Here is a 230,686-nt window from a genome sequence, read left to right on the forward strand (position 1 = left end):
AGCCTACCAGCGCCGATGGTACTGCACCCTAATCAGTGTGGGAGAGTAGGACACCGCCGAACACAATTTGCGAATACCCTGTATTCGACACCAGCAATGGTCTCGAATACAGGGTATTTTGCTATCTCCACCCGATTCTTCGGTGTGCGTCCATCAAGGACCATTTGTTTCGGTAGCTACCGGTTTCGGGAGTTGCCGTTGTGGGTACCTGAGACGTGGGAGAGCGGCTCCAGCCCCAACGTCGGCCTCCCGATGGCCTATTCCGAGCATGGAGGTGCGCATGTCTGACGAGCAGATCTTCACGACAACTGACGCCGGCGCCCCGGTGGCAAGCGATGAGCATTCGTTGACCGTTGGTGCAGGCGGTCCGATTGTCCTGCACGATCACTACCTGATCGAGCAGATGGCCCAGTTCAACCGGGAACGAATCCCGGAACGGCAGCCCCACGCCAAAGGCAGCGGCGCGTTCGGTGTTTTCGAAGTCACTGCGGACATGTCCGCCTACACGTGCGCCGCAGTGTTCCAGCCGGGTGTCGCCACCGAGATGGCGGCACGGTTCTCCACTGTCGCAGGGGAGCGTGGGAGCCCTGATACGTGGCGGGATCCTCGCGGATTCGCGCTGAAGTTCTACACCACCGAGGGCGTTTACGACATGGTCGGAAACAACACCCCGGTCTTCTTCATGAAGGACCCGATGAAGTTCCAGCACTTCATCCGGTCTCAGAAACGTAGGGCCGACAACAACCTCCGTGACCACGACATGCAGTGGGACTTCTGGAGCCTATCCCCGGAGTCGGCGCACCAGGTGACCTGGTTGATGGGTGATCGCGGTATTCCGCGCAGTTGGCGCCATATGAATGGCTACAGCTCCCACGCGTACCTCTGGGTCAACAGTGAGGGTGTGAAGCACTGGGTGCAGTATCACTTCATCACAGACCAGGGTCACGAGTTCTTCACACAGGACGAGGCCGATCAGATGGCTTCGATCGACACGGACTATCACACGCGCGACCTGTTCGAGCACATCGATGATGGTCAATTCCCGTCGTGGACGCTGAAGGTTCAGTTGATGCCATTTGATGATGCGGTGTCGTATCGCTTCAATCCCTTTGACGTGACGAAGGTTTGGCCGCACGGCGACTACCCGCTGCATGAGGTCGGGCGAATGACGTTGAACCGCAATCCCACTGATCACCACACGGAGATCGAACAGCTGGCGTTTGAACCGAACAATCTTGTTCCCGGTATCGGGCTGAGTCCGGACCGGATGTTGTTGGCCCGTGGGTTCTCCTACGCCGACGCGCATCGGTACCGCATCGGTGCCAACTACAAGCAGATACCGGTCAACGCATCGAAGTATCCGGTGCATTCGTACTCAAAAGACGGCGCGATGCGCGTCACGAAAGTGAGTGATCCGGTCTACGCGCCGAACTCGAAGGGCGGACCCGCCGCGACCACAGGTTTCCAGGTGGATCCGGGGTGGGCGGCCAACGGTGAGATCGTTCGGTCGGCCTACGTGGACCACCCGGAAGACGACGACTTCGGGCAGGCCGGGACAATGGTGCGTGAGGTTCTCGACGACGCCGCACGAAAGCGGTTGACCGACAACATTGTTGGTCATCTGCTGAATGGTGTCACTGAGCCGGTGCTGGCCCGGGCCTTCGACTACTGGAAGCGAGTCGATCCTGATCTGGGCAGCGCGGTCGAAGCCGGCGTTCGTGCCAAGGCCGATGAGCTCGACCCCAAGGCCGCTGAGCAGAGCAATCCGGCACGGGCCGGCGCACAACAGAAGGCGTAGGGAGTGTCAGGTCCTGGACGTGGGCCGCAGGAGATCGTGGTCGTGGTTCCTGCGCACAATGAGATGGCAGTTTTGCCTGAGTGTTTGAGTTCGATCGAGATCGCCAGAGAAGAGGTGGATGTTCCGGTTCGGGTGGTTGTGGTGCTCGATGACTGTACGGATGGAACTGCGGGTTGCATCCCGTCCGACATCGCCGCGATCGAGGTGACGGGACGGTCCGTTGGCCAGGCCCGCAAAGCTGGGTTCGACCACGGCACATGGGGCAGCAACACGTGGTTCGCCACCACAGATGCCGATTCGGTGGTTCCTCCGAACTGGCTGAGCGAACAGGTGATGGCGGCCGCTGAAGGCTGGGACGCCTTCGTCGGCACCATCGCCGCCCGCGATTGGAAGGAGTGGCCACCGGAGGTCGCCGAGAAGTTCTTGTCCGAGTATCAGCCCATGGACGGGCATCGCCATGTGCATGGAGCAAATCTGGGAATGTGGGCGTCGGTCTATTTCGAGGTTGGTGGGTTTGCGCTGGTCGATCATGACGAGGACGTCGATCTGATCGCCCGCCTGCGACTTGCAAGGGTGCCGATCTGTTGGAGCGGACGGGCCCCCGTCCTGACGTCGACGCGACGTGTCGGCCGTGCATCGGGCGGCTTTGCCGACTATCTGGCGGACCTCGGCAGAGCCGGGGAAGCGTCGTGACCAGCGAAGCGATAGCGCGAGCGATCAAGATCGTCTCTGACTCCGAGTTCAGCCTTCCGTTGCCGGGAGAAGGTGACACCGGCGGGCGCTTTCGCGCGTTGACGCGCTTGACCCGCAGCGACATCGCAGTGGGGCGCATGGTCGAGGCGCACTGCGATGCCGTGGCAATCCTGCACGAACTCGGTGGGCCGGGAGTCGGCCCTGGTGAATTATGGGGTGTGTGGGCTGCGGAACCGCCGGCCCCCGTGGTGACTGCGGTAATCGAGTCGGGGACGTGGACGCTGAACGGGACCAAGGTCTGGTGTTCGGGCGCTGTGGGCTGCACCCATGCGCTGGTGACAGCGAAAGCCGATGGATATCGGCGCTTGTTTGCGGTGGATCTTCGGTCCAGCGGCGTGCACGCGGTGGCGAGTGACTGGCACACCCCGGGCATGGCCGAAACCAACACTGCCGCGATCGAATTCGACCATGTTGCAGCCCGGCCGGTCGGTGAACCCGGGGCCTACCTGGACAGGGCCGGATTCTGGCACGGCGGTGTGGGTGTTGCCGCCTGCTGGTTTGGTGGTGCAGTCAAGGTGGCGCAGCCTTTGTATGACAAAGGACAATCCGCCGGCGATGACATCACGCTGATGCATCTGGGTGCGGTCGATGCGCTCCTGGCCACCGGACGTGCACAGCTGAACCAGGCTGCGCTCGACATCGACCAGAGCCCGCACGATATGGCAGCCGCGCGTCGTCGCGCCTTCGGTGTGCGGTGGTCGATCGAACAGATCGCGACCGGGGTTCTCGACCGGGTGGCTCGCGCGCTCGGGCCAGTTCCACTCGTCGGCGACGCCGAGCATGCGCAGTCGGTCGCAGATCTGAGCGTGTACATCCGGCAGTCGCACGCCGACCGCGATCTGGTGGAACTCGGCAAGCTTGCCGCGGTGCAGGCGCCATGACCTCATCAGAGCGTTTCGGTGCTGTACCCATCAACGAGCAGGGGACCACCGAGGATCATTGGCAAAGCTGGCTGTCCGGACGTGATTGGCCGCTGTTCGAAGCGCAGGTCGAACGACTGATCGTGCTTGCCGCGCACCCCGACGACGAGATTCTGGGGGCAGGCGGCATCATGATCGCCGCAGCCGCGGCCGGCATCGAGGTGGTGCCGGTCTGTCTGTCCGACGGATCGGGTTCGCATCCGGGATCTCCAACCTTGTCACCGGGTGAGCTCGGCGTCCGTCGGCGCGATGAGCTCGACGTCGCGACGAAGGTTCTGGGAGTCAGCACATCTCGTTGGGCGGGTCTGGCGGATGGAGAACTCGACCGGGAACACGATGCGATGACCGCAATCATCGATGAGATCTGCGACGAATCGTCCGTTGCATCCACGGGCCTACTCACGGTGTGGGAGAACGACGGTCATCCGGACCATCAGGCGGTGGGACGTTGTGCGCGGGAGGTCGCCGTGCGTCGTGGGCTCGATCTGTGGCAGTACCCGATTTGGATGTGGCACTGGGCAACTCCCGGTGATCCACAGGTCCCGTGGGACCGTTTGCGGTGCCATCGACTTTCGGCGGCCGCACTTGCCACCAAGCGTGCCGCGATCGCGGCTTTCGACACCCAGATCAACCCGCTGTCACCGGACCCGGCTGACCAACCTGTTCTGCTGCCACACATCCTCGAACGGTTGACCCGCACACACGAGTACGTTTTTGCCTGAAGGGGCCATATTGGACAACAGCTATTTCCACGCGATGTATCGCGCCAGCGATGATCCCTGGGGCTTCAACACCCGCTGGTACGAGCAGCGCAAGTACCAGCTGACGCTGGCGGCGTTGCCGCAACAGCGGTATCGGAACGCCTTTGAAGCGGGTTGCTCGATCGGTGTGTTCTCCGAACTGCTGGCCGAGCGGTGCGACACGTTGTTGGCGGTTGATCTCAGTGAACGGGCCACCGCGATCGCTACAGAACGACTGGCTCCGGTCGCCGATCGGGTGCAGGTTCAGACGCGGGATTTCGTCGAGGACTGGCCGAACGGGAGATTCGACCTGATCGTCCTCAGCGAGGTGCTCTATTACCTCGACCCGACGCAATTCGAGGCGGTGATTCGCCAATCACGGGAGGCCCTGACCGACGATGGCGACCTGGTTGCCGTGCACTGGCGTCGCAAAGTCGAGGAGTATCCGACGAGCGGAGACGTCGTTCACGACCGGCTGTCGCGGACCGATCTGTCGCAGGTTGCTGGGTACGGCGACCGTGACTTTCGACTGGACATCTATCGCAAGACACCGGGGCAGACGGTCGCCGAACTCGAGGGGCTTGTGTGAACCCGGTTCAGCGGTTTTCGGGACCTGCTTCGACCACGCTCTTTGCCACATCGACGAGCTTGACGTTGGAATCCTGTGACAGTTTGGCCAGGAGTCGGAAAGCCGCAGTCGAATCGAGGCGATAACGCTCCATGATCATGCCCTTGGCCTGACCGATCAGATCCCGGCTGTTCAGCGCAGTGCGGAGTTGTTCCTTTTCGCGCACGGTGGAGAAGGCGATGGCGGCATGCGCCGCAAAGAGCTGACCGATCGAGCGCGCTTCCTCGTCGAAGGTTGCGACGGACGTACTGTGCAGGTTCAGCGCGCCGAAGTTCTCGCCGTCGACGTACAGACAGAAACACGCCATCGAAGCGATGCCGAGTTTGTCCGCTGCGGTCGTGAATCGTGGCCACCGGGGCTCGGAACGCATATCGTCGATCCACACGGTTTCTTCGCCGACCGCGGACCTGATGCAGGGGCCTTCACCGAGCTGTTGTTGCAGCGCATCGGAGTGGCCGGCGAGGTCGCCGATGTATACCGGCGTCTCCACCTGGGTATTTGCGGATACAACCGTGACGCTTGCGTATTCGGTCCCGGGAATCGTGTCAACCGCCGCCTTGGTTATTGCACGCAGAATGGTCTCCATATCGTTGCTTTCGGAGCGCAATTCTCGCGCCACCTCAGCCATGCGATTCGTCAAAACCAACTGTGAACAATCCATCGCTGCCCCCTTTTTCTTCAGACCTTCGACACTATAGATACGTGATACGCCGCGTTCCTATCTTCGTGGAGATCAGGGGCTGATCGGTCCAGACATCGCGGCGATGGCAGCTTCGATGGTGGGGTAGATCGTCAACGTCTGGTCGAGACCGACCAATCGCAGGGGTCGGGCGGTCGAAGGGCCATCCGCGACGACCCCGAACGAGCCGAAAGGTGCGATGGCCTCGTGCGCGGTGACCAGCACGGACATACCGGCAGAAGACAAGAACTCTGCGGCGGTCAGGTCGATGATCAAGCCGCTGGGCTGACCGGTCAAGATCTTGCCAACCGCTTCTGCGAGTTCTGGTGCGGTCAGGATGTCCATGCTGCCGGTGACAGCCAGCACGGCCAGCTCACCGTCGTGGGCGGTGACCACCGATACGGCAGCACTACCAGAATTGGTGGCGCCGGAATCAACGAATTCCGGGTTCTTGGGGTGCACAGCCAGTCCTTTCGACCTCTAATACAAAGAGCTCGACCGTGCCAATTCTGGCGATCGAAACTCGCGGCTGCTGTCTCGACCGGCTTACCCATTTTGCCACACTGCCGTGGTGCCGGTACCCACCGCACTACCCGGCTCGCACAGTGCCTGACGCACAGCCCGACGCAGCAGGGTGAGCGCAGGCGGCGAGGATTGGGGGACGAGCTGTGGTCAAACGGAGCGGGCGGAAGACGCGATGATGGCGCTGGATACCTCAAGTCGGGTGCCGGGAATGTGAGCCCCAGCACGGGGGTGTTTGAGTCCGTTATGTCTGGGTAAACAGACACAGCGGGTTACGGCACACACGTGCTGAAACAGTCAAAACCCAGCGAGTGGGAGTACGGGCCGCCGGCCTGTAGCCCCCCACCGCAACGACGTCTGGAGTTCATTTGATCACCATCGGAGCTATCCTCCTCATCCTCGGATTCATATTCAGCGTCCCGATTCTCTGGACGATCGGACTGATCTTGGTTGTTGTCGGCGCAGTTCTGTGGGTGCTCGGTGCCACCGGGCGCAAGGTCGGAGGTCGGACTCACTATTACTGAGTCTCGATACTGATGAGCCCAAGCCCTCTGGGGGTCCACGGACCCCGGAGGGCTACTCATTGCCCGGACTGGGTCGCTTGACCCACTTTTTTCTCTTCGCCGGGTTACGATTCCGGCCATGCTCACCCACGATGCGAACAGTGCAGGTCAGCGGCCACCAACGGCGGGTTCGATGTCCAGGCGGCAGCTCCTCGGAGCTGCCGCTCTGGGAACCGTCGGCTTATCGGTCGGTGGGAGCCTGTTCGGTGCCGGGGCGGCGTTCGCGGGTCCGGGCGGCAATCCCGACTCGCAGACGTATGACGTTGTGGTGGTCGGTGGTGGGTTGTCCGGTCTGGCTGCGGCCAAGTCGGTCGCCGAATCTGGCCGGTCGGTGCTGGTTCTCGAGGCCCGCGAACGCGCAGGCGGCCGAGTCCACAACATTTCGACACCCAAGTTGGGTGTGACCCTGGATGCCGGTGCGGAGTTCATCGGGCCGACGCAGACGCATATCGCTGCGCTGGCCCGCGAATACGGTGTCGCCACGTTGCCCACGTACAACGAGGGAGACAGCGTCTTCTGGAACAGCGGACAACGGTCCACCATGCCCAGTGCGCTGGGCCTCCCCATCGATCCGGCGACCCCGGAAGCAGGCCTGGCCCTTGCGGAGGTCGAACTCCAGGGACTCCTGAACTTTCCGGTGGGCCAGCCATGGAATCATCCCGACGCCGCGTATCTGGACTCGGTGACGTGGAAACAGTGGCTGGAAAGCCGGACCATGTCGCCGACCGCACGCATGTTGCTCGGTTTGGCCAGTTCGGCTGCGCTGTCGGCGGAAGCCGATGAGTTTTCTGCGCTCTACTTCTTCAACTACGTGGCAGCTGCGGGCGACGAAGCGAATCCGGGCAGTCTCATCCGGCTGCTGAGCACCGCAGGCGGCGCGCAGGAACGACTGTTTGTCGGCGGCGCGGCGCTGATACCACTTCGCATGGCCGCCGAACTCGGTGAGCGGATCGTCTATAACGCGGCAGTTCGTTCGATCGGGTGGACCGACGACGTCGCCACGTTGTCCACCGATGTCGGAAACGTCAAGGCGCGCAAGGTGATTGTTGCCATGTCGCCGGCGATCAGCGGCCAGATCGACTATCTGCAGGGCCTGCCTGCGCAGCGTGCGGGACTGCACGCGGGTTACCGGATGGGTGCAGTGAGCAAGTTCGCCGCCGTCTACAGCAAGCCGTTCTGGCGGACCAAGGGTCTGTCGGGACAGGTGATCGGAAACGGTGACCCGATCGACGTCTGCTTCGAGAACTACGCCGAAGGCAACCATGTCCTGATGGGTTTCATCTCCGGTGACGCCATGCGTCGACTGGACGGGGCCCCCGAGGAACAGATCGTCGCCGAATGCACCGAGAACCTCGTCGACTATTTCGGGCCCGAAGCGCGTGATCGCCTCGACCACGGCATCTTCAAATGGGATCTCGAGCCCTGGTCACAAGGCGGGCCGGTGGCAGTCAGCAGTCCGGGCACGCTCACGCGGTACGGCCGGGCACTGCGCGCGCCCGTCGGCCCGATCCACTGGGCGGGCACCGAGACGTCCGACTACTGGACCGGATACATGGACGGGGCCGTTCGTTCCGGGCAGCGGGCCGCCGGTGAAGTGGTGAGCCGGCTGTGAGGAATGCTTTTCTCGAATTAACTGTTTGACGTAGTAAGCGGCTATCCTGGCTAGCGGCCATTTGGCCATTCCAACCGAACTACATAGCGTGAATCCATCGATTCTGCGGTCTCCGCAGGTGGTGTGATCGTGACGAAAAGGCAGACGTGAACGACAGACGTAACGGCAACGGCAGCAGTCGAGGCAACTCCAACACCGGTCGGCCGACCGATCGCCGCGATGGATCCGACCGTGGTGGATCCGACCGGGGTGGTTTCGTCCGCAGTGGTGCTGACCGGAGCGATCGCAACTTCCGAAACGATTCGAACGCACGTCGTGGCACCGGCTCGGCCAACCGTCCGCCGGAGCCCCCGCTTCCCGAAGACGTTCGCCCGCAAGACCTCGACACCGAGGTGCGTCGCGACCTGCTCAGTCTCGACAAAGCGAACTCCGACATGGTTTCACGCCACCTGATCATGACGTTCCGCCTGCTGGACGAAGATCCGCCGCTGGCCCTTGAACATGCCCGTGCCGCCCGCCGCCGTGCCGGTCGTATCGCCATGGTGCGCGAAGCTGCCGGCCTCGCCGCATACAACGCCCAGGAATGGGCCGAGGCGCTCTCCGAACTGCGCGCGGCAAAGCGTATGTCGAGCGGCAATGCGTTGCTGCCGATGATCGCGGACTGCGAACGCGGCCTGGGCCGTCCCGAGCGGGCGATCGATGTGGCACGCAGCGACGAGGGTCGCACTTTGACCGGCGAGGCCGCCGCCGAGATGCGGATCGTCGAATCCGGTGCACGTCTGGACCTCGGTGAATTCGACAAGGCAATCGTCACGCTGCAGACCAGTGACCTCGACCCGTCGCGGGTCGGGACCGATGCAGCCCGCTACTTCTACGCATACGCCGCGGCCCTGCTCGCCGGTGGACGTCGTGAAGAGGCGATCACCTGGTTCATGAACGCGGCCGCTGCCGACGAAGACGACCTCACCGACGCCGAACAGCGTCTGATGGAACTGTCCGACCCGGACTACGACTCCGAGTCCGACTCCGAGTCCGAGTCCGAGTCGGAGTCGGAGTCGGAGTCGGAGTCGGCGGACGAGGTTTTGACCGCACCTGTGCAGCAGGTCCGTGCGCAGGCCCCGGCAGCTGTTGCCGAGCAGGCAACCGTTGTCGAGACGGTCCGACCCACGCTCGTCCCGGCCGCGCCCGCCGCAGCCGGTGACCGGTTGCGGGATGCCTACGACGCCCTGCTGCTCGATCTCGACGGCACGGTCTACGCAGGCAAGCTGGAGATCCCGGGTGCCAAGACGGCGCTGGACGCCGGAGATCAGAAGAACTTCTACGTCACCAACAACGCCAGCCGATCGCCGGACACGGTCGCAGAACATCTGCGCGAGTTGGGTTTTGCCGCCGAGCCCGACGAGATCGTCACCAGCGCGCAGACCGCAGCCCGGATGTTGGCCGAGCGACTGCCGATGGGTTCTCGGGTGCTGGTCGTCGGCACCGAAGCACTGGTTCACGAGATCCGTTCGGTCGGACTCGGCGTGACCCGTAGCGCTGACGATCGTCCGGCCGCTGTGGTGCAAGGACATTCGACCCAAACCGGGTGGGAGATCCTCTCCGAGGCGGCTCTGGCGCTGCGAGCCGGTGCCCTGTGGGTGGCCTGCAATGTGGACGCGACGGTTCCGACCGAACGCGGTCTCCAGGTGGGCAACGGTTCGATGGTCGCGGCCGTCGCCCATGCCACAGGTCTGGAGCCCTTGGTCGCCGGTAAGCCGGCTGCGCCGTTGATGATCGACGCCGTGAACCGCAGTGGCGCGAAGACCCCGCTGGTTGTCGGCGACCGTCTCGACACGGACATCGAAGGCGCCAACGCGATCGAGGCGGACAGCCTGCTGGTGCTGACGGGTGTCAGCACCGCCACCGACGCGCTCAACGCACCCGAAGCGCAGCGTCCGACGTTTGTCTCTGCTGATCTGAGCGGACTCAACGCCGCCGCCGACGACATCATCGTCGGACCCCGCCCGGGCTGGCATGTCAGTGCACTCGACAGCACGCTGACCGTGGTCGCGACCGACGATGACGCCGATCCGGCAGGTGTCCTCTATGCGGTCCTGCATGCCGGCTGGTCGAACGAACTCACCGCAGCAACGTGGACGGTCGAAGCTGCTGAAGAGAAGGCACAGGACGCGCTGAAGAACGCAGGCCTGCTCGCCTGAATTGATCCAGACCTGAACAGATCAGACCTGAACAAGATCTGATCTGTTCAGGCTCGGGAGAACTCCGATGCGGCGGTGACCTGCGCGTCGGTGGGTCGCACTCCGGTGTAGAGCACGAACTGCTCTGCGGCCTGGAGTGCGATCACCTGCGCGCCGGTGATCACGGTCTTCCCTCCGGCGGCGTTGATGAGCGGTGTCTGTGAAGGCATCGCCACCACGTCGAACACCGCGTGGGCCGCCTCGACCGCGGCGGCGGTGAACGGCATCCCCTCGGCATCCGGGCCTGCGGCCATCCCGATCGGCGTCGTATTCACCAGCAACTCGGCGTGTTGCGTACCCAGATCGGGTTTCCAGGTGAAGCCATATCGCTCCGCCAGTGCGGCCCCGGTCGACTCGTTGCGCGCGACAACAACGGTGTCCGTGAAGCCCTCGTCGCGCAATGCGGCGACCACGGCCTTGGCCATCCCGCCGCTGCCTGCGACCGCAACCGAGCTGCTGGTGGGGATGCCGCTGTCGCGCAACAGATTTGCCGCAGCCTGATAGTCGGTGTTGTAGGCGTGCAGTGTGCCGGACTCGTTGACGATCGTGTTCACCGAATCGATCGCGGCCGCCGAATCGTGCATCACATCGATGAGGTCGATGACCGCTTCCTTGAACGGCATCGAGACCCCGGCGCCGCGAATGTCGAGTCCCCGGATTCCCGCGATCGCCGCCGGTAGATCCGTGGTGCGAAATGCCTTGTAGACGTAGTCGAGATCGAGTGCGTTGTAGAGGTAATTGTGGAACTTGGTGCCGATATTGCTCGGCCGTCCCGACAACGAGATACACAGCCGAGTATCGCGGCGCAGGACTCGAGCGTCGGGTGCGGTCGGATCCGGGCGCGTTCCGGTGGTGGAGGTCATCATTGGACGCTAACAATCAACTGGCCCGAGATCGACTAACCTTGGCAGGCGATGAATCAACCCCTGCCCGGACCCAGACCCACTCCTGGACCGACTCCCGGACCACGACCGACCCCGGGCCTTGTTCCGGCCCCGGTCGCACCTGCTGCTGCCGTCGATCCGGAGACGATCCGGCGCGATGTTTCCGCGTTGCTCGAGCAGGCCGACAGTGTGGCGGCTTCGGCGGATGAGAGTACCGGCGGCGAGGCTCTGGTTCAGCTGGCCAAGCAGGCTCACCTGCTGGAACAAGCCCATACGGTGATCACCGACGCCCTGGAGAAGGTCGATCGTGTCTGAGCGTGTGCGCAATGGCGCGTAGGGCACGCCTCGATGCCGAGCTGGTGCGTCGGGGTGAGGCCCGGTCTCGGGACCATGCACGGGACCTGATCGAATCGGGTCTGGTCAAGGTCAACGGCACGGTGGCCACCAAACCGGCAACCAATGTGGACCTCGGCGCGCCGATCGTGGTTGCAGAAACCAACGATGAGGGCTGGGCCTCGCGTGGTGCCCACAAGTTGCTCGGCGCGCTGGCGGCTTTTGAGCCGCTCGGTGTTTCCGTGTCCGGCAAGCGATGCCTCGATGCGGGTGCGTCGACCGGCGGTTTCACCGACGTCCTGCTTCGTCGCGGTGCCGCCGAGGTGGTTGCGGTCGACGTCGGTTACGGCCAGCTCATCTGGCGCATCCAGAATGACGACCGCGTACACGTGCACGATCGCACCAATGTCAGGAGCCTGACCGCTGAGCAGATCGGTGGTCCGGTGGACCTGGTGGTGGCAGACCTGTCGTTCATCTCGCTGAACCTGGTGTTGGCAGCGTTTGCCGATTGCGCCAACATCGGAGCCGACCTGTTGCCCATGGTCAAACCGCAGTTCGAGGTGGGTAAAGACCGGGTGGGATCCGGGGGAGTGGTGCGCAGTGCCGAACTTCGTGCGCAAGCGGTCACTGCCGTGGCGGAGACCGCCGCGGGTCACGGCCTGCAGACGCTGGGTGTTGTGGCCAGCCCGTTGCCGGGTCCGTCGGGCAATGTTGAATACTTCCTCTGGCTGCGTAAGCAGACCGAACCCGCCGTCGTAGATGACAATGTGCGCATGGCAATTGCCGAGGCGATCGAGAAAGGGCCCCAGTGAGCGATCTGGTGGGTGACCCTGTTGTAGAGGTGCCGGTTGTAGAGGTGGAGCCCGAGGAACGTCAGTTCCTTGTTGTCGCCCACACCGGCCGCGACATCGTGCACACGACCATGGCGGTGATCGCCAAACGGTGCGCGGACGCCGGAATCGGTTTGCGGGTCATCGATCACGACATCATGCCCACACCGCCGGGACCGCCGAATCTGGGCACCGTGTACCCGCTCGACCTCGAGGAACTCCGCGATATCGGCGCCGACGTCGCTGTGACTCCGGCCGGTGGACAGTCGGCGGCAGGCTGCGAGGTGGTCATCGTGCTCGGCGGCGACGGCACATTCTTGCGGGCCGCCGAACTCGCGCATCCGCTGTCGGTGCCGGTGCTCGGAATCAATCTGGGGCACATCGGTTTTCTCGCCGAGGCAGAGGCGAATCGGGTCGACGAGGTGATGACGAAACTCGTCGACCGCGATTACTCGATCGAGGATCGCATGACGCTCGACATCAGCATCCGGGTCGACGGGCGGGTGGTCGCACAGACCTGGGCCCTCAACGAGGTCAGCATTCAGAATCTCTCGCGGCAGGGTGTGCTGGAGCTGATCACCGAGGTCGACGGACGTCCGGTTTCCGCATTCGGTGCCGACGGCATCCTGGTGTCGACGCCGACCGGTTCCACGGCTTATGCGTTCTCCGCGGGCGGTCCGGTGATGTGGCCTGATCTCGAGGCCATCCTGCTGGTGCCGTCGAATGCTCACGCTCTGTTCGCCCGGCCGATGGTGACCAGCCCCCGCTCGCTCGTCGCGGTCGAGGTGATGGCACGCGGGCAGGACGCACTTGTCGCCTGCGACGGGCGCCGCAACATCGAAGTACCGGCCGGTGGCCGGATCGAGGTAGTCCGTGGTCGCAAGCCGGTGCGCTGGATCCGTATCGATTCCGATCCGTTCGCCGACCGGTTGGTGCGCAAGTTCGAACTGCCGGTGACCGGGTGGAGGGGAAGGCAAACCTAGTGCTCGAAGAAATCTCGATCAGCGGTCTGGGAGTCATCGACAAGGCCAGCGCCGAGTTTCATGAAGGCCTGACGGTGCTGACCGGCGAGACCGGTGCCGGCAAGACCATGGTTGTCACCAGCCTGCATCTGTTGTCCGGTGCGCGGGCCGATGCCGGCCGCGTCCGCACCGGCCAGAGCCGGGCTGTGGTGGAAGGACGTTTCCGGACCGCGGGAACCGATGCCGCGGAGGTGCTCGATTCATCGGGCGCCGAGTTGGACGACGACGGCACGGTGATCGCTGTTCGCACTGTCAATGCCGATGGCAGGTCCAGGGCTCATCTCGGTGGCCGTTCGGTCCCGGTCGGACTGCTCGGTCAGTTCACCAGTGGCCAGTTGGCGATCCACGGACAGAATGACCAGCTCCGGTTGCTGCGCGCGGAACATCAGCGCGTTGCGCTCGACCGGTTTGCCGCCGGCGCCGTGACCAAACCGCTCAAGGCGTACCGCGAGGCGCGCGAGCGGTGGGTGACGCTGGCCGATCAGCTGCGCGAGCGACAGGCCAATTCGCGGGAGATCGCTCAGGAGGCCGACCGCCTGCGGTTCGGCGTGGACGAGATCGACAAGGTGGCGCCGCAGGCCCGCGAAGACGAAGAGATCGCGGCCACGGTCCGACGCCTCGGCGATCTGGAAACCGTGCGCGCCGCGGCCGCAGCCGCCCTGGTGGCGGTCACCGGTGCCGACCCGAACTCCGACGCACAGCTCGGAGGTTCGGTGCTCGATGGTCTGGGTGTGGCCCGTACCGCCGTGAGCACGATCAGCGACGACACGCTACGGGGCCTGTTGCCGCGGATCGAAGAGGCACTCAGTGTCGTCGGGGACATCGGCGAGGAACTGAGCGGATTTTTGTCGGGCCTGCCGGCAGATGCGGCAGAACTCGAACAGTTGTTACAGCGCCAGGCCGAACTCAAGTCGCTGGTCCGCAAATATGCCCCGGACATCGACGGGGTGATTGCGTGGGCCGATGCCGCCCGGTCGCGACTGACAGAGATCGGTGACTCCTCGGAAACCCTCGAGGACCTCTCTGCCCGGGTCCTCGCCGCCCGCGACGACGTGGGAGCGGCGGCAGGCAAGCTGACCAAGGTGCGCCTCAAGGCCGCCAAGTCGTTGGCCACCAAGGTCAGTTCCGAACTGACCGGCCTGGCGATGGGGGATGCCCAGCTCGAGGTCACCGTCTCGCCGGATGATGCGACCGACAACGATCGCCGGTCGCTCGAGATCGACGGACGGAAGGTTCATGCCGGTCCCGATGGCACCGACAAGGTGGAGTTCGGGCTCGTGGCGCATGCAGGTGCGCCGGTGCGGCCGATCGCGAAATCGGCGTCCGGTGGTGAGCTGTCCCGCGTGATGCTGGCGTTGGAGGTGGTCCTCGCCGGCCCGGGTGGGGGCTCCACGATGGTGTTCGACGAGGTCGATGCCGGTGTCGGTGGTCGCGCGGCCGTCGAGATCGGTCGCAGGCTCGCCCGCCTGGCACAGGCACACCAGGTCATCGTGGTCACGCACCTGCCACAGGTGGCAGCCTTCGCCGACAATCACCTGTTGATCGGAAAACAGACCTCGTCGGGGTCGAAATCGGCCAAGGCTTCGTCGGTGACGAGTTCGGTGGCTGTCCTCGATCGGGACGAGCGGGTGGCCGAATTGGCCAGAATGCTTGCCGGACTGGGTGATTCGGATACCGGAAGGGCGCACGCCGAGGAACTTCTGGGGACCGCAGAGCAAGAAAAGGCGGCTTTCTAAGCCTGATGCACGTGTTGCTCGTGTGACAAAAGTGGCGTGTGTTACGGCGCGCCTCCAACAAAAGTGTCGAGTAGTGGTTCAGTGTTGCCCGCATGAGGATGCCTGCCCTGCTGTCACGCACAACCGAAACTCTGCCTGGGATCAGCGGTATCGCCAGGATCGACAAGAACACCAAACGACTGCTGTCCAGAGTCGGCCCCGGGGACATCGTGATCCTCGACGAGGTCGACCTGGACCGCATCACGGCCGACGCACTCGTCGCCGCTGATGTGCTGGCCGTCGTGAACGCTTCGACGTCCATCTCCGGTCGTTTCCCCAACCTCGGACCCGAGCTGCTGGCAGCATCGGGCATCACCTTGATCGACGATGTCGGCATCGAGGTCTTCAAGCGCATCAAGGACGGCGCCAAGATCCGCGTCGACGAAGGTGGCCTGTACTCCGGCGAGCGCAGGCTGGCGAAGGGCACCGAACTCGGCGAGCGTGAGATCGCCGATCTGATGATCGACGCCAAGACCGGCCTGGTCGATCACCTCGAAGCCTTCTCCGGCAACACCATCGAGTTCATCCGCAGCGAGTCACCGCTCCTGATCGACGGCGTCGGCGTACCCGATGTCGACGTCCGCATCGAGGGTCGCCACGTCGTGGTGGTCGCTGACGGACCCGATCACGTGGCCGACCTCAAGCGACTCAAGCCGTTCATCAAGGAGTACCAGCCGATCATGGTCGGTGTTGATGGTGGCGCCGACACCCTCATGGACATGGGCTACCGCCCGGACCTGATCGTGGGCGATCCCGAAGGGATGCGGGCGGCAACACTCAAGTCCGGCGCCCAGGTTGTCCTGCCCGCCGACCCGGACGGCCATGCCCCGGGACTCGAGCGCATCCAGGACCTCGGAATCGGGGCGATGACGTTCCCGGCCGCCGGATCCGCAGCCGACCTCGCGCTGCTGCTCGTCAACCACCACGAAGCCGCGCTCATTGTCACCGTCGGCCACCCCGCCTCGATCGACGAGTTCTTCGATCGCAGTCTTCGGGAGTCGAATCCATCGACGTTCCTCACGCGGCTCAAGGTCGGCGCAAAACTCGTCGACGCAAAGGCTGTCGCCACCCTGTACCGGTCGCGGGTTTCCGGCGCGGCCATCGCGCTGCTGATCCTGGCCGCACTGGTGGCCATGATCGTTGCGGTGATGATGTCGAGCAGTGGCTCGGAAGTAACCGACTGGATCGTCGACCAGTGGGACCGCCTCACCGACTGGGTTCAGCGCGTGTGGAATGAATGATCGCCGCCACTGACCTCTGACCCCCACCGAACCCGCAGGGGTTCGCTCTGGCTGGTCCGATCCAATACCCTTGGAATGAGATTTTTGTGATTTCGCTTCGCCAGCACGCTATTTCGCTGGTCGCGGTGTTCCTTGCCCTCGCCGTCGGGGTGGTGCTGGGATCCGGATTTGTTGCTGACACGTTCGGATCGGCCAGTGATGCCCAGGACGAGCGGGAGCAGGAACTGCGCGACGAGAACCAGCAGCTGACCAACAACCTCAACGCCGCCAACAACTTCGACACCGCGATCGCGGGACGACTGTTGGCGGGCTCCCTGACCGATCGTCCGGTGTTGATCATCACCGCGCCGGGCGCCGACGAGGGCGATGTGGCTGCGGTCAAGGACAACCTGAACAAATCGGGAGCCATCCTCAGTGGACAGCTGGCACTGACGGACACGTTCGTGAGTGATCAGAGCGCGGAGAAGATGCGTTCGATCGTCGACCAGTCGATACCCGCGGGCAGCACGTTGAACACCGAATTGACCGACTCCGGTGGTCGCGCCGGTGATTTGTTGGGATTGTTGCTCGGCCTGTCACCGGACGATGCGGAGCCGCAGGTCGACTCCGTTGACACAGACGCCGGTCTGGCAGCACTCAAGCAAGGCGGATTCATCGACTACGCCGAAGGCACGGTTGCGCCGGCTCAACTCTCGATCATCGTGACAGGCAACAAGTTTGCCGATGACTCCGGTGCGCGTGGACAGGTGATCGCACGTTTTGCAGGCGCCTACTCCGAGCGTGGCGCCGGCACTGTCCTGGTGGGCCGGGCCGGCTCGGCCGAGGGCTCGTCACCGATCGCTGTGGTCCGGGCCGACCCGGCGTTGAACGCAGAGGTCTCCACGGTTGACAACGTCAACCAGGCGACCGGCCGGATCACCGCCGTCCTGGCGCTGACAGACGAGCTCGGCAACAAGCACGGCGCCTATGGCACCGGCCCGGGCGCCACCGCAATCGCGCCGGAGAGCTGAGCTGGATCTGCACTCGACCGGATCTGCATACGACGCCACGTGTCATCTGCGCCACAATGGGGTGCAGGGCACGTGGCGTTCATGTCTGCATAGCCCGATTCTGAGCAAGCGCCACGTCGTGTCAACAGCAAGAAACCCGGCCATTGGTGTTACCGTGGAGTCCCGTAGGTAGGCAAGGATTTCTTGCCGCAGTACTAACGGGAGAAGCGTTGCGTCCATTACGTCATGTGCGGTCAGGCACAAAGCACATCTTCGTGACCGGGGGCGTTGCATCGTCGCTCGGTAAAGGTCTGACGGCTTCGAGCCTCGGCCAGTTGCTCACGGCGCGCGGACTGCGCGTCACGATGCAAAAGCTAGATCCTTATCTCAACGTTGATCCGGGAACGATGAACCCGTTCCAGCACGGCGAGGTGTTCGTCACCGAAGACGGCGCGGAGACCGATCTCGATGTCGGCCACTACGAGCGCTTCCTCGATCGGGATCTCTCAGGATTCGCGAATGTGACCACCGGACAGGTGTATTCCACCGTCATCGCAAAAGAGCGTCGCGGTGAATACCTCGGTGACACCGTGCAGGTGATCCCGCACATCACCGACGAGATCAAGCGCCGCATCCTGGCGATGGGCCAGGCCGACAACGACGGCCAGATCCCCGATGTCGTCATCACCGAGATCGGTGGCACGGTCGGCGACATCGAGTCGCAGCCGTTTGTCGAGGCGGCACGTCAGATCCGTCACGACGTGGGCCGGGACAATGTGTTCTTCCTCCACGTGTCGCTGGTCCCGTACCTGGCACCCTCGGGCGAGCTGAAGACCAAACCCACCCAGCACTCGGTCGCCGCGCTGCGCAGCATCGGTATCCAGCCCGACGCGTTGATCCTGCGTTGCGATCGCGACGTCCCCGAGGCGCTGAAGAACAAGATCGCGCTCATGTGTGACGTCGACATCGAAGGCGTCATCTCGACACCGGACGCGCCGTCGATCTACGACATCCCCAAGGTGCTGCACGCCGAGCAGCTCGACGCGTACGTCGTCCGCAAGCTCGGTCTGCCGTTCCGGGACGTCGACTGGACCGTGTGGGGCGAACTGCTCAAGCGGGTCCATGAGCCTCGCGAAGAGGTCACGATCGCGCTGGTCGGCAAGTATGTCGAGCTGCCGGACGCGTACCTGTCGGTGACCGAGGCCATCCGGGCCGGCGGTTTCGCTCATCGCGCTCGCGTGAACGTGGTGTGGGTGCAGTCGGATGACTGTGCCGACGACGCCGGAGCGCAGGCAGCGCTTGCCGATGTCGACGGCATCCTGATCCCCGGTGGATTCGGGATCCGCGGTATCGAGGGCAAGGTCGGCGCCGTCCGGTATGCGCGCACCCACAACGTTCCCCTCCTGGGACTGTGCCTGGGCTTGCAGTGCATCGTCATCGAGGCGGCGCGTACTGCAGGGCTTGCTGATGCGAGCTCCACGGAGTTCGATCCCGAGACCCCGTACCCGGTGATCTCGACGATGGCGGATCAGGAAGATGCCGTCGCCGGTGAGGCCGATCTCGGCGGAACAATGCGGCTCGGCGCGTACCCGGCGAAGCTGGAGCGCGGCTCGGTTGTGGCCAATGCCTATGGCTCCGTTGATGTTTCAGAACGTCACCGGCATCGTTTCGAGGTCAACAACAGCTACCGCGACAAGATCGCCGAAAGCGGTCTGGTGTTCTCGGGCACGTCGCCGGACGGCCATCTCGTGGAGTTCGTCGAGTACCCGCGTGAGGTTCACCCGTTCCTGGTCGGCACACAGGCCCACCCGGAATTGAAGAGCCGTCCGACGCGTCCGCATCCGTTGTTCAGCGCATTCGTGCGTGCATCGCTGCGGTACAAGATGGCCGAGCGTCTTCCGGTGAACGTCCACGGTGACGAAGAAGTCGATCCCGATCTCGACTCCGCTCTCGACGTGACCGCTGCCGAGGCGGGCGCCAAAGAGGCCGGAATTTGAGCGAGCGTCACGAGTTCCGGACTCTCGGAACCGACGTTCACTACGACGGGGCGATTGTTGCGCTCCGTGTCGACGAGGTCGCGATGCCGGGTGCGACCACCGCCAAGCGTGAGGTGGTCGAACACCACGGCGCGGTGGCGGTGGTCGCGGTGAACGATCAGGACGAGATCGCGATGGTGCTGCAGTACCGCCATCCGATCGGTCGGCGTCTTCTCGAACTCCCTGCGGGCCTGCTCGACGCGGGTCCGCAGGAGAGTCCCGTCGACGCGGCCCGTCGTGAATTGCTCGAGGAGACCGGGCTTGCCGCCGCTCAGTGGCAGGTCTTGGTCGACATCGACGTCTCACCCGGATTCACCGACGAAGCCCTGCGGGTGTATCTGGCCGCCGGGATAACCGAAGTGCCGCAGCCGGATCCGGAGCACGAAGAAGCCGACATGACGCTGCACTGGGTGTCGCTCGATGAGGCGGTGCGACAGGTGTTGTCGGGCGAGATCGTCAACGCGACGGCCGCGGCCGGGATTCTGGCCCTGTCCGCCGCACGGTCACAGTCGATCCCGTTACGTGATGTCGACGCTGCCTGGACCGACCGTCCGGTGGCGTTCGCCAACCGCAAGGCCGACAACGACGGGTCCGGTCGATCATGAACGCGCGCCGAACCTCATGAGCCTCGCGGATCAGGTGCAGGTGTACCTGGACCACCTCGAGGTCGAACGGGGTTCGGCGCGTAACACTTTGCAGTCCTATGCCAGGGATCTGCGGCGGTATCAGGAGTATCTGAGCTCACGTGGGATCGAGGCGCTCACCGACGTCACCGAGGCCGACATCCGGGAGTTTCTGGTTGCGCTGCGCCGCGGTGATGCCGACAACGGCAAGCCGCCGCTGGCCGACAGCTCGATCGCGCGAACCCTGGTGGCGACGAGAGGTTTTCACAAGTTCGCCGCCGCCGAGGGGATCGTGCCGGACGACGTCGCGCATGGCGTGGCGCCGCCCAAGGCGCCGCGCCGACTCCCGAAGAGCCTGCCGGTCGATGAGGTCCTGGCGATCCTGACCGCCAGCGGCGGTGAGGATGCTGCGGACACCCCGCGGTCGTTGCGGAATCGGGCGTTGCTCGAACTGCTGTACAGCTGTGGTGCGCGGATCTCGGAGGCCGTCACCCTCGACGTCGACGACATCGATACCGAGTCCCGATCGGTGGTGTTGCGGGGCAAGGGGGGCAAAGAACGGATCGTGCCCGTGGGGCGCCCGGCCATCGCCGCGCTCGACGCCTATCTCGTGCGCGGCAGGCCCGTGCTCGTCTCGAAATTCAATCCGGCGCTGTTCCTCAACTCACGTGGCGGCCGGCTCAGTCGGCAGAGCGCCTGGCAGGTCCTGGTCGACGCATCCGAGCGGGCCGGATTGGACAAGGCGGTTTCACCGCACACGTTGCGGCACAGTTTCGCCACGCACCTGCTCGACGGTGGCGCGGACGTCCGCGTGGTGCAGGAGCTGCTCGGGCATGCGTCGGTGACCACCACGCAGGTCTACACGCTCGTGACCGTCGGAACGATGCGTGAGGTGTACGCCCTCGCACATCCGCGCGCCCGATGAGACCCGTCAATATCGGGCTGTGGACCCTCATAGCGGTGAGCCTCCACAGCGCCGACGCGCCGACCCACTAGGCTCTGGGTGTGACAACGCCGCAGCCACCTGAATACGGGCGCGGGCGTAATGCGAATCAGTTGATGATCTCGGCACCGCCACGCGGTGTAGAGGAACTCGACCGCGAAAAGCCCAGCGCACCCGGAGAGCTCGGGCCGACCGGTCGCGAACTGCGTCCGGTGCCCGAACCGACGCCGCTCGATCGGCATGGTCCTGCCACGGTGGTCGCTGTCTGTAATCAGAAGGGTGGCGTGGGTAAGACCACGTCGACCATCAACCTGGGTGCCGCGCTGGCCGAATGCGGCCGTCGGGTGCTGCTGGTCGATCTCGACCCCCAGGGCGCGCTGTCTGCGGGCCTTGGCGTGCCGCACCATGAACTCGACCTGACGGTCCACAACATGCTCGTCCCGCCGCAGATCTCGGCTGAAGAAGTCCTGATGCGTACCCGGGTCGAGGGCATGGACCTGTTGCCGTCCAACATCGACCTCTCTGCGGCCGAGATCCAGCTGGTCAACGAGGTGGGCCGCGAGCACACGCTGGGCCGCGCACTGCATCCGCTGCTCGACCGCTACGACTACGTGCTCATCGATTGCCAGCCGTCGCTGGGACTGCTCACCGTCAACGCGCTTGCGTGTGCCGATACCGTCGTCATCCCGATGGAGTGCGAGTACTTCAGCCTGCGCGGACTGGCGCTGCTCAACGACACCATCGACAAGGTGCGCGACCGACTCAACCCGCGGCTCACGCTCGGCGGCATCCTGGTGACGATGTTCGACGCCCGCACCCTGCATTCCCGCGAGGTGATGCAGCGCGTGGTCGAGGTGTTCGGCGACAAGGTCTACGACACCGTGATCAGCCGGACCGTGCGATTCCCCGAAACCAGTGTCGCCGGTGAACCCATCACCTCGTGGGCACCGAAATCAGGCGGCGCCAAGGCGTATCGGGCACTGGCCCGCGAAGTCATTCACCGCACGCGCTAGAGATGACCGAACCGTCAGAGACCGAGCCTTCAGAGATCGGGTCCTCGCAGGTTGAGGCGCCGGAAGATGACACGCCCGGAGTTGATCCGGCGGTACCGGCGCCCGCGGCAGAGCCGGTGACAGAGCCGGTGATTACCGGGAAATCGCGGTTCCAGGTCAAGCTGACGAACTTCGAGGGCCCGTTCGACCTGCTCCTCAATCTCATCGGTCAGCACCGCCTCGATGTCACCGAAGTCGCGTTGCATGAGGTGACCGACGATTTCATCGCCTATACCAAGCTCCTCGGTGCCGAGATGGAACTCGACCAGACGACGGAGTTCCTGGTGGTGGCGGCGACGTTGCTCGACCTGAAGGCCGCACGTCTGCTGCCCTCGGGTGAGGTCGAGAACGATGAGGACCTGGCGTTGCTCGAAGCCCGTGACCTGCTGTTCGCGCGATTGCTCCAGTACCGGGCCTACAAACAGGTCGCGATGCTCTTTGCGGAGCTGGAAGCTGCCGCACTGCAACGTTATCCACGTGGGGTTTCGTTGGAACCCCGATTCGAGTCGTTGCTGCCCGAGGTGACGATCGGTGTCAGTCCGGCGGTGTTTGCCGAGGTGGCGGTGGCGGCGATGACACCCAAACCGGTCCCGCAGGTGGGGCTCGGGCATCTGCACATCGAGAAGGTATCGGTACCGCAACACGCGTTGCGGATAGGGGAGATCCTGCGGCACGCCGGTGCCGGGGTGTGGGTGAGCTTCACCGATCTGGTTGTCGAATGCGGCAGCGGCCTCGAGGTGGTTGCCCGGTTCTTGGCACTGTTGGAGCTGTTCCGCGAGCGGGCCGTGGCGTTCGAACAGCCCGAGGCCCTCGGATCGTTGTTGGTGAGCTGGACAGGCGAACTCGTAGACGCTCAAGTGATCGTCGAGAAGGGCGAAGACTATGGCTGAAGAAGTGCCGACTGAGGAAGTGCCGGCTGAAGAAGTGCCGGCTGAAGAAATACCAGCTGAAGAGTCGCAGGAGACTCCCGGGCCCGAGGCGGACGAGGTGTCGGATGCGTTGGCCGATGCTCTGTCCGAGGACGATGGCCCAGGCAGCGACACGTCGGACGCCGACCTCCCGGTGGAGGACCTCCTCGCCGACGACGAACTCCGGTCGGCACTCGAAGCGATGTTGCTCGTGACAGACACACCGGCGCCCACCGATCAGCTGGCGTCGGTGCTGGAAGAGAAGACCTCGCGGGTCCAGGCGATGTTGCGGCAGATGTCGAATGAACTGACCGATCGAAACAGCGGCATGGATCTCCGCTACGCCGGCGACGGCTGGCGGTACTACACCCGCAACGACTACGCGCCCTACGTCGAGCGACTCCTCCTCGACGGAGCTCGGACGAAGCTGACGCGCGCGGCGCTCGAAACCCTGGCCGTGATTGCCTACCGCCAACCGGTCAGTCGATCTCGGGTCAGTGCGGTGCGCGGGGTCAACGTCGACGGTGTGGTTCGCACACTGCTGGCACGCGGATTGCTCGCCGAAGTCGGAACAGACTCCGATTCGGGTGCAGTGACGTACGGCACGACGGAACTATTCTTGGAACGTCTGGGGTTGGCTTCTTTGGGCGAGTTACCGGATCTCGCGCCGTTGCTCCCTGACGTGGACGTCATCGACGCCCTCGGAGATGAGATCATCAGCGACCCGCGATTCGCCAAACTGGCAGGTAACCCGTCAGACTTGAAGAACAAAACCAACAACATCACCGTCGATGACGATTGAGCTGCGCATTGCAGATCGATCAATACGACGGGAATTAGGGATAGAGAATGGCACCCGCTAGCCGAGACGGCAAACCGGACAGAAGCAACAACAACCAAGGCAAAGGGCGAGCTCCTCGCGAGGGCGGACGGTCATACGACGACCGTGACGCCAAGCCTTACTCCGAGCGTGGCAGTCGGCCCACCGGAGATCGTGGTGGCAGGCCCACCGGCGAACGCGGAGGTCGACCTACGGGTGACCGCGGCGGACGGCCCACCGGCGGCGAGCGTGGCGGACGGCCCACCGGTGATCGCGGCGGTCGGCCCAGCTTTGGCGATCGTGGCGGACGGCCCGATGGCGAACGTGGCGGACGGCCCACCGGAGATCGTGGTGGAAGGCCTACCGGCGGCGGCGATCGTGGCGGACGCCCCAGCTTTGGCGATCGTGGCGGACGGCCCGATGGCGAGCGTGGCGGTCGGCCTACCGGTGATCGCGGCGGACGGCCCACCGGCGGCGAGCGCGGTGGCAGGCCCACCGGTGACCGTGGAGGTCGGCCCAGCTTTGGCGATCGTGGCGGACGGCCCGATGGCGAACGCGGTGGACGGCCTACCGGTGATCGCGGCGGACGGCCCACCGGCGGCGAGCGCGGTGGTCGGCCCACAGGTGAGCGCTACGGCAACCAATCGCATGAGCGTGGCGGAAAGCCGGCTCATGAGCGTGGCGGAAAACCGTCGTACGAGCGCGGTGGAAAACCGGCATTCGAACGCAGTGAAAGGCCCGCTTACGAGCGTGGCGCGCGGCCCAGCGGCGAAGACTTCGGTCGTCCGACCGGTGAACGGCCCGCGAATCCGAGCACAGAGCGCAGTGGCAACGCCACTGCCGGAAGGCCCGCGGGTAAGGCGACCAAGGGTGCCGCCGAAGCACGGTTCAAGAAGACTCATCGCAAGGGCGTCAACCCGGAGCGCGGAGCTCGTTCGGCCCCTGACGCGAAGAGCGGCCAGGCTCGGCTGAACAATGCAAAACCCGCCCGCGACCAGAATCCGCTGGATGCTTCGGAAGATGGCGCCACCTATGTCGAGGGTGGATTGCGTCTGCAGAAGGTGCTCGCGCAGGCCGGAGTCGCCTCACGGCGCGGTGCCGAGGAATTGATCGCGGCCGGTCGCGTCGAGGTCGACGGTGAGGTCGTCCTCGAACAGGGTCTGCGGATCAATCCCGAGACTGCGGTGGTCCGCGTTGACGGATCCCGTGTGGTGGTCAACGAGGAACATCAGTACCTCGCGCTCAACAAGCCCAAGGGCTGGCAGTCGACGATGTCCGACGAGTTCGCCCGTCCGTGTATCGGTGACCTGGTTGCCGAGCGCGTCATGTCGGGACAGAGGCTGTTCCACGTCGGCCGCCTCGACGCCGACACCGAAGGACTCATTCTGCTCACCAATGATGGTGAGCTGGCGCATCGTTTGATGCACCCGTCGTTCGAGGTACCCAAGACCTACATGGTGACCGTGCGCGGAGAGGTGCATCGCAACCTGGGTCGCACCTTGCGCGACGGTATCGAGCTCGACGACGGTCCGGCCAAGATCGACAAGTTCGCGTTGCTCGACGTGAACCAGGGCATTTCGCTGCTCCGTCTGACGCTGCACGAAGGTCGTAAGCACATCGTCCGTCGAATCCTTGACGCTTCCGGCTTCCCGGTTATTCGCCTGGTGCGCACCGACATCGGTGCGGTCAACATCGGCGAACAGCGTCCGGGCACCTTGCGGGTCATGGGCAACGATGAGATCGGCGCGCTCTACAAGGCGGTGGGAATGTGACCAGCCCAGGGGTGATCACGTCCGGTGTGATCGCCATCGATGGTCCGGCCGGAACCGGCAAATCGAGTGTGGCGCGCCGCGTGGCTACCGCGTTGGACGCCAACTACATCGACACCGGAGCCATGTATCGGGTCGCGACCCTGCGCGCACTGCGGGCGGGTGCGGCTCTGGACGATCCGGACGCGATCGACAAAGCGACTGAGGGCGTACGCATTTCCGTCACCAGCAACCCGACCAAGCAGGTCGTGTTGATGGACGACGAGGATGTCTCCGATGAGATTCGTCGCGACGAGGTGACTCGCGCGGTGTCGGCCGTCTCGGCCGTGCCCGCGGTGCGTACTCGTCTGGTGCAGGCTCAACGTGATCTGGCACAGAACGGACTCAGCGTGCTCGAGGGCCGCGACATCGGGACCGTTGTGTTCCCTGATGCCGCGCTCAAGGTGTACCTGACCGCATCACCCGAGGTTCGTGCGCAGCGGCGACATGATCAGAACCTCGCCGCAGGAATTGACAGTGACTACCAGACGGTGCTCGCGGACGTGATCCGTCGGGACCATCTGGATTCGACACGGCCGACGTCGCCATTGCGGCCGGCCGATGATGCCGTACAGGTCGACACCACCGACATGGGCATCGAAGAGGTGATCGCCAAGCTGGTTGAGTTGGCGCGCAACCGGATTGGGGTAGAAGCATGAGTGACAATTTTGACGGGGCAGCAATCTCGTCTGACGGAATGTGGTCGGATGAATCCGACTTCGAGCTCGCAGAGCTCACCGATCTGGGCGTTGATGGCGCACCGTTGGCGGTGCCCGTTGTCGCGATCGTCGGTCGCCCGAACGTGGGCAAATCGTCGCTGGTGAACCGCATCCTCGGACGCCGTGAAGCGGTGGTCGAGGACATCCCCGGCGTGACCCGCGACCGTGTCTCCTACGAGGCATCGTGGGCCGGACGTCGATTCATGGTGCAGGACACCGGCGGTTGGGAACCTGACGCCAAGGGTCTGCAGCAGTCCGTGGCTCGCCAGGCCGAGATCGCTATGAAGACGGCCGACGCAATCGTGCTGGTTGTCGACACCACCGTGGGTGCCACCGCCACCGATGAAGCGGTGGCCAAGGTGCTGCGGCGCTCGAAGACCCCGGTGTTGTTGGCGGCCAACAAGGTTGATGACGAGCGCCTGGAAGCCGAAGCGGCCGCCCTGTGGTCGTTGGGACTGGGGGAGCCGTTCACGGTGTCCGCAGCCCACGGTCGCGGTACCGGTGACCTGCTCGACCGAATCCTCGAAGCCTTGCCCGAAACGCCTCGCGAATCCACCACGATGGGTGGCCCGCGCCGAGTTGCGTTGGTTGGCAAGCCCAACGTGGGCAAGAGCTCGCTGATGAACAAGCTCACCGGTGAAGAGCGTGCAGTGGTCGACAATGTCGCCGGAACCACGGTCGACCCCGTTGACGAACTGGTCGAACTCGGTGGACGGGTCTGGAACTTCGTCGACACCGCCGGCTTGCGCAAGAAGGTGACGCAGTCGAGCGGACATGAGTTCTACGCGTCGCTGCGTACCCGGTCGGCCATCGAGGCCGCCGAGGTCGCGGTGCTGCTGATCGACGCGTCGGAGCCGATCACCGAGCAGGACCAGCGAGTTCTGACGATGATCATCGAAGCCGGTCGCGCATTGGTGATCGCGTTCAACAAATGGGATCTGGTTGACGAGGATCGCCGGTTGCAGTTGGCCAAGGAGGTCGACCGCGACCTGTCCCGCGTGCCCTGGGCTCGGACGGTCAACATTTCAGCCCACACCGGTCGGTCCGTGGCAAAGCTCGTGCCCGCACTGGATACGGCGTTGGCGTCATGGGACAAGCGGATCTCGACCGGGCAGCTCAACAACTGGCTCAAGGATGTCATCGCCGAGACCCCGCCACCGATGCGTGGTGGGCGTCTGCCTCGCGTGATGTTCGCGACCCAGGCTGCCACTCGGCCGCCGACGTTCGTCTTCTTCACCACGGGCTTCCTGGAGGCCGGCTACCGCCGGTTCCTGGAGCGAAAGCTGCGTGAGGCCTTCAACTTCGACGGTTCGCCCGTCCGGGTGAACGTCCGAGTCCGTGAGAAGCGCGAGCGCACGAAGTAGGACGAGATAGCTTGCACCCCTTGCCCCGATCAACATTGTTGGTCGGGGCAGGGTCATGTTCAGGCAACTTTGAGCCACTTGAAGTTTCGCCATCCGTAGTCGATGTTGAACACCTGCGCCTCCGCAGATTTCTTATCGAACACGGTGCGGGCGCGTTGCAGGAACCATTCGGCGTCGGCGTCGCTGTTCGGGTTCCACATCTCCGGGTTGGTGAAGTATTTTTCCGGAAATGAGTGTTGTTCGGCTGCAGTGGTTCCAGCGATCCGCGGTGGCGCCACCCGACCCGTCCGTGCCAACCCGGCGGGCCGGTACCTTCGGTGATGATCTCGGTGATCCACCCGGTATCACCATCGGTGACCTGGGCATGATCAGGTCCACAGACCAAGGTCAGCACGGTGATATCGGTGCGCCCGCCTTTGGCCCACTCCCGAATGTGGTGGACCGCGCACTCTGAGGCCGGGGCATCACAGCCTGGACGCGAACAACCCCGCTCCGCGGCAATCAGAGCGAGTCTCTGATCTGCGGTGGCCAACCGTTCTTCACGACCGAGATATAGCGGGCGGTGTTTGTCGTCGAGCAACGCCAAGAACTTGCGGCTCACTCCGGCGAGCTTGAGGGCATCCTTGACGGCCAGGACACCACCGGAGGCGGTGGTGGCCAGGCCGGTTTCCTGTTCGAGTTGCTCCAACGTCATCGTCACGATGACCTGCGCGGGTAGACCGCGGTGAGTGCCGAGTTTGCCCTGCCCGACGACCATTTCCATCAGCTTCTTGAATGCATCATGGTTGCGTTGCCCCGGAGTGCGGGTATCGCGCTCGGCCGCCGCGCGGAGGGCGTCTTTGTCGGCCTTGTCGGCGTTGCCGGTCGGTGAGTCCGGATCGTTGGGGTTGTTCATGCCCTTGGCTGCCCATTTCGCGGCCACCACATCCCACAGTGCTTTGGTCGCAGGATCCAACGTGCCTTTGATCCCGGCCATGTGGTCTGCGCCCTGCTTGGATACCGACAGTTCCCGCTTCTGCGCACGGTCGGCGTCATCGAACTCGCCGTCCGGGTTCAGATGGGCATGTAGGTGCAGACCCACCTTTTTCAGCTCATCCGGGTCCATCGTCCGAGCAGCCTCGGCCATCAGCCTTTCTCCGTCGGACCACAATTCGAGGTTGCTGCGGATCGTGCCGGGCAGATTCCGCAATGTGTCATCGATGACGTTGTAATGCGCCACCCCGATCGCACCATCGCGCAACGCCGACCACGTGTTCGGGTACACCGGTGCCGTGACTTCACCCGATGGGGTGTGCCACTGGCCCACGCGTTCAGCGCGTTTGGACCGGGCGCTGGCCTGAGTCGTGGAAATCCGTAAATGATGGCGCAGGAACTTGTTGTGTTTGAGCCCTTGTTTGGCGGCGACCGAGCGTTCTCGGAGCTCGACAGCGACCCGTACTTTGACGGCTTCATCACGGCGGGTTTGGGTTTCGATCGCTTGGGCGAGTTCGACGGTCTCCTTGTCCGACAGGTTCGCCAACGAGATATCAACAAGTCTGCGGGACAACACTTCACGGACAGCAACGATCTCCTCCGCATCAAGAGCCATGCCCTCGATACGGTCGATGAGATGTGCCACCCCCGCGGTCATGAAACAGTTCTATCAGCACCCACCGACAAGCCCTTGACCAGGAGTTTTCGAAAGGTGGTGCAGTCAGGCAAGTCTGGCTTGTACGTCATCGATCGAGTCGACAAACCACACATGACGTCCGCGGTTGGATTCGCGCACAAACGCCGCCAGCGGTTCGCTGTGTGAGACCTCTGTGGAGATATCGCCGACGATGGCGATCACGACGCGGTACTGGACCATCTTCTGGAGGTACTCACCTGCGACGCCCGTTCTGAGGTCCAGGAAGCCCTCTGGCAGACGATTGATAGGTATCGCTACTGCTGCCACCTTGTGTCCCCATGTTGCTCCGATGGCGTCGAGAGCTGCCACGGGTTCCCCGGTGTCGTGATAGATCATCAGCTCGTCGCCGTTTCGGGTCTGCTGGAACATCGTCATGAGAAGTTGCCTCCTTCGGTCAGGTCGCGGAGCAGGATCAGGACGTCTGCGGTGTCGCTGATGCTGCCTTGCGCAATCACTTTCAGTGAGCGGCCGTCGGGGCCGGGGGCTGTGGTCAGGCGTAGTGGGTGACCGCGGTCCCGGCCGCCCGCCGCGGCGGTGAGCACGGTGGCGATGCGGTCCCAGTCGCCTGGTTTGAGGTTGCCGAGGTCGACGACAACGGTGCTGTGTTCGGTGACGTCCGCTTGGGGAAGCAGTTGAGGCACTGTTCGGGGGCTGGTGCTGCCGGCAGCAGCGACAAACGCGGCCAGATCAGTTCGGGTGATCCGATACTGCTTTCCCACGCGGGCGGCACGTAGCCGCCCATCACGGATGTATGCGCGGATGGTTCGCACATGCAGTCCGAGTTCGTCGGCCACCTCGTCCGCAGACAGGTAATTCGAGGGCGTCACGAAAGGTCAATATACATGCAGATAGGGAAGTTTAGGGAGTTCTATTGAATGGGCGCCTGGGAGCTATAGCCAGTGGGGACAGCTGACGCGGACTTGGACCTACACGGCCGTGTCGGGCCGTCTACCAGGCGATTTTCGCTGCGGGCGGTGCCTGAGGTAATCTCATTCAGCGCCCTTAACGGGGAGTGCCACGGGCTGTGGCGCAGCTTGGTAGCGCACTTGACTGGGGGTCAAGTGGTCGCAGGTTCAAATCCTGTCAGCCCGACAGAGTAAAGCCTGGTCAGAGTACATCTGACCAGGCTTTTTCTGTTTCTGTAGATGTTGCGGCTGTTCACGTGAAGTCCGCGGTGATCGCCGATTGTAGGCAGCATCTCTCGAAGCGGATGTGAATAAGGCAGCCGTTGTCGAAAGGTCGCCATTCGTGGCTCTAGCTTGGTCATCAAGGGTGAATGATTATCGCCTACAAGCCTTTGGCTGTCCGACCTTCGCTTTCAGAACAACGTGGGCGGAGTCGCACCCTCGAAGTCGAGTAGCCATCGTTTTGTCTGCAGGCCTTGCCCTTTGTCGCCGCCTGAGTAGCCGCCCAGACCGTCAGCGGCGACGACGCGGTGGCATGGGATGAGCAGAGGTACGGGGTTGATGCCCATGAGGGTGCCGATACTTCGGGCGGGGACGCCGGTGCCGCTTCGCGCTGCGAGTTCGCCGTAGGTGATCGTGTCTCCTCGCTTCACGGTCTTCTCGAGTGTGGTGAGGACGGCGCGGGCGACGTCGGACATGTGGTGCAGGTCGAGCGGAAGATCGAATTCGGTCAAGTTCCCGTCAAAGTAGGCGCGGAGCTGGGCCAGCCCCTCGACAAGCAGGGGATCGTCTGGCGCAGCGTTCGTCGTCGGAGGAGCCCGCCACGCGACTCGCACGATCGTCTCACCGCTACTGGAAACGGTGATCGCGCCGACAGGTGTTGGCAGCGAGCCGGAGGTGATTCCGTCAACCTGCTGATCTTCGTGCGTCACGTAGGCCGAGGATAGTCGCACCAACTGGGTGACCTGCCGGCATTGAACTGGATAGACCCGATGGTCGGGGCGAGCAGACAGCTGCTGTCGCAGTTCACAACCCGTGGATTTCCGCGAATCGATCGTGCGTCGGGTCGGTCTGAACTTCTAGTTCGATCACGTCGGCAGCTCGTTGCGCTGTCTCCGCGCCGCATAGTGAGCTGATCAAGGCCGCGGTCATGTCCATGCCCGCCGCGACACCGGACGAGGTCCAGCGATCACGGTCCTGCACCCACCGCGCCCGGGGGAGCCAGTCCACCGTGCTGCCCTGCTCTTGCGCCCATCTGAACGCCAACTTGTTCGACGTTGCTCTGTACCCGTCGAGGAGCCCGGCCGCAGCGAGCACCGCCGATCCCGTACACACCGATGTCACCAGTCGGCATTGTGTCGCGTACGTGCGCAGCCAGTCGAGGAAAGCTGTGTCTGACACCAGTGTGCGGGTACCGATGCCGCCGGGGATGAGCATGATGTCGGCAGGTGGTGCGTCGTCGTAGTTGCGATTCGCAATGACAGTGACGCCCTGGGAGCTTGCGACGGGCCGCGCCGCGGGCCCGAGGAAGCTGACGTCGAACTCATCCGGCAGAACACTGAACAACTCGACCGGGCCGAATACGTCGAGAAGTTCAAAGCCGTCGAACAGAACAATGGACACTGTGCGTCGAGACATGCGACGACGCTACCGCCTGATTCTGGGAGATGGACTGTGCAAGAAGGAATCCCTCGTGGCTGATGAGTTGCTCACGACTGCTCCCGTGAACACCACCATGTCGTGCGCCCACCGACGGTGCCGCGTGACATCGGTGCCCCGCACCGGGGGCACACGGCGTCGGGTTTGCGATACGGGATGATCTCACCGGTGTGGACGCCGCCCTTCTTGATCGCGGATCGGATGGCACGGCGCAGGACGACACGCAGGTTGTCGAGATCGTCGGTGGTGAGGCTCTTGGCGCGGCGTGCCGGCGACAGCTCGCACTCCCACAGGACTTCGTCGGCGAGCAGGTTCCCGATCCCGGCGATGGCCGACTGGTCGAGCAACCTGGCCTTGAGAGGCGCTCCGCTTGAACCGATCCGACGCCGAAAGTCCTCAAGTGAGATCTCCGCTGCATCCGGCCCGAGAGCGTCGATATCGGGTTCCAGGCGTACGCGGCCCAGGCGGCGTTTGTCGAAGAGCCGGAGTTGACCCCCGTCGTCGAACGTCATGGCGAAGCGCGTCCACTCGGGTTTATCTGTGTCGCGCTCACCAACGTGCGGATCACCGCCACCGTAAAGCGAGGTCTGGTCACCGTCGGGTGCTGTGACGATGATGCGTCCGCCCATGCCGAGATGGATGCCGAGCCTGGGACCCGCTGACCCGTCGGCTGTTTCGGTCTCGCACCACATGGCTTTGCCGCGACGGCGGGCCTCGGTCAGCTTGCCGCCCTTCAGCGCCCGGGCGATCTCACCCGGGCGGTGTGGGCGACACTCAAACGTGTCGGTGTCGTCGATATCGACTATGACCCGGTTCAGCGCTTTCTCGACGACCTGTCTGGCGTTCTCGACCTCGGGAAGTTCCGGCATTCGTCCGGTATACCCGGCGCGACCCACTCACGTGGGGAAGTCACGGGTGCTGAGTACTTTGTGCAACGTTCCTCCGATGCGGTGGGTGCGGAGTAATTTCGAGCCTGTGTCGTTCGAAGTTCCGCCGGACGCTTACGCCCGGTTCATGGGTCGCTACTCCGAACCCCTGGGTGCTGCATTCGCTGATGCCGCGGGGGTTGGGGGAGAACAGCGCGCACTCGATGTCGGGTGCGGTCCGGGAGCTCTCACCGCCCATCTGGTCTCGCGACTCGGAGTCGATCACGTGTGCGCGATCGACCCGTCATCGTCCTTCGTCGACGCCACCCGCGCCAGATTTCCCGGGATCGATGTCCGCCCGGCGGTAGCCGAGGACCTGCCGTTCGAGGCGAATTCGTTTGACGTGACGCTCGCGCAGTTGGTCGTGCATTTCATGACCGATCCCGTACTCGGACTTGCCGAGATGGCTCGCGTGACACGGCCGGGCGGGACCGTCGGAGCCTGCGTCTGGGACCTCGGCCCGAACGAGCGAGGACCCATCTCGCTGTTGTGGAGGATGGTTCGCGAACTGGATCCGAATGCTCAGGATGAGTCCGACCTGGCCGGCGTACGGCAGGACCAATTGGTGTCGCTGTTCACTCGAGCAGGCATCCGCGACATCGAGCCCAGCGAACTCACAGTCCGGGTGACGTACAACAGCTTTGACGAATGGTGGGAGCCCAACACCTACGGGATCGGCCCCGCGGGCACCTACGTTGCCGGACTATCCCCAGAGCGGCGAAACGCTTTACGTGAGCGATGTGCCGCTGCACTGCCGGACGCGCCCTTTGAATTGGGGGCCACTGCCTGGTGTGCGGTCGGCAGGACTTGATGTCGGCAGTGTGTGACCGTGCAATCAGCCGACTCATCTCGCCAGGATCGCGGTTTTCATAACCGTCGGGGGAGACGGTTGATTCTTCGAGAGCGCGCACGAACTCGGGTTGGTGTTCGTGTAGGACATCCATCGCTTCGTCGGTTCCGAATATCGGATGACAAACTACAGATACCCGAGTGAACGAGGTATGCATGACCGACGACTTGGTCGTCCTGGCCGACTCCGATGGACAACCGTGTGGGACCGCCGACCGGACGACGGTGCACACCACGGACACGCCTTTGCACTTTGCCTTTTCCTGCCATCTGGTGGACGAAGGTCAGCTGCTGATGACCCGACGTGCGTTGAGCAAGCGCACCTGGCCGGGAGTGTGGACGAACTCATTCTGTGGACATCCGCGACCAGGCGAATCGGTCGAGGACGCGATCCACCGATATGCGCAGCGCGAGTTGGGGATCGATGTCGAGGGGCTGCGGTGCGTGCTTCCGGAGTTCCGCTACCGGGCGGTCGATGCCAGTGGTGTGGTGGAGAACGAGATATGTCCGGTATTCGTCGCGAGTCCGGTGGGCGAGCTGCGCCCGGACCCCGACGAGGTCGCGGAGTACGCCTGGTCGGCCATCTCGGACATATGGACGCTCGCTGAACGCACCCCCTGGGCGGTGAGCCCGTGGTTTGTCGAACAGGTCCGCTCCTTGCCGGGACCAGACCCGTACGACCATGTGGCCGAGCCCATCCGGATTGCCCGCCGGCCCGAATAGAGGGCAGTAGGTGACGAGAGCAAACGATCCGAGGGCAAGGACAGATCTGATGGTGCAAACACGGAGGCGCAACGCAGACGCGTTGCAGCCCTATCTGCGGTACGACGCAGCCGCCGACGCCAGTGCCGCGTTGGTGATTCGCCGATACTCATCGTCCTTCGGGCTCGCGACGCGGTTGCTCGGCGGACAGGTCCGACAGGATGTGTGCAACATCTACGCGCTGGTGCGCGTGGCCGACGAGGTCGTGGACGCGCCGCGACCCGGGCAGGGCAGCGTTGATCGGCTGATCGAACTCGACAAGCTCGAACAGGAAACGTACGCGACGTTGGAGACCGGATCGAGCACCAATCTTGTTGTTCATGCGTTCGCGCGCAGTGCCCGGCGGGTCGGCATCGGACAAGAGCTGATCGCCCCCTTCTTCGCGGCAATGCGCACCGACCTCCAGCACGTGGACCACGATTTCGCGAGCCTCGCGACCTATATCTACGGCTCCGCTGAGGTGGTCGGCTTGATGTGCCTGCGGGCCTTCGTCGCCGATGAACCAAATCCGGCACCGCTCTATGACGAGCTCGCCCCAGGGGCCAGACGACTAGGGGCGGCGTTCCAGAAGATCAATTTCTTGCGAGATTTCGGCGACGACACCGACGGGCTCGGACGGCGTTACCTCGTCGGACTCCAGCCTGATGAACTCGACGAAGAGATCTGGCACAACTGGCTCGACGACGTCGAATTGGACCTGTCCGCGGCCGCGGAGGTCATTCCCTGGCTTCCGCGCGGCTGCCGCGTTGCGGTGTGCACCGCTCACGATCTGTTCGCTGAGTTGACCCGCCGTCTGCGAGCGACATCACCGGCCGAGGTGCGACGTCGCAGAGTGCGCGTGCCCAATCCGGAGAAGGTACGCATCGCTGCCTCGGCCGCACTTCACCGCGGTCGACCTGTCACTTTCGACAAGGAGACCAGTCTTTCGTGACCGCCACACCGAAAAAAGTAGTCATCATCGGCGGTGGTGTTGCCGGGTTGGCGACTGCCGCCTTGCTCGCGCGTGACGGACACGACGTCGACCTCGTCGAAAAGAATGAGGACCTCGGCGGTCGGGCCGGATCGTGGGCGCACGACGGTTTCCGGTTCGACACCGGCCCCTCCTGGTGGCTGATGCCCGAGGTGTTCGACCACTTCTTCGAACTGTTGGGCACCTCGACGGCAGAGCAGGTCAAGCTGGTGCGCCTCGACCCCGGGTATCGGGTGTTCTTCGAGGGCTTCGACAAACAGATCGACGTCGAGGGTGACGAATCGAGCAATCTGTCGTTGTTCGAAACCATCGAACCGGGCGCCGGCACAGCGCTGAGTGGCTACCTCGACTCCGCCCGCAACGCATACGACATCGCCGTCAAGCGTTTCCTGTACACCAGTTTCGACTCTCCGCGCGCTTTCCTCAGTCCCGAGGTGCTGCGAAACCTCCCGACGCTGGCGGTGCTGCTCACCAAGTCCCTCGAGTCGTTTGTCTCGCAACGGTTTTCTGATCGAAGGTTGCAGCAGGTGCTCGGCTATCCCGCGGTGTTCCTCGGATCTTCACCCGAGCGCACACCGGCGATCTATCACCTGATGAGCTGGCTCGACCTGGCCGACGGTGTCCGTTATCCCGATGGCGGTTTCACGACGTTTGTCGATGCGCTGGCCAGGCTGGCCACCGAGCACGGGGTCCGCGTACACGCCGGTACGTCGGCGACCGCGATTCTGACCCAGTCGCGAAAAGGCCGGGCGGGCATGGGGCGCCGTCGGCATGAGGTTGTCGGGGTCCGGGTGCAGGATCGCCGCGGTGGTGAACGAGAAATCGCAGCGGACATCGTGGTCGGTGCCGCGGACCTGCACCACGTCGAGACCAAACTCCTGCCGACCAATCTGCAGACATTCCCCCAACGATGGTGGGACAAGGCGACATCGGGGCCAGGAGCGGTACTGGCGTATCTCGGTGTGAGTGGCAATCTGCCGGAGCTGGCCCATCATTCGCTGTTTTTCACCGACGACTGGACGACGAACTTCGACGCGATTTTCGAGGAGCCGACCCACATGCCGGATCCTGCGTCGCTGTACGTGTGTCGGCCGTCCGCGACGGACGATTCGGTGGCCCCGGTCGGCCACGAGAACGTTTTCATCCTGGTGCCCTCGCCCCCGGACCCGGGGCTTGGGCACGGCGGGATCGACGGCAACGGTGATCCCGACATCGAAAAGGTCGTCGACCACGCGATCGCGACGGTGGCGCAGTGGGCTCAGATCCCTGATCTCGCCGAGCGGATCGTGGTCCGCCGCACCGTGGGACCGGCCGACTTCGTCGACGACGTCAACTCGTGGTCGGGCAGTGCGCTCGGACCGGCACATACATTGCGCCAGAGCGCATTCCTGCGGGCAACCAACCGATCACGCAAGGTCGAGGGTCTGTATTACGCGGGTTCGAGTACGCGTCCGGGGATCGGCTTGCCGATGTGCCTGATCAGCGCCGAACTCATCCGAAAGCGACTGCGGGGCGACCGGTCGGTCGGGCCGTCCAGCTGAACCTCGCCCGGTGAATCCAGTGCCCTCCACGAGGACATCGGATTCACCGGCCCGGTGGCCGACCGGCCGGACCGATGAGGTCTGAGACGATCCGCGCCGACATCATCACCAGCGGGAGTCCGCCTCCTGGATGGGCCGAGCCGCCCACCAGATAGAGGCCGGGTACCGGTGAGGTGTTCGGTGGCCGAAGGAATGCCGCGCGTGCACCGTTCGACGACGACCCGTAGATCGAACCGCCCGGAGTCAGCGTGCGCCGCTCCAGATCGGCGGGCGACACCACAATCCGGTGGCGTACGTGCGACCGCACATCGAGGCCGCGGTCGGCCATCACCTGCATCACGTGATCGGCGTGTGCGTCGACGACTCCCGGTGCATCCCAATCCATTCCGTGCTCGGGATCATGGCGGGCCGCGTTCACCAGCACAAACCAGGCACCCGTTCCGGGACCGGGAACGATGGCAGGGTCATCGGGTGCCGAGACGTACACCGTCGGACGTTCCACGGGCCGCGGTGATCCCTTGAACCCGAAGACTGCATCGAACTCGGCGTCATAATCCTCGGCAAACAGAACCGTGTGGTGGGCCACCTCGGGTGGATTGTCGAGCGCGAGCAGGATCGCGAACCCCGACAACGACGGAGTGGCGCTGCGCAGTCGGGCTGCCACCCGGCGGGTGGTGCGCGAGGGGATCAGGCGCTCATACACCTGTGTGGCATCGGCGTTCGCGACCACCAGATCCGAGCTCCGGACGGTCCCGTCCACGAGCTGTACTCCGGTGATATGTCCGCGTGAATCCGTGGTGAGACGGGTGACCTCGGTGTCGAGCTCGATCGTGCCACCGAGGGCAACAAACCGATCGCGGATCGCTGTGGCGATCTCGCCAAGGCCCCCGGCGACGTACCACGACCCCCAGGCCTGCTCCGACCACGGAACCGATGCGAGAGCCGCGGGCGCGCGCCGGGGATCGGATCCGGTGTAGGTGGCGTACCGGTCGAGCAGTTGCACAAGACGTGGGTCCTGCACGTAGCGGCGACCGAGTCCGCGCAGAGAACGCCACGGCGCGATGGTCACGAGGTCAGACCAGGCCCGGAACCCGCCGAGCAACCGCCGGATCTCCAACGGAGACTCCAGGAATGGTTCGTGCGTGACGTCCCAGATGGACTCCGCCCGATCGAGCAGCGCCGACCACTGCGCACCACAACCAGGGCCCAGCATCGCATCCATGGCGGCCGGTATTTCCTCGAGCGTGCCCGGCATGTCCAGTTCTGTGCCATCCGGGAACCGGTATCGGGCAGCCGTCGAAAGCCGTTGCAGTGACAGCACATCGTGCACCGACGCTCCGGTGGAGGTGAACAATTCTTCGAGCACATGCGGCATCGTCACCAAAGAAGGTCCGGTGTCGAAACGAAAACCGTCGTGTTCGATGACCCCGAGCTTGCCTCCGATGTCCGCGGCCTGCTCCAGCACGGTGACGTCATGTCCACCGGCCTGCAACCGCAATGCGGCAGCCAGACCGCCGACTCCGGCGCCGACAACGATGACCCGGCTCATCTGTTCACCTCGATCGATCGACCTTTCCACTGGAGGAGCCCCCTCCGGCGCGCGACCGCGGAATCGACTGTGAGGGCGGCAAATGTGAGGACCGAGACCGGATGGGCCAACGCGTCCGGCCACACTTGTCCACCGGTGGTACGCGCAGCGATCACCCGTGAGGCAACTCCGGCGACGTATCCGACTGCGCCGGTGCGTGATCCGGTCAGTGCGCCCAAAAATGGGACCACATACATGAGCACGAGCAACGCCATGACCGCAAGTGAGCCCGGCGCCGAACCGAAAGCGTTCCACAGCGACTTGCCGTATCCCGCCCGGACTGCGCGCCACCCCTCGTACATTCGACAGGCTGCGATCTGGCTGCCGTCCGCCGCGACTCCGTGACCGCCGGCCCGCTTCACCGCACGCAAGAGTGCGATGTCCTCGAGTATTTCGTCGCGCACGGCGGCGTGTCCGCCCGCGCGTCGGTAGGCGGCGGCGTCGACGACGATCAGCTGCCCATTCGCTGCCGACATGGACGGACGCGGCGATCGTTCTGCGATACCCAGGGGGAGGGTGCTCATCCAAGACCATTGCAGCAGTGGTTGCACCAATCTCTCGCCGACCCCGACGGCGATCTGCCGGGGATAGGGGCTCAGCAGGTCGAGGCCGGTGCGCCGCAACAACGCCACCGAGGACGTGAATGCGCACGGTTCGAGTACGACGTCGGCGTCCACGAACACAAGAACGCCACCGGGCGGTGCCGATTGGGATTGGGCCAACTCGGAGAGCTGGTGGCAAGCCCACGGTTTGCCCAGCCACCCGGGCGGAAGAGGCGCGCCGGCGACGATCTCGAGTCGGGGATCGCGCCGCGCAAGCGCCTCGAGCACGGTACCGGTGCCGTCGGTGGATCCGTCGTCGAGCACGATGACACGCGCCGGCCCGGGCCATTTGTCGGCCGCGGCCAGGACGCTGGTCACGCAACGCTCTGCCACCGCCACTTCGTCTCGCATGGGAATGAGGACGGTCAGGGGTTCGGCATCCGCGGAGTCGGTGGGCACCGGTCGCCGGACCCGGATCGCGTTGTCAACGGTCAACGCGAGTGAAGCCGCTGCCAGTGCGGTGCCGATCGCCACCAATCGCCGCGGAATGTCACTGCGTCGCATCGAATCTCTTCTGCACCAGAATCTTCCGGTGCTGTGGTCGGGTGTCAGGTCCTTGTATCGACCATATCGCCTCGATCATCAGGATTTGCGCCACACACACCGCTCGACCAGGCCGGTCAATGCTGTCCGGGTCAGATCATCGACCGGCAGCGACTCCACGATACCCATCGCATTGGCGGTCAGCTCGGTGATCTTCTCCTCGATTGCAGAGTCGGCCCCGGTTGCGACGAGCACGGACCGGATCGCTTCGAGATCATCGTCATCGACGTTCGGGTTGCCCAGACAATCGCGGAGAAGCTCCCTTTGCGACCAGTTACCCCGCGATTCGGCCACGGCCATCAGTAGCGTGCGCTTGCCCTCGCGGATGTCGTCGATCGCCGGTTTGCCGGTGACCTCGGGATCGCCGAAGACACCCAGCAGATCGTCGCGAAGCTGGAACGCCTTGCCTGCCGTCAGTCCGATCTGGTCGTAGAGATGCAGGAGAAGCTCGTCCGCTCCGGCCAGGGAGCCGCCGAGGCGGAGCGGATGGCTGATCGTGTACTTGGCGCTCTTCAACCGGAGGATGAGGTCGGTGCGAGATCGGGAGATGTCCGCTTCGGTCTGACTGAGCATGTCCAGGTACTGGCCTGCGTAGGCCTCGTCACGCATCTGCGACCACATGGCCCGGACCGCGCGACGCGAATGGACGTCCAGGGAATCGGTGGCCATCACGGCCAGATCGTCGGACCACGACAGGCACATGTCTCCGACGAGGATTGCGACGGCCGAACCGTGATTGTCGCTGTCACCCAGACGATGCTGTCGAGCGTGGTCGTCGGTGAACTGTCGATGCATGGTGGGAAGTCCGCGACGGGTGTCGCTGTTGTCCATCAAGTCGTCGTGGATCAGTGCCGCGAGATGGAACAGTTCGATTGCCGCGGCCATCTCCGGAATCCCCGTGATTTGATCGCCGCCGGTCGCACCGTATGCACCCCACATACAGAACTGTGCGCGGATCCGCTTTCCACGGGCCAGCGTGTCCGTGATCGCGGTGGTCAGCGGCGCGACTTCTGCACTCAGGCCGCGTAAGAAGTTGGAGTGATCGAACACGTGAGTGCTCAGGGCATCGTTCGCGAGTGCCGTGATCTCACGGTGCCGGTCGCGGACGAGCTCATCGACGGACGGGGTGATGGTTTGGTACTTCATCGACTGCATGTCTCGTTCTCCGTGTCCGGGCGTCAGTTCGGCAAAAACTTGTTGCACTGACCGTTCGGAACAGATGGCGGGATCGGATGGGTACCGATCACGATGGTGACGGTGATTGTGACGTTCAAGCGGGTGTGTGAACGCGCGTCGAAGATTCAGGTCGCGGCAGCGCCAAACCATCGGGGCAGGTGATCGAGGAGATCGTGCTGATCGTCGCCGATCCAGGCCACATGACCGTCCGGTCGCAGCAATACCGCGGGCACGTCCAACTCTTCGCTTTTGTCCACGATGTGGTCGACCCGATCGGCCCAACCCACCGCCGACAGCCGGCCGGTCTGGTCGAGGAGTAGCCCGCGACCGGCATGCATCAGCCCGTAGAGGCGACCGTTTTTCAGCTCCAGGTCGCGCAAACGCCGGCCGACGAGCTCATGGCCCTCACCGAAGTCGTAGCGGATCCCGATGGCAGTGATGATCTCGGTGATGAACGTGTTCGCATCGTCGAAATCCATCAGCGACGAGAACAATTCGCGCAGCGCGAGCGCGCCGGGATCGGTTGCCATCAGCGCCATCTGGGCGCGGGTGTTCTTCAACACGGCCGCCCCCACGGGATGTCGTTCGGCTTCGTAGGTGTCGAGCAAACTGCGTGGTGCCCAACCGTTGATCTCGGCGGACAGCTTCCAGCCGAGGTTGAAGGAATCTTGGATGCCGAGGTTCAGTCCTTGCCCGCCGACCGGCGGGTGGATGTGTGCCGCGTCGCCCGCCAGGAACACCCGGCCGACCCGATACCGCTCGGCCTGCCGGGTGGCGTCACTGAATCGGGACAACCATCGCGGAGAATGCACCCCGAAGTCGGTGCCTGCAGTCACCCGCAGCTGCTGTCTGAGTTCGTCCAGAGTGGTTGGAGTGGTGCGGTTCTCGGCCACCGCCGCCGCAGGTACGACGACCCGGTACAGACCGTCACCCAGCGGTCCGATGCCGAACCGCAGCTGTGTTTTACGGATTTCGGTCATCACAGCGGCGAGAGTCTCTGGATCGGCCGTCAGCTCTACCTCACCCAACAGTGTGTCGACGCAGGAGTTTTCGCCCGGAAATGCCACGTCAAGTAGCTTGCGCACCGTGCTACGGCCGCCGTCGCAACCGACGACGTAACGCGAGCGCAGTGTTGTCCCGTCGGCCAATTCGACACTCACGCCCTGATCGTCCTGTTCCAGGCCGACCAGCTCACGACCGCGCCGGATCTCGGCCCCGAGCCCGGCAGCGCGCTGCGCCAGTAGTCGGTCGGTGACAGGTTGCGGTATTCCGAGTACATAGCCATGTGCGGTGTTCAGATGGTTGGGCGGTGGCTTGGCGATGCCCGCGAAGAATCCGCCGACCGGATACTTTTGGCCCGCTTCGAGAAACTGTGCCAGGACACCTCGCTGATCCAGCACCTCGATGCTGCGCGCGTGCAGGCCGAGCGCGCGGACGATCTTCGTCGGCTCGGTGTCCCTCTCCAAGATCACGGTGTGTACGCCGTGCAATCGCAGTTCGGCCGCCAACATCAAGCCGGTCGGGCCCCCGCCCGCAACAATCACATCAATCATGGAATTCCCATCAGCAGAGCCATATTTCACGACTTCGCGAGTCCTGAACGCAGTGTGTTCTGGTTACGACGGGTGATTCTGCAGCACTACCGGGGTCTTGCGGCAAGACCCCGGTTGCGCTATATCTTGAAAGAGGCAGGGATCGGGAAACCGCCCTGCTTTTGTGTTTGTCAGAACTTCTTCAGCGCGATATCGGTGCGGTCGACTGTGCTGTGTACTGGGGTTACGACGCGGTGAGCACCTTGGAGAACAGGCTGGCGCCCTGCTTGTCACGCAGATTCACCGTGAATGTCCGGTTCTCTGGGTCGATGGTCACCTCTCCGAAGTGCTGAAAGCCCTCCGCAGGAGAGATGTTTGATTCTTTGGGGGCGTGTACGAACTCGTACTGGGCACCGAATGTGCCGTCCAATGGACTTTCGGGAAACGCGCCGGCGTTGAGTGGGCCGGACACGAATTCCCAGAAGGGGGCGAAATCGGAGTATCCGGCGCGACTCGGATCGTAGGAAATTGCCGCGGTGTAGTGCACGTCGGCAGTCAGGTACACGATATTCGGGACGTTCTTGGTCTCCGACAAGATCTTCGCGAACGCGATCTCGCGACCCAACGGTGCACCTGGATCGCCCTGGGCCACCGCCTCCATCGATTTTGGTCCGTTGCCGGGGTCGGTTGCCTTATCGGGCACCACAATGGAGATGGGTAGGTCGTTGGCGACGACCTTCCACCTCGCTTTCGACGTCTTCAGCCCGTCGATGAGCCACTGGGTCTGCTTCGCGCCCAACACACCTTCTGGGCTGTTGGTACTCCAGGCATTGGGATTCGGATCCTTGTAGCTGCGCATGTCCAGCACAAAGACGTCCAACTCGGGACCGTACGAGATCTTTCGGTACAACCGCCCGTCGACTGCCTCGCTTGGCAGCACCGGCTGCCACTCCTGCCAGGCCTGTGCGGCGAAACCGGCCAGCTTGTCCACATCGTTTTCGGTGTATCCCTTGCGGTCTTGTCCGGCCAATGATTCGCCGGGGAACCAGTTGTTCACCACTTCGTGATCGTCCCACTGCACCACCTGTGGCACGTGCGCGGCAAAACGGCGGTAGTTGCTGTCGGTCATGTTGTAGGCGTAGTTACCGCGGAAGTCGTCGAGTGTCTGTGCCACATGCGATTTCGCCTCCGATGTGACGTTGACATAGGTTCCGCCATCACTCTGCTGCTGAGTGCCGGGCACCGGCCCGTCTGCGTAGATCGCATCACCGGAGTGGATGAAGAAGTCCGGTTCCAGATCGGCCATCGCGCCGAAAATGGTCATCCCGCCGAGGCTTTCGTTTATGCCCCAGCCCTGTCCGACAACGTCGCCAGACCAGAGGAAATGAACTGGCGCCGACTTCTGGGGGACGGTGCGGAATACGCCGGTCGCGGCCTCGGATTTCGCGCCGTCCTCGCCCTCCAAAGTGACGCGGTAGTGCACGGTTTGCCCTGGCTCGAGGCCGGTCAGCCGAATCCGGCCGGTGCCGTCGGAGGTCGGGGACAACACAGGTCCGGTGAATCGTTGTGTGTTGGCGAAGGACTCGGTCGCCGACGTCTCGACGATCATCGTCGATTGAGCGTCTGACCGTGCCCAGATCAGTGCGCCGTCAGTGCGTGGATCGCCTGATGCGATGCCGTGGGTCAGGCGTGGACGCGGTACCACCAATCCGGTCGACAGCGGCGCTGCCGACGAACCTGAGTTTCCGCAGGCGGCAAGTGCGCCTCCGGCGGGAACAAGAAGGGCGCCGATGGCGGACGCGCGGAGCAGGGTTCGGCGGTTCATCACCGGAGTTTTCTGACGCATCGCTAAAGGTTGTCTTGGGTAGGAAGCGCATGACCGAACCCCAGGCACCCAGGCAGCGAACGGGAGATTTCGGACAGATGAAGCTTGCCGGCTCAGCCGAGACTGCCCTGATCAGCCGAGACCGCTTTGCGCGTGTCAGACCCACTGTCGTCAACCCCCGATAGGTTGTATAGTTGCGCAAGTATGCACGTATTAGACACGACGAGCCCAGGTGGGATGGGGGATCGTGCTTGAAGTTCTGGCTGTGCGAACGTTCCGCAGGCTGTTCGCTGCGCAGCTTGTCGCGTTGGTGGGCACGGGGTTACTGACGGTCGCACTTGGTTTGCTCGCGTTCGACATTGCAGGTAGCGATGCGGGCGCGGTGTTGGGTACGGCGTTGGCGATCAAGATGGTTGCGTATGTTGTTGTGGCGCCGGTGATGTCGGCGGTGGTCGATAGGATTCCCCGCAAGGTCGTGTTGGTTGCTGCGGATGGCGTGCGCGCGATGATCGCGGTGCTGCTGCCGTTTGTGGATCAGGCCTGGCAGATCTATGGACTCATCTTTGTGTTGCAGGCGGCGTCGGCGACGTTCACCCCGGCATTTCAGTCGATCATTCCGTCGGTGCTTCCCAAGGAGGACGACTACACGCGGGCGCTGTCATTGTCGCGGTTGGCGTACGACCTGGAATCGTTGGCGAGTCCGGTGATTGCGGCAGGATTGTTGACGGTGATCACCTACAACTCACTGTTTGTCGGTACCGCACTCGGGTTCGTGCTGTCCGCAATATTGGTGGCCACCGCCGTTCTGCCGTGTGTGCAGCCGGCGGATCGGTCGGGACCGTTGATGCGCAGGATTACCCTCGGATCTCGAATCATGGTGGCAGATCCGGTCTTACGCTCCCTGCTTGCGCTCAACATGGTGGTTGCCTGCGCGTCGGCGATTGTTCTCGTGAACACCGTTGTCTACGTGCGCGGAATGCTCGGCGGCTCCAGCGCGGGCGTGGCCTTGGCGTTGGCCTGTTTCGGGACCGGTTCGATGGCAGCGGCCATCGGTGTGCCACTTCTGCTGCACGTGCTCGGGGTGCGCCGCGTGATGATCTGTGGCGCAGCCATTTTGCCGGTTGGCCTGGCTGCGACCGTGGTGATGCTGTACTCATCACCGCCACCCGCGGTGGGATGGACGGTGCTCGGCACGGTGTGGGTGGTGTTGGGTGTCGGAACCTCGCTGGTCAACACGCCGGCGGCGCGATTGATTCGGGATGGGTCCACGCAGCAGAACTGGGCTCAGGTATTCGCAGCCCAGTTCTCGTTGTCCCACGCGTGCTTTTTGCTGACCTACCTGATCGCGGGCTGGGTTGGATCGCAGGTGAGTCAGTCGGCGGCCGCGATCGTGTTGGCCCTGATGGCTACACTTGCCACCACTGGCGCGGCGATGATCTGGCCGGCACGTCCGGTACATCCGGCGCACAGACCGGTAGGGGACAAACAGGATGCCCGGAGTGGCGCGAAGTGAAAAGGGCGATGACTGCGATGGCAAAGAAGTCACCAGCAGTGCAGAATGCGCCGTCAAGCCTGGCGCATCCGGTCGCGCCTGATCAGGCCCGTCTGGACGCCGCGTCGAGCACCTTTCGCATGCTCTCGGATCCAACTCGTCTACATATCTTGTGGCTGCTGACCCACGGCGAGGCTGACGTCTCCGCTCTCATCGAGTCTTCTGCAGCATCGCGGACAGCTGTCAGCCAGCATCTGGCGAAGCTGCGATTGACCGGACTCGTCGACACCCGTAAGGACGGCAGGCGGGTCATCTACCGGATCCGCGATGGTCATCTGGCCCGTTTGGTGGCTGAGGGCATGAACCATGCCGATCACGTCGTCACCGGTGAACCGCCGCACGAGTAGCGCTTTGCCCTCGCCCCAGAAGTGAGCGCGTGGCACGATTGGACGCGTGACCAGCGCCCCCACGCATACGCAGAAGCTGACTGATCTTGCACTGTTGCGCCGTGTGCGCGACCGCATCGACCGGGAACATGCGCAGCCATTGAACGTGGAAGAACTCGCGCGGGGTGTGAACATCTCCGCCGGCCACCTGAGTCGTGAGTTCAAGCGTGCTTACGGTGAGTCGCCCTACTCCTATCTGATGACTCGGCGCATCGAGCGTTCGATGGCGTTGCTCCGTCGCGGTGATATGAGCGTCACCGAAGTGTGCTTCGAGGTCGGCTGTTCATCGCTCGGCACATTCAGCACCCGCTTCACGGAGTTGGTCGGAGTGCCGCCGAGTGTTTATCGCCGTGAGTCGGCCGACGGGTCCGCCGGGATTCCGTCCTGTGTGGAGAAGCAGGTGACCAGACCGGTCAGGAATCGAGAAGCGCGCACCGCCGACCCACAGCTAGCGTGAAACCCATGGACATCACAATTCATTCAAGTTTCCTTCCGCACAATGATGCTGAGGCCGCGCTGGGGTTCTACCGCGACACGCTCGGCTTCGAAGTACGCAACGACGTCGGCTACAACGGGCTGCGCTGGCTCACGGTTGGCCCGGTCGGCCAGCCCGACGTGAACATCGTTCTGTCCCCGCCGGGTGCCGACCCCGGAACCACCGACGAAGAACGCCGGACCATCGAAGAGATGATGGCCAAGGGCACGTACGCAAGTCTGTTGCTGGCGACCAAGGATCTCGATGCCACCTTTGAAAAGGTGCAGGCCGGCGGCACCGAGATCGTTCAGGAACCGACCGAACAGCCATACGGGGTCCGCGACTGCGCCTTGCGTGATCCGTCGGGCAACATGGTGCGGATCCAAGAACTGCGCTGACTCCGGCAGCCCGGTCGCCCGCGTCAGCCGACGGCGGCCGGCATCGGGACCTGGACGTCGGCCCCGCCTTCCTCGGTGATGCGTGCACCCATTTGTGTGAAGGTCGGTGAGGTGATGAAACCACCCGCGAACAGTGCCTGACCTTGGCGGAACTCCGGGGATTCGGCGAGCATGTGTTCGGGCACGAACCCGAACACGTCGGCCAATTCTGCGAGATCACGCGGCGCGTTCATCCGCATCAGGCACAGGTTGTCGCACTGGGACAGCACGTTCGGGTGGATCTTCGTCGGACGCTGCGTCGATAGAAGCAGCCACAGTCCGAACTTGCGTCCTTCGGCGGCGATCTGGACCAACTGATCGATCAGTGCTTTCTCGACAGCCGATGTCGCGACCGGCGGACAGATGTTGTGCGCTTCGTCGATGACGATCAGGATCGGGCGACGTTCTTCCCGTTGCGCCCACAGCTGTTCGAGCACACTGAGTGCGGCCACTTTGGGTTCTGCCGCGTGCGAGAAGCCACCGAGGTCGAGAACGGTGGCACGGGGCCGCGAGGCGACCACGTCGGTGACCGGCACGGCACCGCGAGACCAGAGATCCCAGTCGAGCACCTGCAAATTTTCGATGCGGGTGGCGAGTCGTTGCTTGCCCTGATCGTCGGAGTTGCGTAATGCGGCCAGGAAGGTCTGCTCGTTGAAACCTGCGACGGCATCCGAATCGGCATGTAGGAGCACGTTGTATTCGTCGGCGTCCGCGATCGGATCAATCTGAAGCACCGCTGCTTTGGCCGCCAGCGACAATGCGAGGAACCGCGTTCGAAGCCGTTCTCCGTTGCGGTTGGTGGAGTGCAGAACCCGGATATCGGACTCTGAGATCTCACGGGCGATATCGGGGTCGGCGCCGTCGCGGACGTCCTGCAGGCGAGTGAAATCCGCATTCGGGTCGAGGATGAGCAGCGGTAACTCGGTGTGGAGGATCAGTTGTTCGAGAATCACGCCGAGTGCGTAGGTCTTACCTGAGCCGCTTTGTCCGCACCAGAACGTGTGCCGATTGAACTTTGCGGCCGAGATCGTCACCTCGACATCGGGGTCGTTCTTGTCGGTTCCGACCTTCATTGTCACCATCGTTGCGCCTTTCTCCAGACTCTGCGGCATCACAATATCCCGCAGGGACTTCTCGGGGATCTTCATCGGCGATGCCTGTTCGACTGAGCAAACGTCGGGCACCATGGTCGTAGCCCAGAAACGACGCTTGTCCGCAGATATGGAGACTTGACCAAACATGGCCACCAAGAAGCAGACCCAGCCGCCAGAACTGCACGTGGCCGACAGTCACGACATGATTCGGGTGCAGGGCGCCCGCGTCAACAATCTGAAAGACATCAGCGTCGAGATCCCGAAGCGCCGGCTGACTGTGTTCACCGGGGTGTCCGGCTCGGGTAAGAGTTCGCTCGTGTTCGGCACCATCGCCGCGGAGTCTCAGCGGATGATCAACGAGACCTACAGTGCGTTTGTGCAGGGGTTCATGCCCACCCTCGCGCGGCCCGAGGTCGACGTCCTCGACGGTCTGACCACCGCGATCATTGTTGATCAACAGCGGATGGGTGCTGATCCGCGGTCGACGGTTGGTACGGCCACCGATGCCAACGCGATGCTGCGCATCCTCTTCAGTCGAATCGGCAAGCCGCACATCGGCTCACCCCAGGCGTTCTCGTTCAATGTCGCCTCGATTTCCGGAGCGGGCGCGGTCACCATCGAAAAGGGTGGTCGCGAGACCAAAGAGCGCCGGAGCTTTTCGATCACCGGCGGTATGTGCCCGCGATGCGAGGGCCGCGGATCGGTCTCCGACATCGATCTGACCGCGCTGTACGACGAAACCAAGTCGCTCAACGAAAGTGCCATCACGATCCCGGGTTACAGCATGGATGGCTGGTATGGCCGCATCTATCGCGGTTGCGGCTACTTCGATCCCGACAAGCCGATCAGCAAGTTCACCAAGAGGCAGTTGAACGATCTGCTCTACCGCGAGCCGACCAAGATCAAGGTCGACGGGATCAACCTCACCTATGCCGGTCTGGTCCCGCAGATCCAGAAGTCGTTCCTGTCCAAGGATGTTGACGCGATGCAGCCGCACATCCGCGCGTTTGTGGAGCGGGCCGTCACGTTCACCATCTGTCCCGACTGTGACGGCACCCGACTCAACGAAGGGGCGCGGTCGTCGAAGATCAACAAGGTCAGCATCGCTGACGCCTGTGCGATGCAGATCAGTGACCTTGCCGACTGGGTGAGTGGACTCAAAGAGCCGTCGGTGGCCCCGCTGCTGACAACCTTGCAGCGGACTCTCGACTCTTTTGTCGAGATCGGCCTCGGCTATCTCTCGCTGGACCGCTCGTCGGGCACGTTGTCCGGTGGTGAAGCCCAGCGCACCAAAATGATTCGACATCTCGGATCGTCGCTCACCGACACCACCTACGTCTTCGACGAACCATCCATCGGCCTGCACCCCCATGACATCGAGCGGATGAACACGCTGCTGCTGCGTCTGCGGGACAAGGGAAACACAGTACTGGTCGTAGAGCACAAGCCGGAGACCATCGCCATCGGTGACCACGTGATCGACCTCGGTCCGCGGGCCGGCAGCGACGGTGGCCAGGTGATGTACGAGGGAACGGTCGAGGGGTTGCGGGCCAGCGACACGATCACCGGTCACCACCTCGACGACCGGGCTTCGCTCAAGACCGAGGTGCGCGCCGGCTCCGGGATTTTGGAGGTGCGTGGTGCGTCCACCCACAACCTGCGTGATGTGGACGTCGACATCCCGCTCGGTGTGTTGGTTGTCGTCACCGGTGTGGCGGGCTCGGGCAAGAGTTCACTGATCCACGGTTCAGTGGCCGGCAACGAAGGCGTGGTCACCGTCGACCAGTCCGAGATCCGCGGCTCACGGCGCAGCAACCCGGCGACATACACCGGACTGCTCGAACCCATCCGCAAGGCGTTTGCCAAGGCCAACAACGTGAAACCGGCACTGTTCAGCGCCAACTCCGAAGGTGCCTGCCCCACCTGCAAGGGCGCCGGCGTGATCTACTCGGACCTCGCGATGATGGCCGGTGTGGCGACTCCCTGCGAAGAGTGTGAGGGCAAGCGTTTCCAGGCCGCGGTACTCAACTACCTCCTCGGTGGACGCGACATCAGCCAGGTATTGGAGATGTCGGTGGCTGAAGCCGAGGCGTTCTTCGGCGAGGGCGAGGCCAAAATACCTGCCGCACACAAGATCCTTGAGCGGCTGGTCGATGTCGGCCTGGGATACATCAAACTCGGCCAACCGCTTCCGACCCTGTCCGGTGGCGAACGGCAGCGGCTCAAGCTGGCGACCCAGATGGCAGGCAAGGGCGGCGTCTATGTGCTCGACGAGCCGACCACCGGCCTGCACCTCGCGGACGTCGAAAATCTGCTCGGTCTGCTCGACCGCCTGGTCGACTCCGGTAAGTCCGTCATCGTCATCGAGCACCATCAAGCGGTGATGGCCCACGCTGACTGGATCATCGACCTCGGTCCCGGCGCCGGTCACGATGGCGGCCAAGTCGTCTTCGAAGGCTCACCGGCGGACCTCATCGCTGATCGGTCGACGCTGACCGGCGAACACCTCGCCGCATACGTGGGAGTTGAGTGACCGGCTCCGGACCTTGGTAGCAGCTGACCGGGGTCACATGGCACTAGGGTTGTAGGGGAGTGGCAACGTCGTCCTACCGGGTCGACGTTGTTCGAGCACCGGTCTGACCCCAGGGAGTTACGTAAAGTGAGCGACGACGTGCCACGTGATCGTGTGCCGACCAAGTGGGAAGAGATCACTGCGGCTGACCCCACACATTCGACTCGGTACGCCGAGCGGTTTCGGTCGATGGCTGCCAAAGGCCAGGACATCGTGGGTGAAGCGCGGTTGATCGATGCGATGTTGGTCCGCGGCGGGCGGATCCTCGATGCAGGTTGTGGTCCGGGCCGTCTCGGAGGGCACCTGTATGCGACCGGGCATCAGGTGGTCGGGGTCGATGTCGATCCGGTGCTCATCGCGGAGGCCGAGGCGGATTATCCGGGCCCGACGTGGATTGTCGGTGATCTGGCCGAACTGGATCTGCCGGGCCAGGGGATAGCCGCAGACTTCGACGTCATCCTGTGCGCGGGCAACGTGGTCACGTTTGTTGCACCGTCAACCCGGCGCGATGTACTCAGCGGATTTGCACGGCATCTGGCTCCAAATGGCCGGGTGGTCATCGGATTCGGTGCCGGCCGGGACTACGAGTTCTCCGACTTCTTCGCCGACGCCGAGGCGAGTGGTCTGGTGGTCGACCTGTTGATGTCCACGTGGGACCTACGTCCGTTCTCCGACAACTCCGACTTCCTGGTGGCGGTGTTCTCGAAGCCGCAGTGACGACTGTCTCTACGTGGGGCACTTCCCGCTGTACTTGTTGAGGCCAAGACCCTTGTTGGCTTTCTTGCTGCGGCCTTTGGGTCCGTCTGCCGGTGAGCGCACCCAGTTGCTCTTCGAGTCCAGGCCGGGCATCTTCTCGCTACCGATCCGGCTGTAGCGGGTCTCACCGTCGACGGTCAAAACGCCGTCCTGGACATCGATGTGGGCAACGGTCGCCCAGAACGAGTTCTTGCTGTTGCCGACGTAGACAAGGATCTCGTCGGCATCAGCGTCAGGCAAACCACCTTTGCCGGCGCGGCCGTAGCGGATCGCCACCCGTGGTCGACCGAACTTGTCGATGGCGCCACCGCCGTTGTCGACGCTTTGATAGATGTTGACGAGCAGATCACCGTTTTCATTCGGGATGACCCGAACCTGTTCTGTGGCAGGCTTATTGCCTTTACCTGGGCCCTTGCTGTCTCCATAGTGGTGCATGAACGGCCACTTCTTCAGGTTTCCCTGATGGCCTTTGTCGCCGCTGATGACGACGTAGTCGTTGGTGACCTCGTTCCGGCAGAAGAAATAAACGTCAAGGTCGCCGGTGCCGTATTTCGTGACATTGCCGTTGTCGTCGTAGGTCGCACCGCGGCCATCCCATTCCAGCCCGACGGTCAGCACCCAGTCGTTGTCGCCCTGCGACTTTCGGAGATCGATCTTCGCGATCTGACTGGGGGAGTCCTTGGTGAGAGCGACCTTCACCTTGTCGAATGAGATCGTCGACGACGATGCCGCTTGCGGCTGCGATTCGGCCGGCACGGGCGGGATGACGCCAGGCTGGGCAACCTCCGGCGTTGTGGGCTCCTCGACGTCGATGCCGTGCTCGACAGCGAGTGCAGCAAGACCTTGGCTGTAGCCCTGCCCGATGGCATCGATCCGCCAGCCGGCGCCGCGACGGTACAGCGCGACGGCCTGAAGGACGGTCTCGGTTGTCAGGTTCGCAGGAGCGAAGCGAAACTGTTGGGAGCTACCCGCAACTTCGATCGAAAGTCCCGGTACCGCACCGAAATCGATGTTCTGTGCCTCGGTGCTGGCAGTGAGAAGAATGCGCTGGACGCCATCGGGAATCGAGCTGAGATCGACCGTGATGCTGTCGTCCGACGTCAGTGCAACGCCAAATGCTTTCGGGTTGTTGAAGAAGATGAAGTCACCATCCGAACGCACTTTGCCGTCCTCGGCGAGCAACACCGCAGCGAGATCCACCAGCCCGGATTGCCCGGTCGTGGATATGCGGACGACGTAACGATCGTCGACCAGATCTGTTCTCGAGCCCTTGGTCATCTCCAGCACAGATCAGTCCCGTTCTGTAGTAACAGTCGACGGTTCGTCGGTCTCGCCCATGTTAACGACGTGGCCATGCCACCGCTGTCGGCCATTGTCAGCCTGCTTCGGTAGGGTTCAGCGGGTGATATCGACCCCAGCTGTGAAGTCCGTGAATGCTCGTATCGCCGAAGAACTCGATGTTCGGGAAGAACAGGTGGCGGCAGCGGTAAAGCTGCTGGATGAGGGCTCGACGGTGCCGTTCATCGCCCGGTACCGCAAAGAGGCCACAGGCAGTCTGGATGACATTCAGCTCCGTACCCTGGATGAACGGCTGCGGTACCTGCGGGAGCTCGATGAGCGGCGGGCAGCAGTGCTGGCCTCGATCGAGGAGCAGGGCAAGCTCACCGACGAACTGAAGGCTGCGTTGAACGCCGCCGAGACCAAGTCGCGCGTCGAAGACATCTACCTGCCGTACAAGCCCAAGCGGCGCACCAAGGCGCAGATCGCTCGCGAGAATGGCCTGGCCCCGCTGGCCGAGCAGCTGCTGAGTGATCCGTCGCTGGTTCCTGAAGATGTCGCGGCCGGATTTGTGTCCGAGAATGTTGCGGATGCGGCAGCAGCCCTGGAGGGCGCGCGCCACATCCTGATCGAGCAGGTCTCGGAAGACGCCGAGCTCGTCGGCGCGGTGCGGGAGAAGTTCTGGAAGGAAGGGTCGCTGCGGACTGCCGCCAAGTCGGAATCGGTGGCGAATACCCCTGCGGCACAGAAGTTCCGCGACTACTTCGAATACGGCGAACCACTCGACAAGATGCCGTCGCACCGCGTGCTCGCTGTCATGCGCGGTGAGAAGGAAGAAATGCTGTCGCTGACACTCGACGGGGGTGACGACGACGGCTACCAGGCGATGGCGGCAGCGTCGCTGGGCGTGGACGTCGCGAACTCCGGCCCGGCAACGCCGTGGCTCATCGGAACCGCTCGTCTGGCCTGGCGCACCAAACTGATGATCACTGCGATGGTCGACGCCCGCGTCCGGCTGCGTCGTGCTGCTGAAGAAGATGCGGTGGCGGTGTTCGCCCGCAACCTCGGCGACCTGCTCCTGGCCGCGCCCGCCGGCGCTCGCACGACCCTGGGCCTGGACCCCGGATTCCGGACCGGCGTGAAGGTCGCGGTGGTCGACGGCACCGGCAAGGTCCTCGACACCTGCGCGATCTTTCCGCACCAGCCGCAGAACCAGTGGGACAAGTCCAAGGCGACACTGGCCGCGTTGGTGGCCCGCCACGGCATCGAACTGATCGCGGTCGGCAACGGCACCGCTTCTCGGGAAACCGACGCGCTGGCCGGTGAACTGATCGCCGAGATCGGCAAGGCCGCCGGTAAAGCTCCGGCCAAGGCGATGGTCAGTGAGGCCGGCGCCTCGGTCTACTCGGCCTCGGAATACGCCTCGCATGAGTTCCCGGACATGGACGTCTCGCTGCGCGGTGCGGTCTCTATCGCCCGCCGTCTGCAGGATCCGCTGGCCGAGCTCGTGAAGATCGAGCCGAAGTCGATCGGTGTCGGGCAGTATCAGCACGACATCACCCCGGGCATCCTCGCCCGCAGCCTCAACGCGGTGGTCGAAGACGCCGTGAACGCTGTCGGCGTCGACCTCAACACCGCATCGGTGCCGCTGCTCTCGCGGGTGTCCGGCGTGACAAATACGCTGGCGGAGTCCATTGTGGCTCACCGCGATGCGACCGGACCGTTCCAGAGCCGGAAGGCACTGCTCAAGGTTCCGCGCCTGGGGCCCAAGGCTTTTGAGCAGTGTGCCGGCTTCCTTCGCATCCGGGAGGGCGACGACCCCCTCGATGCGTCGGGTGTGCACCCCGAGGCGTACCCCGTGGTCCGCAAGATCCTTGATCGATCCGGTGTCACCCTCGCGGAACTGATCGGCAACGAGCGTGCGCTGCGTGCGCTGCGTCCGGCCGAGTTCGCCGATGACCGGTTCGGTGTCCCGACGGTCACCGACATTCTCGCCGAACTCGAAAAGCCCGGTCGTGACCCGCGTCCGGCGTTCACCACCGCAACATTCGCCGCGGGCGTCGAGAAGGTCGCCGACCTCAAGCCCGGCATGGTGCTCGAAGGCGTTGTCACCAACGTGGCCGCATTCGGCGCCTTCGTTGACGTGGGCGTCCACCAGGACGGACTGGTTCACGTTTCCGCGATGTCCGACAAGTTCATCTCCGACCCGCATGAAGTGGTCAAGTCCGGACAGGTTGTCCGCGTCAAGGTGATGGAGGTCGACGTCGACCGGCAGCGGATCGGGTTGTCGCTACGCCTGAACGACGAGCCCGGTGCCGGAAAGGCCAAGCCCGAGCGCGGTAGCAATCAGGGTGGAAATCAAGGCGGCAATCAGGGTGGTCAGCGCCGTGGACCGCGTCCCGATCAGCGGGGCAACCCCAAACGCGACAACAACTCCGGGCGGAAGTCGTCCACCCCGGTGCCTGCCAACGGGTCACTTGCGCAGGCGCTTCGCGACGCGGGGTTCGGGAACAAGTAGCCACACTCGCCGGGTCTACTCAGGCAGCGATCCGCCGGGCTCCAGCTCGGTCGCACGCAATCCGGTCTCGGTGGCGAGCTGTACGAACTCGCCACCGGGACCGAAGAACCGCTCGGGCCGGACCCTGCCCATCCCGACCGGCCACAACGTTCCGAAGTGAATGGGCACCACACGGCGGGCCGAGATGATCTCCGCGGCGCGCACTGCGCGTGACGGATCCATATGTCCCGCGCCCAGCGTCGGACCCCAGCCGCCGACCGGGAGCAGGGCCAGGTCGATGTCCGAAACCCAGTCGGCCAGAGCCGGATAGAGGTCGGTGTCACCGGCGAAATAGGTGCGCTTGTCGCCGGTGATCACGTAACCCAGCGCCGGCGTTGTCTGCGGCCCGCGGCGCCACCTGCGCCCGTCGTGGTCGGCGGGCACTGCCTGAATCGACAGTTCGCCGATCGATACGGCGTCACCCGGCCGCACCTCGATCAGCCGGTCGCCGACGTCGCGTAGCGCAGGCAGCGAGTCGGGAGCACCCGACGGCACCACGATCGGCACGTTCTCGGACAGGAGCCGAAGCGACGGTAGATGCGTGTGATCGGCGTGCAAGTGGGACAGCAGGACGACGTCTGGACTCTGAACCGTGAGGCCGGAGGGGACAGGGCCTCGTCGGCGGCGTAGATGTCCGACCCGTGAGGTGAGTACCGGATCGGTCATCACGGTGGTGCCGCGGTCTTCGATCACCGTGCTCGCATGCCCGAGCCAGCGCAGCGCCACGCCGACACGGTCATCGTCGTCTGCGCCCGGTGTCGCCCCCACACGCATTACGATCCCAGAGATCACGCGAAAGGGATGCCCTATGCGCACCACAGCCCGCCTGGTCGGCCTTCTCATCGAATTCGCCGTGTTGTGGCTGTCATCGGCGATCGCGATCTTGCTGCTCGATGTGGTCTTCGACGGAATCTCACTGGATTCGGTGAACATCGGGATCCCGGCGTTGTCCAAGTTGCCGTCGGCGTTGTTGGTTGCGCTGGTCTTCGGTGTGCTCAGCGCAGTGTTGTGGCCCCTGTTCGTTCGGCTGATGTCATGGGTCGGGCCAGCGGTGCTCTTCTTGTTGGTCTTCTTCGCCAGTGGCGCAATCATGCTGTTGACGCTGTACATCGTCCCGGTGGCATCGGTCGAAAGAGCCTGGGATGCAGTCTTGATGGCGACGCTGCTGTCGTTGTTCACCTCGTTTGTCGGCGGCGCGATCGCGTCCCGCTCGAATACCGCCTATCGGCTGATGCAGGTGCGCAGGCAGAGACTTCGTCGCAATCACCCGCCCGTTTCCGGCGAACCCGGACTGCTGTGTATTCAGATCGACGGCCTCGGCCACGATGTGCTGCGTCGGGCCATCGCGGACGGTGTCACCCCGGGACTGGCTGCGATGGTCAGACAGACGCACACCCTGATCCCGTGGCACACCGATTGGAGCAGTCAGACGGGGGCAAGCCAGCTCGGCATCTTGCACGGCTCGAACCACAACGTGCCCGCATTTCGTTGGTATGACAAGGCCACCGGCAAGATCGAGGTCTTCAGCAATCCGCGTGACAACGAGGACCGCGAACTCGAACGCGCCGACCGTCCCGGGCTTCTGGCAATCGACGGTGCCAGTCGCGGCAACCTGTTCACCGGAGGTGCAGAAGACAATGTCCTTGTCGTGAGCCGAATGCACGGGGCGCGCCTCGGCGGTGGTGCAGGCTACTCGTCGTATTTCGCCGATCCCTCGAGCGCGTTGCGCACCCTGATCAGGATGGTCGCCGAGGTGCAACGGGAGTTGCGGCAGTCGTGGCATCAGCGTCGCGCCGATATTCGACCGCGCGTACCCCGCGGCGGCACGTATCCGCTGGTGCGAGCGTTCACCACGGTGCTGGCCACTGATGTCACCGTGGCAGCGGTTGTTCGGGATCTGATCGGTGGTCGGAGCATCATCTACGCGGACCTCATCGGCTATGACGAGGTGTCGCATCACTCGGGGATTTCCCGCCCCGAAACGCTGAAGGTGCTGACCAAGATCGACGAGGAGGTCCGGATGCTCGTTGCCGTGCTCGATCAGGCGGATCGGCCTTACCACGTCGCCATCCTGTCCGATCATGGGCAGAGTCAGGGTGCGACCTTCCTGCAGCGCTACGGAGTGAGTCTGGAACAGCTCGTTCTGCAACTGTGCGGTGAATCAGTAGCAGTCATCACATCTGGCGACCAGCAGTCCGGTGCCGAGGGCGCCGGGTACGCCGCGGCCAGCGTGCGCTCAGCGAAAACGCCCGAGAAGCAGGCCCCAGACGAGGGGGTACCGGTGGTACTCGGATCGGGCAATCTCGGATTGATCAGCTTCCCGGCAATATCCGGCCGTGCCGACATGGACGCCATCGACGCCGCACACCCGGGACTTCTCGATGCGTTGCGTGCACACCCCGGTATCGGATTTCTGCTTGTCGCACGGGCATCGGGCGGCTCTGTTGTCCTCGGTGCCGACGGCACGGTGGATGTCGCCACCGGCAGCGTCGAGGGCATCGACCCACTGGTGGACTTCGGGCCGGACGCACTCCAAAAGATCCGCCGGACCGACACATTCGAGAACGTCGCCGACATCATGGTTGGGGGTGCGTACTGGTCCGAGACCGACGAGGTCGCCGCATTCGAGGAACAGGTGGGCTCACACGGCGGGATGGGTGGCCCACAGAGTAGACCATTTCTGCTGTGTCCCAGCGTGCTGCCCGCGCCGCCCGAACACCTGCACGGCGCTGAAGCAGTTCATGCAGTGCTCGCCGGTTGGCGGGACCAGGCAGATGCACGACAGTGACGAGAATGATTGGGGTTCAGCCTGTTTGGCCGGCACCACGCTCAGCGAGAGGCCGCCGCCGGAGCGCTTTGTGTTGCAACGCGAGAGGTACGTAGGCCTGGTCGAGGGTACCGATATCGGTGCCCGGCGGGACGATCTCGTCGATGCGGTCGAGGATGTCGTCGGAGAGCGTCACATCGAGGCCGGCGAGAAGATCGTCGAGTTGCGGCATGGTGCGTGCTCCGATCAGCGCGCTGGTGACGCCGGGGTGGGCGATCGCGAACGCCATCGCGAGATGCGTCATCGGCAGGCCTGCCTCGGCCGACAGGGGTATGAGCGCTTCGACGGCGTCGAGGCGACGTTCATCGCTGAAGGCCTTCAAGAAGCTTGCGCGGACCAGGTCGGACTGTTGGCCCTTGCGGGCGCGGCCGGTGAGCATTCCTTGCCCGAGTGGACCCCAGACGAGCACCCCCATTCCGAAGCGTTGAGCTGTCGGCAGTACCTCGGCTTCGATGCCGCGGTTGAGGATCGAGTAGGGCGGCTGTTCGGTGCGGAGCCGCTCGAGTCCTCTCTGTTCGGCCACCCACTGAGCGTCGATGATGTTGGAGACGGGCGTATTCGACGAACCGATCGCCCGGACCTTGCCGCTGCGGACCAGGTCGGTCAGTGCCGACAGGGTTTCCTCGATGTCGGTCTGCGGGTCGAGGCGATGGATCTGATACAGGTCGATGTAGTCGGTCTGCAACCGGCGCAGGGATTCCTCCACCGCAGTGATGATCCAACGTCGGGACGTTCCCTGCCGGTTGGGATCTTCGCCCATCGGTCGGCCGAATTTGGTTGCCAGGACGACGTTTTCGCGACGCCCCTTGAGTGCTTTGCCGACGACCACCTCGGACGCACCTTGCGGGGGCAACGAGTAGGCGTCCGCGGTGTCGATGAAGTTGATGCCGGCGTCGAGTGCCTTGTGAATGATGCGAACCGAGTCGTCGTGGTCGGGATTGCCCATCGATGCGCCGAGCATCAATGTGCCGAGAGCGTAGGGGCTGACCTTGATGCCGGTCCGGCCGAGGGTGCGGTACTGCATGGGATGCCTCCGATGGAGTGGGATCTGATGGCGATCAGCGGTTCGGGCGGTAGGGTTACATCCATAACCGGAAAGCTCTTCCACAACTATATGGAATAGCTTTCCGGTATGGCAATACCTAAGCGGAATGTCTTTCCGAAATAGCTCAAGAGGGGGAGGACCAATGGACACCGTGGAGTCGGACGAATCGCCGCAGCAGCCTCGTCGAAAGCGGGCCGATGCGCAGCGCAATGTCGATGCCCTGCTCGACGCCGCGAAGGCTGTCTTCGCTCGCTCTGGGGTGGACGCGCCCGCCAAGGAGATCACCGACCTGGCCGGCGTGGGCGTCGGGACGCTGTACCGGCACTTTCCGCGCCGCGCCGACCTCGTTGCGGCGGTGCTGGAACATGGGATAGACGCCTGCGTCGACGCTGCGGTGGCGCTCCGCGACGCATATGAGCCGACCGAGGCGCTCGCCAAGTGGGTGCTCCGGTACACCGAGTTCGTCGGGACCAAGCGCGGGCTCGCCTCGGCGCTGCATTCGGGTGACCCGGCGTTCGACTCGCTGCCCGACTACTTCATGCAGCGTCTCGAACCGGTTGTCGCATCCTTGCTCGATGCCGCGGGCGGGGAGGTCCGTTCTGATGTCAGTGCGACGACCGTGCTGCATGCAGTCGCGTTGCTGTGCCAGCCGGTCCCCGGCGAGGATCTCGCGTACAACCAACGCATGGTCGCTGTGTTCGTGGATGGTTTGCGGCCGACCGCCGATAGTCTGTCTTCCCAGAAAGGCTAATTCGTAGCAAGGGGAGGGCGGCGGCATGGCGCTTTCGGTGGATCAGAACATCCATGCGGTCAAGGACTGCCCGATGGCGATCGGGGCGGCACTGCCCGCGCTGGCCGAACCTGCTCATATTCGCAGTGCAATCGACAGCGTTGGAACACGATTGCGTGATCAGGCGCCTTTTGTTGCCGGCGGCTCGGGTATTGGTGCGGCCGTTGGTGCGTCGACGGGTCTCGGGATGGGTCGGGGTCTGTTGTTCGGCGCCACGACGGGTGCCTTGTTCGGGATGCGCGTGGGTCGCGTCCGTCTGCGCTCAGCGGTGGGATCAGGTGCGGTGCCGGCGATGACGCCCGTCGCGACCGAGACGTTGCGAGTCATGGAGTTCAACGTGCATGGCGGGATGGGTGCACCCGGAAAGTTCTTCGCCACCGCGGCCAAACTCGATCTCCTCGCCGAGACGATCAAACGGGAACGACCCGACATCCTCCTCCTGCAGGAACTCGACAACTATGCGGTGCGGTCGAATTTCGTCGACACGCTGGGCGCGCTCGTCAAGCGTCTGAGGCCCACCGGGGCCGTGATGACCGCGGCGATCGACAAGGTCAACGGGCGACGAGAAGGTACCGGCGTCATGACGTTCAACGGTGTCACAATCACCGATGCGCGAGGTCTGCGAATAGGAGATGCGCTCGGCGACAACACCGCCCGCCGTTTCCGGGCAACCGCTGATGCCTGGGCCGCGGTGGTGAGTACAAAGCTGGGCCAGACCTGGCTACCGTTCGGGGGTATGAAGGAATACCAGCCGCGGGTGGCCACCGATGCGATGGTGCGCACCGTGGGCGGCAACAGTATCCGGGTGCTGTCGGGGCATTTCAGTCCACCGCAGCATGGGATCGACGAGCCGAAACGTCAAGTCGATCCGGTGGTGGCAACGATCGGCGCGTGGCAGGGGCCGACGATATTCGGCGCCGACTTCAACATCCGCGACGGATCACCCGAGTTTGCTCGGGAACATGAGGTATTCGCCGAGGCCGGCATGACCGAATCGACCGCCGGGGCACCACCCAACAGCGATCGGGTGTACGCGTCGGGCCACTTCTCGGCCGCGGATCCACGCAAGTTGGTGACCCCGCAGGCGGTGACGCGAGCAAGTGATCACGATCCGGTCGTAGTCGAGCTGACGCTTCGGGCCGACTGACCCAGAAAATCCGCTCCACATACAGCGATCCGCTCCACCTGCAGCGCACTGCAAGTGGAGCGGATCGTGTTATGTGGAGCGGATCGGAGGGGTTACCTGGATCAGGTCAGCTGACGGTCAGTTCCAGCTCACCGTCGTTGACCTCCACCGAGACCTTGCCGCCGTCGATGAGGACCTCGTCGAGCAGCAGGTCGGCGATGCGATCGTCGACCTCCCGCTGGATCGAACGCCGCAACGGGCGCGCACCGAACTCGGGCTGATGCCCGTGCTCGGCAATCCAATCGACCGCAGCATCGGTGAAGTCGATCTCGATGCCCTTGGCGCCGAGCCGTTTCCGGCTGTCCTCCAGCAGCAGATCGGTGATCTGGTGCAGCTGTTCCTCGTCGAGCTTGCGGAAGATGACGATCTCATCGATCCGGTTGAGGAACTCCGGCCGCATCGATTCACGCAGCCGCCCCATGATCCGGTCGCGAATCGGCTTCTCCGAGGCCTCGGTGTCACCGGAATTGAATCCGAGTCCACCGGACTTGCTCGAGATGATGTCCGACCCGAGGTTGCTGGTCATGATCAACACGGTGTTCTTGAAGTCGACGGTGCGGCCCTGACTGTCGGTCAGGCGTCCGTCGTCGAGAACCTGGAGCAGCGTGTTGAAGATGTCCGGGTGGGCCTTCTCGATCTCGTCGAGCAGGATCACCGAATACGGATTGCGACGGACCTGCTCGGTGAGCTGCCCGGCTTCGCCGTATCCGACGTAGCCCGGAGGCGCCCCGATGAGCCGGCTGACGGTGTGACGCTCGCCGTACTCGCTCATGTCCAGTCGAAGCATCTTCGACTCGTCTCCGAACAGCGAGGCAGACAACGCCTTTGCCAGCTCGGTCTTGCCGACGCCGGTGGGTCCGAGGAACAGGAAGCTGCCGACCGGACGATCGGGATCACTCATTCCCGTCCGGTTACGACGCACCGCCCGGGCGATCGCCTTGACAGCGTCGTCCTGCCCGACGACCCGCTCGTGCAGTTCGTCTTCGAGCCGGCGGAGCCGTTTCTTCTCCTGCTCGGTCATCTGAGCTGCCGGAATTCCGGTGGCCCGCGACACCACATCCGCGATGTCCTCGGCGGTCACGTCGAGCACAACTGCCGGCTTGTCGCTGCCGCCGTCGAGACGCGCCTGAAGCCGGGCGGTCTGGTCTCGAAGCTGAGAAGCCTTCTCGTAATCTTCGTCCGCCACCGCCCTTTCTTTCGCGGATTCGATTGCAGCGAGCTGCTTGCGAATCGCCTCGCTGTCACCACTGGGTGTGGTCAGCTGCATGCGGGCACCGGCCTGGTCGATCAGGTCGATCGCCTTGTCCGGCAGGAACCGATCGCCGATGTAGCGAGCGGACAACTCGACCGCGGCAGTGATCGCCTCGTCGGAGTAGCGCACACCGTGGTGCTCCTCGTACCGGCCACGTAGACCGGTGAGAATCTCGATGGCATCGGCGATGCTGGGTTCGGGAACCGTCACGGGCTGGAACCGGCGTTCGAGCGCCGGATCCTTCTCGATGTTCTTCCGGTACTCGTCGAGTGTGGTGGCACCGACGATGTGCAGTTCACCGCGAGCCAGCTTGGGCTTGAGGATGTTTCCGGCATCCATCGAACCGTCGGCTCCGGCACCTGCGCCTGCGATGGTGTGAACCTCGTCGATGAAAACGATCAATTCGTCGGAGTGCGCGACGATCTCGTCGATCACGCCGTTGAGTCGTTCCTCGAAGTCGCCGCGGTACCGCGTACCCGACACCATGCTCGAGAGATCGAGTTGGACGATCCGTTTGCCGACCAACCGGTCGGGGACGTCACCGTCCACGATTCGCTGGGCGAGACCTTCCACGATCGCGGTCTTGCCGACGCCGGCCTCGCCGACCAGCACCGGGTTGTTCTTGGTGCGCCGAGACAGGATCTCGATGGTCTGCTGGATTTCGTCGGCGCGTCCGATCACCGGGTCAACGCCGCCCGAACGTGCGCGTTCGGTCAGGTCGAAACCGTATTTGTCGAGACCTGGGGTGGCGCTGTCAGCGGTTTCGGTCGCTGCTGAACCGCCCTGTACGGCGGACTGCAGGCGTTCGGGGGTGACCCCGGCAGATGCCAGGAGTCGTCCCGCCGCACGATCCTGATCCCCGGCGAGTGCCAGGAACAGGTGCTCCGGATCGATGAAGGCCGATCCAAAGGCCTGGGCAAGCTGATGTGCCTCGAAGACCGCGGTCCTCACTGCGGCGCTCAGGGTGGTGGTGCCGACACCTGTCGCGGGACCGTGGTTCGGCAACCCCTTGTCGACGGCGGCGATGACGGTTGCAGGTGCAGCGCCCGCACGCTCCATGAAGCTGCGGACCGGTTCCTGATCGGCCATGACCCGCAGGATGTGAAGGGCGTCGAGCTCGGTGTCGCCGCGACCCGCGGCAAACTTGGCCGCGTCTGCAACGAGGGCCTGGGTGGATTTGCTCATCAATCGGCTGATGTCGATGCGGCGCGGGCCTTCGGGCCCGAAGAATGCTGCCATTCGGAAGCCTCCCTTAAAGAGTTGAGTGCATACGACTCAATTAACATGAGCGTGGTCCGATCAATTCCCGTACGCGGGTGCCATTCAGCTGAACGACATGATGTGCGTCACAGTCCGCCTAAACTTCGAGGAACGCGCATCGCTGTCGAGGGGGCTCGTCATGGCCGGAGTTGCAGTACCCGTTCCAGGGTGGTTCTCACCCATCAATCAGGACTGTGGGGTCGCGGTCGGTGATGTCGACGGCGACGGCACAGACGACGTCGTCGTCTTGTTGGTCGACAACCCGCCGGGCCAGAACGGGGCCTCATATCGAGTCGGCCATGCCGTTGCCGGTGATGGCACCGCGACCAACTGGAGTCCTTGGCATGCGATCCCGGACTGGTTTGGTTGGGAGAATCAGGGCGCGTCCATAGCGCTCGCGGACCTCGACGGCTCAGGACAACTGGATCTGGTTGTACTGGTCGTCGACAACCCCGCCGGGCAGAACCAGGGCTACCTGAAAATCGGTCGGAACCTCGCGCCCGATGGTGCAGTCACCGGCGGCTGGACGGGATGGCAGCAGATCCCGGATTGGTTTGGTTGGGAGAACCAGGGCGCGGACATCGCGTTGACCATGCTGGACGGGGCGCACGCAATCGTGGTGCTCGTCGTCGACAATCCGAACGGCCAGAACAGTGGTCAGTTCCGCGTCGGGCGGGGCCTGCGTGCGGACGGCACGCTCGCCGGCGGCTGGGGCGACTGGATCGGGGTGCCTGATTGGTACGGCTGGGAAAACCAGGGCGCGGGTCTCGCGGTGGCCGATCTCGACGGCGACGGTCGTCCGGAGTTGATCGTGCTGGCCGTCGACAACCCGAACGGGCCCAATACCGGGCAGGTCACCGTCGGGTGGGGTTTGACCGTCTCCGGGCACTGCGTCGACGGATGGAGTGTGTGGGATGAGCTGCCCGACTGGGGTTTCGACGACAATCAGGGTGCCTCCCTGGCGTTGTTGCCACATCCCGGAGCGCGGCCGGAGCTGGCGGTGCTCACCGTCGCCGGACCTACGGGTACCGGGTCGCTGCGCATCGCCCCGCTGGTCTTGGACATCGACGAGGGCCATCACCACGGCGCGTGGCGGATCCTGGACTTCGGCACCGAGATCAACCCGGTACACGCGGCATTGCTGTATACCGGAGACGTCCTGTTCTTCGCAGGCTCCGGCAACGACGAGATCGCCCATGCCGCACACGCATTCCGCACCAGACTGTGGCACTACCCGGCCCCTGATCTCGATGCCCCTGGCACCCCGATCGACCTGTTCTGCGCTGGACAATGCGCGCTGCCGGACGGGCGGATCCTCGCTGCGGGTGGCACCGAGCGCTATGACCCGTTCTACGGACTGACCGACGCGCTGATATTCGATCCGGCGGCCGGGCAGTGGGTGCGGACGGCCGATATGGAGTTCGGGCGGTGGTACCCGGCGTTGGTGACCCTGCCGGATGGACGCGCACTCTCGGTGTCGGGGCTTGGCGACAACCACCTGTCGGTGATTCCCGAGGTCTACGACCCGGCGACAGGAACGTGGTCGAAGCTGCCGAATCCGGGGCCGATACCCATGTACGCGAATCTGGTGGTGCTCATCGGCGGCAAGATCTTCTATACCGGCGCCCAGTACGGCGGCAACAACGGGATGCGGCCGAGTGTGTGGGATCCGGCAACCGGGCATGTCACAGAGGTGCAGGGCTTGCTGGACCCAGGTCTGCGCAACCAGGCGTCCAGCGTCCTGCTGCCGCCCGCCCAGGATCAAAAGGTGATGATCGTCGGTGGCGGCGGATTCGATATGCACAGTCCCGCACCAGCTCTGGCCGATACACGCATTGCGGATCTGTCGGAGGCGGAGCCGAAGTACATCGCCGGGCCGCCGCTCATGCATGCCCGGATGCACGTCTGTGCGGTGTTGTTGCCCGACCGGTCGGTACTCGCGACGGGCGGTTCGGGGATGGAGGAGATGGCACACGACGCGCCGCCTTTTGCCGAACTCTTGAAGTCGGGAGCGGGTGCGTGGGAGCACACGGCCACCTCGCGGGTTCCGCGGCTGTACCACTCGGTGGCCTTGCTTGCCCCAGACGGGAAAGTCATCACGGCGGGGTCGAATCCGCAGCGCCGCACCGTGGAGACGCGTATCGAGATGTTCTTGCCGCCGTATCTCTTCCACGCCGAGCGGCCCGCATTCGATCTTGCGCTCGATCATGTCGACTACGGCGACACGCTCACCGTGACAGTGCAGGGGCAGCGGGCACCGCGGGAATTCTCGCTGATGCGGCCGGGGGCGACAACGCACTCGTCAGACAACGAACAACGCCTCGTCGACATCCCGTTCACCGGAGCGGCGACCGCGACGCTGCAGTTGCCAAGTGATCCGTCGCTCGTTCCACCGGGCTGGTACCTGTTGTATGTGGTTGACACCCATGGCGTTCCGTCGATCGGGAGATGGCTGAACATCTCCTGACCGCCTCAGTCGGACGCTTGCTGAACGCCGGCTTGTTCAACGATCGATGCGGCCTGCTCGACCCAGTAGGCGGCATGCGCCTGGCCGGTGGCCAGTGCGGCGTTGACATCCCCGGTGGTCGCCAACACGTCCGCCGTGGTGTTCGCGGTCTCGGTTGCCCCGAGCAGTAGTAGTTCGGGCGCTTGGAACAGCACCGCGGATGCTGCTTCGATACCGTCGACCGCGGCGGCCTGCTGCTCGGTGGTGACAATTGCAGTTGACGGCGGGTTCGGTGTGATCGGTTGATTGAGGGCATCGAGGACCCGCGTGCGACCGGTGTCGAGGTCTTGTCCGCCGGCGATCTTCATCGACTCGACAACGGCGACGGTGAGTGCGTTCTGCGCCCGGGGGAGTACCAGGGTCAGATCGTTCACGATGATCCCCGTCATCGCGGAGTGCGCCGGCTCCGTCACCGAATGTGCCGCAATGCCAGTCGATTTCGGAACCGAACCGGTGGTCGCATACGCCGCGGTGAAGACACCGGGCGATTGGAAAGCAGCGATCGGCACGGTGGTCACACCCTGGATGAGATACGGGCAGATGAGACTGCAATACAGTGACTGATTGCGAAGCACGGTCGCTGGTATCTCACCGGTGATCACCACGGTGGGCTGGACCGCGAACGAAACAGGTTCGGCGGATCGCCTGGCGTCGGGTGACAGGGTGCCACCGAACGCGATGGCACCGATGACTGTGATGGCCGCGGTCAGAACAGTGAATACGCGAACAGTCGGATTCATCGGCCGACTCCTGAATGCATTGATGGCGGATGGGCGGTGTGCACTGAAATCTACGCTCGTCGCCCCACCATCACCCATGGTTCACACGTATGAGGGGGAGACGGCGGGGCGATTACCGTTTTGTGCCCGTCGATCGGATCGTGCAACGCTCAGGGTCCGATAGCGTGTTCCCTTGAGGCTCCGCCGCCACGATGTGAAAGAGGTTCGAGTATGGACGAGACTGACTCCACCCTGGACGTGCTCTCCGCCGAGCGCCTGGATCTGGCCCGCGACGATGCTCACGGACGGAGCGCCGACATACTTGTGCACGACGGACCGCTGCGGCAGAGCTTGGTGGCAATGATCGCCGGGTCTGAACTCCGGGAACATAATTCACCACCTGCGGCCAGCCTGCTGGTCCTTCGCGGTTCGATCAGGGTCTCCAGTGGTGAGGGCGACGTTGTTGTCGGGGCGGGTAAACTTCGTGGACTGCCTCATCACCGGCACAGTGTCACCGCAATCGATGACGCAGTCTTCATCCTGACCACGGTCACCGGAACCGGTGAACCCTCTCGTCGTTGAGCTGACGGCCTGGATGTATCGGGTTCAGTAACCAATACTTAGCCCTTGCGCTCACTGTTGCGTTCTTGATAGTTTGCCTTATGGCTCAGTATCAGCAGGAATTGAACGGCGTGTTTCAAGCCCTCGCCGACCCGACCCGTCGGGCGGTGCTGGGACGACTGGGTCAGGGGCCTGCCAGTATCACCGAGCTGGCCCAGCCGTTCGACATGGCGCTGCCGTCATTCATGAAACACATCCGCATGCTCGAAAGCAGTGGCTGGATCCGGACGCACAAAGCCGGGCGGGTGAGAACCTGCGCGATCGAGCAGAGGCAGTTCACGGTCGCCGAAAGCTGGCTGGCTGAGCAACGCGCGGTCTGGGAAGGCCGCACTGACAGACTCGAACAATTTGTCATGTCCAACCAGAGCGGCATCTCCGATCAAACAGACACTTCCGATGACAAAGAGGAGACAACACCATGACCATCACCGATTCTGCCCTCGACCTCACCGTGTCCCGAATCATCAAGGCACCGCGCGACGCCGTCTGGTCGGCATGGACCGACCCCGCAAAGTTTGCGCAATGGTGGCTGCCTGCACCCGCGACCTGCAAAGTCGTGCAGATGGATCTGCATCCGGGCGGCGCGTTCGAAACCGAGATGAGCGAGGACGGCGCCGACTTCTCACCACATATCAGCGGCTGTTTTCTCGCGGTCGACAACCTCGAACGCATCGTGTTCACCACCGCACTGGTCGCCGGGTGGCGGCCGGCGCGTGAACCCTTCATCACCGCGGTCATCACGTTCGCCGATCATCCAGAGGGCACAGAGTATGTGGCCACCGCGATGCACAAGGACGGCGCAGATCGGGAGATGCACGACTCGATGGGCTTTCACGATGGGTGGGGGACCGTCACGCGGCAGCTCGCAGAACTTGTCGAGCGCGGGGCCTGACCCATCATCCGGTGACAAACGTGTGCCGAAAGGTGCTGTGTGCGTTGTCCAGATACGCTGCCCGTCCCGGCTCGTCGGGCTCGTTGGTGTCGACGGCGTTGTTGTCGAGGGCGTAGGCATAGTCCTCGATCCACTTGCATCTCGCCAGAAATGCGGCGCGTTCGAGAAGGCTGGGCTCCGCGATCACGGCGATGCGTGCGACCGCGGTTGCCGCGGTGGGTCCGAGATCCCGGTAGATCAACGCGATATCGCGGGCCGGGTCGGTGAGTGCCGCGTCGGTCCAGTCGATGATTCCGGTCAACGCTCCGGATGGCGGGTCGACGAGCAGGTGTTCGGCCCCTAAATCGTTGTGGCACAAGGTGCTATAGGTCGGGTTGACAGGTGGCGCCGTGGCGAGGAACTGCCAGAGGTGGGTCCGGTGGCCGGCCGGGAGATAGGCGTCGATCCGGGCCGCGGCGGACGTCGCCTCGACAAGCCACAGCTCGAGGGGATGGTCGTCGTGCGGCAGATCGACCTCATCGGACAGCCGGTGCAGGGTGCGCAGCAGTGCGCCGAGTTGACTTGTCATGGATCGAAGATCGTGGCGTGTCGACGGATGGGGTGTCGAATGCAGGTATGGCTGTCCCGGCAGCTTTCGATAGATGACCACTCCTGCGACTTCATCGGTGACGAGAAAGTCGGGGATCGCCACGTCGAGCTCGGGTCGCAGATGTTTGAGCAGTCTGCTCTCGGTCGCGACGGCGACTGCCCGCTGCGGTGGGGATTGCACGTTGACGCGCACGATGAACTCGTCGGCAACCTCGAGCACCAGGTTTTCGTCCCCACGCGAGAGGACGCGATGGCGGGCATCGGTCGCCCACAAGCGGTGCTCAGAACACAGCTTGCTGACCAGCAACCCGATCTCTTCGATCGGCGGGGCCTTGGCGGACATCCATTCAAAGGTAGCGCTCACTCGTCCCCCTCGATGATCTGAAAGACCGGAGTCGATGTTTTGGTCGGCAGCGCAACAGCATTCGAATACGCCGTAGCCCAATCGTCCGGCAGATTCGCTTCGATACCCTGCCGGCGGCCGCGGGATTTCAGCTCCTTCATCAGTAGCCCGCCACTGAAGCCGAAGAAGGTCTGGGCAGTCAGATTTGTCAGGATTCGTGAGTCCTCCGGTCGTCGCGGAACGTGTTTTGACTGCCGTCGGACGATCTCGAACACCGTTGGCTGCGCGGCGCTGTTCCATTGATCCCAACGCAATCCGCCCCAGTGCACGCAGTGCGCGACGAAGACGATGACCGGTATGCCGGGCCAATTCGCGATGACCTGCTCGGGCACCGCAGCCGCACCGCCGGCACCTTTCATGGCTTTCCATTCGGCTTCCATCCACTGGCGACGCATTTCGGTGTCATTCGCGGTGTCGAGGAATGCCTTGATCAGTCCGGTGTCCTGCGACAGCAGGGTGAGGGCAGCGTCGCCGGACTTCACCGTTTTACTCGTCGGATCGACGACGTACCAGGTATTCGACTCGAAACTCACACCCGCTCTGCGGAGGGCGTCGGTGACTTCGGGACCCTCTTTGGCGAGGTTGTCCATGACCTTGCGCAGAAGGCCCGGCGCGGCAAATCCTGGACCGAAGCTGAACTTCGCCGAGTCCCAGGTGTTGATCGAGGCCTGCGAACCCTCGCCGACCCCGAGTTCGTGCCAGATCGCCTGGTTCACCGCCTGGCGTTTTGCCGAGTCGGATGCCAGTCCGGAGGGTTTGTCGCCGGCATGGCTGGGGCCGACGTAGATGTAACCGCCGGGAACTCTGTCGGCCGGGCGGGGTTTCACCGTGCGAAGCAGGTAGTTCCCGGTCAGCAATCGATTTCGTCGGATCGCGTCGTACAAGGCGTCGATGTATCGCGGATCGTCGCGTGGATCGGAGCGCGCTGAGTCGGAGTTCGGTACACCGCCCGATCCCGTCGAGGCTCTGGGACCGATGATGGTCGGCCAGTTCGCGGCGTCGTGCATGGCCCGGAACTCGAGTGCCTGATCCACCGGAACGCCGCCGGTTCCGGGCGCTCGACCTTCCACCACATCGACGGCCGCCGCCAACCGCGCGTCCTGCTTGATCCGTGGGATGGCGAGGACGGCAGACCAGGCGGCGGGATCGAGTTTGAGTACCCGCATGGTGTCGACCATGCCTCTGACCCACAGCATTCCGAGCGAGATGGCGAGCCTGTCCGTGTCACCGCGAAGTAGCAGATCGCGCATGGCGGCAGACATGCTGACCGGATCACCGGTCCACGGGACGTGTCCCAGCGGAGCCTTTGACTGCAAACCCGAACTCTGGTCGTCGCGCTGCAGGAAAGCTTGGACGGCACGGTTGCCTGCGTGGTGTTGCAGGTGTGCGAGATTTCGGCCCGTGGGCGGTGATGCCCGCTGTGGTGGCGCCGGATGTCCGGCTGAGGTACTGGCCACCTTCTCGGTCGCCGCTCCGTGCGATCCCATATCCCAAGTGAACCCGTGAATCTCGCTTTCGCGAATCGTTCCCAGTCAGCCGTCAGGGCACAGATTGTGGCGCCAAAGGGCATCCGATCGCGCGGCCACTCAATCTCGGACGCTGCGCGGGCCGAAGATCTGCGCACCAAATGTTGTCACACGATCTCGGAGTTCTCGATCGGCGGTGACCACGGCGCAGGGCCGGTCTGATTGGGCAGCAACGAGTTCGACGATCTGATCGTCGCCCGATCCGGGTGCGTTGACCACCTCCACGGTTGGTGACGAATCGATGCCGCGGGCCTTTCCTTCGACCACGAGGACGACGTGTGGGCGATCGGCTCCGGTGAATCCACGCTCGCCGAGTCCACGCTCGGCAAGATCTGCCAGGCCGTCGCGAAGTCGTTCCGTCGCGGCTTTTCGATCCCGCCACCACCCATCAGGTTTGGATCCCACCACGTTGGCGGCGTCGATCACGATGATCGGTCGCTGGTCCGCGTTGTTGTTCTCCGGCATCGGTCCATTGTGGGCGCACGTCCGTCATCCGGGCCAGTCTGTGCGGCGCGGCCGTCGTCTTCGCTGGCTAGGATCAGGGGATGCGATTCGGAATGTTTGTTCCCCAGGGTTGGCGTTTGGATCTGGTCGGTATCGACCCCGCAGAGCAGTGGGCGGTGATGCGCGACCTCGCGGTACGCGCCGACCAGGGCGATTGGGATTCGCTATGGGTCTATGACCACTTCCATACCGTTCCGGCTCCCACCGAGGAGGCGACGCACGAGGCGTGGACGCTGATGGCTGCTTTTGCCGCATCGACCTCTCGGATCCGGCTCGGTCAGATGTGCACGGCGATGAGCTACCGCAACCCGGCATACCTGGCCAAGGTGGCGGCCACCACCGATCTCATCTCGGGTGGCCGCGTGGAAATGGGGATCGGCGGCGGTTGGTACGAACACGAATGGCGCGCGTACGGCTACGGATTCCCCTCTGCCGGAGAACGTTTGGGGCGCCTCGACGAGGGCGTGCAGATCATGAAGCAGGCCTGGACCACGGGGTCGGCCACACTCGACGGCAAGCACTACCAGGTTGATGGCGCCATCTGCCGTCCACTTCCGTTGCAGGACGGCGGTATTCCGCTGTGGATCGCCGGTGGTGGCGAGAAAGTGACGTTGAAGATCGCCGCCAAGTACGCGCAGTACACCAACTTCGACGGCACCCCCGAAGGGTTTGCGCACAAATCGGCCATTCTGCGCACGCACTGCGACAACGTCGGAACCGACTTCGACGCGATCGTACGTTCGGCCAACTACAACATCGCAATCGGTAGCACCGAGGCCGAGGTGCAGCAACGACTGGACACCTTGGTAGAACGCCTGACCCCGTACGTCGGCCCAGAAAAGGCCGAAGCGTCGCTGGGTGCGTTCCGTGACATGCCGGGTGTCGGCACACCGGAGCAGATCATCGAAAAGCTGGGCGCACTCAAAGACCAGGGCTTGGCGTACGGCATCTGCTACTTCCCGGAAGCCGCCTACGATCTGTCGGGAATCGAACTCTTCGAAAAGGAAGTGATCCCCGCGCTCCGGTAGTCCCACCGGCCGACAGCGGCTAGGCGTCAGGGGTTCCGGTACCGAGATAGAAAGCGGTGGTACGCATCTCGGCGGCGCGAGCAAGCTCCTCCGGCGTCCCCGAGGCGATCGAGGCGTCGGCCCAACGTCTGCTGCTGTCCGACAGGAACGCCTGGGCCTGCTCGGTCTGCGCCCAGCCGGTGTCCTGAGCGGGTGCAGCGCCGCTGTTGGCGAGATGGTGTGCCAAGCCGAGTAGGCCCAGGTCCCATCCGATACCGACGGCGCCTGGACCGAACGCCTGCCACCGAAGGGGTTCGACGTCGGCGCTGTGCTCGAGAACAAGCCGCGAGCTGTCTGTAGTCAATGATTCGAGGCGGACGGACAGCTCGCTGACCTCGCCGCCGAACTCCCAACTGACGGTGAAGCCGCGCGGTGCCTCGCAGCTCTTGATGGTGCCGCCGGCGTTTCCTTCGATCTGGTAGGTGCCACCCAGACGTAGATCACCACTGACCGGTGCAAACCACCGCACCAGACGCTCGGGGTTGGTGCAGGCATCCCACAGGTCATCGATCCCGGTGGCGTAGGCCTGACGCAGTGACGCGACCGTTCGGACCGCCGATCCGTTGTCGGTGATGGTGACGGTGCGCGTCACGGCGTCGATCTGTCCCTGCGCGGTGGTGGCGAGATCCGGGTCCGTCATTGTCTGCTCCCTCGGTGTTGGTGCGATTGTGTCCATTCTCCGTTGTGGGCGCAGGCGGCCACAAAGGTGGTCGAGCACGAAGGTTCTCTGTGAGAATGTTCCGGTGATCGATTTCAATCCAGACCGGCACCGCTATGGAGACGCCGACGCTCCGGTTCGCATCGTCGAATACGGCGACTTCCAATGCCCGGGTTGCAAGATGCTCGCGCCCATTCTCAAACAGTTGGTCGATGAGTCCGACGGCCGGATCTGCTTGGTGTTCCGGCATTTTCCGGTGTTCGAGGTGCACCCCTTCGCGCTGACAGCGGCTCTTGCAGCGGAAGCCTCGGGCAGCCGCTTCTGGGAGATGCACGAACAGCTCTACGCACACCAGGACCATCTCGACGACGACAGTCTGGCCGAGTACGCCGCGCGCGCGGGTGTTGCCGGAGCGGTGACCGGTCTGCAGGCGCAGCAGTACAAGGCGGGCGTCTCGGCCGACTACACGCGCGGCATCGACGAGGGCGTCCGCGCGACACCGGCGCTGTTCATCAACGGTGCCCGGTACGAGGGAGACTTCGATCTCGAGACCCTGCGTGCGGCAACAACCGACCGCTGATCGCGTCAGGGTCTGGGTCTGGGTCAGGGTCAGGGTCAGCGGACCGTGGGATCGAGCCACGGGCCGTCGGGAAGACTCGGCGGATTGTCGACATCGTCCACGCTGCACAGCGGAAGTCGCTCACCGAGATAGCGGAGCAGCAGCGACCCGATGATTGCGGCGATGGCGGAGCCGGCGAGGACTCCGATCTTGGCGTCCTGCCGGAGCACTGGATCGGTGAACGCGAGATCAGTGATGAACAGCGAGATCGTGAATCCGATTCCCGCGAGCACGGCTCCACCGATCAGATGGCCGTACCGCACCTGCCCGGGCAGGCGCCCCCAGCCCAGTTTGAGTGCGATCCCGGTGGCAACCGAGATGCCCACGCCGTTGCCCACCACCAGGGCCACGATGATGCCGATGGTCACCGACGACGAGGCAGCTGCGGAGATTGCATCTGCGTTGAGCAACACTCCAGCGTTCGCCAGACCGAACAGCGGCACCACAACCAGCGCGCTCACCGGGTGCAGGGCGTCTTGCAGCCGTTCGTTGGCGGGCACGGTCGCGCGCAGCGCTGTCGCGGCCAGTCTGGCCCGCCGCGCGTCGACCCGCTGCAAGGCCAGCCGTCCATAGACCCGGACGCGGACCTGCTGTTCGGGTTCGACCGCGGCCGTCGGGATCAGGACACCCAGGATGACTCCGGCCAGCGTGGGGTGAAGCCCAGACTCGTAGACCGCCGCCCACAGCACGAGTCCCACCAGGATGTACGGGCGCAGCATCCAGACCCCGGCCCACCGCATCACGGCCAGCGCGGCGACCGCCACGAGGACAACGGCCAGTGCGACGAACGAGACGTCATCGGTGTAGAACACCGCCAACACGGTGATGGCGCCGATGTCGTCGACGATGGCCAGTGTGAGCAGGAAGAGCCGGATCTGGTCGGGACAGCGCGGACCGAACAAGGCGAGGATTCCGAGTAGGAACGCGGTATCCGTGGAGATCGGGATGCCCCAGCCGGCGGCCGCCGGGCCGGTCGGCTGGAAGGCCAGATAGATCAGCGCGGGGAGTATCAGCCCGCCGAGCGCGCCGAGCACCGGGACGATGACGGTGCTGCGATCACGGAGATCGCCGACGGTCACCTCCCGGCTGATCTCCAGTCCGACAACCAGGAAGAAGATCGCCATCGCCGCGTCGTTGATGATGTGCTGCAGATCCAGCTCTGTGGACCAGTTGCCCACTTGCAGCACCACTTCGGTGTGCCAGAACGAGAAGTAGCTCTCGCCGGGGATGTTGGCCCAGACCAGTGCGAGGACGGTGGCGGCGAGCAGAAGACCCGCACTACCCGACTCCTTGGAGAGGAACTGCAGGGTGCGTGGGGAGATCGGACGTCTCGTCGACCTGAGCCGCGTGGTCGGACCTGGACCGATCGGCAGTGCCGTTGCCTGGGGGTTGTCGCTGGGCATGGTGGATATTGTGCGCCAGTGCGTCGGCTTGTACCGGCCAGCACCCCTCGAAACACATACTGTGGATCACCTACTGTGACCAGAGCGGGCACTGTGGCGCCGAGCGGAGACTCCTGAGATGACTGATGATCGCACCGTGGTGAAGACCACGAATGGCCCGGTTCGTGGACTCGATGACGGAACCACCAGGTCGTGGCGTGGAATCCGTTACGCCGCACCGCCGGTGGGTGAACTACGGTGGCGTGCGCCCGTACCGCCACAGCCGTGGACCGATGTTGCCGACGCGACGGTGTTCGGTGCGGTGGCACCGCAACCGAGCAACCCCGTGATCAGACTCGGGCAGGACGTCATCCAGGACGAGGACTGTCTGAGTCTCAACGTCTGGTCGGCGTCGACCGTTGGCCCTGCCGATCGTCGGCCGGTGATGGTCTGGCTCCACGGCGGCGCGTATGTCTTCGGATCGTCCAGCCAACCGCTCTACGACGGTCGTGCCCTGGTGTCCGGCGGTGACGTGATGTTGGTGACGGTCAACTACCGTCTCGGCGCCCTGGGATTCCTGGACCTCTCGTCGTTGAGTACCGACCAGCGGACTTTCGACTCGAATCTGGCTCTGCGCGACATCATCTTGGCGCTGGAGTGGGTCCGCGACAACATCGAAGCGTTCGGCGGGGATCCCGATCGGGTGACGCTGTTCGGTGAATCGGCAGGCGGTTCGCTGGTCACCACCTTGTTGACCATTCCGTCGTCGCGTGGGCTTTTCGCCAGGGCGATCGCTCAGAGCGCCCCGGCGACATCGGTGTACGACAGCGCTCGCGCGGCACGGGTGGCCGGGATGTTCTTGGAGAAGGTGGGGGTCGAGGCGGACGACGTCGCGGCGTTGGCCGACCTCGATGTGGACCGAATCGTCGCGGCGGGTCAGGCGTTGTTCAACGATGTACCGGCCAGCTCGCCGGGCACGCTGGCGTTTGCGCCGACGGTCGATCGTGACCTCTTGCCGGACTACCCGTTGGCCACCTATCGCGGGGGGAAGTCCCATCCGGTTCCTCTGATCATCGGAACCAACAAAGATGAAGCATCCCTGTTCAGGTGGATGAAATCGCCGCTGATGCCGATCACGCCGGACGCGATCCGGTCGATGTTCGCCGAGATCGCCACTGAACAGCCAGGATTGACCCTGCCGACTGAAGCCGAGATCGGGTCGGCCTACACGGGGATGAAACTCAAGGCCGCAGGCCTCGCGGTGGCGCGGGACATCGGGTTTCGGATGCCGACGCTGTGGCTGGCCGACGGACACAGTGCGGTGGCTCCGGTGTACCTGTACCGGTTCGACTGGGCCACACCGATGTTGCGGGCGCTCCGAGTCGGAGCCACACACGCCACCGAGTTGCCGTACACGTGGGGAAATCTGGTGATCGGCAGCAAAGACATCACCTTCAAACTCGGTGGGATGAAGGTGGGTAAGGCGTTGTCTGCCCGCATGCTGAAGCGATGGGTGTCGTTCGCCATCGAGGCCATTCCGAACGGGCTGCCCGGTGATCCGGAATGGCCACCCTACGAACCCGGACGGCGCGCGACGCTGGTGATCGATCGATCGGATTCGATCGTCGACGACCTCGACAAAGAATTGCGCGAAGCCTGGGGCGACGACGTCTTGAATTTCTTGTGACCGCTGCTACGGGGTCACGATCGGGTACGCCGGATCGAACTCATCGACGACGCCGGCCAGAGTTGACAATGCTGATTGATCGCCGCCGAATGCGACGACCCCCGCTGTGGCGATCTCTGGCGCTGTATCAGGCCGAAGCGGGAGCGCTGTCAGTGCTTGTTTGGGGCCGGCGACGGTCAAATCGCATTGTCCTGTGGTCGTTGCCGGGCGTTGAGAACACCGTGTTTGACATAGGCATGCAGGCGTCCTCAAAAGTTTGCCTCACCTTTTCCGATCTGTCGCGATAACCGGATATTCGTTCGACAACAATTGATTATCTATTATCGCTACGACACCGATCGTCGAACGGTCTCGAGGGTGGGCGGACGGAAGTTCGAAACATGCTGGTCTGCAGGCGAAGTCAAGGTTGCGGTCGGTCGTACGGTAGGTTGCCGGGCCGATTCGGGCGGTATACCTGAGATGAATGCGGGATCAATATGAACTTTCCGACTCGATATAGCGCTTTGGCGATGTTGCCTGCGCAGTGAGTGATATTTTTTGCCACACGGCCGTTTCGGCGGTCCACAAAGGTCGATCACCAGCTTTTCGAGGAGCGCCGATGTCCGCCGACTTTGCCGATCGCACTGACTTCACCAACGCCAATCGCGGCCTGGTCGCAGTGTTGGAACCCGCGCAAGTGCACGCCGCTGATGGTCGCGTGGTTTACGACGCGGCCGGTTTTGCATCTGCAACGAGTGGGGATTGCCCGGACACCGCGAATCCGAGTCTGTGGCGCCAGGCGCAGCTGACCGCGATTCACGGGTTGTTCGAGGTCACCGGCGGCATCTACCAGATCCGCGGCTACGACCTGTCGAACATGACGATCGTCGAGGGCGACGTCGGGGTGGTCGTGATCGACCCACTGGTGTCTGCCGAATGTGCGGCGGCGGGGCTCGCGCTGTACCGGGAGCACCGCGGCGACCGTCCGGTCAGCGCTGTCATCTATACGCATTCGCACATCGACCACTTCGGCGGTGTGCTCGGTGTGGTCGATGCCGATACCACCGTCCCGATCGTCGCACCCGAGCATTTCCTGCAGCACGCGGTCTCCGAAAACGTCTACGCCGGCGGCGCGATGCTGCGACGTGGGATGTTCCATACCGGGATCGTGCTCCCCGTGGGTGCAACCGGCACTTTGGGTGCGGGACTCGGACCGAGCACTTCGAATGGGACGGTCGGGCTCATTGCACCCACCTTGGACATCACGCACACCGGTCAGGAGGAGACCTTCGACGGGGTGCGGATGATCTTTCAGGTCACGCCAGGCACCGAAGCCCCGTCGGAGATGAACTTCTACTTCCCCGACCATCGCGCACTGTGCCTGGCGGAGAACGCAACTCACAACCTGCACAACCTCCTCACGCTGCGCGGTGCGGAGGTGCGCGATGCCCGCAACTGGTCTCGCTATCTCGCCGAGGCGATCGAGATGTTCGCCTATGAGTCCGATGTCGCCTTCGCCTCGCATCACTGGCCGACCTGGGGCACGAATGAGCTGATCCGGTACCTCACCGAGCAGCGCGATCTCTACGCCTACCTACACGATCAGACGTTGCGCCAGGTGAACCAGGGATTGGTCGGCACCGAGATCGCCGAGAACTTCCAGATGCCACCCGCCCTGGACGCCGCGTGGCACACCCACGGGTATTACGGCTCGGTCAGCCACAACGTCAAAGCGATCTACCAGCGCTATCTCGGTTGGTACGACGGCAACCCGGCGCATCTGTGGCAGCACCCACCGGAGGGTGCCGGTGCCCGGTACGTCCGGGCGATCGGGGGGATCGATGCGACCATCGCACAGGCGAAGGGGTTTGCCGATGAGGGTGATCTGCGTTTCGCTGCCGAGCTGGCGAGTCACGCGGTGTTCGCCGAGCCGGACCACGCCGGCGCGAAGGCGGTGCTGATCGACGTCCTGACGCGCCTGGGCTACGGCTCGGAGTGCGCGACGTGGCGGAACAATTTTCTGGTCGGTGCGAGCGAGGTCGACGGTCCGACACATCCCGCCGAAGTCAGCGCGGCGGGCATGGCCACCGCACTCACCGTCACGCAGGTCTTCGACAGCATCGCCATCCGCGTCAACGGACCCCGCGCCTGGGACGTGACGGCGCGAATACGCTGGCACTTCACCGATCTCGACGAAACGTACCGGATGGAACTCTCCAACGGCGTCCTGATCCACTACCCGACGCGCCGGACCGACCCGGCCGACCTGGTGGTGACACTGACGAAGCCGCAACTACTCGGCTTGCTGGCCGGTGCCGGTACCGACGGCATCACCCTGGACGGCGACGCGACGGTGATCAGCAGGATCGTCGGACTGACCGACGAACCCGACCCCGGATTTGCGATCGTCACCCCGTGATCGCGTGCGCGCCTCCTGAATTTGCCTCAGCGCCAGAACGAATAGGCTGTGCGGCATGGACCGCGCGCCACGAGCACCACGAAATCGCATCGATCCGCGGGCCCGGTTGTACTGGTTGATCGAGTGTGGTCTCTGGTTGCTCGTCAGTGTGATCGCGCTCCTGCTGCCTGCGATCATCTGGACCTCTGTGCGTCCCGGCTTCCTGATCGCCTTCGCCGTCGTCGGGTTGGTGCTCCTGTGCTGGTCGGCGACGATGCCGATCCTGCGGTACCGGGTCCACCGCTGGGAGGCAACGAACACCGCGGTCTACGCAAAGACGGGATGGCTCTCACGGGAGTGGAAGGTCGCACCGCTGTCGCGGATCCAGTCGGTGGAGGCCAAACGCAATCCACTGCACCAACTGCTGGGGTTGGCGCAGGTCTCGGTGACAACGGCATCCGCCCACGGCGACATCATCATTCAGGGACTCGACAAGGACGTTGCCGACAACCTGGTCGCCGAGCTGACCGTGGCCACCGAGGGAACCGTCGGAGATGCCACGTGAGTGAAGTCCCAGTCCAACGGTTTCCGGCAGAGGAAGACTGGCAGCGCCTCGACAGCGGGATGATCGGCGCAGCGTTGATCCGGATGGTCATCCTCATCGCTCCGGTGGCGTTCGGGTGGGTGGTTCTGGGACAACGTGATCCGTCGGTCGCAGGCACGCTTGTCGTTCTGACCGTGATGGCGGTGCTGGTGCCGAGTTTCTACATCTTGCAGTACCTGCGATTTCGATATCGGCTGACCGCCACGGAACTCCAGATCACCTCAGGCCTGTTCGTCCGTCGTACACAGCGGATCCCGCTGCACCGGATCCGGACCGTGGACATCATCGCCAAACCTGTTCTGCGTCTGCTGTCGCTGGCGATCGTCACCATCGGAACGGGGGAGCAGGTCACGGCGCGGAACACCGCACTGCGTCTGGATGCGGTGAGTACATCCGTTGCGGCCGCGCTCCGCGCGGAACTGCTGGGGGCAGCCGGGATGCGCCGCGCCGGTACCTACGACGCTGGTACAGACAGCGCTGAACCACGTGGCGCCGAGACGGCATCGGTTGATTCTGTGCCGGTGGTCTTGCGGTTGCGGTGGGTGTGGATGGTCTACGCAATAGTCGGCGTGTGGTCGCTGGTTGCTCCGGCCGCGGTTTTCGGATTTGCATACCAGGGCCTGCAGGTTCTGGGTCGCAGGCCCGACACCGTTGTGGGCTGGTACTTTTCGGAGTACCTCGAGCAGGTGTCGTTCGCGCTGTGGTTTCTCACGACCGTCGGGCTCTTCGTGCTGATCGGTGTGGTCGGGGCGGCGGCGCTGTTTGTCGAAGCCTGGTGGAACTACACGCTCGTGTACGAACAGCACGGACGGTTTGTGGCCACCCGAGGATTGCTGACCACGCGCTCGTTCACCGTCGATCAGTCCAGACTGCGTGGCGTGACGGTGTCCGAGGCACTGACGACCAGACTTCTCGGAGGGGCTCGGCTCGTCCCGATTCTCACGGGTGTCAGCGCGGATCAGCAGAACACCAAATCGGGGGTGTTGGTGCCGACGACCACCCGCGACGTGCCGATCGTGTTGGCCAACACCTTGTTGTCGCAGCCGGTGCTCAGTGACGAGCGACTCGGACATCATTGGCTGCACCGGCATCCGCGGGCAGCGCAGCGGCGCATCATGTTCCGCTACCTCATGCCCGTGGTTGTCGCTGCGGCCGCGCTGGCCGTGGCCGTCTACCTGTGGTCTTGGCCGCCCGCGCTGTTCGTCATACCGGTGGTGGCTGCTGCGGCGCTCTATCCGGCGGCCATCGGAAACTTTTCCGGTCTCGGGCATCGGATCGAGGATGGCTACCTGTTCAGCAGGCGCGGATACTTCTTTCGGAGGTTCGACGCTGTGCAACTGCGTGGCGTGAGCGGCGTTGCGGTGTGTCAGACGATCTTTCAACGACGGCTCGGTTTGGCGTCGGTCATCGCAACCACGGCCTCGGGCGAGAAGGATTATCACGTGGTCGACGTCGACCTGGCGACCGCGACGGATCTGGCGGTCGCACTTGGTGGCCGTGTGTTCGTCAGCTGAGCGCGGCCGGGCTGTGGTCCTGGGCTGGTTCGATGGGCAGCCACAATTCCCCGGTGCCGGTCTGCTTGTCGTCGGAGAGTTCGACCTTGACCATCTCGGGCCCATCAATGAGCCGGAACGGGTTGGCGGGAAACCACTCCGAGTACGCGGCAGGCCACAGTTGTTGCAGGGACTCGGGAAGTGGGCCGGAGGATTCGAAAACAACCCACAGGCCGGCCGCGACATCAAGGGTGTCGAGGCCTTCTGGGGCGGGCCGACTCGTGGCAATCGCGTGGTAGTAGTCGATTTCCGTTCCCTCGGCGCGAGTCTCGTCGAAGTCCGTGCAAACGGAGACGATTCCGTTCGGTTCCTGATCGCCGATTTCGGTGAGGATCTTGTCGAGCGAGTCGGGGATGCTGCGTTCGAATTCGATGATCGCCGGGTTGCCTCCGGAGTACACCAACGGGATTCGGCGTTTGCGTCCGACGATCCGGAACGCATCCTTCTGAACAAGGCGGTATTGCATGTCTGTACGTCCTTCGATTGTCAGGTGAAAGGTCAGTCGCGGCTGGGAACGCAGGCGAGTGCCGGGTTGTCTCGCCTCGACGGGGCCCACGCCATGCATCCGTTTGAAGGCCCGCGTGAACGCATCGGCGGACGAGTAGCCATACCGCACGGCGATGTCGATGACGGACTCTGTGCCGCCAACCACAGCTGCAGTGGCAACCGTGAGCCGACGACGGCGGATGTAGTCGGACAACGACATTCCGGCGAGTGCGGAGAAGACCCGCCGAAAGTGATGCTCGGAGGTCAGCGCCAGGCGAGCCAGGTCGGACACGTCGATGACACCGCCGAGATTGTCTTCGATGGCGTCCATTGCGCGATTCCAGCGTTCCATGGGATTCACGCTAGCGGCGCAGGTAGACCTGCCGCCCGACAATCTGTGCCCGGATCTGTCGGGTCGATCGGGACCTGTGTCAGCGGCCCGCGACGAGAGATTCGAGGTAGACCGCGACACCGTCGTCGTCGTTGCTCGGCAAGACCGCGTCGGCAACTGTGAGTGTGTCCGGGGCCGCGTTCGCCGGACACAGTGCGACCCCGGCCCAGCGCAGCATGGGCAGATCGTTGATCGCGTCGCCACAGGCGGCGACTTCGGACGGATCGATACCCCACTGGGTGCACAGGCGCGACAGTCCGGTGGCCTTCGAGACGCCGTCGGCTGCCATCTCGAGATACGGGGCGCCGGAATGGGTGGGGGTCACCTGCGGCATGCCTGCCGCGGCGACCGTGCGGAACAAGTGTTCACTGGTCACCTCGGGATGTCGGGCGACGATTTTCACGATCGGTTCGGTGTCGAGCACGGACGAATCAGACAGCTCCATCGTCGCCGGGTCGCGATGATGATCGGTGAACTCGCACAACGCCGCGTAATCGGGATCGGCAACAAACCTGGTGGGTCCGACGGAAGCGAAGACCGTTCCGGGGACCAGCGCCCGCACCCGCGACATCGTGTCGTGCGCGATGTGTACCGGTAATGGTTGTACGTCGATAACTTTCGGGGTGCCGTCGGCGAGGTCGAGGAGGACCGCGCCGTTGGCCGCCACCGCAAATCCGCGGAAGCCGCAGGAGGCCGCCAACGTGTGGACCGAGTGCTGCGCACGGGCGGTCGCCCACACCACGATGATGCCCGTCTCGGCTGCCGCGGCCATCGCCGACGCCGTTCTCGCGCTCACCGCTCGGTCGGAGTTGAGAAGTGTTCCATCGAGGTCGGTTGCCACCAGGCGAATGCTCACTCGTACATGATGCCAACACAGCTCAGGGGTCCTGTACGCTCACGTACCAATCAAGAGTTACACCCTGGATCACAGTGTAACGTCAAGAGGTGAATCTGGGTCTGACCAGTTGAGAAGGGGACCAGTATGGACACCGCAGTGCCGGTGTTGACGGCATTACCTGAGCCGTTGCGTGATCCGGTGGCCCTGGCGATCCCGTTCTTCATCTTGTTTCTGCTGCTCGAGATCGCAGCAGCCCGCATCCTTGAACACCGGGAGGCCGCTGGCCCCGAAGGGGCACATCAAGCCGCTGTCTCCGAGGATGTGACTGTTGCTGATCGACCAGGTCCCGGCGCCTATCTGAGGGCCGATGCGCGGGCCAGTATTTCGATGGGCCTGGTCTCCATCGTCACCACCGCGCTGTGGAAGGCACTTGCCCTACTGGTCTACGCCGCACTTTTCGCCTACGTGGCGCCCTGGCAGTTGTCCGCCGACCAGTGGTACACGTGGGTCATCGCACTGGTCGGCGTCGATGTGCTCTATTACGCCTATCACCGCTGCGCTCATCGGATTCGGCTGATCTGGGCCACACACCAGGCGCACCACTCCAGCGAGTACTACAACCTTTCGACGGCCCTGCGGCAGAAGTGGAACAACAGCGGCGAGATCGTCATGTGGTTGCCTTTGCCGCTCTTGGGTGTGCCGCCGTGGATGGTCTTCTTCGCGTTCTCGGTGAGTCTGGTGTACCAGTTCTGGATTCACACCGAACGCATCGGGCACCTCGGTCGTCCGGTTGAGTTCATCTTCAACACCCCGTCGCATCACCGCGTCCACCACGGCCGCGATCAGGAGTACCTCGACAAGAACTACGGAGGCATCCTGATCATCTGGGATCGCATGTTCGGGACTTTCCAGAGGGAACTGCATCGTCCGCACTACGGGCTCACCAAGCCGGTGGACACATACAACATCTGGCGACTGGAAACGCGCGAGTACGTCGCGATCGCCGGCGATGTCCGGCGTGCGGCGCGGTGGCGGGACAAATTCGGGTACGTCTTCGGTCCGCCGGGATGGCAGCCACGACAGTCCGCCGCCGCCGAGGTCATGTCGGCGAGCTGAGCGACCCGCAATCGGGTGTCGGTGCTGATCGCTACCGTGGTTGTGTGTTGCTTGCAGAGGTTGTGTCCACGAGTGCGGCTGTGGCCGGTACCCGGTCGCGGAAGACCAAGTCGGCCGCACTTGCGGCGCTGATCAAGGCGTGTGCGCCCGACGATGTCCCCGCCGTGGTGTCGTGGTTGTCGGGCGAAGTGCCGCAGGGACGTCTGGGTATCGGATGGCGCACCCTGGCCGACGCGCGAACCGAGCCTGCGGCGGATTTCGCGTGGACCGTTGCAGAGGTCAACCAGCTCTTGACCGAACTGGCCCAGACGTCCGGTGCAGGGTCTGTGGCCCGGCGCAAAGAACTGCTCGCGCGGCTGATGTCCGCGTCCACGGACGATGAACAGACATTCCTCATCCGTCTACTCACCGGGGATATGAGGCAGGGCGCGGGCGAAGGGGTGATGACCGATGCGATTGCGGTCGCGGCCGACCTGCCCGTCGACGTGGTCCGGCGTGCATTCATGCTGTCCGGTGATCTGGCGGTGACAGCTGTCGCCGCGATCAGCGGTGGGGCGCAAGCGCTGGGGGAGTTCGCCTTGAGCGTGGGTCGTCCGGTGCGACCCATGCTGGCGTCCCCGGCCACCTCACTTGCCGATGCCCACACTGCGCTCGGTGGTGCGGTGAGTGTCGAATACAAGCTCGACGGTGCCCGTATTCAGGTGCATCGCAAGGGCGATGAGGTCGCCATCTATACCCGCACACTCAACGACATCACCGATCGAGTGCCTGAGCTGGTCGACCTGATTCGCGAATTGCCGTGCGAATCCGTGGTTCTCGACGGTGAAACGCTGGCGTTGAACGACTCCGGCCGCCCACGCCCATTTCAGGAGACGATGAGCCGGTTCGGTGCCACGTCCAAACGTGAACTCCTACTGCACCCCTACTTCTTCGACTGTCTCCATCTCGACGGCGTCGACCTGCTCGATGAACCCCTGTCCCGTCGTCTGGATGCACTGGACCGCGTTGCGTCCGAGCATCGCATCCCATCACTGGTCGCCCCGGATCTCGCCGCGACCGAGATGCACCTCGACGCCGCGCTCGCGGCCGGCCACGAGGGCATCATGATCAAGGCCCTCGACTCGGTGTACGCGGCAGGGCGACGCGGCAAGACCTGGCAGAAGGTCAAGCCTGAGCACACGTTGGACCTGGTGGTGATCGGTGCCGAATGGGGATACGGCCGCCGGACGGGCTTTCTGTCCAACCTGCATCTGGGTGCGAGGGATCCCGACGGTGGTGACCCGATCATGGTCGGTAAGACGTTCAAGGGTTTGACGGACGAGTTGTTGCGTTGGCAGACAGAGGAATTCCCGAAACACGAACGCGACCGGGACGACCACACGGTTTTTCTGACACCGACGCTGGTTGTCGAGATCGAGCTCGATGGTGTGCAGGTCAGTTCGCGCTATCCGGGTGGGGTGGCGCTCAGATTCGCCAGAGTGCTCCGCTACCGACCGGACAAGACTGCCGCCGACGCTGATTCCATCGAAGCGGTCCGTTCCCTGTTGCCCGGCCGGTGACCGGCAGTGTTCTCGGCTGGGGAAGTGTCTCAGATCGGAAAGGCGACCCCGGTCAACTCCTCCGAGACCGACCATAGCCGCTGCTGGACGCCCACTTGATGAGACTTCGGGCTGGACGTGACCAGCACGGGATTGCCGCGTTGTTCCATGAAGCCACCGGGTCCGTAGTACTGGGCCCCCAGCACGCCAGGGTCGGTCGAGGCGCGCAGGATCGGTAAGGCCCCCATGTCTGCGGACTGGAAAAGGAACTTCGCGGCCAGGTCCTGAGCCCAGCGGAGCTTCGCGGGAGTGTGTCGGGTCAAATTGGTATTCGCGCCGCCAGGGTGGGCCGCGACGGCGATGGTAGTGGTATCCGCGGCCGCGAGTCGGTTGTCGAGTTCGTAGGTGAACAAGAGGTTGGCCAATTTCGACTGTGCGTAGGCTGCTGCCGGGGAGTAGCTGTGTTCGGAGTGCAGGTCTGCGAAATTGACGCCGGCCCGGACCTTATGGCCCAGGCTGCTGACCGTTATGACCCGTGATCCCTCGACAGGTAGCAGGTGGTCGAGGAGGAGCCCGGTCAGCGCGAAATGTCCGAGATGGTTGGTGGCGAATTGCATCTCGTAGCCATCTTCGGTGACGGTCTTGGGAGTGAACATCACCCCCGCATTGTTGATCAACAGATCGATGCGGGGGTGCATGGATCTGAGCACGGCCGCGGCGTCTCGGACTGATTGCTGTGATGCCAGATCCAGTTCCTGGACAGAGACTTTCGCGTGGGGGTGGGATGTGAGGATCCGTTCGGCGGCTTCCTTGCCCTTGGTCGTATCGCGCACGGCGAGGACCACGTGTGCTCCGCTGCCCGCGAGTACGAGTGCGGTCTGGTATCCGAGACCCCCGCCGCCGCCGGTGATGATCGCGACGCGGCCGCTTTGGTCAGGTACTTCGGTCGCGGTCCATCGACTACTCATTGGATGCTTCTTCTTTCAGATCTGGCGGTAGAGGAGTGCCCAGCTCGACTGAGGGACGAGCTGAGCGCTCTACCTGGGAGGCCCCAGCAACTGCTGATCTTTTGGTCAGGCGTCTTCGTCGGACATCCAGTGCACGAAGCGCTGAAGCGAGTACATGGCGTCGTGGGGGCTTCCGAGGACGTGTTTGGCCGCGGACCCCAGCCGGACAACGCGTTGCGCGCCGGCGCAGGCGAGTCGATCGCGCAGCGCGGTTTTGCGTTCGTAAGGGTAGATACCGATCGTCTGTGTCGCGACATTGACGAACGGAACTGCAGCATCGAGTGATTCGACGTGGACGACATTGATGGTCTTGCCGCTGGGGTGAAAGGAGACTCGTTCATCGGAGAGCACGACCATGCCGGCACCGTCGAAGGTGCCCCACACTTTGTATTCGCCGCCCATCATCTGAAGCATTTCGATCTCTTCGCGCATCTCGGAAGGGATTGGTGGTGCTGTGGCGGAGGCGGTCTCGCGGTCGATACCCAGGCGTTCAACGAGCTTCGCGCAGTATTCTTCGATGCCTTTGCGGTCGCCTTCGGCATACACGAATCGGCTCGCGAGGCAGGCTTCCTGGTTGAACAGTGTGGCGTCTTCGGCAGTCTGCTCGGCCACCGATTCGATGGTCGCCTGGTCAGTGAAGGCTTCTTTGCCGAGCATCGAGATCGACGTCTTGGGGTCGAACGAGACGAGTTGCAGACCTGGTCCGAGGTAGCGGATGACGTTGTCGATGGCCGGTCCGCCGCCCCAGGCTGCGATCTTGTCGAAGTACTGCGGGCGGTACAGGGTTCGTTCGATGGTTTCGTCGCCACCGCGCCAGTAGATGGCTGACATCGAGCGCACAACCGGGTGGTCGGGATCAATGTCGGCCATGGTGCGCAGTACGGCGACGGTGGTAAACGGGTCGCTCGATGGCATCTTGAAGAGGTTGACCGCCTTGACCAACGCGCCCTGGGCAATCGAGGAGACGCAGCCCGCCGGCGAATTACCTGCCAGCATGTGGACCATGCGTGGTGGGAACGCGCGGATCGCTCCGGAGTTGCCGTGGATGTCGGTTCGTGAAACCCAGCCGTCGAGGGCGGCGGGGTTCGCGAAGTTCGACTCGATCATCGAGGTGAGCATGCCCCGTTCGAGTAGATACGGCGCACCGCGGTAAAGGTTTTCGACCACGCGACGTGGTAGTGGGTTGGTCTCCACGACGCGTTCGAGTGCTTCCTGCATATACGGGTTACGTTCCAGCGCAAGTTGTTCGCCGGTCTCGACCAGGAAATCGATGATGTCGTCGACCTTCACGTCGAGCAGAGGCGGAAGTTCCGAACGCGGTTGGATCAGCTGGTCCAAATCGATTTCGGGCGTGGTGAAGTCGACGCCGAGGTCGCGTGACCGGTGCCGGACCGAGGCGTCGGTGACGAGTTTGCCGCGAATAAAGAAGTGTGCGGCGACAGCAGGTTCTTGATCGGTCGGCTGAGAATTGAGGTCGATACTCATGAAATCCCCCGAACATAGGCGTCGGTGGTGCCGGAGCAGCTGATCTTGTCGCCGCCGGGCAGATCGGAGTATCGGCTGATGTTGTCGCGGATGGAGGGGCTGCGGTTCCCGCAGGCGCAGGGGTTGTAGTCTGCGACGATCTTGTCGCCTGAGATGACACCGTTCCAGCGACCATCGAGGGACAGGTCGAAAAACGCTGCGCGCCCTTCGATTTCTCCGGTCGACGACGGAAGGAGATTTTCACCCGTCTCATCAAGGAGTAGCAGCATCAACCATGGCGGGACGTGATAGCGCTTGGCGCTGCATCGTGGCATGGCCGCGTTGATCTCCTGCATGCCGTACATCTGGAACACGCGCTCATCTGCGAGGTTGAAGGTCTCCATGATGTATTCGAAGTAGTCGGGTGGGAGGTTTGCCCCTTTGAGCCCGCCGCCGATGTAGATTGTGTTCTCTGGATGAAAGTCGTTGCCGCCGAATCCCATTTCGCGTACTGCCGCTGCGATCGGATAGAGCGAGGCAAACATTCCCGAAAGGAGCATCTTCTCGTTGCGGCCGATCACAAGGGCTTCGGCCGAGATCGTCAACGCCTGTTCCATGATCTGCTGACGCGCGGCGGAGGTTGCCTCGAACCTGGCCATGTCCGCGGGCCGCGCGGTGCCGTCTGCCATCGCTTTGCGCAAGGTCACCATGCTGGTGATCTGGCCGATCGTGATCGGCGGGACCGGATACAGGAAGGGCTCGGAGTCCGGGGACGTGAAGCCATCGATGAGCGCATCACGGATCGTGAGATTGCGCGGCGCTGTCGCTGTCGGAGCCAGGCCATACAGCTTGCGGCCGTCGCCCGGCGTTGAACCCGAACCCCAGGCGAACGAGCGAATCGCCTCACGCCGGTTCCATTCGAGGTCCGCTTGTGAAGAGTTCATCATCGCCGACTTGCCGGTGGTACCACTGGAACAGCACAGAAAATGCCCGGCACGTTCCAACCTGCCGAGCCATTCGTCGATATCCGAAACGTCTTCTAGATCAACATTTTCCACCGGGTTGGTGGATATGGTTTCGAGCCATCTGCTGAGCCTGTCCCACTTCTGTTCCACAAGCCACCCCTCGGGATAGCTCTTGTAGGCGGTGTGTGCGAACAGTAGCGGGACGAGGTCTTCCTGCGTCTTCACCTCAGTGATGCCGGCCTCGTCAGCGCGGTTCTGCAGCAGTCGGATTCGTCCGAGCCGATCCTGAAACAACTCGTTTGCCGCCTCCAGCTGAAGAGGTAGCAACTCGGCTGCGGGAACGTCGTAACATTCGTTCGCATCCACCATGCTGGTCAACCTCGTGAGGGCCGACCCCGTATCGAGCGATGTGGCCATCTGATTTCCCCTTTAGTTATGGACTGTCGGTGGACTGCACTTAACCGTATTGGCACCACAGACGTATACTTATTGAGAAAATCGGGTCTCCGGTCCTGGTAGTGGTAGACGTGTCGATGCACGTCGAAGCGGTAATCCGCGCTATTTTTGAACAGATGACAACACGTCGAGGACGGCCGACCCATGCCGAGGCCAAGGAGCTGGACCAGCAGTTACGCGAAGCTGCGGTTGCGACCTTCCTTCACCACGGGTACGACGGCACCACGATGGAAGCGATCGCGCGCGCTGCGGGGATCACGAAGCGGACGCTCTACGCCCGTTATGCGGACAAGCACGAGCTCTTTGTCACGGTGATTCCATGGGCGCTTTCGCGTCTTGATGAGCAAGACGTGGTCCACGAACCCGAGGGTGACGACGTGGCTGCATCGCTCATCGCGATCGGTCGCGCGGCGATTGCCCGCGCCGTGGATCCGCGGACTACGCAACTCATGCGGCTGGCGATGTACGAGACTTCCCGGTTTCCCGAGTTCGATGTCAAACCAGAATCCATGGCGTGGTCAGCCCAACATCGGGCTGTCGCTGACGCTCTACGCCGTCACCAGAGTCGACAGGGTCTCGTGATCGCCGATGTCGAACTGGCGGCGGAGCAGTTTCTTGCCATCGTTGTGGTCTTGCCCGGTCGGCTGGCCGACTTCGGGGTCTTCCGCTCACCCGAGGAAGAGGAACTGCGCCTTCAGCACGCGGTCACGCTGTTTCTGTATGGCATGCTGCCCCGCTGAGCACTCGCGGGGCTTGGTCACCACGAATGGCGAGCCGGTGGGACCGGCTGATCGATGCTGAAATTTTAATATCCGGTTTCGTGTACATAATCGATTCCGGGGGTTATGCTCGTCACACCTTGCGCCATATGCCCAGGTCAGGCGAGCGGAGTCCTCTTCGCGACGCGATCTGCCGGCGCCGGCAATGCACTCGACCGCAGGGGATAGTGCCATCAGGCGAGCCCAATGATCCCGGGAGATTCCATGACCGACTTCGATTCGATCGACTACTTCACCAACGCTTCGATTGTCGATGATCCGTACCCCTACTACGACCACTTGCGGTCGAAATGCCCCGTTCAGCACGAACCGGTTCACGATGTGGTCACGGTGACCGGCCTCGAGGAAGTGGTCGAGGTCTACCGGGATACGGAAACCTACTCGGCCTGCAACTCGGTGTCGGGACCCTTTCCTCCACTTCCTTTCGTACCGGAAGGTGACGACATCGGCGCTCAGATCTTGGAGTTCCGTGACCAGATGCCGCTGAGCGAACACATGGTCACGATGGACGCTCCGGAGCACACGCGCGCTCGAGGGCTCCTCAATCGTCTGTTGACTCCCAAGCGACTCAAGGAAAATGAGGAGTTCATGTGGCGCCTCGCAGATAGTCATCTCGACGAGATTGTTGACAAGGGTAAATGCGAGTTGATCGAGGAGTACGCAAAGCCGTTCTCGCTGTTGGTGATCGCTGACCTGCTCGGTGTTCCGTCAGAGGACCATGAGATCTTCCGTGATGTGCTCGGCGCACCCCGAAAAGGTTCGCGCCCCGGCACGTTGGAAAACGAACCGTTGATGCACAACCCGCTTGCGTTTCTCGATGACCGGTTCACAACGTACATCGAAGATCGTCGCCGCGAGCCTCGCGATGACGTACTCACCGGCCTCGCCAACGCCAAATATCCAGACGGTTCAACTCCCGATGTCATCGACGTCGTGCGTTCGGCGACCTTTCTGTTCGCCGCCGGTCAGGAAACCACCGTCAAGCTGATCAGCGCCGCGCTCAAAGTTGCCGCCGAGCGTCCGGACCTGCAGCAGTTGCTCCGCGAGGACCGGAGCCGCATCACGCTGTTCCTCGAAGAGACCCTCCGGTTGGAAAGCCCGGTCAAGAGTGATTTTCGACTTGCTCGCACCAGCACGACACTCGGTGACGTCGAGATTGCCGCCGGGACCACGGTGATGTCCGTACTGGGCGCGGCCAACCGCGATCCCCGTCGTTTCGAAGACCCCAATCAGTTCAAGATCGATCGCCCGAATGTTCGTGAGCACGTCGCGTTCGGGCGTGGAGTCCACTCGTGCCCTGGTGGACCGCTCGCTCGCGCCGAGGGCCGAATCAGCCTCGAGCGCATGCTTTCACGGATGGGTGACATCAGGATCTCCGAGACCGAGCATGGTCCGGTGGACAACCGCCGCTTCTCCTATGAGCCGACCTACATCCTGCGCGGTCTGACCGAGTTGCACCTCGAGTTCACACCTATCTCATGAGCGGGTCGCGACGGTAGTCGCCGCAGGCTCCGACTGATCCATTGGCGACGCGGCGCAGGAACTCCGCGGTCGGTATGCAGATTCAATGGCACAGCCTTGCAGATGTGCCCTTTCGACATAGGAGGAGCAAGTTGAAATCACACCACTCGGTCATCGCTTTGATGGCCGTTGCGCTGATCGTCGCCGGCTGTAGTAGCCGTAGTGGCGACAGTGGTGACAAGAACGACGGCGGCGGCGGTACGTCCGCGTCTGGCGAGGCCTCAGCAACTGCATTCGGTGACCTGGGTGAGATCTGCGGCACCGGATCGCCGAAAGGTTCTCCCGCACAAGGGGTTACCGGCACCGAGATCCATGTCGGTGTAGCATCGGACATCGGCTTCACCAAGGTTTCCGAATTTCCGGATGCGGCGAAGGTCTTCACGTCATGGTGCAACGAGCAGGGCGGAATCAACGGTCGCAAGATCGTCGCGACCACCCGCGATTCGAATCTGCTGCAAGTGCGCCAGCAGATGGTGACGGCTTGCCGTGAGGACTTCGCCCTGGTCGGCGGAGGTCATGCGTTCGATGGGCTGGGCGTCAAGGAACGTCTTGGGTGCGGGTTGCCGAGCTTCCCGGCTCAGGTGGCCCAACCACAGTCCGTGGGCTCAGACCTGGAGGTCAGCGCATCGCCGAGTCGGGTCGCCGGCTACGACCCGTTCTACGGAATGGGAGAGTGGCTCATCCAAGATGCCTATCCTGAATCTGCTGGAGCGATCGGGATCATCAGCGGAGATTCGCCGGTTGTGAAAACCACGGGCGATCAGTCAGAAGAAGCCCTGACTGCGGCGGGGGGCACCGTGATCTATCGCGATTCATATCCCCCGACAGGGATCGCCGACTGGACGCCCTATGCGCAGACCATCAAGAACAAGGGCGTGAAGGGTCTGTTCTTCTACGGGGTGCCGGAGCAGTTGGCGAAGCTCGAAAGTGCGCTCACCGACATGGATTACAAGCTCGATTGGATCAATCCGGGAAACAACGCGTACAACGACTCGTTCATCGAGGCATTGGGCACGTCTGCCGGCGAGCAGAACAATGTGGTCGAACTCGGCGGAGTTGCGCCGTTGGAGAGTTCGGATGAGGTGCCGGCGATGCAGCAGCTCCATGACCTCTACAAGCAATATGCGCCGGATGCAGAATTGACGTTGCCGTCGATCCGAGCATTCTCTGCGTGGCTGCTGTTCGCCAAGTCGGCGGCAAGTTGCGGGGATGATCTGACGCGGACGTGCACCTACGACGCCGCTATTCAGGAATCAGCGTGGACAGGTGGTGGCCTCACGGCGCCGGTCGATCTAACACCGGGTGCCGCACCGTCACCCTGCTTCAACGTCGAGCAGGTGACGCCGGACGGCTGGATAGCCGCCGACTTCCAACCTGACAACGGTCCGTATCGCTGCAACATTCCGGCCTACAAGTACCAGAACGACTATGGCAAGGCGATGACACTCGCTGATGTCGGCAAAACCATGGCCGACATAAACTAGAGGCCGTGACCGGGTAGCGACTCTGCGAGTCGCTACCCGGTGACGAAGGCCGCATCAAGACGGCGATGCGCGGGCTCCATGAACGATTCCTGGGTCGCCGCCGCTCAAATCTGTTGTGCGAGTTCGACAACCCTGTCACGCGCGGTCTTCGCGGAATCGGCGGCCTGTTCGGTGAACGGGTCCAGGGCCGGGATCCGTCCGACGAGAGTCAGGTCTGAGGTCACCACATCGACTTTCATACCCAGAGCTACACCGAGGATCTGCACCAGCGGGGGCACGGTGTGGTCGAGGCCTTCGTCTTTGGCGCCGGGCCCATATGCCAGGCCACGTGAGGAGATGATGACCACCGGGATTCCGGCGAATGGCTGATCGGCTGTGTCGTACGGTGCGGTGGTTCCCAGAACGTGGATGTGGTCGATCCAGGCTTTGAGGGTGGACGGAATGGACCAGTTGTACATCGGTGCGCCGATGACCACCGCATCTGCGGTGGTTACCTCGGCGATCAGTTCGGCCTGCAACGCTTCGGCTTCCGGCGCCACATCCTCGACATCAACCCGGAGCCGCGGCGCGTAATGCAGGCCGGCATCGGAGATATGCGGTACCGGATCGGCGTGCAGATCCCGATACGTGACGTTGCGGCCCTCGCCGCCCTCGAGCCACGTGGTGGCGAACAGTCCGGTCAGCTCGCGGGAGACCGATGTCTTCGGATTGGCGGAGGAATCGATGTGCAGCAGCGTTGGCATCTACCCATTCTTGTTGTTGCCGGCGACAAAAGCACAAATTGCAGTCATAAACACACGTAGCAACGTGTGCTTATGACTGCAATTTGTGCTTTTGCGGGTCAGGGGGTGAGGTTCTCCCGGAAGAGACTCTCGAGGGTGTTGAAGTGGCGTTCGTCGGCATCGGCACGATAGGAAGGGATGTCCGACATCGTGAAGCCGTGGGGCGCATCCGGATACACCTCGGAGGTGTACAGCAGACCCGCTGCGTCGAATGCGCGTTCCAGGATCTCGATCTTTTCGGCAGGCATCGACCGGTCATTGTCGGCGTGCCCGAGGTACAGGCGCGCCCGCGCGCTCTTGGCCACGATATGTGGGCTGTCGACGGCGTCGGTCACAAGATTGCCCCCATGGAACCCGGCAGCAGCCTTGACTTGATCCGGTCGCGCACCGGCGGTACGCAACGCCAAGGCCGCACCCATGCAATATCCGGTGACACCGATCCCGTCGCCGCTGACGTCCGGCAGCTCGAGCAGGCGATCAACGTACTCGCCGACGTCCGCGGTCGCCAGGCCCGAGCCCAAGGAACGTACTCGGCCCATCGCGCCGGACATGAACTCATCACGGTAGGCGGGATCGCTCAGATCGCCCTGCACAGCGAGGTCCTCGATGGTGCCGTGGCGGTAGAAGGCGTTGGGGGCCATGACGACAAAACCCCAGCCGGCAATTCGGTCGGCCATCTCGTAGATGCGCGGGCGAAGACCGAAGGCATCCATATACAAGAGGACGCCGGGATGAGAATTCTCATCCGGTCGGGTTACATAGGCTTCCGCAACGCCGTGTCCGGCCTCGATCTCGATGGTGGTGCGCAACATGAACACAACGCTACCGGGGCCTCCCGTGCCGGTTTCGACGGGTCAACCCTCCGCTCTTACGAACTCGGGTTGACGAACTCGGGTTGGTCGAGCAGTCGCAGCCAGCTTCCGTCGGCTTGCCTGCGCGCCACCTGGGCGCGGGCTCCGGCCCCGTCTCGCGGTGGGGTCGAGGTCAGGGCGATGTTGCCGCTGACCAGCGTCGGAAGGGGTTCTTCGGGGTGGAATTGTGGGCGATGGGACAGGACCTGCGACCACAGTTCTTGGATCGCTGCGCGTCCCACCGTTTGCCCGCCGGGCGGATACGCCATCACCGCGTTCTCCTCGTAGAGCATGGCAACACCCTCGGCGTCGCCGGCATTGGATCGCTCCACAAACAGTCGAGTCAGGTCTTCGGGACGCTGCGCGGTCTCTCGGGGTGACATTGTTCATCCTTTCGTTGGTGTGATTCCAGCCTCGCCCGACTCCTGTGAGAAGTCCAATAGATTGTTCTGCCACATACTAGAATCTGGAGTTATGGAACTGAGGCAGTTGGAGTACTTCATCGCGGTGGCCGAGGAGGCAAACTTCACGCGTGCGGCCGAGCGCGTACGGATCAGCCAGTCGGGCGTGAGTGCCCAGATCCGGCAACTCGAACGAGAACTCGGTGCGCAGTTGTTCGATCGGTCCAGCCGGGTCGCCCGGCTGACCCCCGCGGGTGAGGCCGCGCTCGGCCCAGCACGTACGGCTCTTGCTGCGGTCGGCGCAGTGGGTCAGGCGGTGGATGACGTGAGCGGGCTCTTGCGGGGTCGGTTGTCGATCGGGATGGTGGTCGGCTGCACGATCACACCGCTGTTCTCCGCGATCGAGAAGTTCCGCAGTTCCTACTCGGGCATCGAAATAGCTGTCCAGGAGGCCAATTCAAACATGTTGGTGGACGACGTCCGAAATGGCATGTTGGACGTCGCCATTGTCGGCACCGCGGGTCCGGTCGGCGACGAATTGCAGGCATCCGTGATCGTCAGTGAGGGACTTGTGGCGTTGGTGCCGCCCGGGCATCACCTGTCAGATCGAAAGCGCATCGCAGTGACCGATCTGGCGGGTGAGCCCTTGGTGGCGATGCCGGTGGGAACCGGCCTGCGGTCGGTGCTGGACATCGCCTGCACTGCAGCCGCTTTCTCGCCCATGGTGGTGATCGAGGCCAGCGCCGGGGACGCTGTGCTGGAGTGTGCGGCCCGGGGGCTCGGGGTCGGAATCCTGAGCGAGTCGATGAGTGCGGATAATCGGGGACGGGTGCAAGTGGTCCCGATCGTGGGTGTCGACGTCCCGGCACACTTGTCCGCGGTCTGGTCCGCGCCGACGAGCCCCGCGGTGCAGGCATTCATTCCGATTCTCCGAGAGGCATTCGACCTGTGATGGAAGATCATTCGTTCACCGACACCGAGCGCGCGGCAGTCTATCGCGCCATAGCCGAACGACGCGACATGCGCACCTTCGTTGCCGGTGCGAACGTACCGGTCGAGGTACTCGAGCGATTGCTGCAGGCGGCCCACGCCGCGCCCAATGTGGGTCTGATGCAGCCCTGGCGTTTCATTCGGATCACTGATCCGCTCCTGCGGAAGCAGATTCACAGTCACGTCGATGACGAACGCCGGCGCACCGCACACGCGCTCGGCGAGAGGGCCGATGAGTTCATGGCACTCAAAGTCGAAGGCATCCTCGAGTGCGCAGAACTGTTTGTTGTTGCGCTGCGTGATGGCCGGGAGCGTCACGTGTTCGGTCGTCGAACCATGCCGCAGATGGATTTGGCCTCGGTGTCGTGCGCAATCCAAAATCTCTGGCTTGCAGCGCGTTCCGAAGGACTCGGTATGGGCTGGGTGTCGTTGTTCGAACAGCAGGTGCTCGCCGAGATCGTGTCACTGCCTGCCGGTGCCGAACCGGTGGCGGTGTTGTGTCTGGGGCCTGTTCCCGACTTTCCGCATCGCCCGGTTCTCGAGATCGAGGGGTGGGCGACAGGTCGTCCACTGAGCGAGTTCGTCGGCGAAAACGGGTGGTGAACTCTGGCCACCGCCGAATGGACTTGTTCTAGTTCAACTAGAACTATAAGGTGGTCGTGTGCTGATACGCGTGGATCCGGCAGCGCCACAGGCGCTCTATGAGCAACTCGCTGCCGCGATCAGAGGTGCAATCGTCCGCGGCGAAGTGGTTGCGGGGGAGCGACTTCCAGGAGCGCGCGATCTGGCCGAGTCGCTCGGGGTGAATGTGCACACCGTGCTGCGCGGCTACCAGGAGTTACGCGACCAGGGTTTGGTCGAACTCCGTAGGGGCCGAGGTGCGGTCGTCACGCACACCGCGGTGCCGGACGAAGTCGACCTGAGGTCGGCGATCGAGGCCGTGTACGCCGCCGCTCGGAAGCTGGGGCTCGGTGGCGAGGATCTGGCTGCAATGGTTCGGGAAGGATACTGAAATGGGTTCGCCTACAGGTGAAACGAAGCGCCCGCTGGCGTCGTTGCTGGGCGTGGCGGTGACGATTCCGGTCATCTCAACGCTGGTTTCGACGATGCTGCTCAGCAGCTGGCGAGATGATCTGCCCGAACAGGTCGCGACCCACTGGGGTTCCGGTGGCGAGCCGGATGGCTTCACATCTGTGTCCGGCCTGATGTGGACGCTGATCATTGTGGGGATCGCGCTGATGGTGGTAGCGGTGGTGGCGGCCACGGCGTTTCGGGAATACACGGTGTGCGCGCAAGTCGTCAGTGGTGTCGCCGCGCTGGCAGGTTTCATCGCGACGTTGACGCTGGCGGCCACCGGCGTCCAGCGTGACAAGGTCGACGTATCCGCGGTCGAACTACCCTGGTGGTCACTGGTTCTCGCGTTGGCTGTGGGTGCTGCGTGTGCGATTGTGGTGCATCGATTGGTGCCGAGGTGGACGATGCCGGTAGATCTGGATCGCTCCACTGTTCCGATGAGGATCGAGCCGACCGAACGTGTGGTGTGGACAAGGACGGTACTCAGTGGCGGAATCCCACTGGTACTCATGGTGTCCGGCGTGATGATGTGCCTGCTGGTCGCGGTGTTGTCCGGGCAGTGGTTGTTCGTGGTTATGTCAGTGGCCGTCGCAATCGTTGCGGTGCTGATGTACGGGATGCGGGTGACGGTCGACCAGGCGGGCCTGCATGTCAGAAGTGTTGTCGGCTGGCCCGAGATCATCATCCCGGCATCGGAGATCGCCGCCGTCCGCACTGTCAAGGTCAGCGCGATCAAGGACTTCGGCGGATATGGCTATCGATTCGGATTTCGTGGGGACCTGAAGGGCGCCAAAGGGTTCGTCCTCAAGTCCGGTGATGGAATCCTCGTCGACCGGGTTGATGGCGGTCGCCAGATCGTTGTGGTCGACGATGCGGATACCGGAGTGCGTTTGCTCGAGGCATACCGAATGCGTGCCCAAGATCCGGCTTGAGGTTTGAGGGTGTCCCATGAACGCGGTCACGCCCGAGTTTTCCCGGCAGGATGTGCGCTTGGAAAACTCGGGCGTCAACTGTTCACGATCCGTTGTGCAGATCGAAACCGGATATGGCGAAAGATCAGGGCGTCAGCGAACCCAGGATCGTGATCGCGGTGTCCAGATCGATGATGTCGGCGTATTTCGCACCGACGTCAAAGAGGTTGGAATCGTGGATTTCCTGGCTCCGGTCGCCGCAGGCCTCGTTCACCACCTTCGGTATGAATCCGTGTTGCATCGCGTCGGTGGCGCTGGCACGTACACACCCCGAAGTGGACACCCCGGAAATGAGAACTGTGTCAACACCGTTGGCCGTCAGCGTTGACGCCAACGAGGTCCCGAAAAAGGCCGACGCGTACTGCTTGACAACAACGATCTCACCCGCGATCGGTATCAGCTGTGGCACAAAGGTGCCCAACCCATCTGGATGATCGGCCTCGAGGAACCGCAGGGCCGCGACCTTCTTGGTGAACAGTCCTCCGTCCGCAAGCCCGGGGGCATATTCGACCCGGGTGTGGACAACGAGGATGCCGGCAGCTCTGGCGGCTTCCACCAATGTCGAAGCCCGCTCGATGACGGTCGGATCAGGCAGGCACAGTGGTGATCCCGGCCGGAAATAGGCCTCCAGCATGTCGATCATCACCAGTGCCGGACGGCGGCCCCAACCGAGTGAGCCGCCGAATCCTGCCTGCTCGTAGTCCTGATGCTTGGTGACGCCGGACTTGTCGACACCCGGCCTTTCAATCGCACCGATTTCGGTCACGCCGAAACCTCGACTGCCCGCTCACACGCTTCGAGTAGGGACTGTTCGCTCAGCTCGGCTTGCGGGAGTTCCGCAACGATCTGCCCGTCGTGGAGGACCAACACACGGTGACAGATCGCCGCGAGTTGTTCGTGGTCACCGGAGAAGACCACAACCGATGCGCCGTCGGCAGCCAGATCGGCAACACGATCGAGCAGCTGACGGGAGGCTCCGGCATCCACGCCCTGGGTGGGTTCGTCGAGGAGGAGTACCGAGGGCTTCATCTGCAGCCACTTGGCCAACACCAGTTTCTGCTGATTGCCGCCGCTGAACTGGCGAACCTGCCAATACGGTTGCGCAGGAACCATACCGGAGTTCTCGACCAGCTCCAGTGCATCTTCGCGTTCCTTGCGCCAGTTCGTCAGGAGACCGAACTTGGTGTATTTGCCCAGAGCGGGAAGCGTCGCGTTCTCCACGGTTGACGCATCGAGCCAGACACCGTCGCGATGACGGTTTCCCGGAACCAATGCCAGCCCGGCCGCGATTGCCGCGCGGGGTTTGTCCGCGGGCACGTCCGTCCCGTTCACGGTGACCGTTCCCGCCGTGCGTGTCAGCTTGCCGGCAAGCAGGAGGGGGAGTTCCTCATGACCCATCCCGGCAAGGCCGGTGAACCCGACGATCTCGCCGCTCTGGACGGTCACCGACAGGTCACGGACAACTCCGCCGCTGACGCCTTCGAGAACCAGTTGCGGTGTGGGCTTTTGGGCCTTTGCGGGTGGATCGGGGTAGTACTCGGTCAATCGACGTCCGAGGATGTCTGCGACGAGGTCGGAGCGGGTCAGCCCCTCGGTGGACCGGGTCAGTACCCGCTCACCGTCGCGCAGCACAGTGACATTGTCACAGTCGTCGAGAACCTCACCGAGACGATGGCTGACAAAGATGACACTCGAACCGAGGTCGGCAACATTGCGCATCATTGCTGTGACCTGGGCGGCTTCGCTGTGTGAGAGCGAGGCTGTCGGTTCGTCGAGGATGAACAGATGACCCTCGTGCCCGTCACCCAGGGCCCGAACCGCACGCACCAAACCGACAAGTGCGCGCTGTGCGGGACTGAGATCGGAGACCATCGTGTGCAACGGCAGTTCGATGCCGATTCGATCAGCGATCTCGCGACAGGCTCTTGCTTCCTTACGGTCTTGCACCCAGCCAAGGCTGCGCGCGCCGTAACCGGTTGCAACTCCGATGTTCTCGAGCACGGTCATCTCCGGTGCAAGACCGAGGTCCTGGTGGATGACGGCGATGCCGTGGTCGGCGGGGTTGTGGACCGGGAGGTCCAACTCCTTGCCGAACAGCTTCACCCGGCCGGTCTCGGGCCGGTAGTAACCTGCCAGGCACTTGATCAAAGTGGACTTGCCACTTCCATTTTGACCAACCAGTGCGTGCACCTCGCCACGCTGCACCTGCCAGGTCAGAGGGTGCAACGCGTAGTTTCCGTCGAACTGCTTTGACAGATCCTCGATCTCGAGTGCCGGGCCCGTGCTCATTTCGCTGCGCCCCGCCGTTTGCCGACCAGCTTGGCCAGTGCGACCGCGATCATCAGAGCCAAGCCGTTGAACAGCGGGCTGACCCAGGATGCCGCGCCGGCGAGCTGTAGGCCGGTGATGCCCACGACCAACAGGTACACCGCCACCATCGTGCCGATCGGGTTGAAGCGACCGACCGTGATCGCGGTGGCGCCGAGGAATGTCGCGGCAAAAGGCGCCAGCAGGTACTGGTTACCGATGCCCGGATCGATGGCGCCCAGGTTGCCCACCAGGATGATTCCGATGATCGCGCCGACCAGACCCGACACCACGTAGGTGACGGTGCGGATACGGGCGACAGAGATACCGGCGAGCAGTGCAGCGTCCCGGTTGCCTCCGATGAACAGCATGTAGCGGCCCACCGGCGTGCGCTGGTAGATGAACCACAACACCACCACGAAGATCCAGGCGTACCAGGTGGTCATCGGCAGGCCCATCAGTTTTGCCCGCGAGAGCTCCACATAGAAGTCCGGGACGCCGGTGACGATCTTGGAATCGGTGATGGCATAGCCGATTCCGGACAGTGCGGTGAACATGCCGAGAGTCGTGATGAACGAGTCGACGCCGATCTTGACGACAAGTAGGGCGTTGATCAATCCCACCACCACGCCGACGGCAAGGGCGACAAGGATGACGACCGCGGGTGAGTATCCGTTGGTCGACATGACCGCGACCACACACGCACTGGTCACCATCACGCCGGGGATCGCGAGGTCGAAGTCCCCGGTCCGTAGTGCGAGGGTGGCGGCCAGTGCCAACAGCAGGATGATGGCCTGCGAGTTGATCATCGCCGAGACGATGCCCGTCGACCTGAACTCGGGCAGGAACAGTGCGCAGATCGCAAACGCCAGCACCAACAGACCGACAAGCGCATAGCGCTCCACGATCGACGTACCTTGACGAACTTTGTGGGTGTTGGCCGGCTTTTCCGGCTTGTTGGGAGTTGCCGCGTTGCCCGTGGACGGGGCGACTACGGCACCAAGGTCATTACTCATGATTTCTCCGGTGTGTGTGGCCGCGGGCATGTCCATGCCCGCAGGGCGACGGCTACTTCGCCCAGGCCTCGGTGAAGGCGGCCTGGAAATCGGTGTAGTTGGGGTTCACTGCGTCATTTGAGTCACCGACGTTGGTGCTGTCGATGAGACGGGTCGGGATGACGACTCCGGACGGCTGCGCCCCGGTGATCGCCCGAATCGCGTCATCGAGCATCGTCCAGCCGAGCCATGCCTCGGGCGGTGCCGCCACGGTCACGTCTTGGCCCTTGCCCGAGCGGATGGCGTCGAGACTCGAGGCGATCCCGTCACGGCCGAGGATCTTTGCGTTCGGGTTCTTCATCGCAACGGTCGGCTCGACGAAGGTGACGCCGGAGTCCCATGCGGTGAAGATGTAGTCGGTCTTCGAGTCACGGGTCATCTCGGTCTGCACCTTCTGCGGCAGATCTGTTGCAGCGTTGGCCAGGTCGATGTCCAGGGCGGTCAGCTTGCAGTCGTCGGGGCAGTACTCGTCGTAGACGCCCTTCGCTCCATTGGCCATGTTCTCGTAGATCTCGATGGCGGTCGGCTGTGCGAGAACCGTCGTTGCGGTGCAACTCGAATCGGCCAACGTCCACGCGGCAAGCGATGCGCCATCGGCGGTGTAATCGGCGCTGATGTTGGAGAACACGCCATTTGCCAGCGGGGCGCTGGCGTCACCGGAGAGTGCGTTGATCACCGGGATCCCGGCGTTTTTGGCATCGGAGAGGGCGCCGGCCAACAGAGCGGGTTCGACACCGAGCAGCACGATGGCGTCTGCCTTCTGAGCGATTGCCTGTGACACACCCTCGTTGAACTTGTTGGTCTGACCCTGACCGTCGAAAATCGTGGTCTTGACGCCGGCTGCCGCGGCAGCCTCGTTGAAGCCGTTGGTGGCGGCGGTGGTGAACTCGTTGGTCACCACATTGATCATCCAGATGCTCTTGCCCTTGGCGGCGGCGAGATCCAGGGGAGCCTTGGGGGCCACCAGCGGTGCGGGCTCTTTGGCAGCCGAAACCAAGTCTGTTGTGGCGGTGGTGCATTCAGCATTGCCGGCCGCCTTGTTCGACGAGCCGCTGTTGCTGCTGTCGTCGGTGGCGCTGGTACATCCGGCAAGTAGGGATCCCACAGCGAGCGCTGTGACCATCCACGATGCGGTCTTCTTCACGAAGTCCTCCTGATTGGTATTCGGGTTGGGGGTTGATGCTTCTTCGGAGCTGTGGAGCAGTGGTGTGGATTCAGTGCTCGCGGAGCAGGCTTCCGGAGCCGCGAACCTGATCGGTGATCCCGTTGGTGCGCAGCGCATGCCACCAGGTGGCAGCGTTGATGGCGATGACCGGTTTGCCCAGCCAACGCTCGGCCTCGTCGGCGAGGCCAACCATCGACAGATTGGTGCCGACCTGCACGATCGCGTCGATGTCGGGGCCGTCGACCTCAAGGATGCTCTGCCGCAATGTATCTTCGGAGACCCTCGCGATGTCAACCGCGGACGGGCATTTCAAACCCTTGAGATTGACGACGTCGTATCCGGCTTCGGTGAGGAACAGGCGCACCATGTCGTCGGCGATCGGCTGGTACGGAGTGATGACACCGAGCCGCTTGGCACCGAAGAGGTCGAGCGCGCGGCGTACGGCATCAGCACCGGTGGCCAGCTTTTTGCCGGAGAAGGTTTCGATCTGCTCGGTGAACAGTCGGTTGCCTTCGATTCCGCCCCAGAAGGTTTCAGCCGACATGCCCATCACCAGGTAGTCCGGATCGCAGGTCAGCACGCGCTCGCACGCCGCATTGATCTCGGCACGGATCTGGTCGAGCAGGCCCTCGAAGTCTTCGTTGTTCGTCAGGGTTTGATTCCGGATGTGGATCCGTGCGACGTGGGGGGTCACCCCGGGCACTGTCATGCGGTAGTAGTCCGGCTCAACGACCGTATTCGTCGAAGGTGCGAGAACGCCGAAGACGTTGCGCCAGCCGAGTACGTCAACCATGAGACTCCTTTGGGGATTGCACACAACGTGTGGTGTGCCAAAACTGATTCTGTGTACATCGCGAGATGCGGTGTTGCCGCACGTTAACGAAAGCTACGGCAGTTCCGTCACGAAACAATAGCGGTAGAGACACGTGTTTACAGGGAGTTTACTAGAAGAAGCCCATGAATCCGGCCTGCGGAAAGGCCCTTTATGCTCCTGAGCTGCGCTAATGATCTAAACAAGGTTGTATACATAATGGTTGACCTTGGACGGTTGTGCAGTCATAATTGTGTGCAGTTCGATCACATGAAGCAAAGCAAGCGGTGCATGACCACCTCAGGTGGATCGTCGACCCCCCCGCGAGGAGAAGGAGCAGCCATGGCCACTCAACGAACGGTCTTGACCTTGGATGACGCGGAGGCCGTGGTGGCGACAGCTCGTGCCAAGGCCATCGAGATCAATGTCCCGATGGCTGTGACCGTCATCGATCATGCAGGTCAGATGATTGCGTACATCAAGATGGACGGCAGTCCACTGATGGCCGAGCCGATGGCAAAAGGCAAGGCGTACACCGCTGTTGGCATGGGTCAGCCCACGTCGATGTGGGAAGATGCCGGCGCAGCGAGTCCGTCTTTTGCCGGATCGATCACGGCAATCCCGGGCTTCACGCCTTTCGGCGGCGGACTTCCGCTCCTGGTCGACGGAACACTCGTCGGTGCCATCGGAGTGAGCGGTGGAACGACCGAAGATGACATCAAGGTGGCGACCGCGGGCGTGTCCGCGATCAAGTAACCAGCATGGCTCCAACGTTTTTGACCGAATGATCATCAATGAGAACAGGATTTGAACATGGGTAAGTTTGACGGACAGGTCGCCTTCATCACCGGTGGAGCGCGTGGACAGGGCCGCTCGCATGCGGTTCATCTCGCCGAACAGGGTGCTGACATCGTCATCATCGATTCGCTCAAAGACAACGCAACCACCCCGTACGGAATGGCCACGCAGGCTGATCTGGACGAGACGGTCGGCCTCATCGAAGGGCTGGGACGTAAGGTTCTGGCGCGCCAGATCGACGTGCGGGATCTGGACGGGCTCATCGCCTTTGCCGACGAGGTCGTCGAGAAGTGGGGCAAGATCGACATCCTGCTCGCCAACGCAGGCATCATGACCGCTGTGCCGGTTGCCGAGATGAGCGCCGAGGTCTGGGGTGAGACCGTCGACATCAACCTGACGGGTGTCTTCAACTCCTTCCGCGCGGTACTGCCGCACATGGCGAAGGCAGGCTACGGACGTGTCGTGGCAACCTCGTCGGGTGGCGGGCACATCGGATTCAACAACCTCGGCCACTACTGCGCCGCCAAGTGGGGCGTCATCGGCCTGGTGAAGTCTGCGGCAATGGAATTGGCCCAGTCCGGCGTGACCGTCAACGCTGTCACCCCGACCAACGTCAACACCGACATGATCCGCAACGCATCGTGCGAGGCGTTGTTCCTGCCGGGTATCGAGAACCCGACCATCGAACAGATCGAATCCGCATACGTCATCAACCCGATGGGTGTGCCGTGGATCGAGCCGATCGACGTCTCGCGGACCATCGCATTCCTCGTCTCGCCGGAGTCGAAGTACATCACCGGTGAGACCATCGGCCCACTGGCCGGTTCGGGTGCCACCAACGGCGCTGCGTAACAACAGGTAACCCGCACCTTCTCGCGCAGCGGGGTCCTTCGAATGTTCGCGCATTCGAAGGGCCCCGCTTTGCTGTGCCGGTGGTACCGGGGAAACAAAGCAGCGCCCCGGCCGAGGCCGGGGCGCTGCTCGTCCGCCGAAATCACCTTGGGGGGGAAGGTTTTTCGGCAGGTCTGGGGGCCTACCGCTTTGCTCGCTCGGCGAGCTCGGCGTCGGTGTACCAGGTCTTACGGGGCGGGGACTTGATCTCCAGCTGGATGGTGTCCTCGAGGGCTTCGCTCATGTGCGGCACTCCGCGCGGGTGCAGCCAGGTGTCGCCGGCCTCTGCGATGAACTCTTCGCCGCCGATCACCAGGCGAAGCTTGCCGCTCAGACAGTATCCGATGGACTCGTGATCGTCGTGCTGATGCATCGGGTCGACCATGCCCTTGCCCTTGAAGGCCTCGACAAAGATCATGTCCTGGCCGACCATCAGCGCGCGGACGGTCAGTTCACCCTCTTCGACGGTGTCCTCGATCAAACTGACCGGATCCGACGGGATGTCCGAGTTTTTGGTGAACAAGCGTCCGCTGGGCTTGATCATCCGATCTTCGATGTCGATCGCCATGGTTTCTCCTTCAATATTGTTGGGCTGTAGAACTTTTTGGGCTTCGAACTGTGATGGTGGGGTCAGGACCACATCAGGAGGTCGTTGTCCTTGGTGCCGAGGAACGATCCGATCGACACCCGACCCTCGGCGGAGTTTTCGCCTGCCGAGATCCTGTGGGGGTTGCGGGGGTTGAACAGAACAACCTCGCCGACCTTCGGTGCAAAGGTGAAGCTTTCGATCGAACTGTCGGATTCGATGTCGCCGCTGGGCAATCCGCGCGCGGGATCTTCACCTTCGGCCGGAATCCACGGGCTGTTGTAGACGGTGGTCTCGCCGCCTGCGGAAGGGCACTGGGTGTAGAGGTTCCAGGTGATCTGGTCCTCGATCTCGCCGATCGCCCAGTCGGGCGAGTTGTACGGGGCGTAGTCGGCGTGCAAGTGCACGCCGTTGGAGGCGATGCGCACGACGACGGGGCAGTAATCGCCAAACCCCGGCTCGGTGGGCACGCGGATTTCGCCGTGCGGGTGGTACTCGCCGAGCATCGTACGGAAGCGTTCCGGGACATCGACCGATTGTGCGTAGAGCTTTTCTTGCGCGGCAACGGCGGCCGGCACGGCGTCGAAGAATTCGGCTTTGCGGCCGCCATCCTGGCGGTACTCGTACATGACCAATCCGAGGTAGTGGGTCGGTGTTGCAACGCTGTACGACTTGAGGTCGGGGGAGGTGTGTACGGCCTGTGAGAACGCGGCGCATTCGTCAGCGGTGGCGAAGTTTTCGATGCGGATCGCGGGGATCTCGTTGCGTATCAGGGCCGCCAGCGATTCGGCACTCAATTCGGCTGCGGTGTTCTGCTTCCATGCAGGCATGTAAATCGGTCCTCTCTACGATCCCGTGTTGCGGATTCTTACGATGAAATGTCGCAGCGGGAGTACTTGGTTAGTTAGTCTTGCATACAAAATGGAGACGTGGTTGCGGCTGCGTTACATCTGGACCAAACGGTTCAGATCGCGCCTGAACTGCGCAGATCCGCGATTTCCTGTGCTGTCCGGTTCAGCGCGGAGGTCAGGATTTCGGCGGTGTGCTCGCCGAGTTCCGGGCCGAGCCACCTGATCGAGCCCGGCGTCGAGGACAGTTTCGGTGCCACGTTCTGCACCGGGAACTCGCCGAACAGCTTGTGCTGCACCTTCACAATCGCCTCGCGGGCGATGAAGTGTGGATCGTTCATCATGTCCCGGGCCTGGTATATCCGTCCGGCGGGCACACCTTTTTCCTCGAGGAGCACCAGCAACTTCTCGGACTCCTGTGTGCGCGTCCACTCTGCGATCAGGTCGTCGAGTTCGGTCTGCCGGATGCCACGTTCGGTGTGATTGAAGTACCGGGGATCGGATGCCAGTTCGGGCCGACCCATGGCATCAACCAGGCGTGCGAAGACGGTGTCCTGGTTGGCGGCGATCAGGATGCTGCTGTCGTCGGCGGTCGGGTAGACGTTGCTCGGCGCGACATTGGGGAGAATCGACCCGGTGCGCTCGCGCTGGTAACCGGTCAATTCGTATTCGGGCACAGTGGATTCCATCATGGCGAGCACGGCTTCGTAGATCGCCGAGTCGACCACCTGTCCGCGGCCGGTTCGCTGCACGCCGTGCAGGGCCACCAATGCGCCAATCGTGGCGAACACCGCAGCCAGCGAGTCACCGATCGAGATTCCGGTGCGGCTGGGCAGGCTGTCCGGATCGCCGGTGATGTGACGCAATCCGCCCATGGCCTCGCCGATCGAGCCGTAGCCCGCACGCGGTGAGTATGGACCGGTCTGGCCGTAGCCGGTGACGCGCACCATGATCAGTTTGGGGTTGACGGCACTGAGTTCTTCGTAGCTCAGGCCCCACCGTTCGAGGGTTCCCGGTCGGAAGTTCTCGATCAGGATATCCGCCGAGGCAATGAGATCGCGGGCGATCTGCTGTCCTTCAGGGGTGCGGAGGTTGCAGGTCACCGACTTCTTGTTGCGCGCCACAACGGGCCACCACAGCGACTGGCCTTGCGAGCTCTCGCGGCCCCACTGACGCATCGGGTCGCCCTTGCCCGGATCTTCGAGCTTGATGACCTCGGCGCCGAAATCGGCGAGCAGCTGGCCGCAGAACGGGCCTGCCAGTAGCTGGCCCATCTCGATGACCCTGAGATCGGAGAGCGGACCCGACTGGTCCGGGGTCTCGTTTCCTTCGATGTGTGAGGTGGACATATCAACTTCCTCTGCGGTTGGAGCCCGATCGAGAATCGAGCTGTGCTGTGCGCGAACGGCATACGAATTCGACCCCGGTCGCATGTCCCGGGATGTGGATTGTGGTGACGACCTTTGTCGGTCGTCGTCAGATATGACTGATCAGTCCAGGACGGCGCCAATGCCTTTGAAGATCCCGACCCCCGATGTCTGTCCGGTGTCCGGTCGGAGCATTCCGGCGCGAGCGTTGTGTATGTGACAGCGCATCACGGACTCGGCCCACTCCGGGTTGCCGGCTCGGACCGCGGCAACGATCTCGAAGTGGTGAGACAGGCTGCGGGACAGAGCGTCTTCTTCGAAGTGTTTGTAGTTCACGGTTGCGAGATTGATATGCCTGACGGAGGTGAGTGTCGCTGCGAGCTGGCTGCTTTGGGTCTTCTCGGTCAGAATGGCGTGGAACTGGCGGTTCAGTTGTGCGATTGCCGGGAAGTCCCGGTCACCATCGGCCCTGCCGAGGTGCTGCATGTGGCCGGCCAGTTCTTCGAGTTTGTCGATCTCCTTGTCCGACAGCCGCCCGACGGCCATAGCGGTGGCGACCGGCTCCAAAAGGAGTCGGAGATCGAAGATCTCGGTCAGCCGCTCCGCAGTCCATGTTGCAACGCGGGCGCCCTTGTTGGGTGACATCACCACCAGGCCTTCTGCGGCAAGGCGTGCCAACGCCTCGCGTATCGGAGTGCGGCTGACGTTGAGTAGGGCTGCCAGTTCCACTTCGCCCAGCCGGTCGCCTGCGTTCCACTGACCCTCCACGATTTTGGCGCGTAGAAGATCAGTCACGCTTTGCGATGCTTGCGACACCAAGTACCTCCCTCGATTGCATACATCCTATCGCGGGTGTTCGACTCAGACAACCAAAAATGGCTTATCTGAGCCAATTTCTGTCGATTTACACACCTGCAACATTCAACTTGCATACATTCGAAACCTGCGGGAAAATCTGGGCATGGGAACTGAAGTGTCGCGCGAAACGAAAGAGCCCCAGTCGGTGACGATCGTCGAGGTGTCACCCCGTGATGGGTTGCAGAACGAGGCAACGCTGTTGTCGACGGGGGCCAAGCTCGAACTCATCAACAACCTGGTCGGTGCCGGTCTGCGGCGCATCGAGGCAACCAGCTTCGTACACCCGGGGCGCGTCCCGCAGATGGCGGATGCCGAGGCGCTCGCCGCGGCCCTCCCGCGCGGGGAGGTCTCCTGGATTGGATTGGTGTTGAACGAGCGCGGCCTCGACCGGGCCATCGCTGCCGGCCTCGACGAGGTCAATATCGTTGTGGTGGCCTCCGATACGTTCAGTGCTCGCAATCAGGGCACCACCACCACAGAAGGTATTGCGCTCTGGTCGAGTCTGGCCACGCGTGCGAAAGGCGCCGGACTCAAGACGACGGTGACCATTGCGGCCGCATTCGGCTGTCCGTTCGAGGGTGAGGTCCCGGCGGCCCGGGTCGGCGAACTCATCAAGCAGTGTGTGGACGCCCAACCCGACGAGGTGGCGCTGGCCGATACGATCGGTGTCGGCGTTCCGGCGCAGGTGGTCGAACTCGCGGAGTACGCAGCGAAAGAGGCGGCAGGCCTGCCGGTTCGGTGGCACTTCCACAACACCCGCAACACCGGGTATGCCAATGCCCTCGTCGCGTTGCAGTCCGGGGCGTCGGCGCTCGATGCCAGCCTCGGCGGGATCGGTGGATGTCCCTTCGCACCCGCCGCAACCGGAAATATCGCCACCGAGGATCTTTGGTATCTCCTCGAACGCAGCGGCGTGCGAACCGGTCTCGACGTCGAGTTGCTGATGTCGGGGGCGCTGCGGCTCGGCGAGATGCTGGACACGACGGTCCCGGGTCAACTGTCCCGCGCCGGCACGTTCCCGGGCTGACACATTCAATTCACTGCAGTACATCGAGATGATCTGGGAGACACCATGGCCAAAGGTTTGTACATCGCCTTCACCCACCCCCGCGACGATGAGTCGGACGAGGAGATGAATCGGTGGTACAGCAACCATCACCTTCCCGAGATCCTGTCGCTGGAAGGGGTTCAGAGCGCAACGCGGTACCGCTCGCGGGAAGACGACCCGAAGTACCGATACATGGCGGCCTACACCCTCGAGGGCGACGACCTGGACGAGATCGTGGCGCGCATCCACGCCGATGCCCCGAACCGGACGCCCACCACCGCGACTCGTACCGATCCCGGCTCCGAGTTCCGGCTCTTCGATTTCGTGGAGCATCAGCAAAGCAAGTAGCACGCAGGAGAGCGGGCGCCACCGACAACCGAACCGCCGTACACGAGGGTGTACGGCGGCTCGGTTGGTGTCGGTAGCCGATCAGATCGGCGAATCAGAGGATGTAGAGCATCTCCTGGTAGGTCGGGAGAGGCCAGAGATCGTCGGCGACAACACTTTCGAGGGTGTCTGCCGCGAGTCGGACCGCGGCCATCGCGGGAAGCAAGGTGTCCCGTGCGTACTTGGCCTCTTCGAGGCTGCCTTCGACGTGGACACCGAGTGCTGATTTCAGGGCCGCCAAAGCTGCGGTCAGCTCTTTCATCGGCTCGGTGACCATGTTCAGCAATGTGATGTCTGGTTCGATACCGGCGGCTTTGAGGGCGCCCACGTTGGTGGCGATCTCGGTCTGGTACCGGATGGCGGCAGGCATGACCAGCGTCGAACCGATTTCCAGGGTCAGCTTGGCCTCGACTGCGATGGTCAGGATGTACTGTTCCAGGCCGATCTCGTAGCGGCTGTACATCTCGCGATCGTTGAAAACTCCGTACTTGGAGAACAATTCGATCGACGACTCCGAGATCAACTCGGGCAGTGCGTCGACGGTTGTCTTCAGGTTCGGGAGACCCCGCGACTGCGCCTCGATCGGCCAGTTGTCGGAGTAGCCGTCACCGTTGAACACGACGGCGCCGTGCTCGGTGATGATGTCGGTGAGGAGTGTCTGTACGGCAGAGTCGAATTCGACGCCTTCGGCGATGGCCGTCTCGAGCACGGTGGCGCAGTAGTCGAGTGAATCGGCCATGATCGTGTTGAGTACGACCATGGGCTCGCTGACGGTCTGCATCGATCCCGGAGCACGGAATTCGAATCGGTTACCGGTGAACGCAAACGAGCTGGTCCGGTTCCGATCGCCGGGGTCGGTGGGCAGTACCGGCAATGTGTCGACACCGATGAGCATGGTGCCCTTGCCCTTTGACGATGTTGCCGCACCCTTGGCGATCTGATCGAAGACGTCGGCCAGTTGCTCGCCGAGGAAGATCGAGACGATGGCCGGGGGAGCCTCATTGGCGCCCAGGCGGTGATCGTTGGTCGCCGATGCCACCGACACCCGAAGCAGCCCGGCATGCAGATGCACCGCCCGGATGACGGCCGCACAGAACACGAGGAACTGTGCGTTCTCGTGCGGGGTGTCGCCGGGTACCAGGAGGCTGCCGAACTTGTCGTTGCCGAACGAGAAGTTGACGTGCTTGCCCGAACCGTTGACACCGTCAAAAGGCTTCTCGTGGAAGAGGCATTCCATGCCGTGCTTTTTGGCGACCGTTTTGAACGTCGTCATCAGGAGCTGCTGGTGGTCTGCCGCGATGTTGCCGCGTTCGAACATCGGCGCAATCTCGAACTGGCCCGGTGCAACCTCGTTGTGACGAGTCTTGGCGGGGATACCGAGCTTGAAGAGTTCGCGCTCGGTGTCCATCATGAAGCCGAGTACTCGTTCGGGGATAGCGCCGAAGTAGTGGTCGTCGAATTCCTGCCCCTTGGGGGGTTTGGTGCCGAACAGAGTTCGCCCGGCATTGAGCAGATCGGGACGCGCCAGGAAGAAGTGGCGATCGACCAGGAAGTATTCCTGCTCCGGTCCACAGAAGGCGACGACATTGCCGGGATTGGCGTGCCCGAACAGCTTCAGCACCCGCTCCGCATGTTTACCCATGGCCTGCTGTGAGCGCAGAATCGGGGTTTTGTGGTCGAGTGCTTCACCGGTCATCGAGACGAACACGGTTGGGATGCACAGGGTGTTGCCGTTCGGATTCTCGAGCACGTAAGCCGGACTCGTGACATCCCAGCCGGTATAGCCGCGGGCTTCGAAAGTGTTGCGCAGGCCGCCGTTCGGGAAGCTGGAGGCATCTGGTTCACCCTGGATCAGGGTTTTGCCCTGGAACTCGGCGAGAGTCGAGCCGTCGCTCGACGGTTCGAGGAAGCTGTCGTGCTTTTCAGCGGTCAGCCCGGTGAGCGGATAGAAGACGTGGGCGTAGTGGGTGGCGCCCTTCTCGAGCGCCCAGTCCTTCATCGCGGACGCTACGGCGTCGGCGACGGCCGGGTCGAGTTTGCTGCCCTTTTCGATGGTGGAGATCACCGACTTGTAGACGTTCTTCGGCAGCCGCTTCATCATGACCGACTTGTTGAAGACGTTTGCGCCGAAGATGTCTCCCGGCGCCTCGGTGATATCGAAACTGACCGGAGGAGGCTGGTACGCCTCGACTGCAGTGATGGCGGCAAGCCGGATATTGTTTCCGCTCATTCGTTCATTGCCCTTCTCGCGGGTCTCACTGGTGCAATAAGCCCTGACCTGCGAACTCTACGAACGGTCGGTAACGGACTCGTTTCGTCGCAGTGACGATGGAAAGCAGAGTTGACCGGGTGTTACGGATTGGTTGCGTCCGGCCCCAACCTGTCCGGTTTGTGGTGTCAGCGACCGGACGGCCGGTCGATGCGGAAGGCGTGGTGCTGTCCGTCGTCGATCGGATTGTCCGGTTTGAGGTAACCGGTGGCGACCTGGGTGAAGCCCGCCGACAGCAGAGCTCGCCACGACGCGGGATTGGTGACGGCCACCGGGACGATGATTGCCGTGGTCTTGGGTCGATCAACCCAGCAGATCTCCACCATTCGGCGGATCATCAGCGTTCCGTAGCCGCGGCCGGTCATCTCGGCTTCGCCGATGAAGTAGTCGATCGACATGGCGAACTCGGGCACCCTGAGCAGGGTTTCCAGTTCGGCGAGATCATCTGGATAGTCGGCAAAAAAGTACCGCTGGATCAGTCCGATGGGGAGATCTTCGTAGAGAACGATGAAGTCTTCGCACGGTTCGGTCCCGTCGATGCTCCCGCCGAAATCGCGTTCGACCGCTTCATCAGAGGTGTCGTGATTCCAGAAACGGGCGACATGGGGATTGCCCAGCCACTTTTGGATCAGAACAAGATCGTCGCGCTCGGTATGCCGAAACCGCATCCCTTCACTGTCCGCGCCGAGGTCACGGAGGTCAATTTTTCTCCGGGGATGGTTTGTCGGCGATGAGCGCGGGGAAGATGTGATCGCGTAGCAGGGGCGCGAGCTGCGGTGATGTGTCCGTGCGGTCATACCAGCGTAATTCCGCGATCTCTCCGGCAGGCTGCGGTTCACCGGTCAGCTCGGCGCAGAAGATGTGGCCGCACACCAGGGTGTCGGCTTCGTTGGCTGCCGCGGCGGTGAAGGTCCCGAGCTCGGTCAGGTCCTGCGGCGCGATCTCGATGCCGATCTCTTCGAGCACTTCGCGTACCGCTGCCTCGATCGGGCTTTCGCCGGCCTCGAGCTTGCCGCCGGGCAGCATGAAAGCGGTGGTACCGGACTTCCTGACGGTCAGCACCTGTGAAGCGCCGTTGTGGAAGCAGACGGCGGAAACGGTCAGGGTGGGTGACGTGCGTTCGGTATCCGTGCTCATGGGACAAATCATGCCGGGTGGACTCGCCGGGCACGCAACCGGAATGCTTCCACAAATCTAGAACACGTTCTAGTGTGTTCAGCATGACTGATTCTGCGGACGCGACCACCGAATTCGATCACCTACGCGGCGGCACCCACCTCGGCCACCTGATGGTGGCTGCACTCAAGCGACATCACAACGATCCGGTTCTGTTCCTGGGGGACACCACGCTGACCGGCGGTGAGATGGCTGCGCAAGTCAGTACTTACGCGCAGGCCTTCGAGTCGCTCGGTGCCGGTTCCGGTACCGCGGTCGGACTGCTCGCACTGAACCGGCCGGAGGTGCTGTTCGTCATCGGCGCCGGTCAGACACAGGGATGGCGCCGGACCGCGCTGCACCCGCTGGGCTCGCTCGATGATCACGCGTACGTTCTCGGCGACGCGCAGATCGCGACTTTGGTCATCGACCCGGTGCCGATGTTCGTCGAACGGGCGGTGGCGTTGTTGCAGCGGGTCGACAGCCTCAAGCAGGTCTTGACGCTCGGGCCGGTGCCGGCCGAACTCGCCGACGTCGCACGAGACGTGACCGCCGAGGCCCGGCGATTCGATCCACGACCGCTGGTCGCCGCGGATCTGGCACCGGACCACATCGTCTCGATCACCTATACCGGTGGTACCACCGGAAAACCGAAGGGCGTCATCGGGACTGCGTCGGCCATGGCGACGATGACCCAGATCCAGCTGGCCGAATGGGAATGGCCCGAACATCCACGCTTTCTGATGTGCACACCGTTGTCGCATGCGGGTGCGGCCTTCTTTGTGCCCACCCTGATGAAGGGTGGCTCGATGGTGGTGCTGGCCAAGTTCGATCCGGCAGAGGTGCTGCGGACGATCGAGGAGCAGAAGATCACGGCCACCATGCTGGTTCCGTCGATGCTGTATGCCCTGCTGGACCATCCGGATTCGCGCACGCGTGATCTGTCGTCGTTGCAGACGGTGTACTACGGCGCCTCGGCGATCAACCCGGTGCGGCTGGCCGAGGCCATCGAGCGGTTCGGGCCCATCTTTGCCCAGTACTACGGCCAATCCGAGGCGCCGATGGTGATCAGCTATCTGCCCAAGGACGCCCACGACGAGAAGCGACTGTCGAGTTGTGGCCGGCCCTCGGCATTCCTGCGTACCGCTCTGCTCGGTGACGACGGCAAACCGGTTCCGGTGGGGGAGCCAGGTGAGATCTGTGTTGCCGGTCCACTCCTCGCGGGCGGCTACTGGGGACTTCCGGAGGCGACCGCCGAAGCGTTCCGGGATGGCTGGCTTCGAACCGGCGATGTGGCCCGCGAGGACGAGGACGGATTCTGGTTCATCGTCGATCGCACCAAGGACATGATCGTCACCGGCGGCTTCAACGTCTTCCCCAGGGAAGTCGAAGACGTTGTGGCCGAGCATCCTTCGGTTGCTCAGGTCGGTGTGATCGGCGTTCCCGACGAGAAGTGGGGTGAGGCCGTGACCGCGATCGTGGTGCTGCGCAGCGATGCGTTGACCGACGACGTCTCGATCACGGCGATGATCTCGGAGATCCAGGATGCGGTGAAAGACCGGAAGGGTGCGGTGCAATCGCCGAAACGCGTTATCGTCGCGCAGTCACTGCCGCTGACCGCACTGGGGAAACCGGATAAGAAGGCGTTGCGCAAGGAGTACTGGAGTGAGAGCGAGCGGGCCGTCGGCTGAGCGTTTGTCACTCTTGGGGCGTTTGTCACTGTTGGGCCGGTAGCGGCGGGTTCGAATCGGACAGTATCGGGTAGTTCGATTCGAACTTTTTCTTCTCTTCCATAAACACTCTTGCGGACCATGAACTTTCGTACCATGTTTCCATGGCCCGGTCTTCTGACGTTCAGGGTGCGGCTGCCCAAGCCCTCCTCGACTTCGGCAAGTTCTTCACGCGGTGGGACGAGACCGACGATGCGCGTGCGGTTTTTCGGGAGGGTGGACGTGCCGGCGACGTCTTCTATCGCGACCGGTGGAGTCACGACAAAATCGTCCGTTCCACCCACGGCGTCAACTGCACCGGCTCGTGCTCGTGGAAGGTCTACGTCAAAGACGGCATCATCAGCTGGGAGACACAGGAGACCGACTATCCGTCGGTGGGACCGGACAGTCCGGAGTATGAGCCGCGCGGTTGTCCCCGCGGTGCCGCGTTCTCGTGGTACACGTATTCGCCTACGCGAGTTCGTCATCCGTATGCCCGCGGTGTACTCGTCGAAATGTTCAGGGAAGCCAAGTCCCGCCTGGGCGACCCGGTGCTCGCCTGGGCCGACGTCGTCGGCGACCCGTTACGCCGCAGGTCATATCAGCGTGCGCGGGGCAAGGGGGGCCTGGTTCGGGTGTCCTGGGACGAGGCCATCGAGATCGCTGCCGCAGCGCACGTCCACACCATCAAGACCTACGGACCGGATCGCTGCGCCGGATTCTCACCGATTCCGGCGATGTCGATCGTTTCGCACTGTGTCGGGACCCGATTCGTCCAGCTGATCGGCGGTGTGATGACGTCGTTCTACGACTGGTACGCCGACCTGCCGGTGGCCAGTCCGCAGGTCTTCGGGGATCAGACCGACGTCCCGGAGTCGGGCGACTGGTGGGACGCCACATATCTGATGATGTGGGGCTCCAACGTGCCCGTGACCCGCACCCCCGACGCCCACTGGATGGCCGAGGTCCGCTATCGCGGCACAAAAGTGGTCACGGTCAGTCCCGACTACGCCGACAACTCCAAGTTCGCCGACGAATGGCTGCCCGCACAGGCCGGGACCGACGGCGCGCTGGCGATGGCGATGGGGCACGTCATTCTCACCGAGTTCTTCGTCCGGCGTTCGGTGCCCTTCTTCATCGACTATGTCCGGACTTACAGCGACCTACCTTTCTTGATCCATATCGACGAACACGACGGTGGGTTCGTGCCCGGAAAGTTCTTGACCGCAGACGAATTGGGCGGTTCGCACGGCGATCCTGTCGAGAACAGCGTCTGGAAGACGGTGGTCCTGGACGAGGCCACGGGTGAGCCGGTGGTTCCCAACGGGTCCATCGGATTTCGCCACGGGCAGGCCGGCGAGGGGCGGTGGAACCTCGATCTCGGAACAGTCGATCCCGCGTTGAGTTTGCATGGTCGTGCCGACAGCGACAACGTCGAGATCATGATGCCGGCGTTCGATGCCCCCGACGGCTCGGGCTCGGTCCTGCGGCGCGGTGTTCCGGCGATCCGGGTGAACGGACATCTTGTCACCACGGTCTTCGACCTGATGCTCGCCCAATACGGAGTAGGCCGGGGCGGTCTGCCGGGGCAGTGGGCGAGCGGATACGACGATGTGAGTACTCCGTACACGCCCGCGTGGCAGGCCGAGATCACCGGCGTGCCCGCGGAGGCGGCCATCCGGGTGGCCCGTGAGTTCGCCACCAACTCGGTCGAGTCCGGCGGTCGGTCGATGATCATCATGGGAGCGGGTATTTGCCAGTGGTTCCACGGCGACGCAACCTACCGCGCGATCCTCTCGATGTTGATCCTCACCGGATGTATGGGTCGAAACGGGGGTGGCTGGGCCCACTACGTTGGCCAGGAGAAGTGCCGACCCCTCACCGGTTGGATCTCCTTGGCCAACGCGCTCGACTGGTCGCGGCCGCCGCGCACGATGGCCGGAACGTCCTACTGGTACATGCACACCGATCAATGGCGCAACGACGGGTACTCGACGACGTCACTGGCGTCACCGTTGTCCAGGGGCACGCTCACACACGAACACACCGCGGACGCGATCGCGCAGTCGGCACGTCTGGGCTGGATGCCGTTCTATCCGCAGTTCGATCGCAGTCCCCTCGACATCGCAGACGAAGCCGACGCCGCGGTCGAGGACGGCGTGGACAAGAGTGTCGCCGATCATGTGGCCCGCCGACTCTCCAACGGCGAGCTGACGTCAGCGATCACCGATATCGATGCTCCGCAGAACTGGCCCCGGACGCTCGTGCTGTGGCGGTCGAACCTGATGGGATCGTCGGCGAAAGGCAATGAGTACTTCCTGCGGCACCTGCTTGGCACCCATCACAACGTGATGGGCGCCGAAGACCCCGCGACACCTCGGCCCCGGGATGTGTTGTGGCACAGCCAAGCGCCTGAAGGCAAGCTTGATCTGCTTCTGTCCGCAGACTTTCGGATGACGTCGACGACCCTGCTCTCGGACGTGGTGTTACCGGCCGCCACCTGGTACGAGAAACACGACCTGTCCGCGACCGACATGCACCCGTTTGTGCACGCCTTCTCGCCTGCCATCGATCCGCCGTGGGAGGCCAAATCAGACTTCGATCTGTTCCACCTTCTCGCCCAGAGGTTTTCGGATCTGGCCAAGACGCACCTGGGGGTGCGGCGAGATCTGGTCAGCGTGCCAATGCAACACGACACACCGGGGGAGATCGCCGCGCCCCACGGACGGGTGGACGACTGGCAGGAGGCCGGCATCCGGGGGGCGCCCGGACGAAACATGCCCACGTTCACCGTCGTCGAACGCGACTACACCGCGATCGCCGACAAATTGGCCACAGTGGGCCCCTTGGTCGAGCGCCTGGGATTCACCGTCAAGAACATCACCTACGACCTCGCGGAGCAGAGCAACCGGCTAGCCATCTCTCACGGCGTCATGGCGGGCGGGGCCGCAGCAGGGCGTCCGGCCATCGACACCGACGTCAAACTTGCCGACGCGATCCTGACCTTTTCCGGCACCACAAACGGTTCCGTGGCCGTCGACGGATTCCGGAAGCTGCAACGACGGGTGGGCAGGCGGCTCGACGATCTTGCCCTCGGGTCGGAGGAAAGGCGCATCACCTTTGCCGACACCCAGAAGGGACCGGTCGCGGTACTGACGTCCCCGGAGTGGTCCGGATCGGAGACCGGTGGCAGGCGCTACGCCCCGTTCACGCAGAACATCGAACGGCTCAAGCCATTTCACACACTCACCGGCCGCATGCACTTCTACCTCGACCACGACTGGATGATCGACATCGGTGAGTCGTTGCCGATCTACCGGCCCCCGCTGGACATGCACCGGTTGTTCGGCGAACCCCGGCTGGGACCGGACGGTGCCCAGCAGATCACCGTCCGATACCTGACACCCCACTCGAAGTGGTCGATCCATTCCGAGTACCAGGACAACCTGCTCATGCTGTCGTTGTCCCGTGGCGGTCCGACCGCATGGATCAGCCCGCAGGACGCGGCAGCCATCGAGGTGGCCGACAACGACTGGATCGAATGCGTCAACGCCAACGGGGTGATGGTGTGCCGTGCGATCGTCAGCCACCGGATGCCGGTGGGGGTGGCCTTTGTCCACCACGCACAGGACCGCACGATCGACGTGCCGAAATCGGAGGCCACCGGGAGGCGCGGCGGCATGCACAACTCGGCAACCCGGCTGCTGGTCAAACCCACACATCTGATCGGCGGATACGCCCAATTGTCCTACGCCTTCAACTATCTGGGGCCGGCAGGCAATCAACGCGACATGGTGGCAACAATTCGCAAACGCAGTCAGGAGGTGAAGTACTGATGCGTGTGATGGCCCAGGTGGGCATGGTCATGAATCTCGACAAGTGCATCGGGTGCCATACGTGTTCGGTGACGTGCAAGCAGGCTTGGACAAACCGTGCCGGCACCGAATATGTGTGGTTCAACAATGTGGAAACCCGTCCGGGACAGGGGTATCCGCGCCGTTACGAAGACCAGGAGAAATGGCGGGGTGGTTGGCACCTGAACTCCAGGGGCAAACTGCGATTGCGCACCGGCGGTCGACTGCAGAAACTGTTCACGCTGTTCGCCAGTCCGGTCCAGCCGACCATCGCCGACTACTACGAGCCCTGGACCTACGACTACCAGACCCTGATCGACGCGCCGCTCGGCGACGACTTCCCGGTTGCCCGACCCAAATCGTTGCTGACCGGTGAGAACACCAACATCAAGTGGTCGGCCAACTGGGATGACAACCTCGGCGGCGCAACAGAATACGGCGATCAGGACCCGATCGTGGCCAAACTTCGACGGGACTGCGAGGATGCGGTCAAGTTCAGTTTCGAACAGACCTTCATGTTCTACCTGCCCAGGATCTGCGAGCACTGTCTGAACCCGTCGTGCATGGCGTCCTGTCCGTCCGGCGCCATCTACAAGCGCAGTGAAGACGGGATCGTGCTCGTCGACCAGGACCGATGCCGGGGATGGCGGCAGTGCATCACGGGGTGTCCGTACAAGAAGATCTATTTCAATCACAAGTCGGGCAAAGCCGAGAAGTGCACATTGTGCTACCCGCGGATCGAGGTCGGTCAGCCGACGGTGTGCTCGGAGACGTGTGTCGGTCGGTTGCGATATCTCGGGATCTTTCTCTACGACGCCGATGCGGTGACAGAGGCTGCGTCCACACCCGACGATCAAGATCTCTACGAGGCCCAACTCGATCTGCTCCTCGACCCCCACGATCCCGCGGTCGCGGCGGCCGCGCGCGCCGACGGCATCCCGGACGACTGGCTCGACGCCGCGCGCCGTTCTCCGATCTACGCGCTGGCCAAGAAGTTTCGGGTGGCACTGCCACTGCATCCGGAATACCGCACCATGCCGATGGTCTGGTACGTACCGCCACTGTCACCGATCGTCGACCTGTTGGCCGAGCAGGGGCACGACGCCGAGAACCGGAGCACCCTGTTCGGTGCCATCGACGCACTGCGAATTCCGGTGGAGTACCTCGCCGAATTGTTCACCGCCGGTGACACCGACCTCATCGACTCGGTACTCAAACGCCTCGCCGCGATGCGCGCTTACATGCGGGATATCACCCTTGGACGTGAACCCGATGCCGGCATCCCGGCATCGGTGGGAATGTCCGAAGAGGAGGTCTACGAGATGTATCGCCTCATGGCCATCGCCAAATACGAAGACCGCTACGTGATTCCGACGGCGCACCTCGAACAGGCCGAGAAGCTGGAGGAGACGGCATGCTCGCTGGACCACGACGGCGGCCCGGGGATGTTCGAATCGTCCGCGTTCGGTGAAGCCAGTGGTCGCGCGGTGCCGGTGTCGGTGGAGACGTTCCACGCGCTCAAGCAGCGTCAGACCAGCGACACCGCAGCCGGTGCGAGCAGCATGGCGGATCGCGTGAACCTGTTGAACTGGGACGGAAACGGCACTCCCGCAGGCCTGTTTCCCGACCGGACGAAGGCGCCATGAGGTGGCCGGGGGATCGCCGCGCCGACCATCGGGTGGTCCACCAGGTGGCATCGCTGTGCCTGTCCTACCCCGATGCCGCATTGTTCTCGAAGATCGGGTTGGTCAGGGCGGCACTGAATGAGATCGAGTGCCAGGCCACCACCGGGCCGCTGCGACGCTTCGTCGACCATCTGGCGGCCACGGATCAGGCCGCGCTGGGCCGCGAGTACGCCGAGGTCTTCGACCTGTCGAGCAAACGTACACTGTACCTCTCGTATTGGACCGACGGCGATACCCGCCGACGTGGCGCGGCGCTCGGCGAGTTCAAACAGCTCTATCGAGACAGCGGATTTCTCGTGGATCTGGGTGGCGAATTGCCTGACCACTTACCCATCGTGCTCGAGTTCTGCGCGCGCGCCGATCCGGTGGTCGGCGCCGGGGTGCTCACCAGATATCGGGTCGCGATCGAACTGATCCGGTTCGGGTTGCTCGACCGCGGCACGCCGTACGCCGACGTGCTCGAGTCGGTGTGCGCAACCCTGCCAGGTGCGTCACCCGCGGACAGAGCGGCGGCGCTGGCGATGCGTCCTCCGATACCGGTGGAGACCGTCGGCCTCGAGCCGTTCGATCCGCGGCTGCTGCCCATCGCCGGGACGAGGTGAGGGCGGTGGACATCCTGCTGTGGGGCGCGATCCCGTATCTGGTTCTGCTGCTCCTGATCGGCGGCACCGTCTGGCGTTACCGGTACGACAAGTTCGGCTGGACAACACGATCGTCTGAGCTCTACGAATCGCGGCTGCTGCGCATTGGTTCGCCGCTCTTCCACTTCGGCATCCTCGTGGTGATCATCGGACATGCGATCGGTCTGCTCATCCCGGAATCCTTCACCGACTCGCTGGGCATCTCCGAAGACCTCTACCACCTGAACTCCGCGTTCTTCGGCCTCATCGCCGGTATCTGCACCTTGGCCGGACTGGTGATCCTCATCTACCGCAGGCGGCACACCGGTCCGGTGTTCATGGCGACGACCCGCAACGACAAGGTGATGTACCTCGTCCTGACGTCGGCGCTGCTGCTCGGCTTGTATTGCACCCTGCTCGGCGCCCTTCCAGACCAGAAAGGTGTCAACTACCGGGAGACGGTCTCTCCCTGGTTCCGCTCGATCTTCCTGCTGCAACCGGACATCGATGCGATGAACAAGGCGCCGCTGCGTTTTCACATCCACGTCCTGGTCGGGATGTTGTTGTTCGCGATGGTGCCCTTCACCCGACTGGTACATATGCTGACCGCTCCCGTGCACTACCTGTTCCGGCCCTACATCGTCTATCGCAGCCGTGACAAGACGTCGGCCTCCGGCAGCCATTCATACGGGCGGGCCTGGGCTCCGGTCGGGACGAAGGACCGCGACCGATGAGTACGTCGACGGAACCGTCGATCGACCGTGGTGCACAGACCCGCAACCTCGTCCTGGCGACGGTTGCATTCGGGATCAGCTTCTGGGCGTGGAACCTGATCGGCCCGCTCGGAGTTCGGTACGCCGATGACCTGGATTTGTCGTCGACACAGAAGTCGGTACTGGTGGCGATTCCGATTCTGGTGGGTTCGCTGGGACGCATCCTGACGGGTGCACTCACCGATCGGTTCGGGGGCCGGTCGATGTTCACAGTGCTGCTGCTCTCGTCGGTCCCGTTTGTGGTGTTGTTGGCAATCGGTGGGCATTTCGACAGCTACGCGACCTTGATCGTCGCGGGATTCTTCCTCGGTGTCGCCGGAACCACGTTCGCGGTGGGCATACCCTTCGTCAACGCCTGGTATGACAAGTCCCGCAGGGGTTTTGCCACCGGCATCTTCGGTATGGGAATGGGCGGCACCGCCTTTTCCGCGTTCTTCACGCCCCGGTTCGTCGACTGGTTCGGTTATGTGACAACACATCTGATCATCGTCGCCGCGCTCGTGGTGATGGCGGCGGTCTGCTGGATGTTCATGCGCGATTCCCCTCGGTGGTCGTCAAACCACGACGCCGTGGTCCCCAAACTCATCGGTGCCGCAAAACTGCCGATCACCTGGGAGATGAGCTTTCTCTATGCCGCGACGTTCGGTGGCTTCGTCGCGTTCTCGACCTACCTGCCCACCTACCTCAACGAGGTCTACGAGTTCGACCTGGAGGGCGCCGGTACCAGAACCGCCGGATTCGCGCTCGCGGCAGTGATCGCGCGGCCCGCAGGCGGCATATTGTCCGATCGTTTCGGTGCGCGTCTGATCACGGTGATCGCCACCATCGGAGCGGCGGGCTTGGCAATCTGGATGATCACCAAGCCGCCGGTCGAGATCCCGGCCGGTATCAACTTCGTTCTGATGGCGGTGTGCATGGGTCTGGGCTCGGGCTCGGTGTTCAGTTGGGTGGCCAAGGAAGCGCCCGCGAAAAGGGTCGGCGCGGTCACCGGCATCGTCGGTGCCGCAGGCGGGCTCGGCGGCTTCTTCCCGCCGCTGGTCATGGGAGCCACATACAACGAGGCCGATCACAGCTACACCGTCGGCCTCACGTTGCTGGTGATCGTTGCCGCACTCGCGGCGGTGTTCACGGTGTTCGGTATCCGTGGCCGCCGTGCCGAAAATCCGCCATAGTGGTGGCCGTGGCGAGTGTTTCGACAACCCGGCATCTGTTGCGGGCCCGGGATCTGATCGACGCGGAGTATTCGACGGCACTGACCGTCGAGGAGATGGCGGCCGCGGCGCGGTTGTCGCGCGCCCACTTCACCCGGTCATTCGCCAAGACTTTCGGGCAGTCGCCGCACACATATCTGCAGACCCGCCGGCTCGAACGGGCTGCGGCACTGTTGCGCAACACCGACTATTCGGTAGCCGATGTCTGTGTGGCAGTTGGTCTTCGCAGTGTTGGTTCGTTCACCACGAGTTTCAAGAGGACATTTGGTGAGACGCCCGCGCAGTATCGCGCCAGTCGTCCACCCGCAGCGCGGCGGATCATGGTTCCGACGTGTGTGGTGCGCACCTTCGGCCGGCCATCCCCGGATAGTCGCATCGGATAGAGCACAAGGGGAGAAGACCGGGACGGTTGTGCGGGGTTACGTTCGAACCACCGATTCGAACAACCAGTCACGGGAGGTCACGATGTTGAAAATTGCCAGCGCGCAGGTGTGGGTTCACGACCAGGATGAGGCCTTGAAGTTCTATACCGACAAGCTCGGGATGGAGGTCCAGGCAGACGTGTCGTTGCCCGAGATGGACGGATTCCGGTGGCTGACGGTGTCCCCGCCGGGGCAGGACGACGTCAGCATCGTGTTGATGGATGTCCCTGGTCCGCCGATGCTGACCGAATCGGCCAGGATCGAGATCTTGGAACTGGTCTCCAAAGGCTTGGCCACCGCCGTATTCCTGACCACGGAAGATTGTCGGGCGGAATACGAGCGTTTGTCGGCGCGCGGTGTCGAGTTCACCGATCTGCCCGAACAGCGCCCGTACGGGATCGACGCCGGCTTCCGCGATCCCTCGGGCAACAGCTTCCGGTTGACCCAGACGATCGATGTCGCTGCCGTCTAGACAGGCGATGACGCTGTGGGGCACCCGATTTGGAGTGCCCCACAACGTATGTGCGGGTGGCGGTCGCCCGCTCAGCCCTTGACGCAGACCACCTGCTTGAGGTGTGCCACCACTTCGACCAGGTCCGTCTGCGCGGCGATCACCGAATCGATGTCCTTGTAGGCGGCCGGTATCTCATCGACGACGCCGGCATCCTTGCGGGACTCGACGCCCTCGGTTTGTGCGACCAGATCTTGCGCGGTGAACATCTTTCGGGCCTTGGTCCGGCTCATCTTCCGCCCCGCCCCATGTGACGCGGAGTAGAAGGACGCCTGCGACCCGAGACCCCGCACGACGTAGGAGCCCGTCCCCATCGATCCGGGGATCAATCCCAGCTCGCCCGACCCGGCCCGGATCGCACCCTTCCTGGTCACCAACAGTTCGATCCCGTCGATCACCTCGGTCGCCACGTAGTTGTGGTGACAGGAGATCGGTTCGGAAAACTGCACCGGCCGCGTCGGAAATGACTCCCGTACAGCCGAACACACCAGTTGGAGCATCACCCGACGATTTCTCGCCGCGTACTCCTGGGCCCAGGTCAGATCGCGACAGTACGCATCCATCTCCGGGGTTCCGGTGAGGAACACGGCAAGATCGCGGTCGGGGAGATCGGCGTTGTGCGGCAGACCTGCGGCAACCTGCATGTGCTGGTCCGCGAGCGATTTCCCGATGTTCCGGGATCCGGAATGGAGCATGACCCAGACCGACGAATCACCCTCGGAAACACAGACCTCGATGAAATGGTTACCGCCACCGAGTGTCCCGAGCTGCGTGTGGGCGCGGGTATCCAGGTTCTGGACACTCCGATCGAGGTCACCGAACCGGGACCAGAAATCACCCCAGCCGCCACCGACATCCATCCCCCGTAGGTTCACCGGCCGCTTGTGGGCGCGGAATCCCACGGGGACCTCTGCCTCGATGGCCGAACGCAGTCCGGAAAGGTCGTCGGGAAGATCGGATGCGACCAGATCTGTTCGCACAGCTGCCATTCCGCAACCGATGTCGACGCCGACCGCAGCCGGACAGACCGCGTCGCGCATCGCGATCACCGAACCCACTGTCGCGCCCTTGCCGACATGGACATCGGGCATCACCCGAACACCGTGCACCCACGGGAGAGCCGACACCCGGCGTAGCTGCTCGCGGGCCTGCACCTCGACAGACGCCTCGTCAACCCACAGAAGGGTCGAGGCGACTGCGCCGGAAAGCGGAACGGGGTAGCGGGTGTTCATGATGGTTCCTTGATTGCGTTGTCGGCCATCGGTCGACGGCCCGGGCAACCGTAGGCTTCTGTCGTAGGTACCGTCCACCGATTATGTCGGCGTCGGTAACCTCATGAGATGACCGGTCGCAGCGCCAGGCCGCTGAAGTCGCACATCGCCACGCGGTTGCGTGGCATGGCGTACAGCTATCCGGAAATCGGCGCGACCCGGTCTGCGCTCCCAGGCGGCTATCACCACATGCACCGGGAAGTGGTCGTCGGATCTGGTCGGCAGTGTTTCACCGAAATCGCCGATGCGATCGAAACCTGGCAGGTACAACTCGGTGCCGGCATACGGGTCTTCGCGTCGGCGGAGGCCATCGAGGCAGGTACCGTCGCCCGGGTTGCGGTCGGGGTCGGGCCGCTGAGGCTCAAAGCCCCGGTCAGGGTTGTGTACGTCATCGATGAACCCGACCGCCGCGGATTTGCCTACGGCACACTCGTCGGTCACCCCGAATCGGGGGAAGAACTCTTCTGTGTTGAATTGCGGGACAACAACTCTGTGGTCTTTGCGGTGACGGCATTCTCGCGTCCACAGACCCTGCCTGCCCGGCTCGCCGGCCCGTTGGGCAGGTACGGCCAGAGTTTTATCACCGGCAGATATCTCGGGGCGATGCGTGTGTGGGAAGCCCGCAACCGCGGTTGACCACAGAAGCACACGGTCCAGTCATAAGCACACGTTGCACCGTGTGCTTATGACTGGACCGTGTGCATCTGTAGAGGTCCTCGGCTGGCCCGTCAGTCCTCTTTGTCACCGATCAGTTCGGCCACATGGTTCGGGACGTAGGTGCTGATCTCCCGGGAGGGTCGTTGGTAGGTGCCGGTGTCGATGGGATGTTCTGGCAGTTCGACTTTCGGCTTCACGACTTCGTGGTACTCGATCGTTGACAGCAGGTGCGACATCATGTTGATCCGGGCGTGTTTCTTGATGTCGGACTCGACGACGTACCAGGGGCTGTTGGGGGTGTCGGTGTGCACCATCATCTCGTCCTTCGCGCGGGAATAGTCTTCCCAGCGATAGACCGACTCGAGGTCCATGGGACTCAGTTTCCATTGGCGCACCGGATCATCGAGGCGTGACCGGAAGCGTCGCAGTTGCTCGGCGTCCGACACCGAGAACCAGTACTTGCGCAGGATGATCCCGTCATCAAGGAGCATCTGCTCGAATATCGGCGTCTGGCGCAGGAACAGCGAATGTTCTTGTGGCGTGCAGAATCCCATGACCTTCTCCACGCCGGCCCGGTTGTACCACGAGCGGTCGAAGAGGGTGATCTCACCGGGCGCCGGAAGATGCGCGATATAACGCTGGTAGTACCACTGACCTCGTTCCCGGTCGGTGGGTGCGGGCAGTGCGGCGACCCGGACCACGCGAGGGGAGAGGTATTCGGTGATCCGCTTGATCGTGCCGCCCTTGCCTGCGGCATCGCGGCCTTCGAAGACGACAACCACACGGGCTCCGGTCTCCTTGGCCCACTCCTGCAGTTTGACGAACTCCGTTTGCAGACGGAAGAGTTCGGCCTCGTAGATGTCGTTGGGGATCTTCTTCGGCTTGGTGTTCTTCTTCTTGCCGCTGCTCTTGCTCCCGGATCCTGTCTTTCCCATTGATGAAGCCTACTGGCTCACGGAACGAACTTCGGGCCGAAACTCTCGATACGTTGCAGCAGCGTGGTCGATTCCTGATTGCGAGCGAGATGGCGAGCTTTCTCGTATGCCGAGCGCGCGGATTCCAGATCCCCGATCGCCAATCGATACCGGGCGTTGGTGAAGTGTAGATGCGGTTCGGCATACCGCTGGCCGAAAGTCTGCAGGTGCTGCTCGGCGGCCGTGAGCAATTCGGCGACCTCGTCGAGGCGATCCGCGGCCAGCGCGGCCTCGGCGTAAAGGCCGTAGTAGGCGGAACCACCTGTGTTCGGGCCGGCCTCGACGGCGGGGCGCAGATCGCGCAGGCGTTGCAGGCCCTGCTCACGGTTGCCGAGTATGACTTCGGCCCACCAGTACATCGACTCGCTGAACGCACGCAGGAAGTCGAATGGCCCGTCCGCCACCGAAGCCATCCAGGCGCGACCGGTATCGGCCGTCCACTGCGGATCGGCGGCCAACGCACCGGCCAGCATCGCAAAACTGCCTGCGGCATTGCGGCCGTATGCGTCCGGTGTCTGGTGGATCAAACGTCGGAAGCTCTCCCGTCCGGCGGCGACACCGATGTGCATCGTGGTCATCCAGGCGAAAAACGCATAACCGAGCAGATCCCAGTCATGCTGTAGCCCGTGCATCGCGGTCTGGTCCAACTGTTTGCGGATCTCCTGGGCGTGGGCCAGGGATCTGTATGAACTCCCGATCTTGCCCCGGTCCCACTCGTTCACGCCCCACGCCTGATATCCGATGATCCCGATCGCGGGGTCGTCGGATTCCATTGCGGCGTGGTACATCTCGGTCGCGAGCTCATGCGCACGATCGAGAGCCAGTGACTGTGAATAGGATGCCCACCGGGAGTATCTGAAGTCGGCGACGTTGCGCAGATCGCCGATGGACGCCGCGAGTTCTTCACCACGATCGAGATATTCGGTGGCGGCGGCGAGATAACCGTCCCGGGCACCGATGACCGAGACCAGGAGGCCGACCGCTTCGAGTTCGAGCCGCTGGTCACCATCAGCGCGAGCGAGTGAACTGCACGCCCCCAACTGCCATTCGGCGGATTCGTACGAGAACCGCATCAGCGACTCATGTGCTGCGGCCAACAGGGCGCGCGCGGTGACCTGGCGTTCCGAGAGCGGGCCTGCCGACCACAGATGATGGGCAAGCTCTCCGAGTCGGGTGCCGCCGGATTCGGTGAGGTGGCCTGCGATCTTCATGTGCAGACGCCGGGCCCGCAGTGGTGGAATGCTCTCGACGATCGCCTCGCGCACCAGATCGTGGGCGAAGAAGACGGTGTACGGATCGTCGGGGCCGGTTTCGATCACCGAGTGTTCCTCGGCCGGTTCGAGAGTGTCCAGCACGGTTTCGATGGGCATGGACGCGGCACCGGCAAGCAGTTCGAGGTCGACCCGTTTACCGATGAGCGCCGCGACCTCCAGCAGTTCCATCGTCGCAGCGGGCATGTGGTCCAACCGGCCCCGGACCACGTCTCGTACGCCGGCAGGCACGCCGCCGGGTGCCGCGGCGATCGGCGAGAGTTCGCCGTCGTCGGAAAGGGTGCGTGCGAGTTCGCGGGCGAAGAAGGCGTTGCCTTTGGTGCGCCGTCTCACCGATTCGACAACCTCGGGGACCGGACGGCTGCCGGTTTCACGGTGGATCAGTTCGCCGATGGCGTTGCTGTCGAGCGGGCCGACGGCAATACGGAGCTGCGACGGGAGACGACTGAGCTCGGCCAGTGTGTTGCGCACGGTTTCGCGACGGACCCCGTCGCCGGTACGGATCGCGCAGATCACCACCAACTGCGAGAGCTGCGCCTTGGCCACGTGGGTGACGAGTTCGAGTGATGCGCTGTCGGCCCATTGGATGTCGTCGAGCACGACGATGAGTGCGGTACGCCCGGACAGTTGCGCGAGCAGAGCCGCCACCTGCGTGTGGAGTCTGAATCTGGCTGTCGCATCGGGTATTTCGAGCTGCGGTGACAGCGTGTCCCGGCCGTCGACCAATTCGCCGAGTTCGTTGCCGGACAACATGTTCCGTTCAGCATCTGTCAGGTGCGGCACGAGATCGTTCAGGATCTTGACCCAGGGCCACATCGCCGGTGCCGCGCCGCCCTCCAGGCAATGTCCCCACAGGGTCAACGGGCTGCCGGGGCGATGCGTGTGCTGGGCGCATGCGGCGATCAACGTGGTCTTGCCTGCACCGGCCTCGCCTTCCACGATGATCACCGAGCCGGCGCCGCCGGACACGGCGACGATCGCGTTGTCGATACGCGCGCGCTCATCGAGTCTGCCGATGAGCGGCAGTGCGGTGTCCGGCCTCGGCGGGGTGTCCTGGGAGTCCGCCGCCGTCGGCTGATCCCCAGATACCGCGCCTGCCGCCGCGGTCCTCACGAGTCGGGTACGTGGGTTGAGATGCGGGGCGTGGGCGAGGATGTCTTTTTCGAGTTCGCGCAGTGTGGGCCCCGGATCGACACCGATCTGCTCGGACAGGATCCGTCTGGCATCGGCAAGCGCCGCAAGAGCATCGGACTGCCGACCCATCCGGTATCGGGATATGGCGAGCAGGGCCCAGAGTCCTTCGTTGAGGGGCTGAGCCCCCAGTGCCTGTTCGACGTCGGTTGCCAAGAGCTGGGTCTCGCCGAGTTCGAGGCGGATCTCAAACGACAGTTCGAGTGCGACACCGTGGAGTCGAGCGACGTGTTCGGCGGCCCCGTCGCGAAACGAGAGGCCTTCGAACTCGGGGAGCAGCGGTGCGTACACGTCGAGGGCCGACCGCAATGCACCTGCCGCCGAATCGAATTCATGGCGAGAGTGCAGATCCCTGGCCAGTGCGATGTCGCGGTTGAATCGGTGCAGGTCGACATCGTCATCGGCAGTGATCAATACGTATCCGGAGCCCCTGGTGACCAGGACGCTCGGCTGGGCGCGCGGCGCACGATCGGGTTCGAGGATTCTGCGCAGGCCTGAGATGTAGGCCTGGAGGGAGGCTTCGGCGCGATCAGGTGCGGCATCGCCCCAGATTCCGTCGATGAGTCGATCGCTTGTGACCGCATGTCCGTCGGCGAGAATCAACTGCGCAAGAAGAGCTCGTTGCTTCCGGGTACCGATGGCCACGCCGCCGCCGTCCATGGTGGCCGACAGGCCTCCGAACAGCGAATACCGGCGCACGCTCACCCGAGTAGTTTAAGCACCATCAGGTGCATTCTCCGAGGTTCGGAGGTTGTCGCGATGTAAGCATGTGTCAGGAGAAGGGTGAGCGGGATGAGCAGGTCGGAACAGGGTTTTCCCATCGAGTTGGGACTGGACACGTTCGGTGACCGGACCGCAGGCCCCGACGGTGAACTCGTGCCGTACGACCAGGTGATCCGCGAGGTGGTTGCCGAAGGGGTTCTCGCCGACCAGTTGGGTCTGGACTTCTTCGGAGTAGGGGAGCATCACCGCGCGGATTTTGCGGTGTCGGCTCCAGAGGTGGTGCTCGCCGCGATTGCCGCACACACATCCCGCATTGCGCTGGGAACCGCGGTCACCGTTCTCAGTTCGGACGACCCGATCCGGGTCTACCAGCGATTTGCCACTCTCGACGCGATCTCTGGAGGCCGCGCCGAAGTTATTCTGGGCCGGGGTTCGTTCACCGAATCGTTTCCACTGTTCGGGTTGGACCTGAGTCAGTACGAAGAACTGTTCTCCGAGAAGCTCGACCTCTTTGCGGCCTTGCGCGACGAGGGTCCGATCGTCTGGTCCGGTGAGACACGCGCGCCGCTGACCGGCCAACAGGTGTATCCCAAGACCGCAGCAGGCAGCGTACGAACGTGGATCGGTGTCGGTGGGTCGCCGGAGTCGGTCGTCCGAGCCGCTCGGTACGGAATTCCATTGGTGCTGGCGATCATTGGCGGCGAACCACTCCGATTCAAACCATTTGTCGATCTCTACCATCGGGCATTGAAGGAATTCGACAAGCCATTGCTTCCGGTGGCGATGCATTCGCCGGGTCACCTCGCCGACACCGACGAGGGCGCACGAGACGAACTGTGGCCGCACTATCGCGATCAGATGGCCCGAATCGGCGCCGAACGAGGCTGGCCGCCGCCCACCCGTGACCAGTTCGAGCAGTCGGCAGGGCCAGAGGGGTCGGTGTACGTGGGCTCACCTGAGACGGTGGCGGCCAAGATCATTCGCAATGTGAACGCGATGGGTGTCACGAGGTTCGACCTCAAATACAGCAACGGGACACTGTCGCACGAGGTCAAGATGCGCAGCATCGGACTGTATGGCACCAAGGTCGCCCCGATCGTCCGGAATGCACTGGCCTGAGAGGGTAAAGTCCGATCAACCGTTGCCCGTCGTGTGCATCGGACCCCGGGGGAGGACGTCACGTGGCCAGCAGCTCAGGTCCGGTATCGGTCACCTGTCGGACCGAATACCGGCGACCGGTGCACAACCGGCTTGCCACCATTGCGAGTGCGTTGGCGATCATCGCGATGATCGAGTTGGTTGTACTGACCATCGCCGACGTCGATCCGGCGATCACCGGTGCCGCGGTCATCGCGACGCTCGGCCTGGGGCTGCTCATTGCGGCGATCGGCAGAGTGATCGACCTGCCCGCCGTCAGCGTGACGGTCGACGATGCGATGGTGCACCTCGGTAACGCAGGTGTGGCGATCAACTCGTTTCCGCTGGACGATCTGCTGTCGGTCAAGCAAAGTGCCGAGTTGTCCGCCGACACGTCGATGTCGCGGTCGAGCCGCACCGATCAGTTCCGCGTCCAGGGGTGCCGCTATCTGCAGCTCCGGTTTGCGAGCAACCCGGATCAGGAGTGGCAGGTTGCCGTCATCGAATCGGATCCGGCGGCGGCCGAGGTGCTCGCCCGGTTGCGTGCGCGCCAGCCTGCCAAACGGAAGGTGCTGATCGGGATCGGCGGTGACGGCCGCGTTTCCGGCCGCCTTGTGAAGCCTGCGGCCGCACAGCCCGACTATCGTCCGGCCGACCCCGAGGCAGGTCGACCGGTTCCCCGAATTGCCAACGCCGGCAGCAAGGAAGCGGCGCAACGACTGTGGCAGGCTGCCTGCCGCCAACACGATGCGATTCTGGTCGATTACGCCCAATACGAACTCGAACCCGAACTGGTGCTGCGGTATCCGGCCGTCACCGACGTCTCGGTCGAATCGGTGGCCAATTTCCACACCGCGCTGGCCCGGGCGCAGGACCTACGGAGCGACGAATTTCCGATGAGTCTTGATCGTGCCGACGAGTACCAGCAAGCGGTGACCGAGGCAGGTAAGGCGTGGGCCGAATGCGAGAATTACGGTCGCGCAATCGGATCCGATCTGTTGGATGCGGGTGATCAGCAGGAACTCTCTACTGCGCTGTCGTTGTTGGAGAACGCCCGAACATCTGAGGGCAGCGAGCAGGCCGACTATCTCGACCGTATCCACCGGATCGTCACCGACCTGGCAGACCGGGGCAGTGTGCATCCGCAGCAGCAGGCGTTCGACGAGATCGAGGCGGGCAGGCGGCGGGCACTCGAAGCCCAGTAGCGCTCCGCCGCTGGCCATCTCAGTCTTCGGGGATGAACTGTCCGTCAAGACTGTAGTAGGCCACCTCGTCGTCCTGTCCGACCCTCACCGAGATGATTGTCCGGTAGTCCTGCAGCACGTACTGATGTGAGGTCTGGATGTCGACGGCGGCACGGTCGACGGCCTCGACCTGGTTGCGCCGCATGTGGTCGTCCCGGACTGCATCGAACGTGTCGGCAGGCAGGCTGTCGAACGTGACGGAACCTTCCCTGAGTTGACCGGAGGTGTTCTCCGATGACCTCATTGCCACGAAGAACCCCGGGACGATACTCGCCGAACCGGTGCGGTCCGGGGCGGTGAAGTCGATCAGTACACCACCCGAGTTCTGGATCGTGCCTGCCCCGATGTTGGGTGTGCCGGTCACCGTTCCGCGGATCTCGAAACGGTCGATGATCGGAACATCGGTTGGTAGACCGGCTTTGGTCATCGCCAGTTGTGCCTGGGTCATCGCGGCCGCGAAGTCGGCCGGGTCGAACCAGGTTGCGATGTTCCCTTCGGTATCGGCCTGGATTTGGGCCTCGATCCGGAAGTCCTCGCCAAACGTCGCGGTGGCCAGAACCGGGAGATTGTCACCGGAACGCGAGATCGTCATCGACTGGAACTCGCGGGATTGTTCGGGCAACGCCGCGGCCATCCGCTCGACGATCGTCGTGAACTGCATCCCGGAGAGATCGGCTGCCCGGAATGTGCGCGGTGATCGCTGCGTAGTGCTCGATCGGTCCGGGCCGTACCATTTGTCGCTGCTCGGCGAGTAACTCATGCCGATGCTCTCGCCGGTGGCCGGGTCGTAGACCTGGATCCGATCGCTGCCGCTGGTGCCCAGATCCAGCGTCAAGATGTTGCTCGACGCCGCCGGACCCAGCGCCTCGACCTGGGCCAGCATCGCATTAATCCGTTCCTGCGGAGCCCCGAGCGACTCATCGCTCATCGATGAGCTCAATCCGTTGTCGGGCAACGAAACCGAGACATGCCAACCAGTGCCGACCCCGAAGAACAGGGCGGCGGCGACCGCGATGGTGATCACCGGAAGGAACACTGTTCGTTTGGCGGGATGATCGCCGAACTCGATGTCCTCGGCCGGATGTTCGTCACCTCGATCCAGCAGAACCGAGCTCGGACGCGGCGGGATGAAAGCCTCCGGCAGACGATTGTCGGCGTTGTGCAACAGATTCTCGGCCATGCCCTTGGGCATCGCCGAGAGCCAACGCGCTCGGTAATCGGTGTCGTTTGGCGGCGAGATGGTCGCCGTGACCAGCGTCGGCTGGATGTTCGAGGCGTCCAGGCTCGACCGGGTCAGCGCCTCGACAGCGACCGGGACGTTCAGTGTGGAGTGACCGCCCGCGACCAGACCGTCGATGCGTCGTGGTCGCGGCGCTGCGACGACTGCCGCGATGGACAGGGGAACACCCACTGCCAAGGCCACCGCCCAGTGGTTGTATGCGCCGAGGCCGACCCCACATCCCAGGAGAGCGCCGGCGACGACCGCCCGACCCGTCTGGCGAAACACCAACGACCCCACCGCACCGCCACCGAGACCTGCGCCCATGGGAGACCTTCCGCCTCGAATTCCGTCAGCGTTCGCATCCTATGGTCACTGTGACCAGCAGGGAAGTGGCAAAGCCCGAGGCCGCGCCGCAGCCCGCCGCGTACGGTTACTGCGATAGCGCTTCCGCGTACGGTGGAGCACGGCAGTTTTGTCAGATGGACTAAGGAGTACGGCTCGGTGGGAAAGCTCACGAACAACATGTGGCGGCTGCTGGGGGCACAATCCTCGCGCAACCAGTCGAAGTCCCTGACACTCATCAAGAAGGCAGATTCTCACGACAAGTGGGCTGCCGACCTCGATGACAAGGAGTTCGCCGCCACAGCGGAGAAGCTCGACATCACCGATCCCGAAGGCGACGACCGGGCCCGTTTCCTGGCACTGGCCCGTGAGGCCGGAGATCGCACGCTGGACATGCGGCCCTTCGACGTCCAGCTCCAGGGCGCGCTGCGTCTGCTCGAGGGCGATGTCATCGAAATGGCCACCGGTGAGGGCAAAACCCTGGCCGGCGCCATCGCAGCGATCGGGTTTGTGCTGCAAGGCCATCGGATCCACGTCATCTCCGTCAACGACTACCTGGCGACCCGTGACGCCGAGTGGATGAAGCCGCTCTTCGATCTCTTCCACATCGTCTCGGATTCGGTGTCGGAGAACTCCACCCGTGAAGAGCGCAAGGCCGCCTACGACTCCGACATCGTCTACGGATCGGTCAACGAGATCGGGTTCGACGTGTTGCGCGACCAACTCGTCACCCGCCCCGAAGATCTCGTCTCGCCGAAGCCCGACGTCGCGATCATCGACGAAGCCGACTCGGTGCTCGTCGACGAAGCGCTGGTGCCCCTGATCCTGGCCGGTTCGGCGATAGGTGAAGTGCCGGACAAGCCGATCCACGACGCCGTCACAAAACTCAAGAAGAACCACTACGAGATCGACGCCGAGGGTCGCAACGTCTACCTGACCGACGAAGGTGCCGCCTTCATCGAGGGTGAGCTCGGCGGTATCAACCTGTACGACGAGGAGCACGTCGGCACCACACTGGTGCACGTCAACGTTGCGATGCACGCCCACATCCTCATCGAGCGCGATGTGCACTACATCGTTCGCGACGGCGGCGTCCACCTGATCAACGCCTCCCGCGGCCGGGTGGCCCAACTCCAGCGCTGGCCGGACGGCCTGCAGGCGGCAGTCGAGCTGAAAGAAGGCCTCGCACAGACAGATTCCGGTGAGGTCATCGACACGATCACGGTGCAGGCCTTGATCGGCCGTTATCCGAAGGTCTGCGGAATGACCGGTACCGCGGTCGCCGCCGGCGAGCAGCTGCGGCAGTTCTACGAGCTCGCCGTCTCGCAGATCCCCCCGAACACCAAGAACATCCGCGTCGACGAGGTCGACCGCGTCTACGACAACAAGTCGAACAAGGCCGACGCCGTCGTCGAGTTCGTCAAAGAGATCCACGAGACCGGACAACCGGTTCTCATCGGTACACACGACGTTGCCGAATCCGAAGAACTTGCCCATCTACTCGGCCGTGCGGGCGTGGAGTCGGTCGTTCTCAATGCCAAGAACGACGCACAAGAAGCGAAGATCATCGCCGAGGCGGGTGCCAAGAGTGCTGTCACCGTCTCCACCCAGATGGCCGGACGCGGTACCGACATCAAGCTCGGTGGCTCGGCGGGCCAGAAAGATGCAGGCGAGTCGAGCCCGGAGCGTGACCAGGTCGTCGAACTAGGTGGCCTGTGCGTGGTGGGAACGGGTCGGCACGACACCGAGCGGCTCGACAACCAGCTCCGCGGTCGCGCGGGACGACAGGGCGATCCCGGTCGGTCAGTGTTCTTCTCGAGCGTCGAAGATCCGCTGGTCACCCGAAACCTGACCCTCAAGCGCGATCCGGTCAGTTCATCGGAAGACGGATCGCTCGGGTCGAAGGGCGTGGACATCATCGAGCAGGCCCAGCGGATCGCCGAGGGTGTGATGCTCGAACTGCATGCCAACACGTGGCGGTACAACCAATTGGTGAACCAGCAGCGCGAGATCATCGTCAAACGCCGCACGAGCCTTCTCACCACCGATGCCGCGTTGCAGGAGTTCAAGGAAACCGAGCCGGAGCGCTACCGCGAACTGACCGGAGAGACCGTCAAGACCGAAAAAGCCGACACGGCCGGGAAAGCCGACACGGCCAAGACGGAGGAGGCTGCTGCCGTGAACTCCGAAGGAGGGTCGGTCGAAGTCACCGTCGACAGCGCCAAGACCCCGGTCCCGGCGGCCGAGCCTGTCCCGCACGACGTTCTCGAGCAGGCAGCGCGCGAGATCATGCTGTTCCACCTGGACCGGGCATGGGCCGATCACCTGGCGTACGTCTCTGATGTGCGCGCCAGCATCCACCTGCGTTCCATCGGCCGCGAATCGCCGCTGGACGAGTTCCACAAGCTGATCCTCGGCGAGTTCAGCAAGTTGCCGGGCGAAGCCGTCGAGAATGCGCGCAAGACATTCCGGGAGGCCGTCATCACCGCGGACGGGATCGATCTGGATCAGGCCGATCTGCGGCGTTCGACCACCACCTGGACGTACATGGTCCACGACAGTCCGTTCTCGTCCGGTGGTGCCAAGGCGCTCCAGGGCATCGTCGGCATCTTCCGGTAGCGCGGGCCGAAGAGCCCTCGCACCGGGGTATGACAGGCTGGTCGTCATGGAAGAGACCGATCCGGATCCGGTCGTAGAGTCGGATCGGGTGTTCACTGTGCCCAACCTGCTCAGTGGACTGCGGCTGATACTCATACCGGTTTTCTTGTGGGTATTGCTGGCCGAAGAGGCCGACGGTTGGGCGTTCGCGATCCTGTTCTTCGCAGGGCTGTCGGACTGGGCGGACGGCAAGATCGCGCGGCTGATGAACCAATCGTCGCGGTTGGGCGCATTGCTCGATCCGGCAGCGGACCGCCTGTACATGATCGCGATACCGATCGGACTCGCGATCCGCGGCATCATCCCGTGGTGGCTGGTCGCGATCTTGTTCGGCCGCGACCTGTTGTTGCTGGCGACGGCGCCGTTGCTGCGGAGTCGGGGGATCACCGCGCTCCCGACCATCTACATCGGCAAAGCCGCGACGTTTGCGTTGATGTACGGATTCCCGATGATCATTGCCGGGCAATTGGATTCGATCATCGGTGACATCGTCTACCCCTGTGGTTGGGCTTTCCTGATCTGGGGTACCGGGATGTATGTGTGGTCGTTTGTTCTGTACTGGGTGCAAGCCGTGCTGGTTGTTCGTGCACTGCCCCCGGTGCGCTAGATTCTCACAACAGACGATGTTCCATGTGTAGAGGCGAAAGGCAGCACACACGTGACCCAGAAGCAGGCTCCTGACGATCTGCACTACACCGCCGAACACGAGTGGGTGCAGAAGGTGTCCGACCGTACGGTTCGGATCGGGATCACCGACTACGCACAAGATCAGTTGGGTGACGTCGTATTCGTCCAGTTGCCGGCGATCGATGACGTCGTCGAGGTCGGAGAATCGTTTGCCGAGGTCGAATCCACGAAAAGTGTGTCCGATATTTTCGGACCCCTCAATGGCGTGATCTCGGCGATCAACGAAGATCTGGAGGCGAGCCCCGACCTCGTCAATTCGGCGCCTTACGAGCGTGGCTGGTTGGTCGAGATCACCGTCGGTGCCGACGACGACCTGGATGAATTGGTGAGCGAAATGCTCGACGCGGCCGGCTACGCCGCCATCACGTCCGGATAAGCACTCCGGCGAAGCGCGGCGGCGCTCGATTCACACGCACAGTATGCAGCGGGTTTATGCATGTGTGGCCCGTGGCAGGGTACGGTCTAAGTCACGGGTAATGCCCCAATCCACTCGATGAGACCGGATTCGGCGGGTCAGTAGTTGGACCGCCGAACGCCGCCGCAATCACCGTGGAAAAACAAGGCTCGAATCCGGGCCGCGGGGACAATTACGAAGAAGGAGAATTGGTGAGCGACAACGAGAAGGACATCGAAGCTCCGGTAGAGACCACATCGGTCTTCCGGGCCGATTTCATCAAAGAGATGGAATCGACCGGTGGTTCTGCCACATCCGCGGACAGCGGTGTGGAACGGCTGTCTGCGGGCACCGCATTGCTCGTGGTCAAGCGCGGCCCCAACGCCGGCTCTCGTTTTCTGCTCGACCAGGCGACCACCTCGGCCGGTCGGCACCCCGACAGTGACATCTTCCTCGATGACGTCACCGTGAGCCGTCGACATGCTGAGTTCCGCTTGGGCGACAACGAGTTCCAGGTTGTTGACGTCGGCAGCCTGAACGGCACGTACGTCAACCGTGAGCCGGTGGATTCCGCTGTGCTCGCCAACGGCGACGAGGTTCAGATCGGCAAGTTCCGCCTGGTGTTCCTGACCGGTCCCAGTAGTGACGAAGGTTCCGCGGACGCGTGACCTCACCGGCGGCGGGGCAGCATTCTGAAGGATCGATGTCTATCGGCTCGGTCCTCGATCAGCTGCGCGGAGAATTCCCCGACGTGACGATTTCGAAGATCAGGTTCCTCGAATCCGAAGGTCTGGTCACCCCGCAGCGGTCGCCGTCCGGATACCGCCGGTTCAGTCGCGCCGACTGTGAACGACTCCGGTTTGTCCTGACCGCGCAGCGTGATCGTTACCTGCCGCTCAAAGTCATCAAAGAACAACTCGACGAGATCGACCGCGGTACCCGTCCGGAAGCCCCGGCGGGTACCCGGTTGTTGTCGTCGGCAAAGAACTGGGTGGCCCCGGCCACCGATTTCTCGCAGAACGGTGGCGGGCGTCTGAGCCGCGACTCACTGCTCGAACGCACCGGCGTCGATTCCGCGTTTGTGACCGAACTCGTCGACAACGGGTTGCTGGTTCCAGGACCGCGGGGATTCTTCGACGAAGACGCGGTGCGGCTGGTGACGGCGGCATCGGCGCTGGCCAACTTCGGTGTCGGGGCGCGACACCTGCGTGCGTTCAAGGTCTCGGCCGATCGCGAGGCGGGACTCGTCGCGCAGATCGCCAACCCGATCGCCAAGGGCAAAGGGACCGGCGCCCGTGATCGCGCCGAGGAGATGGTGCGAGAAATCGCAGCACTGTCCGTCACCCTCCACACGCAGCTCGTCAAGCAAGCGGTACGCGAAGTTCTCGACTGAAGACCCGATCTTCCGGACCGGTCCGGAGTTTCTCGGTCGTCGCGCGGGCATCCTTGCCATAGGATTAGGGCGGTGAAGCATTCGCCCACACAAGCTTGGGAGGGCCGACCGCATGAGTGAAATGCGCGTAGTAGGTATCCGAGTGGAACCGCCACAAAGTCAACCGGTGCTGCTCCTACAGGAAACCGCCGGAGAACGTTACCTGCCGATCTGGATCGGTCAGAGCGAAGCAGCGTCAATTGCCCTGCGGCAAAAGGGCGTTGAACCTCCCCGTCCCTTGACCCACGACCTGATCGTCAACCTGATCAGTGCTCTGGGCCACGAACTTCTCGAGGTTCGGATCGTGGACATGCAAGAGGGCACGTTCTACGCGGACCTGGTGTTCGCCGGAGACCTGCGGATCTCCGCCCGGCCGTCGGACTCGGTGGCCATCGCGATTCGCGCCGAAGTCCCGATCTACGCCGAGGAATCGGTGCTTGCCGAAGCCGGTCTACTGATGCCATCGGATGATCCGGAAGATGCGGACGACGAAGAGCCCACGGCCGAGGTCAAAGAAGACGAGGTCGAGAAGTTCAAGGAGTTCCTCGACTCGGTGTCGCCGGACGATTTCAAAGCATCTGGTGGGGCATAGCCCCGTGCTCTGGCGGGCACAACCGGCGGATCGCGGCAAGGCACGGATCCGCTCGTGGTGCCCGCATTTGGGTCTGGCGAGTCTGGTCACGGAACGGAAACTGTGGGGTCACAAAACGCCTAAAGCTCAACTTTAGGTTAAGGGTTACAGCGAGTCGCGTTGATCCGGACCCGCTGCGGCCATACGGTCTTCCCATACCCGCGAAAGTTGCGGAGATGTGATTTTGATCAGTCAGTGCGCGTAAACTTGGCCCGTCGGAGCCAGGTAACACACACCGGCGGTCACCGACCAGCACGCGAGGAGAACCCAGTGGGCGATCAGCCACACGACGGTGAGAACGGCGACCGCAGGACGCACGATGCGTCCCCCGAGACAGACACTGCGATCGGCGGCTCCAACAAGCCAGGTCAAGGCTCTCTGGCTGACATCGCACCGGGGCTGTTCCCGAACGACACCGTGCCCGACGAACTCGTCGGCTACCGGGTTCCCAGTGCCTGCCAGATCGCCGGAATCACGTACCGGCAGCTCGACTACTGGGCCCGCACATCACTGGTCGTGCCCTCGATCCGCAGCGCCGCCGGTTCTGGTAGCCAGCGCCTGTATTCGTTCAAGGACATCCTTGTCCTGAAGATCGTCAAGCGTCTGCTCGACACCGGGATCTCGCTACAGAACATCCGGGTCGCCGTCGACCACCTGCGTAAGCGTGGCGTCGAGGATCTGGCCCGCATCACGCTGTTCTCGGACGGCACCACCGTCTACGAGTGCACCTCGGCCGAAGAGGTTGTCGACCTGCTCCAGGGCGGTCAGGGCGTGTTCGGCATCGCCGTCAGTGGCGCGATGCGCGAGCTCACCGGAACCATCGCAGACTTCCCGGCAGAACGCGCCGATGGCGGCGTGACAGAAACTGCACCCGAGGACGAATTGGCGTCGCGCCGCAAGAGCCGCGCCCGTCGCACCGGCTAGGACATCTGCCCGTACACTGGGTCTGCGTCGCAGCGACACGGGAGAGAGCCATCCTCGAGATGGCCGCCGAAGGAGCAATACCTCTCCGTCAAACTCTCAGGCATCAAGGACCGTGTCGACGTCGGCGTCTCTGGAGAGTGACGGCAGCATCCGTCCGCCCATGGTGAAAGGCCGCGTCCGCCGCGGCTGAATCTCTCAGGCGTTCTGCGGGCACAGGCCTTGCAGGATAGGACAGAGGGGGAGGACCGGCGTCCGGCTTACAGTCGGCACTACACGTGGTCGGCTCTCGTGGCGGACCACCGCGGAGGTCCTATCCATGACCGGCACACCCTTCACAGATCGCCACATCGGCCCGGACGCAGGCGAACTCGACCGCATCCTCACACTTGTCGGCGCGACCTCACTCGACGACTTAGCTCGCCAGGTGGTGCCGTCGGGGATTCTCGACACCCCGGACGACAACGGTCTTGGCGTGCTGCCGCCCGCCATCTCAGAACACGAGATCCTGGCCGAACTGGCCGGCCTGGCCGGTGAGAACACCGTTGCCACCTCGATGATCGGCCTCGGCTACTACGACACGCTGACGCCACCGGTGCTGACCCGCAACATCATCGAGAACCCGGCCTGGTACACCGCGTACACGCCGTATCAGCCCGAGATCAGCCAAGGCCGTCTCGAGGCACTGCTCAACTTCCAGACGATGGTCTCCGACCTGACCGGTATGGAGGTCGCCAACGCTTCCATGCTCGACGAGTCGACGGCAGCCGCCGAGGCCATGACGCTCCTCCGGCGAGCAGGCAAGAGCAAGTCGCCGCGCTTCCTGGTCGACGCAGATCTCTTCCCGCAGACCGCTGCGGTGATCGCCACCCGCGCGCAGCCACTCGGAATCGAGGTCGTGACCGCTGATCTGACCAAGGGGCTGCCCGAGGGTGAGTTCTTCGGTGTCCTGGCCCAGACGCCCACCGCCTCCGGCCGGGTGATCGACAGTGCGGCACTCATCGAGGCAGCGCATGAACGCGGCGCCCTGGTTGCGGTCGGAGCCGATCTGCTGGCCATGACGCTGATCACCCCGCCCGGTGAACTCGGTGCCGACGTCTGTTTCGGCACCACGCAACGCTTCGGTGTGCCGATGGGATTCGGTGGTCCACACGCGGGATACCTTGCGGTGCACGCCAAGCACGCGCGTCAGCTTCCCGGCCGTCTCGTCGGGGTCTCGAAAGATGCCGACGGCAACCTCGCATACCGGTTGTCGCTGCAGACCCGCGAGCAGCACATCCGCCGGGAGAAGGCGACCAGCAATATCTGCACGGCGCAGGTCCTGTTGGCGATCCTTGCCGCGATGTACGCCAGCTATCACGGCGCCGACGGACTCCGGGCGATCGCCCGGCGGGTCCACGGTCATGCCGAGTCGATCGCATCCGCGCTCGGCGACAAAGTGGTCCACGCCAAGTACTTCGACACCGTGCTGGCACATGTCCCCGGACACGCCGAATCGGTGGTCGCCGCCGCGGCTGCACGCGGAATCAATTTGCGACTTGTCGACTCCGATCACGTGTCCGTCTCCTGCGATGAGGCAACCACCGACGCACACGTGGCAACTGTCCTCGATGCCTTCGGAGTGACCGCAACCGAGCCGGTCTGCGCCGGGGTTGTCGATCGGACCTCGGACTTCCTCACGCACCCGGCGTTCAACCGCTACCGCACCGAAACCGCGATGATGCGCTACCTGCGGACCCTCGCCGACAAAGACATCGCATTGGACCGCAGCATGATTCCGCTGGGATCATGCACCATGAAGCTCAACGCGGCCGCCGAGATGGAGGCCATCACCTGGCCGACCATCGCCAGGCTTCATCCGTTTGCGCCCGCCGATCAGGTGACGGGGATGCGCAAGATCATCGCCTCGCTCGAGGAGTGGCTGGTCGCGATCACCGGCTACGACCGCGTCAGCCTGCAGCCCAATGCCGGCTCGCAGGGTGAATACGCCGGACTGCTCGCGATCCGCGAGTACCACCGCAGTCGCGGCGACGACGCCCGCACGGTCTGCCTGATCCCGTCGAGTGCCCACGGCACCAACGCCGCATCCGCGGTCATGGCCGGGATGCGGGTCGTGGTGGTCGCCTGCCGCGAGAACGGTGATGTCGATGTCGATGATCTGCGCGCCAAGATCGATGCGAACGCCGCCGAACTGTCGGCGATCATGATCACCTACCCGTCCACCCACGGCGTGTTCGAGCACGAGATCGGTGACATCTGCGCCGCGGTTCACGACGCCGGAGGTCAGGTCTATGTCGACGGCGCCAACCTCAATGCTCTTGTCGGAGTGGCGCGTCCGGGCCGGTTTGGCGGTGACGTCAGCCATCTCAACCTGCACAAGACCTTCTGCATCCCGCACGGGGGTGGTGGCCCGGGTGTCGGACCGATCGGTGTGCGCGAGCACCTCGCACCGTTCCTGCCCGGACATCCGCTTGCCGACGAATTGCCAGGGGAACTGACGATCTCGGCAGCGCCGTACGGATCCGCATCGATCCTGCCGATCACCTACGCCTACATCCGATTGATGGGTGCCGAAGGGCTGCGGCAGGCCACACTCACCGCCATCGCGTCGGCGAACTACATCGCCGCCCGACTACGTGATCATTACCCGGTGCTGTACACCGGCGCCGGTGATCGGGTTGCACACGAATGCATCATCGACCTACGTCCCCTGACCAAAAGCAGCGGCGTCACCGTCGATGATGTCGCAAAACGCTTGGCAGACTACGGATTCCATGCGCCGACCATGAGCTTCCCGGTGGCAGGCACTCTGATGATCGAACCCACCGAGAGCGAGAATCTCGACGAGATCGATGCCTTCTGCGATGCGATGATCTCGATCCGCGGCGAGATCAGCAAGGTCGAAGACGGTCAGTGGTCAGTGGACGACAACCCGCTGCGGGGGGCACCCCACACCGCTGAATGTCTGGTCGGGGAGTGGGAGCACGGATATGACCGCCTGGTCGCCGTCTATCCGAACGGGCTGCCGTCCGCAGGCGGGCGGGCCAAGGTGTGGCCGGGTGTGCGCCGGATCGACGGCGCGTTCGGCGACCGGAACCTGGTGTGCAGCTGCCCACCGGTGGAGGCTTTCGCCTGACCGATCTGCCGCCCGGTCGATCAGTGGCCTGGTCGACCGGGCGTCAGCTGCGGCGCGTGAGCGTGTCGGTGATGGCGTTCTGAGCCTCTGCCGGCGGCGGGGGCATCGGGGACGGTGTCTCCGGGAAGTCCACGGCCGCAGTCGGCGCCGGTAGCGCACCGCCACCACGGAAACCTGACTGGGTGAGCGCGGTGATGTGTTCCGGTGAATGCACGTAGCTGATGAACTCGTCGACGGCATCACGCTGCGCGACGTCGACCTGTTCGCCGGTCAACGTGATCACCGGGAAGTCGGCCATCGGAGTCGGGCCGGTCGGTAGCAAAGACACGACACCCTCGTTGCTGCCGTCCTTGGTGAGCACGTAGAGCTGCTGCTCGGTGATCGGTACCGCATGGATGGCCCCGGTCGCAGGGTTCGCTTCCTGCGCGATCATCTGCACACCACTCTCGGACGACCCGAGGTCGGTCGGAGGTGCTTCGGACTGCATCGTTTGCAGGGTCGATGTCACCAGCGACGAGGTCGCGTCTTCCACGGTCAGGGCGCCTCTCGGGGTCCGGGAGACCTCCATCGCGATGGCCTGGGCCGCGAGCGCGGTGGCATCGGATTGTGGACCCGTCGGCATCGCCATCTTCAATGTTCCCCAGCCGGGCAGCCCCAACCGTTCCATCGCAGCCTCTGACCGCTGCAGGGTGGGGACTTCGAGCCAGCTGAGGTTGCCTTGCATCGCTTCCTTCGCCGCGGCGGGGATGGCCAGCATCACCGGCGATGTCACCAGAGACTCCGGCGTGCCGTCTACGATCTCCGGCTTGGCGACCGACAGCTGTGAACTCCACACCGACGACTGCGGGATCCAGGCCGCCGGATACTGTCCGCGCGATGCCTGGTCCCAGGTGCCGGTCAGACCCTCGAGAGTCACTTTCGCATCGGCCGGACGCACATCGATGGTCACGCACCAGTCGCGGTTGATCGGTTTCGTGGCGTTGTATTCGGCGGCGACGGACTTCAGCGGTTCGGTCAACCCTGGATCGCTGACGATCGCGACCGTGAGATCGCCTTCCACACAGCGTTTTGCGGCATTTTGGCCCTGTTCGGTGATCCGGTCACCCAACATCGACCAGAGAACGCCGCCGGCCACGAGCACCACGACAAAGGCAATGAGAGCCAGAAGGCCGCGGCTGACACCTCTACTGCCGCCGGCTCTGCGATGCTCGCCCACACACACCCCGATCCACGTATGACATGACAACCCGGACCCGCACACTTCCGGACCGGTGATCGGTCACCGGTCCGGAAGGCGGCAGCTGTCGTTGGGCAGTCTATGCGCTGCGCTGTTGTTCGTGCGACAGGTCACACAGCGGGTGGGCCGTGCGGATGACCCGGCTGATGATCAGCCGAACCGTCAGGCGTTCGCCGCCTTGAACTCGCGGCGACGACGATGCAGGATCGGCTCGGTGTAGCCGTTCGCCTGCGAGCCACCTTCGATGATGAGCTCCTTGGCGGCACCGAACGCGATGTTCGAGGCGAAATCCGGAGCCATCGGCCGGTACGTCGGATCCCCGGCGTTCTGCTGATCGACAACCGGTGCCATCCGCTCGAGCGCGGCAACAACATCGGACTCGGTGACGATGCCGTGGTGCAGCCAGTTGGCCAGCAACTGGCTGGAAATCCGCAGAGTGGCACGGTCTTCCATCAGTGCGATGTCGTGGATGTCCGGCACCTTCGAGCAACCGACACCGGCATCGATCCAGCGGACGACGTAGCCCAGGATCGACTGGCAGTTGTTGTCGAGCTCTTCGAGCTTCTCTTCGTCCGACCAGTTGGTGTTCGGGGCGAGCGGGATGGTCAGGATGTCGTCGACCGACGCCGGCTCACGCTTGGCGAGCTCGTCCTGGCGCTTGAACACGTCGACCTGGTGGTAATGCAACGCGTGCAGGGTGGCTGCGGTTGGCGACGGCACCCATGCGGTGTTGGCCCCGGCCTTCGGATGGCCGATCTTCTGCTCGAGCATGTCGGCCATCAGATCGGGCATGGCCCACATGCCCTTGCCGATCTGCGCCTTGTGTTGCAGACCTGCATGCAGACCGGTGTCGACGTTGAAGTCCTCGTAGGCCTTGATCCACTTCTGCGACTTCATCTCTGCCTTGCGCACCACGGCGCCGGCTTCCATCGAGGTGTGGATCTCGTCGCCGGTGCGGTCGAGGAATCCGGTGTTGATGAAGACCACACGGTCCTGAGCGGCCTTGATGCAGGCCTTCAGGTTCACGGTGGTGCGACGCTCTTCGTCCATGATGCCGACCTTCAGCGTGCCGGTGGGCAGGCCGAGGACCTCTTCGACGCGGCCGAAGAGTTCGACCGTGAACGCGACCTCATCGGGGCCGTGCATCTTGGGCTTGACGATGTAGATCGACCCGGTCCGCGAGTTCTGCAATGGGTGGGTCTGCATGCCGTGGGTGCCGATGAGCGCGGTGAACAGGGCATCGAGGATACCTTCGGGAACCTCGGAACCGTCGGCGGTGATGATTGCATCGTTGGTCATCAGGTGGCCGACGTTGCGCACGAACAACAGTGAGCGTCCGTGCAGGAGAAGGCCGGAACCGTCGGGTGCGGTGTACGCGCGATCCTGGTTGAGGACGCGGGTGAAACTCTTGCCGCCCTTGGTGACCTCTTCGGACAGATCGCCCTTGTTGAGGCCGAGCCAGTTGCGGTAGCCGGTCACCTTGTCATCGGCGTCGACCGCGGCAACCGAATCCTCGAAGTCCATGATGGTGGTGATGGCCGATTCGACCAGAACGTCCTTGACGCCTGCAGCGTCGGTCGAGCCGATCGGGGAGTCGGCGTCGATCTGGATCTCCAGGTGTAGGCCGTTGTGGCGCAGCAGGATTCCGGACGGCTTCGCCGCCTCGCCGGTGTACCCGACAAACGCTGCCTGGTCGGCGAAGCCGGTGGACGCGCCGCCGGCCAGGCTGACCACAACGGTCTCACCGTCGACCACGTACGAGGTGGCGTCGGCGTGCTTGCCGTTTTCGAGGGGAACGGCCTCGTCGAGGAAGTTCTTGGCGAACGCGATGACCTTGTCGCCGCGGATCTTGTTGTACGAGGTGCCCTTTTCGGCGCCGTCGGCCTCGGGGATGGCATCGGTGCCGTACAGCGCGTCGTAGAGCGAACCCCAGCGCGCGTTGGATGCGTTGAGCGCAAACCGGGCGTTGAGGATCGGGACCACGAGCTGGGGTCCGGCGGTGGTGGTGATCTCGATGTCCACGCCGGTGGTGGTGATCTGGAAATCGGCGGGAACCGGTGTGAGGTAACCGATGTCGGTCAGGAACGCCTTGTAGGCGGCGAAGTCGAAGTCGGCCGGGGTGGCCGCCTTGTTGTCGCGGTGCCACTGATCGATCTTGGCCTGGAGGTCGTCGCGGATCGCCAGGAGTTCGGCGTTGCGCGGGCTCAGGTCGTTGATCACTGCCGCCGCGCCCGACCAGAACGCATCCTGATCTACTCCGGTGCCTGGCAGGGCCTCGTTGTTGATGAAGTCGTACAGAACCGACGCAACCTGCAAGCCGCCGTCGACGGTGACGCGCTGAGCCATAACCGGCCTCACTCTCTTTCGATCAAGGGCACTGATGCCGCATATGTTACTCGCTGGTAAGTAGTGGATCGAGCCGGGGAGAATCATCTGCCCCGCAGATCAGTTGTGACCGGTCCGCCCGGTCAGGCGGCGGCACCGTTCGATCAGGTCGGTGCGTAGTCCCTGGGCCCGACGTGCGAGCTCAGACTGCACGCGGACGTACTCCGCCCGTCCCGCCGGTTCCTCGATCGGAATCGGCGCCATGCCGAACTCTGACAGGTCGTACGGGCTTGCCCGCATGTCGATCTCGCGATGCTGTAGCGACAAATCGAATGCGTCGGCGACGACGTCCGACGGGAGCAGAGGTGCCAGTTTGTATGACCACTTGTAGAGGTCCATGCCGGCGTGCAGACAGCCTGGTTGTTCGAACTCGGGCTGTGTATGACGATTTAACACTGTGAGGTTCAGTGGCCTTGCAGGCGGGGTGAAGAACCGGAAGGCATCGAAGTGGGTGCAGCGAGGCGGTTGCGACCGGACCACGTCATCGGTCTCGGCAGGGCTCAGCCGCAACGGAACCCCGGCATGTCGGATCTGTTCGGGTGATGCCTGATAGACCATCGCCCACTCGTGCATCCCGAAGCAGTTCAGGCGAGGCGTCCGGTCGGCGGTGGCCGAGAGCAGATCGACGATGTAGTCGAGCGTCTCGCGGCGTTTGTCGAGGAAGTCGCGGCCGACGGTGACGAGGTCTGCACTTCGGACGTAACCGCGGTAATCGAGGTATCGCCGCGAGCCCCGGCCGTCCAGTCCGACCCCGTACCCGGGGTGCCAACGACGTAGCTGCGCAGGCCGGAAGCTGTAGTACGTGAACATGAAACCCCACACCGGATGCACCACATCACCTGCTTCGGGATCGGTGTACCGCGGAGGATGGCTTCGCAGGAGATCATCGATTCGGCTGCGGTGCTCGGCGGCCGTGGCCTGCCATTGCGACTCGAGGAGTCGGTCCACGAGCACTCCGGGTGCGGTCATACCCGGTGTGTCTCGTCGCGCACCGTCCCGACGAACTCCTCGACGAGGTCCTCGAGGGCAACCACCGCGACCGTGCGGCCGTTGTCGTCGACCACCGCGGCCAGATGCGAGCTCGTGCGGCGCATGGCGTTGGTGGCCTCGTCGAGGGCGGTCTTGTCGGCCAGAACCGGCAACGGATGGATCTTGTCGACACCGATGATGCTGTCGGGACCGACGGCGTCATCGAGGATCTCGTCGAGCACGTCCTTCAGATGCAGATATCCGGTGTAGGTGCCATCGGTTCCGCGGACCGGGTAGCGGCTGAATCCGGTGTCGATGACGGCCTGCTCGATCGAACCGAGGGTGGGCCCGACGCGTCCGGTTTTCGGATCTGCGGTGACCTGCACGCTACGGAGCTCGATGAGCGGGATCGCGACCTCGAGTACGGTGCGGCCCGACGTCTGGAGTGCACGGGTGAGCCGGGCGTGTTCCTCTTCGTCGATCAGACCCTCGCGTCGGGACTCGCCGAGCATCTGCGCCAGTTCATTCGCCGAGACCGTGGAGTCGAGTTCGTCCTTCGGCTCGACCCGCAGCAGACGCAGCGACAGGTTGGCCACCCAGTTGTAGAACGCGATCAACGGCCGGGCGAGCTTGATGAACATGAGATGGGCGGGGACCAGGAGCATGGCCGATCGCTCCGGGCCTGCCAACGCAAGATTTTTCGGGACCATCTCGCCGAGGAGGATGTGCAGCACAACAACCAGCGACAGCGCCAGGGTGAACGAGATCGGGTGTAGGAGTTCGTGCGGAACGTGGACGAGTTCCAGCGGCTTTTCGATCAGGTGCGCAATCGCGGGCTCGCCGATCCGGCCGAGCAGGATCGAGCAGATGGTGATGCCCAATTGCGCTGCGGCCAGCATCAGCGAAAGGTGCTCGCCGGCTTCGATCACCGTGCGGGCACGACGTTTACCCTGCTCTTCCAGGGCTTCGAGACGGTCGCGCCGCGCGGAGATCAACGAGAACTCCGCGGCGACGAAGAAGGCGTTACCGCCCAGCAACAGCACGGTGAGCACGACGCCCCACAGATCACTCATCGGTTGCCTCCGGCTCGTCGGATTCCGGTTGCGGGGTGACGGCCACGGTGTCGATGCGGCGACCGTCCATCCGCACCACGCGGGCACGCCAACGCTGTTCGGGCTCGTGCTCGGAGGAGTCGTCGTCATCGTCGGTTCCGGTGTAGCGGACCGGGAGGTCGACGATGTCGCCTTCGCGGGCGATCCGGCCGAGCTCGAACATCAACAGACCACCGAGGGTGTCGTATTGGCCCTCGGGTGCGCGATAACCGATCGCGTCGAGGAGTTCATCGATGCGGAGCAATCCGTTGAGGAGATACCCGTCGCCGTCCCGCTGGACGTCGGCCTCTTCGTCGTCGTGTTCGTCGGTGACGTCACCGACGATCTCCTCGATGAGGTCCTCGGTGGTGACGATGCCTGCCGTCCCGCCGTACTCGTCGACCACAACGACAACCTGGAGGCCGTCGGCGCGGATCTGATCCATCAGCGAGTCTCCGTCGAGACTCGCCGGGACAACCGAGACCGCGCGGGCCAGCGTGTGCAATTCGGTGGTGCTGCGCTGGGACATCGGTACGGTGAACGCCTGTTTGACGTGGACGACGCCACTGATGTTGTCGAGGTCGCCGCCGTCGAGCACCGGGAACCGGGAATATCCCGTACGCGACGACGCCAGGATCAGATCGCGAACGGTGTCGTGGATGTCGAGTGTCTCGACGGTGACACGTGGTGTCATCAGGTCTTCCGCGGTGAGGGTGCCGAATTGCAGCGATCGATCGACCAGTGCGGCGGTACCAGGGTCGAGTGCACCCTGACGAGCCGAATTGCGAACCAGCGATCCGAGTTCCTGCGGTGATCGGGCCGACCGCAGTTCCTCCGCGGGCTCGACGCCCAACCGGCGGACCAACCAGTTGGCGGTGCCGTTGAGTGTGTTGATCAACCACCGGAACGTCGCCGAGAACAAGCTCATCGACCCGGCCGTGGCACGTGCGGTCGGCAACGGCTTGGAGATCGCAAGGTTCTTGGGGATGAGCTCGCCGAGCACCATCGACAGCGACGTCGCGATGACCAGCGCCAGGATCAGTGAGGTCGCCACCGCAGCGCTGTCGGGGATTCCGATCAGTTCGAACAGCGGCTCGAAGAGCTGCGCGAGAACCGGTTCGGCGATGTAGCCGGTGATCAGGGTGGTGATGGTGATACCTAGCTGGGCGCCGGAGAGCTGGAACGACAGCGTTTTGTGTGCCCGGCTGACCTGCCGCGAACGAAGGTCGCCCCTGGTCCGGACGTCGTTCTCGACCGTGGACCGTTCGAGCGCCGTGAGTGAGAACTCGGCCGCGACGAACAGTGCGGTACCCAGGGTGAGGGCGATGAAGCCGAGCAGACTGCCGATCAGGATCAGCGCTTGCATCAACGATCACCGCTGTGGGTGACGTCTCGAGGTGCCATGGGCACCAATCCGGCCTCCAAACTCAGGGGGAGCAGGCGAGTGATGATCGCCTGGATGTCGATTCGATCCTATCGGGTCACCAGCCCGCGGGCAGGGGCCGTCCTTCTGCGAAGCCGGCCGCTGACTGAACACCGAGGACCACTTTCTCGTGCAGTTCCTCGAGCGAGCGTGCGCCCACATACGTTGCCGTCGAACGGATACCTGAGCAGATGTGGTCGATCAGGTCCTCGACACCGGGCCGTTCGGGGTCCAGCGCGATCCGCGAAGTGGAGATACCTTCGTCGAACAACGCCTTGCGGGCGCGGTCGAATGAGGTGTTGATCGCGGTGCGCGCGGCGACCGCACGCTTGGAGGCCATACCGAAGCTCTCCTTGTAGGGCAGTCCGGTTTGATCCCATTTCAATTCGCCGGGGCTCTCGTGGGTTCCGGCAAACCACGAGCCGACCATCGCATTCGATGCTCCGGCAGCCACCGCCAATGCCACATCCCGTGGATGTCGAACACCGCCGTCGGCCCACACGTGGGCACCTGATTCTCTTGCCGCAGCAGCACATTCGGCAACTGCCGAGAACTGTGGTCGGCCGACCCCGGTCATCATGCGGGTGGTGCACATCGCGCCGGGTCCGACACCGACCTTGACGATGTCCGCCCCTGCAGAGATCAGGTCGCGGGTTCCCTGTGCCGTCACCACGTTGCCCGCGCAGATGGGTACGCCGAGGTTGGCGTCCGCGATCTGTTCGAGGACGACGAGCATCTTTTCCTGATGGCCATGTGCGGTGTCGACGACGATGAGATCGGCCCCTGCCTGCACCAGCGAGATCGCCTTGCCGCGGGCGTCTCCGTTGACGCCGACCGCTGCGGCGACCCGTAAGCGGCCGTTGGCGTCGAGGTTGGGCTCGTAGATGCCGGCGCGTACGGCTCCGATGCGGGTCAGAACTCCCGCCAGTGAGCCGTCGGCCTCGGTGAGCACCAGCAGATCGGAATGCGTGGCATCGAGCAGCTCGAAAAGTTCACGGGGCGGCGTCGCCACCGGCGCCGACACGAAGTCGGGGTCGAGGACCTCGGTCAGCCGAGCGAAACGGTCGACATCGGCACAGGATGCTTCGGTGACCACGCCGATCGGGGTCGCGGCGTCGGAACCGAGTACCACCACGGCGCCGTGGGCACGCTTGGGCAGCAGCGCCACCGCATCGGAGATCGCAGCATCGGCGCCCAGGACAACCGGGGTGTCCGCGACGAGGTGGCGTCCTTTGACAAAGGAGATCATGTCCGCGGCCGCGGTGATGGGCAGATCCTGTGGCAGGACGACCAGGCCACCGCGGCGGGCGACGGTCTCTGCCATCCGGCGTCCGGCCACAGCCGTCATATTGGCGACAACCAGCGGAATGGTGGTGCCAGAACCATCGACGGAAGAAAGGTCGACGTCGAATCGTGACGCGATGTCCGAGCGACCGGGCACCACGAAGACGTCGTCGTACGTCAGGTCATGGCCGGGGAGGTGATCATCGAGGAATCGCACGTATGTCAACTCTACGCAAGATCGGGCACGACCACCGCAAACGCGCCACCTGTACGAAGACGCTCCACAAATATGTGGAGCGTCTTCGTGTTTCTGGAGCGTTTGGCTCTGGCCAGGTGAGATCAGGCCTGGATCTCGGTGCGGCCTTCGCTCCAGAGGGTGTGGAATGCGCCCTCTTTGTCGACACGCTGGTAGGTGTGCGCACCGAAGAAGTCACGCAGTCCCTGTGTCAGGGCGGCGGGCAGCCGCTCGGCGCGCAGCGCGTCGTAGTACGACAGCGACGACGAGAAGGCCGGGACCGGGATGCCCATGGTGGTCGCGGTGGCAACCACCTCTCGCCAGCTGTCGACGGCGTTCTCGACCGCTTCGCGGAAGTACGGCGCCAGCAGCAGGCTCGGCAGTTCGGGGTTCTCGGCGTAGGCCTCGCGGATGCGATTGAGGAACTTGGCCCGGATGATGCAGCCGCCCCGCCAGATGGTGGCGAGGTCACCGGGGTGAACGTTCCAGCCGTATTCGTTGCTGCCTGCGGCGATCTGATCGAAGCCCTGCGCGTAGGCGACGACCTTGGAGGCGTACAGCGCGCGGTTGATGGCGTCGACGAACTTCTTCTTGTCGGTGGGGGCGGCCGAGAGGGTTCCCGACGCCAGTCCTTGCGCCTGCTTGCGCTGGGCGGTGGCGCTCGACAGCGCGCGGGCGAAAACGGCCTCGGCGATTCCGGTGGTCGGGATGCCCAGATCGAGTGCGGACTTCACGGTCCAGCGGCCGGTGCCCTTCTGGCCTGCGGCGTCGACGATGACGTCGACGAGTGGTTTGCCGGTCTCGGCGTCGACCTGGCTGAGCACCTCTGCGGTGATCTCGACGAGGTAGCTGTCGAGGTCGCCGGAGTTCCACTCGCGGAACACGTCGGCGATTTCACTGACCGGCATGTCGAGTGCCTTGCGCATGAGGTCGTAGGCCTCACCGATGAGCTGCATGTCGGCGTACTCGATGCCGTTGTGGACCATCTTGACGAAGTGGCCGGACCCGTCCGGGCCGATGTGGGTGCAGCAGGGCTCGCCGTCGACGTGCGCGGAGATCGACTCCAGGAGCGGGCCGAGCGACTTGTACGACTCGACAGGGCCACCGGGCATGATCGACGGACCGTTGAGTGCGCCTTCTTCACCGCCCGAGATGCCGGCGCCGACGAAGTTCAGGCCACGTGCGGACATGGCGGCTTCGCGACGAATCGTGTCGGTGTAGAGCGAGTTTCCACCATCGATGATGATGTCGCCCTTTTCCATCAGGCCTGCGAGCTCTTCGATCACGGCATCGGTGGGGTCGCCTGCCTTGACCATGATCAGCACGCGCCGCGGTTTCTGTAGCGCACCGACGAACTCTGCCATCGTCTCGGTGCGGACGAAATCACCTTCGGTGCCGTATTTCTCGACAAGGGCATCGGTTTTGGCGATGCTGCGGTTGTGAAGAGCCACGGTATGACCGTGACGGGCGAAGTTGCGGGCGATGTTGGAACCCATCACCGCAAGGCCGGTGACCCCGATTTGGGCGCGAGCAGCTGAATCAGTCATTGGTACACCATATGACGAAGGAAACGATGACGAAGGTCGGAGGTCCCGGCAGCGCCCGGATCACCCCATTTTCGCCGGATTCGGTCGTTTGCGGTGTGTCAGCTCTCGATGAGGCGGCGCAGTTCGTTGAGCCAGGGAATCGCGACGGCGAGGGTGGGCAGGACCAGAATCGCAGCCGCCACGACGTACGCAACGGCTGAGATCAATATCGTCGGGCGGGTGTCGGAGAGGCGTTTGACCCGTGCGAGCGTGGTCGGACCGCCGATCGCCATGGCGCCGCTCGGCGCGACCGAATCTGCGCAGGCCACCAGGGCCCGGCCGAGCTGTTTGCGACCGGTGGTTCGGATGGCGGAGTCGTCAGCGAGGAGTTCGACCAGAAGTTGCACCGCACCCAGGGCCGACCGACTGCGGACAAAGCGCGGGAAGGCGTCGTGGACGGCGATGAACGCTTCGAGGATCAGGTCGTGGCGAGCGCGCAGATGTGCGCGTTCGTGACTGATGACGGCTTCGAGTTCGTCGCGGGTCAGACGTGCGACCGTGCCCTCGCTGAGGACAACACGCTGTCGGAGGCCGGGCAGGCAGTAGGCCATCGGTTGATCGACCTCGAGCATCCGGACGTCGCGAGCGCTCAGTGGGCTGTCGGGTGCGGACCGATCCATCCGGTCGAGCAGGTCGATCAGCTGGCGGTGGGCCGACCGGCGGGCGCGGGTGCGCATGGAAACGCGAATGACGCTGTAGATCAGGCGCGCGCCGACGAAGAGGGTGAGCAGGAAAACCGTGACATAGATGGTCCAGAGAACAATGCCCAGACTCGCCACTTCCTCGATCGGGTTGGCGATGGGTCGACCCTGCTCATCGAGGGTCAGCATGTTGGAGGCGATGGCCAGACCGCAACTGAACGCGGACAGCACGGCCGCGAGCGCGATCGATTGCCATAAAGCCATGGCAGCGCGCGGTGCACGAAGAGGCCACTGGGCAGCGGCGAGCCAGCTCGGAGCCGGCCACACCAGGATCACAGCGACGATCCCGAACACTAACGCGTTCACAACAAGGTGTTCCTACTGGTCAGTGAGGCGGTGAGGCTCGCGGTCTGTTCCACGTGCCGATTCCAATTCGTCGAGGGCGCGTCGCAATGCATCTGCCTCGTCTGCGCCGACTCGTCCCACAAACGATACAAGGGCGGCCTGACGTGAACCTGCTTCGTCGGCCTCGCTGAGCGCGTCGACCATCAGACTGGCCACGAGGTGCTCCCGTGGATGCGTTGCGGAGTAGCGGTGCGCGCGGTCGTCGCGGAGTTGTGTGACCAGATGCTTCTTGGCCAATCGTTGCAGCACGGTCATCACCGTCGTGTAGGCCAGTTCGCGGTCGGCAGAGAGCGCCGCGTGTACCTGACGCACCGTTTGTGGCTCGTCCGACGACCACAAATTGTCCATGATGACTCGCTCGAGTTCACCCAACCCGTTCATTCTTCTCACTTTACTTTTCTTCTCATCAATCAGCTCAACGCCCATCTCCATAATTTTTCTCCCGAGACGCTTGACACATTGGTAAGGCTAGCCTACATTCTTATTTACGAGGACCGCGCGAGCGTCCTGAGGGCTGCAGAGACCCCCGGTCCACGCCACAGCAGGCCCCACCGACAAGGTGGGGCCTGCTGTGTTTTCGGGACATGATGGCGAGCACCGAAAGTGGGGCGGCGAACCCTCCGGGGCAGCCGCGGCCGAACTTTGACAAACTTGAGGGCGCATCGCTGCGTCCTCGAAGCGCGGCCCGTCGTAGAGGAGATCTGTTCCGTGACAGAGACCACCGATCCCAGCTCGTTCGATCCGACCAGCTGGACGGCCCGAGGGTTCGACGCCGAACTGGGACTTCACTACGTCGAGGCGAACGCCGACGGCGTTTCGGCGCAGTTCACGATCACCGACAAGCTCCTGCAGCCGTTCGGGATCGTCCACGGCGGCGTCTACTGCTCGGTGATCGAATCGGTGGCGAGCATGTCGGGCCAGGTGTGGTTGAACGCCAACGTCTCCGCTCAGGGGCACGTGGTTGGTGTCAACAACAGCACGGACTTCTTGCGTGCGGTGACAACCGGGGCGATGACCGCGAAGTCGAAGCCCATCCACCGGGGTCGGCGCCAGCAGTTGTGGGAGGTCGACATCTCCGACGAGAACGGAAAGCTGATCGCGCAGGGACGCGTCCGGCTCCAGAACATCACTGAAGGCTGAGGCAACCCATGACCGAGGCGAGTCGACCGACCCACATCGGGATGTCGCAACCGGCGCGGGAGCGTATCGATGCGGTGCTCGGTGCCGTCGATGCCGAACTGGATCGGGATTTCGCGGGCGACCGCCTACTGCAGCAGCAGCCGGCCCATACCGTCTACATCGGCGCGGCCGACGTGGAGATCGACACGCCGGCGGCCTGGGGTGCCGAAGCGCTTCGAATCGCCGATGGTGCGCAGGCGGTCCTGGCAGATTTGGACGAACACGGCGTGATGCCCCTCGTCCGTGATCGCCTGGCAATCCGGCCGATCGAGGATTTGCGGATCGACCTCGAGGACGGCTACGGATGGCGTCCCGATGACGTCGAGGACCAACATGCCCGCGCTGCAGGACAAACCCTCGCCCGCTGGGCGGCTGCGGGAGACGCCGCACCTCGCGTCTTCGGCGTTCGATGCAAGGGCCTGGGTGTCGCCGAACGGCCTCGCGGGCTGCGGTCGCTGGAGATGGTGCTGGACAGTGCCGGGGGCGTCCCGGCTGGTTTCGTGTTCACCGTGCCGAAGTTGCGGCACGCGGCGCAGGTCGATGCGGTGCTCATGATCTGCGAGGAACTCGAACGGGCGCACGGGTTGCCGACGGGGGTGCTCCGGTTCGAATTGCAGATCGAGAGCCCGCAGGCGGTCCTGGGTGCCGATGGGCGGGCGACCGTTGCGGACGCGCTCCATCGTGGTGGTGAGCGGTTGACCGGATTGCACTATGGCACCTACGACTACAGCGCAGCGTGCGGCATCGTCTCGGCGCAGCAGTCGCTCGAGCATCCGGTTGCCGACCATGCCAAGGCGGTCATGCTGGTGGCGGCGGCTCAGACGGGCGTGTGGGTTTCTGATGGCTCCACCCAGATCGCGCCGGTGGGCGCACCCGAGGTGGTCGAGGCGGCGCTGCGTAGGCACCACCGGCTCGTGACCCGCGGGCTGGAACACGGCATCTATCAGGGCTGGGATATGCACCCCGGTCACCTGGTGACGCGTTGGCTCGCGGTGTTTGCGTTCTTCCGCCAGGCGATGCCGCCCGCGGCGACGCGGTTGCAGGCGTATTTCGACCGGCAGAGTTCGGAGTTCATCGACGAGCCGGCCACAGCGCAGTCGCTGGCCCTTGTGATCCTGCGCGGACTCGCAGCCGGTGCCTTCACCGAAGCCGACGTTCTCGCCGTCGGTTCGCGATGTTCGGCCGATGCGCTGGCGGCACTACGCCAAAGTGGTGGCGTGCTGCGCTGACCGGCAAGGCCACGGTCGAGATCCTCGCCGGTGGGTGCCACGGCACCGAACCCCTTGCACCGCCGCCGATTTCGTGGGGCGTCGCGTGCGGAGTCGGACGTTGCGGCCTGGAGGCCCGAACGCCCTGATCCGAGGCGTCGACAACCTTCCGGGCCTGCGCGTGACCGGCCTTGAAAGTGCGTGGATGAAATGCTCGACGCGCCGCCCAAAGGTCTGCGTGGCAGTATGTGTCGGACATACTTGTCCGTCGGCTGTGTCATCGAGGAGGAAACCGTGCGTCTGTCGCCGCATGAACAAGAGCGACTGATGATCTCGTACGCGGCCGATCTTGCCCGCAGGCGACAGGGACGCGGCCTGCTCCTCAATCACCCCGAGTCGGTTGCGGTCATCACCGATCACATTCTCGAAGGCGCTCGCGACGGTCGGTCGGTTGCCGAGTTGATGTCCTCGGGTCGCGAGGTGCTGACGCGCGCACAGGTCATGGACGGCATCCCCGAGATGCTGCACGACGTCCAGGTCGAGGCCACATTCCCGGACGGTACCAAACTCGTCACCGTCCACAATCCGATTTCGTGACAGGATCGATGATGGCTGAGCAAAACCTGATACCAGGTGAAATACTCTGTGCCCCAGGCGAGATCATCCTCAACGAGGGTGCTGACGTGCTCGAGGTCGTGGTGGTCAACAGCGGCGACCGTCCGGTGCAGGTCGGTAGTCACGTGCATTTTGTGCAGTCCAATGCCGCCCTCGATTTCGATCGCGACATCGCGTTCGGCCGTCGGCTGAACATTCCCGCAGGCACCGCCGTTCGGTTCGAGCCGGGACTTTCGGCAACTGTCGAGCTGGTCCCGATCGCCGGAACGCGGGAAGTCCATGGAATCTCGTCGAACCCGCCAGGAAGGCTGGACGCCTGATGGCATCGTTGAGTCGTGAGCGCTACGCCGAGCTGTACGGCCCCACGGTCGGCGACCGGATCCGGCTGGCCGACACCAACCTGCTGATCGAGGTCACCGAGGATCGCTGCGGTGGTCCAGGGCGCGCGGGCGAAGAAGCGGTCTTCGGTGGTGGAAAGGTCATCCGCGAGTCGATGGGGCAAGGACGTGCGACACGTGCCGAAGGTGCCCCCGATACGGTGATCACCGGCGTGGTCATCCTCGACCACTGGGGAATCATCAAGGCGGACCTGGGAATTCGTGACGGACGTATCGTCGCACTCGGCAAAGCGGGCAACCCTGACACGATGGACGGCGTACACCCCGACCTCGTGATCGGCCCGTCGACCGAGATCATCGCAGGCAACGGCAAGATCATCACAGCCGGCGGTATCGACTGCCACGTGCACTTCATCTGCCCGCAGATCATGGACGAGGCACTCGGCAACGGCATCACCACCTTGATCGGTGGTGGCACCGGACCGGCGGAAGGCAGCAAGGCGACAACCGTCACGCCAGGTGCCTGGCACCTGGCCTCGATGTTGTCGGCCACCGATCACTGGCCGTTGAACATCGTGCTGCTCGGCAAGGGCAATACGGTCAGCCTGGAGTCGATGCGCGAGCAATTGCGCGCCGGTGCTTCGGGTTTCAAACTCCACGAAGACTGGGGCAGCACCCCGGCGGCCATCGACGCCTGTCTTCGCATCGCCGATGAATCCGGTGTCCAGGTGGCACTGCACTCCGACACCCTCAACGAGGCCGGGTTCGTCGAGGAGACCGTCGCGGCGATCGCCGGACGCGGAATCCACGCGTATCACACCGAAGGCGCCGGTGGCGGGCATGCGCCGGACATCATCACGGTGGCGTCCTACGCGAACGTCCTGCCCAGTTCCACGAATCCGACGCGGCCGCACACGGTCAACACCCTCGACGAACACCTCGACATGCTGATGGTCTGTCACCATCTCAATCCCAGTGTCCCCGAGGATCTTGCGTTCGCAGAGAGCCGGATCCGGCCATCGACCATTGCCGCCGAGGATCTGCTGCACGACATGGGGGCGATCTCGATGATCGGTTCCGATGCGCAGGCGATGGGCCGGATCGGTGAGGTGGTCCTGCGAACCTGGCAGAGCGCGCACGTCATGAAGGCGCGGCGCGGTTCGTTGGCGGGGGATGGGGCCGCGGACAATCACCGAGCCCGGCGGTACGTGGCCAAGTACACGATCTGCCCTGCCGTGGCCCATGGTCTGGACGACGAAATCGGTTCGATCGAGGTAGGGAAGCTCGCCGATCTGGTCCTGTGGGAGCCTGCGTTCTTCGGTGTCCGGCCGCATGCGGTGATCAAGGGTGGTGCGATCGCGTGGGCCGCCATGGGTGATGCCAACGCGTCGATCCCGACGCCGCAACCGGTGTTGCCAAGGGCCATGTTCGGTGCGTCCGCGCGTGTCGCGGCTGCCACGTCGTTGAGTTTTGTTGCGCCACAGGCAATCGAGGACGGGCTCCCGGATCGACTGGGCCTCGACCGCCGACTGGTGCCGGTGAAGAATGTGCGTCATATCGGCAAGGCCGATATGCCCGGCAACAGTGCGCAACCAGAGATCCGCGTCGACCCCGACACGTTCACCGTCACCATCGACGGCGAGGTCTGGGATCAGCAGCCCGCGAGCGCTCTGCCGATGGCTCAGCGATACTTCATGTTCTGATGACCTCACCCGAGAGTCCTTCAGCCACCAGGCATCTGGGAATGCTGTTGACCCTGGCCGACTCACGGCTGCCGGTGGGTGGTCACGTCCACTCCGGCGGACTCGAGGAGGCGATCAGTTCCGGATCGGTTCGCGACCTCGACGGCCTCCGCGACTTCCTGGTGCGTCGGGTCAGTACCGCCGGTCTTGTCGCGGCATCGATCACCGCTGCCGTGGTCGCCGGCACCATCGACGTTGCGCAGGCCGAGGTGGAGGCTGATGCACGCACGCCGTCCGCTGCGGCCAGACGGGCCTCGCGCGCACAGGGGCGTGGCATGCTGCGTCTGGGCAAAAAGGTATGGCCCCAGCAGGATTGGGGTCTGCTCCCGGCACGTCCGCATCTCCCGGTGGTGAGCGGTCAGGTCGCGCGGGCGGCCGGATTGAACCCGCATGAGAGTGCGATGGTGCTCATCTACACAACCATGACCGGATCTGCGACAGCTGGTCAGCGGTTGCTGGCGCTCGATCCCGGCGACGTCGCCCTGTTGGGTGTGCAGCTGACGGAGCTGTGTGAGCAGACGGCGTCGCAGGCTGCGCAGGGGCTCGCCGACCTGTCCGATCCATTTCTTGATGTACTTGCTCAGCGGCACGAACTCCGGCCGATGCCGCTCTTCGCGTCATGACCGGCACCCGATAGACCGCCCCATCACGCAGCAGACAACCACGACGCAGCAGACAACCACGACGCAGCAGACAACCACGACGCAGCAGACAACCACCACGCAGCAGACAAAAAGGGAGACAGCTCTTGCCACCGCATCTGATCGACGGAGCGCCGCATACGCACGACCATGCCCGGCCGAAACGGAATCGGGTGCCGGGCGAGGCACTGCGCATCGGCATCGGCGGCCCCGTCGGCTCCGGTAAGACCGCACTGGTTGCCGCACTGTGCAGGCAGTTGCGAGACGAGTTGTCGCTGGCGGTGTTGACCAACGACATCTACACCACCGAGGACGCCGATTTCTTGCGTCGCAACGCCGTACTGCCGGACGAGCGGATCACCGCGGTCCAGACCGGCGGGTGCCCGCACACCGCCATCCGCGACGACATCACCGCGAACCTCGACGCCATCGACGACCTGGTCGAGGCCAACCCACCGCTCGATCTCATCCTCGTCGAATCCGGTGGCGACAACCTCACCGCGACATTCTCGACCGGTCTGATCGACGCCCAGATCTTTGTGGTGGACGTGGCAGGCGGCGACAAGGTGCCGCGCAAAGGTGGTCCCGGCGTGACGTTCTCGGATCTGTTGGTCGTCAACAAGACCGATCTCGCGCCGATGGTCGGCGCAAACCTCCAGGTGATGCGCGACGACGCCGAGCGGGTGCGGGAAGGTCGCCCGACGGTTCTGATCTCGCTGACCGACGATCCGGCCGCGACCGATGTACTGCACTGGGTCCGGGAGCAGTTGGCCGCGGCGCTCTGACCTGTCTTCGATGCATACCGAGGTATATCTCGAGACCGCGAAAGGGCGATCTCCGCGCATCCGGGCCAACGGCGGTCTGGCTGCACGTCAGACCGGCGTCGACGTGTTGCACCTGATCTCGACGGCTGCGACGCCGCTCGGCGGGGACACCATCGACATCCATGTGGACGTCGCGTGCGGGTCGCGGCTGACGTTGTTCAGCGTGGCTGCCACGTTGGCACTACCGAGTCGCGGCGAGCCGCGGTCGCAGCTGAACTGGCACATCAGCGTGGCCGATGGCGCCGAGTTGGTGATCGATCCGCTACCGACGATCGTCGCGGCGCATGCCGTCCATCACAGCAATACGACGGTGTCGATCGCCGGATCGGGGACGGTCCGGATCTGTGAACGTGTGCAGATCGGCCGGTTCGGTGAGGACGACGGTGCCTGGTCCGGGCGATTGAGCGCTGATGTCGACGGCACCGCGGCAGTTCGGCACCAACTGCGACTCGGCAAGACCACCCACGACCGACTGGGAGCACCGGCCGTGCTGATCAATGAATTCTGCTATCCCGATGATCGCGCAGATGTGGTCCATCCCACCGCGGCGGCCACCCGATTGCGGCCGGCTGCCGGGGGGAGTCTGACCACGGTGCTCGCCGACACGATGCCCTCCGCGGAGCGTCTTGCCGGCGAGCTGGCGGCCTGCTGAACTAGCTGGCGGCCGGTTTGGCGTCGCCTTCGGACGGCCCCGAAGCTTTCGTGCCTTCGGGCGTGCCCGATGTTTTTGTATCTGTCACCTTGCTGTCTGTGGCGGGCACCGGATCGGACAGAACCGGCTTGCTGTTGGGCGGTCCGGCGACATCGTCGCTCTTGTTCTGAGCCTTTTCCAGCTGGGCCAGGCGGTCGAGCGCGTTGCGGGCAAGCGTCTGCTGCTCGGTGATCGTGAGCTGCGACCGGCCCCTGGTCATGAAGGCGAACGACCAGTCGACAATCGTGTTCAGGCGACTCCGGAATCCGACGATGTACACCAGGTGCAGCAGCAACCAGCCGAGCCAGGCGAAGAAGCCCTCGGTCTCGATGTTCTTCTTGAACCCTGGTACCGGGACGGACGCGACTGCGCTGAACTTCGAGATCGTGGCCATCGATCCCTTGTCCCAGTACTTGAACGGTTCGCGTTCTTCGGGCGTCTTGCCTGCGAGCCCGGCCTTGATGGCGTCGGCGGCGTACTTGCCGCCCTGGATCGCGCCCTGCGCCATGCCCGGAACGTCCTCGACCGACATCATGTCGCCGACGACGAAGACGTTCGGGTTGCCCGGAATCGAGAGGTCGGGCAGCACCTTGACGCGGCCTGCGCGGTCGAGTTCGACGCCGCTCTGCTCGGAAAGCTGTTTGCCGAGCGGGCTGGCCGCGACACCGGCCGACCACACCTTGCACTGCGATTCGATGCGTCGGGTGGTGCCGTCTTTCTCCTTGACCAGCAAACCGTCGTAGTCGAGGTCGACGACCATCGCGTTGAGCTGGATCTCAACACCCATGCTCTCCAGGCGTTTGGCGGCCTTGGTGCCCAGATTGGCGCCCATCGGCGGGAGGACGGCCGGAGCCGCGTCGAGCAGGATCACCCGGGATTCGGTGGGGTCGATGTTCCGGAAGGCGCCCTTGAGTGTCTTGTTGCTCATCTCGGAGATCTGCCCGGCCAATTCGACACCGGTCGGCCCCGCTCCGATGACGACAAACGTCAGCAGCCGGGCCCGTTCCTCATGGTCGTCGGACAGTTCGGCCTGTTCAAAGGCGCCCAGGATGCGACCGCGCAGTTCGAGGGCGTCGTCGATGGTCTTCATGCCCGGTGCGAACTGCGAGAAGTGATCGTTGCCGAAGTACGACTGATCAGCACCGGCCGCGATGATCAGACTGTCGAACGGGGTTTCGGTGATGCGTTCGAGGAGGCGTGAGGTCACCACCTTGTTCTCGAGGTCGATCTTCTCGACGTTGCCCATCAGAACCTTGGCGTTCGCCTGTTTGCGCAGGATGACGCGGGTGGCGGGAGCGATCTCACCTTCGGAGATGATGCCGGTCGCGACCTGATAGAGCATCGGCTGGAAGAGGTGGTGGGTGGTGCGCGCGATCAAGGTGACGTCGACATCGGCCTTCTTCAGGTGCTGAGTCGAGAACAATCCGCCGAAGCCGGAGCCGATGACCACCACCTTGTGCCGGGTCGAAACTGCAGTCTCCTTGCTCATGACCATCTCCTGTCAATTGGCGAATTGCGGCCGGGATCTCTGGGGAGTGGTGGGATCCGCACCATGCCTACGGTAGTTGGTGGCCGGGGTTTGGTCGCGCCAAGGTGCACCCGACCGCATCGTCGGGTAAAGACCGCCGGGTCAGGCGATCAGATGTGTGCTGGTGCGCGCAGCCTGCGCCCACGCGAAGTTGTTTGCTTCCCAATCGGTGCGGAGAATCTCGTACTCGACCTCGCCGCGCTCGGACCCGGCGATCGTGGTGTCGGCGCAGTCGTGCAGACGGACCAGACGCAGGCCGCAGTGCTCCATCACCCGCCTGGACGCGGTGTTGACCGCCATCGTGCCTGCGAAGAGCCTGCTGACCTTCAAGTCGTCGAATGCCAGCCGGACGAGAGCGCGGGCACCTTCGGTTGCCAACCCCTTACCCCACATGCTCCGGCGCAGCCGGTAGCTGAGCTCGAACTCTGATTCGGGTGAATGACGAGGTGCGCGGACGGCGAACCAGCCGATGAAGCTGCTCGCGGGCTCGGGGTGGCCCACCGAACGCGCAGCCACCAGGTCGAGCCGGTCGAGGGCGACCCACAGTCCCGCACCGCTGCGATGTGTCGCCTCGGCCACAGCTCGGGGGATCGTCCATTCTTCGATCACCTCGCGTGGTGTCGGCGTACCGCCGGTCACATATCGCATCACCGCTGGATCGCGGTCGAGTTCCACAAGGTGGTCGGTGTCGCGATGCGACACCGGCCGCAATACCAGGCGGTCGGTCTCGATGATCAACAATTTCCCCGTTTCGAAAGCGCGCTTGCGTGGCACCATACATTCTCCGAGGCGCTTGGTGGGAGGCATTGGGTCAGGGCGGTGTACCGGTGACCGATTGAAGCTGAGCTGGTGTGATGGGTTGAGCACCTACACTGACGTGGTGCGGCGTTCGAAATGTTTTCGTATGACGACGGTGGCGGTGGTCGGGTCCGGTGTGTCCGGACTCACGGCCGCATATCTGCTTCGCACGAACCATCAGGTGACGCTCTATGAGGGCGACGGCCGCCTCGGTGGCCATGCGCACACCCATACCCTGGGCTCCGGGCACGCGGCCGTTCGCGTCGATTCCGGATTCATCGTCCACAACCACGACACCTACCCGTTGCTCCGAAAGCTCTTTTCGGAGTTGGGGGTTGATGTGGCGCCGACCGAGATGAGCATGAGCATCAACGACCGGTCCTCGGGTGTCCAATACGCAGGCGGTCGCGGGTTGCCGGGGATCTTTGCCCAGAGGCGCCGGATCCTCGATCCCCGGTTCGTGTGGATGTTGTTGCAGATCAAGCGCTTCCATCGGGCCGCCGCCGCGCACCTTGCCGACGCCGATGACGAGGACCTCAGTACGTACGGCGAGTTCCTGACCCGGCACGGATTCTCGGAGCACTTCATCAGGATGTTCGCGATCCCGCTCGTGTCGTGTGTGTGGTCGACCGGTTCGGCGAGATCCCTCGACTACCCGGCGCGCTATTTGTTTGCCTTCCTCGACAACCACGGGATGCTCACCGTCAAGGGTTCGCCGCAGTGGTACACCGTGCACGGCGGTTCCGGCACGTATGTCGACCGCATCGCAGCGACCCTCGACGACGTCACGACCGGGGCCCCTGTCACACGTATCGAGCGAGGCGACGACGGTGTGCGAATCAGTGCGCCAGGTCGCCCGGACCGGGTTTTCGACCGAGTGGTCATCGCGACGCATGCCGATCAGGCCCTCGACCTGCTGGCAGATGCCTCAGAAGCCGAAAAGCAGGTCCTCGGAGCCTTCGGTTACGCGGCAAACGAAACGATCCTGCACACCGATTCCTCGCTGATGCCGACCGTTGCCGGGGCCGGTGCCAGCTGGAACTACCTCACACCGGAGGTGGGTGCCGACGACGCCGCGCCGGTGGTGACCTACTGGATGAACCGCCTGCAGCGCCTACCCGGACCAACGCAGTACTACGTGACACTCAACGGCAGGGATCGGATCAAACCGGATTCGATCATCGCATCCATGGCATACACACATCCGGTGTACACGCCGGAAGCTGTTGCCGCACAGAAGCAATTGCCGGAAGTGTGTACCGCGCAAACGGCGTTCGCCGGTGCTTATCACGGCTGGGGCTTTCACGAGGACGGTGTTCGTTCGGGTGTCGCGGCCGCAGCGCATTTCGGGGCCGATTGGGTATGAAAGCCGAGGCGGTACTGCCACCCACGCCGGCGCTCGTGCCGGGGCGGGTGCGGCATGTGCGGCGGACACCTCTGCGGCACGGTTTCGATCACCGTGTGTACCAATGGCTGGTCGACCTCGATGAGCCACCGCCGATTCCTGCGGCGTTGCGTCCTTTTGCCCGCATATACGCCAAGGATCACCTCGGAGATCCGGGACCGCGTGCCGAATTGTCCGATCAGGCTGCCCAACTGCTCCGAATCAAACGCAATGTGGCGAACTACCTGGCAGTGCACGGTGTCGATCTGGGCCCGGACGGGCGGGTGCTGATGCTGGCGAACGCTCGGGTGCTCGGATACGTCTTCGATCCGTTGACCGTGTTCTGGTGCTGTTCGGGAGACACTCTGCGAGGGGTCGTCGCCGAGGTGCACAACACCTACGGTGAGCGCACCGCCTACCTGCTCGAGCCTCGATCCCAGCCCGAATCCCCGCCCGAACCGATAGTCGGAAACCTGCGGACGCAGGTGCCGAAGCACTTCTACGTCTCACCGTTCAACGACGTCTCCGGCGACTACGACATTAATGTCCGGCTCGATCCGGAGTCGGTCGGCGTCTCGATCAGTCTGCTCCGCGCAGGCACATCGATGTTCACCGCGAGGTTCGACGGGCGCCCGGCCGCGTACACATCACGTCTGCTGATCCGCACCCTGATCACCAATCCGCTCATGCCGCAACGCGTTTCCGCACTCATCGCGATCCATGGCGTGTGGTTGTGGCTTCGCCGTCTCCCGGTCGCGGCCCGGCCCGCGCATACACCGCCTGAAGGAGTTTAATGTCCGACCTGGCGCAGCCGGCGCAGCTACCCGAGCTTGCCGAGCCTTTCTGTTTGCGGCGACCGATCCTCGGTGGTGTCTGTTTTCTGGCCAGTCTTGCCCGGCTGTTCGTCAACCAGGCCGTCCGGCGCACACCGGTGCAGGTCAGCTATCCCGACGGCACGGTCCGCGGCGGTGGCGATGCGTCCGGCCCGCGCCTGGAGGTGGTTCGCCCCAAGTCGTTGCACGAACGGATGGGCCACAATCCCAAGATCGGGCTGGGCGAGGCGTACATGGCAGGTGATTGGCGGGTCGCCGACGGCAGCGATCTGGGGGAGGCGCTGACCCCGTTTGCGGCGCGGCTGACGTCGCTTGTTCCGGAACCCTGGTGGAAGCTGCGGATCTTCGTCGACACCAAGATCCCGCACCGTCACAAGAACACCCCCGAGGGTTCGCGCCGCAACATCGGCGCACACTATGACCTCAGCAACGACCTCTTTGCCACCTTCCTCGATCCGACCATGACCTACAGCTCGGCGATGTTCGACCCGGCACGTCCACCGGCCTCACAGGACCTGGAGCAGGCCCAGTACCGCAAACTCGACGCGATCCTCGACCAGGCCGGTGTGAAGGCCGGTAGTCGGGTGCTGGAGATCGGGACCGGGTGGGGAGCGCTGGCGATCAGGGCCGCAGGACGTGGCGCTCACGTGACCACGGTGACGTTGTCGAGTGAACAGCTCGAAATGGCCAAGGAGCGGGTCAGCGCCGAAGGTCTGATGGGCATGGTCGCTATTCGGCTGCAGGACTATCGGGCGGTGACCGGCGTATTCGACGCCATCGTCTCTGTCGAGATGATCGAGGCGGTGGGCGAGGAGTTCTGGCCGACGTACTTCGGCAAGATCGATTCGCTGTTGGCGCCCGGCGGCACGGTTGCCATCCAGGCGATTCTGATGCCTCATCAACGAATGTTGGCCACCCGCAGATCGTTTGGATGGATTCAGAAGTACATCTTCCCAGGCGGGCTGATCCCGTCGTTCGAGGCCATCGAGAAGACGCTCGCGCAGCACACGACGTTGCGGGTCACGGAGCGTCACGACTTCGGTCAGGACTACGCCGAGACACTGCGCCGGTGGCGGGCGTCGTTCACACGGCACCGGCAGACCGTGACGCAGTTGGGTTTCGACGAGACCTTCATGCGGATGTGGGAGTACTACCTGGCGTACTGCGAGGCCGGATTTGCCTCGGGCTATCTCCAGGTCAGCCAGATACAGATACGGAGGTGACCTGATATGACAGTGGACCTGGCCGGGAAGAGGGTCTGGGTGATCGGTGCGTCGAGCGGTATCGGCGCGGCAACCGCCCGGGCACTGGTCAAACGAGATGCCCACGTTGCCATCTCGGCCCGCCGTGACACCGAACTGCGTGAGGTGGCCGGATCGGCGATGACCGTCGCGGTTGCCGACGTCACCAACCGTGACTCGGTCGATTCGGCGGCCGCGCACGTGCGCGAGGCCCTGGGCGATATCGACGTGGTGATCATCAACGCCGGGTTCTGGGAACAGATGGACGCCGCCGAGTGGGACCGTGACCTGTTCGAGCGCCATGTGCAGGTGAATCTGCTCGGCATGAACAACTGCATCGGGGCCGTACTTCCACAGATGGTGGAGAAGAGCGCAGGCACGATCGTCGGTGTCGCATCGGTGGCCGGCTATCGCGGACTTGGCGGCGCCGAGGCCTACGGCGCCACCAAGGCCGCGCAGATCAACATGCTCGAAGGGCTGCGTGTTGCGCTGCGCCGGAAGGGGGTCCGGGTCGTGACGGTCTGCCCGGGTTTCGTGAAGACGGGTCTGACGGAGTCGAACACGTTTCCCATGCCGTTTCTCATCGAGGCGGACGAAGCCGCCGAATCGATCTGCCGGGGTCTCGAGCGTGGTCAGATGGAGATCGTCTTCCCGGTTCCGATGGCCGCATTGATGAAGGTGGCGCGTCTGCTGCCGGTCCGGTTGTGGGCACGGGTCTTCTCGGCGCGCGGCGCGATGTAGGGCGAGCGGATTCGATCAACGATTATTTTTCGGTGTGGCCGTGGTCGGTATGGCAGAGGGACGCCCGACCTGAGGAGACACCATGGGAGTTCACCCGACCGCACGATTCGACGATCGTTTCAGTCGTCCGGGGGCGGTGGCCGCCGACTGGGAACAGATATCGGGGATCCTGGCACGGGCCGAGTTGTATTGGGTGACAACGGTGCGCCGCGACGGCCGGCCGCATGGCACGCCGCTGGTCGGGGTGTGGTCCGACGACCGTTTCTACTTCTGTAGCGGACCCGATGAGCAGAAGGTCCACAACCTCGCGGTCAACGATCAGGTCAGTGTCACGACCGGGGTGAACACCTGGCAGTGCGGCTGCGACGTGGTGATCGAGGGCACCTCGCAGCGGGTCACCGGTCAGGCGGAGCTGGCCTTGATTGCCAAGGCCTACTTCGACAAATACGGGGACGCGTGGGCCTTTGAGCCCGCGGAGGGTGGTTTCGGAACCGGCGACGATTTTGCCCTGGTGTACCGCGTCACACCGCAGAAAGTATTCGCGTTCGAGAAGGATCCGCACGGGCAGACCCGCTTCGACTTCTGAGGATCGTCACCACTACTGTGACATCGGTGAGTGACACGACAGGCGCCACCGAGGTTTCACTGCAGCTGCGGTGGGGCGATATGGACGTCAACAACCATGTGAACAACGTGCAGTTCGCCCGGCTCTTCGAAGAAGCCCGCGTGCGCGCGGTGTCGGGCTGGATCCGCGACGGCTACGGTGCGGTCGCGATCCACGTCGCCCGGCAGGAAATCGAATTCGTCAGGCCTTTGCTCTACACCCTTGAGCCCGTCACCGCGCAGGTCTGGGTGAGTCGGCTCGGAGGCTCGTCTTTCGACTTCGGCAGTTCACTGACCGACGCAGCGGGAAACGTTGTCGCCCTCTGTGAAACCACCGTCGTGGCAGTGCATTCCGAAACCGGCAAGGTTCTGCAGATCTCGGACGAGATGCGGGTGTTTCTGAAATCGAAGTCCGCTGATCCCGTTCCACTGCGCCGTCGGTCCTGATCACGGTCTCGTGGTCGCCTCGGGTGTCGGGCATTCGTGATACACCGGGGATGACAACCGGAAGGGGCCCTGCGTGCTGAGACTGCACCGCGCCGAGCGCACCAGCACGTTGGTGACCGCGCTCGCCGACATCTTGACGACCGTGCCGTCGGATCCGTTTGCTCGAGAACTGGTTGCGGTACCTGCGCAAGGTGTCGAACGGTGGCTGACGCAGCAGTTGTCGACCCGACTGGGTGCGACCGGCGGCGGGGCCGACGGTATCGCGGCCAACATACTCTTTCCCCATCCGGCCGCGCTGGTCGATGACGTCATGGCGCAGGCCAGTGGTGTCGAATCCGGTCAGTTCGACGACGACCCGTGGTCCACCGGGCGGATGCTGTGGACGTTGCTGTCGGTCATCGACGACGCCGTCGACGATCCGGCCTGCGCGATCCTTGCCCGGCACCTGGGCCACTCGTCCGACGGGAAGGTCGGTTCGAAGTCGCCGGGTTTCCGGATCGGGCGGCGATACGGAACCGCGGAGCACCTGACCGCCCTGTTCCGGGGATATGGAACCCATCGCCCGCAGATGATCAACGACTGGCACAACGGACACGACACCGATGGTGCCGGCGAGCCACTCGATCCCGATCAGCGGTGGCAGGCCCATCTGTGGCGACTGCTGCGTCAGCGCATCGATTCGCCCAGTCCTCCCGAACGGCTCGAACAGGTCTGTGCGAGCTTGCTCGATCGATCCGATGTGGTGGATCTGCCCGAGCGGATCTCCCTGTTCGGCGTCACCCGTCTCAGCGCCGAGCAGTTGCAGGTCCTGGCTGCCCTCGGTGCGCATCGCGACATCAATCTCTTTCTGCCGCATGCCAGTCCGGCGATGTGGAAGAAGCTGCAGTCGAAGAACGCGCCCATCCGTCGCAGCGAGGTTGTTGTGCGCGACATCGAACATCCATTGCTGGCGTCGTTGTCCCGCGAGGTTCGCGAACTCCAGATCAACCTCTCCGCCGTTGCCGCAGATGATGTCCACCACACCGACGTACATGCCCGCGGCGGAACGCATCTCGAGCGTCTGCAGGATGCGTTTCGCGCCGATCAGGTCGCGGAACCCAGTGGGCAGGCAGATGGCAGTGTTCAGGTCCATTCCTGTCACGGTGCCGCGCGTCAGGTCGAGGTGCTACGCGAACTCGTGTTGCGGTTGTTCCAGGACGATCCGACACTCGATCCGCGCGACGTGATCGTCATGTGCCCCGACGTCGAAACCCACGCGCCGCTGATCCGGGCCGCATTCGGCCAGGTGAGTCATGCGCATCCCGGTCACGAACTGCGCGTACGCCTGGCAGACCGGGCACTGCGCCAGACCAACCCGCTCCTGGATGTGATGACCGACCTGCTGTTGCTGGCCGGGGGTCGGGTCAAGGCGAGTGAAGTACTCGACCTGTTGGACACGCCGCCGGTGCGGAGCCGATTCGGTTTCGGTGACGATGATCTCGAACGTCTGCGGCAATGGACCGCCGAATCCGGAGCCCGCTGGGGGATCAACGACAACCAACGAAAACCATTCGGGCTGGGAGGGTTCAGACAGAACACCTTCGACGCCGGACTCGACCGGATCCTGTTGGGTGTGGCCGCCGACGAGACGGAACTGGGCTGGCTCGACACCGCACTGCCGCTTGATGACGTGGACAGTGCCGACGTCGAGTTGGCAGGCAGATTCGCCGAGTTCATCAGCCGGCTCGACACTGCGCTGACCAGTTTGCGTGGTCCGCGTCCGGCAACACAGTGGGCAGAGAATCTGGCGACCGCACTGGATCTGCTCACCGCGGTACGCCCTGCCGACGCGTGGCAGCGGAGTCAGGCGCTTCGGGAACTGTCGTCGGCCACCGAACACGGCGGCGATACAACAGTGCGGCTCGCCGACATCCGGGCCATGCTGTCGCATCGGCTGGCCGGGCGTCCGACCAGGGCCAACTTCCGGACCGGTGAACTGACGGTGTGCACGATGGTCCCGATGCGGGCCGTGCCGCACCGGGTCGTCATCCTGCTGGGGCTCGATGACGAGAGCTACCCGCGTGTCGGCGGTATCAACGGCGACGACATCCTGGCGCGCAATCCCTGTGTCGGAGAACGGGATATCCGTAGTGAGGATCGTCAGCTGCTCCTCGATGCGACCATGTCGGCGATCGACAAGCTCATCATCTTGTATACGGGCACCGACCCCGTGACCGGTTTGCGCAGGCCGCCTGCGGTCCCGGTGGGCGAACTACTCGACACCGCAGATGCGATGCTGGCCGACGGCTCGACAGTGTCGACGTCACATCCGTTGCACGGTTTCGACCCGGCGAACTTTGCTGCCGAGAAGCCCCTCAGCTTCGATCGCACGGCGCTTGCCGGGGCCGTGGCCACCCAATCGGTTCAGGTCTGCGAACCCGGATTTCTGCCGAAGCCACTGCCGCAGACCTCCGGTGATGTGGAGTTGTCCGACCTGATCGCCTTTGTCGAGCACCCGATGCGAGCATTCTGCCGCCAACGGCTGGGTATGTACCTGCCCGGCGACGACGAAGAGCTCAACGATGTGCTCAGTGCCGACATCGACGGTCTGGGCAAATGGGCGATCGGCGATCGGATGCTGCAGGCCCGGCTTGGTGGAGCAGACGCCGAGGCGCTGCGCGGTGCCGAACTACGCCGCGGAACCCTGCCGCCGTTTCTCTTGGGCGCGAAGGTATTCGGAGAGATCTCCGGTCTGGTCGAGTCCCTCGTGACTGTGGCGGCACCCCTCTATGAGACCCGTCCCGACGTGATCGACGTGACCATCGATCTGGGCGACAACCGGCGGCTGACCGGCACCGTCCCGTCGGTTCATCGCGGGACGCTGGTCCGGACCATCTACTCCCGGCTGGCGGCAAAACACCGCCTGGCCGCGTGGGTCGGCTTGTTGGCGCTGGCTGCGTCCGGCTCCGACGTCAGCAGCTCCGTTGTCGTCGGCCGCGGATCGTATGGCCGCGTCCGGCGATCGACACTGGCAGCGCCGCCGAATCCGATTGCTGTGCTGCGTCAGATCGTCGACCTGCGCGATCGAGGTCTGCAGTCGCCACTTCCGTTGCCGACGGCCGCTGCCGCCGAGTACGCAGACCGTCGCCATCGTGGCGACGACACCGCTCTGGCCATGGACGCAGCCGACAAGAACTTCATGAACAAGTTCGGCGGCGACGCACAGGACGTCTACGTCCGGTACCTGCATGAGGGAGATTTCTCGGCCGTGATCGCCGAACCGGCGGTCGCAGAGGAAAAGGACTGGGATGAGCAGGGATCTCGTTTCGCGGCAGGCGCGATGCGGTTGTGGACGCCCTTGCTGGGTTCGGAACAGGTGCGCTGAGACATGATCCAAAGTCCCATCGCGCCGGTCACGTTCGACATCACCGGACCGTTGCCTTCCGGCACCACCGTGCTCGAAGCCAGTGCCGGTACCGGAAAGACCTATGCCATCGTTGGTTTGGCTGCTCGGTATGTCGCAGACGGTGTTCCGCTGTCCGACCTTCTGCTGGTCACATTCAGCCGCTTCGCCACCGCCGAACTCCGTGAACGCACACGACTGCGGCTGACCTCGCTCGCTGCTGCCCTGACCGATCCTGCGGCCGCGAGGGATTCGGACGACCCGCTGGCTGCGATGCTCTCCGCGGGATCGCCGGGCGAGGTCGAGATACGGCGCAGACGCCTGGCAGATGCGGTGTCCGACTTCGACGCGGCCACCATCGCCACCACTCACACTTTCTGCAGCCGCATGCTCGACGGACTCGGCGTGGCCGGGGATTTCGAGAATGACATCACCCTTGTCGAAGATGTCAGTGACCTGATCACCGAGGTCACCGACGATCTGTACCTGCATCGCTTCAGTGGAAACGGCGCAGCGCCGTTCAGTCTGGTCGAGGCCCACTCCTTCTGCAGGCAGGCGGTCTTCCAGCGGCAGGCGAAGCTGTCTCCCATCACCGACCCCGACACCGACGAGTATCAGCGGATCGACTTCGCGAAGACGGTGATAGCTGAGGTGGAGCGCCGCAAGCGGCAGACGAACATTCGCGACTACGACGACCTGCAGATCCTGCTGCGCGATGCGCTCGAAGACCCCGAGCACGGCGAGCAGGCATGTCGTCGGGTGCGGAGCCGATTCCAGGTGGTTCTGGTCGACGAGTTCCAGGACACCGACCCGGTGCAGTGGGCGATCTTCCGGTTGGCCTTTCACGGGCACACCACCCTGGTGCTGGTGGGTGATCCGAAACAGTCGATCTACGCGTTCCGCGGGGCCGAGGTGTTCAGTTACCTCGAAGCCGTTCGGGCCGCCGACAACCATCAGGCACTGCCCACCAACTGGCGCAGTGATGCCGATCTGGTCGAGGCGCTCGACCGTGTCTATGGCGGTGCGGCACTGGGTAGCCCCGAGATCGTGGTGCATGAGGTCGGGGCCACACATACCGAGTCGCGATTGCCGGGCCAGATCCCATTGCGACTGCGATACCTGAACCGCCGGGGCCACGGACCGATGGGCAAGAGCGGATTCCCCGCGCTCGACCGGCTGCGACGTTCGGTGGCCGATGATGTCGCCGCGGACCTGACCCGACTGCTGAATTCCCGGACGCCGTTGTGTGGCGCCGGTGGCGAACGTCCGGTGGCACCCGGCGACATCGCCGTTCTCGTCCGAAATCATCGGCACCTCACGATGATCCAGGCGGCGCTGGACAGTAGGGGAGTGCCGTCGGTGCTGGCGGGCGGTACCAGTGTTTACAGCACGCAGGGTGCGCTCGACTGGTTGTGGCTGCTGCAGGCGATGGAACAACCCAGCCGAAGCGCGCGTATCCGATTGGCTGCACTCACGCCATTGCTCGGATGGACCGCCGCAGAACTGGATTCCGGTGCCGACGGGCTGACCGCTGACATCAGCGCGTTGATCCGTGAACTGGTCGCCGTCTATCACGAGTCGGGTTTTGCGGCCGTATACGAACATCTCTCAGGGGTTCGCGACGTGCCCGGCCGGGTGCTGTCCGTGGTCGGTGGGGAGCGTCGGCTCACGGATCTGACCCACGTGGCCCAGCTCTGCAATCGTGCCGTGGTTGAGGAGGGTTTGGGTCTGACCGCATTGGTGCGCAGACTCGGACAGTTGATCAACGACCCGACGTCCGGCAATCAGGCTGACCAGAGCCGGCGCCTCGACAGCGACGCCGCGGCCGTGCAGCTGCTCACCGTGCACCGGAGCAAGGGGCTCGAGTTCCCGATCGTCTATGTGCCGTATGGCTGGGACGGGGCGCAACATCCTTCACCGGACACGTTCCTGCTTCACGATGAGGCGGGCAAGCGACTGCTCGACATCGGTGGCAAGGATGCACCCGGCTACCGCGATCGCCGGGAGGCCTCCGCGACCGAGGACAACGGTGAAGAGCTGCGACTGCTGTACGTTGCGTTGACCCGCGCGGCATCGGCGGTCGTGGTGTGGTGGGCGCCGGGGACCTCGGCACGGTCGTCGCCACTGCACCGATTGCTCTTCAGCCGCGACCGGTCGAATCCCGATCCGCGACCGGTGGTGCCGGACGACGCGAAGGTAGGCCAATTCCTGACGGCCTGGGGCGAGACCGCCGGCGACCGGGTGCGGGTGGAACCGGCCGACTACGGGACAGAGGGCGACCTACCGTGGGTGCCGCAACGGGCCGAAACAGGCGAACTCGCGGTGGCGCGATTCACCCGCCACATCGACCACACCTGGCGGCGCACGTCGTATTCGGCCCTGGTCGCCGGTACGCATCATGAACCGGCGGTGGCCAGTGAACCGGAGTCGGAGGTCAAGACCGACGAGCAGGTCACCGAGCCACTGGACGTCCCGGTCACCGACGGGGCAGGCGACCTGCCGCATCCGTCGTTGATGAACACCCTGCCTTTTGGTGCGGCATTCGGAACCCTGGTCCACGAGGTGCTCGAGGTCATCGACACCGACGCCACCGACCTGGCGGCCGAGGTGGCAACGCGCTGCCGGGACGCGGTGGCGATGTGGATGGCGCAGGCCGATCCCGAGGTGCTCTCGACCGCACTGCTTGCGGTCCTGCGGACACCGCTCGGGTTGCAGCCGGAGACAACCCTGGGGCAGCTGGCGACCAGGGATCGGTTGGCCGAACTCGACTTCGAGTTTCCGCTCGGTGGCGACGAATCGACCACGCTGCGCGCGATCAGCGATCTGATGGACACCCATCTGGCGGCCGACGACCTGCTCGTCGGTTATCCGCAGCACCTGCGCGGCGTGCAGGCGCCCCCGCTGCGCGGATTCCTTGTCGGCAGTATCGACGCCGTCCTGCGACTGCCGGGTAACCGGTTCGTCATCGTCGATTACAAGACCAACCGGACCGCACGTGGGGATCTCAGTGCGCTCGACTACACGCCGGAGCGGATGGCCCGCGAGATGATCAACTCGCACTATCCGTTGCAGGCGCTGCTCTATTCGGTTGCCCTGCACCGATATCTGCGGTGGCGGCTACCGGGGTACGACCCCGAGGTCAATCTCGCCGGCGCCCAGTACCACTTCGTCCGGGGCATGATCGGTCCCGACACCCCAGCCGGATGTGGTGTCTTCCAATGGCATCCGCCGGCATCGCTGATCGTCGCGGTCTCAGATCTGATCGCCGGAAGGACAGTGCAGCTGTGACGGTGCAGTACGAAGCGCGGATTGCGGTCAATGCCCATCCCACACTGGTGCCGTTCAACGCCGCCGGTGTGCTCAGTACTGCCGATGTGCATGTGGCGCAACGGCTGGCGGGTCTGAGCAAGGCGGATATCGATCCGAATGTTCTGCTCGCGACCGCACTTGCGGTCCGGGCCGTGCGATTGGGTTCGGTCTGTGTCGAGATCAACCGGCTGTCCGAGGTCGCCATCGACGAGGACGAATTCGGCGTCGACCCCGATTCGCTGCCGTGGCCGGATGCGGCAGCGGTCGTCGCTGCACTCGAGGTCAGTCCGCTGGTGACCGGATCGGCGTCCGGTCCGCTACGTCCACTGCACCTGGCCCGGACGCCGGAGGGCCCGTTGCTGTACTTGCGGCGGTACTTCCTGCAGGAGCAGCGGATTCGTGAACTCCTCGACGATCGAACACACAGCCACCCGGAGATGAATGCCGATCGGCTGCTCACCGGTCTGCGGAGGCACTTTCCCGATGAGGGACCTGATCGGCAACGGATCGCTGCCGCGTTGGCCAGTGCCGGTTGGACCACCGTGATCGCCGGTGGGCCGGGCACCGGCAAAACCCACACGGTCGCACGAGTATTGGCGTTGATGTTCGACGAATACGGTCCCTCCTTGCGGGTGGCGCTGGCAGCGCCGACCGGCCGGGCAGCAGCCCAGCTGGAAGAATCGGTGCGGTCGCAGGCCGATGAACTGGGCTTGCCAACCGACCTCACCGCGACCACCCTGCACCGTCTGCTGGGTTGGAAACCGGGGAGCCGCAGTCGATTTGCGCATGATTCGGGCAATCGGCTGCCGCATGAACTGGTGGTCGTCGATGAGACGTCGATGGTCTCACTGACCATGATGGCCAGACTGCTCGACGCGTTGCGGCCCCAGGCGCGGCTGGTCTTGGTCGGTGATCCCGATCAGCTCGCCTCGGTCGACGCCGGTGCCGTGCTGGCCGATCTGGTCTATCGGCCGGTCACCGAGCAGATCAACCCGATCCTCAAGACACTGATCGAACCGGATCTGGTGGACGACCGCAGCGATCCCGATGCCCTTGACGCCGACGAGAGGTCGCGGTTGGCGGGAGGGGTCATCAGGCTGACCAAGGTGCGCCGGTTCGGCGAGCAGATCAAAGGTCTGGCCGCTGCGGTTCGTGACGGCGACGCCGATTCGGTGATCGATCTGCTCGCGGCCGGGCACAGCCAGTTCGAGTTGGTCGATCCCGGTGACCTGGGGTCGGTGCGTGATGACATCGTCACCACCGCCGATCAGATGCGACGTGCAGGTGCACGGGGTGACGCGCAGACCGCCCTTGCGGGCCTACACACCCACCGCCTTCTGTGTGCGCACCGCGAAGGCACATCGGGCGTCGAACACTGGTCTCGGCAGGCGATGGAGTGGATCGGGACGACCGCGGGTGCGCAGGACTGGTACCCCGGCCAGCCGTTGTTGGTCACGGCCAACGACTACGACACCGGCATCTTCAACGGAGATACCGGCGTGGTGGTGAGCAGCGGTGGACGGTTGATGGTCGCGTTCCGGCGCGGATCGGCGGTGAAGATGCTGCATCCTTCGCAGTTGGTGGCGGCGGTCCCGGTGTATGCGATGACAATTCACCGCAGCCAGGGATCTCAGTACGAGTCGGTGTCGGTGGTGATACCGCCGGATCGCTCCGCATTGCTGACGCGGGAGCTGCTGTACACGGCGATCACCCGGGCCAGCGGCCACGTGCGGCTCATCGGTACAGAAGAGTCCATCCGCGCCGGTGTCGAACGAAAAGTGCTGCGGGCCAGCGGTCTACGGACGTCCGTCGGCTGAATCGGCCGGCCCGGAGAAATCCAGGGCGTCCAGGGGATCGGCAGCCAACGGTATCCGCAGGAACCACTCATTGCGGATCACCTGGCGGCGGGTCTTCTCGGGCAGCTCGGCCAGCATCGTCATTGCGCCACCGCGGTCCATTTCGGAGCGGTGAGCTTGGAGCGCCTTCCATTTGATGTCGAGCCACTCCGACACATCGATGGTGGTGTCCACGGTGTTGTCGGGTATCCCCGGCAACGGTCCGGCCGGTCCGCCCGTTTTGCGAACCTCCGGCCACAGCACTTGGGCGGCCGAGTGGGGCATCGTCGCGAGATAGAGCAGCCGGGTCCGCCACGGTGCACCCGCTTCCGGATACAACTGACCGAACGCGGCCGCGCCGATGGCGGCAACAGTCGCCCGATGCGCCAGGACGTGATCGGGGTGCCCATAGACACCGAGTGGGTCATACGTCGCGATGGTGTCCGGCCGGAATCGCCGGATGTGGGCGACGATCTTTTCGACCACCTCGTCGAAGGGTGCATCACAGAACGCCGGTTGGTCTGGTGCTGACTCGGGAAACGGCCGGTCTGCGTACCCGAGCAGTAGGGGAGGTCCGGCCTTCAAGAGCTTTAGCGAGGCCTCGAGTTCGCGGCCACGGAATGTTCCTTCTGCCCACGTACACGTGATCACGGCGGTGCGTCCACCACGCTGCGCGCAATGTGCCAGCACTCCACCGGTCCACATCGCCTCGTCGTCGGGGTGCGCGTGGATACAGAGCAAACTGGGATGGGGCACTCCGCCACCCTAACGCGGTGCCCGGCGAAACAATCTTCGATGGCGCAAGCAGCGAAATTGGCACAACTTCGTCTATCCGGAGCGTGCCGAATTGTCCGGTCGACGGACTATTGTCACGTTATGTCCAAAAGTGCAGGCACGTCGTCTTCCAACATCTTCTCCAAGGTCTCGCCGGCCGGCTGGGCTGCCCTGATTCTTGCAATTATCGCGGTTATCTTTGTGCTTCAGAATCGTGATTCGACATCCATCACGCTTTTCTGGATCGATGTCACCTCACCGCTCTGGTTCACCCTGCTGATGATCTTTGTCGTCGGCTGGGTGGTCGGCATCCTGATGATGCGTGGCCGTAGCAAGAAGAAGGAAGTAGTAACCAAGTAACCGGTTCTGCTTGTGTGCAGATGCCCCTGCTAGCTTCTGAGGATTCACCATTCGGGTGAGTTGAATACGGAGGCACAGTGACACTGCGCTGGTCGAAAGTTGTGCCAGGACGATATGTTTTCGGCGGGCTGGTCGTTGCCTTGGTTGCGATCTGGTTCTCGTTGACTCCTTCGCTGCTTCCCCGGAGCGCGCTGTTCCAAGGTGTCATCAGCGGTGCGTCCGGCGCTTTCGGTTACGGACTCGGCGTGCTTGTTTCGATGTTGATCCGCTACCTCGGTATGCGCGAAGTCCCTGAGAAGTACAAACGAATCGGTTGGTTTGCCCTCGCGGCCATCGCGCTGATCGGTACGATTCTGATGCTCGTCTCATTTGGTCTTTGGCAGCACGACCTTCGGGATCTGATGGACGTCGAGTCGTTTTCGGCGAAAGGCTATCCGCTGCTGGTCGTACTCGCAGCGGTGGCGTTCGTGCTGTTTGTTGCCATCGGGCGTGCATTTGTGCGGTTGACGCGATGGGTGTCGGCGAAGGTCAGTCGTGTTGTGCCGCCACGGATCGCGGGATTCGTCGCTGCGGCTCTGGTAGTCGTGATCACTGTCGGTGTGCTCAATGGTGTGGTCACACGCGTGGTGATGTCGAGTCTCAACGACAGCTTTGCGGCGATCAACAACGAAACCGACCCCGACACCGAACCTCCGTTGTCGACGTATCGTTCGGGTGGACCCGACTCGCTGGTGACGTGGGATTCGCTCGGACGCCAGGGCCGGATCTTCGTCTCGAACGGCCCGTCTGTCGAAGATCTGTCGGCGTTCAACAATGCACAGGCGACGGAACCGATCCGCGCCTACTCCGGACTGGCCTCAGCTGACGGGTATCGGCCCGAAGCCGAACTCGCTGCCGACGAACTCGTGCGTGCCGGTGGCCTGGAGCGTGGCGTGATCGCGGTCGGAACCACCACGGGCACCGGGTGGATCAACGAAAGTACCGTCAGCGCACTGGAATACCTGTACAACGGCAACACCGCGGTGGTGTCGATGCAGTATTCGTACCTGCCGAGTCCGATCTCGTTCCTCGTCGACCAGGAACGGGCTCGCCAGGCCGGACGTGCGTTGTTCGAGGCGGTGTATGCGAAGTGGAACGCGCTTCCCGAGGATTCACGTCCGAAGCTGGTGGTCTTCGGCGAGAGCCTCGGTTCGTTCGGTGGTGAAAGTGCGTTCAGCGGAGTCGAGGACATCGCCGCTCGCACCGACGGTGCACTGTTCATCGGCCCCACCTACACCAACGAGATCTGGGAACAGACGACCGACGACCGGGAACCCGGTTCACCGCAATGGTTGCCGGTGTACGGAGATGGGGAGACGGCGCGGTTCGTTGCCCGGGCCTCTGATCTCGAGTCTCCGGGGGCGTCGTGGCCGGGGCCGCGGATCGTGTACCTGCAGCATCCGTCGGACCCGATCACCTGGTGGTCGCCGAGCCTGGCGCTTCGTAAGCCGGACTGGCTCCGCGAGTCGCGTGGGTACGACGTACTCGACAGTGTTCGCTGGATTCCGTTGGTGACCTTTTTGCAGGTGTCGGCCGACATGGCCGACTCCAACAGCGTGCCGGACGGCCATGGACACACCTTCCACGCCGATATCGCGAACTCGTGGGCAGCCATCCTCGATCCAGAAGGTTGGACCGCCGACGACACGCAGCGCCTGCGTCAGGTCCTCACCGACCAACGCGAAAACTCGGCCCAGCACGAGGACTGAGTCGATGATGGGCTGCGGCAGGCGGCCCGGCAGCGCACACTGGCAGGCATGGCCATCATCAACAAGGGTTTCGGGACCCGTCGCCGACAAAAGGACGAACGACTCCCACCGGGGCAGTATCTGACGAGTGACTTCCCGGTTCTGTCGGCCGGTCCGACACCGCTGATCGACCCGGTGGAATGGAATTTCGAGGTCAGCCTGCTCGACGGGCAACGCAAGAGCTGGTCGTGGGACGAGTTCATGTCGCTTCCGCAGCAAGACATCACGGTTGACATCCACTGTGTGACGGCATGGTCGAAGCTGGCGACGATGTGGCGGGGTGTGTCGCTCGACGTCCTCCTCGGCGATGAGGTCGATCCCGACGGATACCTGATGGCCCACTGCCATGGCGGATATACCACCAACGTCCCGTTGGAGGATGTGCTCGACGGGCAGGCGTGGATTGCGCACACCTTTGAGGGGGAGCCGCTCGAAGCCGAACACGGTGGGCCGGCGCGACTGCTGATCCCACACCTGTACTTCTGGAAGTCCGCGAAGTGGATCAGTGGGCTCACCGAGATGGCGCAGGACGTTCCGGGTTTCTGGGAGAGCAATGGCTATCACAACCATGGGGACCCGTGGAAAGAGGAACGGTATTGGTGAACGGCTGGCGGCCGGCGATGCTTGTCGCGGCGTCGATGGAGACGCCGACCGCCCGGACCCTCCGACTACAGGTGCCCGGCCGTGGTCGGGTGTTACCGGGCCAGCACATCGACATCCGTTTGACCGCGGAGGACGGCTACCAGGCAGTGCGGTCGTACTCGGTGGCGGGGGTGTTCGGTGATGATTTCCTCGAGACGACGGTGCAAGAACTCGTCGACGGCGAGGTGTCGCCCTACCTCATCGGAGATCTCGAAGTCGGTGATCAGGTGGAGATTCGCGGACCAATCGGTCGCTGGTTCGTCTGGCGCCCCGCGGATCCGGCACCGGTGCAATTGATCGCCGGTGGTTCGGGTGTGGTGCCGCTGATGTCGATGATCCGGGAGCGCGAAAAGGCAGGCACGACGGTGCCGTTTCGTCTCCTGTACTCGGTGCGCAGCCCGGAAAACGATTACTACCGGGCCGAACTCGACCAGCTGAGCTCGACTGGACGTCTGCAGGTCGACTATGTGTACACCCGTCGTGCGCCTGCGGATGCCCACCGGCGACCGGGACGACTGACATCGGATGAACTGGCATCGTTGGTGATCCCGGTGGATCAACAGCCGGAGTTCCGGGTGTGCGGACCGACAGCGTTCGTCGAACAATGTGCCCGGTGGTTGCTGGACCTGGAATACCCCGCGAACACGATCAGGACGGAAAGGTTTGGTGGATGACATCCATGTCGGAACCGGCGGATCAGCTACACGATCCGCAGTGGCGGGCGTTCGCGTCGGACAACTACGCCGGAATGCTGCCCGAGGTGCTCGCCGCACTGGCGGCGGCCAACGGCGGACATCAGCCCTCGTACGGTGATGACGCCTATACCGAGCAGCTCAGACGTGTGGTCCGCCGCGAGTTCGGTGCGCGGGCGGACGTGTTCCCGGTGTTCAACGGAACCGCCGCCAACGTGGTGAGCCTGACGGCGATGCTGCCCCGATGGGGTGCGGCGATCGTGTCGGAGTCCGCGCACGTCCACAACGACGAGGGTGGTGCGCCGGAACGGGTCAGTGGCATCAAACTCCTCACGGTGCCGACGAGTGACGGGAAGCTGACACCGGAATCCATTGCGACGCAGGCATATGGGTTCGGTGATGTGCATCGGGCGCAGCCCCTGGCGGTCAGTCTGACCCAGTCGACCGAACTCGGAACCCTGTATTCGCGCGATGAGATCGCGGCCATCTGCGAGTACGCCCACGGGCAGCGGATGATGGTCCACGTCGACGGTGCCAGAGTGTGGAATGCTGCTGCTGCGCTGGGTCTTTCGCTCGGCGAGTTCACCGCTGCCGCGGGTGTTGATGTGGTGAGCCTCGGTGGGACCAAGGTGGGTGCATTGGGGGCGGAGGCCGTGGTTGTCATCAACCCCGACTCGGTAACCGGCACCGACTACATCCGCAAGCTCAGCATGCAGTTGGCGAGCAAGATGCGTTTCGTCTCGGCGCAGTTGCTGGCGCTGTTCGACGACGGCACGGCGTTGCGGGCCGGGGCACACGCCAATGCCATGGCCACCCGGCTTCGCGGTCTGCTCGACGGGACGCCCGGCCTCACGATCACCCAGCCCACCGAGGTGAACGCGGTGTTTGCCACGCTCGATCCGGTGGTGGCGGAGCGGGTGCGTTCGGTGTGGAAGTTCTACACCTGGAACGAGGCCACCGCCGAGGTTCGGTGGATGTGTTCGTTCGACACCACACCCGAGGACGTCGACGGGTTCGCCGCGGCGATCAAGTCCGAACTCGCGACTCGGTGACGGGCCGGTCGGGGTCGCCACCGAGTTGGTGACGTAACACCTCGTCGATCTCGGTCATCCGGAACCGGTGGCCCACCGCCGTGAGACGTGCGGCGCTCACGCGCTGATTGGCCAGCGCCAGTTCTTTGGCACCCTCTGATCCGAGGATGACCTGTGGGCCCAGGCTCGGGACCGGGATGATCGCAGGCCGGTGTACCGCTCCGGCCAGCGCGGAGGTGTATTCGGAGTTGCGGACCGGGTTCGGCGCAACCGCATTGACCGGACCGGAGAGTCGTTCGTCGACGATCGCGCGATAGTAGATGTCGATGAGATCGTCGATGCCGATCCAGGACAGCCACTGGTTTCCATCGCCGAGCCGCCCGCCGAGTCCGAGGGTGAACAGCGGTCGCATCAACTTCAGGGTTCCGCCCTCCGCTGCCTGGACGATTCCGGTCCGGACGTTCACCACCCGCGCTCCAGCGGCGGCTGCCGGTGACGTGGCATCTTCCCAGTCGGATACGACGTCGGCGAGGAAACCGTCTCCGCGCGAGGACTTTTCGTCGAGTACCGAATCTCCGCGGTCGTAGCCGTAGAACCCGATGGCCGACGCGCAAACAAAAGTCGGGGCGGGGTCGGTGATGCCGGCAACACGTGCAAGTGCTGCTGTCGGCTCAATCCTGCTGTCCCGGATCGCGGATTTGTGTCCGTCGTTGAATCGCCCGGCTATCGACGCGCCGGCCAGATGCACCACGGCATCGACACCCGCCAAGAGATCGTCGGCGGGATCGGTGGGGTTCCAGCGTCGTTCGTCGGGGCCCTCGGGGGCGCGTCTGACCAGGGAGATGACGCGGTGACCGCCGGTGGTCAGCAGTGCTCGAAGAGCGGTTCCGACAAGTCCCGACGCGCCGGTCATGGCGATCGTCAAGGGTTTACCGGCCAACGGCATCGCCCAGGCGTGGGCGGCCAGATCGTCGGCCAATTGCCGGTGCCGGTAACGAAACATCGGACGCAGCAGTGCCGTCGGGACAGCGGTGTCCACGGTGTCGGTCACCTTGGTGGTCTGCGGATCGATCTCCGAGAAACCGTGGTGGTGGGTCCATGTCATCACCAACCGCAGCGGCCACGAATCGAGTTGATCGACAAACTGATTCGGTGGGTGGTAGCGCGTCGGCTGATGTCGGGCCACCCACTTCAGGCCGCATCCGAACGACAGCACGGCGGTGCCGTCCTCCAGCGAGTCGGCTTCCTTCACCAGTGATGGCGGTGCCCAGGGTGGTGACAGGCGCGCGAAAGCTCCTGGCCTGCCGTGCCAGGCGAACACTTCGTCGATGGGTGTGGAGACCGTGCTCGTGTACGTAATGCCCATATTGTCCAGGCTACGCAGGGATTCGATCCGGCTACGGCGCTTTCCAGTGCGGATCCCTGCCCAGCAGTCCGAGCAGCCTGTCGTGAAGGGGAGCGGTGTCCGGTACGTCCACGATCGGTCCGAACACGACGATGCCGGGGCCGAAAGCCTCCGGTACACGCATTATGTCGGGCATGTCCTGGACGCCCTGCCACGCCGCTTCGACCTCGGCAGGATCAATTCGGTGTTCGAGTCCGAGCGCACGTGCCAGATCCCATCCATGGACCACCAAGTCGGCGCTTGCGACTCCATCGACGTGGTCGGCGAACGTGGAAGGCCCCATGGGCGTCTCCACCGTGGACTCGGCGACTGCGGTATCGGCAAGGGCCCGTTCGATGTCAGCGCGGGCGTGGTTGAACGCACCGAGCGGATCGGCGTCCACGGTCGGTGCCGGTGACAGTGTCTGCTCCAGGGGAGCGAACATCGCGGACTGCATGTCCACGATGTGTTGCAGCACGTCGGCCGCGGTCCACTCGGCGCACGGGGATGGCGAAGACCAGCGGTCCGGCGGCGCTGCGGCGATCACCGCGGCAAAGGTTGTGGCGCGGCGGGCATATCTGTCGGCAATGGTTTCGGGACCGCTCATCGGCTGACCTCCCTGGGAAGTAGGACGTACCCGGTGTAACCGTAGTGGGTGCCGTGGTCCCTTCGGACGTTTATCTCCTGACCGACCAGGTCGAGATCGGCAGACGCGTCGGGTAACTCCTGCCTGAGCTCGTCTATCCGCAAGCCCAAGGGGATGTAGTACTCATCCCAGTCGGTCTCGGGCAGGAGATAGGTGGCTGCGACCGTCCAGCCGAGTTCGATTGCCGCGGAGACATTTTGGCCGGTCGTTCGCATTTCCGGATACGCGGAGTTCCAGAATTCGGTGGCGCCGGCCGACGGTGTCCCGGTGAGCCAATCCGCCTCGGTCAGCACCAGCGCACCGCCCGGCGCCAAAAGGCGGCGCCACGACGTCAGAGCGTTGTCGAAGCCGATGATGTAGGCGGCACCTTCGGCCCACACCAGATCAAAGGAATGATCGGGGTAGTTCAGGTCTTCCATCGAGACGTTCGAGACCGTCACCTGGCTGCGTAGGCCTGCGGCCTTGGTTTTCGAGACCAGTTCGTCAAGAAATGGCTGATGGGTGTCGATGGCGGTGACATGCGCACCGAGGCCTGCCAGAACCATGGTGGCAGGCCCGGTGCCTGCGCCGATGTCCAGGATTCGGAGTGGACGATCCCCGGCCGAAGCGGTGTGGAAAGCAGCGAGGCGAAACAGGAGTTCGGTCGTCGTCTCGGAACCCGGTGCCTCGCGGGGCAAGCCCACATGCGCGGCGAAGAACAGATCTTCGATCATGAAGCGGATGCTTCCACCTTGCCCGAGCACGGGCAACGCTTTTACGCTCCTGCGCCCTGTTGGGCCGCCCATTCGGCTACCCGGGCAGCACTCTGCTCGTCGGAGATGTCCTCGACCCGTGTCATCACCGTCCACCTGATGCCGAACGGGTCGCGGAGTGATGCAAAGCGGTCACCGGAGACAAACGTCTGTGCCGACTCGCGCACGGTCGCGCCCAGTTCGATGGCCCGAGCGAGCACCGCATCGACATCCGCAACGTAGACCGACAGGGAGTAGCAGTCGGAATCACCGGACTGTCGGGGGATCAGGCCATACTGGGAATCGGGATCGCCGAGCTGCAACTTGCCGTTGTCGAAGTCGAGTACGGCATGGGCGACGATCTGCTCGCCGTCCGGTCCGGGGAACTCGGTGCTCTGGCTGAGGGTGGCAGAGAAGACGTCTTGGTAGAACGCGATGGCGTCTTTGGCAGGAGTGACGACGATGAACGGGGTCAGGGAGGTGAAGCCATGTGGCACACCGTGTTCTGTGTGTTGTCCGTGAGCTGCAGTCGTAGTTGTCATGGAATCCATGCTGACCGTGGGTGCAGGGGGCAGGCTTGAACAAACGCGACAAGATGGACCCCGTCAGCACACCGCCGAGGGGCCAACTGAATCCCGGGCGCGACGGCGTGCGACTACACCGAATACCGTTGTCGCCCGGCGACCTGTTGCGGCACGTGTGGATCGCGGTCTGGGACCTCGACATGCCGGTGCTGCAGCCGGTACTCGAACATCCGGGCGGCAATGTGGTGATCGAACCTGATCGGGCTGCACTGTATTGCGTGAGCCAGGGGACCAGCGAACAGAAGTTGCAGGGCCGCGGGTGGGCTGCCGGGGTGTTGCTGCGTCCGGCCGCGATCACCGTGATGACCGGTCGGTCGATGGCCCCCGGATCACGGTCGGGCCCGGCGTTGCCGATCGGTAGGCCCTTGCCCATCCCCGGCGACGACGACCTCACCGCTTCGGTCCGAGCGGCGATGACCGCTGAAGATCGCAGTCCAGAGGACAGATACCAGCAGGCGGCCCAGTTGTACGAGCGGTGGGCTCAACGATGGTCGGTTGATGAGGAAGGCATTCTGATCAACCGGGTGATCGACCTTGTCGAGGACGATGGCGGACCACGACGGGTGGCCGACCTTGCTGCGGCGGTCGCCGTGTCGACCCGCGCCCTGCAGCGCCTGACAGTGCATTGCACCGGGCTGAGCCCTAAATGGCTGATCCAGCGGCGTCGACTACAGGATGCGGCGATGGCCTTACGCAGAGGTGACGCGACGATCGCTGATGTGGCGGCTGAACTGGGGTACTCCGATCAGGCCCATCTGGCGCGCGAGTTCAAGGCAGTCATCGGGCGCACCCCCAGTGACTACCTGCGCGACGCGACCTCCGAGACGGCCTGATCGTTCATTTCAGGCGCGCCGCCGCAGTCCTAACAGTCCGCGCACCATGGATTCGGCGGACGACACCGGGGCCATCAGCTTTTCGGCGATATCGACGATGTTTTCGACCCGGCCGGCAATCTTCTCCATCCTCTCGACAACGCCGACCATGTTCGTCACCATCGCATCCACCCGGGACAGTGTCGCCGAGAAGTCGTCGAGGGCACCACTGAGACTCTCCAGCGTTGTGTCGAATCCGGTCATCGCCCGGTCGAAGTCGGTCAGTGCCGACCCGAGGCCTTCGATGATCGAATCCATCTGTCCCACAGTTCGATCGGCATTGAGGGCGGCCTGGGCCAGCGTGCGGAAACGTTGTCGGTCGGGATCGTCCGGAGAATCCTTGGTTGCCACCGGTCCAGTATCGCCCGCGTAGCGCCTCGATGAGACCTGGATGGACGCAAAGGGCTCGTGTTCACAACACACTGCAAGTCCTTCCCTATGCTCACAGGGGGCGTAGAGGAACTCCGAAGCGTCTTTCAGTGATGAACCATGGCAGGCAGGGGTGTACGGGTGTCCGAGCAATTTGATGTGATCGTTGTCGGCGCGGGTCTGGCGGGTCTGGTCGCTGCTCACGAGTTGGTAAAGGCCGGCAAACGAGTGGCCATCGTCGACCAGGAGAACGAACAGAACCTCGGTGGACAGGCGTTCTGGTCGCTCGGCGGTCTGTTCATGGTGAACACGCCGGAGCAACGCCGACTCGGGATCAAGGACTCTGTGGAACTTGCACGGGCAGACTGGCTGGGGTCGGCTGGGTTCGATCGAGATCGGGAAGACCATTGGCCACGTCAGTGGGCCGAGGCGTACGTCAATTTTGCTGCCGGTGAGAAGCGTTCATACCTTCACGAACTGGGCCTGAAGGTGATGCCCACGGTCGGATGGGCCGAACGCGGTTCCGGATCGGCGAGCGGACACGGAAACTCGGTACCGCGCTTCCACATCACCTGGGGTACCGGTCCCGAGGTGGTCCGGGTCTTCCGGGAGCCCGTCCTCGCCGGTGCGGCCAAGGGCCTGGTCACTTTCAAATACCGACATCAGGTCGACGCGATCATTGTCGAGGACGGACGGGCAGTAGGTGTCCGGGGGACGGTGCTGGTCCCGTCGACCCAGCCACGCGGGGTGTCGTCGAGTCGGGAACGGGAATCGGACTTCGAACTTCGAGCGCAGGCGGTTGTCGTCACCTCCGGCGGCATCGGCGGCAACTTCGAGTTGGTGAAGAAGAACTGGCCCACCGATCGATTGGGTCCGGCACCCGAGCACATGATCACCGGCGTGCCCGCCCATGTTGATGGCCGGATGCTGCAGATCACCGAAGATGCGGGCGGCAGCGTGGTCAACCGTGACCGGATGTGGCATTACACCGAAGGAATTCAGAACTGGGATCCGATCTGGCCCGATCATGCGATCCGCATCATCCCGGGGCCGTCGTCACTGTGGCTCGATGCGACCGGAAAACGCTTGCCGGTACCGAATTTCCCCGGATTCGACTCGCTGGGCACGCTTGGGACGATCACCCGTGGCGGCCACGATTTCACCTGGTTCATCCTCACCCAGGCGATCATCGAGAAGGAGTTCGCGCTCTCTGGCTCGGAGCAGAACCCTGACTTCACCGACAAAGATTTCAAACTGCTTCTGCAGCGGGTGAAAAAGGGAGCAACCGGTCCGGTCGAGGCATTCAAGGAACACGGTGCCGACTTCGTGGTTCGTGACAATCTGCGAGATCTGGTGGCGGGCATGAACGAGATCACCCCCGGACCACAGTTGGATTTCGACCAGGTGGCCGCCGAGGTGCGCGCGCGCGACAGTCAGATCGACAACAACTACACCAAAGACATGCAGATCATGGCGATCCGTAACGCGCGTAACTACCTCAGCGACAAGCTGATTCGGGTGGCCGCGCCGCACCGCCTGGAAGACCCCAAATATGGTCCGATGATCGCGGTCCGTCTGCACCTCGTGACACGCAAAACCCTGGGTGGTCTGGAGACGAACCTCGACTCGCAGGTGATCCGCCATGACGGCAGTGCCTTCGACGGTCTGTATGCCGCAGGTGAGGTCGCCGGATTCGGTGGCGGCGGGGTCCATGGCTACAACGCACTGGAGGGGACCTTCCTTGGTGGTTGCATCTTCTCCGGTCGCGCGGCCGGTCGAGCACTGGCGCGTGACCTCGGCTAGGTCCTATTCGACCTGTTCAGGGTTCTCGATACCCGGTTCAGCTTCGGTTTTGCCGTTGCTGTTGCCGCGATCGAGGGCGAGTTCTTGTCGATGTTGGGCGAGTGAGTCCAGGCGGTCGGCGAGGACTTTCTGCCAGGCCGCTGCGAGGGTTTCGTTGACGTGCTGGGCGCGGTTGACTCTCGGTTTACGTTCCGGATCCACCGACGCTGGTGGTATCCACCCGACCCGGCCTTTGTTGGGGCCTTCGGTAATCATCACCGTCTGCCACTGACCCGGACCATCGCCCACCAACTTGTGGTGCGACGGGCACGCTGACCCCATCAGGTCGATGTCGGTCAGCCCACCGTTGATCCAGGCAATCAGATGATGGATCTCCACCCACGTCGCCGGATTGGAGCAGCCAGGGTGCGAGCAACCGCGATCCCAGGCGAACAACACGGCGAGGTACTTGTCGGAGCGGGCCGCCAGGTTCTCGGCATCTTGTTTCGGATCATCGCTTGCGCCGCTCGGCGAGTTGGGGTCGGCCGGATTGTTCATCCCGGGCGCGGCCCAGACGTCCATCACGGTCTTGAACAACGCCAAGGTTTCCGGATCTAGCGTGCCCGAGATTTTTGCCATCAAGTCCACACCCTGATCGCCGATTCCCACCGAACGTTTGCGGGCTCGATCGCTGTCGTCGGTCAACCGGCCATCGGGATCGACCCGCGCCAGCACTTGCCGGCCCGACGCAACCAACTGCGTCGGGTCCTGACCGACGGCCTCTTCGGTCATCCAATGATCGACCACGTCATACACCGCCGAATCCGACGCTGACCGATGTGTTTGCGCACATCCAACATCACATCCATATGCGCTGCCCCGATCAAACAACTCGACCAGGCCTGTTCAGCGGCAGGACATTTCGGCGCCAACTCCTGCCCCTGCATCGTAAGGAATCGCCCGACGGCTTCCAACCCGCGAATCCGGGAGGAGGTTTGCCCTTTCGTCAACCGCAACTCGCTGCGGGTGAAACCGAACAGTGACGAATACCCGGCTTCGGTAAACGATGACCGATCCGAAACCCGCAACAGGTGACGCACCCCGGTGAACTCGAGCTTACGAACTATCCGTTCATGCGCCCGCACAAGCTCATTGACCTCCGCCCCAGACATATCGGAATCAGCGCAGTCCGCGATATCGGCAACGAGCAACTCCAACTCGAGGTACTTACGCACCAACACCGGCACCGACGAAGAATCAACCCCGACTTCATCAGATGGATCGTCAGTCATCATGCCCCCCAGCAGATCTGATCGAAATCTTTCAACCAGTCTACCCCGGAGAACGTGAACGTGTCGAATGTTTGTTCGAGTAATGGTTCGGGCCCCGATGCGGCGTACTCGTTGTGGGGCAACGAGTTACGCGCGCCAGAGTCGCCGGCCCACTACTTCGAAGGTCGGTGGTCAGCCGACACGTTCGGGCGGTGTGGACTTCTCGTCGGCCTCGTTGGCCTCGTCGGCCTCGTTGGCCTCGTTGGCCTCGTTGGCCTCGTCGGCCTCGTCGGCTGCAGCGACTGCTTCGGCGTGTGCTCTCGGGCTCGCGGCGCGCGCTCGCAGATCGAGGTGGTAGGAGATGATCGCCAGCGTGAACAGTCCGACCGCCAGGCTCACGAGCGCCCCGAACCCCTCGGTGGCAAAGTCGACCAAGGCGTTGAGCATGGTGGAAATCAGTGCGGCATAACGTAGGAACTGCAATGGCCAGAGTTTGTCAGTGCGATTGCGGGCGATCATCGCTGGTACCGCAAGCGCCAATGTGGCGATGGCGCTCACCAGAGAGATGGCGCCGGCTGCATCCCTTCCATCGAGGTCGAGAACCACGTTGTCGCTCTCGTAGGAGCCGTCGACCGTCAGTCCGACGACGGTGAAGATCAATGCGACAAATGCCGAGAAGACCAGCAACCAGCACATGATGGGCAGCCACCGCGGATTGAGCAGGAATTTCGGGATCAACCGCGGTGCCCACTGCTGCAGTGCGTGGAGTCGGGCCGATGCGATGGGAGCGCTGATGAGCAGTTCGCGGATGTTCCGTGCGGTTTCGGGGTCGGCGTCGAGTTCTTCCGCTCGTTCCACCATCCGTAGAGCGAGTTCGCGGCGGTGGGCCTGGAGCCCGCGGGCCACACCGTCGGCGGCGATGGCGGCCGCGGACGCGAGGTTCTCGTTCGCGCTCAGTGGCCTTATCTCCCTCATGATCCGACCGATGACGATCACGACAACCACCAGCACGTACATGATCTCCGCCGACGGTCCATAGAAGTAGTCGTTGTCCTTGGTGACGAACTTGCCGACCTCGTCGAGGAAGAGCCCGAACCCGATACCGCCGAACAACACGGTGGCCATCCGTGACCCGTTGCCGAGAAACCACCAATTCACCAGCAGCGCAAGCATCATCAATGCGCCGCCGTACAGGGCGTGAGCGATGTGAAGGCTTCCGCCACCGACCTGCGGGTAGTCGGTCAACCAGAGATATGCCCTGGTAACCAGGATGGTGGCGATCGCAATGATCATGAATGCCTCGGCTGAGGAGGTTCCCAGGGCGTTGCGGGTGAACAACCCGATCTTTGGCACCCGGCGGACGGTCGATGTCACGGCACTCCTCGGCTCGTCGAAATATGTAGGCGGACAATGATCGATCGAATTGTAAGCGCGCGGCCGTGCGGTATGTCCCCATCCAAAGGGATGCAAGGAAAGCAGCGGGAGATGAAGGGAAGCAAGGGTGGTGTCTGTTTTCTTTCGAAGCCGGGTGAGCTGCGGCAATCCCGCATACTCTGTGCTGATGATGAAACTAATCCGGTCGGTAACTGCGGTGGCGGCCTTGTCCTGCGCCGCACTGATGGTGCCGACCACCGCGAATGCAACACCCGGTGAGGGCATTTCCGCGGTGACGCTTGCCGATATCGAGATCCCCGCCGATCTCTTGCCCTTCATTCCCGATGGTTTGCATGCCGTGGCCAAGCAGATCACCATTGCCCCTGGTGGAACGACCGGCTGGCATTACCACGACGGTCCAGTCGTGGGAATCGTGCAGGCAGGCACACTCACTCACCCCGGGCCGGACTGTAAACCGGTGATCTACAAGACCGGACAACTCATCAACGAGCCCGCAGGCGACGACAATGTCCATCAAGGACAAAACCTCGGCAAAGTGCCGGTGATTCTTGATGTCGTCTATCTCGAACCCCTGGGCGCTCCGCTTTTCGAAGACGCGACTGCGCCACCCTGCGCCGCCAAATAGCACCCCAATCCACGGACGGCCGATAAAACCGCCGAACGTGCCGAAATAGCAATCGAGCGGGCGGAAATAACAATCACGCGGTCACGGACCTTCAATGGTTCGAGGGTTTGAGTGTATTTTCGACCCGGCCGGCGGCAATTGCGGCACCTTCGGCAGCGTTTTGGGCCCGTTCGACGGTGGGGCCTCTAGCATCGGTTGGGTGAAGATCGCAGGAAAAGTTGCCGTTGTCACCGGAGGTGGCGCCGGAATCGGTGCGGCCCTGGCTCGGGCGTTGGCCGCCGCGGATGTGAGTGTGTTGGTCGCAGACCTCAACGCTCCGGCCGCCGACGCTGTGGCGGCACAGATCGCCGCGACACATCCGGGCCGCGCGATCGCGATGGGCGGTGACGTCTCCGACCCTGAGGTCCTGGAGGCGATGATCGGCCGAGCCGCGGCGGAGCTGGGGCCTGTCGAGATCTTTTTCGCCAACGCCGGAACCACCGCGGGGTTGGGTCTGGACACCTCCGACGCACTCTGGGAGGTGGCACTCGACGTCAACGTCATGGCGCACGTGAGGGCTGCCCGGATCCTGGTTCCGCGGTGGCTGGAGAGCGGCAGCGGCTATTTCGTGTCCACGGCATCGGCGGCGGGCCTGCTGACCCAGATCGGTTCGGCGCCGTACTCGGTGACCAAGCATGCGGCGGTCGGGTTTGCCGAGTGGTTGTCGGTGACCTACGGCGATCAGGGGATCGCGGTCAGCTGTCTGTGTCCGATGGGGGTGGAGACCGCTTTGCTACGCGAGGGCTTCGAGACGGACACACCAGGTGCGTCGGTGGCTGCGCGGGCGGTGACCGAATCCGGTGCAGTGCTCAGTCCGGCGGATGTGGCCGATCAGGTGCTGGCAGCGATGGCAGATGAGAGATTCTTGATTCTGCCGCATCCAGAGGTTCTGGACTTCTACCGTAACAAGGGCTCCGACTACGACCGGTGGATCGCAGGCATGCGGCGCTTTCAGCGCCACCTGGTCGCGGACGGGGACTGACGCCAATCGCCCGACGACAACGAATGTAGGTATGTGGCAATGGATTTTGCGTACTCCGACCGCTGCGCCGACTATCGTGGGCGCCTGCTGGCCTTCATGGACGAACACATCTATCCGGCTGAGGAGGTTTATGCCCAGCAGATGCGTGCATCCGGCGACCCGCATTTTGATCCACCGATCATCGAAGAACTCAAAACCGAGGCCAAAGCACGTGGCCTGTGGAACCTCTTTCATCCCGACCCCCGGTTCGGACCGGGCCTGAGCAACTCCGAGTACGCACCGCTGGCCGAGATCATGGGTCACAGTGCGTTGCTGGCACCCGAGGCGTGCAACTGCTCGGCTCCGGATACCGGCAACATGGAAGTGCTCAGTCTGTTCGGTACCGACGAGCACAAAGAGAAATGGCTCGCTCCGCTCCTGGACGGGACGATCCGTTCCGCGTTCGCGATGACCGAACCCGCTGTGGCCAGTTCCGATGCCACCAACATTCAGATGAGCATGCAGCCCGACGGTGACCACTGGATCCTCAACGGCCGCAAATGGTGGACGTCCAATGCCCTGCACCCCAACTGCAAGGTACTGATCGTGATGGGCAAGACCGATCCGTACGCGGCGGTGCACGCGCAGCAGTCGATGATGGTGGTTCCGATCGATGCGCCGGGAGTCACAGTGCTGCGCAACCTTCCGGTCTTCGGCTATCAGGACCGCGAAGGCCACGCCGAGGTCCTGTTCGAAAACGTCCGGGTGCCGGACAAAGACGTGCTCGCGGGCGCCGGAGCCGGGTTCATGATCGGGCAGGCCAGGCTCGGACCGGGCCGTATCCATCACTGCATGCGAGCGATCGGCATGGCCGAACGGGCTCTGGAACTCATGTGCACCCGAGCCTCCCTGCGCGTCGCCTTCGGGAAACCGCTTGCTGCGCAATCGAATATCCAGGATTGGATCGCCGAGGCCAGGATCGAGATCGAGATGGCGCGTCTGCTCACGCTGAAGGCGGCGTGGATGATGGACACCGTCGGCAACAAAGCGGCCCGCAGCGAGATCGCCGCGATCAAGGTGGCTGCCCCGAACATGGCACTGAAGATCGTGGACCGCGCGATTCAGGTCCACGGCGGTGGTGGCGTCTCCGATGACTTCCCGCTGGCGAGCATGTACGCCCATCTGCGGGCGCTGCGCTTGGCTGACGGTCCCGACGAGGTACACAAACGGACGATCGCGCGTCAGGAACTCGGTCGGTACCGGAAGATCGGTGCACAGTCGTGAGTGGTGTGGTCGGGATCGACACCGACGCCGTCTCCACCTGGATCACCGGTCTGGGAATCGGCGCCGTAGAACCCATCTCGTTCGACCGCGTCGGCAACGGTCAGTCGAATCTGACGTTTCGGGTCCAGGATGCAGCCGGCTCCCGGTGGATCCTGCGACGGCCGCCGTTGGGCACGCTGCTCGCATCGGCCCATGACGTACTGCGTGAGCATCGGATCATGTCGGCACTGCACGACACCGCGGTTCCGGTGCCGGAGATGATCGCCACCACCTCTGATCCCGCGATCACCGATGCGCCGCTGGTTCTGATGAGCTTCATCGACGGTGCGGTCATCGACAATCCGGAGGCAGCGGCAGCTTTGTCGGTGGACCAGCGCCGCCAGATCGGACTGAGCCTGCCCCGCGCACTCGGAACCATCCACGCGGTGGACCTCGACGCCACCGGGCTGTCCGATCTGGCCAGTCACAAACCCTATGCGGCGCGGTTGCTGAAGCGCTGGAGTGCGCAATGGGACCATTCGAAAACCCGTGAGGTCGCGGAGATCGCCTCTGTGGCACAGGCTTTGGCAGACCATACTCCCGAGCAGGCCGAGTTGACGCTGGTGCACGGCGACTACCACCTCAGCAACGTCATCACATCGCCGCAACACGGTCAGGTGGTCGGTGTCGTCGACTGGGAGTTGTGCACACTGGGGGAGCCGCTGGCCGACCTCGGCAACCTGCTCGCCTTCTGGCCGGAATCCGGTGACGGATTGACCGGGCATTTCACGGTGCCCACCGCACCGGGCTTTCCCAAGCGTGCCGAATTGATCGAGGCCTACGCCGAGGCGACAGGACGGGACGTCGGCCAAATCGGGTACTGGCACACGATGGCCCTGTGGCGGCTGACGATCATCGGCGAGGGAATTGTTCGGCGCCTGCTGAATGATCCCCGGAACGCTTCGCGGGACGGTGGGCTGACCAGGCAGGTTGTCGACGATCTCGTTGCGCGGACCGTTCAGGTGGGCGAAGAGGCCTCGATTCTCTGACGCACTGAGGGCGCCGGCCAGTGCTTACGGTTCAGACCGGCCGCGGGATCCGTGACATCTGGCCCTGACCAATCCAGTCGGGTATCCCACTGCGGATGTCGCGCGCGGCAGTGATCTCGACGTCGCCGCACTTCAGCGCAGCGTTCCAGGAGCGATCGCCACGCCAGATCGCGGTCAGGTCCCGCAGCGTCGCGTCCACGGTGGCATCGATGTCGAAACCGGGATCGTAGTCGCATACATCGACGTCACCCCCGGACACCACCAGCCACCACCGGGAAGCCTTGGCCGGGACTCCGGCCAGACGGAAGGCCACCACCGTCCGCGAGCGCGGCCACTGCTCGACGGGGACTGTGCGGCGAATGTCCCACAGCAACAGGTGCGGGTCGAGGTCGGCTTCGCCGAGCTCACCGATCCAGCGCATGCCCCACGAATTGAGCGCCTGGACGACTGTCGACAACTCTTTTCCGCTCTCGGTGAGCGCATATTCTGTTCTGCCGCCATCGATCTCGCGAGTGATGATCCCGGCGCGTTCGAGCGTCCGCAGTCGCTTCGACAACAGCGCCGGGGACATCTTCGGGACCCCGCGCCGCAGTTCGTTGAAATGACTACTGCCTGCAAGCAGTTCACGCACCACCAGTAGGGTCCACCGCTCGTCGAGAACCTCCATGGCCTTGGCGACGGGGCAGAACTGACCGTATCCAGACATCGGGACTCCTTGCGTTGTCCTTGCCAGTACACACCCAGTCCGTTCGACACACCAGTACAGATTCAGAACCTGAACCGATACAGATCTGGAACTGGAAGACGCGGTGAGGTGGTTGCAACATCGAAGACGTCAGAGATCCACAAACCGTTACCTCAGACCAAGGAGTCCGGAGATGGCAACACGAACAACAACCCCAGACCCGATCAAGATAAAGCACCGAGCGCTGTGGGCGTCCGGTGACTATCCAGCCGTCGCCACCGAGGTGATCGCAAACCTCGGTCCGGCGCTGGTCGACGCGGTGGGAATCCGCGCAAACGAGCGCGTACTGGACGTCGCCGCGGGTTCGGGTAACGCAGCCATCCCCGCTGCCGAAACCGGTGCCGCGGTGGTCGCAGGCGATCTGACCCCCGAATTGTTCACGGCCGGGCGACAACTGGCCACCGAACGCCAGGTCGAACTCACGTGGCGGGAAGCAGATGCAGAAGCACTTCCATTCGACGACAACAGCTTTGATGTCGTGATCTCATGCGTCGGTGCGATGTTCGCACCACACCACCAACAGACCGCCGATGAGATCGTCCGGGTCTGCCGCACCGGAGGACGGATCGGGCTGATCAATTGGACTCCGCAGGGGTTCATCGGCCAGATGTTCGCGACGATGAAGCCCTATGCACCGCCACCACCTCCCGGTGCGCAGCCGCCGCCGTTGTGGGGTCAGGAGGACCACGTACGGACGCTTTTCGGCGACCGGATTGCCGACGTCGCCGCGGTGAGGCAGACATTGAAGGTGGACCGTTTCGAGACCCCCGAAGAGTTCCGGGAGTTCTTCAAGGCGACTTACGGTCCCACGATTGCGGTCTACAAGGCCAACGCCGAAAACGCTGAGGCGACAGCGGCTCTGGACACCGGTTTGGCCGACCTCGCCCGCAATGCCCTTGATGATGACGGTGTGATGGAGTGGGAGTACCTGCTCGTCACCGCAGTCGTGAAGTGACGGGCAGATCGCTCATTCGGCGACTTGGTCTGCACTTTTGTCGGCTGCGTCGGTGATGATGTCGAGGACGCGCGTGTAGACCGGTCGGCCCGACGTGACAATCGAACCGTGGTCCTCGCCTTCGAAAAGGATCAACTGTGCACTGCCGTTTTCCCGGTGCACCGCGTCCACATAACGCTGGGACAGCGACGGCAGCACCGTGGTGTCCTTCGTGCCGTGCACTGCTATCACCGGGGTCTCGGGGTCGATGTTCTGGATGGGGTCGACTTCGGTGTAGCGGTCGGGGTACTGGGCGGGGGTACCACCGAGCGCGGTCACGATCCGATCGTCGCCGTTGCGGACCGCCTGCACCATGTCCAGCGGTCCGGCGAGCGAAATGACCTTGGTGGGCCGGAACTTCGGATTTGCACCGACCTCCCGGCTGTCGAGACGGTGTCTGGTGCCACCCCACACTGCGAGTTGCGCTCCGGCGCTGTGCCCGACCACCAAGGCGTCGTCGGTCTCGAGTTGCGGGTACTTCTTGTCGATCTCGACGACGTTGTCGAGTGCCTGGGAGACGTCCTCGAAGGTCGTCGGCCAGCCACCGCCGGATCCGACCCGTCGGTATTCGATGTTGTAGACCGCCAATCCGCGGCCTGCGAGGTCGCGGGCGAGCGGATCGAAAAGACCGGCACCGAGTTGTGCTTGCCAGGCACCACCGTGGATCAGGACGACCAGTGGGATGGCGTCGACCTCCTGCGGACCGGCGGGCAGGTAGAGGTCGCCCCAATTCTGCTCCGGGTCGGTGCCGTCGAGCGTCGGGTAGTCGATCCGTTGGACGGTGATCTCGTCCAGTGATGGGACGGCGGAATCCTGGGCGACGGCCACGGATGAGGTCGGCTCAGCCGTGCCACTGTCGTCCGAACATCCGGTGAGCAACAGGGCGAGTGCGGCAAGGAGGCCGACCGGGCCGGACAAGCGGTGACGCATGGGGTGCCTTTCATCGAAGGACTGCTGAATCGGGATCATTGTGGAAGGGGAATCAATTGGTGGCGTCCACCGCGACCGGCGGCATGGCGATCCATGATTCCAATGCGCCCGGATCCTGTAATTCGATCCAGGCGATGACGTCCTGGTATGTCGCACAGATTGTTTCGGGTTTGTCGCAGACCTCGCTCATGAAGTCCGCGGTGGCGGGATTGAAGGCGTTCCCGCTCCAGTCGTTGAAGTGGTTGGCGATCACCAGCGGGGCACGATTCCCCTCGTATGCCCGCTTGTACATGTAGTCGTACGACTGTTTGACGATCGCACGGATCTCCGGGGCGTCGCCGGGTCGGTCTTTTGCCTTGTTGAAGGTGTACCAGTAGTTGTAGTCGAGCGCGGTCTGCCGGTGATTGAGCGGCGGCGACCACGTATACGGAACCGGGAACTCCCAGACACTGCCCACCTTGGTCGGCCAGTAGACACCGGGTTGGCGTGCCGCCTTTGACGAATCCCAGGTCATGTCGTGCGCGCCGAGAGCCGGAAACAGTTGACCCATACCGCCTTCGAGACAGGGTGTGCGTCCACCCTTGACGACATCGGTTCCGAATGCGAGGTCGGGCGCATTCGGCAGGTCGTTGATGGTCTTCCAGTCACTCATCAGGTGGAAGAACTCATCGAGTTCGTGGTTCCACTCCGCGGTCGACCAGTCCTTGCCGGGATTCTTCGTGCCTGCGCACCAGTGTCCTACGTAGTGGGTGCCCATTTCGTGACCGTCGTACCAGGTCTTGTTCAGGTACTCGACCTGTTCGATGACTTCTTCGTCGGTGCCACCGAATGCCAGGGCCGATTCACCCGGTTTGTATCCAGGGCCCTGATATTCGGATTTGTTGTCGTCGGTGAGGAAGTACAGGCCGGTCATCAGCGCGGTGAAGCGGGCGTCGACGTCCTTGGCGGTCTCGAGGAACAGGTCCCAGTTCTCCGACACCCCGACTCCGTCGAACGAGAAGAGGACGAACTGCGGTGGCTTTTCTCCGGCAACCAGTTTCCTCATCGGCACATTGCTCTCGGTTCGCACCGGTCCGCCGTTGTCGGAAGTGCCCGTGTCCGAACCGGATCGGTCGACGGCGGCGGCGGCGTTCGGATCAGCCGGCTGTACATAGCCCAGAAGGACGTCGGGCCGTTCGGCGCCACAGGCCGTGAGGATCAGCGCGATCAAGGCAATGTTGAGCGTCCACAGCTTCGCCCGCCTGCGGTGGTATTTCTGCACCCTGGTTCGCCTTTCGCCAGGGGAGCCGTCAGGTATCGGGCTTAGGCCTGGATCTGAGCGAGCCTAACACCGTAAATGTCCGCTTTGGCCGAATGACACTGCCTGGACCAGGCATTATTCGTTTGGTATCGCTAGCTGCTCGTGAGTGGTCGGCGACTTGCAGTGGTGGAACAGGCGCCTGCCAGCAGGAGTTCGACCATCGCTGTTGCCTGCTTCGGGGCGGGCGGTTGGCCGGTGATCATGTCACTCCAGATGAACGATTCGCCGACGCGCACGATCGCATATGCCAGTGCGGTGATGTCGACGTGCGGTCCGATCTCGGGAATCGCTTGTAGCCGCACCACATTCCACTCGATGAGTCGCCCCTGAACCACGCTGTAACGAGTGCTGAGTACGCGCAGCGCATATTCGGGATCGTCGGAGACAAAACGTGAGAGTGGGCGGTAGCTGCGCACGGCCGTGGCCATCTCGCCGAAATTGTGCACAAATCGTTCGACGGTGGCGGGGTATCCCTCGCGGTCCTCCACTCGGCGCAACGCCTCGGCGACGATGCGCCACACGACTTCTCCGATGATCACCTCACGGCCTGCGTACCACCGGTAGATGGTCGCGCGGCCGATACCGAGTTCGCGGGACAGTTGCTGGACGTCGACCCGCCGGCCATCGCGAAACCAGCTGTGGGCGAGATCGATGACGTCGTCTCGGGTCGGGCGTGAAGACGCCGCGTCGCGACCGTTGACGGCTCCCTGAGACATAAGTAGATTTTGTCTCTGGTGGCCGTGTCGGTCAACCGAGACGGAGCAATGCGGGGGAGCACACATGGATTTGGATTGGTCAGAAGCCGACGCGGCCTTCCGGGACGAGGTGGTTGCCTTCCTCGACGAGAAACTCACGCCCGATCTGCGCCAGGCGGGTCGCCTCATGACGAGTGTCTACTCCGAGCATGAGGCGAGTATGGAGTGGCAGCGCATCTTGAACGAGCGTGGATGGGCGGCGCCCGCCTGGGCCGTCGAACACGGAGGGTGCGACTGGAGTCTGACCCAGCACTACATCTTCAGCCGTGAATCCGTCTTGGCGGGTGCACCGTCCCTGTCGCCCATGGGTATTCGGATGGTCTCGCATGCCATTGCCGCCTTCGGGACCGCGGAACAGAAAGACTTCTTCCTGCCGGGCATCCTCACCGGCGAGGTGTTCTTCTGCCAGGGGTACTCGGAACCAGAGGCGGGTTCGGATCTGGCGTCACTGACGATGGCGGCCGTCGACGAGGGTGACGATCTGGTCTGCACCGGAAGCAAGATCTGGACAACCCATGCGGCCGAGGCGAATTGGATGTTCTGCCTGGTCCGCACATCGAAGCATGAGAAGAAGCAGCAGGGCATCACCTTCCTGCTGATCGACATGACCTCACCGGGCATCGAAGTCCGCCCGTTGGTGATGACGTCGGGCGAACAGGTCCAGAACCAGGTCTTCTTCGATGGCGTACGCGTGCCGAAGTCCAACGTCATCGGCAAAATCGACGACGGCTGGACCGTCGCGAAATACCTGTTGGTCTTCGAGCGTGGTGGGGCGGCGGCGGCCCCCGCGCTACAGGTCATGGCGGAGTCGGCGGCCAAGGCGGCCGCCGGTGTGCCCGGACCCGATGGCCGTCCGCTCATCGAGGATCCGGCGTTTTCCGCGAAACTCGCCGAGGCCGAGATCCGGACGAAGGTCCTCGAGATCCTCGAATACCGAACCTTGTCGGCGATGGCCTCGGGTAAGGATCCCGGACCGGCGTCGTCGATGCTGAAGGTGCTCGCGACCGAACTCAGCCAGAAGCTCACCGAGATCACCCTCGAGGCCGCGGGACCACGCGGGCGGGTGTACCAGCCGCACGCTGCCCGACCAGGTGGCCCGATCGCGGAGTTCTCCGAACCGGCGGGCGGATATGTCAGTGGTGAGCAGTGGCAGGCGGTGGCGCCTTTGCGCTACTTCAACGACCGGGCGGGCTCGATCTACGCCGGCAGCAACGAAATTCAACGAAACATTCTCGCCAAAGCAGCATTGGGGCTCTGATGGACTTCAGCCTGACAAAAGAGCAGGAACTACTTCGTGACGGACTCACCAAGTTCCTGGCCACGCGATATGGCCTGGAGAGCAGTCGCGCAGCGGCCAAGACCGGTGCCGGCTGGCAACCGGCGATCTGGGCAGGTTTTGCCGACGAGCTCGGAATCCTCGGTGCCACCCTGCCCGAAGAGGACGGAGGACTCGGCGGTGGTCCCGTCGAGCTCATGATCGTCACCGAGGCTCTCGGATTCGCGCTGGTTGTCGAACCGTTTGTCGACACCGTGGTGATCGGGTCCGGATTGCTCCGGCGGGCCGGCGGCGACCGGGCCGCGAAGATCGTCGAGAACATTGTTGCCGGTAAGGCGATCACCGCGTTTGCCGCGACCGAGCCGACGTCGGGTCACAGCTACCGCGATGTGGCGACCACGGCACGCCGAGACGGCGATGAGTGGGTGATCAACGGGGTCAAGACGGTGGTGACCAGCGCGCCGCTGGCCAACCATCTCCTGGTCACCGCCCGCACCTCCGGATCGCAGCGGGACACCGACGGCATCTCTCTGTTCGTGGTCGATGTCGACCCGGACGATCTGCCTGCGGGGATCGACTCTCACGCCTACCGCACGATCGACGATCGTCAAGCCGCCGATGTGACGTTCACCGACCTGCGACTGCCCGCCGATACCCTGCTGGGTGCGGAGGGCGGTGCCTGGGCGTCGATCGACAGGGCAGTCGACGAGGCCACCGCGGCAGTTGCATCCGAAGCGGTGGGTCTGATGCGGAAGGTGCTGGCGGACACCGTCGAATACGCAAAGCAGCGTCGGCAGTTCGGGCAGGCGATCGGCAGCTTCCAGGCGCTGCAGCACCGGATGGTCGACATGTACATGGAGGTCGAGCAGTCCATCGCCGCGGTCTACCTTGCCGTGCTCAATCTCGAGGCCGACCCGGTGGAGCGATCATTGGCGGTCTCGGCGGCCAAGGCCACCATCGGACGTTCGGCGCGGTTCATCGGCCAGAATGCGGTCCAGTTGCACGGCGGGATGGGCATGACAGAAGAATTGGCGATCGGACACTACTTCAAGCGACTCACCGCGATCGAGTACGAGTTCGGTCCGGCCGATCAGCACATCGCCCGATACGCGGCGCTCTCCGCGCGCTGAGCGGGAGGCGATGTCAGGGGGCGAGATCGTCGATCTGGTGGGCGAGCATGGTGTCCTTGCCGGTGATCCCGCCCTCTGAATGCGTGCTCAGGGTGAATGTGACGTTGCGCCAACGGATATCGATATCCGGATGATGAGCGGCGGCTTCGGCCGCCTCGGCAACGCGGTCGACCAACGTGATCGCTGCCGGAAAATCCGCACATTCGATCGTGCGGGTCAACGAATCTCCGGAACGCGACCAGAAAGTGAGGTCGGCGAGGGCCTTGGTGATGTCGGATTCGCTCAGTAGACCAGCCATCACCTGATGCTGCCAGGCTCTCGAAGATCGGGCAATACCCCGTTGCGGGGTGTTTCGGGCCCGGCTCGCCTGGCTAGCCTGTTGTATGACCACTGAACAAACGCAGTCCGAGAGAATCGAATCCGAGCGCTTGATTCGCGCCACCGCCGCTGACATCTTTGCCGTCCTCACCGATCCGCAGGGGCACGTCGCGATCGATGCGTCGGGGATGCTGATGGACGCGACCGGTGAGCGCGTGCGTGCTGTCGGCGACTCGTTTGTGGTGCATATGGACCGGGAAGCGTTGGGCGACTTTCCTCTTGGGGAGTACGACGTGACGGTGACCATCAAGACGTTCGTCCCCGACGTCGAGGTCTCCTGGACGATTCTCGGTCGTCTGCGACCGCAGATCGGTCACGTCTACGGGTATCGGCTCGAACCGGCGGCCGACGGTGCGACCAAGGTCATCTCGTTCTACGACTGGTCCGACATCCATCCGGAATGGCGAGAGAAGAACATCTTCCCGGTGATCCACACCAACTCCTTGGCCAGCACGCTCGGAGTTCTCGACAGAACCGTGCGCCGCGGCTATCCGCGACAGGCTGCGCGCGACTAGTTCGACCGGCGACAGCGATCGCTGAATACGGACAGTAAGCTGACGCGGGGATTTGCCGGACTGCCGAAGCGCTCGACAAGATTGTGAGAACCGCACCATGACGAACTCCCTCGAAGTGATCGACCAGGGCACCATGCTCGAGTTCGGATTCGACGACGCGCTGCGCTATCACGGTCCACTCGCGCCAGGTGGCGTTGCGCACGCCTACAAAGTTCTGGAACGAGCGCTGCCTGCGCTGGCCAAGGATGGGCCGGTCGAACGGCGGGAGATAGTGGTGACAACCTCACACGGTGGCCCCGGTGTGCGGGACACTTTCGAACTCGTGACCCGGGCGGTCACCGAGGGTCGGTACACGGTCGACGGCACCCTGAAGCGGCCGGAACGCGGTATGACGATGGAGATCTACGTCTTCCAACTCGAATATCGCGGCAAGAGCGTCACGCTCGTGATCCGGGACGGATTCGTCGTCGACGAGTACATCACCCTCTCGCGTAAGGCCACCCGGAGCGCCGAAGAGGACGCGCGTCTGGTCGTGGTCAAGCAGGAAATGGCGGACCGTGTGATGGCGGTTCCGGCAGAAGAGGTCTACGACATCGTTCCGAGTGTGGTCACCGCATGACGGGCGTCGGCTGCCTCTGAACAACGCGTGGTGAGCGGGACCGCGGACCGGGTGGCCGGTTCACGGTCCCGCTCTGCATAGGGGGCAGGAATATCTGCCATGTGCACTTAGTTGATTTCTACATGCAACTTACATATAGTTGCGTAGCGCAATTAATTAGTAAAGGGGGGAGTCGCGATGTCCATGTCCACTGAGACAGCCCGTGCGTTGATAGTCGATCTACACCTGCTCGGTCGGATGATGCGCAGAGCGCTTGCGTCCGAAGACGACGGCGAGATTCACCAGGGCGGTCTCGGCGTGCTGTCGGCACTGGCCGCTGGCGAACCCTGCCGGCAGACGGAACTCGCCACGGACCTGTGTCTGAGTCAATCTGCGCTCAGTCGTCACATCACCGAACTTGTCAACGGCGGGTACGTCGTCCGGCAGTCCGATCCCGAAGACGGCCGTGCGACCCAGATATCGCTGACGCCGGCCGGGCACGAACTGTTGCACCGCAACCGCGATACGCGCGCTCGTGAACTCCAGAAGGTGCTCGCCGACTGGCCCGAAGCCGACGCCGAAGTCGCAAGGGTTGCGGTGCAACGACTCAAACAATCGTTCAACGAACACACGCATCGGACCGGACCGTCAGAGCCGACGTCCAATCACCCCGCGTCCAATCACCCCGCGTCCAATCGCAAGGAAAGCCAGGAAATCTATGTCTAGCTCGACGACGGCGGCGGTGAAGCACGATCCGCTGGCGATGACACATCAACAAATCCTCAAGACGATGATCGGGCTCCTCGCGGGTCTGTTCACCGCATTGCTCAGCACCACGATCGTCGCGACGGCCCTGCCGACCATCATCGGCGACCTCAAAGGCTCGCAGACGGCGTATGCCTGGGTCATCACCACAGCGCTGCTGGCCAATGCGGCCTCGACCCCGATCTGGGGCAAGCTTTCCGACATCTTCAACAAGAAGGTGCTCGTCCAGAGCTCGCTGGTGATCTTTGTCGTCGGGTCGATCATCGCCGGATTTTCACACAATGTGCCGATTCTGTTGGCAGCGCGCGTGATTCAGGGTGTCGGTATGGGTGGTCTGACCGCGCTGGTCGTCGCCATCATCGGCAGCATCGTCTCGCCCCGTGAACGTGGTCGTTATTCGGGATACATGGGTGCGGTGATGGCCGTGTCGATGTCGGGTGGTCCGATCCTCGGTGGTGTCATCGTCGACAGTCCGCTCGGATGGCGCTGGTGCTTCTTCGTGTGTGTGCCGCTCGCGGTGATCGCGCTGTTCCTCCTGCAGAGGACGCTGCACATCAAGACCGATCGCAAGGAAGACGTCTCGATCGACTGGCTCGGCGCCACGTTGCTGACCGCCGGGATCTCCGTCCTGCTGATCTGGGTCTCGTTTGCGGGTAAGGCCGGCTACTACGACTGGCTCTCCAAGGAGTCCGCGATGTACGTCGCCGGTGGTGTACTGCTGCTGCTGGCGACCGTGATGGTCGAATCCAAGGTGAAGTCGCCGATCATCCCGCTCAAGATCGTCGTCGAGCGGACCACCGGCCTGGCCATCATCGCCTCGATCGCCGTCGGTTTGGGAATGTTCGGTGCGACCACCTTCCTCGGCCAGTACTTCCAGACCGCACGCGGTTTCTCGCCGACACTTGCAGGCGTGCTGTCCATACCCATGGTGGCGGGCATGCTGATCGGATCGGTCGGCTCGGGTCAGCTGATCAGTCGCTTCGGTAAGTGGAAGCCGTACATGCTCGTCGGTTCGACGTTGCTGATCATCGGCTTCGGCTTGCTGGGGACCATCGATCACGCGACCAACCTGTGGCTCGTCGGAGCGTTCACGATGGTCGTCGGACTCGGCACCGGAATGCTGATGCAAAACCTGGTCCTCGTCGTCCAGAACACGGTCAGTGTTCACAACATCGGCGCCGCCTCGAGCAACGTCGCGTTCTTCCGAACATTCGGTGGCGCGGTCGGTGTCTCGGTTCTCGGTTCGGTGTTGGCCACCCGCGTCGCCGATCTGTCGGCGTCAGGTTTGTCCAAACTGGGCATCCAGGGCGGTTCGTCGGGAGGCAATCTCGACATCGGTGCATTGCCCGATCCGGTTCAAACGGTTGTGCGAGCGGCCTACGGCGACGCCACCAGTGCGATCTTCCTGATCGCTGCGGCCGCAGCCGTGGTTGCGTTGATCGCAGTGGCGTTCCTTCCGAACCGCCCATTGCGCAAGACGATCGATATCGCGGCCGACGAAGATCCGATGCGCGAGGGTGGCACGCCACCGCGCGATCTGGTCGACGCCTGACCTACCGCACGACACCCAGCTGCAAAACCAGCTGGATATACGAAGACGAGCTGCAATATGCGGCTCGTCTTCGTATATCCGGTTGCCCGCGGTGGCGGAGGTATGTCGGGAATCACGTTTGTCGACGACCTGGACCGGGCATCCGGAACTCGCGAAGGCAGGTCGATGAGCCGCTGGCCCGTATTGCGCCCATACTGTTGGGTGAGGAGTGTCAGGCTGTTCGATGCTCCGGGGGTCAATCCCGGTCAAGCCGGCACGAACCAGACCCACCCACGCGCCACAGCCGACAAATGTCTGGTTCCGGGTCACGCAGTAACCCAATGGGAGGCGACATGAACGAACTCCACCACATAGACCTGCACGGCGAGCGCATTGCGTATCAGGACGAGGGGAGAGGCGACGTACTCCTGCTGATCCACGGGATGGCAGGCAGTTCGACGACCTGGCGGGCGGTGGCGCCCCTCCTGGCCCGCACCCACCGTGTGATCGCACCCGATCTACCCGGCCACGGAGAGTCCGGCAAACCGCGCGGGGACTACTCGCTCGGTGCGTTCGCGGCGACCCTGCGGGATCTGCTGCGTGAACTCGGCATCGACAAGGTCACGGTCATCGGCCAGTCGCTCGGTGGTGGCGTGGCCATGCAATTCACCTACCAGCACCCCGAATACTGCGAACGCCTTGTCCTGATCGGCAGCGGCGGACTCGGTCCGGACGTCAACTGGACCCTGCGGCTCCTGGCAGCGCCCGGCGCCGAACTCGTGTTGCCGATCATCGCACCGAAACCGGTGCTGGCCGCCGGGAACAAGATCGGGTCATGGTTGGGCTCGGTCGGCATCCAGTCGCCGCGGACCGCTGAGACATGGCGGTCCTATTCGTCGCTCGCCGACCGCGAGACACGGCAGGCATTCCTGCGGACGCTGCGTTCGGTGGTCGATCATCGTGGACAGGCGGTCAGCGCGATGAATCGGCTGTACCTGAACTCGGAGCTGCCGACGTTGCTCATCTGGGGCGACGCAGACAAGATCATCCCGGTCGCACACGGGTACGCCGCACATGAGGCCATCCCGGGCAGTCGGCTCGAGGTCCTGCCCGGTGTCGGACACTATCCGCATGCCGAGGCTCCGCTGACGGTTGTGGAGATCCTCGAGGATTTCCTGGGGGTTGCACCCGCTCGGACCCGCACCACCAGCTGAGATCACCAGCTCGGGCGGAGCCGTCCGGGTCCGGCGAGAACGTTCAACGACCTGACGAGCGCGTCGAAATCCTTGCGCGGTAGTTGTCCGTGCCACGAATCGACACATTCTTCGGCCGATTCCTGTGCCGCCTGGGTGCAGGCATGTCCACGTGCGGTGAGTTCGATGAGTTGGATGCGGCGGTCGAGCGCACTGGCCTCTTTTGTCAGGTAGCCGCGCTCGACCAGGTATGAGATGAGTTGTGCCGCGGCCTGTTTGGTCACCTGAAGCTGTTCGGCGATGTCCGTTGCCGTGGTCGGCCCCGATGATGCTGCGGCGAAGAGGAATCCATGGACCGGACGGACGTCGGTGAAACCGCGCCGGGCCAGACCGTCCTGTATCCCGTCGACCAATTGCGCCGACAGCCTGAGTAGGGCCGATGCGGATTGCCAGTCGCTGTCAGTCATGTGGAGCAGTATGCCATCGACAGACAAGCTTCTTGTCTATATGGTCAAGTGACTTGTCTATTACTCAGTCAGGAGGCCTCCCATGCCGATCATCCCGTCTACTGATGCCACGGTTTTCTCCATGCACGGAAGCACTTTTCGCGCGTATGTGAATCCGACCCGGGGTAGCGAGCAACTCTGTGCCTGGCGCCTGGAGGTTCCGGCTCGCCAGGTCGGTGTCGCGCACCGCCCGGATCGCGAGGAGGTCCTGCTGATCCTGCACGGGGATCTGGAGGTGACACTCGACGGTGTCCCCGCGAGCGCGCGGACCGCAGATGTCGTCGTGGTCGGCGCGAACAGTGAGGTCAGGATCGATGGTGGAGGAGAGGATGCATCGGTGTGGGTGAGCACCACCGCGGGATTGCTGGCCACCACCGCAGATGGCAAGGTGATCGCGCCGCCATGGGCTCGGTGAGCCGTGGGAAGTGAACCGCGGAGGTGAACCTCATGGACGCCTCTGCAAACGGACATCCGTGGACTCACGAATAATCCAGGTGAGGATGGATCTGCAGGCTTGCTAACGTCAAACATGTGACTGCCCCATGTTGACCCGCTTGCTACGCACCTACATGGGTGCCTATCGGTCCCAGCTGATGTGTGTTGTCGTACTGCAATTGGTGGCGACCGCCGCGATGTTGTACCTGCCCACACTGAACGCCGACATCATCGACTACGGCGTGGCCAAGGGCGATACGGGCTACATCATGCGGATCGGTGGATGGATGTTGGCGGTCTCGCTGGTCCAGGTCTGCGCCTCGATCGCGGCGACATACTTCGGTGCCCGCGCCGCGCTCGGAGCCGGCCGCGACATCCGCCACGACCTCCTGCATCGGGTCGACAGTTTTTCGGCCCGTGAGGTCGGAAGCTTCGGTGCGCCATCGCTCATCACCCGAACGACCAACGACGTCCAGCAGGTCCAGATGGTCGGGGTGATGGCCTGCTCGATGTTGGTGACCGCGCCCATCATGTGTATCGGCGGCATCGTGCTCGGCATCGGGGTTGGCGGCTCACTGGCCTGGGTTCTCGTGGTCGCGGTGCCCTTCCTCGGGGTGAGCATGGCCTACATCATCTACCGGATGGTGCCGGGTTATCGCGCGATGCAGACCCGCATCGATGTGGTCAACCGGGTCCTGCGCGAGCAGATCACCGGCATCCGTGTGGTCCGCGCCTTTGTCCGCGAACCGCACGAACGCGCCAGATTCTCCCGGGCCAACGACGATCTCACCAACGCGTCGCTGTACGTCGGACGGCTGATGGCACTGATGTTCCCGTCGGTTCTGCTGATCACCAACGTGACCATCGTCGTCATCATCTGGTTCGGCGGCCACCTGATCGAGGACGGGAGCGTTCAGATCGGCGCCCTGACCGCGATGATCGCCTACGTCACCCAGATTCTGATGGCCGTCATGATGGCGTCGTTCCTGGCGATGATGGCGCCGCGGGCTGCGGTATGTGCCGAACGGATCTACGAGGTGCTGGAGACCGAATCGTCGGTGGTTCCGCGGACCGACCCGACGCCGATGCGCGCGGATGCCGGGCTTGTCGAATTGCGCGCGGCGCGTTTCCAATATCCGGGCGCCGACGAACCGGTTCTGCGTGACATCAGCTTCACCGCACGCCCGGGAACCACAACCGCCATCGTCGGGTCGACGGGTGCGGGCAAGACCACTTTGCTCTCACTGGTGCCGCGGCTGATCGATGTCACCGGCGGCGAAGTGTTCGTCGGCGGCACGGACATCCGTGATCTCGACCCGGACGTGCTGCGGGCGGAAATCGGATTGGTCCCGCAACGGCCCTATCTTTTCTCCGGGACCGTCGCGTCCAACCTGCGATACGGCAAGGACGATGCCACCGAGGAAGAGATGTGGGAAGCGTTGACCGTCGCCCAGGCAGCCGATTTTGTCCGGGACATGCCCGATCAACTCGAGACCAGGGTCGCCCAAGGCGGCACCACGGTGTCCGGTGGTCAGCGGCAACGTCTGGCGATCGCCCGCGCTCTGATCCGAAAACCCAAGATCTATCTGTTCGACGACTCGTTCTCCGCACTCGACCTGAGTACCGACGCGCGCCTGCGGGCGGCTCTGCGTCCGGCAACCCGTGAGGCCTGCGTTCTCATCGTGGCGCAGCGGATCACCACGATCGCCGACGCCGATCAGATCGTCGTCCTCGATTGTGGTGCGGTCGTGGGGATCGGTACGCACGACGAATTGATCGACACCTGCCCGACCTACGCGGAGATCGTGCAGTCGCAGCTGTCGGTGGAGGGACGGGCATGACGCGGCCGGGAGGTGGCGGCGGACCGTCGATGGGCGCCGTACCGGTGGAGAAACCCAAGTCCTTCGGCCCGTCCGTCAAGAGGGTGCTGCGCATGCTGGTCGCGCGCCGGCTGGCGGTGGGTGTGATGGCGCTCTTCGCGGTCACCTCGGTGGTCCTGACCGCTGTCGGGCCGCTGCTGCTCGGACATGCCACCGACCTGATCTTCGCCGGGGTCATCGGCGACCAGTTGCCTGCAGGCCAGAGTAAGGACCAGGCGGTCGCCACACTTCGGGACCAGGGCAACGACACATTTGCCGACATGGTGTCGTCGATGGATCTCGTGCCCGGCGTTGGCATCGACTTCGGCGACGTCGCTCGGGTCCTGATCCTGGTTCTCGTCCTGTACTTCGTATCCGCGGTGTTGAGCTGGCTGATGGGCCGTGTACTCAACGTGCTCACCCAGCGCACCGTGAGTGAGTTGCGCGCCGATGTGGAGGCGAAGATCCACCGGCTGCCGTTGCGGTACTTCGACGGCAATCAGCGCGGCGATATGTTGAGTCGGGTCACCAACGACCTCGACAACGTCTCGCAGAGCCTGCAGCAAACGATCGCCCAGGTGCTCAATTCCGTTCTGACGGTGATCGCGATCCTGGTGATGATGGTCTGGATCTCGCCGCTGCTCTCGGTCATCGCGATCGTCACGATTCCCTTGGCGGTCATGGTCACCGCGATGGTGGCGAAAAGATCCAAACCGCACTTCATGGAGCAGTGGTCCAACACGGGCCGGCTCAACGGCCAGGTGGAAGAGGCCTTCTCGGGCCACGAACTGATCAAGGCGTTCGGTCGGCAGGAGGATGTCGAGCGGCGGTTCGACGATCGCAACGAAAAGTTGTACAGCGCCAGCTGGAAAGCGCAGTTCATCTCCGGAATCATCATGCCCGCCATCATGTTCCTCGGAAACCTCAACTACGTGGCCATCGCCGTGGTCGGTGGATTGCGGGTCGCAGCGGGGTCGCTGAGTCTGGGTGATGTGCAGGCATTCATCCAGTACTCGCGGCAATTCACCCAGCCGCTGACCCAGATCGGGTCGATGGTCAACCTGATGCAGAGCGGGGTGGCCTCGGCCGAGCGGATCTTCGACATCCTCGATGCCGAAGAACAGAGTCCGGATCCGGTGATGCCCGAGTCGCCGGCCACCAGCAAGGGGCTCATCACTTTCGAGGACGTGTCATTCCGATACGTACCCGACCGCCCACTGATCGAGAACCTGTCGCTGGTGGCCAAACCCGGACACATGGTGGCCATCGTCGGTCCGACGGGTGCGGGCAAGACCACGCTGGTGAACCTGATCATGCGTTTCTACGATCTGGATTCCGGGAGGATCGAGCTCGACGGTGTGGACACCTCACACATGACCCGTGATGATCTGCGTGAGCGGACCGGCATGGTCCTGCAGGACTCGTGGTTGTTCGGCGGATCCATCCGCGACAACATCGCTTACGGTGATCCTGACGCCGACGACGAGGCGATCATGGAAGCCGCCCGCGTCAGCCACGTCGATCACTTCGTGCGGGTTCTGCCCCAGGGATACGACACCGTCATCGATGAAGAGGGTGGCGGCGTCAGTGCCGGTGAGAAGCAACTCATCACGATCGCCAGGGCGTTCTTGGCGAAGCCGACCTTGCTCATCCTCGATGAGGCAACCAGTTCCGTCGACACCCGCACCGAACTCCTGATCCAAAAGGCGATGGCCGCACTTCGGTCCGATCGCACGAGTTTTGTCATCGCCCACCGGTTGTCGACGGTGCGGGACGCCGACACGATCCTGGTGATGGAGCGGGGCCGGATCGTCGAGCAGGGTTCACACGATGAACTCCTCGTTGCCCACGGTGCCTACTACCGCCTGTACAACAGCCAGTTCACCGGACCCATCGAGACCGACGAAGACGAGGCAGGCGAGTTCGAGACGCCGGAGTTGTCGAAGAGCTGACCGGGCGCCCGGCCGCGGTTACGGGTTGCCGAATTCGACGTTGCCGGTGTAGCCGACCATCCACTGGATGCCGTATTTGTCGGTACACATGCCGAAGCGTTCGGCCCACTCGACCCTGTCCAGAGGCATGGACACGTCACCGCCTGCGGACAGACCGCCGAACAGCCGATCGGCTTCGTCGGCGCTGTCGGCCTCGACCGACACGATGAAGTTGGTGCCCGCGGAGACCGTGCCCATCTGCTCGGGGACATCGGATCCCATGAGCACGCTGTCACCGAGGGGCAACGCGACGTGGGCGACGCCATTTTTCTGTTCCTCGGTCATTTCCATGTCGCCGGAATCCATGTCGCTGAAGCGGGCCAGCATCAACTCACCACCGAACACGGACTGATAGAACGTGAAAACCTCCTCGGTGTTGCCGTTGAAGTTCAAGTACGGATTCACTGATTTCATCGGGTGTCCCCTTATCGCAGTGGCCGATCACGTCCAGTGATTTTACTGAACGGTTGCAGATGCAGAAGGTGATCTCCAGAGTTGCTATTCGATGTCCATGGCAAATGAATGGTGCTCGTGTGTCACCGTCCAGCGGCCGTTCTCTTTGCGCAACCCGATGGTCAGTCGTAGTCGCCGATCGGGATTCTCGACGAGATCTTCGGCGGTACCGCAGCGCAGCAACATGTTCGCGAACGCGACGTCGGTACCGGAGGTGACGCTCATGTCGACGATGTCGAAGGTTGCCCCGGAGGCTTGCCACTTGAAGAACTCGGGCCACGTCTGCCGATATTCGTCGATACCCCGGACGCCGTTGTCCGGCGGTGGAACGTCGAACATGACGATGTCGGGGGAATGGTCGGCGACAACCGCGTCCAGGTCGCCGGCGCGGATCGCCTCGGCCCAACGGTTGATGAGTGTGCGGATCTGCGCGGTGTCATCGGACATGGTCTCGACACCTTTCTGACGGGTCGGCCCGCCGTTGAAGGTTTGATCCCTACATCGGGTCTGACCGCACCGATGCCGAAAACTCATCGGTCTGCCGCGGCGTGATGGGGGCGGGTCGTCAACCGGCTGCGGGTGTCCACCCCAGCTTCGGGCCGAGGTGCCCGGCCATGTCGGTGAGGATCTGCAGGTAGTCGGGATCGTCGAACGAGAACGGCAACGCAAAGGTTGTCTCCTGCGTCCGCTGGAATCCCGCATGGGAGAACAGCACATCGGCGATCTCGTCCGAGGTGCCGACGATGTCGGGGGCAAAGAGCATCTTGCGCGGGCCCTGCGGGGACTGCGTCCGGTCGAAACGTGCCGCGGCGTAGGCCCGGTACTTCCGTATTTGCTCGGGTGTGGCCGAGTCGGTCGGGATCACGACCAAACCCTGTGACACCCGGGCTTTCTTGGGGTGTCGATGGTGCGCGCGGTAGGCGTCGATGTGCTGTGCCTGAATGGTTGCGAAATCGAGTGAGTCCGAACCCTCGGCGGTGACCACCGAACTGGTCAGATAGTTCAGACCCTGTTGCCCGGCCCAGATCGCCGACGACAACATCCCGCCGTACCAGAGACGGTCGATCAGTCCGGGGGAGTGAGGCTGGACAATGCGCGAGAACTCTTCTATCCCAACGGTTCCCTCGAAGTCGCTGACCGGGACACCGCGTACGTTGTCCATGAGCCGGCGGACGCGGTCCTTACTGAAATTCTCGATCGCGTGCGTCTCGGGGTACAGGCTGGTCTTGAAGTTGTCATAGCGCATCGGAGTACCGACGGAAACGCCGGGATTGAGTCGGCCGCCCGAGAGGATGTCGACCGTGGCGAGGTCTTCGGCCAGGCGCAGGGGATTCTCGAGACCGAGTGGGATGACAGCGGTGCCGAGATCGATTCGGCTGGTCCGCTGGGTGGCGGCAGCAAGGACCGCAACAGGTGACGAGATCCCGAATTGCAGATGACGATGTCGCAGCCAGACACTGTCGAATCTCAGGTTCTCGGCGAGCTCGATGATTCTCAGGGTCGACTCATGGCCGTCGGCCGGGTGGGCCGGATCGAATCGCCCGATTGTGAGAAATCCGAGTTTCTCCAGTGGTTCACCGGGTAGTGGCACCGTTACCGTCCTTCGAGTTGGGATGCTGCAGGTGCGATGGCGGAGGAAAACAGCGAATCCCTGTCATCGCGTTGGGCACTCTGCTTTCATTACGCAACCAGCCGTATCGTAATCTGCGTCACATTTTGGACGAGGCGCGCAAGCTTCCGGAGGTATATCGGTGGCAGCTGACCGACCACTTGCAGACATGAAGTTGACGCGTTCGAGTCGGGATGCGGCCACACTTCCCCGGCGCCTCGCCGCCTGGTTGTCGACGGTCCTGCCCGGTGGGGTCACGCCTTCGGTTGTCCTCGACAGTGGCATAGACAGCAACGGGATGTCCTCGGAGACAATCGTGCTCACCGCCACCTGGGACCAGGGCGGCGAAACCACATCGCGCCGATTTGTGGCGCGAGTGACCCCGGCCGACGAGGATATACCGGTCTTTCCCGAGTATCGGCTCGACCACCAATTCGAGGTCATGCGTCTGGTGGGGGAGCTGACCGACATCCCGGTGCCGCAGGTGCACTGGATGGAACCCACCGGCAACGTCCTGGGCACACCGTTCTTCCTGATGGACCACGTCGACGGGATCGTTCCACCCGATGTGTTGCCATATACGTTCGGTGACAACTGGTTCCACGATGCCTCGGCGACGGAGCGGCGAGCCGTGCAAGATGCCACGGTGGCCGTCATCGCGAAATTGCACTCGATACCGGACGCAGAAACCACATTCGGCTTTCTCGGTGAGGGCGCTGCGGGTGACAGCGCCCTGCGGCACAACGTCAACTGGTGCAGATCCTGGTATGAGTTCGCTGCCCGTGACATCGGTAGATCGCCGCTGCTGGAGCGGGCATTCGACTGGCTCGAAGAGCACTGGCCCACGGACGCCGAGGCGGCGCAGCCGGTCCTGCTGTGGGGTGATGCGCGATTGGGCAACACGCTATATCGAGACTTCGCGCCGGTGGCCGTACTCGACTGGGAGATGACGACCGTCGGTCCACGTGAGCTCGACATCGCATGGATGATTTTTGCGCACAACGTATTTCAGCACATTGCCACCACGCTGGGAGTTCCCGGGATGCCGGACACCCTGACCGAACACGATGTGATTTCCACGTATACCGAACTGACCGGCGTAGCCGTGGGCGACCTCGACTGGTTCTACGCGTACGCCGCGGTGATCTGGGGTTGTGTGTTCATGCGAACCGGGGCCCGGCAGGTGCACTTCGGCGAAATCGAGATGCCCGACGAGGTGGATGGACTGTTCCATCATCGGGCGCTCCTCGAACAACTCATCAGTACCGGCAAAGGGGAAGTGCAGTGATCGGACCGCTCGACGAGTACCCCATTCATCAGACGCCTCTACCCATCGGACTCGTCGACTCGAGTGATCGAAACTTCTACGACCGCAGCTACTTTAATGCCCACGACCGCACCGGCGACATATTTGTGATCACCGGTGCGGGCTACTACCCGAATCTGGGCACCAAGGATGCTTTTGTGTTAGTGCGGCGAGGTGACGTGCAGACCGCGGTACATCTCGGAGACGCCATCGACTCCGATCGGCTCAACCAGCACGTCAACGGCTATCGGATCGAGGTGGTCGAACCGTTGCGGACCTTGCGTCTGATCCTCGAGCCCACCGAGGGTATCGCGATGGACATGACGTGGCAGGGTTCGTTCGACGTCTTGCAGGAACAACCGCACATCATGCGCACCGGCAGTCGAATCACACTGCAGGCGCAACGGTTTGCCCAAGTGGGCACGTGGAGCGGTACGTTGTCGATCGACGGCACCGACATCGCCGTCGATCCGTCGACGTGGGTGGGCACTCGCGATCGCTCCTGGGGTATCCGGCCGGTCGGGGAGTCCGAACCGCCGGGCCGGCCTGCTGATCCGCCATTTGAAGGCATGTGGTGGCTGTATGTGCCGCTGCGTTTCGACGACTTCGCGGTCGTTCTGATCATCCAGGAGGACCCGACCGGGCATCGGATACTCAACGACTGCACCCGGGTGTGGTCCGACGGGCGCACCGAACAACTCGGCTGGCCGCGGGTGACGATCCGATACGCCTCCGGAACCCGGATCCCCACCGGGGCAACCATCGAATGCACCACGCCCGACGGATCCCCGCTGATACTCGAGATCGAATCTCGGCTGGCGGTACCGATACATGTCGGCGGTGGATACGGCGGTGACCCCGACTGGATTCACGGCACCTGGCACGGGGAGAAGTTCGTCGAACGGGTCAGCTACGACGTCACCGACGCCGCGGTTGCCGGCCGGATGATGTTCGGAGTCATCGACCATGTCGGAAGGGCGCTGTGCACCGGGCCCGGCGCTGACGGCGTGGAGGGATTCGGGTTGTTCGAACATGGTGCGCTCGGGCGGCACGACCCCTCCGGGTTCACCGACTGGATGACCCTGGCGCCCTGATCATCTCCCTGTTCAGGGAGACGTTGTTCGGCGTGGTGGTGGCGAGTCGGCGTTGATCCGCTTGCCGATCGCCGTGAGTTGGCGGAGCTGGGCGCGACTGAGTCGATCGATGACCAGGGAGCGGACGTTGGCGGCATACCCGGGCGCGGTTTCGACCACCTTGTCCCAACCGGCTTCGGTCAGAACGGCATTGGTGAATCGACCGTCGTCCGGGCACGGAAACCGCCTGACCCATTCCCGCTTCTCCAGGCGGGTGACCACGTGGGACAGTCGGGACAATGAGCCATAGGACATCTCGGCCAGTGTGCTCATGCGAAGCGTGCGATCGGGGGCCTCGGACAAGGCCGCGAGCACCTCGTACTCGAAGTGGGTGAGCTGGGCGTCGCGCAGTAGTTGTGCATCGAGTGCGTGGGGCAGGCGCGCCAACGCGGTCGCCACCTGGATCCAGGCGTCCATTTCTTCGTCGTCGAGCCACTTCGGCTCCGGCCCGCTCTGCATTGTCGAAGTGTATTACGGCCGGGAGTGCTTGACGCATCACTTGACGCATCAAGTTGATTCTTCGTACCCTCAACTTGATACGTCAAGTCAACTCCGCACATTAAGGCAGTTCAGACAATGAGTAACCCCATCATTCGTAACGCAGGCATCCTGGTTGGACGCATCGGTCTCGGCGTCGTCTTCTTGGCGCATGGACTTCAGAAGTTCCAGCAGAACGGATGGGCCGGACCGAAAGCCGGCTTCGAGATGATGGATGTGCCGCTTGCTCCGGTGTCGGCCTTCCTGGTCACCTGGCTCGAGATCCTCGGTGGCATTGCCCTGATTGCCGGCGTCCTGACCCCGATCGTCGGTGCTCTGCTGTTCCTCGACATGCTCGGTGCGCTTTTCATCACGCACATCGACAACGGCATCTGGGCGTCCGACGGCGGATACGAGCTGGTCCTGTCGCTCGGCATGGGCGCGCTGCTACTCGCCGTTGTGGGTGCCGGAAAGTTCAGCGTCGACGCAGTCCTCGGCACGAAGGTGAGCTGGTTTGCCGCCGACAAAAAGCGCTCGAACGCTCTGGTCGGTGCCAACAGCTGACAACACGCACCGAATTCCGCCGCGGAACCCGGTGCGCTCACCAGCGCGCCGGCTCCGCGGCCGATTGATGCGGTGGGTAGAGGTCGGAGTGGGTAGCCTGTGCCGGTGGGGATACTGACGCCGCTGGCGGTAAAGATTGGCGCGCTCTCGTGGATGCCGAAAATGCTTCCGCTGATCGAGAAGTCGGACGTGGGTCTGCAGCGTCTCACCAGGGGGCGAGTCAGTGTGCTCGACATCGCCGGACTTCCCAATATCGTTTTGCGGGTGCCGGGACGAAAGACCGGGACCGTTCGGTCGACCCCGTTGCTGTGCGCGCTGAAAGACGACGGCTGGCTGATTGCCGGTTCGTACTTCGGAAATCCGGAGATGCCCAGTTGGGTGCTCAACATCAGGGCCTGCAAGACGGCCGAGATCGTGCACCGCGGAAAGACGTTGAAGGTCAACTGGCGAGAGGTCGCCGGACCTGAGCGGGACGAGGTCTGGAAGATCCTGCTCGACACCTGGCCGAACTTTGCGATCTACGAAGAGCGGACCGAACGATTGATCCCGGTGTTCTTCCTGAGTAAGGTGACCGCCGACTCATAGGTCAGTGGCAGGGGCGATCGCAGTGGACATCAACGAGGTGGCCGACGAACTGTACGGTCTGGAACCGGCCGACTTCGTCGAGATCCGCACGGTCAGGGCCAAAGAAGCACGCGCCGCCGGGGATAGGGCGCTCGCCAACAAGATCGCCGGCTTGCGACGGCCGACCACCGTCGCGTGGATGGTCAACATCCTGTCCCGGGAGAACTCCGACGACGTCGAGAATCTGCTCGACCTCGGTGAAGCGATGCGCGAAGCCCAGCGCCATCTGGCCGGCGACGACCTGCGGACCCTGACCACCCAACGCCAACAGGTGGTGCGTGCACTGGCCCGGCAAGCCGGGTCACTGGCCGCAAGCAACGGGCATCAGGCGAGTGAGACCGCGCTCCGGGAGGTCGGTCAGTCCTTGCATGCGGCGTTGGCCGATCCCGAGATCGGAGAACTGGTCCGTGCCGGTCGATTGCTCTCCGCAGTCAGCTACAGCGGGATGGGTCCGGCCGGGTTGACGTTGGTCGGCGGAAGCGAACACAAGCGCACGCCCACCCGTGCGCCTCGCGACAAGGCATCAGACGACGCCCTCGACGCGGTGCGGGCACAGCTTGCTGCGGCGGAGGAAGCCGAGCGCACCGCGGTCTGGACGACCCGAGAAGCACAAGAGGAGGCCGACCGGGCCCAGACGGCCGTCGAAGACGCATCGGTTCGGGTGGAAGAACTGCGGGGGCAACTGACGCAGGCCGAACAAGAACTCCAATTCGCCCGCCGCGCCGAGCGGGTCGCAACAGAACATGTCGCGGCGTCGGAGCAGGAGACCGAGCAGGCCCGCGAACGGGTGGCGCAGATCCGCAAAGAGATCGAGTCACTCGCGACCGACCCCGATACGAGCGGTGGACCGCCGCGTTGAACGGCGTGACTGTCGTAGATGTGTTGCCGTCGGTCAGGTGAGCTCGCGGACGTCGACATGAGGTCCCCGACGCTCGAGCCACTGCGCGACCACACTGGACCCGACGCCGTGGATCACCACGCTGGCCATCACCGTGAATGTCATCGCGTACAGGGTGTCGTCGGCGATCGTGCCGTCCAGGGCATTGAACGCCAGGAGCCCGAAAACGATGGACGCCGTACCGCGCGGGCCGAGCATGCCGATCACCAATCGATCGACGCGGCCCAGGTCTGTGCCCATCAGAGACAGGTAGACCGGCCCGATTCGCAGAACGGTCAGCGCGGCGATACCGAGAATGATGATCTGCCAGACGAATTCGAACTCGAAAACCAGGACCGACGCGCAACCGAACACAAACCACATGGTGAGCGCGGCGAGAGCACCAACGTCGTCGACTAGTGAGAGTTCTTCGTCGCTTGGCCCGTCCTTGCGTGTCGCCTTGTAGGCGATACCGCAGATGAACGCGGCCACAAAGCCATTGCCATCCACCTGCTGTGCGCAACCGTAGGCAAAGAGCGGAAAGATGACGAGGCTGATCCGGATCGACTGCTCGGTGGCGAACCCGCGACTCACGGACTGGTTGCTCAACCAGGCAGCGATGAAGCCGACAGCCGCACCGACAACAACCGCCGAGAGAGCCGCGGGCAGCGCGGTCTCGAGTGCGTCAGCCGGAGACTGTGCGTGCGAGTGGTCACCGGCAAGGGTGAGGGCAAAAATGAAGAGCGGCGCCACAATTCCGTCGTTGTAGCCACTCTCGACATTCAGGAGGTGACGTACCCGCGGCGAGATGCGTTGATCTCGCAGGATGGATGATGCGGGTGCCAGGTCGATCGGGATGATGATGCATGCGATGAGCAGAAGGACACCGACAGACAGGCTCGGTAGTAGAGCAACACCCAAGAGCACGGCCGCTGCGATCGAGAGCGGCATCGCGATCAGCAACAGCCGAAGCGAGATTCGGCGTTCGCCTGCGAAGTAGCCACCCTTGACCTCGGTGGCATCTACGAACAGCAGCACCGCCAGGATCAACTCGACAATTCGTTCGGCCACAACTGTGTCGAGTGCATTTCCGATGTCGTTGTTTGTGGTCAGTCCGATCGCGATGCCTGCCATGACCATCAGGAATGGTCCGGAGATCCGGAATCGTGCCATGCGACCCGCGATCAGGGACCAGCTGACGATCACCAGCATGGCGATCAGAATCGACGTCATCGTGTTGGCAGTTGTTTGCCGAAATTCCCGAGCATCCGGTGATCGTATACGTGGCCGTGGCCCGCTGCGACCGGACGCGGCCGGTCGCAGCGCGCGGCATATGTTGTGCCGGTGAGTTGTTGGGCGTTCAGCTCATGTACTCAGTTGCCGGTGAGTTTGCCGACGTTGCCCGGGCAGTAGATCGGGACCGCGATGTTGATCAACGTGCGCGACTTCGAGTCGCTCAGGCCGGTCGCGTCGGCGGTCAAGGTAATCGTGTCGTTCAGACTCGTCCCGTTCGTCAGTTCATCGCACACCGTCCGCGCGGCGGCGATCTGCTCATCAGTGTTGCCGAATGTTGCGTCCTGAGATTTCAGGGCCTCGGTATACGTCTTGTCCTGGACGTTGCCGGCGGCAGTGGAAGCACTGTCGATGGCCCGCTCAGCGCTGCTGCGCACCTGTTCGGTTGTATCCTGGACCTCCTCGCTGCTGCAGGCCGCTGCGAACAACAAGCAGCTGACAAAGGAAACCAGTGCCACAAGCTTTTTCATACCGTCTCCGTTTCGTTGACGCTCATGGGAGAGACGATATGCGATCAATCGGCAGGCTTGTCGATCCCGACCGAACTTGCCGGCGGGATTTGGTCGGAGGATCCGGGGCCGGACTCGGCCGGGGCATAGCCGATGGCAGGACGGGCGAGCAGTTCGACCGCGAGCAGTGCGAGGACGGCGATCAGAACGGTCATGATCACCACCAGACCCGAGGGATAATCCCAGAAGACCAGGACGATGATCGCGATCGCAATGATTCCGATGCGCAGCGGAAGCCGGAATCGCGCCGCAAACAGCTCGGCCGGGTGCGGGACGCGCCCACCGGCGTTCCCGCGCGTGGCGTTCATCCCCTTGCTGAATCCGCGGCGGATCGCGGCCGCCGAGGCGGACGATCCGGAGAGATATCCGATCAGGGCGATGACGATGCCCAGAACTGCAACGGCACGCAAGCTGGTGCGCAACGGCACCACGATGGTGTCGAGCAGCACCGCGGCCGCATCGCTCGACATGACATCCGGGGGGATGGCGTCGAGGTACACCGACCGTCCGATGCTGATCGAAACGGCGAGCAGCGCCATCGCGATGGCGATGGCGACGCCGACCAACGAGAACGTCCGTCGGCGAGATCCGTTGGGCGCAGCCCAGATCGCCGCCGCCGCAACAAGCAGGGTGATCAGCGGCAGGATGGTGGCGGCCTTGTCCAGAGCGGACACCGCGCGCTGGGCCTTCACCAGATCGGGCGACTGGAAGATCACAAAGGACTTGTTGATATCGGGGATGTTCGCGGCGAACGAGAATCCGCGGTCGACCAGCGCGGTGCGGACGTTGTCGATGATCGGTTTCAGCTCGATGCTGACGGTGCCTTCATCGTCGATCTGTACGGCCTTGGCCGTATCCCCGGTCAAGACCGCCACCAGATTCTCGTGGGCCCGCCGGTTGGCGGCGGTCCACAGGGTCTTGAACTGATCCGAGGCGAGCAGGCGCTGCACCGTTTCATCGATGAACGATCGAGCCTGCTGGGTGAGCACCGGGGCCAAACCGGTCACCGCGGGTGGAACGTTCGGAGCGTTCGCGGTCAGTGCGTTCAGGGCGTCGGTGGTGACCTGCTCGATGTTGGCGCGGGTCATGATCGCGTCGGTGATCTGCGCAGCCAATTCGTCGTGCAGAACGGTGTTTTCGGCCAGTGGCGCCACCGTTTGGATATATCGGTCGGTGTCGAGTACCTCGGCGCGGGCGAACCGTGCGACCACGGACGAGTAGGCAAGTATTGCGACGAGCACCAGAAGTATTGCGGCAGCGGTCCAGCGCAGACCGCGGTGGCCACGTCCGTCGGTTGTGTCAGCGGTTTTCGCGGTTGATACGGCCGCGTGCTCGCGTCGCAACCGCAGAAGTTCGGCGCGTTCTGAAGCGTCGAGCGGTTCGTCGCTGATGGTTGATTCCATGGTGGCGCCTCGCAATAGTCGGTGGCTACACGGCGGCGCACGCAGATCAATGCGCCGATCATCGACGCGCCGGCCATCAGCGTAAACCGATCAGCAACTGTGGGAGTGCGTCACGATAGAAGTTCACCCGTGGAAGGTGAGGAACAAACTGCAGGGCGAGGTGATGACACATGACCGACAACCGTGACCGGGATTCGGACGGTCGTGCACGGCAGGCACGACCACGGGATGCATTGGGGCGGCCACTGGCCTACGGGGCCGCGGGCGTGGAACCGGTGTCGGAGGAGCCACTTCCACCGGCAGAAACCATCGCCATGGCCACCGCACTACTCGAACAGGGCAGGCCCTTTTCCGCACATGAGGTGTACGAGGTCCGATGGAAGACGGGCCCCGACGCCGAAAACGACCTGTGGCAGGGCCTCGCGCAGCTCTGTGTGGCTCTGACCCATCAGGCCCGAGGTAACCACCGCGGAGCGATGCGACTGTTCGAGCGGGCGACCGAACGATTGTCGGCGTACGCGGATACCTCAGGACCGACGTACGGGCTCGACCTCGACGATGTGATCAGCGGTGTACGGCAGGAGATCGTGGGGGCGAAGTGATCTGTGATCTCGGTGTGCCATGCAGTGTTTTGCCAAGATTTGACCGCAAGGTGGTCGCGGAGTCGAGCAGGTAGTTCTGCCGGACCTTCCAGGGGCTGCGGTCGCCCTGGCGGGGGAACGCATCGATCGACCGCTGGACGTAGCCCGAGGCCAGGTCGAGCAGGGGGCGTTCGGTGAGCGTGGGGTCGCGTTTGGGGACCACCGCGGCGTAGTTGTTGCGGTCCATGAAGTTCAGGACCTTGCAGACAAGTCGTGACGTCAGGTCTGCGCGCAAGGTCCACGATGCGTTGGTGTAGCCGATGCAGATGGCGAAGTTGGGAATGCCGCTGATCATTGCGCCCTGCCAGACGAATTGCTTCGACAGTTCGACTTCCTCGCCGTCGACCCGGAGGTCGAGGCCACCGAAAGCCAGGAGTTCGAGGCCCGTGGCGGTGACGATCACATCGGCGGGCAGGAACCGGCCCGACTCGAGGCGGATGCCTTCGGGTAGAACCGAATCGATGCGGTCGGTGACGATCTCCGCGTCGCCCTTCTTCATCGCCTTGAACAGATCGGCGTTGGGAATGGCGCACAGTCGCTGGTCCCACGGGTCATACGACGGGGTCAGATGCTCGGCCACCAGCGCGGCATCGCCGAGGATCTTCGTGCTCAGCTTGGTCAACAGTGCGCGGGCGGCTTGCGGTCGCCGCTGACAGAACTGATAGACGCCGATGGCGAACAGGATGTTCTTGGTGCGGATCAGTCGATGGGCAACGTGCGCGGGCAGGACGGCACGGAGTTTGTCCGCGATCTTGTCGCGGCTGGGAACCGCGCTGATCCAGGTCGGTGAACGCTGCAGCATCGTCACGTGGGCAGCAGTCGGGGTCATCGAGGGGACGAGGGTCACCGCGGTGGCGCCGCTGCCGATGATGACGACCTGCTTGTCGGCGTAGTCGAGGTCTTCGGGCCAGAACTGCGGGTGGACAACGGCTCCGGAGAACGTGTCGAGACCGGGAATGTCCGGTGAGTAGCCCTTGTCGTAGTTGTAGTAACCGGCGCAGGAGTACAGGAACCGGCAGCGCAGGGTCTGCTCGACAACGGCACCGACTGCGTCGCGCTCGTGCGTCGTGAGCGTCCACAGCGCGTCGGCGGTCGAGAAGTCGGCGGCCACGATCTTTGTGCGGTAACGGATCTTGTCGTCGATCCCGAACTCGTCAGCCGTCTCCTGGATGTATCGCAGGATCGAGGTTCCGTCGGCGATTGACTTCGCATCGCGCCACGGGCGGAATTGGTATCCGAGGGTGAACATGTCGGAGTCCGAACGAACGCCCGGATACCGGAACAGGTCCCAGGTTCCGCCCATGACATCGCGTGCTTCGAGGATCGCGTACGACAATCCGGGGCATTCGGTCTGCAGACGGTACGCCGCACCGATCCCGGACAGCCCTGCTCCCATGATCACGACGTCGAGATCCGCTTCTGGCGCGGTGTGCGTGGAACCGCCATTTGGTGAGATCGACATGTATCCAGTCTCCGTACTACCGACATCCGGTACTTGATTCTGTGCGACAACTATTTGATCATGGACGACATGTCCGTGATCCGATCGGCCGGTCTGCGGGGCTTTCGGGCACTGGCTGCCGAACTCGGCGGCGACGCGGAAGACATCGCACGATCTGCGGGCCTGCCGGCGGCCGCGCTCGACAGCGACGACCTCCTGGTATCTGATCTCGCGATGGCCCGGACCCTCGAAATCGCGGCACAGCAGTTGGCCTGTCCGGATCTGGGCCTCCGACTGGCCGCGCGGCAGGACCTGGGCATGCTCGGACCGCTGGCACTGGCGATCGCGAACTCTTCGACGCTGACCGACGCGCTCGAATGCACGTCGAGGTACCTCTTCGTGCACGCCCAGTCGCTGAGTCTGGCGCTCGAAACCGATCCCTATGGGGTCGCGGGCGTGGTTGCACTGCGATACGGACCTCGCGCCGGGGTCGAGACGACCATTCAGGGCACCGACCTCGGGCTCGGTTTCCTTCATCGTTCGATCGAGCGACTACTCGGAGGCAGCTATGGGCTTCGGACGGTGGAACTGCCGTATAAACCCGTTGCGCCACTCGGTTGCTACGAGGACTTCTTCGGTGTGCCGGTCCGGATCAACCGGCAGTCGGCGATGCTGCGTGTGCCCAAGAGCATTGCGTCTCGGCCACTTGCCGGCGCCGATGAGAACCTGCGGATGTTGTCGCGAGCGTTCCTTGCGGAGCAGGTTTCCGATGCCGGTGCGGCAACGGCCCCGCGGGTGCGGGCGGCGGTACAACAGGTCCTGGGGACCGCACCACCCGAGATCGGTTCTGTGGCAAGGTTATTGGCAACACACCCGCGAACGTTGCAGCGTCGGTTGGCGGCTGAGGGCACGTCGTTTTCCGCGATACTCGATTCGGTGCGCCGCACAGAGGCGCGCCGGTACCTCACCACCACTGACATGCCCATGGGACAGTTGGCCGCCATGATCGGGTTGACCGAGCAGGCGACATTCACCCGATGCGCTCAGAGATGGTGGGGGAGTACGCCCACCAGCGTCAGGAAGGCCGGCCTTCGGCAGTCGGATCCGTCAGGGCCGCCTTCGCCCGCTTGGCCAGATCGACCGTCGCCATCCGCAGATCGGCTGCTGCGGTGATCGGTGTGGAGTAACCGACTCGCGTGTACGCGATTCCGCGAGGTGTGACCACGCGGAGGTCGAGACCGTAGCGGTCGGCACCGGTGCAGGTGGCCTCGGTGGTGTCGGGGAATCCGCCGAGTCCCTGCGCCATCTCGACCAGAGAATCAGCGTGATCGTTGTTGAGATGCTCCATGGCGCGTGCGGCACCCGGTGTCACCGGATCGGGTGTCGCAGCCAGATAGGACTGCGCGGTCGCCGAATCCATCCGTCCGTAACCGCCCACCCACCGAACGCGCTCGACCCGCAGGATCCAGAGTGCGAAATCGCTGTAGTCCACGTAATACTTCGCGGCCGGGACCGCGGCCAGATGCGCCTCGCGGGCGGCGGCGAACTCGTCACCGGTCGGTCGTTCGACATGACCGGCGAGGGTGATCCGCGCGCTCGCCAACGGGTCGGATACAGCGTTGGGCGCGACGATGGCGATACTCGCCCGCGGATTGCCTGCCAGGTTCCGGCCGTGCTCGGCCATGTTCGACACGCACAGGACAGGTGCACCACCGAGCAGTCCGTAGGTGACGAACGACGCCCAGGGGTCGCCATCGGCGGTCAGGCTGGCGAGTGTTCCGGCGTTGGTCGAGGCGGCAATCGTCTGGGCCTCTTCGGCCGCGGACGGACGCGTCGAGTCCACAACCTCGGTCAGGGGTGCTGGAACAGAGGGGGCATCGCCGGGATCGCCATGATCGAGAGTCATGTGCGAATCCTACTTGGCGCAGGTGTGGCCGAATGGGGTGTCGAGCATGCGATGGTAGGAATGGTCGATGAGCTCAAAGCAGGCGCCGGACGCACCGCCATCGGTCATTGTCGTCTCGACCGAGAACGTCGATGCGAGCCGGCGGGCCTATGAGCGGCTGCTGGGGATCGATGAAGGCGCGCCGTTGACGGTCGACAACGCACTGATCGAATTATGTGGCGACAGTTCGGGGACGACACCGCATCGGGCATTGTTCGGCACCGCTGACTTCGCCGCGACCACCCGTTTGCTTCGCAGGCGCGGGCTGGCGCTCACCGAGACGTCTGCGGGTCGGGCGCAGGCCGACGCCGAATCATCCGTCGGCGTGATCGATGCCGCGCAGCTTGCACCGGCTACTGGTTCGGAGCTGACCGCCGTCGACCACCTCGTGTTCAATGCTGCGGGACGCGATAGCGCCGTGGCGCTGTTCGGCGCCACCCTCGGCATGGACTTTCGGCTGGAGCAGTCGATCCACGAAAAGATCCACCAGCTCTTCTTCCGCGCCCCCGCGATGGTCGTGGAGGTTGTTGTCGGACAAGGTGATCTGAGTTCGACGACGGCTGCCGCGACGACCCTGTGGGGTATCGCATGGCGCTCGACCGACATCGACCTGACCCATCGCCGACTTGCTGCCGCCGATGTGGACGTCAGCGAGATGCGGACCGGTCGCAAACCCGGCACCCGGGTCTTCTCGGTCCGCGACCGCGCGCTGGGCTTACCCACACTCGTCATCGACTGACCCGCAAACGCTCCACAAATACAAAGACGCTCCACAAATTTGTGGAGCGTCTTCGTACAGGTGGAGCGTTTGCGGCCTGATTACAGCGAGAGGACCGATGCGGCAGCGGTTCCCGGTGCGCCGTATACCTGGGCGTAGCCGACCTTCGGATTGCCGGGCACCTGACGGTCACCGGCCTGTCCGCGAAGCTGGAGCACCAGCTCGTGGACCTGGCGGATACCGGAAGCACCGATGGGCTCACCGTTGGCGATCAGGCCGCCGTCGGTGTTGATCGGCATCGAACCACCGATCTCCGTGGCACCCTCGGCGATCAACTTCTCCTGATCACCATCGGCGCAGAAGCCGTTCTCCGCCATATGGATGATCTCGGCACCGGCGTCGGTGTCCTGCAGCTGCATGACATCGACGTCTTCGGGTCCGATGCCTGCCATCTCGTAGGCGGCCTTGGACGCGTAGACGGTCGGCGAGACATCCTCATCGACTGCGGCCCAGGTGGCGTGCACCTCGTATGCACCGTAGGTGCGGGTACGGATGGCAGTCGATTTCAGGAACACCGGCTTCTGGGTGAAACGCGCAGCAAGATCGCCGCGGCACATGATGACAGCAGCGGCGCCCTCGTCGGGTGCGCAGAACATGTAGTGCGTCAACGGGTAGTTGAGCATCTGGGCGCCCAGGATGTCTTCTTCGCTGATCGGCGTGCGGCGGAAGGCCTTCGGATTGAGCCCACCATTGCGGTAGTTCTTGGCCGCCACCTTTGCGAGGGTCTGGACCGAGATGTCGTGATCACGGATGTACCGGCTGATCTTCATTCCGAAGAACTGCGTGGTGACGAACTGACCGTTCTCGGCGTACCAGGCCGGAAGGCCGAGCATGGCCGGGTCGGCGGTGAAAGCACCGCGGGGGTGCTTGTCTGTGCCGACGGCGATGCCGATGTCGTACTTGCCGGAACGGATTCCGTCCGCGGTCTGTTCAATCGCACTGGCCGAGGTGGCGCAGGCATTGAAGACGTTGGTGAAGGGGATGCCGGTCAGACCGACGAGCCGGGTGACGGCGTCGGTGTTGTCG

212 protein-coding genes, 1 tRNA gene, 1 pseudogene and 1 riboswitch (1 of these 215 cut by a window edge) are annotated in these 230,686 nt (G+C 63.5%); of the genes and pseudogenes, 127 read left to right on the forward strand and 87 right to left on the reverse strand.

Going from position 1 to position 230,686, the window contains the following annotated elements:
- The first annotated feature begins 280 nt into the window (after nt 1-280).
- From AC56PL_RS14665 to AC56PL_RS14685, 5 genes are read left to right on the forward strand one after another with little or no spacing between them, the layout of a single operon-like run.
- Nucleotides 281-1,798, forward strand: coding sequence for a catalase (locus tag AC56PL_RS14665; RefSeq protein WP_495516097.1), 1,518 nt, complete (start codon nt 281-283; stop codon nt 1,796-1,798).
- A 42-nt stretch (nt 1,799-1,840) separates the two neighbouring features.
- A complete protein-coding gene (locus AC56PL_RS14670; protein ID WP_497154825.1) occupies nt 1,841-2,491 on the forward strand; it encodes a glycosyltransferase family 2 protein in 651 nt (216 codons plus the stop codon).
- Nucleotides 2,488-3,432, forward strand: coding sequence for an acyl-CoA dehydrogenase family protein (locus AC56PL_RS14675; protein ID WP_497154311.1), 945 nt, complete (start codon nt 2,488-2,490; stop codon nt 3,430-3,432). Before AC56PL_RS14670 ends, AC56PL_RS14675 begins: the two co-directional genes overlap by 4 nt.
- Nucleotides 3,429-4,193, forward strand: coding sequence for a PIG-L deacetylase family protein (locus tag AC56PL_RS14680; protein ID WP_497154312.1), 765 nt, complete (start codon nt 3,429-3,431; stop codon nt 4,191-4,193). Before AC56PL_RS14675 ends, AC56PL_RS14680 begins: the two co-directional genes overlap by 4 nt.
- Before the next feature lie 10 nt (nt 4,194-4,203).
- Entirely contained in the window at nt 4,204-4,800 is a 597-nt protein-coding gene (locus AC56PL_RS14685; protein WP_495516100.1) for an SAM-dependent methyltransferase, read from the forward strand.
- Between the two features lie 7 nt (nt 4,801-4,807).
- On the opposite strand, the gene AC56PL_RS14690 is transcribed toward AC56PL_RS14685, so the two are convergent.
- The gene (locus AC56PL_RS14690; protein ID WP_497154313.1) at nt 4,808-5,467 is read right to left on the reverse strand and encodes a GAF and ANTAR domain-containing protein; all 660 of its coding nucleotides are present in this window, start codon (nt 5,465-5,467) and stop codon (nt 4,808-4,810) included.
- Nucleotides 5,468-5,572: 105 nt separating this feature from the next.
- Nucleotides 5,573-5,980, reverse strand: coding sequence for an STAS domain-containing protein (locus tag AC56PL_RS14695; RefSeq protein WP_495516102.1), 408 nt, complete (start codon nt 5,978-5,980; stop codon nt 5,573-5,575).
- Between the two features lie 428 nt (nt 5,981-6,408).
- On the opposite strand from AC56PL_RS14695, the gene AC56PL_RS14700 reads away from it, so the two are divergent.
- The 3 genes from AC56PL_RS14700 (at nt 6,409) to AC56PL_RS14710 (ending at nt 10,413) form a co-directional block, all read left to right on the forward strand.
- The gene (locus tag AC56PL_RS14700; protein WP_495516103.1) at nt 6,409-6,564 is read left to right on the forward strand and encodes a hypothetical protein; all 156 of its coding nucleotides are present in this window, start codon (nt 6,409-6,411) and stop codon (nt 6,562-6,564) included.
- 118 nt (nt 6,565-6,682) lie between these two features.
- Complete coding sequence (locus tag AC56PL_RS14705; RefSeq protein WP_497154314.1) at nt 6,683-8,215, forward strand: flavin monoamine oxidase family protein; 1,533 nt, start codon at nt 6,683-6,685, stop codon at nt 8,213-8,215.
- A gap of 146 nt (nt 8,216-8,361) precedes the next feature.
- Entirely contained in the window at nt 8,362-10,413 is a 2,052-nt protein-coding gene (locus AC56PL_RS14710) for an HAD-IIA family hydrolase (protein WP_497154315.1), read from the forward strand.
- Nucleotides 10,414-10,460: 47 nt separating this feature from the next.
- On the opposite strand, the gene AC56PL_RS14715 is transcribed toward AC56PL_RS14710, so the two are convergent.
- On the reverse strand, nt 10,461-11,315 hold the full coding sequence (locus tag AC56PL_RS14715; RefSeq protein ID WP_497154316.1) for a shikimate 5-dehydrogenase: 855 nt from the start codon (nt 11,313-11,315) through the stop codon (nt 10,461-10,463).
- Nucleotides 11,316-11,366: 51 nt separating this feature from the next.
- Here AC56PL_RS14715 and AC56PL_RS14720 point away from each other — a divergent pair, with 51 nt between their 5' ends.
- The 12 genes from AC56PL_RS14720 (at nt 11,367) to scpB (ending at nt 23,890) form a co-directional block, all read left to right on the forward strand.
- On the forward strand, nt 11,367-11,651 hold the full coding sequence (locus tag AC56PL_RS14720) for a hypothetical protein (RefSeq protein ID WP_497154317.1): 285 nt from the start codon (nt 11,367-11,369) through the stop codon (nt 11,649-11,651).
- 11 nt (nt 11,652-11,662) lie between these two features.
- Complete coding sequence (locus tag AC56PL_RS14725; RefSeq protein ID WP_497154318.1) at nt 11,663-12,481, forward strand: TlyA family RNA methyltransferase; 819 nt, start codon at nt 11,663-11,665, stop codon at nt 12,479-12,481.
- A gap of 8 nt (nt 12,482-12,489) precedes the next feature.
- Entirely contained in the window at nt 12,490-13,482 is a 993-nt protein-coding gene (locus AC56PL_RS14730) for an NAD kinase (protein WP_497154319.1), read from the forward strand.
- Entirely contained in the window at nt 13,482-15,257 is a 1,776-nt protein-coding gene (gene recN, locus AC56PL_RS14735; protein WP_497154320.1) for a DNA repair protein RecN, read from the forward strand. The genes AC56PL_RS14730 and recN overlap by 1 nt, the downstream gene beginning before the upstream one ends.
- A gap of 92 nt (nt 15,258-15,349) precedes the next feature.
- A complete protein-coding gene (gene steA, locus AC56PL_RS14740; protein ID WP_497154321.1) occupies nt 15,350-16,537 on the forward strand; it encodes a putative cytokinetic ring protein SteA in 1,188 nt (395 codons plus the stop codon).
- 86 nt (nt 16,538-16,623) lie between these two features.
- Entirely contained in the window at nt 16,624-17,547 is a 924-nt protein-coding gene (locus AC56PL_RS14745; protein ID WP_495516111.1) for a copper transporter, read from the forward strand.
- A 209-nt stretch (nt 17,548-17,756) separates the two neighbouring features.
- Nucleotides 17,757-19,523: a CTP synthase gene (gene pyrG, locus AC56PL_RS14750; protein WP_497154322.1), complete on the forward strand. Its 1,767-nt coding sequence runs from the start codon at nt 17,757-17,759 to the stop codon at nt 19,521-19,523.
- Complete coding sequence (locus tag AC56PL_RS14755; RefSeq protein WP_497154323.1) at nt 19,520-20,167, forward strand: NUDIX domain-containing protein; 648 nt, start codon at nt 19,520-19,522, stop codon at nt 20,165-20,167. Before pyrG ends, AC56PL_RS14755 begins: the two co-directional genes overlap by 4 nt.
- Nucleotides 20,168-20,183: 16 nt before the next feature.
- Nucleotides 20,184-21,110, forward strand: coding sequence for a site-specific tyrosine recombinase XerD (gene xerD / locus AC56PL_RS14760; RefSeq protein ID WP_497154324.1), 927 nt, complete (start codon nt 20,184-20,186; stop codon nt 21,108-21,110).
- A 134-nt stretch (nt 21,111-21,244) separates the two neighbouring features.
- Nucleotides 21,245-22,141: an AAA family ATPase gene (locus tag AC56PL_RS14765; protein ID WP_495516887.1), complete on the forward strand. Its 897-nt coding sequence runs from the start codon at nt 21,245-21,247 to the stop codon at nt 22,139-22,141.
- 2 nt (nt 22,142-22,143) lie between these two features.
- Entirely contained in the window at nt 22,144-23,070 is a 927-nt protein-coding gene (locus AC56PL_RS14770; protein WP_497154325.1) for a segregation and condensation protein A, read from the forward strand.
- Complete coding sequence (scpB, locus tag AC56PL_RS14775; RefSeq protein WP_497154326.1) at nt 23,063-23,890, forward strand: SMC-Scp complex subunit ScpB; 828 nt, start codon at nt 23,063-23,065, stop codon at nt 23,888-23,890. The genes AC56PL_RS14770 and scpB overlap by 8 nt, the downstream gene beginning before the upstream one ends.
- 131 nt (nt 23,891-24,021) lie before the next feature.
- On the opposite strand, the gene AC56PL_RS14780 is transcribed toward scpB, so the two are convergent.
- Nucleotides 24,022-24,582 carry a hypothetical protein gene (locus tag AC56PL_RS14780; RefSeq protein ID WP_497154852.1) on the reverse strand — a complete coding sequence of 187 codons (561 nt, stop codon included), beginning with the start codon at nt 24,580-24,582 and terminating at the stop codon, nt 24,022-24,024.
- A 72-nt stretch (nt 24,583-24,654) separates the two neighbouring features.
- Here AC56PL_RS14780 and AC56PL_RS14785 point away from each other — a divergent pair.
- The 3 genes and pseudogenes from AC56PL_RS14785 to der all read left to right on the forward strand — a co-directional run.
- Nucleotides 24,655-25,680: pseudogene (locus tag AC56PL_RS14785) on the forward strand (pseudouridine synthase); the annotation flags it as partial.
- A 26-nt stretch (nt 25,681-25,706) separates the two neighbouring features.
- A complete protein-coding gene (gene cmk, locus AC56PL_RS14790) occupies nt 25,707-26,375 on the forward strand; it encodes a (d)CMP kinase (RefSeq protein WP_497154826.1) in 669 nt (222 codons plus the stop codon).
- Nucleotides 26,372-27,799 (forward strand): ribosome biogenesis GTPase Der, encoded by a 1,428-nt coding sequence (der, locus tag AC56PL_RS14795; RefSeq protein WP_495516118.1) that lies wholly within the window; start codon nt 26,372-26,374, stop codon nt 27,797-27,799. Before cmk ends, der begins: the two co-directional genes overlap by 4 nt.
- Here der and AC56PL_RS14800 read toward each other — a convergent pair.
- The 3 genes from AC56PL_RS14800 to AC56PL_RS14810 form a co-directional block, all read right to left on the reverse strand.
- A complete protein-coding gene (locus AC56PL_RS14800) occupies nt 27,732-29,429 on the reverse strand; it encodes an HNH endonuclease signature motif containing protein (protein WP_497154327.1) in 1,698 nt (565 codons plus the stop codon). The two genes, der and AC56PL_RS14800, sit on opposite strands and share 68 nt — an antisense overlap.
- Nucleotides 29,430-29,492: 63 nt before the next feature.
- On the reverse strand, nt 29,493-29,843 hold the full coding sequence (locus AC56PL_RS14805; RefSeq protein WP_497154328.1) for a DUF4180 domain-containing protein: 351 nt from the start codon (nt 29,841-29,843) through the stop codon (nt 29,493-29,495).
- Entirely contained in the window at nt 29,840-30,295 is a 456-nt protein-coding gene (locus AC56PL_RS14810; protein WP_497154329.1) for a helix-turn-helix domain-containing protein, read from the reverse strand. Before AC56PL_RS14810 ends, AC56PL_RS14805 begins: the two co-directional genes overlap by 4 nt.
- 191 nt (nt 30,296-30,486) lie before the next feature.
- Between AC56PL_RS14810 and AC56PL_RS14815 the strand changes: the two genes are divergently transcribed.
- A tRNA-Pro gene (locus AC56PL_RS14815) sits at nt 30,487-30,560 on the forward strand.
- A 226-nt stretch (nt 30,561-30,786) separates the two neighbouring features.
- Here the strand turns inward: AC56PL_RS14815 and AC56PL_RS14820 are convergent.
- The 3 genes from AC56PL_RS14820 to AC56PL_RS14830 form a co-directional block, all read right to left on the reverse strand.
- Nucleotides 30,787-31,305 (reverse strand): methylated-DNA--[protein]-cysteine S-methyltransferase, encoded by a 519-nt coding sequence (locus AC56PL_RS14820; RefSeq protein ID WP_497154330.1) that lies wholly within the window; start codon nt 31,303-31,305, stop codon nt 30,787-30,789.
- A gap of 94 nt (nt 31,306-31,399) precedes the next feature.
- Nucleotides 31,400-32,011, reverse strand: coding sequence for a DJ-1/PfpI family protein (locus tag AC56PL_RS14825; RefSeq protein ID WP_497154331.1), 612 nt, complete (start codon nt 32,009-32,011; stop codon nt 31,400-31,402).
- Nucleotides 32,012-32,082: 71 nt separating this feature from the next.
- Nucleotides 32,083-32,901: a DNA-formamidopyrimidine glycosylase family protein gene (locus AC56PL_RS14830; protein ID WP_497154332.1), complete on the reverse strand. Its 819-nt coding sequence runs from the start codon at nt 32,899-32,901 to the stop codon at nt 32,083-32,085.
- A 106-nt stretch (nt 32,902-33,007) separates the two neighbouring features.
- Here AC56PL_RS14830 and AC56PL_RS14835 point away from each other — a divergent pair, with 106 nt between their 5' ends.
- From AC56PL_RS14835 to crtI, 4 genes are all read left to right on the forward strand, one after another.
- On the forward strand, nt 33,008-33,769 hold the full coding sequence (locus AC56PL_RS14835) for a class I SAM-dependent methyltransferase (protein WP_497154333.1): 762 nt from the start codon (nt 33,008-33,010) through the stop codon (nt 33,767-33,769).
- A 194-nt stretch (nt 33,770-33,963) separates the two neighbouring features.
- Nucleotides 33,964-34,530 carry an isopentenyl-diphosphate Delta-isomerase gene (gene idi, locus AC56PL_RS14840; RefSeq protein ID WP_495516126.1) on the forward strand — a complete coding sequence of 189 codons (567 nt, stop codon included), beginning with the start codon at nt 33,964-33,966 and terminating at the stop codon, nt 34,528-34,530.
- A gap of 49 nt (nt 34,531-34,579) precedes the next feature.
- On the forward strand, nt 34,580-35,500 hold the full coding sequence (locus AC56PL_RS14845) for a squalene/phytoene synthase family protein (RefSeq protein ID WP_495516127.1): 921 nt from the start codon (nt 34,580-34,582) through the stop codon (nt 35,498-35,500).
- A complete protein-coding gene (gene crtI, locus AC56PL_RS14850) occupies nt 35,497-37,080 on the forward strand; it encodes a phytoene desaturase family protein (protein WP_497154334.1) in 1,584 nt (527 codons plus the stop codon). The genes AC56PL_RS14845 and crtI overlap by 4 nt, the downstream gene beginning before the upstream one ends.
- A 43-nt stretch (nt 37,081-37,123) precedes the next feature.
- On the opposite strand, the gene AC56PL_RS14855 is transcribed toward crtI, so the two are convergent.
- The 5 genes from AC56PL_RS14855 to AC56PL_RS14875 form a co-directional block, all read right to left on the reverse strand.
- A complete protein-coding gene (locus AC56PL_RS14855; RefSeq protein ID WP_497154335.1) occupies nt 37,124-38,629 on the reverse strand; it encodes a phytoene desaturase family protein in 1,506 nt (501 codons plus the stop codon).
- On the reverse strand, nt 38,626-39,774 hold the full coding sequence (locus tag AC56PL_RS14860) for a glycosyltransferase (protein WP_495516130.1): 1,149 nt from the start codon (nt 39,772-39,774) through the stop codon (nt 38,626-38,628). Before AC56PL_RS14860 ends, AC56PL_RS14855 begins: the two co-directional genes overlap by 4 nt.
- Nucleotides 39,775-39,852: 78 nt before the next feature.
- Entirely contained in the window at nt 39,853-40,968 is a 1,116-nt protein-coding gene (locus tag AC56PL_RS14865) for a polyprenyl synthetase family protein (protein ID WP_497154336.1), read from the reverse strand.
- 146 nt (nt 40,969-41,114) lie between these two features.
- A complete protein-coding gene (rox, locus tag AC56PL_RS14870) occupies nt 41,115-42,542 on the reverse strand; it encodes a rifampin monooxygenase (protein WP_497154337.1) in 1,428 nt (475 codons plus the stop codon).
- Between the two features lie 223 nt (nt 42,543-42,765).
- Entirely contained in the window at nt 42,766-44,367 is a 1,602-nt protein-coding gene (locus AC56PL_RS14875; RefSeq protein ID WP_497154338.1) for an alkaline phosphatase D family protein, read from the reverse strand.
- A 226-nt stretch (nt 44,368-44,593) separates the two neighbouring features.
- Between AC56PL_RS14875 and AC56PL_RS14880 the strand changes: the two genes are divergently transcribed.
- Genes AC56PL_RS14880 through AC56PL_RS14895 form a run of 4 tightly spaced genes read left to right on the forward strand, consistent with a single transcriptional unit; the run spans nt 44,594 to nt 47,157 of the window.
- Nucleotides 44,594-45,859 (forward strand): MFS transporter, encoded by a 1,266-nt coding sequence (locus AC56PL_RS14880; protein ID WP_497154339.1) that lies wholly within the window; start codon nt 44,594-44,596, stop codon nt 45,857-45,859.
- An 8-nt stretch (nt 45,860-45,867) separates the two neighbouring features.
- Nucleotides 45,868-46,245: a metalloregulator ArsR/SmtB family transcription factor gene (locus AC56PL_RS14885; RefSeq protein WP_495516135.1), complete on the forward strand. Its 378-nt coding sequence runs from the start codon at nt 45,868-45,870 to the stop codon at nt 46,243-46,245.
- A 46-nt stretch (nt 46,246-46,291) separates the two neighbouring features.
- Nucleotides 46,292-46,741, forward strand: a complete 450-nt coding sequence (locus tag AC56PL_RS14890) for a helix-turn-helix transcriptional regulator (RefSeq protein WP_482139787.1) — start codon at nt 46,292-46,294, stop codon at nt 46,739-46,741.
- A 5-nt stretch (nt 46,742-46,746) separates the two neighbouring features.
- Complete coding sequence (locus tag AC56PL_RS14895; protein WP_482139785.1) at nt 46,747-47,157, forward strand: VOC family protein; 411 nt, start codon at nt 46,747-46,749, stop codon at nt 47,155-47,157.
- A gap of 23 nt (nt 47,158-47,180) precedes the next feature.
- Here AC56PL_RS14895 and AC56PL_RS14900 read toward each other — a convergent pair whose 3' ends face one another.
- The gene (locus AC56PL_RS14900; protein WP_497154827.1) at nt 47,181-48,278 is read right to left on the reverse strand and encodes an ATP-binding protein; all 1,098 of its coding nucleotides are present in this window, start codon (nt 48,276-48,278) and stop codon (nt 47,181-47,183) included.
- A gap of 157 nt (nt 48,279-48,435) precedes the next feature.
- On the opposite strand from AC56PL_RS14900, the gene AC56PL_RS14905 reads away from it, so the two are divergent.
- The gene (locus AC56PL_RS14905; protein WP_497154340.1) at nt 48,436-50,823 is read left to right on the forward strand and encodes an ATP-binding cassette domain-containing protein; all 2,388 of its coding nucleotides are present in this window, start codon (nt 48,436-48,438) and stop codon (nt 50,821-50,823) included.
- A gap of 126 nt (nt 50,824-50,949) precedes the next feature.
- Nucleotides 50,950-51,579, forward strand: a complete 630-nt coding sequence (locus AC56PL_RS14910; RefSeq protein WP_497154341.1) for a class I SAM-dependent methyltransferase — start codon at nt 50,950-50,952, stop codon at nt 51,577-51,579.
- A gap of 9 nt (nt 51,580-51,588) precedes the next feature.
- Here the strand turns inward: AC56PL_RS14910 and AC56PL_RS14915 are convergent, their stop codons facing one another.
- Entirely contained in the window at nt 51,589-52,896 is a 1,308-nt protein-coding gene (locus tag AC56PL_RS14915) for a TerD family protein (protein WP_497154828.1), read from the reverse strand.
- 142 nt (nt 52,897-53,038) lie between these two features.
- Between AC56PL_RS14915 and AC56PL_RS14920 the strand changes: the two genes are divergently transcribed.
- Nucleotides 53,039-55,414, forward strand: coding sequence for a Tex family protein (locus tag AC56PL_RS14920; RefSeq protein ID WP_497154829.1), 2,376 nt, complete (start codon nt 53,039-53,041; stop codon nt 55,412-55,414).
- A gap of 15 nt (nt 55,415-55,429) precedes the next feature.
- On the opposite strand, the gene AC56PL_RS14925 is transcribed toward AC56PL_RS14920, so the two are convergent.
- On the reverse strand, nt 55,430-56,227 hold the full coding sequence (locus tag AC56PL_RS14925) for an MBL fold metallo-hydrolase (RefSeq protein WP_497154342.1): 798 nt from the start codon (nt 56,225-56,227) through the stop codon (nt 55,430-55,432).
- A gap of 34 nt (nt 56,228-56,261) precedes the next feature.
- Between AC56PL_RS14925 and AC56PL_RS14930 the strand changes: the two genes are divergently transcribed.
- Nucleotides 56,262-58,241 carry an alkaline phosphatase family protein gene (locus AC56PL_RS14930; protein WP_497154343.1) on the forward strand — a complete coding sequence of 660 codons (1,980 nt, stop codon included), beginning with the start codon at nt 56,262-56,264 and terminating at the stop codon, nt 58,239-58,241.
- Between the two features lie 16 nt (nt 58,242-58,257).
- On the opposite strand, the gene AC56PL_RS14935 is transcribed toward AC56PL_RS14930, so the two are convergent.
- Nucleotides 58,258-59,304, reverse strand: a complete 1,047-nt coding sequence (locus AC56PL_RS14935; RefSeq protein WP_497154344.1) for an aldo/keto reductase — start codon at nt 59,302-59,304, stop codon at nt 58,258-58,260.
- 163 nt (nt 59,305-59,467) lie between these two features.
- Here AC56PL_RS14935 and AC56PL_RS14940 point away from each other — a divergent pair, with 163 nt between their 5' ends.
- A complete protein-coding gene (locus tag AC56PL_RS14940; RefSeq protein WP_497154345.1) occupies nt 59,468-60,076 on the forward strand; it encodes a TetR/AcrR family transcriptional regulator in 609 nt (202 codons plus the stop codon).
- A gap of 25 nt (nt 60,077-60,101) precedes the next feature.
- The gene (locus tag AC56PL_RS14945) at nt 60,102-61,262 is read left to right on the forward strand and encodes an endonuclease/exonuclease/phosphatase family protein (protein WP_497154346.1); all 1,161 of its coding nucleotides are present in this window, start codon (nt 60,102-60,104) and stop codon (nt 61,260-61,262) included.
- Between the two features lie 106 nt (nt 61,263-61,368).
- Here the strand turns inward: AC56PL_RS14945 and AC56PL_RS14950 are convergent, their stop codons facing one another.
- Nucleotides 61,369-63,792 carry an ATP-dependent Clp protease ATP-binding subunit gene (locus AC56PL_RS14950; protein WP_497154347.1) on the reverse strand — a complete coding sequence of 808 codons (2,424 nt, stop codon included), beginning with the start codon at nt 63,790-63,792 and terminating at the stop codon, nt 61,369-61,371.
- A gap of 160 nt (nt 63,793-63,952) precedes the next feature.
- Between AC56PL_RS14950 and AC56PL_RS14955 the strand changes: the two genes are divergently transcribed.
- Nucleotides 63,953-66,280, forward strand: a complete 2,328-nt coding sequence (locus tag AC56PL_RS14955; protein WP_497154348.1) for a galactose oxidase-like domain-containing protein — start codon at nt 63,953-63,955, stop codon at nt 66,278-66,280.
- 5 nt (nt 66,281-66,285) lie between these two features.
- Here AC56PL_RS14955 and AC56PL_RS14960 read toward each other — a convergent pair whose 3' ends face one another.
- Entirely contained in the window at nt 66,286-67,059 is a 774-nt protein-coding gene (locus AC56PL_RS14960; protein WP_497154349.1) for a hypothetical protein, read from the reverse strand.
- A gap of 210 nt (nt 67,060-67,269) precedes the next feature.
- On the opposite strand from AC56PL_RS14960, the gene AC56PL_RS14965 reads away from it, so the two are divergent.
- The 3 genes from AC56PL_RS14965 (at nt 67,270) to AC56PL_RS14975 (ending at nt 68,551) form a co-directional block, all read left to right on the forward strand.
- Entirely contained in the window at nt 67,270-67,620 is a 351-nt protein-coding gene (locus AC56PL_RS14965) for a cupin domain-containing protein (protein ID WP_497154350.1), read from the forward strand.
- An 80-nt stretch (nt 67,621-67,700) separates the two neighbouring features.
- On the forward strand, nt 67,701-68,081 hold the full coding sequence (locus tag AC56PL_RS14970; RefSeq protein WP_497154351.1) for an ArsR/SmtB family transcription factor: 381 nt from the start codon (nt 67,701-67,703) through the stop codon (nt 68,079-68,081).
- Nucleotides 68,078-68,551: an SRPBCC family protein gene (locus tag AC56PL_RS14975; RefSeq protein ID WP_497154352.1), complete on the forward strand. Its 474-nt coding sequence runs from the start codon at nt 68,078-68,080 to the stop codon at nt 68,549-68,551. The genes AC56PL_RS14970 and AC56PL_RS14975 overlap by 4 nt, the downstream gene beginning before the upstream one ends.
- Before the next feature lie 4 nt (nt 68,552-68,555).
- Here AC56PL_RS14975 and AC56PL_RS14980 read toward each other — a convergent pair whose 3' ends face one another.
- From AC56PL_RS14980 to AC56PL_RS14990, 3 genes are all read right to left on the reverse strand, one after another.
- Complete coding sequence (locus AC56PL_RS14980; protein WP_497154353.1) at nt 68,556-69,503, reverse strand: phosphotransferase family protein; 948 nt, start codon at nt 69,501-69,503, stop codon at nt 68,556-68,558.
- Nucleotides 69,500-71,029, reverse strand: a complete 1,530-nt coding sequence (locus tag AC56PL_RS14985; RefSeq protein WP_497154354.1) for a hypothetical protein — start codon at nt 71,027-71,029, stop codon at nt 69,500-69,502. The genes AC56PL_RS14980 and AC56PL_RS14985 overlap by 4 nt, the downstream gene beginning before the upstream one ends.
- A 99-nt stretch (nt 71,030-71,128) precedes the next feature.
- The gene (locus AC56PL_RS14990; RefSeq protein ID WP_497154355.1) at nt 71,129-71,533 is read right to left on the reverse strand and encodes a PIN domain-containing protein; all 405 of its coding nucleotides are present in this window, start codon (nt 71,531-71,533) and stop codon (nt 71,129-71,131) included.
- Between the two features lie 80 nt (nt 71,534-71,613).
- Here AC56PL_RS14990 and AC56PL_RS14995 point away from each other — a divergent pair, with 80 nt between their 5' ends.
- Nucleotides 71,614-72,600 carry a TIGR03560 family F420-dependent LLM class oxidoreductase gene (locus AC56PL_RS14995; protein WP_495516154.1) on the forward strand — a complete coding sequence of 329 codons (987 nt, stop codon included), beginning with the start codon at nt 71,614-71,616 and terminating at the stop codon, nt 72,598-72,600.
- Nucleotides 72,601-72,619: 19 nt separating this feature from the next.
- Here AC56PL_RS14995 and AC56PL_RS15000 read toward each other — a convergent pair whose 3' ends face one another.
- Nucleotides 72,620-73,279 (reverse strand): SRPBCC domain-containing protein, encoded by a 660-nt coding sequence (locus tag AC56PL_RS15000; RefSeq protein ID WP_495516155.1) that lies wholly within the window; start codon nt 73,277-73,279, stop codon nt 72,620-72,622.
- A gap of 103 nt (nt 73,280-73,382) precedes the next feature.
- Between AC56PL_RS15000 and AC56PL_RS15005 the strand changes: the two genes are divergently transcribed.
- Entirely contained in the window at nt 73,383-73,877 is a 495-nt protein-coding gene (locus tag AC56PL_RS15005) for a DsbA family protein (RefSeq protein ID WP_497154356.1), read from the forward strand.
- Nucleotides 73,878-73,912: 35 nt separating this feature from the next.
- Here the strand turns inward: AC56PL_RS15005 and nhaA are convergent, their stop codons facing one another.
- Nucleotides 73,913-75,319, reverse strand: a complete 1,407-nt coding sequence (gene nhaA, locus AC56PL_RS15010) for a Na+/H+ antiporter NhaA (RefSeq protein ID WP_497154357.1) — start codon at nt 75,317-75,319, stop codon at nt 73,913-73,915.
- Nucleotides 75,320-75,437: 118 nt separating this feature from the next.
- On the opposite strand from nhaA, the gene AC56PL_RS15015 reads away from it, so the two are divergent.
- Complete coding sequence (locus AC56PL_RS15015) at nt 75,438-76,985, forward strand: carboxylesterase/lipase family protein (protein WP_497154358.1); 1,548 nt, start codon at nt 75,438-75,440, stop codon at nt 76,983-76,985.
- Between the two features lie 6 nt (nt 76,986-76,991).
- Here the strand turns inward: AC56PL_RS15015 and AC56PL_RS15020 are convergent, their stop codons facing one another.
- Complete coding sequence (locus tag AC56PL_RS15020; RefSeq protein WP_497154359.1) at nt 76,992-77,237, reverse strand: alkyl sulfatase C-terminal domain-containing protein; 246 nt, start codon at nt 77,235-77,237, stop codon at nt 76,992-76,994.
- Between the two features lie 346 nt (nt 77,238-77,583).
- Between AC56PL_RS15020 and AC56PL_RS15025 the strand changes: the two genes are divergently transcribed.
- From AC56PL_RS15025 to AC56PL_RS15035, 3 genes are read left to right on the forward strand one after another with little or no spacing between them, the layout of a single operon-like run.
- Nucleotides 77,584-79,383 (forward strand): alkyl/aryl-sulfatase, encoded by a 1,800-nt coding sequence (locus AC56PL_RS15025; RefSeq protein WP_497154360.1) that lies wholly within the window; start codon nt 77,584-77,586, stop codon nt 79,381-79,383.
- A gap of 55 nt (nt 79,384-79,438) precedes the next feature.
- Nucleotides 79,439-79,927, forward strand: a complete 489-nt coding sequence (locus AC56PL_RS15030) for a PH domain-containing protein (protein WP_495516161.1) — start codon at nt 79,439-79,441, stop codon at nt 79,925-79,927.
- Entirely contained in the window at nt 79,924-81,480 is a 1,557-nt protein-coding gene (locus tag AC56PL_RS15035) for a PH domain-containing protein (protein WP_497154361.1), read from the forward strand. Before AC56PL_RS15030 ends, AC56PL_RS15035 begins: the two co-directional genes overlap by 4 nt.
- Here AC56PL_RS15035 and AC56PL_RS15040 read toward each other — a convergent pair.
- Nucleotides 81,473-82,357, reverse strand: coding sequence for a helix-turn-helix domain-containing protein (locus AC56PL_RS15040; protein ID WP_495516163.1), 885 nt, complete (start codon nt 82,355-82,357; stop codon nt 81,473-81,475). The two genes, AC56PL_RS15035 and AC56PL_RS15040, sit on opposite strands and share 8 nt — an antisense overlap.
- Nucleotides 82,358-82,436: 79 nt before the next feature.
- On the reverse strand, nt 82,437-83,252 hold the full coding sequence (locus tag AC56PL_RS15045; protein ID WP_497154362.1) for an HAD family hydrolase: 816 nt from the start codon (nt 83,250-83,252) through the stop codon (nt 82,437-82,439).
- Between the two features lie 126 nt (nt 83,253-83,378).
- On the opposite strand from AC56PL_RS15045, the gene AC56PL_RS15050 reads away from it, so the two are divergent.
- Both AC56PL_RS15050 and AC56PL_RS15055 read left to right on the forward strand, forming a co-directional pair.
- Complete coding sequence (locus AC56PL_RS15050) at nt 83,379-84,350, forward strand: sterol desaturase family protein (protein WP_497154363.1); 972 nt, start codon at nt 83,379-83,381, stop codon at nt 84,348-84,350.
- A gap of 44 nt (nt 84,351-84,394) precedes the next feature.
- Complete coding sequence (locus AC56PL_RS15055; RefSeq protein ID WP_497154364.1) at nt 84,395-85,909, forward strand: ATP-dependent DNA ligase; 1,515 nt, start codon at nt 84,395-84,397, stop codon at nt 85,907-85,909.
- Between the two features lie 29 nt (nt 85,910-85,938).
- On the opposite strand, the gene AC56PL_RS15060 is transcribed toward AC56PL_RS15055, so the two are convergent.
- The 3 genes from AC56PL_RS15060 to AC56PL_RS15070 all read right to left on the reverse strand — a co-directional run bounded on the left by AC56PL_RS15060 (nt 85,939) and on the right by AC56PL_RS15070 (nt 89,741).
- Nucleotides 85,939-86,856: an SDR family NAD(P)-dependent oxidoreductase gene (locus AC56PL_RS15060; RefSeq protein ID WP_497154365.1), complete on the reverse strand. Its 918-nt coding sequence runs from the start codon at nt 86,854-86,856 to the stop codon at nt 85,939-85,941.
- 105 nt (nt 86,857-86,961) lie between these two features.
- Entirely contained in the window at nt 86,962-88,380 is a 1,419-nt protein-coding gene (locus AC56PL_RS15065; RefSeq protein ID WP_497154366.1) for an acyl-CoA reductase, read from the reverse strand.
- Entirely contained in the window at nt 88,377-89,741 is a 1,365-nt protein-coding gene (locus AC56PL_RS15070; protein WP_495516168.1) for a hypothetical protein, read from the reverse strand. Before AC56PL_RS15070 ends, AC56PL_RS15065 begins: the two co-directional genes overlap by 4 nt.
- Nucleotides 89,742-89,896: 155 nt before the next feature.
- Here AC56PL_RS15070 and AC56PL_RS15075 point away from each other — a divergent pair, with 155 nt between their 5' ends.
- The 3 genes from AC56PL_RS15075 (at nt 89,897) to AC56PL_RS15085 (ending at nt 93,564) form a co-directional block, all read left to right on the forward strand.
- Complete coding sequence (locus AC56PL_RS15075; protein ID WP_482139731.1) at nt 89,897-90,520, forward strand: TetR/AcrR family transcriptional regulator; 624 nt, start codon at nt 89,897-89,899, stop codon at nt 90,518-90,520.
- Nucleotides 90,521-90,763: 243 nt separating this feature from the next.
- Nucleotides 90,764-92,041: a cytochrome P450 gene (locus AC56PL_RS15080; protein WP_497154367.1), complete on the forward strand. Its 1,278-nt coding sequence runs from the start codon at nt 90,764-90,766 to the stop codon at nt 92,039-92,041.
- Nucleotides 92,042-92,172: 131 nt separating this feature from the next.
- Entirely contained in the window at nt 92,173-93,564 is a 1,392-nt protein-coding gene (locus AC56PL_RS15085; RefSeq protein WP_497154368.1) for an ABC transporter substrate-binding protein, read from the forward strand.
- Between the two features lie 104 nt (nt 93,565-93,668).
- Here AC56PL_RS15085 and AC56PL_RS15090 read toward each other — a convergent pair whose 3' ends face one another.
- The 3 genes from AC56PL_RS15090 to AC56PL_RS15100 all read right to left on the reverse strand — a co-directional run bounded on the left by AC56PL_RS15090 (nt 93,669) and on the right by AC56PL_RS15100 (nt 95,580).
- The gene (locus AC56PL_RS15090) at nt 93,669-94,307 is read right to left on the reverse strand and encodes an FMN-dependent NADH-azoreductase (protein WP_497154369.1); all 639 of its coding nucleotides are present in this window, start codon (nt 94,305-94,307) and stop codon (nt 93,669-93,671) included.
- 98 nt (nt 94,308-94,405) lie between these two features.
- Entirely contained in the window at nt 94,406-95,158 is a 753-nt protein-coding gene (locus tag AC56PL_RS15095) for a dienelactone hydrolase family protein (protein ID WP_495516172.1), read from the reverse strand.
- Between the two features lie 56 nt (nt 95,159-95,214).
- On the reverse strand, nt 95,215-95,580 hold the full coding sequence (locus tag AC56PL_RS15100) for a nuclear transport factor 2 family protein (RefSeq protein WP_495516173.1): 366 nt from the start codon (nt 95,578-95,580) through the stop codon (nt 95,215-95,217).
- A 91-nt stretch (nt 95,581-95,671) separates the two neighbouring features.
- On the opposite strand from AC56PL_RS15100, the gene AC56PL_RS15105 reads away from it, so the two are divergent.
- Genes AC56PL_RS15105 through AC56PL_RS15120 form a run of 4 tightly spaced genes read left to right on the forward strand, consistent with a single transcriptional unit; the run spans nt 95,672 to nt 98,594 of the window.
- Nucleotides 95,672-96,550, forward strand: coding sequence for a LysR family transcriptional regulator (locus tag AC56PL_RS15105; RefSeq protein ID WP_497154370.1), 879 nt, complete (start codon nt 95,672-95,674; stop codon nt 96,548-96,550).
- On the forward strand, nt 96,550-97,191 hold the full coding sequence (gene bluB / locus AC56PL_RS15110) for a 5,6-dimethylbenzimidazole synthase (RefSeq protein ID WP_495516175.1): 642 nt from the start codon (nt 96,550-96,552) through the stop codon (nt 97,189-97,191). The genes AC56PL_RS15105 and bluB overlap by 1 nt, the downstream gene beginning before the upstream one ends.
- Nucleotides 97,192-97,249: 58 nt before the next feature.
- On the forward strand, nt 97,250-97,600 hold the full coding sequence (locus AC56PL_RS15115; protein WP_495516176.1) for a GntR family transcriptional regulator: 351 nt from the start codon (nt 97,250-97,252) through the stop codon (nt 97,598-97,600).
- Nucleotide 97,601: 1 nt separating this feature from the next.
- Nucleotides 97,602-98,594: a DUF1648 domain-containing protein gene (locus AC56PL_RS15120; protein WP_495516177.1), complete on the forward strand. Its 993-nt coding sequence runs from the start codon at nt 97,602-97,604 to the stop codon at nt 98,592-98,594.
- Between the two features lie 124 nt (nt 98,595-98,718).
- Here AC56PL_RS15120 and AC56PL_RS15125 read toward each other — a convergent pair whose 3' ends face one another.
- From AC56PL_RS15125 to AC56PL_RS15145, 5 genes are all read right to left on the reverse strand, one after another.
- Nucleotides 98,719-99,390 carry an isochorismatase family protein gene (locus AC56PL_RS15125; RefSeq protein WP_495516892.1) on the reverse strand — a complete coding sequence of 224 codons (672 nt, stop codon included), beginning with the start codon at nt 99,388-99,390 and terminating at the stop codon, nt 98,719-98,721.
- Between the two features lie 5 nt (nt 99,391-99,395).
- Complete coding sequence (locus tag AC56PL_RS15130; RefSeq protein WP_495516178.1) at nt 99,396-100,922, reverse strand: ATP-binding cassette domain-containing protein; 1,527 nt, start codon at nt 100,920-100,922, stop codon at nt 99,396-99,398.
- Nucleotides 100,919-101,956: an ABC transporter permease subunit gene (locus AC56PL_RS15135; protein WP_495516179.1), complete on the reverse strand. Its 1,038-nt coding sequence runs from the start codon at nt 101,954-101,956 to the stop codon at nt 100,919-100,921. The genes AC56PL_RS15130 and AC56PL_RS15135 overlap by 4 nt, the downstream gene beginning before the upstream one ends.
- A 52-nt stretch (nt 101,957-102,008) precedes the next feature.
- Nucleotides 102,009-103,139 (reverse strand): substrate-binding domain-containing protein, encoded by a 1,131-nt coding sequence (locus AC56PL_RS15140; protein WP_495516180.1) that lies wholly within the window; start codon nt 103,137-103,139, stop codon nt 102,009-102,011.
- 70 nt (nt 103,140-103,209) lie between these two features.
- Nucleotides 103,210-103,953, reverse strand: a complete 744-nt coding sequence (locus AC56PL_RS15145; protein ID WP_495516181.1) for an aspartate racemase/maleate isomerase family protein — start codon at nt 103,951-103,953, stop codon at nt 103,210-103,212.
- Nucleotides 103,954-104,313: 360 nt separating this feature from the next.
- Between AC56PL_RS15145 and AC56PL_RS15150 the strand changes: the two genes are divergently transcribed.
- Together AC56PL_RS15150 and AC56PL_RS15155 are read left to right on the forward strand one after the other, a co-directional pair.
- Entirely contained in the window at nt 104,314-104,727 is a 414-nt protein-coding gene (locus tag AC56PL_RS15150; RefSeq protein ID WP_497154371.1) for a GlcG/HbpS family heme-binding protein, read from the forward strand.
- 57 nt (nt 104,728-104,784) lie between these two features.
- On the forward strand, nt 104,785-105,621 hold the full coding sequence (locus AC56PL_RS15155) for a mycofactocin-coupled SDR family oxidoreductase (protein ID WP_495516183.1): 837 nt from the start codon (nt 104,785-104,787) through the stop codon (nt 105,619-105,621).
- 181 nt (nt 105,622-105,802) lie between these two features.
- Here AC56PL_RS15155 and AC56PL_RS15160 read toward each other — a convergent pair whose 3' ends face one another.
- The 4 genes from AC56PL_RS15160 to AC56PL_RS15175 all read right to left on the reverse strand — a co-directional run bounded on the left by AC56PL_RS15160 (nt 105,803) and on the right by AC56PL_RS15175 (nt 109,256).
- A complete protein-coding gene (locus AC56PL_RS15160; RefSeq protein ID WP_495516184.1) occupies nt 105,803-106,228 on the reverse strand; it encodes a cupin domain-containing protein in 426 nt (141 codons plus the stop codon).
- Nucleotides 106,229-106,290: 62 nt separating this feature from the next.
- The gene (locus AC56PL_RS15165; protein ID WP_495516185.1) at nt 106,291-107,076 is read right to left on the reverse strand and encodes a 2OG-Fe(II)-dependent halogenase WelO5 family protein; all 786 of its coding nucleotides are present in this window, start codon (nt 107,074-107,076) and stop codon (nt 106,291-106,293) included.
- 134 nt (nt 107,077-107,210) lie between these two features.
- Nucleotides 107,211-108,443, reverse strand: coding sequence for a CoA transferase (locus AC56PL_RS15170; protein ID WP_495516186.1), 1,233 nt, complete (start codon nt 108,441-108,443; stop codon nt 107,211-107,213).
- Nucleotides 108,444-108,584: 141 nt separating this feature from the next.
- On the reverse strand, nt 108,585-109,256 hold the full coding sequence (locus AC56PL_RS15175) for an FCD domain-containing protein (RefSeq protein ID WP_495516187.1): 672 nt from the start codon (nt 109,254-109,256) through the stop codon (nt 108,585-108,587).
- A 166-nt stretch (nt 109,257-109,422) separates the two neighbouring features.
- Here AC56PL_RS15175 and AC56PL_RS15180 point away from each other — a divergent pair, with 166 nt between their 5' ends.
- A complete protein-coding gene (locus AC56PL_RS15180; RefSeq protein WP_495516188.1) occupies nt 109,423-110,346 on the forward strand; it encodes a hydroxymethylglutaryl-CoA lyase in 924 nt (307 codons plus the stop codon).
- A 45-nt stretch (nt 110,347-110,391) separates the two neighbouring features.
- The gene (locus AC56PL_RS15185; RefSeq protein WP_495516189.1) at nt 110,392-110,715 is read left to right on the forward strand and encodes a DUF4286 family protein; all 324 of its coding nucleotides are present in this window, start codon (nt 110,392-110,394) and stop codon (nt 110,713-110,715) included.
- A 94-nt stretch (nt 110,716-110,809) separates the two neighbouring features.
- Here AC56PL_RS15185 and AC56PL_RS15190 read toward each other — a convergent pair whose 3' ends face one another.
- The 3 genes from AC56PL_RS15190 to AC56PL_RS15200 form a co-directional block, all read right to left on the reverse strand.
- Entirely contained in the window at nt 110,810-112,984 is a 2,175-nt protein-coding gene (locus tag AC56PL_RS15190; RefSeq protein ID WP_495516190.1) for a glutamine synthetase III domain-containing protein, read from the reverse strand.
- A 167-nt stretch (nt 112,985-113,151) separates the two neighbouring features.
- The gene (locus tag AC56PL_RS15195) at nt 113,152-113,691 is read right to left on the reverse strand and encodes a GNAT family N-acetyltransferase (protein WP_495516191.1); all 540 of its coding nucleotides are present in this window, start codon (nt 113,689-113,691) and stop codon (nt 113,152-113,154) included.
- A gap of 31 nt (nt 113,692-113,722) precedes the next feature.
- Nucleotides 113,723-114,160, reverse strand: a complete 438-nt coding sequence (locus AC56PL_RS15200; protein WP_495516192.1) for an NUDIX domain-containing protein — start codon at nt 114,158-114,160, stop codon at nt 113,723-113,725.
- 83 nt (nt 114,161-114,243) lie between these two features.
- Here AC56PL_RS15200 and fadD8 point away from each other — a divergent pair, with 83 nt between their 5' ends.
- The 8 genes from fadD8 (at nt 114,244) to AC56PL_RS15240 (ending at nt 124,924) form a co-directional block, all read left to right on the forward strand.
- Nucleotides 114,244-115,869, forward strand: a complete 1,626-nt coding sequence (gene fadD8 / locus AC56PL_RS15205; RefSeq protein ID WP_495516193.1) for a fatty-acid--CoA ligase FadD8 — start codon at nt 114,244-114,246, stop codon at nt 115,867-115,869.
- A gap of 143 nt (nt 115,870-116,012) precedes the next feature.
- Nucleotides 116,013-119,723: a nitrate reductase subunit alpha gene (locus tag AC56PL_RS15210; RefSeq protein ID WP_497154372.1), complete on the forward strand. Its 3,711-nt coding sequence runs from the start codon at nt 116,013-116,015 to the stop codon at nt 119,721-119,723.
- Complete coding sequence (gene narH / locus AC56PL_RS15215; RefSeq protein ID WP_497154373.1) at nt 119,723-121,387, forward strand: nitrate reductase subunit beta; 1,665 nt, start codon at nt 119,723-119,725, stop codon at nt 121,385-121,387. Before AC56PL_RS15210 ends, narH begins: the two co-directional genes overlap by 1 nt.
- Entirely contained in the window at nt 121,384-122,028 is a 645-nt protein-coding gene (gene narJ / locus AC56PL_RS15220; protein WP_497154374.1) for a nitrate reductase molybdenum cofactor assembly chaperone, read from the forward strand. Before narH ends, narJ begins: the two co-directional genes overlap by 4 nt.
- Before the next feature lie 5 nt (nt 122,029-122,033).
- The gene (gene narI, locus AC56PL_RS15225; RefSeq protein WP_495516197.1) at nt 122,034-122,780 is read left to right on the forward strand and encodes a respiratory nitrate reductase subunit gamma; all 747 of its coding nucleotides are present in this window, start codon (nt 122,034-122,036) and stop codon (nt 122,778-122,780) included.
- Complete coding sequence (locus AC56PL_RS15230) at nt 122,777-123,991, forward strand: MFS transporter (protein ID WP_495516198.1); 1,215 nt, start codon at nt 122,777-122,779, stop codon at nt 123,989-123,991. The genes narI and AC56PL_RS15230 overlap by 4 nt, the downstream gene beginning before the upstream one ends.
- Before the next feature lie 8 nt (nt 123,992-123,999).
- Nucleotides 124,000-124,413 carry a helix-turn-helix domain-containing protein gene (locus tag AC56PL_RS15235; protein ID WP_495516199.1) on the forward strand — a complete coding sequence of 138 codons (414 nt, stop codon included), beginning with the start codon at nt 124,000-124,002 and terminating at the stop codon, nt 124,411-124,413.
- An 82-nt stretch (nt 124,414-124,495) separates the two neighbouring features.
- Complete coding sequence (locus AC56PL_RS15240; RefSeq protein WP_495516200.1) at nt 124,496-124,924, forward strand: VOC family protein; 429 nt, start codon at nt 124,496-124,498, stop codon at nt 124,922-124,924.
- 71 nt (nt 124,925-124,995) lie between these two features.
- On the opposite strand, the gene AC56PL_RS15245 is transcribed toward AC56PL_RS15240, so the two are convergent.
- Nucleotides 124,996-126,195, reverse strand: a complete 1,200-nt coding sequence (locus AC56PL_RS15245) for an RtcB family protein (RefSeq protein ID WP_497154375.1) — start codon at nt 126,193-126,195, stop codon at nt 124,996-124,998.
- Between the two features lie 108 nt (nt 126,196-126,303).
- Here AC56PL_RS15245 and AC56PL_RS15250 point away from each other — a divergent pair, with 108 nt between their 5' ends.
- A complete protein-coding gene (locus AC56PL_RS15250) occupies nt 126,304-126,870 on the forward strand; it encodes a DUF1990 family protein (protein ID WP_495516202.1) in 567 nt (188 codons plus the stop codon).
- Nucleotides 126,871-126,962: 92 nt separating this feature from the next.
- Here AC56PL_RS15250 and ppk2 read toward each other — a convergent pair whose 3' ends face one another.
- Together ppk2 and AC56PL_RS15260 are read right to left on the reverse strand one after the other, a co-directional pair.
- Nucleotides 126,963-127,826 carry a polyphosphate kinase 2 gene (gene ppk2, locus AC56PL_RS15255; protein ID WP_497154376.1) on the reverse strand — a complete coding sequence of 288 codons (864 nt, stop codon included), beginning with the start codon at nt 127,824-127,826 and terminating at the stop codon, nt 126,963-126,965.
- A gap of 17 nt (nt 127,827-127,843) precedes the next feature.
- A complete protein-coding gene (locus AC56PL_RS15260; RefSeq protein WP_497154377.1) occupies nt 127,844-131,032 on the reverse strand; it encodes an ATP-binding protein in 3,189 nt (1,062 codons plus the stop codon).
- Between the two features lie 87 nt (nt 131,033-131,119).
- Between AC56PL_RS15260 and AC56PL_RS15265 the strand changes: the two genes are divergently transcribed.
- Together AC56PL_RS15265 and AC56PL_RS15270 are read left to right on the forward strand one after the other, a co-directional pair.
- A complete protein-coding gene (locus AC56PL_RS15265) occupies nt 131,120-132,169 on the forward strand; it encodes an LLM class flavin-dependent oxidoreductase (RefSeq protein WP_497154378.1) in 1,050 nt (349 codons plus the stop codon).
- A gap of 62 nt (nt 132,170-132,231) precedes the next feature.
- Complete coding sequence (locus tag AC56PL_RS15270) at nt 132,232-133,392, forward strand: hypothetical protein (RefSeq protein WP_495516206.1); 1,161 nt, start codon at nt 132,232-132,234, stop codon at nt 133,390-133,392.
- Between the two features lie 19 nt (nt 133,393-133,411).
- On the opposite strand, the gene AC56PL_RS15275 is transcribed toward AC56PL_RS15270, so the two are convergent.
- Complete coding sequence (locus AC56PL_RS15275; RefSeq protein ID WP_497154379.1) at nt 133,412-134,977, reverse strand: hypothetical protein; 1,566 nt, start codon at nt 134,975-134,977, stop codon at nt 133,412-133,414.
- Between the two features lie 177 nt (nt 134,978-135,154).
- Between AC56PL_RS15275 and secA2 the strand changes: the two genes are divergently transcribed.
- From secA2 to gcvP, 8 genes are all read left to right on the forward strand, one after another.
- Nucleotides 135,155-137,614: an accessory Sec system translocase SecA2 gene (gene secA2 / locus AC56PL_RS15280; RefSeq protein WP_497154380.1), complete on the forward strand. Its 2,460-nt coding sequence runs from the start codon at nt 135,155-135,157 to the stop codon at nt 137,612-137,614.
- Between the two features lie 46 nt (nt 137,615-137,660).
- Nucleotides 137,661-138,260, forward strand: a complete 600-nt coding sequence (locus tag AC56PL_RS15285) for a CDP-alcohol phosphatidyltransferase family protein (RefSeq protein WP_495516209.1) — start codon at nt 137,661-137,663, stop codon at nt 138,258-138,260.
- A gap of 51 nt (nt 138,261-138,311) precedes the next feature.
- Nucleotides 138,312-138,716 (forward strand): glycine cleavage system protein GcvH, encoded by a 405-nt coding sequence (gene gcvH / locus AC56PL_RS15290; protein ID WP_482139677.1) that lies wholly within the window; start codon nt 138,312-138,314, stop codon nt 138,714-138,716.
- A gap of 230 nt (nt 138,717-138,946) precedes the next feature.
- Nucleotides 138,947-139,402 (forward strand): glycogen accumulation regulator GarA, encoded by a 456-nt coding sequence (gene garA, locus AC56PL_RS15295; RefSeq protein WP_495516211.1) that lies wholly within the window; start codon nt 138,947-138,949, stop codon nt 139,400-139,402.
- A gap of 35 nt (nt 139,403-139,437) precedes the next feature.
- Complete coding sequence (gene ftsR / locus AC56PL_RS15300; RefSeq protein WP_495516212.1) at nt 139,438-140,127, forward strand: transcriptional regulator FtsR; 690 nt, start codon at nt 139,438-139,440, stop codon at nt 140,125-140,127.
- A 112-nt stretch (nt 140,128-140,239) separates the two neighbouring features.
- On the forward strand, nt 140,240-140,758 hold the full coding sequence (locus AC56PL_RS15305) for a bifunctional nuclease domain-containing protein (RefSeq protein ID WP_495516213.1): 519 nt from the start codon (nt 140,240-140,242) through the stop codon (nt 140,756-140,758).
- Nucleotides 140,759-141,067: 309 nt separating this feature from the next.
- Nucleotides 141,068-141,721, forward strand: a complete 654-nt coding sequence (locus tag AC56PL_RS15310) for a MerR family transcriptional regulator (RefSeq protein WP_495516214.1) — start codon at nt 141,068-141,070, stop codon at nt 141,719-141,721.
- A 28-nt stretch (nt 141,722-141,749) separates the two neighbouring features.
- A riboswitch (glycine riboswitch) is annotated at nt 141,750-141,844 on the forward strand.
- A 193-nt stretch (nt 141,845-142,037) separates the two neighbouring features.
- Nucleotides 142,038-144,854: an aminomethyl-transferring glycine dehydrogenase gene (gene gcvP / locus AC56PL_RS15315; protein WP_497154381.1), complete on the forward strand. Its 2,817-nt coding sequence runs from the start codon at nt 142,038-142,040 to the stop codon at nt 144,852-144,854.
- Nucleotides 144,855-144,897: 43 nt separating this feature from the next.
- Here gcvP and AC56PL_RS15320 read toward each other — a convergent pair whose 3' ends face one another.
- The 9 genes from AC56PL_RS15320 to AC56PL_RS15360 form a co-directional block, all read right to left on the reverse strand.
- The gene (locus AC56PL_RS15320; RefSeq protein ID WP_497154382.1) at nt 144,898-146,070 is read right to left on the reverse strand and encodes a substrate-binding domain-containing protein; all 1,173 of its coding nucleotides are present in this window, start codon (nt 146,068-146,070) and stop codon (nt 144,898-144,900) included.
- A 183-nt stretch (nt 146,071-146,253) separates the two neighbouring features.
- Nucleotides 146,254-148,437, reverse strand: coding sequence for a malate synthase G (locus AC56PL_RS15325; RefSeq protein ID WP_497154383.1), 2,184 nt, complete (start codon nt 148,435-148,437; stop codon nt 146,254-146,256).
- Nucleotides 148,438-148,536: 99 nt separating this feature from the next.
- Nucleotides 148,537-149,445 (reverse strand): 3-methyladenine DNA glycosylase, encoded by a 909-nt coding sequence (locus AC56PL_RS15330; RefSeq protein ID WP_497154384.1) that lies wholly within the window; start codon nt 149,443-149,445, stop codon nt 148,537-148,539.
- Nucleotides 149,442-150,518 (reverse strand): hemolysin family protein, encoded by a 1,077-nt coding sequence (locus AC56PL_RS15335; protein ID WP_497154385.1) that lies wholly within the window; start codon nt 150,516-150,518, stop codon nt 149,442-149,444. The genes AC56PL_RS15330 and AC56PL_RS15335 overlap by 4 nt, the downstream gene beginning before the upstream one ends.
- Nucleotides 150,511-151,902, reverse strand: coding sequence for a CNNM domain-containing protein (locus AC56PL_RS15340; protein WP_495516220.1), 1,392 nt, complete (start codon nt 151,900-151,902; stop codon nt 150,511-150,513). Before AC56PL_RS15340 ends, AC56PL_RS15335 begins: the two co-directional genes overlap by 8 nt.
- Before the next feature lie 115 nt (nt 151,903-152,017).
- On the reverse strand, nt 152,018-153,460 hold the full coding sequence (guaB1, locus tag AC56PL_RS15345; RefSeq protein ID WP_497154386.1) for a GMP reductase: 1,443 nt from the start codon (nt 153,458-153,460) through the stop codon (nt 152,018-152,020).
- Nucleotides 153,461-153,582: 122 nt separating this feature from the next.
- Nucleotides 153,583-155,025 (reverse strand): NADP-dependent phosphogluconate dehydrogenase, encoded by a 1,443-nt coding sequence (gnd, locus tag AC56PL_RS15350; protein WP_495516221.1) that lies wholly within the window; start codon nt 155,023-155,025, stop codon nt 153,583-153,585.
- A 98-nt stretch (nt 155,026-155,123) separates the two neighbouring features.
- Complete coding sequence (locus AC56PL_RS15355; RefSeq protein WP_495516222.1) at nt 155,124-156,071, reverse strand: M48 family metalloprotease; 948 nt, start codon at nt 156,069-156,071, stop codon at nt 155,124-155,126.
- A gap of 12 nt (nt 156,072-156,083) precedes the next feature.
- The gene (locus AC56PL_RS15360) at nt 156,084-156,500 is read right to left on the reverse strand and encodes a BlaI/MecI/CopY family transcriptional regulator (RefSeq protein ID WP_495516893.1); all 417 of its coding nucleotides are present in this window, start codon (nt 156,498-156,500) and stop codon (nt 156,084-156,086) included.
- A gap of 318 nt (nt 156,501-156,818) precedes the next feature.
- Here AC56PL_RS15360 and AC56PL_RS15365 point away from each other — a divergent pair, with 318 nt between their 5' ends.
- The 8 genes from AC56PL_RS15365 (at nt 156,819) to AC56PL_RS15400 (ending at nt 163,309) form a co-directional block, all read left to right on the forward strand.
- A complete protein-coding gene (locus AC56PL_RS15365) occupies nt 156,819-157,250 on the forward strand; it encodes a hotdog fold thioesterase (RefSeq protein WP_495516223.1) in 432 nt (143 codons plus the stop codon).
- Between the two features lie 8 nt (nt 157,251-157,258).
- Nucleotides 157,259-158,518, forward strand: a complete 1,260-nt coding sequence (locus AC56PL_RS15370; protein WP_497154387.1) for a DUF6986 family protein — start codon at nt 157,259-157,261, stop codon at nt 158,516-158,518.
- Nucleotides 158,519-158,791: 273 nt separating this feature from the next.
- Nucleotides 158,792-159,094, forward strand: coding sequence for an urease subunit gamma (locus AC56PL_RS15375; protein ID WP_495516225.1), 303 nt, complete (start codon nt 158,792-158,794; stop codon nt 159,092-159,094).
- Nucleotides 159,095-159,102: 8 nt separating this feature from the next.
- Nucleotides 159,103-159,432, forward strand: a complete 330-nt coding sequence (locus tag AC56PL_RS15380) for an urease subunit beta (protein WP_495516894.1) — start codon at nt 159,103-159,105, stop codon at nt 159,430-159,432.
- Nucleotides 159,432-161,153: an urease subunit alpha gene (locus tag AC56PL_RS15385; protein WP_495516226.1), complete on the forward strand. Its 1,722-nt coding sequence runs from the start codon at nt 159,432-159,434 to the stop codon at nt 161,151-161,153. The genes AC56PL_RS15380 and AC56PL_RS15385 overlap by 1 nt, the downstream gene beginning before the upstream one ends.
- Nucleotides 161,153-161,815 (forward strand): urease accessory protein UreF, encoded by a 663-nt coding sequence (locus AC56PL_RS15390; RefSeq protein ID WP_497154388.1) that lies wholly within the window; start codon nt 161,153-161,155, stop codon nt 161,813-161,815. The genes AC56PL_RS15385 and AC56PL_RS15390 overlap by 1 nt, the downstream gene beginning before the upstream one ends.
- 125 nt (nt 161,816-161,940) lie before the next feature.
- Entirely contained in the window at nt 161,941-162,618 is a 678-nt protein-coding gene (gene ureG / locus AC56PL_RS15395; RefSeq protein WP_497154389.1) for an urease accessory protein UreG, read from the forward strand.
- A 10-nt stretch (nt 162,619-162,628) separates the two neighbouring features.
- Nucleotides 162,629-163,309: an urease accessory protein UreD gene (locus AC56PL_RS15400; RefSeq protein WP_497154390.1), complete on the forward strand. Its 681-nt coding sequence runs from the start codon at nt 162,629-162,631 to the stop codon at nt 163,307-163,309.
- Between the two features lies 1 nt (nt 163,310).
- Here AC56PL_RS15400 and AC56PL_RS15405 read toward each other — a convergent pair whose 3' ends face one another.
- Together AC56PL_RS15405 and AC56PL_RS15410 are read right to left on the reverse strand one after the other, a co-directional pair.
- The gene (locus AC56PL_RS15405) at nt 163,311-164,837 is read right to left on the reverse strand and encodes an FAD-dependent oxidoreductase (protein WP_495516230.1); all 1,527 of its coding nucleotides are present in this window, start codon (nt 164,835-164,837) and stop codon (nt 163,311-163,313) included.
- A gap of 141 nt (nt 164,838-164,978) precedes the next feature.
- Nucleotides 164,979-165,653 carry a GNAT family N-acetyltransferase gene (locus AC56PL_RS15410; RefSeq protein ID WP_495516231.1) on the reverse strand — a complete coding sequence of 225 codons (675 nt, stop codon included), beginning with the start codon at nt 165,651-165,653 and terminating at the stop codon, nt 164,979-164,981.
- Nucleotides 165,654-165,780: 127 nt separating this feature from the next.
- Between AC56PL_RS15410 and AC56PL_RS15415 the strand changes: the two genes are divergently transcribed.
- From AC56PL_RS15415 to recD, 9 genes are all read left to right on the forward strand, one after another.
- Nucleotides 165,781-167,040: an NAD(P)/FAD-dependent oxidoreductase gene (locus AC56PL_RS15415; protein ID WP_497154391.1), complete on the forward strand. Its 1,260-nt coding sequence runs from the start codon at nt 165,781-165,783 to the stop codon at nt 167,038-167,040.
- Nucleotides 167,037-167,852 carry a DUF1365 domain-containing protein gene (locus AC56PL_RS15420; protein WP_497154392.1) on the forward strand — a complete coding sequence of 272 codons (816 nt, stop codon included), beginning with the start codon at nt 167,037-167,039 and terminating at the stop codon, nt 167,850-167,852. The genes AC56PL_RS15415 and AC56PL_RS15420 overlap by 4 nt, the downstream gene beginning before the upstream one ends.
- Nucleotides 167,852-169,114, forward strand: coding sequence for a class I SAM-dependent methyltransferase (locus tag AC56PL_RS15425; protein WP_497154393.1), 1,263 nt, complete (start codon nt 167,852-167,854; stop codon nt 169,112-169,114). Before AC56PL_RS15420 ends, AC56PL_RS15425 begins: the two co-directional genes overlap by 1 nt.
- Before the next feature lie 6 nt (nt 169,115-169,120).
- Nucleotides 169,121-169,873 (forward strand): SDR family NAD(P)-dependent oxidoreductase, encoded by a 753-nt coding sequence (locus tag AC56PL_RS15430; RefSeq protein ID WP_497154394.1) that lies wholly within the window; start codon nt 169,121-169,123, stop codon nt 169,871-169,873.
- Nucleotides 169,874-169,955: 82 nt separating this feature from the next.
- Entirely contained in the window at nt 169,956-170,459 is a 504-nt protein-coding gene (locus tag AC56PL_RS15435; protein WP_497154395.1) for a pyridoxamine 5'-phosphate oxidase family protein, read from the forward strand.
- A gap of 26 nt (nt 170,460-170,485) precedes the next feature.
- Entirely contained in the window at nt 170,486-170,923 is a 438-nt protein-coding gene (locus AC56PL_RS15440; protein WP_497154396.1) for an acyl-CoA thioesterase, read from the forward strand.
- A 73-nt stretch (nt 170,924-170,996) separates the two neighbouring features.
- Nucleotides 170,997-174,287: an exodeoxyribonuclease V subunit gamma gene (gene recC, locus AC56PL_RS15445; protein WP_497154397.1), complete on the forward strand. Its 3,291-nt coding sequence runs from the start codon at nt 170,997-170,999 to the stop codon at nt 174,285-174,287.
- 3 nt (nt 174,288-174,290) lie between these two features.
- Nucleotides 174,291-177,593: a UvrD-helicase domain-containing protein gene (locus AC56PL_RS15450; RefSeq protein WP_497154398.1), complete on the forward strand. Its 3,303-nt coding sequence runs from the start codon at nt 174,291-174,293 to the stop codon at nt 177,591-177,593.
- The gene (gene recD / locus AC56PL_RS15455) at nt 177,590-179,431 is read left to right on the forward strand and encodes an exodeoxyribonuclease V subunit alpha (protein WP_497154399.1); all 1,842 of its coding nucleotides are present in this window, start codon (nt 177,590-177,592) and stop codon (nt 179,429-179,431) included. Before AC56PL_RS15450 ends, recD begins: the two co-directional genes overlap by 4 nt.
- On the opposite strand, the gene AC56PL_RS15460 is transcribed toward recD, so the two are convergent.
- Nucleotides 179,411-180,205 carry a PIG-L family deacetylase gene (locus AC56PL_RS15460; RefSeq protein WP_495516241.1) on the reverse strand — a complete coding sequence of 265 codons (795 nt, stop codon included), beginning with the start codon at nt 180,203-180,205 and terminating at the stop codon, nt 179,411-179,413. The genes recD and AC56PL_RS15460 overlap by 21 nt on opposite strands.
- Before the next feature lie 120 nt (nt 180,206-180,325).
- Here AC56PL_RS15460 and AC56PL_RS15465 point away from each other — a divergent pair, with 120 nt between their 5' ends.
- The 5 genes from AC56PL_RS15465 (at nt 180,326) to AC56PL_RS15485 (ending at nt 184,756) form a co-directional block, all read left to right on the forward strand.
- Entirely contained in the window at nt 180,326-180,583 is a 258-nt protein-coding gene (locus tag AC56PL_RS15465) for a LapA family protein (protein WP_495516242.1), read from the forward strand.
- A gap of 77 nt (nt 180,584-180,660) precedes the next feature.
- Entirely contained in the window at nt 180,661-182,331 is a 1,671-nt protein-coding gene (locus AC56PL_RS15470) for an alpha/beta hydrolase (protein ID WP_497154400.1), read from the forward strand.
- 48 nt (nt 182,332-182,379) lie between these two features.
- A complete protein-coding gene (locus tag AC56PL_RS15475) occupies nt 182,380-182,973 on the forward strand; it encodes a molybdopterin-dependent oxidoreductase (RefSeq protein WP_495516244.1) in 594 nt (197 codons plus the stop codon).
- The gene (locus AC56PL_RS15480) at nt 182,970-183,686 is read left to right on the forward strand and encodes a ferredoxin reductase (RefSeq protein WP_497154401.1); all 717 of its coding nucleotides are present in this window, start codon (nt 182,970-182,972) and stop codon (nt 183,684-183,686) included. The genes AC56PL_RS15475 and AC56PL_RS15480 overlap by 4 nt, the downstream gene beginning before the upstream one ends.
- Nucleotides 183,683-184,756, forward strand: a complete 1,074-nt coding sequence (locus AC56PL_RS15485; RefSeq protein WP_497154402.1) for a threonine aldolase family protein — start codon at nt 183,683-183,685, stop codon at nt 184,754-184,756. The genes AC56PL_RS15480 and AC56PL_RS15485 overlap by 4 nt, the downstream gene beginning before the upstream one ends.
- Here the strand turns inward: AC56PL_RS15485 and AC56PL_RS15490 are convergent.
- The 4 genes from AC56PL_RS15490 to AC56PL_RS15505 are packed head-to-tail and all read right to left on the reverse strand — an operon-like array spanning nt 184,731 to nt 188,047.
- Nucleotides 184,731-186,101, reverse strand: a complete 1,371-nt coding sequence (locus tag AC56PL_RS15490; RefSeq protein ID WP_497154403.1) for a TIGR01777 family oxidoreductase — start codon at nt 186,099-186,101, stop codon at nt 184,731-184,733. The two genes, AC56PL_RS15485 and AC56PL_RS15490, sit on opposite strands and share 26 nt — an antisense overlap.
- 31 nt (nt 186,102-186,132) lie before the next feature.
- On the reverse strand, nt 186,133-186,726 hold the full coding sequence (locus tag AC56PL_RS15495) for a TIGR03086 family metal-binding protein (protein ID WP_495516248.1): 594 nt from the start codon (nt 186,724-186,726) through the stop codon (nt 186,133-186,135).
- A complete protein-coding gene (locus AC56PL_RS15500) occupies nt 186,723-187,478 on the reverse strand; it encodes a methyltransferase domain-containing protein (RefSeq protein ID WP_495516249.1) in 756 nt (251 codons plus the stop codon). Before AC56PL_RS15500 ends, AC56PL_RS15495 begins: the two co-directional genes overlap by 4 nt.
- A 41-nt stretch (nt 187,479-187,519) precedes the next feature.
- Nucleotides 187,520-188,047, reverse strand: a complete 528-nt coding sequence (locus AC56PL_RS15505) for a VOC family protein (protein ID WP_497154404.1) — start codon at nt 188,045-188,047, stop codon at nt 187,520-187,522.
- 26 nt (nt 188,048-188,073) lie between these two features.
- Between AC56PL_RS15505 and AC56PL_RS15510 the strand changes: the two genes are divergently transcribed.
- Nucleotides 188,074-188,913 carry a helix-turn-helix domain-containing protein gene (locus tag AC56PL_RS15510; protein WP_497154405.1) on the forward strand — a complete coding sequence of 280 codons (840 nt, stop codon included), beginning with the start codon at nt 188,074-188,076 and terminating at the stop codon, nt 188,911-188,913.
- Between the two features lie 9 nt (nt 188,914-188,922).
- Here the strand turns inward: AC56PL_RS15510 and AC56PL_RS15515 are convergent, their stop codons facing one another.
- On the reverse strand, nt 188,923-189,303 hold the full coding sequence (locus AC56PL_RS15515; protein WP_497154406.1) for a hypothetical protein: 381 nt from the start codon (nt 189,301-189,303) through the stop codon (nt 188,923-188,925).
- A 159-nt stretch (nt 189,304-189,462) separates the two neighbouring features.
- Between AC56PL_RS15515 and AC56PL_RS15520 the strand changes: the two genes are divergently transcribed.
- Complete coding sequence (locus AC56PL_RS15520; RefSeq protein WP_497154407.1) at nt 189,463-191,124, forward strand: FAD-binding dehydrogenase; 1,662 nt, start codon at nt 189,463-189,465, stop codon at nt 191,122-191,124.
- 3 nt (nt 191,125-191,127) lie between these two features.
- On the opposite strand, the gene AC56PL_RS15525 is transcribed toward AC56PL_RS15520, so the two are convergent.
- The 3 genes from AC56PL_RS15525 to AC56PL_RS15535 form a co-directional block, all read right to left on the reverse strand.
- Nucleotides 191,128-191,910 carry an HNH endonuclease signature motif containing protein gene (locus AC56PL_RS15525; RefSeq protein ID WP_497154408.1) on the reverse strand — a complete coding sequence of 261 codons (783 nt, stop codon included), beginning with the start codon at nt 191,908-191,910 and terminating at the stop codon, nt 191,128-191,130.
- Nucleotides 191,892-192,398: a hypothetical protein gene (locus tag AC56PL_RS15530; protein WP_497154409.1), complete on the reverse strand. Its 507-nt coding sequence runs from the start codon at nt 192,396-192,398 to the stop codon at nt 191,892-191,894. The genes AC56PL_RS15525 and AC56PL_RS15530 overlap by 19 nt, the downstream gene beginning before the upstream one ends.
- 168 nt (nt 192,399-192,566) lie before the next feature.
- Nucleotides 192,567-193,748 (reverse strand): hypothetical protein, encoded by a 1,182-nt coding sequence (locus AC56PL_RS15535; protein ID WP_497154410.1) that lies wholly within the window; start codon nt 193,746-193,748, stop codon nt 192,567-192,569.
- A gap of 187 nt (nt 193,749-193,935) precedes the next feature.
- Between AC56PL_RS15535 and AC56PL_RS15540 the strand changes: the two genes are divergently transcribed.
- From AC56PL_RS15540 to AC56PL_RS15555, 4 genes are all read left to right on the forward strand, one after another.
- Complete coding sequence (locus AC56PL_RS15540) at nt 193,936-194,394, forward strand: cupin domain-containing protein (RefSeq protein WP_495516258.1); 459 nt, start codon at nt 193,936-193,938, stop codon at nt 194,392-194,394.
- 199 nt (nt 194,395-194,593) lie between these two features.
- Entirely contained in the window at nt 194,594-195,415 is an 822-nt protein-coding gene (locus AC56PL_RS15545; RefSeq protein ID WP_497154411.1) for an SDR family oxidoreductase, read from the forward strand.
- A 39-nt stretch (nt 195,416-195,454) separates the two neighbouring features.
- Nucleotides 195,455-196,678 carry an acyl-CoA dehydrogenase family protein gene (locus tag AC56PL_RS15550; RefSeq protein WP_497154412.1) on the forward strand — a complete coding sequence of 408 codons (1,224 nt, stop codon included), beginning with the start codon at nt 195,455-195,457 and terminating at the stop codon, nt 196,676-196,678.
- The gene (locus tag AC56PL_RS15555; RefSeq protein WP_497154413.1) at nt 196,675-197,706 is read left to right on the forward strand and encodes a phosphotransferase family protein; all 1,032 of its coding nucleotides are present in this window, start codon (nt 196,675-196,677) and stop codon (nt 197,704-197,706) included. The genes AC56PL_RS15550 and AC56PL_RS15555 overlap by 4 nt, the downstream gene beginning before the upstream one ends.
- A 31-nt stretch (nt 197,707-197,737) precedes the next feature.
- On the opposite strand, the gene AC56PL_RS15560 is transcribed toward AC56PL_RS15555, so the two are convergent.
- Nucleotides 197,738-198,412 carry a winged helix-turn-helix transcriptional regulator gene (locus tag AC56PL_RS15560; RefSeq protein WP_495516262.1) on the reverse strand — a complete coding sequence of 225 codons (675 nt, stop codon included), beginning with the start codon at nt 198,410-198,412 and terminating at the stop codon, nt 197,738-197,740.
- Nucleotides 198,413-198,584: 172 nt separating this feature from the next.
- Between AC56PL_RS15560 and AC56PL_RS15565 the strand changes: the two genes are divergently transcribed.
- Entirely contained in the window at nt 198,585-199,406 is an 822-nt protein-coding gene (locus tag AC56PL_RS15565; protein ID WP_497154414.1) for a class I SAM-dependent methyltransferase, read from the forward strand.
- Between the two features lie 12 nt (nt 199,407-199,418).
- Here AC56PL_RS15565 and AC56PL_RS15570 read toward each other — a convergent pair whose 3' ends face one another.
- From AC56PL_RS15570 to AC56PL_RS15580, 3 genes are all read right to left on the reverse strand, one after another.
- The gene (locus AC56PL_RS15570) at nt 199,419-200,375 is read right to left on the reverse strand and encodes an alpha/beta hydrolase family protein (RefSeq protein ID WP_497154415.1); all 957 of its coding nucleotides are present in this window, start codon (nt 200,373-200,375) and stop codon (nt 199,419-199,421) included.
- 52 nt (nt 200,376-200,427) lie between these two features.
- On the reverse strand, nt 200,428-201,636 hold the full coding sequence (locus tag AC56PL_RS15575; RefSeq protein WP_497154416.1) for a polysaccharide deacetylase family protein: 1,209 nt from the start codon (nt 201,634-201,636) through the stop codon (nt 200,428-200,430).
- Nucleotides 201,637-201,767: 131 nt separating this feature from the next.
- Entirely contained in the window at nt 201,768-202,391 is a 624-nt protein-coding gene (locus AC56PL_RS15580) for a QsdR family transcriptional regulator (RefSeq protein ID WP_495516266.1), read from the reverse strand.
- Nucleotides 202,392-202,455: 64 nt separating this feature from the next.
- Here AC56PL_RS15580 and AC56PL_RS15585 point away from each other — a divergent pair, with 64 nt between their 5' ends.
- Both AC56PL_RS15585 and AC56PL_RS15590 read left to right on the forward strand, forming a co-directional pair.
- Nucleotides 202,456-203,688, forward strand: a complete 1,233-nt coding sequence (locus AC56PL_RS15585; RefSeq protein ID WP_497154417.1) for an acyl-CoA dehydrogenase family protein — start codon at nt 202,456-202,458, stop codon at nt 203,686-203,688.
- On the forward strand, nt 203,688-204,836 hold the full coding sequence (locus AC56PL_RS15590; protein ID WP_497154418.1) for an acyl-CoA dehydrogenase family protein: 1,149 nt from the start codon (nt 203,688-203,690) through the stop codon (nt 204,834-204,836). Before AC56PL_RS15585 ends, AC56PL_RS15590 begins: the two co-directional genes overlap by 1 nt.
- Nucleotides 204,837-204,849: 13 nt before the next feature.
- Here the strand turns inward: AC56PL_RS15590 and AC56PL_RS15595 are convergent, their stop codons facing one another.
- A complete protein-coding gene (locus AC56PL_RS15595) occupies nt 204,850-205,134 on the reverse strand; it encodes a 4a-hydroxytetrahydrobiopterin dehydratase (protein WP_497154419.1) in 285 nt (94 codons plus the stop codon).
- A gap of 85 nt (nt 205,135-205,219) precedes the next feature.
- On the opposite strand from AC56PL_RS15595, the gene AC56PL_RS15600 reads away from it, so the two are divergent.
- From AC56PL_RS15600 to AC56PL_RS15620, 5 genes are all read left to right on the forward strand, one after another.
- The gene (locus AC56PL_RS15600; RefSeq protein WP_495516270.1) at nt 205,220-205,729 is read left to right on the forward strand and encodes an SRPBCC family protein; all 510 of its coding nucleotides are present in this window, start codon (nt 205,220-205,222) and stop codon (nt 205,727-205,729) included.
- A 97-nt stretch (nt 205,730-205,826) separates the two neighbouring features.
- On the forward strand, nt 205,827-206,348 hold the full coding sequence (locus AC56PL_RS15605; RefSeq protein WP_497154420.1) for a hypothetical protein: 522 nt from the start codon (nt 205,827-205,829) through the stop codon (nt 206,346-206,348).
- Between the two features lie 183 nt (nt 206,349-206,531).
- Complete coding sequence (locus AC56PL_RS15610; protein WP_497154421.1) at nt 206,532-207,053, forward strand: MarR family winged helix-turn-helix transcriptional regulator; 522 nt, start codon at nt 206,532-206,534, stop codon at nt 207,051-207,053.
- Nucleotides 207,046-208,644 (forward strand): MFS transporter, encoded by a 1,599-nt coding sequence (locus AC56PL_RS15615; protein WP_495516273.1) that lies wholly within the window; start codon nt 207,046-207,048, stop codon nt 208,642-208,644. The genes AC56PL_RS15610 and AC56PL_RS15615 overlap by 8 nt, the downstream gene beginning before the upstream one ends.
- Before the next feature lie 332 nt (nt 208,645-208,976).
- Nucleotides 208,977-209,837, forward strand: coding sequence for an alpha/beta fold hydrolase (locus tag AC56PL_RS15620; RefSeq protein WP_497154422.1), 861 nt, complete (start codon nt 208,977-208,979; stop codon nt 209,835-209,837).
- A gap of 2 nt (nt 209,838-209,839) precedes the next feature.
- Here AC56PL_RS15620 and AC56PL_RS15625 read toward each other — a convergent pair whose 3' ends face one another.
- Nucleotides 209,840-210,283 carry a MarR family transcriptional regulator gene (locus AC56PL_RS15625; protein WP_495516275.1) on the reverse strand — a complete coding sequence of 148 codons (444 nt, stop codon included), beginning with the start codon at nt 210,281-210,283 and terminating at the stop codon, nt 209,840-209,842.
- Nucleotides 210,284-210,365: 82 nt separating this feature from the next.
- Here AC56PL_RS15625 and AC56PL_RS15630 point away from each other — a divergent pair, with 82 nt between their 5' ends.
- The 3 genes from AC56PL_RS15630 to AC56PL_RS15640 all read left to right on the forward strand — a co-directional run bounded on the left by AC56PL_RS15630 (nt 210,366) and on the right by AC56PL_RS15640 (nt 214,568).
- Complete coding sequence (locus AC56PL_RS15630) at nt 210,366-210,737, forward strand: cupin domain-containing protein (protein ID WP_497154423.1); 372 nt, start codon at nt 210,366-210,368, stop codon at nt 210,735-210,737.
- 127 nt (nt 210,738-210,864) lie between these two features.
- Nucleotides 210,865-212,598 carry an ABC transporter ATP-binding protein gene (locus AC56PL_RS15635; protein WP_497154424.1) on the forward strand — a complete coding sequence of 578 codons (1,734 nt, stop codon included), beginning with the start codon at nt 210,865-210,867 and terminating at the stop codon, nt 212,596-212,598.
- Nucleotides 212,595-214,568, forward strand: a complete 1,974-nt coding sequence (locus AC56PL_RS15640; RefSeq protein WP_497154425.1) for an ABC transporter ATP-binding protein — start codon at nt 212,595-212,597, stop codon at nt 214,566-214,568. The genes AC56PL_RS15635 and AC56PL_RS15640 overlap by 4 nt, the downstream gene beginning before the upstream one ends.
- Nucleotides 214,569-214,586: 18 nt before the next feature.
- On the opposite strand, the gene AC56PL_RS15645 is transcribed toward AC56PL_RS15640, so the two are convergent.
- From AC56PL_RS15645 to AC56PL_RS15655, 3 genes are all read right to left on the reverse strand, one after another.
- A complete protein-coding gene (locus tag AC56PL_RS15645) occupies nt 214,587-215,021 on the reverse strand; it encodes a VOC family protein (RefSeq protein WP_497154426.1) in 435 nt (144 codons plus the stop codon).
- 84 nt (nt 215,022-215,105) lie between these two features.
- Nucleotides 215,106-215,507 (reverse strand): YybH family protein, encoded by a 402-nt coding sequence (locus AC56PL_RS15650; RefSeq protein ID WP_497154427.1) that lies wholly within the window; start codon nt 215,505-215,507, stop codon nt 215,106-215,108.
- A gap of 118 nt (nt 215,508-215,625) precedes the next feature.
- Complete coding sequence (locus tag AC56PL_RS15655) at nt 215,626-216,651, reverse strand: LLM class flavin-dependent oxidoreductase (protein WP_497154428.1); 1,026 nt, start codon at nt 216,649-216,651, stop codon at nt 215,626-215,628.
- Between the two features lie 187 nt (nt 216,652-216,838).
- On the opposite strand from AC56PL_RS15655, the gene AC56PL_RS15660 reads away from it, so the two are divergent.
- Together AC56PL_RS15660 and AC56PL_RS15665 are read left to right on the forward strand one after the other, a co-directional pair.
- Nucleotides 216,839-217,957 (forward strand): phosphotransferase family protein, encoded by a 1,119-nt coding sequence (locus AC56PL_RS15660; RefSeq protein ID WP_497154830.1) that lies wholly within the window; start codon nt 216,839-216,841, stop codon nt 217,955-217,957.
- Entirely contained in the window at nt 217,954-219,069 is a 1,116-nt protein-coding gene (locus AC56PL_RS15665) for an Rv3169 family protein (protein ID WP_497154429.1), read from the forward strand. Before AC56PL_RS15660 ends, AC56PL_RS15665 begins: the two co-directional genes overlap by 4 nt.
- Before the next feature lie 12 nt (nt 219,070-219,081).
- Here the strand turns inward: AC56PL_RS15665 and AC56PL_RS15670 are convergent, their stop codons facing one another.
- The gene (locus AC56PL_RS15670; protein ID WP_495516283.1) at nt 219,082-219,567 is read right to left on the reverse strand and encodes a MarR family transcriptional regulator; all 486 of its coding nucleotides are present in this window, start codon (nt 219,565-219,567) and stop codon (nt 219,082-219,084) included.
- A 117-nt stretch (nt 219,568-219,684) separates the two neighbouring features.
- Between AC56PL_RS15670 and AC56PL_RS15675 the strand changes: the two genes are divergently transcribed.
- The 3 genes from AC56PL_RS15675 to AC56PL_RS15685 all read left to right on the forward strand — a co-directional run bounded on the left by AC56PL_RS15675 (nt 219,685) and on the right by AC56PL_RS15685 (nt 221,632).
- The gene (locus AC56PL_RS15675; protein WP_497154430.1) at nt 219,685-220,149 is read left to right on the forward strand and encodes a DoxX family protein; all 465 of its coding nucleotides are present in this window, start codon (nt 219,685-219,687) and stop codon (nt 220,147-220,149) included.
- Between the two features lie 105 nt (nt 220,150-220,254).
- Nucleotides 220,255-220,734: a nitroreductase/quinone reductase family protein gene (locus AC56PL_RS15680; protein ID WP_495516285.1), complete on the forward strand. Its 480-nt coding sequence runs from the start codon at nt 220,255-220,257 to the stop codon at nt 220,732-220,734.
- 22 nt (nt 220,735-220,756) lie between these two features.
- Nucleotides 220,757-221,632, forward strand: coding sequence for a hypothetical protein (locus AC56PL_RS15685; RefSeq protein WP_497154431.1), 876 nt, complete (start codon nt 220,757-220,759; stop codon nt 221,630-221,632).
- Nucleotides 221,633-221,665: 33 nt separating this feature from the next.
- Here the strand turns inward: AC56PL_RS15685 and AC56PL_RS15690 are convergent, their stop codons facing one another.
- The 3 genes from AC56PL_RS15690 to AC56PL_RS15700 form a co-directional block, all read right to left on the reverse strand.
- Nucleotides 221,666-222,883 (reverse strand): cation:proton antiporter, encoded by a 1,218-nt coding sequence (locus AC56PL_RS15690; protein WP_497154432.1) that lies wholly within the window; start codon nt 222,881-222,883, stop codon nt 221,666-221,668.
- A 140-nt stretch (nt 222,884-223,023) separates the two neighbouring features.
- Nucleotides 223,024-223,413 (reverse strand): DUF732 domain-containing protein, encoded by a 390-nt coding sequence (locus tag AC56PL_RS15695; protein WP_497154433.1) that lies wholly within the window; start codon nt 223,411-223,413, stop codon nt 223,024-223,026.
- Nucleotides 223,414-223,457: 44 nt separating this feature from the next.
- Nucleotides 223,458-224,855, reverse strand: coding sequence for a hypothetical protein (locus tag AC56PL_RS15700; RefSeq protein WP_495516289.1), 1,398 nt, complete (start codon nt 224,853-224,855; stop codon nt 223,458-223,460).
- Nucleotides 224,856-225,025: 170 nt separating this feature from the next.
- Here AC56PL_RS15700 and AC56PL_RS15705 point away from each other — a divergent pair, with 170 nt between their 5' ends.
- Entirely contained in the window at nt 225,026-225,457 is a 432-nt protein-coding gene (locus AC56PL_RS15705) for a DUF309 domain-containing protein (protein WP_497154434.1), read from the forward strand.
- Here AC56PL_RS15705 and AC56PL_RS15710 read toward each other — a convergent pair.
- Nucleotides 225,420-226,958 (reverse strand): flavin-containing monooxygenase, encoded by a 1,539-nt coding sequence (locus AC56PL_RS15710; protein ID WP_497154435.1) that lies wholly within the window; start codon nt 226,956-226,958, stop codon nt 225,420-225,422. The two genes, AC56PL_RS15705 and AC56PL_RS15710, sit on opposite strands and share 38 nt — an antisense overlap.
- Before the next feature lie 60 nt (nt 226,959-227,018).
- On the opposite strand from AC56PL_RS15710, the gene AC56PL_RS15715 reads away from it, so the two are divergent.
- Nucleotides 227,019-228,110, forward strand: a complete 1,092-nt coding sequence (locus tag AC56PL_RS15715; protein WP_497154436.1) for an AraC family transcriptional regulator ligand-binding domain-containing protein — start codon at nt 227,019-227,021, stop codon at nt 228,108-228,110.
- On the opposite strand, the gene AC56PL_RS15720 is transcribed toward AC56PL_RS15715, so the two are convergent.
- A complete protein-coding gene (locus tag AC56PL_RS15720; protein ID WP_497154437.1) occupies nt 228,013-228,843 on the reverse strand; it encodes a HugZ family pyridoxamine 5'-phosphate oxidase in 831 nt (276 codons plus the stop codon). The two genes, AC56PL_RS15715 and AC56PL_RS15720, sit on opposite strands and share 98 nt — an antisense overlap.
- A gap of 67 nt (nt 228,844-228,910) precedes the next feature.
- Between AC56PL_RS15720 and AC56PL_RS15725 the strand changes: the two genes are divergently transcribed.
- On the forward strand, nt 228,911-229,621 hold the full coding sequence (locus tag AC56PL_RS15725; protein ID WP_497154438.1) for a VOC family protein: 711 nt from the start codon (nt 228,911-228,913) through the stop codon (nt 229,619-229,621).
- 80 nt (nt 229,622-229,701) lie between these two features.
- On the opposite strand, the gene AC56PL_RS15730 is transcribed toward AC56PL_RS15725, so the two are convergent.
- Nucleotides 229,702-230,686 carry the 3' portion of a thiolase C-terminal domain-containing protein gene (locus tag AC56PL_RS15730; RefSeq protein ID WP_495516295.1) on the reverse strand. The gene runs 161 nt beyond the window's last position, so 985 of the gene's 1,146 nt are visible here — the last part of the coding sequence; its start codon lies off the right edge, out of view — the gene reads right to left on this strand; the stop codon is at nt 229,702-229,704.

This window comes from Williamsia sp. Y721, assembly GCF_059683565.1.

Excerpts from the sequence above, each read along its gene's own strand:
- AC56PL_RS14665 (WP_495516097.1), top strand. The coding sequence starts at position 281 with ATGTCTGACGAGCAGATCTTCACGACAACTGACGCCGGCGCCCCGGTG.
- AC56PL_RS14680 (WP_497154312.1), top strand. The coding sequence starts at position 3,429 with ATGACCTCATCAGAGCGTTTCGGTGCTGTACCCATCAACGAGCAGGGG.
- AC56PL_RS14690 (WP_497154313.1), bottom strand. The coding sequence starts at position 5,467 with ATGGCTGAGGTGGCGCGAGAATTGCGCTCCGAAAGCAACGATATGGAG.
- AC56PL_RS14705 (WP_497154314.1), top strand. The coding sequence starts at position 6,683 with ATGCTCACCCACGATGCGAACAGTGCAGGTCAGCGGCCACCAACGGCG.
- AC56PL_RS14715 (WP_497154316.1), bottom strand. The coding sequence starts at position 11,315 with ATGACCTCCACCACCGGAACGCGCCCGGATCCGACCGCACCCGACGCT.
- AC56PL_RS14720 (WP_497154317.1), top strand. The coding sequence starts at position 11,367 with ATGAATCAACCCCTGCCCGGACCCAGACCCACTCCTGGACCGACTCCC.
- AC56PL_RS14725 (WP_497154318.1), top strand. The coding sequence starts at position 11,663 with ATGGCGCGTAGGGCACGCCTCGATGCCGAGCTGGTGCGTCGGGGTGAG.
- steA (WP_497154321.1), top strand. The coding sequence starts at position 15,350 with ATGAGGATGCCTGCCCTGCTGTCACGCACAACCGAAACTCTGCCTGGG.
- xerD (WP_497154324.1), top strand. The coding sequence starts at position 20,184 with ATGAGCCTCGCGGATCAGGTGCAGGTGTACCTGGACCACCTCGAGGTC.
- AC56PL_RS14765 (WP_495516887.1), top strand. The coding sequence starts at position 21,245 with ATGATCTCGGCACCGCCACGCGGTGTAGAGGAACTCGACCGCGAAAAG.
- AC56PL_RS14770 (WP_497154325.1), top strand. The coding sequence starts at position 22,144 with ATGACCGAACCGTCAGAGACCGAGCCTTCAGAGATCGGGTCCTCGCAG.
- scpB (WP_497154326.1), top strand. The coding sequence starts at position 23,063 with ATGGCTGAAGAAGTGCCGACTGAGGAAGTGCCGGCTGAAGAAGTGCCG.
- AC56PL_RS14780 (WP_497154852.1), bottom strand. The coding sequence starts at position 24,582 with ATGAGCCGGCTTTCCGCCACGCTCATGCGATTGGTTGCCGTAGCGCTC.
- der (WP_495516118.1), top strand. The coding sequence starts at position 26,372 with ATGAGTGACAATTTTGACGGGGCAGCAATCTCGTCTGACGGAATGTGG.
- AC56PL_RS14800 (WP_497154327.1), bottom strand. The coding sequence starts at position 29,429 with ATGACCGCGGGGGTGGCACATCTCATCGACCGTATCGAGGGCATGGCT.
- AC56PL_RS14805 (WP_497154328.1), bottom strand. The coding sequence starts at position 29,843 with ATGACGATGTTCCAGCAGACCCGAAACGGCGACGAGCTGATGATCTAT.
- AC56PL_RS14825 (WP_497154331.1), bottom strand. The coding sequence starts at position 32,011 with ATGTCTCGACGCACAGTGTCCATTGTTCTGTTCGACGGCTTTGAACTT.
- AC56PL_RS14830 (WP_497154332.1), bottom strand. The coding sequence starts at position 32,901 with ATGCCGGAACTTCCCGAGGTCGAGAACGCCAGACAGGTCGTCGAGAAA.
- idi (WP_495516126.1), top strand. The coding sequence starts at position 33,964 with ATGACCGACGACTTGGTCGTCCTGGCCGACTCCGATGGACAACCGTGT.
- AC56PL_RS14845 (WP_495516127.1), top strand. The coding sequence starts at position 34,580 with ATGGTGCAAACACGGAGGCGCAACGCAGACGCGTTGCAGCCCTATCTG.
- AC56PL_RS14855 (WP_497154335.1), bottom strand. The coding sequence starts at position 38,629 with ATGAGCCGGGTCATCGTTGTCGGCGCCGGAGTCGGCGGTCTGGCTGCC.
- AC56PL_RS14860 (WP_495516130.1), bottom strand. The coding sequence starts at position 39,774 with ATGCGACGCAGTGACATTCCGCGGCGATTGGTGGCGATCGGCACCGCA.
- AC56PL_RS14865 (WP_497154336.1), bottom strand. The coding sequence starts at position 40,968 with ATGCAGTCGATGAAGTACCAAACCATCACCCCGTCCGTCGATGAGCTC.
- rox (WP_497154337.1), bottom strand. The coding sequence starts at position 42,542 with ATGATTGATGTGATTGTTGCGGGCGGGGGCCCGACCGGCTTGATGTTG.
- AC56PL_RS14875 (WP_497154338.1), bottom strand. The coding sequence starts at position 44,367 with ATGCGTCAGAAAACTCCGGTGATGAACCGCCGAACCCTGCTCCGCGCG.
- AC56PL_RS14885 (WP_495516135.1), top strand. The coding sequence starts at position 45,868 with ATGACTGCGATGGCAAAGAAGTCACCAGCAGTGCAGAATGCGCCGTCA.
- AC56PL_RS14895 (WP_482139785.1), top strand. The coding sequence starts at position 46,747 with ATGGACATCACAATTCATTCAAGTTTCCTTCCGCACAATGATGCTGAG.
- AC56PL_RS14900 (WP_497154827.1), bottom strand. The coding sequence starts at position 48,278 with ATGGTGACAATGAAGGTCGGAACCGACAAGAACGACCCCGATGTCGAG.
- AC56PL_RS14905 (WP_497154340.1), top strand. The coding sequence starts at position 48,436 with ATGGCCACCAAGAAGCAGACCCAGCCGCCAGAACTGCACGTGGCCGAC.
- AC56PL_RS14915 (WP_497154828.1), bottom strand. The coding sequence starts at position 52,896 with ATGACCAAGGGCTCGAGAACAGATCTGGTCGACGATCGTTACGTCGTC.
- AC56PL_RS14925 (WP_497154342.1), bottom strand. The coding sequence starts at position 56,227 with ATGCGTGTGGGGGCGACACCGGGCGCAGACGACGATGACCGTGTCGGC.
- AC56PL_RS14930 (WP_497154343.1), top strand. The coding sequence starts at position 56,262 with ATGCGCACCACAGCCCGCCTGGTCGGCCTTCTCATCGAATTCGCCGTG.
- AC56PL_RS14935 (WP_497154344.1), bottom strand. The coding sequence starts at position 59,304 with ATGCAGTACCGCACCCTCGGCCGGACCGGCATCAAGGTCAGCCCCTAC.
- AC56PL_RS14940 (WP_497154345.1), top strand. The coding sequence starts at position 59,468 with ATGGACACCGTGGAGTCGGACGAATCGCCGCAGCAGCCTCGTCGAAAG.
- AC56PL_RS14945 (WP_497154346.1), top strand. The coding sequence starts at position 60,102 with ATGGCGCTTTCGGTGGATCAGAACATCCATGCGGTCAAGGACTGCCCG.
- AC56PL_RS14950 (WP_497154347.1), bottom strand. The coding sequence starts at position 63,792 with ATGGCAGCATTCTTCGGGCCCGAAGGCCCGCGCCGCATCGACATCAGC.
- AC56PL_RS14955 (WP_497154348.1), top strand. The coding sequence starts at position 63,953 with ATGGCCGGAGTTGCAGTACCCGTTCCAGGGTGGTTCTCACCCATCAAT.
- AC56PL_RS14960 (WP_497154349.1), bottom strand. The coding sequence starts at position 67,059 with ATGAATCCGACTGTTCGCGTATTCACTGTTCTGACCGCGGCCATCACA.
- AC56PL_RS14965 (WP_497154350.1), top strand. The coding sequence starts at position 67,270 with ATGGACGAGACTGACTCCACCCTGGACGTGCTCTCCGCCGAGCGCCTG.
- AC56PL_RS14970 (WP_497154351.1), top strand. The coding sequence starts at position 67,701 with ATGGCTCAGTATCAGCAGGAATTGAACGGCGTGTTTCAAGCCCTCGCC.
- AC56PL_RS14975 (WP_497154352.1), top strand. The coding sequence starts at position 68,078 with ATGACCATCACCGATTCTGCCCTCGACCTCACCGTGTCCCGAATCATC.
- AC56PL_RS14985 (WP_497154354.1), bottom strand. The coding sequence starts at position 71,029 with ATGGGATCGCACGGAGCGGCGACCGAGAAGGTGGCCAGTACCTCAGCC.
- AC56PL_RS14990 (WP_497154355.1), bottom strand. The coding sequence starts at position 71,533 with ATGCCGGAGAACAACAACGCGGACCAGCGACCGATCATCGTGATCGAC.
- AC56PL_RS14995 (WP_495516154.1), top strand. The coding sequence starts at position 71,614 with ATGCGATTCGGAATGTTTGTTCCCCAGGGTTGGCGTTTGGATCTGGTC.
- AC56PL_RS15000 (WP_495516155.1), bottom strand. The coding sequence starts at position 73,279 with ATGACGGACCCGGATCTCGCCACCACCGCGCAGGGACAGATCGACGCC.
- nhaA (WP_497154357.1), bottom strand. The coding sequence starts at position 75,319 with ATGCCCAGCGACAACCCCCAGGCAACGGCACTGCCGATCGGTCCAGGT.
- AC56PL_RS15015 (WP_497154358.1), top strand. The coding sequence starts at position 75,438 with ATGACTGATGATCGCACCGTGGTGAAGACCACGAATGGCCCGGTTCGT.
- AC56PL_RS15025 (WP_497154360.1), top strand. The coding sequence starts at position 77,584 with ATGTCCGCCGACTTTGCCGATCGCACTGACTTCACCAACGCCAATCGC.
- AC56PL_RS15030 (WP_495516161.1), top strand. The coding sequence starts at position 79,439 with ATGGACCGCGCGCCACGAGCACCACGAAATCGCATCGATCCGCGGGCC.
- AC56PL_RS15040 (WP_495516163.1), bottom strand. The coding sequence starts at position 82,357 with ATGGAACGCTGGAATCGCGCAATGGACGCCATCGAAGACAATCTCGGC.
- AC56PL_RS15050 (WP_497154363.1), top strand. The coding sequence starts at position 83,379 with ATGGACACCGCAGTGCCGGTGTTGACGGCATTACCTGAGCCGTTGCGT.
- AC56PL_RS15060 (WP_497154365.1), bottom strand. The coding sequence starts at position 86,856 with ATGAGTAGTCGATGGACCGCGACCGAAGTACCTGACCAAAGCGGCCGC.
- AC56PL_RS15065 (WP_497154366.1), bottom strand. The coding sequence starts at position 88,380 with ATGAGTATCGACCTCAATTCTCAGCCGACCGATCAAGAACCTGCTGTC.
- AC56PL_RS15070 (WP_495516168.1), bottom strand. The coding sequence starts at position 89,741 with ATGGCCACATCGCTCGATACGGGGTCGGCCCTCACGAGGTTGACCAGC.
- AC56PL_RS15075 (WP_482139731.1), top strand. The coding sequence starts at position 89,897 with ATGACAACACGTCGAGGACGGCCGACCCATGCCGAGGCCAAGGAGCTG.
- AC56PL_RS15080 (WP_497154367.1), top strand. The coding sequence starts at position 90,764 with ATGACCGACTTCGATTCGATCGACTACTTCACCAACGCTTCGATTGTC.
- AC56PL_RS15090 (WP_497154369.1), bottom strand. The coding sequence starts at position 94,307 with ATGCCAACGCTGCTGCACATCGATTCCTCCGCCAATCCGAAGACATCG.
- AC56PL_RS15095 (WP_495516172.1), bottom strand. The coding sequence starts at position 95,158 with ATGTTGCGCACCACCATCGAGATCGAGGCCGGACACGGCGTTGCGGAA.
- AC56PL_RS15100 (WP_495516173.1), bottom strand. The coding sequence starts at position 95,580 with ATGTCACCCCGAGAGACCGCGCAGCGTCCCGAAGACCTGACTCGACTG.
- AC56PL_RS15105 (WP_497154370.1), top strand. The coding sequence starts at position 95,672 with ATGGAACTGAGGCAGTTGGAGTACTTCATCGCGGTGGCCGAGGAGGCA.
- bluB (WP_495516175.1), top strand. The coding sequence starts at position 96,550 with ATGGAAGATCATTCGTTCACCGACACCGAGCGCGCGGCAGTCTATCGC.
- AC56PL_RS15120 (WP_495516177.1), top strand. The coding sequence starts at position 97,602 with ATGGGTTCGCCTACAGGTGAAACGAAGCGCCCGCTGGCGTCGTTGCTG.
- AC56PL_RS15130 (WP_495516178.1), bottom strand. The coding sequence starts at position 100,922 with ATGAGCACGGGCCCGGCACTCGAGATCGAGGATCTGTCAAAGCAGTTC.
- AC56PL_RS15135 (WP_495516179.1), bottom strand. The coding sequence starts at position 101,956 with ATGAGTAATGACCTTGGTGCCGTAGTCGCCCCGTCCACGGGCAACGCG.
- AC56PL_RS15145 (WP_495516181.1), bottom strand. The coding sequence starts at position 103,953 with ATGGTTGACGTACTCGGCTGGCGCAACGTCTTCGGCGTTCTCGCACCT.
- AC56PL_RS15150 (WP_497154371.1), top strand. The coding sequence starts at position 104,314 with ATGGCCACTCAACGAACGGTCTTGACCTTGGATGACGCGGAGGCCGTG.
- AC56PL_RS15155 (WP_495516183.1), top strand. The coding sequence starts at position 104,785 with ATGGGTAAGTTTGACGGACAGGTCGCCTTCATCACCGGTGGAGCGCGT.
- AC56PL_RS15160 (WP_495516184.1), bottom strand. The coding sequence starts at position 106,228 with ATGGCGATCGACATCGAAGATCGGATGATCAAGCCCAGCGGACGCTTG.
- AC56PL_RS15165 (WP_495516185.1), bottom strand. The coding sequence starts at position 107,076 with ATGCCTGCATGGAAGCAGAACACCGCAGCCGAATTGAGTGCCGAATCG.
- AC56PL_RS15170 (WP_495516186.1), bottom strand. The coding sequence starts at position 108,443 with ATGTCCACCTCACACATCGAAGGAAACGAGACCCCGGACCAGTCGGGT.
- AC56PL_RS15180 (WP_495516188.1), top strand. The coding sequence starts at position 109,423 with ATGGGAACTGAAGTGTCGCGCGAAACGAAAGAGCCCCAGTCGGTGACG.
- AC56PL_RS15185 (WP_495516189.1), top strand. The coding sequence starts at position 110,392 with ATGGCCAAAGGTTTGTACATCGCCTTCACCCACCCCCGCGACGATGAG.
- AC56PL_RS15190 (WP_495516190.1), bottom strand. The coding sequence starts at position 112,984 with ATGAGCGGAAACAATATCCGGCTTGCCGCCATCACTGCAGTCGAGGCG.
- AC56PL_RS15195 (WP_495516191.1), bottom strand. The coding sequence starts at position 113,691 with ATGCGGTTTCGGCATACCGAGCGCGACGATCTTGTTCTGATCCAAAAG.
- AC56PL_RS15200 (WP_495516192.1), bottom strand. The coding sequence starts at position 114,160 with ATGAGCACGGATACCGAACGCACGTCACCCACCCTGACCGTTTCCGCC.
- fadD8 (WP_495516193.1), top strand. The coding sequence starts at position 114,244 with ATGACTGATTCTGCGGACGCGACCACCGAATTCGATCACCTACGCGGC.
- AC56PL_RS15210 (WP_497154372.1), top strand. The coding sequence starts at position 116,013 with ATGGCCCGGTCTTCTGACGTTCAGGGTGCGGCTGCCCAAGCCCTCCTC.
- narH (WP_497154373.1), top strand. The coding sequence starts at position 119,723 with ATGCGTGTGATGGCCCAGGTGGGCATGGTCATGAATCTCGACAAGTGC.
- narJ (WP_497154374.1), top strand. The coding sequence starts at position 121,384 with ATGAGGTGGCCGGGGGATCGCCGCGCCGACCATCGGGTGGTCCACCAG.
- AC56PL_RS15230 (WP_495516198.1), top strand. The coding sequence starts at position 122,777 with ATGAGTACGTCGACGGAACCGTCGATCGACCGTGGTGCACAGACCCGC.
- AC56PL_RS15240 (WP_495516200.1), top strand. The coding sequence starts at position 124,496 with ATGTTGAAAATTGCCAGCGCGCAGGTGTGGGTTCACGACCAGGATGAG.
- AC56PL_RS15245 (WP_497154375.1), bottom strand. The coding sequence starts at position 126,195 with ATGAACACCCGCTACCCCGTTCCGCTTTCCGGCGCAGTCGCCTCGACC.
- AC56PL_RS15250 (WP_495516202.1), top strand. The coding sequence starts at position 126,304 with ATGACCGGTCGCAGCGCCAGGCCGCTGAAGTCGCACATCGCCACGCGG.
- ppk2 (WP_497154376.1), bottom strand. The coding sequence starts at position 127,826 with ATGGGAAAGACAGGATCCGGGAGCAAGAGCAGCGGCAAGAAGAAGAAC.
- AC56PL_RS15265 (WP_497154378.1), top strand. The coding sequence starts at position 131,120 with ATGAGCAGGTCGGAACAGGGTTTTCCCATCGAGTTGGGACTGGACACG.
- AC56PL_RS15275 (WP_497154379.1), bottom strand. The coding sequence starts at position 134,977 with ATGGGCGCAGGTCTCGGTGGCGGTGCGGTGGGGTCGTTGGTGTTTCGC.
- AC56PL_RS15285 (WP_495516209.1), top strand. The coding sequence starts at position 137,661 with ATGGAAGAGACCGATCCGGATCCGGTCGTAGAGTCGGATCGGGTGTTC.
- ftsR (WP_495516212.1), top strand. The coding sequence starts at position 139,438 with ATGTCTATCGGCTCGGTCCTCGATCAGCTGCGCGGAGAATTCCCCGAC.
- AC56PL_RS15305 (WP_495516213.1), top strand. The coding sequence starts at position 140,240 with ATGAGTGAAATGCGCGTAGTAGGTATCCGAGTGGAACCGCCACAAAGT.
- gcvP (WP_497154381.1), top strand. The coding sequence starts at position 142,038 with ATGACCGGCACACCCTTCACAGATCGCCACATCGGCCCGGACGCAGGC.
- AC56PL_RS15325 (WP_497154383.1), bottom strand. The coding sequence starts at position 148,437 with ATGGCTCAGCGCGTCACCGTCGACGGCGGCTTGCAGGTTGCGTCGGTT.
- AC56PL_RS15330 (WP_497154384.1), bottom strand. The coding sequence starts at position 149,445 with ATGACCGCACCCGGAGTGCTCGTGGACCGACTCCTCGAGTCGCAATGG.
- AC56PL_RS15335 (WP_497154385.1), bottom strand. The coding sequence starts at position 150,518 with ATGAGTGATCTGTGGGGCGTCGTGCTCACCGTGCTGTTGCTGGGCGGT.
- AC56PL_RS15340 (WP_495516220.1), bottom strand. The coding sequence starts at position 151,902 with ATGCAAGCGCTGATCCTGATCGGCAGTCTGCTCGGCTTCATCGCCCTC.
- gnd (WP_495516221.1), bottom strand. The coding sequence starts at position 155,025 with ATGACTGATTCAGCTGCTCGCGCCCAAATCGGGGTCACCGGCCTTGCG.
- AC56PL_RS15370 (WP_497154387.1), top strand. The coding sequence starts at position 157,259 with ATGACCGAGGCGAGTCGACCGACCCACATCGGGATGTCGCAACCGGCG.
- AC56PL_RS15380 (WP_495516894.1), top strand. The coding sequence starts at position 159,103 with ATGATGGCTGAGCAAAACCTGATACCAGGTGAAATACTCTGTGCCCCA.
- AC56PL_RS15385 (WP_495516226.1), top strand. The coding sequence starts at position 159,432 with ATGGCATCGTTGAGTCGTGAGCGCTACGCCGAGCTGTACGGCCCCACG.
- AC56PL_RS15390 (WP_497154388.1), top strand. The coding sequence starts at position 161,153 with ATGACCTCACCCGAGAGTCCTTCAGCCACCAGGCATCTGGGAATGCTG.
- AC56PL_RS15400 (WP_497154390.1), top strand. The coding sequence starts at position 162,629 with ATGCATACCGAGGTATATCTCGAGACCGCGAAAGGGCGATCTCCGCGC.
- AC56PL_RS15405 (WP_495516230.1), bottom strand. The coding sequence starts at position 164,837 with ATGAGCAAGGAGACTGCAGTTTCGACCCGGCACAAGGTGGTGGTCATC.
- AC56PL_RS15410 (WP_495516231.1), bottom strand. The coding sequence starts at position 165,653 with ATGGTGCCACGCAAGCGCGCTTTCGAAACGGGGAAATTGTTGATCATC.
- AC56PL_RS15415 (WP_497154391.1), top strand. The coding sequence starts at position 165,781 with ATGACGACGGTGGCGGTGGTCGGGTCCGGTGTGTCCGGACTCACGGCC.
- AC56PL_RS15420 (WP_497154392.1), top strand. The coding sequence starts at position 167,037 with ATGAAAGCCGAGGCGGTACTGCCACCCACGCCGGCGCTCGTGCCGGGG.
- AC56PL_RS15425 (WP_497154393.1), top strand. The coding sequence starts at position 167,852 with ATGTCCGACCTGGCGCAGCCGGCGCAGCTACCCGAGCTTGCCGAGCCT.
- AC56PL_RS15430 (WP_497154394.1), top strand. The coding sequence starts at position 169,121 with ATGACAGTGGACCTGGCCGGGAAGAGGGTCTGGGTGATCGGTGCGTCG.
- AC56PL_RS15435 (WP_497154395.1), top strand. The coding sequence starts at position 169,956 with ATGGGAGTTCACCCGACCGCACGATTCGACGATCGTTTCAGTCGTCCG.
- AC56PL_RS15450 (WP_497154398.1), top strand. The coding sequence starts at position 174,291 with ATGATCCAAAGTCCCATCGCGCCGGTCACGTTCGACATCACCGGACCG.
- AC56PL_RS15465 (WP_495516242.1), top strand. The coding sequence starts at position 180,326 with ATGTCCAAAAGTGCAGGCACGTCGTCTTCCAACATCTTCTCCAAGGTC.
- AC56PL_RS15475 (WP_495516244.1), top strand. The coding sequence starts at position 182,380 with ATGGCCATCATCAACAAGGGTTTCGGGACCCGTCGCCGACAAAAGGAC.
- AC56PL_RS15485 (WP_497154402.1), top strand. The coding sequence starts at position 183,683 with ATGACATCCATGTCGGAACCGGCGGATCAGCTACACGATCCGCAGTGG.
- AC56PL_RS15490 (WP_497154403.1), bottom strand. The coding sequence starts at position 186,101 with ATGGGCATTACGTACACGAGCACGGTCTCCACACCCATCGACGAAGTG.
- AC56PL_RS15495 (WP_495516248.1), bottom strand. The coding sequence starts at position 186,726 with ATGAGCGGTCCCGAAACCATTGCCGACAGATATGCCCGCCGCGCCACA.
- AC56PL_RS15500 (WP_495516249.1), bottom strand. The coding sequence starts at position 187,478 with ATGATCGAAGATCTGTTCTTCGCCGCGCATGTGGGCTTGCCCCGCGAG.
- AC56PL_RS15505 (WP_497154404.1), bottom strand. The coding sequence starts at position 188,047 with ATGGATTCCATGACAACTACGACTGCAGCTCACGGACAACACACAGAA.
- AC56PL_RS15530 (WP_497154409.1), bottom strand. The coding sequence starts at position 192,398 with ATGATGACTGACGATCCATCTGATGAAGTCGGGGTTGATTCTTCGTCG.
- AC56PL_RS15540 (WP_495516258.1), top strand. The coding sequence starts at position 193,936 with ATGATGAAACTAATCCGGTCGGTAACTGCGGTGGCGGCCTTGTCCTGC.
- AC56PL_RS15550 (WP_497154412.1), top strand. The coding sequence starts at position 195,455 with ATGGATTTTGCGTACTCCGACCGCTGCGCCGACTATCGTGGGCGCCTG.
- AC56PL_RS15560 (WP_495516262.1), bottom strand. The coding sequence starts at position 198,412 with ATGTCTGGATACGGTCAGTTCTGCCCCGTCGCCAAGGCCATGGAGGTT.
- AC56PL_RS15565 (WP_497154414.1), top strand. The coding sequence starts at position 198,585 with ATGGCAACACGAACAACAACCCCAGACCCGATCAAGATAAAGCACCGA.
- AC56PL_RS15570 (WP_497154415.1), bottom strand. The coding sequence starts at position 200,375 with ATGCGTCACCGCTTGTCCGGCCCGGTCGGCCTCCTTGCCGCACTCGCC.
- AC56PL_RS15580 (WP_495516266.1), bottom strand. The coding sequence starts at position 202,391 with ATGTCTCAGGGAGCCGTCAACGGTCGCGACGCGGCGTCTTCACGCCCG.
- AC56PL_RS15585 (WP_497154417.1), top strand. The coding sequence starts at position 202,456 with ATGGATTTGGATTGGTCAGAAGCCGACGCGGCCTTCCGGGACGAGGTG.
- AC56PL_RS15590 (WP_497154418.1), top strand. The coding sequence starts at position 203,688 with ATGGACTTCAGCCTGACAAAAGAGCAGGAACTACTTCGTGACGGACTC.
- AC56PL_RS15595 (WP_497154419.1), bottom strand. The coding sequence starts at position 205,134 with ATGGCTGGTCTACTGAGCGAATCCGACATCACCAAGGCCCTCGCCGAC.
- AC56PL_RS15600 (WP_495516270.1), top strand. The coding sequence starts at position 205,220 with ATGACCACTGAACAAACGCAGTCCGAGAGAATCGAATCCGAGCGCTTG.
- AC56PL_RS15605 (WP_497154420.1), top strand. The coding sequence starts at position 205,827 with ATGACGAACTCCCTCGAAGTGATCGACCAGGGCACCATGCTCGAGTTC.
- AC56PL_RS15610 (WP_497154421.1), top strand. The coding sequence starts at position 206,532 with ATGTCCACTGAGACAGCCCGTGCGTTGATAGTCGATCTACACCTGCTC.
- AC56PL_RS15615 (WP_495516273.1), top strand. The coding sequence starts at position 207,046 with ATGTCTAGCTCGACGACGGCGGCGGTGAAGCACGATCCGCTGGCGATG.
- AC56PL_RS15620 (WP_497154422.1), top strand. The coding sequence starts at position 208,977 with ATGAACGAACTCCACCACATAGACCTGCACGGCGAGCGCATTGCGTAT.
- AC56PL_RS15625 (WP_495516275.1), bottom strand. The coding sequence starts at position 210,283 with ATGACTGACAGCGACTGGCAATCCGCATCGGCCCTACTCAGGCTGTCG.
- AC56PL_RS15630 (WP_497154423.1), top strand. The coding sequence starts at position 210,366 with ATGCCGATCATCCCGTCTACTGATGCCACGGTTTTCTCCATGCACGGA.
- AC56PL_RS15635 (WP_497154424.1), top strand. The coding sequence starts at position 210,865 with ATGTTGACCCGCTTGCTACGCACCTACATGGGTGCCTATCGGTCCCAG.
- AC56PL_RS15640 (WP_497154425.1), top strand. The coding sequence starts at position 212,595 with ATGACGCGGCCGGGAGGTGGCGGCGGACCGTCGATGGGCGCCGTACCG.
- AC56PL_RS15645 (WP_497154426.1), bottom strand. The coding sequence starts at position 215,021 with ATGAAATCAGTGAATCCGTACTTGAACTTCAACGGCAACACCGAGGAG.
- AC56PL_RS15650 (WP_497154427.1), bottom strand. The coding sequence starts at position 215,507 with ATGTCCGATGACACCGCGCAGATCCGCACACTCATCAACCGTTGGGCC.
- AC56PL_RS15660 (WP_497154830.1), top strand. The coding sequence starts at position 216,839 with ATGAAGTTGACGCGTTCGAGTCGGGATGCGGCCACACTTCCCCGGCGC.
- AC56PL_RS15670 (WP_495516283.1), bottom strand. The coding sequence starts at position 219,567 with ATGCAGAGCGGGCCGGAGCCGAAGTGGCTCGACGACGAAGAAATGGAC.
- AC56PL_RS15675 (WP_497154430.1), top strand. The coding sequence starts at position 219,685 with ATGAGTAACCCCATCATTCGTAACGCAGGCATCCTGGTTGGACGCATC.
- AC56PL_RS15690 (WP_497154432.1), bottom strand. The coding sequence starts at position 222,883 with ATGACGTCGATTCTGATCGCCATGCTGGTGATCGTCAGCTGGTCCCTG.
- AC56PL_RS15695 (WP_497154433.1), bottom strand. The coding sequence starts at position 223,413 with ATGAAAAAGCTTGTGGCACTGGTTTCCTTTGTCAGCTGCTTGTTGTTC.
- AC56PL_RS15700 (WP_495516289.1), bottom strand. The coding sequence starts at position 224,855 with ATGGAATCAACCATCAGCGACGAACCGCTCGACGCTTCAGAACGCGCC.
- AC56PL_RS15705 (WP_497154434.1), top strand. The coding sequence starts at position 225,026 with ATGACCGACAACCGTGACCGGGATTCGGACGGTCGTGCACGGCAGGCA.
- AC56PL_RS15710 (WP_497154435.1), bottom strand. The coding sequence starts at position 226,958 with ATGTCGATCTCACCAAATGGCGGTTCCACGCACACCGCGCCAGAAGCG.
- AC56PL_RS15715 (WP_497154436.1), top strand. The coding sequence starts at position 227,019 with ATGGACGACATGTCCGTGATCCGATCGGCCGGTCTGCGGGGCTTTCGG.
- AC56PL_RS15720 (WP_497154437.1), bottom strand. The coding sequence starts at position 228,843 with ATGACTCTCGATCATGGCGATCCCGGCGATGCCCCCTCTGTTCCAGCA.
- AC56PL_RS15725 (WP_497154438.1), top strand. The coding sequence starts at position 228,911 with ATGAGCTCAAAGCAGGCGCCGGACGCACCGCCATCGGTCATTGTCGTC.